The sequence below is a fragment of the Streptomyces sp. NPDC002092 genome, assembly GCF_053593775.1.
In genome coordinates this window covers 151425-371834 of the sequence record NZ_JBSFDG010000001.1, presented here as the reverse complement: position 1 = coordinate 371834, position 220410 = coordinate 151425, and the positions used below count along the sequence as shown (strand labels likewise).

Annotated in this window: 190 protein-coding genes and 5 pseudogenes; 109 read left to right on the top strand and 86 right to left on the bottom strand. The window is 71.0% G+C overall.

Features of this window, described 5'->3' with window-relative positions; all coding sequences use genetic code 11:
- From ACWCRD_RS01645 to ACWCRD_RS01630, 4 genes are all read left to right on the top strand, one after another.
- Window positions 1-3261 (top strand): HAMP domain-containing protein (locus ACWCRD_RS01645; RefSeq protein WP_450963953.1); only part of this gene is annotated, 3261 nt, incomplete at its 5' end.
- Between the two features lie 88 nt (window positions 3262-3349).
- Entirely contained in the window at window positions 3350-5740 is a 2391-nt protein-coding gene (locus ACWCRD_RS01640) for a SpoIIE family protein phosphatase (protein WP_450964353.1), read from the top strand.
- 638 nt (window positions 5741-6378) lie between these two features.
- Window positions 6379-6729, top strand: coding sequence for a hypothetical protein (locus tag ACWCRD_RS01635; RefSeq protein ID WP_450963952.1), 351 nt, complete (start codon window positions 6379-6381; stop codon window positions 6727-6729).
- Window positions 6726-7913, top strand: coding sequence for a phospholipase D-like domain-containing protein (locus ACWCRD_RS01630; protein ID WP_450963951.1), 1188 nt, complete (start codon window positions 6726-6728; stop codon window positions 7911-7913). The genes ACWCRD_RS01635 and ACWCRD_RS01630 overlap by 4 nt, the downstream gene beginning before the upstream one ends.
- Window positions 7914-8015: 102 nt before the next feature.
- Here ACWCRD_RS01630 and ACWCRD_RS01625 read toward each other — a convergent pair whose 3' ends face one another.
- Window positions 8016-9587 carry a phosphatase PAP2 family protein gene (locus tag ACWCRD_RS01625; protein WP_450963950.1) on the bottom strand — a complete coding sequence of 524 codons (1572 nt, stop codon included), beginning with the start codon at window positions 9585-9587 and terminating at the stop codon, window positions 8016-8018.
- Window positions 9588-9873: 286 nt separating this feature from the next.
- Here ACWCRD_RS01625 and ACWCRD_RS01620 point away from each other — a divergent pair, with 286 nt between their 5' ends.
- On the top strand, window positions 9874-10113 hold the full coding sequence (locus tag ACWCRD_RS01620) for a hypothetical protein (protein WP_450964375.1): 240 nt from the start codon (window positions 9874-9876) through the stop codon (window positions 10111-10113).
- Window positions 10114-10454: 341 nt separating this feature from the next.
- Here the strand turns inward: ACWCRD_RS01620 and ACWCRD_RS01615 are convergent, their stop codons facing one another.
- The 4 genes from ACWCRD_RS01615 to ACWCRD_RS01600 all read right to left on the bottom strand — a co-directional run bounded on the left by ACWCRD_RS01615 (window position 10455) and on the right by ACWCRD_RS01600 (window position 16507).
- Window positions 10455-12227, bottom strand: coding sequence for a hypothetical protein (locus ACWCRD_RS01615; protein WP_450963949.1), 1773 nt, complete (start codon window positions 12225-12227; stop codon window positions 10455-10457).
- A gap of 224 nt (window positions 12228-12451) precedes the next feature.
- Window positions 12452-13720 carry an alpha/beta hydrolase gene (locus ACWCRD_RS01610; RefSeq protein WP_450963948.1) on the bottom strand — a complete coding sequence of 423 codons (1269 nt, stop codon included), beginning with the start codon at window positions 13718-13720 and terminating at the stop codon, window positions 12452-12454.
- Between the two features lie 144 nt (window positions 13721-13864).
- On the bottom strand, window positions 13865-14470 hold the full coding sequence (gene rfbC / locus ACWCRD_RS01605) for a dTDP-4-dehydrorhamnose 3,5-epimerase (protein ID WP_344397955.1): 606 nt from the start codon (window positions 14468-14470) through the stop codon (window positions 13865-13867).
- Between the two features lie 27 nt (window positions 14471-14497).
- Window positions 14498-16507 carry a glycosyltransferase family 2 protein gene (locus ACWCRD_RS01600; RefSeq protein WP_450963947.1) on the bottom strand — a complete coding sequence of 670 codons (2010 nt, stop codon included), beginning with the start codon at window positions 16505-16507 and terminating at the stop codon, window positions 14498-14500.
- Between the two features lie 220 nt (window positions 16508-16727).
- On the opposite strand from ACWCRD_RS01600, the gene ACWCRD_RS01595 reads away from it, so the two are divergent.
- The 4 genes from ACWCRD_RS01595 (at window position 16728) to ACWCRD_RS01580 (ending at window position 21558) form a co-directional block, all read left to right on the top strand.
- Window positions 16728-17795, top strand: a complete 1068-nt coding sequence (locus ACWCRD_RS01595) for a glucose-1-phosphate thymidylyltransferase (protein ID WP_450963946.1) — start codon at window positions 16728-16730, stop codon at window positions 17793-17795.
- Complete coding sequence (gene rfbB / locus ACWCRD_RS01590; protein ID WP_450963945.1) at window positions 17792-18778, top strand: dTDP-glucose 4,6-dehydratase; 987 nt, start codon at window positions 17792-17794, stop codon at window positions 18776-18778. Before ACWCRD_RS01595 ends, rfbB begins: the two co-directional genes overlap by 4 nt.
- Before the next feature lie 32 nt (window positions 18779-18810).
- A complete protein-coding gene (rfbD, locus tag ACWCRD_RS01585; RefSeq protein WP_450964352.1) occupies window positions 18811-19659 on the top strand; it encodes a dTDP-4-dehydrorhamnose reductase in 849 nt (282 codons plus the stop codon).
- 690 nt (window positions 19660-20349) lie between these two features.
- Window positions 20350-21558 (top strand): hypothetical protein, encoded by a 1209-nt coding sequence (locus tag ACWCRD_RS01580; RefSeq protein ID WP_450963944.1) that lies wholly within the window; start codon window positions 20350-20352, stop codon window positions 21556-21558.
- Between the two features lie 73 nt (window positions 21559-21631).
- Here ACWCRD_RS01580 and ACWCRD_RS01575 read toward each other — a convergent pair whose 3' ends face one another.
- From ACWCRD_RS01575 to ACWCRD_RS01555, 5 genes are all read right to left on the bottom strand, one after another.
- Complete coding sequence (locus ACWCRD_RS01575; RefSeq protein WP_450963943.1) at window positions 21632-23458, bottom strand: SWIM zinc finger family protein; 1827 nt, start codon at window positions 23456-23458, stop codon at window positions 21632-21634.
- Between the two features lie 911 nt (window positions 23459-24369).
- Window positions 24370-27207 (bottom strand): SNF2-related protein, encoded by a 2838-nt coding sequence (locus ACWCRD_RS01570; protein ID WP_450963942.1) that lies wholly within the window; start codon window positions 27205-27207, stop codon window positions 24370-24372.
- Between the two features lie 101 nt (window positions 27208-27308).
- Window positions 27309-27890: a sugar kinase gene (locus tag ACWCRD_RS01565; protein ID WP_450963941.1), complete on the bottom strand. Its 582-nt coding sequence runs from the start codon at window positions 27888-27890 to the stop codon at window positions 27309-27311.
- Window positions 27887-29035 (bottom strand): ROK family glucokinase, encoded by a 1149-nt coding sequence (locus ACWCRD_RS01560; protein ID WP_365834325.1) that lies wholly within the window; start codon window positions 29033-29035, stop codon window positions 27887-27889. The genes ACWCRD_RS01565 and ACWCRD_RS01560 overlap by 4 nt, the downstream gene beginning before the upstream one ends.
- 142 nt (window positions 29036-29177) lie before the next feature.
- Window positions 29178-29927 (bottom strand): GntR family transcriptional regulator, encoded by a 750-nt coding sequence (locus tag ACWCRD_RS01555; protein WP_450964351.1) that lies wholly within the window; start codon window positions 29925-29927, stop codon window positions 29178-29180.
- Between the two features lie 117 nt (window positions 29928-30044).
- On the opposite strand from ACWCRD_RS01555, the gene ACWCRD_RS01550 reads away from it, so the two are divergent.
- A complete protein-coding gene (locus ACWCRD_RS01550; RefSeq protein WP_450963940.1) occupies window positions 30045-31067 on the top strand; it encodes a Gfo/Idh/MocA family protein in 1023 nt (340 codons plus the stop codon).
- A 332-nt stretch (window positions 31068-31399) separates the two neighbouring features.
- Here ACWCRD_RS01550 and ACWCRD_RS01545 read toward each other — a convergent pair whose 3' ends face one another.
- Both ACWCRD_RS01545 and ACWCRD_RS01540 read right to left on the bottom strand, forming a co-directional pair.
- Window positions 31400-32080 carry a response regulator transcription factor gene (locus ACWCRD_RS01545; protein ID WP_450963939.1) on the bottom strand — a complete coding sequence of 227 codons (681 nt, stop codon included), beginning with the start codon at window positions 32078-32080 and terminating at the stop codon, window positions 31400-31402.
- 47 nt (window positions 32081-32127) lie between these two features.
- Window positions 32128-33381, bottom strand: coding sequence for a sensor histidine kinase (locus ACWCRD_RS01540; RefSeq protein WP_450963938.1), 1254 nt, complete (start codon window positions 33379-33381; stop codon window positions 32128-32130).
- Between the two features lie 168 nt (window positions 33382-33549).
- On the opposite strand from ACWCRD_RS01540, the gene ACWCRD_RS01535 reads away from it, so the two are divergent.
- Window positions 33550-33750, top strand: coding sequence for a hypothetical protein (locus tag ACWCRD_RS01535; RefSeq protein WP_450963937.1), 201 nt, complete (start codon window positions 33550-33552; stop codon window positions 33748-33750).
- A 58-nt stretch (window positions 33751-33808) separates the two neighbouring features.
- Here the strand turns inward: ACWCRD_RS01535 and ACWCRD_RS01530 are convergent, their stop codons facing one another.
- The 4 genes from ACWCRD_RS01530 to ACWCRD_RS01515 form a co-directional block, all read right to left on the bottom strand.
- Window positions 33809-34204, bottom strand: coding sequence for a ribonuclease (locus ACWCRD_RS01530; RefSeq protein WP_450963936.1), 396 nt, complete (start codon window positions 34202-34204; stop codon window positions 33809-33811).
- Window positions 34205-34289: 85 nt separating this feature from the next.
- Complete coding sequence (locus ACWCRD_RS01525; RefSeq protein ID WP_450963935.1) at window positions 34290-35195, bottom strand: DMT family transporter; 906 nt, start codon at window positions 35193-35195, stop codon at window positions 34290-34292.
- A gap of 91 nt (window positions 35196-35286) precedes the next feature.
- Window positions 35287-35913, bottom strand: coding sequence for a dihydrofolate reductase family protein (locus tag ACWCRD_RS01520; protein WP_450963934.1), 627 nt, complete (start codon window positions 35911-35913; stop codon window positions 35287-35289).
- A gap of 102 nt (window positions 35914-36015) precedes the next feature.
- Complete coding sequence (locus ACWCRD_RS01515) at window positions 36016-36828, bottom strand: AIM24 family protein (RefSeq protein WP_450963933.1); 813 nt, start codon at window positions 36826-36828, stop codon at window positions 36016-36018.
- 120 nt (window positions 36829-36948) lie between these two features.
- Here ACWCRD_RS01515 and ACWCRD_RS01510 point away from each other — a divergent pair, with 120 nt between their 5' ends.
- Entirely contained in the window at window positions 36949-37695 is a 747-nt protein-coding gene (locus ACWCRD_RS01510) for an SDR family oxidoreductase (RefSeq protein WP_450963932.1), read from the top strand.
- 169 nt (window positions 37696-37864) lie between these two features.
- Here the strand turns inward: ACWCRD_RS01510 and alc are convergent, their stop codons facing one another.
- Both alc and allB read right to left on the bottom strand, forming a co-directional pair.
- Entirely contained in the window at window positions 37865-38980 is a 1116-nt protein-coding gene (gene alc, locus ACWCRD_RS01505) for an allantoicase (protein WP_450963931.1), read from the bottom strand.
- A gap of 52 nt (window positions 38981-39032) precedes the next feature.
- A complete protein-coding gene (allB, locus tag ACWCRD_RS01500) occupies window positions 39033-40373 on the bottom strand; it encodes an allantoinase AllB (protein ID WP_450963930.1) in 1341 nt (446 codons plus the stop codon).
- Between the two features lie 253 nt (window positions 40374-40626).
- Between allB and ACWCRD_RS01495 the strand changes: the two genes are divergently transcribed.
- Window positions 40627-41430, top strand: a complete 804-nt coding sequence (locus ACWCRD_RS01495) for an IclR family transcriptional regulator (protein ID WP_390696044.1) — start codon at window positions 40627-40629, stop codon at window positions 41428-41430.
- A 19-nt stretch (window positions 41431-41449) separates the two neighbouring features.
- On the opposite strand, the gene ACWCRD_RS01490 is transcribed toward ACWCRD_RS01495, so the two are convergent.
- Window positions 41450-41737 (bottom strand): DUF5955 family protein, encoded by a 288-nt coding sequence (locus ACWCRD_RS01490; RefSeq protein ID WP_450964350.1) that lies wholly within the window; start codon window positions 41735-41737, stop codon window positions 41450-41452.
- 213 nt (window positions 41738-41950) lie between these two features.
- On the opposite strand from ACWCRD_RS01490, the gene ACWCRD_RS01485 reads away from it, so the two are divergent.
- Together ACWCRD_RS01485 and aceB are read left to right on the top strand one after the other, a co-directional pair.
- Window positions 41951-42550 carry a nucleotidyltransferase family protein gene (locus tag ACWCRD_RS01485; RefSeq protein ID WP_450963929.1) on the top strand — a complete coding sequence of 200 codons (600 nt, stop codon included), beginning with the start codon at window positions 41951-41953 and terminating at the stop codon, window positions 42548-42550.
- Between the two features lie 202 nt (window positions 42551-42752).
- Window positions 42753-44378 carry a malate synthase A gene (gene aceB, locus ACWCRD_RS01480; protein WP_450963928.1) on the top strand — a complete coding sequence of 542 codons (1626 nt, stop codon included), beginning with the start codon at window positions 42753-42755 and terminating at the stop codon, window positions 44376-44378.
- A 15-nt stretch (window positions 44379-44393) separates the two neighbouring features.
- Here aceB and ACWCRD_RS01475 read toward each other — a convergent pair whose 3' ends face one another.
- From ACWCRD_RS01475 to ACWCRD_RS01465, 3 genes and pseudogenes are all read right to left on the bottom strand, one after another.
- A complete protein-coding gene (locus tag ACWCRD_RS01475; protein WP_123968401.1) occupies window positions 44394-44675 on the bottom strand; it encodes a SelT/SelW/SelH family protein in 282 nt (93 codons plus the stop codon).
- On the bottom strand, window positions 44672-45586 hold the full coding sequence (locus tag ACWCRD_RS01470) for a HipA family kinase (protein ID WP_450963927.1): 915 nt from the start codon (window positions 45584-45586) through the stop codon (window positions 44672-44674). Before ACWCRD_RS01470 ends, ACWCRD_RS01475 begins: the two co-directional genes overlap by 4 nt.
- Before the next feature lie 79 nt (window positions 45587-45665).
- Window positions 45666-45926, bottom strand: a pseudogene (locus ACWCRD_RS01465) (site-specific integrase); the annotation flags it as partial.
- Between the two features lie 235 nt (window positions 45927-46161).
- On the opposite strand from ACWCRD_RS01465, the gene ACWCRD_RS01460 reads away from it, so the two are divergent.
- Together ACWCRD_RS01460 and ACWCRD_RS01455 are read left to right on the top strand one after the other, a co-directional pair.
- The gene (locus ACWCRD_RS01460) at window positions 46162-47745 is read left to right on the top strand and encodes a protein kinase domain-containing protein (RefSeq protein ID WP_450963926.1); all 1584 of its coding nucleotides are present in this window, start codon (window positions 46162-46164) and stop codon (window positions 47743-47745) included.
- Between the two features lie 167 nt (window positions 47746-47912).
- Window positions 47913-49598: a ribonuclease J gene (locus ACWCRD_RS01455; RefSeq protein WP_450963925.1), complete on the top strand. Its 1686-nt coding sequence runs from the start codon at window positions 47913-47915 to the stop codon at window positions 49596-49598.
- Window positions 49599-50100: 502 nt separating this feature from the next.
- Here ACWCRD_RS01455 and ACWCRD_RS01450 read toward each other — a convergent pair.
- The gene (locus tag ACWCRD_RS01450; protein ID WP_450963924.1) at window positions 50101-50802 is read right to left on the bottom strand and encodes a hypothetical protein; all 702 of its coding nucleotides are present in this window, start codon (window positions 50800-50802) and stop codon (window positions 50101-50103) included.
- A gap of 218 nt (window positions 50803-51020) precedes the next feature.
- On the opposite strand from ACWCRD_RS01450, the gene ACWCRD_RS01445 reads away from it, so the two are divergent.
- From ACWCRD_RS01445 to ACWCRD_RS01435, 3 genes are read left to right on the top strand one after another with little or no spacing between them, the layout of a single operon-like run.
- Entirely contained in the window at window positions 51021-51233 is a 213-nt protein-coding gene (locus ACWCRD_RS01445) for a hypothetical protein (protein WP_450963923.1), read from the top strand.
- Window positions 51217-51879 (top strand): RNA polymerase sigma factor, encoded by a 663-nt coding sequence (locus ACWCRD_RS01440; RefSeq protein ID WP_450963922.1) that lies wholly within the window; start codon window positions 51217-51219, stop codon window positions 51877-51879. Before ACWCRD_RS01445 ends, ACWCRD_RS01440 begins: the two co-directional genes overlap by 17 nt.
- 8 nt (window positions 51880-51887) lie before the next feature.
- The gene (locus ACWCRD_RS01435) at window positions 51888-52163 is read left to right on the top strand and encodes a hypothetical protein (protein ID WP_450963921.1); all 276 of its coding nucleotides are present in this window, start codon (window positions 51888-51890) and stop codon (window positions 52161-52163) included.
- Between the two features lie 226 nt (window positions 52164-52389).
- Here ACWCRD_RS01435 and ACWCRD_RS01430 read toward each other — a convergent pair whose 3' ends face one another.
- On the bottom strand, window positions 52390-53217 hold the full coding sequence (locus tag ACWCRD_RS01430; RefSeq protein ID WP_450963920.1) for a ZIP family metal transporter: 828 nt from the start codon (window positions 53215-53217) through the stop codon (window positions 52390-52392).
- A 151-nt stretch (window positions 53218-53368) separates the two neighbouring features.
- A complete protein-coding gene (locus ACWCRD_RS01425; RefSeq protein ID WP_450963919.1) occupies window positions 53369-54121 on the bottom strand; it encodes a helix-turn-helix transcriptional regulator in 753 nt (250 codons plus the stop codon).
- A 122-nt stretch (window positions 54122-54243) separates the two neighbouring features.
- On the opposite strand from ACWCRD_RS01425, the gene ACWCRD_RS01420 reads away from it, so the two are divergent.
- The 4 genes from ACWCRD_RS01420 (at window position 54244) to ACWCRD_RS01405 (ending at window position 56618) form a co-directional block, all read left to right on the top strand.
- Window positions 54244-54780 (top strand): DUF2231 domain-containing protein, encoded by a 537-nt coding sequence (locus ACWCRD_RS01420; protein WP_450963918.1) that lies wholly within the window; start codon window positions 54244-54246, stop codon window positions 54778-54780.
- A gap of 76 nt (window positions 54781-54856) precedes the next feature.
- Window positions 54857-55306, top strand: a complete 450-nt coding sequence (locus ACWCRD_RS01415) for a hypothetical protein (RefSeq protein ID WP_450963917.1) — start codon at window positions 54857-54859, stop codon at window positions 55304-55306.
- 1 nt (window position 55307) lies between these two features.
- The gene (gene folE, locus ACWCRD_RS01410) at window positions 55308-55961 is read left to right on the top strand and encodes a GTP cyclohydrolase I FolE (RefSeq protein ID WP_450963916.1); all 654 of its coding nucleotides are present in this window, start codon (window positions 55308-55310) and stop codon (window positions 55959-55961) included.
- Window positions 55962-56045: 84 nt separating this feature from the next.
- Window positions 56046-56618 carry a YbhB/YbcL family Raf kinase inhibitor-like protein gene (locus tag ACWCRD_RS01405; RefSeq protein WP_450963915.1) on the top strand — a complete coding sequence of 191 codons (573 nt, stop codon included), beginning with the start codon at window positions 56046-56048 and terminating at the stop codon, window positions 56616-56618.
- On the opposite strand, the gene ACWCRD_RS01400 is transcribed toward ACWCRD_RS01405, so the two are convergent.
- Entirely contained in the window at window positions 56603-58195 is a 1593-nt protein-coding gene (locus ACWCRD_RS01400; protein WP_450964349.1) for an IucA/IucC family protein, read from the bottom strand. The genes ACWCRD_RS01405 and ACWCRD_RS01400 overlap by 16 nt on opposite strands.
- A 92-nt stretch (window positions 58196-58287) precedes the next feature.
- Between ACWCRD_RS01400 and ACWCRD_RS01395 the strand changes: the two genes are divergently transcribed.
- The 3 genes from ACWCRD_RS01395 to ACWCRD_RS01385 are packed head-to-tail and all read left to right on the top strand — an operon-like array spanning window position 58288 to window position 61930.
- Window positions 58288-59802: an IucA/IucC family protein gene (locus ACWCRD_RS01395; RefSeq protein WP_450963914.1), complete on the top strand. Its 1515-nt coding sequence runs from the start codon at window positions 58288-58290 to the stop codon at window positions 59800-59802.
- A gap of 44 nt (window positions 59803-59846) precedes the next feature.
- Complete coding sequence (locus ACWCRD_RS01390; protein WP_450963913.1) at window positions 59847-61121, top strand: VWA domain-containing protein; 1275 nt, start codon at window positions 59847-59849, stop codon at window positions 61119-61121.
- A complete protein-coding gene (locus ACWCRD_RS01385; protein WP_450963912.1) occupies window positions 61121-61930 on the top strand; it encodes a hypothetical protein in 810 nt (269 codons plus the stop codon). Before ACWCRD_RS01390 ends, ACWCRD_RS01385 begins: the two co-directional genes overlap by 1 nt.
- 217 nt (window positions 61931-62147) lie before the next feature.
- Here the strand turns inward: ACWCRD_RS01385 and ACWCRD_RS01380 are convergent, their stop codons facing one another.
- A complete protein-coding gene (locus ACWCRD_RS01380) occupies window positions 62148-62774 on the bottom strand; it encodes a winged helix-turn-helix transcriptional regulator (RefSeq protein WP_450963911.1) in 627 nt (208 codons plus the stop codon).
- Window positions 62775-62861: 87 nt separating this feature from the next.
- Between ACWCRD_RS01380 and ACWCRD_RS01375 the strand changes: the two genes are divergently transcribed.
- The 5 genes from ACWCRD_RS01375 to ACWCRD_RS01355 all read left to right on the top strand — a co-directional run bounded on the left by ACWCRD_RS01375 (window position 62862) and on the right by ACWCRD_RS01355 (window position 67171).
- Window positions 62862-64070, top strand: a complete 1209-nt coding sequence (locus ACWCRD_RS01375) for a pyridoxal phosphate-dependent aminotransferase (protein WP_450963910.1) — start codon at window positions 62862-62864, stop codon at window positions 64068-64070.
- A 67-nt stretch (window positions 64071-64137) separates the two neighbouring features.
- Entirely contained in the window at window positions 64138-65295 is a 1158-nt protein-coding gene (locus ACWCRD_RS01370) for a serine hydrolase domain-containing protein (protein WP_450963909.1), read from the top strand.
- Window positions 65296-65357: 62 nt separating this feature from the next.
- Window positions 65358-65957, top strand: a complete 600-nt coding sequence (locus tag ACWCRD_RS01365) for a histidine phosphatase family protein (RefSeq protein ID WP_450963908.1) — start codon at window positions 65358-65360, stop codon at window positions 65955-65957.
- 81 nt (window positions 65958-66038) lie between these two features.
- The gene (locus tag ACWCRD_RS01360) at window positions 66039-66671 is read left to right on the top strand and encodes a hypothetical protein (protein ID WP_450963907.1); all 633 of its coding nucleotides are present in this window, start codon (window positions 66039-66041) and stop codon (window positions 66669-66671) included.
- Window positions 66672-66748: 77 nt separating this feature from the next.
- Complete coding sequence (locus ACWCRD_RS01355) at window positions 66749-67171, top strand: acyl-CoA thioesterase (RefSeq protein ID WP_389077650.1); 423 nt, start codon at window positions 66749-66751, stop codon at window positions 67169-67171.
- A 12-nt stretch (window positions 67172-67183) separates the two neighbouring features.
- Here the strand turns inward: ACWCRD_RS01355 and ACWCRD_RS01350 are convergent, their stop codons facing one another.
- Window positions 67184-68038, bottom strand: a complete 855-nt coding sequence (locus ACWCRD_RS01350) for an NAD(P)H-binding protein (protein ID WP_450963906.1) — start codon at window positions 68036-68038, stop codon at window positions 67184-67186.
- Between the two features lie 96 nt (window positions 68039-68134).
- Here ACWCRD_RS01350 and ACWCRD_RS01345 point away from each other — a divergent pair, with 96 nt between their 5' ends.
- Together ACWCRD_RS01345 and ACWCRD_RS01340 are read left to right on the top strand one after the other, a co-directional pair.
- Window positions 68135-68932, top strand: coding sequence for a helix-turn-helix domain-containing protein (locus ACWCRD_RS01345; RefSeq protein WP_450963905.1), 798 nt, complete (start codon window positions 68135-68137; stop codon window positions 68930-68932).
- Window positions 68933-68986: 54 nt separating this feature from the next.
- A complete protein-coding gene (locus ACWCRD_RS01340) occupies window positions 68987-69601 on the top strand; it encodes a 3'-5' exonuclease (protein WP_450963904.1) in 615 nt (204 codons plus the stop codon).
- Here the strand turns inward: ACWCRD_RS01340 and ACWCRD_RS01335 are convergent.
- The 10 genes from ACWCRD_RS01335 to polX form a co-directional block, all read right to left on the bottom strand.
- Window positions 69555-70175, bottom strand: coding sequence for a TMEM175 family protein (locus tag ACWCRD_RS01335; protein WP_450963903.1), 621 nt, complete (start codon window positions 70173-70175; stop codon window positions 69555-69557). The two genes, ACWCRD_RS01340 and ACWCRD_RS01335, sit on opposite strands and share 47 nt — an antisense overlap.
- A 63-nt stretch (window positions 70176-70238) precedes the next feature.
- Window positions 70239-71606: a nucleobase:cation symporter-2 family protein gene (locus tag ACWCRD_RS01330; RefSeq protein WP_450963902.1), complete on the bottom strand. Its 1368-nt coding sequence runs from the start codon at window positions 71604-71606 to the stop codon at window positions 70239-70241.
- Window positions 71607-71824: 218 nt separating this feature from the next.
- Complete coding sequence (locus ACWCRD_RS01325) at window positions 71825-73204, bottom strand: 8-oxoguanine deaminase (protein ID WP_450963901.1); 1380 nt, start codon at window positions 73202-73204, stop codon at window positions 71825-71827.
- A gap of 139 nt (window positions 73205-73343) precedes the next feature.
- On the bottom strand, window positions 73344-74267 hold the full coding sequence (gene pucL / locus ACWCRD_RS01320; RefSeq protein ID WP_450963900.1) for a factor-independent urate hydroxylase: 924 nt from the start codon (window positions 74265-74267) through the stop codon (window positions 73344-73346).
- Between the two features lie 7 nt (window positions 74268-74274).
- Entirely contained in the window at window positions 74275-74667 is a 393-nt protein-coding gene (gene uraH / locus ACWCRD_RS01315) for a hydroxyisourate hydrolase (RefSeq protein ID WP_450963899.1), read from the bottom strand.
- A gap of 4 nt (window positions 74668-74671) precedes the next feature.
- Entirely contained in the window at window positions 74672-75184 is a 513-nt protein-coding gene (uraD, locus tag ACWCRD_RS01310) for a 2-oxo-4-hydroxy-4-carboxy-5-ureidoimidazoline decarboxylase (protein WP_450963898.1), read from the bottom strand.
- Between the two features lie 140 nt (window positions 75185-75324).
- Window positions 75325-75693, bottom strand: a complete 369-nt coding sequence (locus tag ACWCRD_RS01305) for a helix-turn-helix domain-containing protein (protein ID WP_115909993.1) — start codon at window positions 75691-75693, stop codon at window positions 75325-75327.
- On the bottom strand, window positions 75690-75950 hold the full coding sequence (locus ACWCRD_RS01300; protein ID WP_344397899.1) for a thiamine-binding protein: 261 nt from the start codon (window positions 75948-75950) through the stop codon (window positions 75690-75692). The genes ACWCRD_RS01305 and ACWCRD_RS01300 overlap by 4 nt, the downstream gene beginning before the upstream one ends.
- A 202-nt stretch (window positions 75951-76152) precedes the next feature.
- Window positions 76153-78792, bottom strand: a complete 2640-nt coding sequence (locus ACWCRD_RS01295; RefSeq protein WP_450963897.1) for a glycosyl hydrolase — start codon at window positions 78790-78792, stop codon at window positions 76153-76155.
- 348 nt (window positions 78793-79140) lie between these two features.
- On the bottom strand, window positions 79141-80892 hold the full coding sequence (polX, locus tag ACWCRD_RS01290) for a DNA polymerase/3'-5' exonuclease PolX (protein WP_450963896.1): 1752 nt from the start codon (window positions 80890-80892) through the stop codon (window positions 79141-79143).
- Between the two features lie 84 nt (window positions 80893-80976).
- On the opposite strand from polX, the gene ACWCRD_RS01285 reads away from it, so the two are divergent.
- The 17 genes from ACWCRD_RS01285 to ACWCRD_RS01205 all read left to right on the top strand — a co-directional run bounded on the left by ACWCRD_RS01285 (window position 80977) and on the right by ACWCRD_RS01205 (window position 98963).
- Entirely contained in the window at window positions 80977-82002 is a 1026-nt protein-coding gene (locus ACWCRD_RS01285) for a lytic transglycosylase domain-containing protein (RefSeq protein WP_450963895.1), read from the top strand.
- 215 nt (window positions 82003-82217) lie between these two features.
- Window positions 82218-83237 (top strand): sigma-70 family RNA polymerase sigma factor, encoded by a 1020-nt coding sequence (locus ACWCRD_RS01280; protein ID WP_450963894.1) that lies wholly within the window; start codon window positions 82218-82220, stop codon window positions 83235-83237.
- 336 nt (window positions 83238-83573) lie between these two features.
- Complete coding sequence (locus ACWCRD_RS01275) at window positions 83574-84521, top strand: ABC transporter ATP-binding protein (RefSeq protein WP_450963893.1); 948 nt, start codon at window positions 83574-83576, stop codon at window positions 84519-84521.
- Window positions 84518-85288 (top strand): MlaE family ABC transporter permease, encoded by a 771-nt coding sequence (locus ACWCRD_RS01270; RefSeq protein WP_450963892.1) that lies wholly within the window; start codon window positions 84518-84520, stop codon window positions 85286-85288. Before ACWCRD_RS01275 ends, ACWCRD_RS01270 begins: the two co-directional genes overlap by 4 nt.
- 3 nt (window positions 85289-85291) lie before the next feature.
- Window positions 85292-86095, top strand: coding sequence for an MlaE family ABC transporter permease (locus ACWCRD_RS01265; RefSeq protein WP_450963891.1), 804 nt, complete (start codon window positions 85292-85294; stop codon window positions 86093-86095).
- Between the two features lie 5 nt (window positions 86096-86100).
- The gene (locus ACWCRD_RS01260) at window positions 86101-87336 is read left to right on the top strand and encodes an MCE family protein (protein WP_450963890.1); all 1236 of its coding nucleotides are present in this window, start codon (window positions 86101-86103) and stop codon (window positions 87334-87336) included.
- Complete coding sequence (locus tag ACWCRD_RS01255; protein ID WP_450963889.1) at window positions 87333-88370, top strand: MCE family protein; 1038 nt, start codon at window positions 87333-87335, stop codon at window positions 88368-88370. Before ACWCRD_RS01260 ends, ACWCRD_RS01255 begins: the two co-directional genes overlap by 4 nt.
- 266 nt (window positions 88371-88636) lie before the next feature.
- Window positions 88637-89617: an MCE family protein gene (locus ACWCRD_RS01250; RefSeq protein WP_450964348.1), complete on the top strand. Its 981-nt coding sequence runs from the start codon at window positions 88637-88639 to the stop codon at window positions 89615-89617.
- Window positions 89614-90741, top strand: a complete 1128-nt coding sequence (locus tag ACWCRD_RS01245) for an MCE family protein (protein WP_450963888.1) — start codon at window positions 89614-89616, stop codon at window positions 90739-90741. Before ACWCRD_RS01250 ends, ACWCRD_RS01245 begins: the two co-directional genes overlap by 4 nt.
- Window positions 90738-92009: an MCE family protein gene (locus tag ACWCRD_RS01240; RefSeq protein WP_450963887.1), complete on the top strand. Its 1272-nt coding sequence runs from the start codon at window positions 90738-90740 to the stop codon at window positions 92007-92009. The genes ACWCRD_RS01245 and ACWCRD_RS01240 overlap by 4 nt, the downstream gene beginning before the upstream one ends.
- Window positions 92006-93277, top strand: coding sequence for an MCE family protein (locus ACWCRD_RS01235; RefSeq protein ID WP_450963886.1), 1272 nt, complete (start codon window positions 92006-92008; stop codon window positions 93275-93277). Before ACWCRD_RS01240 ends, ACWCRD_RS01235 begins: the two co-directional genes overlap by 4 nt.
- A complete protein-coding gene (locus ACWCRD_RS01230; RefSeq protein ID WP_450963885.1) occupies window positions 93250-93750 on the top strand; it encodes a hypothetical protein in 501 nt (166 codons plus the stop codon). The genes ACWCRD_RS01235 and ACWCRD_RS01230 overlap by 28 nt, the downstream gene beginning before the upstream one ends.
- 25 nt (window positions 93751-93775) lie before the next feature.
- A complete protein-coding gene (locus ACWCRD_RS01225) occupies window positions 93776-94459 on the top strand; it encodes a hypothetical protein (RefSeq protein WP_450963884.1) in 684 nt (227 codons plus the stop codon).
- A 181-nt stretch (window positions 94460-94640) separates the two neighbouring features.
- Window positions 94641-95480: a TIM barrel protein gene (locus ACWCRD_RS01220; protein ID WP_450963883.1), complete on the top strand. Its 840-nt coding sequence runs from the start codon at window positions 94641-94643 to the stop codon at window positions 95478-95480.
- Window positions 95481-95617: 137 nt separating this feature from the next.
- Window positions 95618-96508 carry a 2-hydroxy-3-oxopropionate reductase gene (locus ACWCRD_RS01215; protein ID WP_450963882.1) on the top strand — a complete coding sequence of 297 codons (891 nt, stop codon included), beginning with the start codon at window positions 95618-95620 and terminating at the stop codon, window positions 96506-96508.
- 160 nt (window positions 96509-96668) lie between these two features.
- Complete coding sequence (locus tag ACWCRD_RS01210; protein WP_450963881.1) at window positions 96669-98141, top strand: catalase; 1473 nt, start codon at window positions 96669-96671, stop codon at window positions 98139-98141.
- A 582-nt stretch (window positions 98142-98723) separates the two neighbouring features.
- Window positions 98724-98963 (top strand): hypothetical protein, encoded by a 240-nt coding sequence (locus ACWCRD_RS01205; RefSeq protein WP_450963880.1) that lies wholly within the window; start codon window positions 98724-98726, stop codon window positions 98961-98963.
- Window positions 98964-99249: 286 nt separating this feature from the next.
- On the opposite strand, the gene gcl is transcribed toward ACWCRD_RS01205, so the two are convergent.
- The gene (gcl, locus tag ACWCRD_RS01200; RefSeq protein ID WP_450963879.1) at window positions 99250-101034 is read right to left on the bottom strand and encodes a glyoxylate carboligase; all 1785 of its coding nucleotides are present in this window, start codon (window positions 101032-101034) and stop codon (window positions 99250-99252) included.
- Window positions 101035-101217: 183 nt separating this feature from the next.
- Between gcl and ACWCRD_RS01195 the strand changes: the two genes are divergently transcribed.
- Window positions 101218-101922 carry a hypothetical protein gene (locus ACWCRD_RS01195; protein WP_450963878.1) on the top strand — a complete coding sequence of 235 codons (705 nt, stop codon included), beginning with the start codon at window positions 101218-101220 and terminating at the stop codon, window positions 101920-101922.
- A gap of 65 nt (window positions 101923-101987) precedes the next feature.
- Here the strand turns inward: ACWCRD_RS01195 and ACWCRD_RS01190 are convergent, their stop codons facing one another.
- From ACWCRD_RS01190 to ACWCRD_RS01180, 3 genes are all read right to left on the bottom strand, one after another.
- Entirely contained in the window at window positions 101988-102116 is a 129-nt protein-coding gene (locus tag ACWCRD_RS01190; protein ID WP_450963877.1) for a hypothetical protein, read from the bottom strand.
- Window positions 102117-102483: 367 nt separating this feature from the next.
- A complete protein-coding gene (locus ACWCRD_RS01185) occupies window positions 102484-104073 on the bottom strand; it encodes an AMP-binding protein (protein ID WP_450963876.1) in 1590 nt (529 codons plus the stop codon).
- Window positions 104070-105746 carry an AMP-binding protein gene (locus tag ACWCRD_RS01180; RefSeq protein WP_450963875.1) on the bottom strand — a complete coding sequence of 559 codons (1677 nt, stop codon included), beginning with the start codon at window positions 105744-105746 and terminating at the stop codon, window positions 104070-104072. Before ACWCRD_RS01180 ends, ACWCRD_RS01185 begins: the two co-directional genes overlap by 4 nt.
- A gap of 122 nt (window positions 105747-105868) precedes the next feature.
- Between ACWCRD_RS01180 and ACWCRD_RS01175 the strand changes: the two genes are divergently transcribed.
- The 3 genes from ACWCRD_RS01175 to ACWCRD_RS01165 all read left to right on the top strand — a co-directional run bounded on the left by ACWCRD_RS01175 (window position 105869) and on the right by ACWCRD_RS01165 (window position 110641).
- Complete coding sequence (locus ACWCRD_RS01175; protein WP_450963874.1) at window positions 105869-106702, top strand: response regulator transcription factor; 834 nt, start codon at window positions 105869-105871, stop codon at window positions 106700-106702.
- 140 nt (window positions 106703-106842) lie between these two features.
- On the top strand, window positions 106843-109644 hold the full coding sequence (locus ACWCRD_RS01170; protein WP_450963873.1) for an ATP-binding protein: 2802 nt from the start codon (window positions 106843-106845) through the stop codon (window positions 109642-109644).
- 205 nt (window positions 109645-109849) lie between these two features.
- Complete coding sequence (locus tag ACWCRD_RS01165; RefSeq protein WP_450963872.1) at window positions 109850-110641, top strand: S1 family peptidase; 792 nt, start codon at window positions 109850-109852, stop codon at window positions 110639-110641.
- 120 nt (window positions 110642-110761) lie between these two features.
- Here ACWCRD_RS01165 and dmpI read toward each other — a convergent pair whose 3' ends face one another.
- On the bottom strand, window positions 110762-110944 hold the full coding sequence (dmpI, locus tag ACWCRD_RS01160) for a 4-oxalocrotonate tautomerase DmpI (protein ID WP_275781326.1): 183 nt from the start codon (window positions 110942-110944) through the stop codon (window positions 110762-110764).
- Between the two features lie 113 nt (window positions 110945-111057).
- Entirely contained in the window at window positions 111058-111924 is an 867-nt protein-coding gene (locus ACWCRD_RS01155) for a LysR substrate-binding domain-containing protein (RefSeq protein ID WP_450963871.1), read from the bottom strand.
- Window positions 111925-112022: 98 nt separating this feature from the next.
- Here ACWCRD_RS01155 and ACWCRD_RS01150 point away from each other — a divergent pair, with 98 nt between their 5' ends.
- Window positions 112023-112670: a LysE family translocator gene (locus ACWCRD_RS01150; RefSeq protein ID WP_450963870.1), complete on the top strand. Its 648-nt coding sequence runs from the start codon at window positions 112023-112025 to the stop codon at window positions 112668-112670.
- Window positions 112671-112673: 3 nt separating this feature from the next.
- Here ACWCRD_RS01150 and ACWCRD_RS01145 read toward each other — a convergent pair whose 3' ends face one another.
- From ACWCRD_RS01145 to ACWCRD_RS01135, 3 genes are all read right to left on the bottom strand, one after another.
- Entirely contained in the window at window positions 112674-114035 is a 1362-nt protein-coding gene (locus tag ACWCRD_RS01145; RefSeq protein ID WP_450963869.1) for a winged helix DNA-binding domain-containing protein, read from the bottom strand.
- 82 nt (window positions 114036-114117) lie between these two features.
- On the bottom strand, window positions 114118-114690 hold the full coding sequence (locus ACWCRD_RS01140; RefSeq protein WP_450963868.1) for an acetoacetate decarboxylase family protein: 573 nt from the start codon (window positions 114688-114690) through the stop codon (window positions 114118-114120).
- 62 nt (window positions 114691-114752) lie between these two features.
- Complete coding sequence (locus ACWCRD_RS01135; protein ID WP_450963867.1) at window positions 114753-115634, bottom strand: SDR family NAD(P)-dependent oxidoreductase; 882 nt, start codon at window positions 115632-115634, stop codon at window positions 114753-114755.
- Window positions 115635-115817: 183 nt separating this feature from the next.
- Between ACWCRD_RS01135 and ACWCRD_RS01130 the strand changes: the two genes are divergently transcribed.
- Genes ACWCRD_RS01130 through uppS form a run of 3 tightly spaced genes read left to right on the top strand, consistent with a single transcriptional unit; the run spans window position 115818 to window position 118676 of the window.
- Window positions 115818-116390, top strand: a complete 573-nt coding sequence (locus ACWCRD_RS01130) for a DUF6230 family protein (RefSeq protein ID WP_450963866.1) — start codon at window positions 115818-115820, stop codon at window positions 116388-116390.
- Entirely contained in the window at window positions 116387-116776 is a 390-nt protein-coding gene (locus tag ACWCRD_RS01125) for a DUF6114 domain-containing protein (RefSeq protein WP_450963865.1), read from the top strand. Before ACWCRD_RS01130 ends, ACWCRD_RS01125 begins: the two co-directional genes overlap by 4 nt.
- A gap of 1 nt (window position 116777) precedes the next feature.
- Complete coding sequence (gene uppS / locus ACWCRD_RS01120) at window positions 116778-118676, top strand: polyprenyl diphosphate synthase (protein ID WP_450963864.1); 1899 nt, start codon at window positions 116778-116780, stop codon at window positions 118674-118676.
- On the opposite strand, the pseudogene ACWCRD_RS01115 reads toward uppS, so the two are convergent.
- Window positions 118632-119633 (bottom strand): annotated as a pseudogene (locus ACWCRD_RS01115) (NADP-dependent oxidoreductase); the annotation flags it as partial. The gene uppS and the pseudogene ACWCRD_RS01115 overlap by 45 nt on opposite strands.
- Window positions 119634-119733: 100 nt before the next feature.
- On the opposite strand from ACWCRD_RS01115, the gene ACWCRD_RS01110 reads away from it, so the two are divergent.
- Together ACWCRD_RS01110 and ACWCRD_RS01105 are read left to right on the top strand one after the other, a co-directional pair.
- Window positions 119734-120666: a LysR family transcriptional regulator gene (locus tag ACWCRD_RS01110; protein WP_450963863.1), complete on the top strand. Its 933-nt coding sequence runs from the start codon at window positions 119734-119736 to the stop codon at window positions 120664-120666.
- A 619-nt stretch (window positions 120667-121285) separates the two neighbouring features.
- Window positions 121286-121915 (top strand): thiol:disulfide interchange protein DsbA/DsbL, encoded by a 630-nt coding sequence (locus ACWCRD_RS01105; RefSeq protein WP_450963862.1) that lies wholly within the window; start codon window positions 121286-121288, stop codon window positions 121913-121915.
- A 23-nt stretch (window positions 121916-121938) separates the two neighbouring features.
- Here the strand turns inward: ACWCRD_RS01105 and ACWCRD_RS01100 are convergent, their stop codons facing one another.
- Window positions 121939-122538 (bottom strand): histidine phosphatase family protein, encoded by a 600-nt coding sequence (locus ACWCRD_RS01100; protein WP_450964347.1) that lies wholly within the window; start codon window positions 122536-122538, stop codon window positions 121939-121941.
- 52 nt (window positions 122539-122590) lie between these two features.
- Here ACWCRD_RS01100 and ACWCRD_RS01095 point away from each other — a divergent pair, with 52 nt between their 5' ends.
- On the top strand, window positions 122591-122935 hold the full coding sequence (locus ACWCRD_RS01095; protein WP_450963861.1) for an Lrp/AsnC family transcriptional regulator: 345 nt from the start codon (window positions 122591-122593) through the stop codon (window positions 122933-122935).
- 17 nt (window positions 122936-122952) lie between these two features.
- Here the strand turns inward: ACWCRD_RS01095 and ACWCRD_RS01090 are convergent, their stop codons facing one another.
- Window positions 122953-124167: a cytochrome P450 gene (locus ACWCRD_RS01090; protein WP_450963860.1), complete on the bottom strand. Its 1215-nt coding sequence runs from the start codon at window positions 124165-124167 to the stop codon at window positions 122953-122955.
- A 185-nt stretch (window positions 124168-124352) separates the two neighbouring features.
- Between ACWCRD_RS01090 and ACWCRD_RS01085 the strand changes: the two genes are divergently transcribed.
- From ACWCRD_RS01085 to ACWCRD_RS01075, 3 genes are read left to right on the top strand one after another with little or no spacing between them, the layout of a single operon-like run.
- Window positions 124353-124793 (top strand): SRPBCC family protein, encoded by a 441-nt coding sequence (locus tag ACWCRD_RS01085; protein WP_450963859.1) that lies wholly within the window; start codon window positions 124353-124355, stop codon window positions 124791-124793.
- Window positions 124793-125368: a class I SAM-dependent methyltransferase gene (locus ACWCRD_RS01080; RefSeq protein WP_450963858.1), complete on the top strand. Its 576-nt coding sequence runs from the start codon at window positions 124793-124795 to the stop codon at window positions 125366-125368. Before ACWCRD_RS01085 ends, ACWCRD_RS01080 begins: the two co-directional genes overlap by 1 nt.
- A gap of 57 nt (window positions 125369-125425) precedes the next feature.
- Entirely contained in the window at window positions 125426-126688 is a 1263-nt protein-coding gene (locus ACWCRD_RS01075; protein WP_450963857.1) for a lanthionine synthetase LanC family protein, read from the top strand.
- A gap of 16 nt (window positions 126689-126704) precedes the next feature.
- Here ACWCRD_RS01075 and ACWCRD_RS01070 read toward each other — a convergent pair whose 3' ends face one another.
- The 5 genes from ACWCRD_RS01070 to ACWCRD_RS01050 form a co-directional block, all read right to left on the bottom strand.
- Window positions 126705-127856 carry an XdhC family protein gene (locus ACWCRD_RS01070; protein WP_450963856.1) on the bottom strand — a complete coding sequence of 384 codons (1152 nt, stop codon included), beginning with the start codon at window positions 127854-127856 and terminating at the stop codon, window positions 126705-126707.
- A 47-nt stretch (window positions 127857-127903) separates the two neighbouring features.
- Entirely contained in the window at window positions 127904-129361 is a 1458-nt protein-coding gene (locus tag ACWCRD_RS01065; protein WP_450963855.1) for an NCS2 family permease, read from the bottom strand.
- 158 nt (window positions 129362-129519) lie between these two features.
- Window positions 129520-131913, bottom strand: coding sequence for a xanthine dehydrogenase family protein molybdopterin-binding subunit (locus ACWCRD_RS01060; protein ID WP_450963854.1), 2394 nt, complete (start codon window positions 131911-131913; stop codon window positions 129520-129522).
- A gap of 2 nt (window positions 131914-131915) precedes the next feature.
- Window positions 131916-132500 carry a (2Fe-2S)-binding protein gene (locus ACWCRD_RS01055; RefSeq protein WP_450963853.1) on the bottom strand — a complete coding sequence of 195 codons (585 nt, stop codon included), beginning with the start codon at window positions 132498-132500 and terminating at the stop codon, window positions 131916-131918.
- Window positions 132500-133390 (bottom strand): FAD binding domain-containing protein, encoded by an 891-nt coding sequence (locus ACWCRD_RS01050; RefSeq protein WP_450963852.1) that lies wholly within the window; start codon window positions 133388-133390, stop codon window positions 132500-132502. The genes ACWCRD_RS01055 and ACWCRD_RS01050 overlap by 1 nt, the downstream gene beginning before the upstream one ends.
- Window positions 133391-133734: 344 nt before the next feature.
- Between ACWCRD_RS01050 and ACWCRD_RS01045 the strand changes: the two genes are divergently transcribed.
- From ACWCRD_RS01045 to ACWCRD_RS01035, 3 genes are all read left to right on the top strand, one after another.
- Entirely contained in the window at window positions 133735-135432 is a 1698-nt protein-coding gene (locus ACWCRD_RS01045; RefSeq protein ID WP_450963851.1) for a PucR family transcriptional regulator, read from the top strand.
- Window positions 135433-135585: 153 nt separating this feature from the next.
- The gene (locus ACWCRD_RS01040) at window positions 135586-136368 is read left to right on the top strand and encodes a hypothetical protein (RefSeq protein WP_450963850.1); all 783 of its coding nucleotides are present in this window, start codon (window positions 135586-135588) and stop codon (window positions 136366-136368) included.
- 72 nt (window positions 136369-136440) lie between these two features.
- Window positions 136441-136944, top strand: a complete 504-nt coding sequence (locus ACWCRD_RS01035; protein WP_450963849.1) for a DUF2231 domain-containing protein — start codon at window positions 136441-136443, stop codon at window positions 136942-136944.
- Window positions 136945-137308: 364 nt separating this feature from the next.
- Here the strand turns inward: ACWCRD_RS01035 and ACWCRD_RS01030 are convergent, their stop codons facing one another.
- Entirely contained in the window at window positions 137309-138145 is an 837-nt protein-coding gene (locus tag ACWCRD_RS01030) for a GntR family transcriptional regulator (RefSeq protein ID WP_450963848.1), read from the bottom strand.
- A gap of 132 nt (window positions 138146-138277) precedes the next feature.
- On the opposite strand from ACWCRD_RS01030, the pseudogene ACWCRD_RS01025 reads away from it, so the two are divergent.
- Together ACWCRD_RS01025 and ACWCRD_RS01020 are read left to right on the top strand one after the other, a co-directional pair.
- Window positions 138278-138826, top strand: a pseudogene (locus ACWCRD_RS01025) (hypothetical protein).
- Between the two features lie 302 nt (window positions 138827-139128).
- Window positions 139129-140169 carry a DUF2637 domain-containing protein gene (locus ACWCRD_RS01020; protein ID WP_450963847.1) on the top strand — a complete coding sequence of 347 codons (1041 nt, stop codon included), beginning with the start codon at window positions 139129-139131 and terminating at the stop codon, window positions 140167-140169.
- Between the two features lie 53 nt (window positions 140170-140222).
- Here ACWCRD_RS01020 and ACWCRD_RS01015 read toward each other — a convergent pair whose 3' ends face one another.
- On the bottom strand, window positions 140223-140681 hold the full coding sequence (locus ACWCRD_RS01015; protein WP_450963846.1) for an ATP-binding protein: 459 nt from the start codon (window positions 140679-140681) through the stop codon (window positions 140223-140225).
- Window positions 140682-140794: 113 nt separating this feature from the next.
- Here ACWCRD_RS01015 and ACWCRD_RS01010 point away from each other — a divergent pair.
- Window positions 140795-141639: pseudogene (locus ACWCRD_RS01010) on the top strand (glycoside hydrolase family 38 N-terminal domain-containing protein); the annotation flags it as partial.
- Complete coding sequence (locus ACWCRD_RS01005; protein WP_450963845.1) at window positions 141534-141797, top strand: glycosyl hydrolase-related protein; 264 nt, start codon at window positions 141534-141536, stop codon at window positions 141795-141797. The pseudogene ACWCRD_RS01010 and the gene ACWCRD_RS01005, both read left to right, overlap by 106 nt.
- Here the strand turns inward: ACWCRD_RS01005 and ACWCRD_RS01000 are convergent, their stop codons facing one another.
- A complete protein-coding gene (locus ACWCRD_RS01000) occupies window positions 141798-142259 on the bottom strand; it encodes a hypothetical protein (RefSeq protein WP_450963844.1) in 462 nt (153 codons plus the stop codon).
- Between the two features lie 322 nt (window positions 142260-142581).
- On the opposite strand from ACWCRD_RS01000, the gene ACWCRD_RS00995 reads away from it, so the two are divergent.
- Window positions 142582-143874, top strand: a complete 1293-nt coding sequence (locus ACWCRD_RS00995) for a helix-turn-helix domain-containing protein (RefSeq protein WP_450963843.1) — start codon at window positions 142582-142584, stop codon at window positions 143872-143874.
- Here the strand turns inward: ACWCRD_RS00995 and ACWCRD_RS00990 are convergent, their stop codons facing one another.
- Window positions 143875-145617, bottom strand: a complete 1743-nt coding sequence (locus tag ACWCRD_RS00990) for a pyruvate dehydrogenase (protein WP_450963842.1) — start codon at window positions 145615-145617, stop codon at window positions 143875-143877.
- Between the two features lie 64 nt (window positions 145618-145681).
- Window positions 145682-147202 carry a PP2C family serine/threonine-protein phosphatase gene (locus tag ACWCRD_RS00985; protein WP_450963841.1) on the bottom strand — a complete coding sequence of 507 codons (1521 nt, stop codon included), beginning with the start codon at window positions 147200-147202 and terminating at the stop codon, window positions 145682-145684.
- 184 nt (window positions 147203-147386) lie between these two features.
- On the opposite strand from ACWCRD_RS00985, the gene ACWCRD_RS00980 reads away from it, so the two are divergent.
- Entirely contained in the window at window positions 147387-147869 is a 483-nt protein-coding gene (locus tag ACWCRD_RS00980) for a DUF456 domain-containing protein (protein ID WP_450963840.1), read from the top strand.
- A 67-nt stretch (window positions 147870-147936) separates the two neighbouring features.
- A complete protein-coding gene (locus ACWCRD_RS00975; protein WP_450963839.1) occupies window positions 147937-148314 on the top strand; it encodes a PPOX class F420-dependent oxidoreductase in 378 nt (125 codons plus the stop codon).
- Here ACWCRD_RS00975 and ACWCRD_RS00970 read toward each other — a convergent pair.
- The 4 genes from ACWCRD_RS00970 to ACWCRD_RS00955 form a co-directional block, all read right to left on the bottom strand.
- The gene (locus tag ACWCRD_RS00970) at window positions 148311-148820 is read right to left on the bottom strand and encodes a methylated-DNA--[protein]-cysteine S-methyltransferase (protein WP_450963838.1); all 510 of its coding nucleotides are present in this window, start codon (window positions 148818-148820) and stop codon (window positions 148311-148313) included. The two genes, ACWCRD_RS00975 and ACWCRD_RS00970, sit on opposite strands and share 4 nt — an antisense overlap.
- Complete coding sequence (locus ACWCRD_RS00965) at window positions 148820-150214, bottom strand: DNA-3-methyladenine glycosylase 2 family protein (RefSeq protein ID WP_450964346.1); 1395 nt, start codon at window positions 150212-150214, stop codon at window positions 148820-148822. Before ACWCRD_RS00965 ends, ACWCRD_RS00970 begins: the two co-directional genes overlap by 1 nt.
- Before the next feature lie 212 nt (window positions 150215-150426).
- A complete protein-coding gene (rsgA, locus tag ACWCRD_RS00960; RefSeq protein WP_450963837.1) occupies window positions 150427-151524 on the bottom strand; it encodes a ribosome small subunit-dependent GTPase A in 1098 nt (365 codons plus the stop codon).
- Window positions 151525-151755: 231 nt separating this feature from the next.
- Window positions 151756-152772 carry a LacI family DNA-binding transcriptional regulator gene (locus ACWCRD_RS00955; protein WP_450963836.1) on the bottom strand — a complete coding sequence of 339 codons (1017 nt, stop codon included), beginning with the start codon at window positions 152770-152772 and terminating at the stop codon, window positions 151756-151758.
- A gap of 145 nt (window positions 152773-152917) precedes the next feature.
- Between ACWCRD_RS00955 and ACWCRD_RS00950 the strand changes: the two genes are divergently transcribed.
- Genes ACWCRD_RS00950 through ACWCRD_RS00940 form a run of 3 tightly spaced genes read left to right on the top strand, consistent with a single transcriptional unit; the run spans window position 152918 to window position 155796 of the window.
- The gene (locus ACWCRD_RS00950; RefSeq protein ID WP_450963835.1) at window positions 152918-153724 is read left to right on the top strand and encodes an ATP-binding cassette domain-containing protein; all 807 of its coding nucleotides are present in this window, start codon (window positions 152918-152920) and stop codon (window positions 153722-153724) included.
- On the top strand, window positions 153721-154785 hold the full coding sequence (locus tag ACWCRD_RS00945) for an ABC transporter permease (RefSeq protein ID WP_450963834.1): 1065 nt from the start codon (window positions 153721-153723) through the stop codon (window positions 154783-154785). Before ACWCRD_RS00950 ends, ACWCRD_RS00945 begins: the two co-directional genes overlap by 4 nt.
- Window positions 154786-154797: 12 nt before the next feature.
- Window positions 154798-155796, top strand: a complete 999-nt coding sequence (locus ACWCRD_RS00940; RefSeq protein ID WP_450963833.1) for an ABC transporter substrate-binding protein — start codon at window positions 154798-154800, stop codon at window positions 155794-155796.
- An 85-nt stretch (window positions 155797-155881) separates the two neighbouring features.
- Here ACWCRD_RS00940 and ACWCRD_RS00935 read toward each other — a convergent pair whose 3' ends face one another.
- From ACWCRD_RS00935 to ACWCRD_RS00920, 4 genes are all read right to left on the bottom strand, one after another.
- Complete coding sequence (locus ACWCRD_RS00935) at window positions 155882-157363, bottom strand: cellulose binding domain-containing protein (protein WP_450963832.1); 1482 nt, start codon at window positions 157361-157363, stop codon at window positions 155882-155884.
- Window positions 157364-157579: 216 nt separating this feature from the next.
- Window positions 157580-158899, bottom strand: a complete 1320-nt coding sequence (locus ACWCRD_RS00930) for a radical SAM protein (protein WP_450963831.1) — start codon at window positions 158897-158899, stop codon at window positions 157580-157582.
- Between the two features lie 58 nt (window positions 158900-158957).
- The gene (locus ACWCRD_RS00925) at window positions 158958-159620 is read right to left on the bottom strand and encodes a pyridoxamine 5'-phosphate oxidase family protein (protein WP_450963830.1); all 663 of its coding nucleotides are present in this window, start codon (window positions 159618-159620) and stop codon (window positions 158958-158960) included.
- Window positions 159621-159709: 89 nt separating this feature from the next.
- A complete protein-coding gene (locus tag ACWCRD_RS00920) occupies window positions 159710-160717 on the bottom strand; it encodes a hydroxyacid dehydrogenase (RefSeq protein ID WP_450963829.1) in 1008 nt (335 codons plus the stop codon).
- Between the two features lie 110 nt (window positions 160718-160827).
- Here ACWCRD_RS00920 and ACWCRD_RS00915 point away from each other — a divergent pair, with 110 nt between their 5' ends.
- From ACWCRD_RS00915 to ACWCRD_RS00865, 11 genes are all read left to right on the top strand, one after another.
- Window positions 160828-162081, top strand: coding sequence for an FAD-binding protein (locus ACWCRD_RS00915; RefSeq protein WP_450963828.1), 1254 nt, complete (start codon window positions 160828-160830; stop codon window positions 162079-162081).
- A gap of 127 nt (window positions 162082-162208) precedes the next feature.
- A complete protein-coding gene (locus tag ACWCRD_RS00910; protein ID WP_450963827.1) occupies window positions 162209-163453 on the top strand; it encodes an ROK family transcriptional regulator in 1245 nt (414 codons plus the stop codon).
- 11 nt (window positions 163454-163464) lie between these two features.
- Window positions 163465-165309, top strand: coding sequence for a glycoside hydrolase (locus ACWCRD_RS00905; RefSeq protein ID WP_450963826.1), 1845 nt, complete (start codon window positions 163465-163467; stop codon window positions 165307-165309).
- Window positions 165310-165546: 237 nt separating this feature from the next.
- On the top strand, window positions 165547-166815 hold the full coding sequence (locus tag ACWCRD_RS00900) for an ABC transporter substrate-binding protein (protein ID WP_450963825.1): 1269 nt from the start codon (window positions 165547-165549) through the stop codon (window positions 166813-166815).
- A 20-nt stretch (window positions 166816-166835) separates the two neighbouring features.
- Window positions 166836-167804, top strand: a complete 969-nt coding sequence (locus ACWCRD_RS00895) for a carbohydrate ABC transporter permease (RefSeq protein WP_450963824.1) — start codon at window positions 166836-166838, stop codon at window positions 167802-167804.
- On the top strand, window positions 167801-168667 hold the full coding sequence (locus ACWCRD_RS00890; protein ID WP_450963823.1) for a carbohydrate ABC transporter permease: 867 nt from the start codon (window positions 167801-167803) through the stop codon (window positions 168665-168667). The genes ACWCRD_RS00895 and ACWCRD_RS00890 overlap by 4 nt, the downstream gene beginning before the upstream one ends.
- Window positions 168668-168695: 28 nt before the next feature.
- Window positions 168696-171605, top strand: coding sequence for a glycoside hydrolase family 2 TIM barrel-domain containing protein (locus ACWCRD_RS00885; protein WP_450963822.1), 2910 nt, complete (start codon window positions 168696-168698; stop codon window positions 171603-171605).
- 89 nt (window positions 171606-171694) lie between these two features.
- A complete protein-coding gene (locus tag ACWCRD_RS00880; RefSeq protein ID WP_450964345.1) occupies window positions 171695-172777 on the top strand; it encodes an MFS transporter in 1083 nt (360 codons plus the stop codon).
- Window positions 172774-173781, top strand: coding sequence for an ABC transporter ATP-binding protein (locus tag ACWCRD_RS00875; protein ID WP_450963821.1), 1008 nt, complete (start codon window positions 172774-172776; stop codon window positions 173779-173781). Before ACWCRD_RS00880 ends, ACWCRD_RS00875 begins: the two co-directional genes overlap by 4 nt.
- A gap of 1 nt (window position 173782) precedes the next feature.
- Window positions 173783-174586 carry an ABC transporter permease gene (locus ACWCRD_RS00870; protein ID WP_450963820.1) on the top strand — a complete coding sequence of 268 codons (804 nt, stop codon included), beginning with the start codon at window positions 173783-173785 and terminating at the stop codon, window positions 174584-174586.
- Between the two features lie 5 nt (window positions 174587-174591).
- Window positions 174592-175392 (top strand): ABC transporter permease, encoded by an 801-nt coding sequence (locus tag ACWCRD_RS00865; protein WP_450963819.1) that lies wholly within the window; start codon window positions 174592-174594, stop codon window positions 175390-175392.
- Window positions 175393-175411: 19 nt separating this feature from the next.
- Here ACWCRD_RS00865 and ACWCRD_RS00860 read toward each other — a convergent pair whose 3' ends face one another.
- Window positions 175412-176395, bottom strand: a complete 984-nt coding sequence (locus ACWCRD_RS00860) for a phosphotransferase enzyme family protein (RefSeq protein ID WP_450963818.1) — start codon at window positions 176393-176395, stop codon at window positions 175412-175414.
- A 42-nt stretch (window positions 176396-176437) separates the two neighbouring features.
- Window positions 176438-177739: an MFS transporter gene (locus ACWCRD_RS00855; RefSeq protein ID WP_450963817.1), complete on the bottom strand. Its 1302-nt coding sequence runs from the start codon at window positions 177737-177739 to the stop codon at window positions 176438-176440.
- Window positions 177740-178052: 313 nt separating this feature from the next.
- Here ACWCRD_RS00855 and ACWCRD_RS00850 point away from each other — a divergent pair, with 313 nt between their 5' ends.
- Window positions 178053-178517, top strand: coding sequence for a hypothetical protein (locus ACWCRD_RS00850; protein WP_450963816.1), 465 nt, complete (start codon window positions 178053-178055; stop codon window positions 178515-178517).
- Here ACWCRD_RS00850 and ACWCRD_RS00845 read toward each other — a convergent pair whose 3' ends face one another.
- Window positions 178518-179432: an NAD-dependent epimerase/dehydratase family protein gene (locus ACWCRD_RS00845; protein WP_450963815.1), complete on the bottom strand. Its 915-nt coding sequence runs from the start codon at window positions 179430-179432 to the stop codon at window positions 178518-178520.
- 172 nt (window positions 179433-179604) lie between these two features.
- Here ACWCRD_RS00845 and ACWCRD_RS00840 point away from each other — a divergent pair, with 172 nt between their 5' ends.
- The 4 genes from ACWCRD_RS00840 to ACWCRD_RS00825 are packed head-to-tail and all read left to right on the top strand — an operon-like array spanning window position 179605 to window position 183227.
- A complete protein-coding gene (locus ACWCRD_RS00840; protein WP_450963814.1) occupies window positions 179605-180210 on the top strand; it encodes a TetR/AcrR family transcriptional regulator in 606 nt (201 codons plus the stop codon).
- Window positions 180207-181031, top strand: coding sequence for an alpha/beta fold hydrolase (locus ACWCRD_RS00835; protein ID WP_450963813.1), 825 nt, complete (start codon window positions 180207-180209; stop codon window positions 181029-181031). The genes ACWCRD_RS00840 and ACWCRD_RS00835 overlap by 4 nt, the downstream gene beginning before the upstream one ends.
- 29 nt (window positions 181032-181060) lie before the next feature.
- Window positions 181061-182452 carry a hypothetical protein gene (locus ACWCRD_RS00830; protein ID WP_450963812.1) on the top strand — a complete coding sequence of 464 codons (1392 nt, stop codon included), beginning with the start codon at window positions 181061-181063 and terminating at the stop codon, window positions 182450-182452.
- Window positions 182453-182498: 46 nt separating this feature from the next.
- Window positions 182499-183227 (top strand): hypothetical protein, encoded by a 729-nt coding sequence (locus ACWCRD_RS00825; protein WP_450963811.1) that lies wholly within the window; start codon window positions 182499-182501, stop codon window positions 183225-183227.
- On the opposite strand, the gene ACWCRD_RS00820 is transcribed toward ACWCRD_RS00825, so the two are convergent.
- Together ACWCRD_RS00820 and ACWCRD_RS00815 are read right to left on the bottom strand one after the other, a co-directional pair.
- The gene (locus ACWCRD_RS00820; RefSeq protein ID WP_450964344.1) at window positions 183222-183641 is read right to left on the bottom strand and encodes an NUDIX hydrolase; all 420 of its coding nucleotides are present in this window, start codon (window positions 183639-183641) and stop codon (window positions 183222-183224) included. The two genes, ACWCRD_RS00825 and ACWCRD_RS00820, sit on opposite strands and share 6 nt — an antisense overlap.
- A 181-nt stretch (window positions 183642-183822) precedes the next feature.
- Entirely contained in the window at window positions 183823-184086 is a 264-nt protein-coding gene (locus ACWCRD_RS00815) for a hypothetical protein (RefSeq protein ID WP_450963810.1), read from the bottom strand.
- A 253-nt stretch (window positions 184087-184339) separates the two neighbouring features.
- Between ACWCRD_RS00815 and ACWCRD_RS00810 the strand changes: the two genes are divergently transcribed.
- Window positions 184340-185341, top strand: a complete 1002-nt coding sequence (locus tag ACWCRD_RS00810; protein ID WP_450963809.1) for an esterase/lipase family protein — start codon at window positions 184340-184342, stop codon at window positions 185339-185341.
- An 80-nt stretch (window positions 185342-185421) separates the two neighbouring features.
- Window positions 185422-185613 carry a hypothetical protein gene (locus ACWCRD_RS00805; protein WP_450963808.1) on the top strand — a complete coding sequence of 64 codons (192 nt, stop codon included), beginning with the start codon at window positions 185422-185424 and terminating at the stop codon, window positions 185611-185613.
- 127 nt (window positions 185614-185740) lie between these two features.
- Here the strand turns inward: ACWCRD_RS00805 and ACWCRD_RS00800 are convergent, their stop codons facing one another.
- On the bottom strand, window positions 185741-187438 hold the full coding sequence (locus ACWCRD_RS00800; RefSeq protein ID WP_450963807.1) for a DUF2264 domain-containing protein: 1698 nt from the start codon (window positions 187436-187438) through the stop codon (window positions 185741-185743).
- 81 nt (window positions 187439-187519) lie between these two features.
- Window positions 187520-188563: a rhamnogalacturonan acetylesterase gene (locus ACWCRD_RS00795; RefSeq protein ID WP_450963806.1), complete on the bottom strand. Its 1044-nt coding sequence runs from the start codon at window positions 188561-188563 to the stop codon at window positions 187520-187522.
- Window positions 188564-188770: 207 nt separating this feature from the next.
- On the opposite strand from ACWCRD_RS00795, the gene ACWCRD_RS00790 reads away from it, so the two are divergent.
- A complete protein-coding gene (locus tag ACWCRD_RS00790; protein ID WP_450963805.1) occupies window positions 188771-190447 on the top strand; it encodes a rhamnogalacturonan lyase B N-terminal domain-containing protein in 1677 nt (558 codons plus the stop codon).
- Between the two features lie 2 nt (window positions 190448-190449).
- On the opposite strand, the gene ACWCRD_RS00785 is transcribed toward ACWCRD_RS00790, so the two are convergent.
- On the bottom strand, window positions 190450-191859 hold the full coding sequence (locus ACWCRD_RS00785) for an RICIN domain-containing protein (RefSeq protein ID WP_450963804.1): 1410 nt from the start codon (window positions 191857-191859) through the stop codon (window positions 190450-190452).
- A 1-nt stretch (window position 191860) separates the two neighbouring features.
- Complete coding sequence (locus tag ACWCRD_RS00780; RefSeq protein ID WP_450963803.1) at window positions 191861-192961, bottom strand: glycoside hydrolase family 43 protein; 1101 nt, start codon at window positions 192959-192961, stop codon at window positions 191861-191863.
- 187 nt (window positions 192962-193148) lie between these two features.
- Here ACWCRD_RS00780 and ACWCRD_RS00775 point away from each other — a divergent pair, with 187 nt between their 5' ends.
- On the top strand, window positions 193149-195242 hold the full coding sequence (locus tag ACWCRD_RS00775) for an autotransporter (RefSeq protein WP_450963802.1): 2094 nt from the start codon (window positions 193149-193151) through the stop codon (window positions 195240-195242).
- Between the two features lie 16 nt (window positions 195243-195258).
- Here ACWCRD_RS00775 and ACWCRD_RS00770 read toward each other — a convergent pair whose 3' ends face one another.
- A complete protein-coding gene (locus ACWCRD_RS00770) occupies window positions 195259-196647 on the bottom strand; it encodes an amino acid permease (RefSeq protein WP_450963801.1) in 1389 nt (462 codons plus the stop codon).
- A gap of 123 nt (window positions 196648-196770) precedes the next feature.
- Here ACWCRD_RS00770 and mmuM point away from each other — a divergent pair, with 123 nt between their 5' ends.
- Window positions 196771-197694: a homocysteine S-methyltransferase gene (gene mmuM / locus ACWCRD_RS00765; RefSeq protein WP_450963800.1), complete on the top strand. Its 924-nt coding sequence runs from the start codon at window positions 196771-196773 to the stop codon at window positions 197692-197694.
- Between the two features lie 128 nt (window positions 197695-197822).
- Window positions 197823-198878, top strand: coding sequence for a LacI family DNA-binding transcriptional regulator (locus tag ACWCRD_RS00760; RefSeq protein WP_450963799.1), 1056 nt, complete (start codon window positions 197823-197825; stop codon window positions 198876-198878).
- A 13-nt stretch (window positions 198879-198891) separates the two neighbouring features.
- Here ACWCRD_RS00760 and ACWCRD_RS00755 read toward each other — a convergent pair whose 3' ends face one another.
- The 5 genes from ACWCRD_RS00755 to ACWCRD_RS00735 form a co-directional block, all read right to left on the bottom strand.
- The gene (locus ACWCRD_RS00755; RefSeq protein WP_450963798.1) at window positions 198892-200478 is read right to left on the bottom strand and encodes a carboxylesterase/lipase family protein; all 1587 of its coding nucleotides are present in this window, start codon (window positions 200476-200478) and stop codon (window positions 198892-198894) included.
- A gap of 93 nt (window positions 200479-200571) precedes the next feature.
- A complete protein-coding gene (locus tag ACWCRD_RS00750; RefSeq protein ID WP_450963797.1) occupies window positions 200572-201831 on the bottom strand; it encodes an alginate lyase family protein in 1260 nt (419 codons plus the stop codon).
- 27 nt (window positions 201832-201858) lie between these two features.
- The gene (locus tag ACWCRD_RS00745; protein ID WP_450963796.1) at window positions 201859-205194 is read right to left on the bottom strand and encodes a putative Ig domain-containing protein; all 3336 of its coding nucleotides are present in this window, start codon (window positions 205192-205194) and stop codon (window positions 201859-201861) included.
- A complete protein-coding gene (locus tag ACWCRD_RS00740) occupies window positions 205191-206720 on the bottom strand; it encodes a glycosyl hydrolase family 28 protein (protein ID WP_450963795.1) in 1530 nt (509 codons plus the stop codon). The genes ACWCRD_RS00745 and ACWCRD_RS00740 overlap by 4 nt, the downstream gene beginning before the upstream one ends.
- Entirely contained in the window at window positions 206717-206878 is a 162-nt protein-coding gene (locus ACWCRD_RS00735; RefSeq protein WP_450963794.1) for a hypothetical protein, read from the bottom strand. The genes ACWCRD_RS00740 and ACWCRD_RS00735 overlap by 4 nt, the downstream gene beginning before the upstream one ends.
- Window positions 206879-207443: 565 nt before the next feature.
- Between ACWCRD_RS00735 and ACWCRD_RS00730 the strand changes: the two genes are divergently transcribed.
- The 9 genes from ACWCRD_RS00730 to ACWCRD_RS00690 all read left to right on the top strand — a co-directional run bounded on the left by ACWCRD_RS00730 (window position 207444) and on the right by ACWCRD_RS00690 (window position 217461).
- Window positions 207444-208457: a hydroxyacid dehydrogenase gene (locus tag ACWCRD_RS00730; RefSeq protein ID WP_450963793.1), complete on the top strand. Its 1014-nt coding sequence runs from the start codon at window positions 207444-207446 to the stop codon at window positions 208455-208457.
- Between the two features lie 363 nt (window positions 208458-208820).
- On the top strand, window positions 208821-209909 hold the full coding sequence (locus ACWCRD_RS00725; RefSeq protein ID WP_450963792.1) for a LacI family DNA-binding transcriptional regulator: 1089 nt from the start codon (window positions 208821-208823) through the stop codon (window positions 209907-209909).
- A gap of 261 nt (window positions 209910-210170) precedes the next feature.
- Window positions 210171-211505: an ABC transporter substrate-binding protein gene (locus tag ACWCRD_RS00720; RefSeq protein ID WP_450963791.1), complete on the top strand. Its 1335-nt coding sequence runs from the start codon at window positions 210171-210173 to the stop codon at window positions 211503-211505.
- A 19-nt stretch (window positions 211506-211524) separates the two neighbouring features.
- Window positions 211525-212409: a carbohydrate ABC transporter permease gene (locus tag ACWCRD_RS00715; RefSeq protein ID WP_450963790.1), complete on the top strand. Its 885-nt coding sequence runs from the start codon at window positions 211525-211527 to the stop codon at window positions 212407-212409.
- Entirely contained in the window at window positions 212409-213314 is a 906-nt protein-coding gene (locus tag ACWCRD_RS00710; RefSeq protein ID WP_450963789.1) for a carbohydrate ABC transporter permease, read from the top strand. Before ACWCRD_RS00715 ends, ACWCRD_RS00710 begins: the two co-directional genes overlap by 1 nt.
- 30 nt (window positions 213315-213344) lie before the next feature.
- Entirely contained in the window at window positions 213345-214970 is a 1626-nt protein-coding gene (locus ACWCRD_RS00705; RefSeq protein WP_450963788.1) for a family 43 glycosylhydrolase, read from the top strand.
- A 182-nt stretch (window positions 214971-215152) separates the two neighbouring features.
- A complete protein-coding gene (locus tag ACWCRD_RS00700; protein WP_450963787.1) occupies window positions 215153-216196 on the top strand; it encodes a LacI family DNA-binding transcriptional regulator in 1044 nt (347 codons plus the stop codon).
- 177 nt (window positions 216197-216373) lie between these two features.
- Window positions 216374-217006 (top strand): VOC family protein, encoded by a 633-nt coding sequence (locus ACWCRD_RS00695; protein WP_450963786.1) that lies wholly within the window; start codon window positions 216374-216376, stop codon window positions 217004-217006.
- 53 nt (window positions 217007-217059) lie between these two features.
- A complete protein-coding gene (locus ACWCRD_RS00690) occupies window positions 217060-217461 on the top strand; it encodes a VOC family protein (RefSeq protein WP_450963785.1) in 402 nt (133 codons plus the stop codon).
- On the opposite strand, the gene ACWCRD_RS00685 is transcribed toward ACWCRD_RS00690, so the two are convergent.
- From ACWCRD_RS00685 to ACWCRD_RS00675, 3 genes and pseudogenes are all read right to left on the bottom strand, one after another.
- Window positions 217444-218130 (bottom strand): DUF6597 domain-containing transcriptional factor, encoded by a 687-nt coding sequence (locus ACWCRD_RS00685; RefSeq protein WP_450963784.1) that lies wholly within the window; start codon window positions 218128-218130, stop codon window positions 217444-217446. The genes ACWCRD_RS00690 and ACWCRD_RS00685 overlap by 18 nt on opposite strands.
- Before the next feature lie 10 nt (window positions 218131-218140).
- Window positions 218141-219122 (bottom strand): annotated as a pseudogene (locus ACWCRD_RS00680) (cupin domain-containing protein).
- 73 nt (window positions 219123-219195) lie between these two features.
- Complete coding sequence (locus tag ACWCRD_RS00675; RefSeq protein WP_450963783.1) at window positions 219196-220338, bottom strand: YihY/virulence factor BrkB family protein; 1143 nt, start codon at window positions 220336-220338, stop codon at window positions 219196-219198.
- Window positions 220339-220410: the final 72 nt, after the last annotated feature.

Here is a 220410-nt window from a genome sequence, read left to right as displayed (position 1 = left end):
GACCAGCTCTCGGCGTTCGCGGACGAGGTCACCCGTGTGGCCCGCGATGTCGGCACCGAGGGCCGTCTCGGCGGGCAGGCTCAGGTGCGCGGAGTGGCGGGCACCTGGAAGGACCTCACGGACAACGTCAACGTGATGGCCTCCAACCTCACCGGCCAGGTGCGCTCCATCGCCCAGGTCGCCACCGCGGTGGCCAAGGGCGACCTCTCGCAGAAGATCACCGTCGAGGCCAAGGGCGAGGTCGCCGCGCTCGCCGATGTCATCAACACCATGGTCGACACCCTGTCGGCGTTCGCGGACGAGGTCACGCGTGTGGCCCGCGAGGTGGGGACCGAGGGACGGCTCGGCGGACAGGCCCACGTGCCCAACGTGGCCGGCACCTGGAAGGACCTCACCGACAATGTCAACTCCATGGCCAACAACCTCACCGGCCAGGTGCGCAACATCGCCCTCGTGACGACCGCCGTCGCCAAGGGCGACCTGTCGAAGAAGATCGACGTCGACGCCCGGGGCGAGATCCTCGAGCTGAAGACCACCATCAACACGATGGTGGACCAGCTGTCGGCGTTCGCGGACGAGGTCACGCGGGTGGCGCGCGAGGTGGGCACCGAGGGCCGCCTCGGCGGGCAGGCCGAGGTCGAAGGAGTGTCAGGCACCTGGAAACGGCTTACCGAGAACGTCAACGAGCTCGCCGGCAACCTCACCCGGCAGGTCCGTGCGATCGCCGACGTGGCCAGCGCCGTCGCCGAGGGCGATCTGACCCGGTCCATCACCGTGGAGGCCTCCGGTGAGGTCGCGGACCTCAAGGACAACATCAACTCCATGGTGGAGTCGCTGCGCGAGACCACCATGGCCAACCAGGAACAGGACTGGCTCAAGACCAACCTCGCCCTGATCTCCGGTCTGATGCAGGGGCATCGCGACCTGTCCGTCGTAGCCGAGCTCATCATGGACGAGCTGGTTCCCCAGGTGTCGGCCCAGTACGGCGCCTTCTACCTCGCCGAGGATGGTGAGAAGGGGCCCGAGCTACGGCTCGTCGGCTCCTACGGCCGCCCCGAGGAGGACGGCAGACCGGACCGCATCCCCTTCGGCCGCTCCCTGGTCGGTCAGTCCGCGCGCAGCCGCCGTACGATCGCCGTGGACGAATTGCCGGCCGGATACGTCACCATCTCGTCCGGACTGGGGCAGACCGAACCCACCGCGCTGTTGCTGCTGCCCATCCTTTTCGAGGAGCAGGTGCTCGGCGTCATCGAGCTGGCCTCCGTCACCCCGTTCACAGCGATCCAGCGTGACTTCCTCCAGCAGCTCGTGGACACCATTGGGGTCAACGTCAACACGATCGTCGCCAACGCCCGCACCGACGAACTCCTCGAAGAGTCCCAGCGGCTCACCAGCGAACTGCAGGCCCGCTCGGCGGAGTTGCAGGCCCGGCAGGAGGAGCTGCAGCAGTCCAACGCCGAACTGGAGGAGAAGGCCTCGCTGCTCGCCGAGCAGAACCGCGACATCGAGGCGAAGAACCTGCAGATCGAGCAGGCGCGGCAGGAATTGGAGGCGCGCGCCCAGCAGTTGTCTCTCGCCTCCAAGTACAAGTCCGAGTTTCTCGCCAACATGAGCCACGAGCTGCGTACGCCGCTCAACAGCCTGCTCATCCTGGCCCAGTTGCTGGCCCAGAACCCGTCCCGCAACCTCACCCCGAAGCAGGTCGAGTACGCGGGCATCATCCACTCGGCGGGCTCCGACCTGCTGCAGCTGATCAACGACATCCTCGACCTGTCCAAGGTCGAGGCCGGCAAGATGGACGTGACACCCGAACGTGTCTCGCTGCGCCAGCTCATCGACTACGTCGAGGCCACGTTCCGGCCGATGACCTCGCAAAAAGGCCTTGAGTTCACCGTCACCACATCGGCGGGCGCGCCCGCCGACCTCCTCACCGACGACTCCCGGCTCCGCCAGATCCTGCGCAACCTGCTGTCCAACGCGGTGAAGTTCACCGAACAGGGTGCCGTCGAACTGCGCGTCGAACCGGTCGGCGACGACGAGGTGCCCGAGGGAGTGGTGCGCGGCGGCGCGGTGGTCGCGTTCCGGGTGAAGGACACCGGCATCGGCATCCAGGAGCAGCAGCTGGAGACGATCTTCGGCGCGTTCCAACAGGCAGACGGCACCACCAGCCGCAAGTACGGCGGCACCGGGCTCGGCCTGTCCATCACCCGGGAGATCGCCCACCTGCTCGGCGGCGCCGTCGCCGTCGACAGCACACCGGGCAAGGGCAGCACCTTCACCCTGTTCCTGCCCGTGGCCCGGCCCGACTTCGACGAAAACCTCCACGGTGCGCGTGGCGCGGTGCCGCCGGCCGAACAGGAGCGACCTGACGGCACTGCCTCGCACCCACTGCCTGTGGCAGCAGCCGGCACCGCCCCGAGGGGACAGCGAGCGCGCAGGCTGCTCGTTGTGGAGGAACGCCCGCGCGGCCTGTTGACCCTCGTCGCGGAGAGCGTCATCGGTGATCTGGAACACGGCCCCGGCAACGGCACGCCCGTCGACATCATCACCGCGGTCGGCGCCCAGGAGGCGGCCGGCGCCCTCGCCGCCGAGCCCTGCCACTGCGTCGTGGTGGAACTGGGGCAGCCCGATGGCGAGTCGGCCCAGTTCTTGGACGCGGTGCGCGGCGACTCCGCCCTCGCCGGTGTCCCCGTACTGGTGCACAGCTCCCACCGAGCCGGGCCCCCGGAGACCGGAGCGGGCGGCTCCCTGGAGTTCCTGTCCAGCCTGGACGAGCTACGGGAGCGGATCGCCCTGCACCTGTCCGCCGAGGAACCCGGCGAGGTGCTCGCCCTCGTCCGCGGAGAGGAACTGCAGAACACACCGGCAGGCCTGGACGAGGGGCACAGCCACGGCCGTACCGTCCTGGTCGTGGACGACGACGCGCGCAACCTGTTCGCGATCAGCGGCATCCTCGAAATGCACGGCTTCCGCGTCCTGCACGCGGACAACGGCCGTAACGGCATCGAGACGTTGATCAGCAATCCGGATGTCGACCTGGTCCTGATGGACGTGATGATGCCCGAGATGGACGGGTACGCGGCCACGGCCGAGATCCGCAACATGCCGCAGTTCGCCGACCTCCCGGTGATCGCCGTGACGGCCAAGGCGATGCAGGGCGACCGGGAGAAGAGCCTCGCCTCGGGCGCCAGTGACTACGTGACGAAACCGGTGGACACCAATGACCTCATGGCCTGCGTCCGACGCTGGCTGTCCGCATGACGAGGGGCAGGGCATCGCGCATGCCCTCGATCGCACGTCGAGGAGAGGCCGTCCGGTGACGACTCACCAGCCACCTGCCGTACCGAGCATGGCGGCCGGGGTGCCCGCCCCGCTGCCGTCGGACGACGCCGTGCCGATCGACGTGCCCGCGGTCTCTCCCGTGGGCAGGCTCGCCGCCACCGTGGAGCGGCTGCACCGGGAGGTGCGCGCCGCCCAGGCGGAGGCCGAGGGCCGGGCCCTGATCGAACTGGCCAAAGGCATCCTGGTCGAGCGCTTGGGCTGCGGCCCCGCCCAGGCAGCCCGGCAGCTCGCCGAACTGACCGAGCAGGCCGAGGTGACACCGCTCGAACTCGCGGTGGACATCATCAACCAGGCCGCCAAGGACCGCGTCGCGGAGGTGACCGAGGCGTTCCTGAGCGCGACCGCGGACCGCTCCGGCCCGATCGAGGACTCCGCCGCCGTACGGTTGCGCGCGGCCGAGAGCGGCCTCCTGGCCGCCCCCGACACCCAGGCGATGGCCGACTCCCTGCTCGACCACGCCCTGCGTCCGCTCGGTGCCGTCGCCGTGGCGATCTGGGCGGCAGGCCCGGACGGCTCACTCGCGCTCGTCGGCAGCGCCGGCTTCACCCCGGCGGAGGCGACCCTCTGGCGTTACGTACCACCCGACGTGACCACGGTGGCCCGGCGTGGACTGACCGAGCCCGGCGGGCAGTGGCTGCCCTCGCTCGCCGCCTCCGGGCTGCCCACCATCGGTCGGCGCGACTACACCGACGGCGCACGGATCGCCGTACCCGCCGGCGTGGGTGGACGCATCCACGGGGTCCTGGAGATCGCCTGGCCCAAGCCCGAGAGCCCGCTGCCGCGCCCGGTGCTGCGGCAGGTGGAAACCCTCGCCGAACTGTGCGCGCACACCCTGGAGAACTTCTTGCCCGCCGCCCAGGCCGCGCAGGAGCCCCGCGTGGTGCCGGACGTGGCGGAGCTGATGGACCTCGCGGACGGCCTGCACGATCCGGCCCTGGTGCTCGTGCCGCACCTCGACGACGCCGGACACCTCATCGACTTCCGTATCCAGCACGTCAACAGCCGCTTCCTGGATCCGGCGGGCCGCCCGCGGGCCGTCATCGGCGGCGCACTGCTGCTGGAGGCCTACCCGATGACCGCCGACACCGGCGACCTGTTCCAGCGCGTGGAGCGGGTGTACGCGACCGGCGAGCCGTTCCGCGCCCGGCGCATGCAGCTCACAGCCGTCGTCGAGCAGGTTCCGCTCTCCGCGGTCGCCGACATCAGCATCAGCCGCCACGGCTCCAGCATCCTGCTCATCTGGCGCATCGAGGACGAGACCGCACGCCTGGCCAGCCTGCTCCAGCACGCCCAGCGGCTCGGCCGGATCGGCGGCTTCGAGGAGAACCTGCTGACCGGTGAGATCACCTGGAACGCCCAGCTGTTCAGCCTTTACGGCCGCCCGCCCACAAGCACACCGGTCGCCCTGGAGGAGCTTCCCGCCTACTCCCACCCCGACGACGCCGTCGCGATCGGGCGGTTCCTGCGCACACTGCTGCACCACCGCAAACCGGCGTCGGCCGCATTCCGGCTGCGGCGCCCGGACGGGGTGACCCGGCACATGCGCGTGGTCGCCGAACCAGTCCTCGACACATCCGGCCAGCTGCTGGGCGTTCGCGGCGCCTACCAGGACATCTCCGCCCAGCACTGGACCGAGGTCGCCCTCGCCGCGACCCGCGACCAACTCGCCCACACAGAGCAGCAGGCCATGGAGCGCAACCGGCTCGCCCTCCAACTGCAGCACGCCATCATGCCGCCCGCCCAGGCCCCGCTGCGCGTCCCCAATCTGCAGGTGGCCGTGCGTTACCGGCCGGCCGAGACGGAGAACCTGGTGGGCGGCGACTGGTACGACGCCGTCGTCCTGCCCTCCGGACCCGTGCTGCTGTGCGTGGGAGACGTCGCCGGACACGGGATCGAGGCGGCCACCAGCATGGTCGTGCTGCGCAACGCTCTCCGGGGCCTCGCCGTCACCGGAGCCGGCCCCGGTCAGCTGCTGTCCTGGCTGAACATCGTCGCCCACCACCTCACGGGTGCAGTCACCGCGACCGCCGTGTGCGGTCTCTACGACCCTGCGAGGCGGGTCATGCGCTGGGCGCGGGCCGGGCATCCGCCGCCGGTCCTGGTGCGCGGGGCCGAAGCCACCACGCTGCCCACCCTCACGGGCCTGCTGTTGGGTGCCCTGCCGGAGGCGGTGTACGAGGAGAGCGAGTTGCAACTGGCGGAGGGAGACACCCTCCTGATGTACACCGACGGGCTGATCGAGCGCCGGGACCGTTCGCTGGAGGAGTCCCTGTCCCATCTGCTGGACATGGCACGCTCGGGTCCCCGGACCCTGGACCAGCAACTCGACCAGCTGCTCACCTACAGCAGGTCGGACACCGACGACGACACATGCATCGTGGGCATAAGAACCGACTGACCTGCCCTCGCGGCAGGCGGTCGCCGACCGCAGCAAGAGCCGGAGCCGGCACAGGTGCCACGCGGAGTTCTGTGAGGAGCTGCGCGGATGTGGGCCCGCCCGCACGCGAAGGATCTGGCGTTCTGCTCGTAGCGCTACCCATCGGCTGTCAACAGAAGGTACGGTGCCGACCCGCACGCGCAGAGCCTGTCGTCGGACCATGTCGGCTGCGAAGCGGGGTGATGGAGCGGATGCGCCTGTCCGTGCGACCCGGATGCCCGGATCCGGTTCACCCCACGCCGGAGGAAAGCCCCAGACGGGCTCACCGCCCGCGCGTTCGAGGAGCGCCCCTCGCCACGCCGCCGCCCTTGCCGCTGTCCCGCAGCCATACCCGGTGGGCGGGCGGCGACCACCGTGCCACGGGCTCTGTGCGGGCACCTGGCCTACGGCCTGCGGGCGACCCGGGAAAGTGCGGAGGACCTGGGCGAAGGTCGTTTCGTCGTATGCCGGGGCTCCGTGTCCCGGCGAGTCTCCGGCCTCTGCTTCAATGCCCGGGGGCGGGCGACAACCGCACCGCCCGCACTCCGGTCGGCCGGTGTCCCGCGGGGACTTCGCCGACGGTCGGCGAGCCGAGGGAAGGGCCACCAGAGGTGGACGAATTGAGCAGGGCGGCCGTTGGCCCGGGGGAGCGCGACCTCGCCGTGAGCGCGGTCGGCGCCGAGACGAACCATTTTTTCGCGCCCGAGGTGAGGGTGGCCGCAGCGGACACGGCCTGCGAGGGACACGTCCGGCCGGTGCTCGATCTGCCGGATTTGGGGCTGCGCGACTCGGCGCGGCTGAGCACGCTGATCCCGCCGGAGCGAGTGACCGGCAAGGCCAAGGACTCGTCGGTGCTCGCGCCGTTTGCGGCCCTCGTCCTCGACGTGACCGGGGCGGCCATGCCGCTACCGGTCCGGCCCACCCGGCTGGCCGCTCTCGCCGTGCACCACGACCACGAGGATGCCGCATGACGGCCGCCGCCGAGCGCAGCGCGGTGCTGCCTGAGCGCTCCCAGCGGCTCAGACGGCGTCTGGAGCGGCTGATCGGGGTGGCCGCGACCGAAGGCAACGAACTGGTGCCACTGCGCAACGGGGACCGGATATTCCCCGCCATGCTGGCGGCGATCAAAGGCGCCCGGTACACCATCGACATGATGACCTTCGTCTACTGGCGTGGTGAGATCGCGCACGAGTTCGCCGACGCCCTCGCCGACCGGGCCCGCGCGGGCGTACGGGTGCGACTGCTGCTGGACGGGTTCGGGGCCAAGGAGATCGAGCGGGAGCTGCTGGAGCGGATGGGCGCCGCCGGGGTGCGGGTGGCCTGGTTCCGCAGGCCGCTGTGGCTGTCGCCGCTGAAGCAGAACCACCGCTGCCATCGCAAGGCGCTCGTCGTGGACGAGCACACCGCTTTCACCGGCGGCGTCGGCATCGCCGAGGAGTGGTGCGGCGACGCCCGCCATCCGGGTGAGTGGCGCGACACCCACGTCCGTCTGCGCGGTCCCGCCGTCGACGGCGTCGCCGCCGCCTTCGCGCAGAACTGGGCGGAGTGCTGTGACGACCTGTACGACGAGCGCGACCGCTTCACCGAACACGAGCAGCACGGCACCAGCGTCGTCCAGGTCGTGCGCGGCTCCGCGAGCCTGGGCTGGCAGGACATGCAGACCCTGCTGCGCGTCGTGCTCACCTCCGCCGAGCGCCGCTTTCGCCTGGCCACCGCCTATTTCGCGCCCGACACCTACTTCGTCGACCTGCTGTGCGCGACCGCTCGGCGCGGAGTGGACGTCGAGATCCTGCTGCCGGGCCCGCACACCGACCAACGTGCCTGCCGACTGGCCGGCCAGGGCCACTACTCCCGTCTCCTCGACGCCGGAGTGAGGATTTTCGAGTACCAGCCGACGATGATGCACGCCAAGATCATTACGGTGGACGGGATCGCCTCGCTGATCGGTTCGACCAACTTCAACCGGCGTTCCATGGATCACGACGAGGAAGTCATGCTCGCCGTCCTAGACGAGGAGTTCACCGCCACCCTCGACCACGACTACGACGACGACCTGACTCGCACCGCGCCGGTCGACCCGGGCCGCTGGCGTCGTCGCGCGACTGTACAGCGGCTGCGCGAAGCCGCCGTGGTGCCCGTACGCCGCTTCCTGTGACGGGTTGCCCGGTCACGCGGGCGCGTGCGCCCCAGCAGGGAGAGCCGAGCCGCCCTTGAGCCCGGAGGGAATCGCCACCCGCGTGCTGTGACCGTCATGCCGTCAGTGCGCCCTGTGCACGCGGTGGGTCGGTACTGCCGGTGCCGACAGGGACTCGTCCGAAGCGGGCTCGGTGTCGGGCCGGTAGACGGTCAGTGCCTCCGGCAGCTTGTCCAGCACGAAGGCGCGCGGCGCCGGGACGAGCTCCCCGTCGCAGGCCATACGGGCGCCCGCCGGCAGCGACGACACCTCCAGGCGTTCGGCACGTGCCGCCGCGTAGAACGGCGTACGGGTGAGCCGACCCGCGCACGCCGCAGCGAGCAGCCTGGTACGGGCGAACCGGCCTGCGCGGGCCACCCGCAGATCGAGCAGGCCGTCCGCCAGATCGTGCCGGCGCACCGGCGCGATGCCGACACTGCGGTACGAGCCGTTGCCGGCGAACAGCAGCCACAGCGGCCGCTTCCGCCCGTTCACCTCGGCTCGCAACGGCCGCGAGCGACGCAGCGCGTGCAGGACGGCGAGCAGGGTCGCCGGCGGCCCTCCGATCCGCGGCGACCACCGCTCGCGCAGCCGCACCAGCTCCGGGTAGACACCGAGGCTGAAAGTGTTGAGGAAGTAGCGGGGCTCTGCCGCGTCCCTCTCCTCCAGCGGCCGCACGCGCCCCACGTCGACCCGGACGGCGCTGCCCTCGGTCACCGCCCGGCAGGCGTCGGCAATGGTGTCGACGCCGAGGTCGGCGGCGAAATGGTTGAAGGTGCCGCCAGGCAGCACCAGAAGGGGGACGTCAGCGGCCAGTGCCGGCGCCACCGCGGCGTTCACGGTGCCGTCACCGCCGCACACGCCCAGCGCTCCGCCCAGTGCGGCAGCTCGGCGCGCGGCCTCGGCGAGCAACTCGGGCAGCGGTGGCCCCTGCTCCCCGTACAGCCGGATCTCCGCCTCGGGCAGCGTCGCACGCAACTGGCGTACCGGATCGGTGAGTTGGGGTTGGGCGCCGGAGTCCGGGTTGACGACCAGCACCAGCCCCTTCCCTCCCGGTAGCGCCCTCACGTCCGTGCGGGCCCGGGCCGGCGGCGGCAGCTGGGAGCGGGACGGCACCATCCCGCGTACCGCGTAGGCGGCACCGGCCCCGAGCACCGCGCCGGCCAGCACGTCGCCGGGGAAGTGGGCACCGGTGTACACCCGGGAGAAGGCCACGGACGCGGCGAGCGGCGCCACTGCGGCTCCCGCGCGCGGCGACTCCAGGGCGACGCCGGTGACGAACGCGGCAGCGGACGCGGCGTGACCGGAAGGGAAGGATGTGGTGAACGGAGGCCGGTGCAGACGCCGGGCAGCCGGCACGCCGTCCAGCAGGGGCCGCGCCCTGCCCACGGACCGCTTGGTCACGGTGTTGACCAGGGCGGAGGCCACAGCCAGGGACGCCATGCCCCGCATGGCCGCCCGGCGGCCCCGCGCACCGCCGAACACCCACAGACCCGCGGCCACTCCGCCCCACAGCACTCCATGGTCGGCGACCCTGCTCAGCCGCGGCAGGACGGGCTCGGCGGCCGGCCACCGGCGGGCCGAGACCGCATGGAACAGGGCATGGTCGACCGCGGACAGCAACTGACGTACCCGGCCCACTTCTCGCATGCTCATGGCAGTTCTGGTACCCCGCGAGACCTCTCACATCCTTCCGCGCGAGAGGCCGCTCGATGTAGGCGGATTGCCGCTTATGCGCTAGCAGGCTCCTCGCCAGGTTGGCGTGGTCTCGTCCGTTATGCGCTTGGCGAGGTTGTCGATGGACGCGACGTGGATCATGGAGTTGTTCCTGCGAAGACGTCCATGGCCGACGCTCTCTCAAGCCGGGCTTCCTCGCCCGCCGCGGCTGCCTGTACAACCACCCGCCCTACCCATCGCCTTCGCGCATGGGCCTCGTCAGGCGGTGCCCCACGCATCCCGGGCCTTCTGGCACGACACCACGGTCACCCCATCGGGGGCGGTACTGGACTCCGTAGAGCACGGCCGCACCCTTGAGCACTACCGGGCCGCACACGAGATCGACACGCTCAGCGTGAGCCACAAAGCCACCACCGAGCAGCTGCGCAGCGCCATGGTGCACTACCGCGCCCTGTTCGATGAGCTCCTCTCCGACGGAGGCCAGCCCCGCCAGGCCCCGGCCTGACGCCCGAGCTCGCGCCGGCACGGACGGAGGCGACATGCAGCGCTCTCCGCCGACACTGGCCGACCGAACTGGCCGGCCGGATCGGCATCCAAGGCGACCGCTACGACGAGCACCACATGTCCCTGGTCGACAAGTAGGTGAGACCCGTGAGGCAGCAGGCGGGCGGCAGCCATGCCGGCAGCGGGCGCGTCCTCGCGGCAGGCAGGTACACCTTGCCGAACGCTTTGCGCAGGCGACGGCTACGCCCGCACATCGCGAAGGATCTCCGGCGGCATCTGCCGTCGAAGCGGTACTGAAGAGCAGGGGGCTTCGTCTCGCTCACCGCGCCGCGCGGCCACCGTTCACCGCTTCGACGGCGGTGCGGGCGGGATGGCGGTCGTGGTGATCGTCATCGGGGTGCCGGTGACGGCGATGAGGTAGGTGCGTGCGTGCGTGCCGTTCGGGAGGGCGCGGAAGCCTCCCGGGGGTTGGACGACGTATTCGGCAACGGCGTGGGGCGCCAGGGTCGCCGGGCCGGAGGTGATGGTCCACCAGTTGGAGGCGCCCTGCCCGGTGCGGCTCGCGAAGTGCGGGGCGAGGGGCGTGCCCGTGGTGTTGACGGCCCGTACGGCGACGGCGGTGACGCCCGCGCCCGAGTGGTGGGTGGCGTAGCGGGGGGCGAGGCTCATGCGCAGGGGCGGTGGGCTCGCGGCGGCGACCGTCACACAGGCGAGGGCAGGCAGGAGCAGGCCCACGGCCACGGCGCCCTTCGCACGGCGGCCGAAGGCGGCGGTCAGACGTGGCTGCCAGGCGGTGGCGAGCGCGGCGGCCGGGACGGTGGCGACGGCCGCGAGCCACAGCGGCGTCATCATCAGGAAGTAGCCGTCCTGGGAACGCGTGGCCAGATAGAACGCACACCAGGGCAGCACGGTGATCGCGGGGCCGAGGCGCCGGACGAACAGCAGGGTGGCGGCCAGCAGGCCGAGCAGGAGCAGCAGGCTGCCGTAGGAGTAGTAGTCGAGGCGGCTGCTGCCCGCGGTGAAGTAGTAGGAGATGCCCATCAGGCCCTGGCCGTGCAGGATCGCCTTCTGGTCGAGCGGCAGCAGCAGACCGTGCAGCCAGGCGGAGAACTCCTGGACGGCGAAGTAGGCGTTGACGGCGGCCCAGGCGAGTACGGCCGTGCCGGCATACCGGGCGGTGACGGCGAGCGCACGCCGCGGGCCGAGTTCGCCGCGTCTGACGGCGTACAGGCCGATCAGGAGGAACGGCGTGAGGAACCAGGCGAGTTGCTGAGCGGCGCAGGCCGCGCCCAGACAGGCCGCACGCAGCACTCCCCTGCCTCTCAGTTGACCGCCCGCGCCCGTGGCGGGCCAGCGCACCACCACGGGGACGAGGAGGGCGAGGGCCGTGATCGCCGGATAGCCGGCGTAGGCGTACTGGGGCAGGAAGCCGAAACCGAGGCAGACCGCGGTGGCCGCCGACCGCCAGGGTGCCGGCAGCAGGAACCACAACAGGACCGAGGAGGCCAGGAGCGCCCCGGTGGTCACCAGCGTGGCGGCCGCCGTTGAATGGACGACGGCATGCACCGGTGTGGCGAGCAGGGCCGTCAGCGGCGGATAGCCGTAGGTGTAGTCGGCGCCGCCGGACATGGTCTTGGTGATCCCGACGCGGACGCTGTCGAAGAGCCAGGGCCAGGACTGGCCGTAGACCGGATGGCCGTGCAGGATCTGGTTCGCGGCCTGGGCGGTCAGCACGCCTTCGTCGCTGCCGGCGTGGTCGAGCAGATAGCCGCAGGTCACCAGCGCCACGGCGGTCAGCAGCACCGCCGCGTCCACCCGGACGAGCGCCCTGCGGGTGCGCACGAAGAGGGCGAGCACGGCACAGATCAGGATCGAGGCGTAGCAGGCGGAGATCCCCGCGGCGACGGCCGGGCGGGATGCCATCGCGGCGGTCCAGGCGTCCCGCGTCCCGATGAACAGGCTGATCGTGGCCACCAGCGTCATCCCACGGTGCCACTGCTGGGGGCCGGCCTCCTGGACCCCGGGCACCGCGGCCCGGGTCGGAGGCGGCGGCATCAGGTCCGTCCCGGCACTCCCGGGAAGCTCGACGCTTGTTCCGTCGCGACGAGCGTCCATCTCGCGACCGCCTCCTCCTCTGCCTCGTCTCCATTGGGCAGCACCCACGCGCGTTCAGCCACTTAGGAGCAACTACTACAACGTGTAGGTAAGTGCTGGAGGGGCGAGTCTCACAGGGTCAGAGACCATCCGTCGGCTGACCCTGTTCGGCCTCGTGGAGGGGCAGGCTTCTTCTCACCTTCCTCTCACCCTACAGTTTGTAGGGCGAGAGCAAGGATCCTGCGTCACCTGCGCCTGGTGGGGGCCTCCGACGGCTCCTGGCCCGAGGCACGCACCGTGGTGTGGCCCGGCTTCGGCTTGGGGAGGTGCCGGGGCACGACGTCCTGGGGGAAGGTCAGCTGCTGGTTCATCCACTTCAGGGTGGCCGGCATCTCCCGTACCCAGGTCGGGAAGTTGTGGCTGCCGCTCTCGGGCAGGATCGACACGACGCGCATGGGTGCCTTGACCGCCTTGATGAAGGCCAGCGTCTCGGGGTAACCCTTCTCGCCATGCTTGCTGTCGGCGACCAGCACGGAGACCTGGGGCGCGGGAAGGTGCTTGAGCCGCCACATCAGGTCGTGACTGTTGATCCGGTTGACGCGGCCCAGTCCGCTGCCGAAGAGGTTGCCGGTCGTGGCGTCGTCCTTGATCTTGTAATCGGGCGACAGGGCACCGGCCGTCGTGTACACGTGCGGGTTGCGCATCGTCAGCTGCAGGGCACAGGTTCCGCCGGAGGAGTAACCCATGACGCCCCACGCGGTGGCGTCGTGGCCCACCCGGTACGTGGACTTCAGGGCGTCCGGCAGGTCCTTCGCCAGGAACGTCTCGGTCTGCGGTCCGCCCGGCACGTTCACGCACTCGGTGTCGCGCGGCGGAGCGATCGTCGGCCGGATCATCACCATGATGGTCGGCTGCATCTGGCCGCTCTTCTGCAGTTCTCCGGCGGTCTGTGACACCCGCAGGTACTGCGCGAGGTTGAAGATGGAGCCGGGGTAGCCGCTGAGCGCGACGATCACCGGGAAGCGCTGCCGGTGGTACGCCTTCTGGAAGTACTGCGGCGGCAGGTACACGAAGGCCGGGTCGACGACGCCGGTGCGGCGGCCGATGACCTTCACGGACTCGACCCGCCCGTTCACCGCCGCGGGGCCGGTGGGCAGTCCGCTGACGCGGTTCAACTGCTCGGTGCCGTTGGGCTGTATGAGGGAGCCCTTCTCGGAGACGCCGGAAATGGCCCCGCCGTCGTTGTTCCCACCCGCCTGGGTGACACCGACGGGAGCGGTGTCGACGTTGCCGAAGAGCTCACCCCACGATCCGAAGAACTGGTAGGACGAGTTCAGCCAGCACGCGAAGGCGGCAATGATCGTCACCTGGGCCACTCCGACGGCCGCCAGGCGTCCGAGCACCTGCCACACGCCCTGCTTGGCCAGCCGTGGCCACAGCCAGACCAACAGCGCCACACAAATGGCGGCCACGGCCGCCATCACGTACACAGTCGTCTCGCTGGTCAAACCCATGCCACTCAGTCCCCGGTTTCCTTGCCCGTGGTTTTTCCGTCACCCAGGAGGAGGGTTGCGGACCCTTCCGCGTTCCCCAAGAAACGCTAATGGGACAAAGCCCATACCTTCTTCTTGATTTCACGGAAGGGCCGTCACCAGAGGTCAGGAGCCATCAGCCGTTCGGAGGGACCTGCGGTATGTGACGCAGTCCTCATACAGCGGCAGCAGACCCTGGGCCTCCGCCTCGGCGAGGGTCGGCGCCTGCTCGTCCTTCGGGGACAGCAGCGGCTCGATGCCGTCCGGCCACTGGATGGCGAGGTCCGGGTCGAGCGGATGGATGCCGTGCTCACGCTCGGGGGCGTAACCCTCGGAGCAGAGGTAGACCACCGTCGCGTCGTCCGTCAGGGCGAAGAAGGCGTGGCCGAGGCCCTCTGACAAGTAGACCGCGTGATGGGTCTCGTCGTCGAGCCGGACCGCCTCCCACTGCTTGTACGTCGGTGATCCGACGCGGATGTCGACGATGACGTCGATGACCGCGCCGCGCACGCACTTGACGTACTTGGCCTGGCTCGGCGGAACGTCGGCGAAGTGGATGCCGCGCAGGGTGCCCCGCTTGGAGACGGAGCAGTTGGCCTGGGCCAGGTTGAGGTCCTGGCCGGTCGCCTCGCGGAAGTCCGCGCCGCGGAACCACTCGTGGAAGCTGCCGCGGTCGTCGGGGAAGACCTTGGGCTCCAGTACCCAAGCGCCGTCAATGCCCAGTGGTCGCACGTATCGATCCTAGTTCGCGTGGTTCGGTTACTTCTTCAGAGCCCGACGGAGCCTGCCCGCCGCGCGGCGCAGGAATGACCGCTTCGCCGGGCGAGAGGCGGGCTTGGACCGCCCGGGGGCCTTGGCCCCCAGTTCGGCGGCCGCGGCCGCGAGGGGCTTGACCTCGGCACCACCACTCGCGGAGACATCGAGCACCAGCGGCAGTGCCACCGGCTTGGCGGCGCCCGCCGACGGCAGGATCAGCTCCAGCCGCCACGGGCCGTCCTCCAGTTCACCAAGCGTAAGGCCGGCCCTCAACTCGGCATCGCCGGTCGCACGGGCGGCCACGGTGGCGGGAATCTCGACCGACCGGCTGGTCGCGACCTTCGTCAGCTTCACGGCCGCTTCGCTCTCGCCCTGGACGTGGAAGGGCAGCGCAACGGTGAGGCGGTCGGGGCCCGTTGTCACGGTGACGTCGGCGGCGGTGTGACCGGCGAACTCGTAGGAGATCCGGTTGGTCTTCCGGTCGACGTCGAGCGAGAGGTTGCCGTGCGGGTCGGTCCAGTACGGCAGGACGACGTGCGCCGGGGAGCCCACCACGGCAGCGCGCCGTCCGCTCCCGGCCGCCTCGCTGCGTACGGAACCGAGGCGGGTCTCCTTGGTCCACCCGCACGAGTGGATACGGATGAGGACGTCCCAGATCCCGGCGTCCAGTCCGGCGCCGTTCGCCGCCGACAGCGGGTCGATGCGCGAGGTGGCGTGCAGCACCTGCCGGAAGTACCCCTCCCGGCCCGCCACGGCGACCTTCTCCCGGGTGAGCTCCACGGGCTGGAAGAACTCCGCTGCCGTCGCGCGCTCACGCACGACGAGGTCCACCTTGGACTTGCCCAGCGGGGCGGAGGTGTCCGCGCCCAGCAGGGCGATGGCGTCCAGGCTGGTCTGCGGCAGCGGCGGGACGAGCAGGTCCTTGTCGCCGTCGGCACGGAAGGTGATGGGCTCGCCTGCCGACTTGTACTCGGCGGTGAAGCCGATCGACAGCTTGCCGTCCTCCCAGCCGAGGCTCTCCAGGGTGCCGGAGGGCTTGATCCCCGACTCCCACTGGGCGAACTCCTCGACATCGGCGAGCCGGTTCGCCGCGATCAGGCCGGCGACGATCTGCTGCGTGGGCTGCAGACCCGCCGCGACGCCGGGCCCGAAGCGCTCGACGACCACCTTGTGGATCTCGTCGAACAGCTCCTGGCGGTAGTCCTCCGGCAGCTTCAGCAGGCGCTGTCCGCGCATGCGCTCGACCATCTCGTTGCGCAGCCAGCGGCGGAACAGCCGGTCACGCAGCGGGCCGGGCTCGGTGAGCTTCTCGACGACGTCGAGGGCCTCGCGCAGGTTCTTGAAGTAGCCGACCGGGTCGAAGCGCTGGAAGCCCGCGTTGGACGCGTCCTCGCGCTTGACGTGGTAGTAGCACAGATAGTCGCTGAGCACGGAGACGTTCTCGGCCCGCAGATAGGCCTCGGTGACGAAGACGTGGTCCTCGAGGCGCCGGCGCCCCTCCATGTAGCGGAGGTCGTACTTGTCCAGGAACGCCTTGCGGAACATCTTGTGCGGGGTGAGGCTGTCGATCAGCGGGGCGTTCTCGACGTTCGCGTGCGGGCGGTTCTTGCGGAACAGCTCCAGCGGGACCGGGCGGCCCTTTCCGGCCATCTTGCCGACGATCACATCGGCGCCGTTCTCCACGCCGTAGTTGTACATGCGCTCGAGGGCTTCGTCGCCCAGCCAGTCGTCGTTGTCCACGAACTGGATGAACTCGCCCTTGGCGGCGGCGATGCCGACGTTGCGCGGCTTGCCGGACCAGCCGGAGCCCTCCTGGTGGATGACGTGCATGTGGGGGTACTCGGCGGCCAGCCGGTCCAGACGCGCGGGGGTCTCGTCGGTGGAGCCGTCGTCGACGAAGATCGCTTCGTACTCGTCGTCCGGCAGGCTCTGACGCAGAAGAGAGGCTATGCAGTCCTCGATGTAGTTGCCCGGGTTGTAGACCGGGATCACCACGCTCACCTTGATGGGCATGTCTCTTCTTCCGCTTCAGTCACTGGGGAGTCAAACGTCATGACACGGCGTACACCGCCGCGAGCTGACGGACAAGGCTAACGCGTGGCGGTCACACCGTGGTCACGTCAAGCGGCGGCCGCGGCCACAAACGGATCACAAAGTCCGCACGATGGTTTGGCCAACTGTGATGAAACGCACGGAGCGGTGCTTGCCCCGGAGCCCGGTTAGGATGCGCCGCATGAAGGCTCTCGTTCTCTCTGGTGGCTCGGGCACTCGCCTGCGTCCGATAACCCACACATCGGCCAAGCAGCTGGTGCCCGTCGCCAACAAGCCCGTCCTGTTCTACGGGCTGGAGGCGATCGCCGACGCCGGCATCACGGATGTCGGAATCATCGTCGGCGACACCGCCGAAGAGATCCGGGAGGCCGTCGGCGACGGCTCGAAGCTCGGGATCGACGTCACGTACATTCCGCAGGAGAAGCCGCTCGGCCTCGCGCACGCGGTGCTCATCGCGCGCGAGTTCCTCGGTGATGACGACTTCGTCATGTACCTCGGCGACAATTTCATCGTCGGCGGCATCACGGGCCTCGTCGACGAGTTCCGTACGGAACACCCCGACGCCCAGATCCTGCTGACCCAGGTGCCCAACCCGACGTCGTTCGGTGTCGCCGAGCTCGACGAGAACGGCCGGGTGAAGGGGCTGGAGGAGAAGCCGAAGCAGCCCAAGAGCGACCTCGCGCTGGTCGGCGTGTACCTGTTCACCCCCGCGATCCACGAGGCCGTCCGCAGCATCGAGCCCTCCTGGCGCGGCGAGCTGGAGATCACCCACGCCATCCAGTGGCTGATCGACCAGCACAAGGACGTCCGCTCGACGACGATCTCCGGCTACTGGAAGGACACCGGGAACGTCGCCGACATGCTGGAGGTCAACCGCTCCGTCCTGGAGACCGTCGAGCCGAGCGTCGAGGGCACCGTCGACGACTCCAGCGAGATCATCGGCCGTGTGCGCATCGAGGCCGGTGCCGAGGTCCGCGGCTCGCGCATCGTCGGCCCCGCGATCATCGGACCCGGTTCGGTGATCAGCGACTCGTACGTCGGCCCCTTCACCTCGATCTCCGAGGGCGTCCGGATCGACGACAGCGAGATCGAGTACTCCATCGTCCTGCGCGACTCCTCCATCACCGGCGTACGGCGGATCGAGACCTCGCTCATCGGCCGCGACGTCCAGGTCACTCCCGCGCCCCGCAATCCCGCAGCCCACCGACTCGTCCTCGGCGACCACAGCAAGGTACAGATTTCTTCATGACAACCAGAATCCTGGTGACCGGCGGTGCCGGTTTCATCGGCTCCCACTACGTCCGTACGCTGCTCGGCCCCGAGGGGCCGGGGGACGTGGCGATAACCGTCCTGGACAAGCTCACCTACGCGGGCAACCCGGCCAACCTCGACGAGGTGCGCGCCCACCCCGGCTTCGCCTTCGTGCAGGGCGACATCTGCGACCCCGAACTGGTCGGCAAGCTGATGGCCGAGCACGACGAAGTGGTGCACTTCGCCGCCGAGTCGCATGTGGACCGCTCCATCGACGGCGGCGCGGAGTTCGTCCGCACCAATGTCGTCGGCACGCACACCCTGATCGACGCCGCGCACCGGGCCGGCATCAAGACCTTCGTACACATCTCCACCGACGAGGTCTACGGCTCCATCGACGAGGGCTCCTGGCCCGAGACGCACCCGCTGCAGCCCAACTCGCCCTATTCCTCGGCGAAGGCGTCCAGCGACCTGATCGCGCTGTCGTACCACCGCACCCACGGCCTCGACGTCCGCGTCACCCGCTGCTCCAACAACTACGGGCACCACCACTTCCCCGAGAAGGTCATCCCGCTCTTCATCACCAACCTCCTCGACGGCAAGAAGGTCCCGCTGTACGGCGACGGCGGCAACGTCCGCGACTGGCTGCACATCGACGACCACATCCAGGGCATCGACCTGGTGCGCACCAAGGGCCGCCCGGGCGAGGTCTACAACATCGGCGGCGGCACCGAGCTCTCCAACAAGGAGCTGACCGGGCTGCTGCTCGAGGCGTGCGGCGCGGACTGGGACGAGAGCGTCGAGTACGTCCAGGACCGCAAGGGCCACGACCGCCGCTACTCCGTGGACTGCACGAAGATCCGCGAGGAGCTCGGCTACGAACCCCGCAAGGACTTCGCCACCGGCCTCGCGGAGACGGTCGCCTGGTACCGCGAGAACCGCGCCTGGTGGGAGCCCCTGAAGGAGCGGGCGGCGCTGTGACCTCCACCTGGCTGATCACCGGTGCGGGCGGCATGCTCGGCAAGGACCTCCTGGCCCGGCTGGCCGCCGACGGAGTGCCGGGCGTCGGCCTGACCCGCGGGGACCTCGACATCACGGACCCGGAGGCGGTGCACGGGGCCGTCGCGGAACACCAGCCGGACGTGGTGGTCAACTGCGCCGCCTGGACCGCGGTCGACGATGCGGAGACCCAGGAGGCCGAGGCGCTGCAGATCAACGGCGACGGTCCCCGGCACCTGGCCGCGGCCTGCGCCAAGACCGGCGCCAGGCTGCTCCAGGTCTCCACGGACTACGTCTTCGCGGGCGACGGCGCCTCTCCGTACGCGGAGGACGATCCGACGGCTCCCCGCAGTGCCTACGGCCGCACCAAGCTGGCCGGCGAGCAGGCGGTGCTGACTGCGCTCCCGGACGCGGGCCATGTGGTGCGCACGGCGTGGCTGTACGGGGCGGGCGGCGGCAATTTCGTCCGTACGATGATCAAGCTGGAGGGCGTCAAGGACACCCTCGACGTGGTCGACGACCAGCGCGGCCAGCCCACCTGGACCGTCGACCTCGCCGACCGGCTGGTCCGCCTCGGGCAGTCCGCGCTGGCGGGTACCGCCCCGGCGGGGATCTACCACGGCACCAGCGGCGGCGAGACCACCTGGTTCGGCCTCACCCGGGAGATCTTCCGGCTGCTCGGCGCGGACCCCGAGCGGGTCCGCCCCACCACCAGCGCCGCCTACGTCCGCCCGGCCCCCCGACCGGCGTACAGCGTCCTCGGGCACGACCGCTGGGCAGCCGCCGGGATCGAGCCGATCCGTGACTGGCGCGAGGCCCTGCATGAGGCGTTTCCGGCGCTGCTGGCGGCGGAACGGCCGTAGGCCGACGTACAACTCGCCTTGAAACGAGCGGGGTGGCCGGAACCTTTCTGGTTCCGGCCACCCCGCTCGTCTACGACGGGCGCGGGCCGGTGGGCGTCGAGGAGCGCCTGCGACGTCGGACGACGAGGACCGCACCGCCCGGCAGAGCCACGCAGCCTGCCGCGGTGGCGATGAGGGGCGTCCGGTCCCTGCCCGCGGCGGCCGGGGTGTGGCCGGACGGTGCCACCCGAGTCGCCGGTCTCGAAACCGCTTCCCGGCCCTGATGCCGGGACCAGGGTGAGTGCGGGTCCGGTGCCCCCCTCGGTGCCGCGCGCACGGCGAACGGGACCGAACGGCTCTGTGGGGAATCCGTGGCGACACAGGTGATGGCCTGCCGGTCCGCCTTGCACCGCAGGTCTTCTACTGCAAAGCTCGTGACTACCGGTCAGGTCCCGGGTATCGATGACGAGCGTGTCGTTCGTACCGCCGGCCACGGTGGCCGCACCGGGCGCCAGGGCACGCAGCACGGCAGTCGGCGCCGCCCCTGAGACCGTGCACTTGGATTTCACGCACCTGTGATCCGCAGGCCCCTCAAAGGTTGCCGTCCGTTCTCACCATGAATTTCACTGATTCTCACGAAGTAAGAGATTTCTCATCCATGGAACCAGGCGTCCGGCCGCTCCCTCATGCAGGGCAGCGAAGGAGGTCGAAATGGGCGACAGCCCCACTCAGACGAGCAACGCGCTCATGCGGCGGATCACGCCGAGACTCGATCCACCGACTCAGCAGCGGCGGTGGCGCATCGAGCTGGCAAAGGCCCTGCCGGCACTGACGTTGTTCGTCTCCGTGCGGCTGACCGGGGTGATCATGGCGACCCTGTGGTCGATCCACCTCGGCAGACACCCGCGAACCGTGGCCGGCCTGGAATGGGACGGTCACTGGTACTGGCACATCTCGCAGTACGGCTACGGCCTGATCACCCACGCCAAACACGGCCACGCCATCTACAACGACCTGGCGTTCTTCCCCCTCTTCCCGGGCCTGATCCACGCGGTGAACACGGTGCTGCCGATCGGCCCGGTCAACGTGGCACTGCTCATCGCATGGACTGCCGCCCTGGCGGCCGCCTGGGGCGTGTACGCGGTCGGCGAGCTGCTGCACGGACGACGCATCGGGATCCTCCTCGTGGCGCTGTGGGCGCTGCTGCCGCACGCGATCATCCTGACGATGGCGTACACCGAGCCCGTCATGACCGCCTGCGCGGCCTGGGCGCTCTACGCGGTGCTGACCCGCCGCTGGTTGACCGCGGGGACGCTGGCGGTGCTGGCCGGGCTGTGTCGCCCAAATGGCCTCGCCGTGGCGGCCGCCGTCGTCACCGGCGCCGTCGCATATCTGTGGCAGCTGCGCCGCTCCGGTGCGCCCACCGCGCCACGCGCCTGGGCGGCCGCCGCAGTGGCTCCCCTCGGATGGCTGGGCTACATCGGCTGGGTGGGACTGCGGACCCACAGTCCCCTCGGCTACTTCCACGTACAGAGCCTGTGGGGGTCACGGTTCGACTTCGGCCGCGACACGGCCCACACGTTCAAGCACCTGATCGTCGGGCACGACACCCTCGTCGTCTATCTGACCGCCGCGATCGTCCTCGGCTACCTGCTGCTGTTCGTCTTCTGCGTCCTGAACAGGATGCCCCTGGCCCTGCTCGCCTACTGCGCGCTCCTCATCGTGATGGCCGTCGGCGGCACCCACTTCTTCAGCAGCAAGCCGAGGTTCCTGCTGCCGGCCTTCCCGCTGCTGATCCCGCTCGCCCGGCATCTGGCGCGGAGCCGCCTGCGCACGATCGTCGTCCTGCTCACCGCGCTGGCCGTCGTCTCCATCTTCTACGGCACCTACCTGCTCACCGTCTCCCACAAGGCTCTGTGACGGCAGGACTGCTGCACAGGGCCGTACACCTCGCGTCCGCACGGCAGTTGAGGACTGCGGGTGCGGCCTGCGCTCAGAGGTCGTTCGGTGTGCCCAGGCCGGTGAGGGCGCCGACCGGGTCGAGGTCCGGGGTGCCGCGGGGCCACCAGTCGTCGTGGCCCGGCTCCGACTCGTAGGCGTACCACAGGCCGTCGCGGCCGAGGCGGAGCTGGACGTGGCCGCGGGGGTGGGTGAGGTGGTTGCGCCAGGGTCTGAAGGCGGGGAGGTCGGCGGCGAGGAGGAGGGGGCGGGCCCGGTCGAAGCGTCCTGCGGGCGGATCCCAGGGTTCCTCCAGGACGGCGAGGCCTTCGATGCCGCCCTGCCGCCAGGCTGCGACCGCCCGGGCCAGCTCGGCGGGGGTACGGCCGGCGGCCGAGGCGAGCGAGGCGTAGAGCGCGCGGGTGCCTGCCGTGAGCCCGGAGCCGGGGCGGGCGGCGGCGAGCCGGACGGCGTCCTGCCACAGCGTCAGCTCCGCCACCGGGTCGCGGCCGGTGCTGAGCAGCGCGTGGGCACGGACGGCGGCGTCGGTCGCCAGCTGGTCCAGCGCAAAGGGGTCGGGGCCGCCCGGGGCCGCCGGGTAGACCGGGGGCTGCTCGGGGTGCGGCGGGACGGGCAACGGGGCCGGGAGCGGCGGTAGTCGGCGGGGCAGGACGGCTTCGGCCGCGCGCACACCGGGGAGCGGGGCCGGTTCCTGCTCCTGGGCGGCGCGGGCCGCACGCGTGGCGCTCAGGCGGGAGAGGGCGTCCAGCAGTGCGCGTTCCCCGCGGCCGCGCAGCAGGAGCAGTACGAAGGGGTCGGCGTCGAGGAGGCGTGCCGTCTGGTAGCAGAGGGCAGCGGCGTGTTTGCACGGGTGGCCGCGATCGGGACAGCTGCAGTGCGGGTCGAGGTCGCGCGGGCCCGGCAGCAACGGCACTCCGCAGTCCACGAGGCCCTGGGGCAGCTCCTTGTCGAGCAGCGCCGCGATGTGCCCGGGCCGCTCGGCGGCGGCGTCCAGGAACCGCGCCCAGTCGGCGTCGTCCAGCGTGCGCAGCCGCACCTGCACGCGGTACGGGCGCGGGCGGCTGCCCTGCACATACGCGAGCACGAGTCCGGGCGTCACCGTGATGGCGTCCACATGGCCCTGCTCGGCATAACTACGGCCACGCACCAGCCGCTTGGCGTCGAGCGCCCCCTCTTCCAAGGCCGCGACCCAGGCATTGCCCCACCACGTCTCCGCGAACCGGGCGTCGGCGGGAGACCCCGGGGAGGCCGGGGAGGCCGGGGAGGCCGGGGAGGCCGGGGAGGCCGGGGAGGCCGGGGAGGCCGGGGAGGCCGGGGAGGCCGGGGAGGCCGGGGAACGGGAGGTGCGGACCGGGAATGCGGGGAAGGTACGGCGCAGTTCGCTGTCGCGGCCGGGGGCGGCCATGGAGTGGGTGCGGGGGGCCGTGGGGCCGGTCGGGGATTCGCCGGGGAAGAGGGGCGGGATGGAACTGGGGCTGTCGGCGCCCTCGGCCTCGGCGAAGTGCTCGGCGGACGCGGCTGCCGGCGGGCCTTCACCGGACGTGGGAGCCGGGGGTTTCGAACTCTGCCCCCGCGCAGGGGGGTTGTCGTCCGGGTTCTCTCCCGGCCCGTCCGCCGAGGCAGGCATACGAAAGGCGTCGGCAAGCAGCCCCTTCAGGTCCCGCGCCTGGACACCGGTAGCCCGTCGAGGCGCACCGCCGCGGCGTCCGCCAGCCGCCGACGCCGCCCGCCGCGCGCCGACGGCCCGCTCGGCATCCACCCGGGCCTGGCGCATCTCCGCCCGCGCGGCACGCAACGCCTCACGCGCGACATCAGCGGGCCGCGCACCCGCAGGGTCGGCTCCCTCTCCCTGAGACCTCACGCCGGCACCCGACACCCCGCCGTCCACGCCCGGCAGCACGGAACTCGGTGCCTCACCCTGGCGCTCCGCGGTCGCTCCCGTGTCATCGTCTGGTGTGTCGTTGGGCGCCTCGGCGTGAGGGCCGGGGGCGACACCGTCCGCGGTGCGGCCTGGAGCCGCTCCACCAACGCCGGCCTGAGGAGGCCGTGCCGCCGGAGCGAGCCGCTCCCCGCCCGCTCCCGCACCGGACGCAACGCCCGAGCCTCCGGCCCCGGCACCGGACACCACCGCGTCCGTCGACCGCCCAGCATCCGCATCCTTACCGGACCCAGCACTCGAGGCATCTCGCTGAGAGCCACCCGCCCCGGCACCAGGCACGATCGCGTCCGTGGACCGGCCCCCACCACCGCCAGCGCCCCGCCGTGCAGAGACCGCCGCGTCAGACCCGCCGGCATCAGCAACCTCACCAGGCTCAGCACCCAAAACATCTCGCCGAGAGCCACCCACCCCGGCACCAGACACCACGGCATCCGTGGCCCCGCCCCCACCAGCGACGGCGCCCAGCCGTGCCGAGACCACCGCCCCCGCTGGCCCGTCCGTATCCTCACCGGGCGGCATCCCCGATGTGTCCGCGACCGTGGCCCCCGGCAGCGGCTTCGTCGGGGCAGGGTCGGCGTGCGTGGTGCGGCCCGCGGCTTCCGCGTCGCGTCTGGCGGAGATCGCTCGGCGCAGCGCCGCGCGGGCCGCGTCGGCGGGCCTTGCCTCGCTGCCCTGCGGAGCCTGCTCCTGCCCGGGGGGCTCCTGGTCCGCGTCCCGCTCGGATGCGGGTTCGTGGCCGGCAGCCCTGCCCTGCCCCGGTGCTCCGGTGCCGGGCTTCTCCCGTTGCCGGGCCTCCCTCAGTGCCCGGCGGGCCTCGTCGGCCGGGCCCGGGGTCATGTCGGCCTCCGGAGGGTGACCAGGTCGGTGAGTTCGCGGTCGGTCAGTTCGGTGAGGGCTGCCTCGCCGGAGCCGAGGATCGCGTCGGCCAACGCCCGCTTGGACTCCAGCATTTCGGCGATGCGGTCCTCGACCGTGCCCTCCGTGATGAGGCGGTGGACCTGGACCGGCTGGGTCTGGCCGATGCGGTAGGCGCGGTCGGTGGCCTGTTCCTCGACCGCCGGGTTCCACCAGCGGTCGAAGTGGATGACATGGCCCGCACGCGTCAGGTTCAGGCCGGTGCCGGCTGCCTTCAGCGACAGCACCAGGACCGGCGTCGAACCGCTCTGGAAGCGGTCCACCATCCGTTCGCGCTCCGGGACCGGCGTGCCGCCGTGGAGCAGGTCCACCGGGACCGCCCGGGAGGCCAGGTGCGCGGTGATCAGACGGGCCATCCCCACGTACTGGGTGAACACGAGCGCCGAGCCGTCCTCAGCGAGCAGCGTGTCCAACAGCTCGTCCAGGAGGGCGAGTTTGCCGGAACGCGCGAGCAGCCGTTCGCCCTGGGCAGCCTCCTCCTTGAGATACAGCGCGGGGTGGTTGCAGATCTGCTTCAGCGCGCCGAGCAGCTTGAGGACCAGGCCCCGGCGTGCGATGCCGTCCGAGGTCTCGATGGCCAGCATCGACTCCCGCACCACCGCCTCGTAGAGGGCGGCCTGTTCGCGGGTGAGCGGCACCGGGTGGTCCGTCTCCGTCTTGGGCGGCAGCTCCGGGACGATGCCGGGGTCGGACTTCTTGCGGCGCAGGAGGAAGGGGCGGACCAGACGGGCCAGGCGGGTCACCGCCTCCTCGTCCTCGCCGTTCTCCACGGCGCGCGCGTGCCGGGCGCGGAAGGATTTCAGGGGGCCGAGCAGTCCGGGTGTCGTCCAGTCGAGGAGAGCCCAGAGTTCGGAGAGGTTGTTCTCGACGGGCGTGCCGGTGAGGGCCACCCGCGCCGGGGACGGGATGGTGCGCAGGGCCTTGGCCGTCGCCGAGTACGGGTTCTTGACGTGCTGCGCCTCGTCCGCGACGACCATGCCCCAGCGCTGCTCGGCCAGTCGCGGTGCCGTCGTCCGCATCGTGCCGTAGGTGGTGAGGACGAAGCCGTCGGTCAGGTCGTCCAGGGTGCGGTCCGGGCCGTGGAAGCGGCGGACGGGAACGCCGGGCGCGAATCGGGTGATCTCCCGCTGCCAGTTGCCGAGCAGGGAGGCCGGGCAGACGACCAGGGTCGGCTCGCCGCGGGCGCGCTTGAGGTGGAGCGCGATGAGGGTGATCGTCTTGCCGAGCCCCATGTCGTCGGCGAGGCAGCCGCCGAGGCCGAGGGAGGTCATGAGGTCCAGCCAGGCCAGGCCCCGGAGTTGGTAGTCGCGGAGCGTGGCGTGCAGGCCGGAAGGGGGTTCGGCGGGGCGCACCCCGGCCGTCAGGCGGTCGCGCAGGGCCGCCAGGGCGCCGACCGGTACCGCCTCGACCGTCTCGCCGTCGACCTCCGCACTGCCGCTGAGCGCGACCGAGAGCGCGTCCACCGGGTCGAGCAAGCCCAGTTCGCGCTTGCGGGCCTTGCGGACCAGGGCGGGGTCGACCAGGACCCAGCGGTCCCGCAGCCGCACCACCGGCCGGTGGGCCTCGGCCAGGGCGTCCATCTCGGCCTCGCTGAGCGGGTCGCCGGCGAGCGCCAACTGCCAGCGGAACTGCAGGAGTTCCTCGCTCTCGAAGAAGCCGGTGCCGTCGGTCGCGGAGCCCGGCGCGGGCCGTACCACCGCGGCCGCGCTCAGGTCCTGTGCCAGGTCCCGGGGCCAGTGCACGGCGACCCCGGCGGCAGCGAGCCTCGTCGCCGCCACGCCGAGCAGTTCGCCCAGCTCCTCGTCGTACAGCGGCAGGACGTCGGGAACGTCCTGCTCGGAGAGCCGGTCCAGCGGCGGCCAGATGCGGGCCGCGCGCCGCACGGCGAGGGCCGCGTCCACGCGTGCGCGCGGGCCGAACGCCGCGTCCGCCTCGCCCGCCCACAGGGCCGCCGCGTCGGTGATCAGCGTGGGGTCGGCGAGGCTGTGCACCTGGACGATCGCCGCGCCCGCGGTGCGCACTCCCTCGTCCCGGTCGAACAGCTCGTACGCCGACAGGTCGAGGCGGAGCGAGATGCGCACGCCCGCGTCCATGCCGGCGGCGACCTCGGCGGCCCAGTCGTGGGCTTCGGGCAGGCGCTGCGGGCGGCGGTCGGCGAAGGGCCTGCCGGAGGCGTGCGGTGCGGCGGGGGTACGCGGGAGGGTGTCGGCGACCGCGTCCAGGAAGGAGCGCATCAGCGCCTCCGGCTCGGGCAGCCTGAGCGGGCCCGGGCCCGGCAGCGGGACCGCGTGGCCCTCGTACGGCAGGGCCGCGGCGACCGACCGGATGTGCGCGATGTCGTCCGGGTCCAGGGGGCCGGCCCGCCAGGCGTCGTGCCCGGTGGGCGTCAGGCCGGGCAGCAGGCGTCCGCGGGCGATGAGCCGCAGTGCGTGCAGGGCGGCCGCGCCCCAGCAGGCGGTGGCGGGGTGGGCGGCCGGGTGGCGGCGGGCGCGGACGAGGTGGGGCAGCGCCTCGCCGACCGGGAGGGACAGCGCGGGCGCGGTCCTGCGCCGTACTCCCGCGCCGTGCGGTCGTACGACCGTGAGCTCGGTGTCCCCGGCGGTCAGTGGGCCGCCCTCGGGATCCCAGAAGGCGATCCTGCCGTCCCGGGGCAGCGGGGCGGGCAGGAAGACGGCCGCGAGCCGGACGGGCACGGACTCCCCAGCGCCCTGCTCCCGCTCCCCCGCTCGCGCGGCCACCGCAGCCGTGTCGCGCATACGACCTGTCACCTCCCGTCCCGTGAGTCGGATCAGACGTCTTCGACTCTACGGGCGGGGTCTGACAATCGGCTCCGGCGGCCGCGCCGGGGCCCACCGCGTCACGGAACCGTGCGGGAGACGACGTAGAAGAACGGGTTGTGCCTGTTCCCCAGGCTCATCATGACGTACTGGGTGGGCTTGGGTGCCTTCTGCTCGTGGACCAGGCCGTACCAGGGGCCCGGGCTGGTGAAGTCCCAGCCGGTGATCTTCTGGTCCCGGGCGCTGATGGTGATGTCGCCCCGCTTCAGGTCGGCGCGGGTGACGCCCATGTCGTGGAGGAAGACGTCGAGGTTGCGCAGGGGGGTCTGGAACTGGACGTAGAGACGGCTGGTCTTCCAGTTGTTCGTCTCGTAGCTGGCGACCTTGCCCGAGGGGTGCGGCATCGGCACCTGGTAGAGGCGGCGCTGCACCTGCGACGGCCAGCCCTTGGTGAGACCGGTCGCCGCGTACTTGGCCTCCTTGTCCTTGCCGCTGTCGCGGCTCTGGTTGGCGGAGATCACCAGATAGCCGGCCGGTACGCCGATGAGCAGCACGATGATGAGCAGGGTGAGCGCCCTGCGGCGGATCTTGTGCCGGCGGTCCTCGGCCGGCCGGGGCGGCTCGTCCGGGGGCAGTGCCTGACGCGGCAGCGAGGCGGTCATGCGCTGTCCCGGGCGGAGCGGCGGGTCTCCAGGTACCGCTCGTAGCGCTCGTGCCGCTCGACCCTGCGGCGATTGGCGCGGCGGAAGCGGCGGGCGACCAGGCGGGCCAGGTCGGCGGCGCCGACCATGCCGGCCTCGGGGCCGAGCTGCGCGCGTGCGATACGGGCCTCGGGGCGGTATCCGCGGCCGGTGAGCTGACGCTTGAAGGCGTCCCTGGCGGGCCCGATCAGCAGGTCGTCGGCGGCCGAGACGCCGCCGCCGATCACGAAGCAGGACGGGTCCAGGGCGGCCGCAAGGTTCGCGATGCCGACGCCGAGCCACTGCCCGATGTCCTGCAGCAGCTCGATGCACATCGCGTCGCCCTCGCGGGCCAGCTCGGTGATCATCGGGCCGGTGATGTCGGCGATGTTGCCCTTGACGTGCTCGATGATCCCGTACGCCACCGGGGAGTCGGCGGCGGCCAGTTCCTTGGCCTCGCGGACCAGCGCGTTGCCCGAGCTGTACTGCTCCCAGCACCCGCGGTTGCCGCACGGGCAGCGGTGGCCGCCGGGCACGACCTGCATATGACCGAACTCACCCGCGACGCCGTACTTGCCGCGCTTGACCTGGCCGTCCTCCAGGATCGCGCCGCCGATGCCGGTGCCCAGCGTGATCATGACGAGGTGGTCCTCGCCGCGGCCGGCGCCGAAGCGCCACTCGGCCCAGGCTGCGGAGTTCGCGTCGTTGTCGACCAGGACCGGTACGGCCAGGCGGCCTGCGAGGCGGTCGCGCAGCGGCTCGTTGCGCCAGGACAGGTGGGGGGCGAACAGGATGCGGTTGCGGTCGGCATCGACCCAGCCGGCCGCGCCGATGCCCACCGCGTGCACGTCGTGCCGGTCGGAGAGGTCCAGGACCAGTTCGACGATGGTGTCCTCGACGACCTTGGGGCTCTTGGACTTGTCCGGGGTCTCCGCGCGGAGCTTCTCCAGGATGTTGCCGTCGGCGTCGACGACGCCCGCCATCACTTTTGTGCCGCCGATGTCGATGCCGACCGTGGGCACGCGGGGTGCGGTCAGGTGGGAGCGGCGCTCCCGGGTGCCCACCGTTCTCAGGGCGGGGGCACGGCGGGAACCTATGGGGGCGGTGAAGTTGCCGTAGGTGCTCATCAAGGCCCGATTGTGCCGCACGCTCACGCTGGGTGCCGAGCGGGGGAGCAATGGGGGGAGCCGTGTGTGGCGGTACCCACAGACCCGAGCCAATTGTCCTGACATTGCGACGAAGCGGGCTGAGCCCTCATCCCCCAGCCCCTCAGGACCGTACGAGCAACTGGAACTCGAACGAGTAGCGCGTCGGGCGGTAGGTGTGGGTGCCGTACTCGACCGCGCGGCCCGTGTCGTCGAAGGTGACGCGCTGCATGGTGAGCAGGGGCGCGCCCTCGGTTTCGGCGAGGCGGTCGGCCTCGGCGGCCGTGGCGGCGCGGGCGCCGATCGTCTGGCGGGCGCTGTGCAGATTGATCCCGGCGGCGCGCATCATGCGGTAGAGGCCGGTGGCCTCCAGCTGTGCGGTGTCCAGGTCGAGCAGGCCGGGCGGGATGAAGTTGCAGAGGTACGCCATCGGCTCGCCGTGGGCGAGGCGCAGGCGCTCCACGCGGTGGACGTCGCTGTCCTCGGCCACGTTGAGGGCCGCGGCGACCTCGGCGGTCGCGGGTACGAGCGTGTTGACGAGCACCTTGGTGGCAGGGCGCTGGCCGGCCGCCTCCAGGTCGTCGTAGAGACTGGAGAGCTCCAGGGGGCGCTTGACCTGGCTGTGCACGACCTGCGTGCCCACACCGCGGCGACGGACCAGGAGGCCCTTCTCGACGAGCGACTGGATGGCCTGGCGGACGGTGGGCCGGGACAGGCCGAGCCGGGCAGCCAGCTCGATCTCGTTGCCCAGCAGACTGCCGGGGGTGAGCGCTCCGTGCTCGATCGCCGCTTCGAGCTGCTGGGACAGCTGGAAGTACAACGGCACCGGAGAGCTCCGGTCCACACTGAGCTCGAGCGACGCGGTCGGGTCCACTTCTGGTTTCGGCACGGGGCGAGCGTAGCTCCACGAGTTGTTGACGGGAAGTTGTGTAGTTCGATTGTCCGGACATATGCATTGACAGCGTACGCACTGAACCCTCACTTTGTTTTCATGCGCATCGGGGTCATCGGTACGGGCCGCATCGGCACCATTCATGCGAACACGCTCAGCCGCAACCGTGACGTGGGGTCGCTGATCCTCACGGATGTGGATCCGGCGCGGGCCCAGGAGCTGGCGCTCCGCCTCGGGGAGACGGCCGCGCCGGGGGTCGACGAGATCTTCAAGTGGGGCGTGGACGCCGTGGTGATCACGACGGCGACGTCGGCCCACGCCGAACTGATCGGTCGGGCAGCACGCTCGGGCCTCCCGGTGTTCTGCGAGAAGCCCATAGCGCTCGATCTGCCCGGCACCCTGCATGCCATCGGCGAGGTCGAGGCGGCCGGGACGATTCTGCAGATGGGGTTCCAGCGCCGCTTCGACGCGGGATACACGGGCGCGCGCAACGCGGTGCTCGCGGGCCGGCTCGGGCGGCTGCACACCGTACGGGCGGTGACGTCCGACCAGGTGCCTCCCGCACCCGGGTGGCTGCGGGTGTCCGGCGGGCTGTACCGGGACGCGCTGATCCACGACTTCGACGCGCTGCGCTGGGTGACGGGGCACGAGGTCGTCGAGGTGTACGCGGCCGGGTCCGACGCGGGGCCGCCGATGTTCCGGGAGGCGGGTGACGTGGACACGGGGGCCGCGCTGCTCACGCTCGACGACGGCACCCTCGCCACGGCCACGGCGACGCGGCTGAACGGCGCCGGCTACGACGTCCGCATGGAGCTGGCCGGCGAGCTCGACCAGATCGTCGTGGGCCTGGACGACCGTACGCCGATCGCGTCCACGGAGCCGACCGGCCCACCGGCCGCGGACAAGCCGTGGTCCGGCTTCCTGGAGCGCTTCGGGCCTGCCTACGAGGCCGAGCTGGCCGCATTCGTCGAGGTAGTCCTCGGGCAGCGGGCCAACCCCTGCGACGGCCGCGAGGCTCTGCAGGCACTGCGTATCGCCGAGGCCTGCGAGGTCTCCCGACGGGAGCGCAGACAGGTGGCGCTCGCGGAGATCCCGGGGCGGGCCGAGACCGCCTTCAGGTGAGCCGCCGTCGCCCTTGACGGTAGCGCGGCCACCAGCGCACCCCGCGCATCAGCATGCCGAGGAGCCCATCGCGGGCGGAGCATCGGATCGCCAAGGCCTGCGAGGGCTTCCGACGAGAGCGCGGAGCGGTGTCCCTGCGGAGCTCCCGGGGCGGGTGGCGTCGGCGTTCAGGTGAGCAGGCGTATCGCGGGAACAATTCCTGCGCGGTCGCGCGAAGCCCGCAGCGGCCGGCCGCGCCCTGAAGCGGCGCGCGGCTGCATCGATTGCGGCACCGCGGGCCGCGACAGACCCCGACGACGCCGCAGACGAACGACCGGCGACCCGAGGAGCACTCAGTGCCCGCTCCCCTCCGGTTCCTCCAGCAGGCCCGCGTCGTACGCCAACAGGGCGATCTGCACACGGTTGTTGAGGTCGAGCTTGGCCAGGATGCGGGAGACATGGGTCTTGACGGTGGCGACGCTCATGAAGAGCGTGGCGGCGATCTCGGCGTTGGACAGGCCGCGGCCGACCGCGACGGCGACCTCGCGTTCGCGGTCGTTGAGGGTGTCGATGCGCACGCGCGCGTGCGTGCGCCGGGTGTCGGCTCCGGAGCCGGCGGCGTGCTCCATCAACTGCCGCGTGACCGTGGGCGACAGCACGGGGTCGCCCACCGCGACCCGGCGCACGGCGTCGACGATCTCGGCGGGCGGGGTGTCCTTCAGCACGAACCCGGCGGCACCCGCGCGCAAGGCGCGCAGCACCTGTTCGTCGGCGTGGAAGGTGGTGAGGACCACGACCTGCGGGGCGTCCTTGCGGTCCCGCAGCCGCTCGGTGGCCGTCAGGCCGTCCACCGACGGCATCCGGATGTCCATGAGGACCACGTCGGGGCGGGTGCGGTCGACGAGTTCCTCGACCTCGGCGCCGTCGGCGGCCTCGCCGACGATCTCGATGTCCTCGGCGCCGCCCATCATCAGGGACAGCCCGGCCCGCACCAGGGGGTCGTCGTCGACGAGGAGCAGTCTGATCGCAGTCATGGGCCTTACGTAATCACGGTGGGCGGGGCCGCCGCGCCCGGGTCGCGTCATCCCCAGGGCAGCCAGGCCCGCACCCGGAACCCGCCGTCCGGCTCCGGCCCGTGCTCCAGCCGGCCGCCGGTCAGGGTGGCCCGTTCCGTGAGCCCGATCAGCCCCTGCCCGGAGCCGGGCACGGCGGGCACCTCCCCCTCCGGGGCGGGATTGCGCACGTCCACGACGAGTCCCTCGCCGGGGGCGCCCGTGACGGAGACGGTGACCTCGGTGCCGGGGGCGTGTTTGCGGGCGTTGGTCAGGGCCTCCTGGGCGATGCGGTACGCGGTGCGGCCGACGGAGGACGGGACGGCGGCGGGGTCGGTGACGCGGCTTGCGAGGGTGACCTTCATGCCGGCCTCGCGGCACTCGGCGACCAGCCCGTCCAGCGCGGCGAGCGTCGGCTGCGGGCGGCCCGCGTCGTCGGGCTCGGCCGCCCGCAGCACGCCGATGATCTCCCGCAGGTCCTGGAGGGCCTCGTGCGCGCTCTCGCGGATGACGCCGGCCGCCCGCGCGACCTCCTCCCGGGGTGCGTCGGGCCGGAACTCCAGGGCGCCCGCGTGCACGCTCAGCAGCGTCAGCCGGTGCGCGAGGACGTCATGCATCTCGCGGGCGATGGCCTCGCGGGCCAGCCGCTGCGCCTGCTCGGCGCGCAGCCGAGCCTCCGTCTCGGCACGCCGGGCGCGGTCGCGCAGGCTCACCATGAGCTGGCGCTTGGACCGTACGAACATGCCCCAGCCGATGACGGTGAGGGTGAGCAGTTCGGCGAACGCGACCGCTCCCGCGTACTGCAGGTCCGGGTCCGGGCGCAGCCAGAAGAACGGCGGGATCAGCGCGAGGGAGATGCCACCGATCCAGGCGACGTACCGGAAGGGCCGGTGCACGGCGAGGGTGAAGACGGCGACCATGCCGGCGCCGCCCGCCGTGTTCGACAGGAGGCCGACGGGGATCATCGCGACGGCGAGCCCGAGCGGCCAGCGGCGGCGCGCCCACACCGCGGCGCAGGACAGCGCACCCAGCAGCTGGTCGACGACGGCGAGGGCGTGCGGGGTGTGCGTGTCGCGGTGCAGGGTGTTCGCGGCCGCAAGACCGATGGCGACGGCGAGCAGGAAGCAGGTGAAGTCGACGACCCAGTCCCGCACGGTGCGCCGGGGCCGTCCGGACCGCCCCGCGTCGAGGTCGATCTCGTGCAGCAGCGCCGACGGGAACAGCCATCTGCGGCCGATGACCCCCGTGGCCGGTGTCGGCTTGTCATCCCTCACGGTCGACAAATCTACGCAGTGCGGCGCGCCGCCACCCCTCCGCACGAAGGATCGCCGACCAAAGTTGCACCACTGGAGACTTTCGGCGCGCGCCGCCACCGGAAGGTGGACTCCCGGTGGGCACGACTCGCCCCGCGGCCGATGTCTGTGGGGGGTCCGCGGGGCGAGGGTCGGAGTATGAGGCAGCTGCTGGAGCTACTCGGATTCATCGCCCTGGTGCAGGGCGGGCTGGGCCTGGTGCACGAGTTCACCCACTGGCATGTGGGCCTCGTGCAACGGCTCGGCTTCCTCGACGGCTACGGGGTCTACGTGAGCGTCGCCCTGGTGGTGCCGGCGCTCGCGCTGTTCGCCGCCGCGGAGAGCCGGAAGTCCGGATGAGCGCCGACCGGACCTCCGGCGCACCGTTCCCTCGGAATGACCGAGCGGGGGAAGTCGCTCAGCAGCCGAAGTCGATCAGGTTGAACGTGGCGTAGTGGTCCGAGGTGTAGTAGTCCTCCTGGGTCTCCTCACCGGTCACGATGCGGCGGGCACCGCGCGTGGAGGAGCCGGGAGTGATGACCGTGTACTCGTGGTAGTACCCGGACGACTGGCTCGGCAGGACGCCTTCGCGGTTGGAGAAGACGGTGCCGTCCTGCGAGTACGGGTACGGGCCGCCCTGGGCGATCAGGTCGAGGGTGTCGTGCGCCTGGGAGGGCAGGGAGTTGTAGCAGATGCTGCCGACGGAGTCGGCGGCGGCGTCCGCGGTGGTGGCGGTGACGGCGCCGCCCACGAGGAGGGCGGACAGCAGAACGGCTGCGGCACCGATGCGAGTGGTGCGTGTGGGGGTTGTCATGCCCTCATGATGACGCGCGTAGATAGTGGCATGTCAATGTCAAGTCCGTAGATTTTCCCGTCAAGTCGGATGAGTTTTCCGCGCGTTAACCTGCGGCCCTGCGCCCCCACGCGGTCCCCACAAGCACCAGCGCACCGCCCGCCAGGGCGAGGGCCCCGAGCCGTTCCCCGCCGAGCGCGATGCCGGCCGCGGCGGCCCACAGGGGCTCGGTGCCGAGCAGCAGGCTGACCCGCGAGGGGGAGGTCCGGCGCACGGCCCACATCTGCACGAAGAACGCGAACAGCGTGCAACACACGGACAGGAACAGCAGCCCGGCCCACTCGCGTGCCCCGAAGCCGGCCGCGGTGCCCCCCGGCGTGGCGTCGGCGCCGACGGACAGGACCGCGAACACCGCTACGGCGGCGCCCAGTTGGACCGTGGTGAGCGGCAGTGCGTCGGCGCCCTGGACGGCCTTGATGCGGGACATGGCGAGGACGTGCACGGTGCGGGCGAGGGCGGCGAGCAGCATCAGCAGGTCGCCGAGGGAGGGGCGGGTGAAGCCGCCGCCCTGGGTGAGCAGGACGACGCCGAGCACGGAGAGGCCGGCCGCCGCGAGGAACGCCCGCGGCGGTCGGACGCGCGTGACGGCGGCCTCGGCGAGCGGGGTGAAGATCATGGTGAGGCTGATGATGAGGCCGGCGTTGGTCGCCGAGGTGTGGACGACGCCGTACGTCTCCAGCAGGAAGATCCCGCCGAGGATCAGCCCGAGCAGAGCGGCGCCGCGCCACTGGGCGGCGGTGAGGGCGCGCAGGGAGCGTCGCGCGACGACGGCGAGCACGGGCAGGACCACGGCGAAGCGCAGCACCAGGACGGCCAGCACCGTCCGGGCGGTGGTGATGTCCTTGGCGGCGAGATAGCTCGCGCCCCACACGACCGCGACGAGCAGCACGGGCAGGTCGGTGAGCCAGGCTCGGCGGGGCACGAGCGGGCGCGGTACGGCGATCGACGACATGAGGGCGGCTCTCCCGGTCTCCGACGGGTGTGCGGAGACGTCGGCGGCTCCCACGAGGAGCGATCACCGTACCGGTGCGGCACATCTTGGGCTAGGCGTTTTCCGGGAGCTCGTACGAGCCGTAGTCGGGCCGGCCGGCGACGTCGTACGACTGGATGGAGACCCCGGCGCGGGTGGTACGGCCGCCCGTGTGGCGGAACTTGGTCGGCACGGCGCCCTCCCTGAAGAGACGGAGGCCGGTGCCGAGCACCACCGGGAACGTCACCAGGTGGACGGTGTCGAGGAGGCCGAGGTCCAGCAGGGACTGGACGAGGGCGCCGCTGCCGTGCACCTGGAGTTCGCCGTCGGTGCGCTCCTTGAGGGCGGTGACCTCCTTGGCGAGGTCGCCGCCGATCACCGTCGTGCCGGCCCAGGCCGGGTCGCTGAGGGTGGACGACGGGACGTACTTCGGCAGCGCGTTCAGCTGGGCGGCGATGCGGTTGGCTGGGTCGGTCACCTTCGGCCAGTACGAGGCGAAGATGTCGTACGTACGGCGGCCGAGGAGGAACGCGGCGGGGCGCTCGAAGACCTCGCCGACGAACCGGCCGAAGTCCTCGTCGCCGTAGACGAAACTCCAGCCGCCGTGCTCGAAGCCGCCCCGGGTGTCCTCCTGGGGGCCGCCGGGGGCCTGGTAGACGCCGTCGAGGGTGACGAAGATCGTGGAGACGAGCTTGCCCATGGCGGGTGCCTGCTTCCTTGTGTGGGGTCTGCTGTCATCACCTCAGACCCCACCGGCACCCGCAACTCATCGGTCGGACCCGCGGCACCTGACCGGCCTCCGTCATCCGGCGTTGGTGGAGAACAGGCCGCCGGTCGGGCCCTGCTTGTCGCCGCCCTGTGCCTTCTTCAGGGCGTTCGCCAGGCTCTCGATGGTGAGGGACTGCAGGATCACCCGGCCGTTGCCCTCCAGGGTCGCCAGGGACAGGCCCTCGCCGCCGAAGACGGCGTTCATGATCCCCTGGCGGTTGAGGCCGCCGACGCGCTGGACGCCGTACTGGATGCCCTCCTCGAAGGCGACGACGCAGCCCGTGTCGACCTCGATGCGGCCGCCGAAGTCGGCCGGGTTCAGGTCGATGAAGTTGCCGGCGCCCGCGATGATCACCGTGCCGTACCCGGTGAACTTCTCGAGGATGAAGCCCTCGCCGCCGCTCATGCCGGTGCGGCCGCCCTGGAAGGCGATGCCGAAGTCGACGGTGGACTCGGCGGCCACGAAGGCGTCCTTCTCGGCGAACCACGCGCGTGTGCCGTCCAGTTCCAGGGCGCGCATCTCGCCCGGGAGCACGCCCGCGAAGCCGACGGTGCCCTCGCCGCCCTGTGCGCTGAAGTACTGGAACGCCATCGACTCGCCCGCGAGCATGCGCTGGCCGACCTGCATGGCCGTGCCCATGGCCTGCCGCAGCATGCCGCCCATGCCGCCGCCTCCGCCCTGGGACTGCCCGCCGCTGTTCGACGGACCGGAGAGGCGGGTCTCCATGGTCACGTTCACCGTCTTGAACAGGAACTTCCCCGCCTCGCAGTAGACGGTCTGGCCGGGGCTCAGGTTGACGACCGCCATCTGCATGGCGTTGCCGACGATCTCTTGCTGAAGTGTCACGTGGGGAGAACGCGGGAGGTGGAGGTAAGAGTTCCGGCCCGACCCGGTGTGTTCCGGCCACTCGATCTCGGTGTCCGTTGGCCGCCAGCATGGCAGTGCCGCAGCCGCTGGGATGGACCCATGACAACGACTTACGGAACTCTCGACGGCAAGGTGGCCCTGGTCACCGGCGGCAGCCGCGGCATCGGCGCGGCGACGGCGCTGCGGCTCGCACGGGACGGCGCGGACGTGGCCGTGACGTATGTGACCGGCAAGGATGCCGCCGCGGACGTCGTACGGCGGATCGAGGCGCTGGGGCGGCGGGCGGTGGCCCTGCGGGCGGATTCCGCGGACGCGGAGGAGGCGGTGGGGGCGGTGGAGCGCACCGCCGAGGCGCTGGATGCGCTGGACGTGCTCGTGAACAACGCGGGCGTCGGCGTGCTGGGGCCGTTGGACGGCCTGGCGCTCGCCGATGTCGACCGGGTGCTCGCCGTGAACGTCCGCGGGGTGTTTCTGACCTCGCAGGCGGCGGCTGCGCGGATGCCGTCCGGCGGACGGATCATCACCATCGGTACGTGTATGACTCAGCGGGTGCCGGGGGCGGGTGGGACGCTGTACGCCACGAGCAAGGCGGCGCTGGTGGGGCTGACGAAGGCGCTCGCGCGGGAGTTGGGCGGGCGGGGGATCGCGGCGAACATCGTGCATCCCGGGCCGATCGACACGGATATGAATCCGGCGGATGGGCCGTACGCGGCCGGGCAGGCGGCGATGACGGCGGTGGGGCGGTTCGGGACGGCGGAGGAGGTGGCGGGGACGGTGGCGTATCTGGCGGGGGCGGAGTACGTCACGGGCGCGGAGTTCGCGGTGGACGGCGGGTTTGCGGCGTGACGCTGTCGAGGGTTTTCGCCCCCGCCGCCCCTTCCCGTTCCCGTCCCTGGGGGCTGCCGCCCCCAGACCCCCGCTTTCGGCCTGAACGGCCTCGTCCTCAAACGCCGGACGGGCTGAAAAAATCAGCGGGGGTCCGGGGGCTGGCCCCGGCGGCGAGGAACAGCCTGCCTCAGCCGCCCAGTTCCTGGTGCCGGGCTGCCAGCGCTGATGCACCCGCCTGTGTCAGCGAGCCGTACAGCCGCAGCCGCGAGATGCCGCCGTCCGGGAAGATGTCCACGCGCGCGTGGGTGCCGACCGCCGGGTTCGGCAGGACGAAGCGGTGGTTGGTGTCGGGCTGCAGGCGGGTGCGTGGCAGGATCTCGCGCCAGTCGCCGTCCTCACCGTCCTTCACCGACACCGAGGCCCACCCCGCGCTGTTCCCCTTCAGATACGCCGTGTCGATCTCGATCGCACGGATCTGGGACTGGGCCGCCAGGCGGTAGCGGATCCAGTCGTTGCCCTGGTCGCGGCGGCGGCGCGTCTCCCAGCCGTCGTCCATCTTGCGGGAGCGGCCCGGCTGGATGGTGTTCGTGGCCGGGGAGTAGAAGAGGTTGGAGGCGTCCTCGGCCTGGCCGCCGTTCTCCAGGGCGACGACGTCGAAGGTGCCCAGGGTCGCCAGCCATTCCGGGTCCGGGACGACCTCGCCGTACACGCGCAGGCGCGCGATGCCGCCGTCGGGGTGCTGGTTGACCCGCAGATGTGTGAAGCGCTGCTCGACCGAGACGGCGAAGCCGTTGGCCGCGTGGCCGCCCACCGGGGTGCGCGGGACGAGGGGCGTCCACTTCACGTCGTCACCCAAAAGCTCCTCCGGGGACGGTGAGCCGGGTACGGAGGTGCCCTCGACCGAGACGGCCTGCGGGTAGTTGCCGCGGAAGTGGGCCGTGTCGACCACGATCCCCCGGATCACGCCCGGCGCTCCCAGCCGGACCAGCGCCCAGTCGTGGTCCTCGGCCGTGGGCCACGGGTGGTCGGCCGAGGCGCCACGGCGGCGGCGCGTCTCCCAGCCGTCCATGATCTTGCCCTTGTGCCCGAAGTGCTCGGGGTCGAACTCGGCCCGCTCGGGCACCAGCAGGTTCTCGCGCTGGGCGAAGAACTCGTCGTTGGCGGCGATCACGCCGGCCCCGAGGCGCCGGTCGGCGAGGTTGGCGTACTGGGTGAACGGGAAGTCGGCGGTGCGGTAGTCGGCGTACGGGTCACCGCCTCCGTACGGGTTCGCGTCGCCGGTGAAACTAGGTATCGCCGTCACGGTGATCAGATCGTCCTTTCGGGGTCGGCCGCTGCGGGTGCGGGAGAGTCGTTCAGTGGTCGCGGGTGAGCAGCTGCCCCTTCGGTTCGGTGAACTCGCCGTCCGCGACGATGCGTTCGCCGCGCAGCCAGGTCGACTTCACGACGCCGTACAGGGTCTTGCCCGCGTACGCCGTCACGCGGTTGCGGTGCTGGAGGGCCGCCGGGTCCACGGTGAACGTCTCGTCGGGTGCGAGGACCGCGAAGTCGGCGTCGCGGCCGGCCTCGATGGCGCCCTTGCGGGTGTCCAGGCCCACCAGTTCCGCCGTGCCCGAGGACATCCAGCGGACCACGTCCTCCAGGCCGTGTCCGCGCCTGCGCGCCTCGGTCCACACCGCGGACAGGCTCAGCTGGAGGCCGGAGATGCCGCCCCAGGCGGTCGCGAAGTCGTCCGTCTTGAGGTCGGCCGTGGACGGGGAGTGGTCGGTGACCACGCAGTCGATGGTGCCGTCCGCCAGCGCCTGCCACAGCAGGTCCTGGTTGGCGGCCTCGCGGATGGGCGGGCAGCACTTGAACTCGCTTGCGCCGTCCGGGACTTCCTCGGCCGTCAAGGTCAGATAGTGGGGGCAGGTCTCGACCGTGACCCGCACGCCTTCCGCCTTCGCCTCGGCGATCAGCGGGAGTGCGTCGCTCGACGACAGGTGCAGGACGTGCACACGCGCGCCCAGACGTTTCGCCTGGGCGATGAGCTGGGCGATCGCCGTGTCCTCGGCGTCGCGCGGGCGGGAGGCGAGGAAGTCGGCGTACTTGGGGCCGCCGTGCTGCGGGGCCGCGTCCAGGTGGTGCGGGTCCTCGGCGTGCACGATCAGCAGACCGCCGAAGGAGGCGATCTCGGCCAGGGACTGGGCGAGCCGGTCGTGGTCGAGGTGCGGGAACTCGTCCACCCCGGACGGCGACAGGAACGCCTTGAAGCCGAAGACTCCGGACTCGTGCAGCGGGCGCAGGTCCTTGATGTTGTCGGGCAGGGCTCCGCCCCAGAAGCCGACGTCGATGTGCGCCTTGTCGGCGGCGACCGCCTGCTTCGTACGGAGGTTGTCGACCGTCGTGGTCGGCGGCAGGGAGTTGAGCGGCATGTCGACCAGGGTGGTGATGCCGCCGGCCGCCGCCGCGCGGGTGGCGGTCCAGAAGCCCTCCCACTCGGTGCGTCCGGGGTCGTTGACGTGCACGTGCGTGTCGACCAGGCCGGGCAGCAGGACGTGGTCGCCGAAGTCCTCCAGGCGGGCGTCCGAGGGTACGGCGGCCTCGTACGGGAGCACGGCCGTGATCCTGCCGCCGGAGACCGTGACCGTGGCGGGACGCGTCCCCTCGGGTGTGATGACGCGCGTCGAGCGCAGCACCAGTTCTGTGTCGGACACCCGGACCCCTCTCAGCCGCCGCGATTTACTTCCACGTAACGGAATTCAACTTTCTGTTGAAGGAGTCTTCACTCCCGCTTCCGCGCCGTCAAGGGCACACTTCTCCACAGTGCACCCCCTGCACCTAGTCTGGACGTTTCCACAAAGCGGAATTAGAATTCCAGCAAGCAGAACGTAGCTAGGTACAAGCAGGGAGTCAACCGACCGGCGGGTAGGCTTCTGCCCTTCCCGCCAGTCCCGAAAGGAACGCGTCGTGCCGACGTCCAGCGCCAGCACCACCGACGCCGCCAAGTCCAACGGCGGTGGCGTCCAGTCCCTCGAGCGCGCCTTCGATCTGCTGGAACGGATGGCGGACGCGGGCGGCGAGGTCGGGCTCAGCGAGCTCTCCGCGAGCAGCGGGCTGCCGCTGCCCACCATTCACCGGCTGATGCGCACGCTGGTGGCCTGTGGCTACGTCCGCCAGCAGGCCAACCGCCGGTATGCGCTCGGCCCGCGCCTGATCCGTCTCGGCGAGTCCGCTGCCCGACTGCTCGGTACCTGGGCGCGCCCCTATCTGGCCCGCCTGGTGGAGGAGACCGGCGAGACGGCGAACATGGCGCTGCTCGACGGCGACGAGATCGTCTACGTGGCCCAGGTGCCGTCCAAGCACTCGATGCGGATGTTCACCGAGGTGGGCCGCCGGGTGCTGCCGCACTCCACGGGCGTCGGCAAGGCGCTGCTAGCGAACACCCCGGACGACGAGGTGCGCGCCCTGCTCTCCCGCACCGGCATGCCCGCCGCGACGGACCGGACGATCACCACACCGGAGGGCTTCCTGGCCGCCCTCGAGGACGTGCGCCGGGACGGTTACGCGGTCGACGACAACGAGCAGGAGATGGGGGTGCGCTGCCTCGCCGTCTCCGTGCCCAACTCCCCCACCGCCGCCGCCATTTCGATCTCGGGCCCGGCGGGCCGGGTCACGGAGGCGGCCACCGACAAGATCGTGCCGGTGCTGCAGCAGGTGGCGGTGGAGCTGTCGGAGGCACTCGCGAGCTCGGGGCCCGCGGCACAGATCTGAGCGGCCCCTGACCGACGGCTCAGCGGCGCGGCGGTTCCCCGAACAGGTCCACCGCGTTGCGTACGTCCGACAAGCCCTTGGCCAGCGCGCTCACGGACCCGATCGCGCCGGCGATCAGCAGCAGCGACCGGCGCAGTCGGGGGATTTCGGGGGCGCCGTCGATCGTCATCGCGGCGAGGGCGGCGAGTTCGTCCTCGGCTATGCCGCGGTCGGGGAACTCGGCGGGGTGCGCGGCGAGTTCGCGGCGCAGCCGGGACACCGCGGTCCGCAGTTCCGCCACTCTCGGGTCCTCGTCGCTGCCGGTCACTGGCCTCTGCCCCAAGCTCCGCAACACAGCTCTCCCCCTCGCACGCGCGCGTGCGCAGTCTCTTCGTGCTTCCGGTGCAGCCCCGTGGCGGTGGTCGGGCGCCGGGGGACGCGGGTCAGTAAACGCCACCCGATGCCCCGTGCGCCACCGCGCGGACCGAAATTCAGCCCCCGGAAACCGGGCGCTCGCCCTGGCGTCAGGTATGCAGGACGCATGACGGAGAACGAACAGCAGGTGGCCGGGCTGCTCCTCGCCGCCGGCGGCGGCCGGCGGCTCGGCGGGCGCCCCAAGGCCTTGCTCCAGCACCGTGGACGGCCGCTCGTCGAGCACGCGGTCGGCGTGCTGCGCGCGGCCGGCTGCACCCGCGTCCATGTGGTCCTGGGGGCGCGGGCCGACGCCGTACGGGAGCGGGCCGAGCTGGAGGGGTGCGTGCTCGTGGACAACCCGGAGTGGGAACAGGGCATGGGCACCTCACTGCGGGCCGGGCTGGACTCGCTCACCGGGACGGGGGCCCGGGCCGCCCTCGTCTCGCTCGTCGACCAGCCCGGGATCGGCCCGGAGGCGGCAGGGCGGGTGCTGACCGCGTACCGGGACGAGCGGTCCCTCGTCTCGGCCGCCTACGACGGTGTACGCGGCCACCCCGTTCTCTTCGGCAGCGCGCACTGGGCGGGCATCGCCGAGACCGCGACCGGGGACCGCGGGGCCCGCGCCTACCTGAAGGCGCACGAGCCGGCGGTCACCCTCGTCGAGTGCGGGGACGTGGCACAGCCGTACGACATCGACACGGAAGCCGATCTGGTCCACCTTGAGTGAAGCTTGAACTTTGAGTGACGAAGGTGGCACTGAGCGCCACCTTCCCTCGACCCGGAGAATCTCGACATCAACAAACCATTGAACTTCCACAATGAGGAAACTAGTATCCACTGTTCAGAAGCGCCCTACCGCTCCAGGGGCGCCGCTCGCCGTACCCGGTTCGACTGGCACCCGGTGCCACCGCTGAAGGAAGTGACAGCTCATGTCCGCACCAGCGCCGTCCCCGCTGGCCATCGTCGACGCCGAGCCGCTGCCGCGGCAGGAGGAGGTCCTCACGGAGGCGGCCCTGGCCTTCGTGGCCGAGCTGCACCGGCGGTTCACGCCCCGGCGTGACGAACTCCTCGCCCGCCGCGCGGAGCGCCGCGCCGAGATCGCCCGCACCTCCACGCTCGACTTCCTGCCGGAGACGGCCGCGATCCGCGCGGACGACTCCTGGAAGGTCGCCCCCTCCCCCGCCGCCCTGAACGACCGCCGGGTGGAGATCACCGGCCCCACCGACCGCAAGATGACCATCAACGCCCTCAACTCGGGCGCCAGGGTCTGGCTCGCGGACTTCGAGGACGCCTCCGCGCCGACCTGGGAGAACGTGGTCCTCAGTCAGGTCAACCTGGCCGACGCCTACACCCGCACCATCGACTTCACCGACCCGGCGAGCGGCAAGTCGTACGCCCTGCGCCCGAACGAGGAGCTGGCGACGGTCGTCATGCGCCCGCGCGGCTGGCACCTGAACGAGCGCCACCTCGTCGACGCCGACGGCACTCCCGTCCCGGGCGCCTTCGTCGACTTCGGCCTGTACTTCTTCCACAACGCCCAGCGTCTGCTGGACCTCGGCAAGGGCCCGTACTTCTACCTCCCGAAGACCGAGTCGCACCTCGAAGCCCGGCTGTGGAACGAGGTGTTCGTCTTCGCGCAGGACTACGTCGGCATCCCCCAGGGCACCATCCGCGCCACCGTCCTGATCGAGACGATCACGGCCGCGTACGAGATGGAGGAGATCCTCTACGAACTCCGCGACCACGCCTCGGGGTTGAACGCCGGCCGCTGGGACTACCTGTTCTCCATCGTCAAGAACTTCCGTGACGGCGGCGCCAAGTTCGTCCTGCCGGACCGCAACGCGGTCACGATGACGGCCCCGTTCATGCGCGCGTACACCGAACTCCTCGTCCGCACCTGCCACAAGCGCGGGGCGCACGCGATCGGCGGCATGGCGGCGTTCATCCCGTCCCGCCGGGACGCCGAGGTCAACAAGGTCGCCTTCGAGAAGGTGCGCGCCGACAAGGACCGGGAGGCGAACGACGGTTTCGACGGCTCCTGGGTCGCCCACCCGGACCTGGTCCCGATCGCCATGGAGTCCTTCGACAAGGTCCTCGGCGACAAGCCCAACCAGAAGGACCGGCTGCGCGAGGACGTCCACGTCGAGGCCGCCGACCTGATCGCCGTCGACTCGCTGGACGCGAGGCCGACGTACCACGGCCTGGTCAACGCCGTGCAGGTTGGCATCCGTTACATCGAGGCCTGGCTGCGCGGGCTGGGCGCCGTCGCCATCTTCAACCTCATGGAGGACGCGGCCACCGCCGAGATCTCCCGCTCGCAGATCTGGCAGTGGATCAACGCGGGCGTCGAGTTCGAGAACGGTGAGAAGGCCACTCCGGAGCTGGCCCGCAAGGTCGCCGCCGAGGAGCTCTCCAACATCCGTCAGGAGATCGGCGAGGAGGCCTTCGCGGCCGGTCACTGGCAGCAGGCCCACGACCTGCTGCTGCAGGTCTCCCTCGACGAGAACTACGCGGACTTCCTCACGCTGCCCGCGTACGAGCAGCTCAAGGGCTGAGCTACTCCTGCTGACCTACTCCTGCGACGCCTTGTCCGAGTGGCCCAGGGACCTTCCCGGGGCCACTCGGTCGCGTACGGCCTGCTTCACGGCCGTCGGCTCCGGGAAGCCCTGTTCGCGGCGGTCCCAGACCACCTCGTCGTCGACCCGGACGACGAAGACACCGCCGGTGCCGGGCTTGAGCGACAGCTCGGTCAGCTCCGCCTCGAAGGTGGTGAGCAGCTCCTGTGCCAGCCAGGCCGCGCGGGGCAGCCAGCGGCACTGGGTGCAGTACTCGATCTGTACGACGGGACTCATCCGAGGTGCACCGACCAATCCTGTTCCGCCGCCGGTTTGCCGTGCAGGTCGGGGACCCGCTTCAGCCAGTTCGGGCGGCCTTGCCGTGTACGCGCCGTCCGGAGGGCCTCCTCGGCGGCGAGTTCCTCCCGGGCGGGGAAGTCGGTGGGGAGCCAGTCCGCGGAGGCCTGCACGCGCGCGTGGAGGTAGTCCACGTACGCGGCCCGGATGTCGTCGGGCGTCGCGAAGCCCTCCTCTCCGGCGAGCCAGGCGTCGGGGACCTCCCCGGCGATGTCCCGCAGCAGCTCCCGCGTCACCTTCGGCGCCAGCTCCGCGTCGGCCGCCCGTACCTCGGGGGCGTAGTGGCCGAGGGCGTGATGCCGGAAGTCGTACGCCTTGGTGGGATCCGAGCTGTCCCAGCGGTGGTGGAAGACGAGGGCCGCCCCGTGGTCGATCAGCCACAGCCGCGGCGGCGCGATCCCGAGCGTCGGCCAGACCATCAGGTTCGAGCTGTGGACCGTGCGGTCCACGTTCACGGTCAGCGCGTCGAGCCAGACGATCCGGCCCGCCTCCAGCGCATCGACCGGGAACGACTTCGCGACCTCCGGGGTGAAGTCCCTCGCGCCCGGCAGATGGTCCATGCCGAGGTTGATCCCCGCGCTGGCACCGTGGAGTTCCCGCACCTCCTGGTGGGGCTCGCCGTCGGCGATCGCCGGGTCGAAGTGCACCAGCACCAGCTCGGGGAAGCGCAGTCCGAGCGCCCGCGCCAGCTCGCCGACGATCACCTCGGCGACCAGCGCCTTGCGGCCCTGCGCGGACCCGGTGAACTTCACCACGTACGTCCCCAGGTCGTCTGCCTCGACGACTCCGGGCACGGAGCCGCCGGACCGCAAGGGTGCGACGTAGCGGGTCGCGGTGACCTCTCTCAGCATTTCCTCAGCTCGCCCCCTCCACTTGGCCTAGCAATCCAAGGTCGACCTCGGAGGCTCCACCAGCGGGAATTGCTCGTCATCAGCTCTGGGGAGAATCTGGTGAGTTTCGACCGGCATGCAGTGATCTCCTCGCCTCCCCAGCAGTCCGTCAATGGCCGCCCGCCCCTTGCTTCCGGCCTCCGGCCTCCGGCATGAAGTGAGCATAGTAACCGAGGGTGATCGCCGGCGAGGAGTGCCCGAGCCACGGAACCGCAGTCACCACGGATTCTCCCGCCTCCAGCATGAGCGAGGCGTAGGTGTGCCGCAGCACGTGGAAGCCGTCCTTCCGCGCAGCCTCCCACTGCGGCTCGGCTGGCTGGTGAACATGGGAAGCGAGACACTGGTGGGTAGTCACTCCTGAGCTGGGACCCACAGGAGTGTTGCCGCCATTGTGCTGCATTCGACAGATCTGACCTGCGCCCTGGCGGGGCGGAGACAACGACCGAGTCAACCCAGCTCTGACGCTGTTGGGCTCCTGGTACGGCTGTTTCCACGTCACGCAGCATGTCCCGGTCTGGGCGCGGACAGGGAAAGCCATGAATCAGTCACCTGCTGACCCGAGCCCTCCGCGGCTGCTGGCGGGACGGTACCGGCTGCTCGAGCAGCTGGGCCACGGGGGCATGGGTACGGTCTGGCGAGCTCACGATGAGTTGCTCGATCGCGAAGTCGCGGTGAAGGAAGTAAGAGTGAGCGGTCTGTCGCAGGAGGAACGGTCCGTCTTGCATGCCCGGATGCAGCAGGAGGCGCGGGCTGCGGCACGCATCAAACATCCCGGTGTGGTCACCGTGTTCGATGTGCTGCAGGAAGGTGACAGCCCCTGGATCGTCATGGAGTTGATCGAGGGTCAATCGCTCGAGGACATCCTCATCACCGAGGGAACTCTTCTGCCGCGGGACGCCGCTCGGTTCGGAGCGGCCGTCCTGGCAGCCTTGGACAAGGCACATCAGCTCGGCGTTCTGCACCGTGACGTCAAACCGGCGAACGTGCTCCTGGAACGAAGCGGCAGGATCGTGCTCACCGACTTCGGCATCGCGCTCTTCGAAAATGCCCCGGGGCTCACCCGCACCGGCGACATCGTGGGCTCACCCGACTACCTGGCCCCCGAGCGTGCCACCGGCCATCGGCCGGGCCCACCCTCGGATCTGTGGTCCTTGGGTGCGACGTTGTACGCGGCAGTCGAGGGCCAGTCGCCGTTCCGGCGCAGTTCGACTCTGAGCACCCTGCAAGCCGTGATCTCGGACCCGCTGCCCGAACCGCGTCACGCCGGCCCTCTGACCTCCGTCATCGAGGCCCTGCTCCGGAAGGACCCGGAGGCGCGACCCACTGCAAGTCAGGCGCAGCGCATGCTCGAGGAGGTGGCTGCGGGAGCGGCACCCCCACAAGCAGCACATCCGGCGACCCAGGTGATTCCTCCTCAGGGAACGGCAGCCGCGGCGGAAGCGCCCGGCCAGTCCACAACGCCGTTGGACTCGACGCCCCCGCCGCCGTACGACAAGGACACGGCAGCCGTCACCTACTGGCCTACGGAGCCCCCACGCGCCCGCCCCGGTCGCCGCATCAGGCTGCTGGTCGTGCTCGCCGCTGTGCTGGTGACGGTCCTCATAGGAGGTCTGGTCTGGGCGCTCACCTCCAGAACTGGAACCCCGCCGGACTCGCAGTCCAAAGCTCCGGCCGTCGCCAAGACTCCCTCGTCGCAGCCTTCGAGGCAGTCCCCGGGCCTCACGTCGACGCCCCCGAGCTCCCCACCGACGTCCGCGGCCTCCCCACCGACGTCCCCGAGTTCCCCACCGACAACGGTGAGTTCCGCACCATCGCTGCCTCCAGCCGCGAGCGTCCCGGGGGCTGTCGTGACGGCGTACTTCGATGCCCTCAACGCCGGTGATTACAGGCGTGCTTGGGAACTCGGCGGCAAGAACCTTCAGCGGGGATCGTACGAATCCTTCAGGAACTCCTTCGAAGGTACGGCCAATGAGTCGGTCACGATCACTTCCGTCACCGGCGAGCTCGTAGGGATCACACTCGACGCCACGCAGACGGACGGCACCCACCGCTACTTCTCCGGCACATACACCGTGCGCGACGGTGCCATTGTGGCGGCCGACATCCATGTCAGTGACTGACCGGACGCAGGCGGCAGATCTCGGCCCGGCCCTTCCGGCCACCAGACCGGCGGGCTCTCGGTGGCGGCGGTCAGTTCGCACCCACTGCAAGTTTCCCGCTCAGTCGGGAAAAGGAGATCACACAGGCAATGGATCACCCTGTCCCGCTCTCCGGGTACCGTCAGGGTATGAGTCATCCGCACCCCGAACTGAAAGCCGCCCCGCCTCTTCCCGAAGGAGGGTTGCGGGTCATCGCCCTGGGTGGTCTGGGTGAGATCGGCCGCAACATGACCGTCTTCGAGCACGCGGGCAAGCTGCTCATCGTCGACTGCGGCGTGCTGTTCCCCGAGGAGACCCAGCCCGGCGTGGACGTGATCCTGCCGGACTTCACCTCGATCCGGGACCGGCTGGACGACATCGTGGCCGTGGTCCTCACCCACGGCCACGAGGACCACATCGGCGGCGTGCCGTACCTGCTGCGCGAGCGGTCCGACATTCCCGTCGTCGGCTCCAAGCTGACGCTGGCGTTCCTGGAGGCCAAGCTCAAGGAACACGGCATCCGGCCGCGCACGGTGCGGGTGCGGGAGGGCGACCGGCGTGGTTTCGGGCCCTTCGACTGCGAGTTCGTGGCGGTCAACCACTCCATCCCCGACAGCCTCGCGGTCGCGATCCGCACCCGGGCCGGGATGGTGCTGCACACCGGCGACTTCAAGATGGACCAGTTCCCCCTCGACGACCGCATCACCGATCTGCGCGCCTTCGCCCGCCTCGGCGAGGAGGGCGTTGACCTGTTCCTCACCGACTCGACCAACGCCGAAGTGCCCGGCTTCACCACCTCCGAGCGTGAGCTGAACCCGGCGATCGAGCAGGTGATGCGCACCGCGCCGCGCCGGGTCATCGTCTCCAGCTTCGCCAGCCACGTGCACCGCATCCAGCAGGTCCTGGACGCCGCCCACCAGCACGGCCGCAAGGTCGCCTTCGTCGGCCGGTCGATGGTCCGCAACATGGGCATCGCCCGTGACCTGGGCTATCTGAAGGTCCCGTCCGGTCTGGTCGTGAGCACGAAGGAGCTGGAGAAGCTCCCCGACCACAAGATCACTCTGGTGTGCACCGGCTCCCAGGGCGAACCGATGGCCGCGCTGTCGCGGATGGCCAACCGCGACCACGTGATCCGCATCGGAAAGGGCGACACAGTCCTGCTCGCCAGCTCCCTCATCCCCGGCAACGAGAACGCCATCTACCGGGTGATCAACGGACTCACCCGGTGGGGCGCCCACGTGGTCCACAAGGGCAATGCCAAGGTGCACGTCTCCGGGCACGCCAGCGCCGGCGAACTCGTCTACTGCTACAACATCGTCAAGCCCCGCAACGTCATGCCCGTGCACGGCGAATGGCGGCATCTGCGGGCCAACGGCGACCTCGCCATCCGTACCGGTGTCGACCCCGAGCGGGTCGTCATCGCCGAGGACGGCGTCGTCGTCGACCTGGTCGACGGACGCGCGTCCATCACCGGCAAGGTCCCCGCCGGCAACGTCTACGTGGACGGCATGGAAGTCGGCGGCGCCACCGAAGCGTCCCTCAAGGACCGCCTCACCCTCGCCGCCGAAGGCGTGGTCACGGTCGTGGCGATCGTCGACGCGGACACCGGCGCCCTCGCCGAGGCCCCCGACTTCCTGGCCCGCGGCTTCGTCCACGACGACACCACCTTCGAGCCGGTCATCCCCGTCATCGAGAAGACCCTGGCCACCGCGGCCGAGGAAGGCGTCGGGGACGCGCGCCAACTCGAACAACTCGTCGCCCGCGCCGTGGCGAACTGGGCGTTCCGCACCCACCGCCGAAAGCCCCTGATCATCCCCGTCATCATCGACGCCTGAGCCACAGCCCGGCAGCACGGTCCCCGGTTCCGGTCGCGGCCCCGCGGGCACCGAGGTCGGGCACGGGAGTCAGCAGCCACCCCGGCAGGCTGGGGTGGCAACGCACTCCACATGATGCGTCATCGGAAAGGTGTCGGACTGGGCAGATCTCGGACAGGTTGCCACGGCACACGGCCCTGGCACGGCCCGTCGGCTCGGCAGGCACGCTTGTGGGCTTTCGGGCTGACCGGCCGGCGCACCCGATTGACGCCGCACCTAGATGGGGAACGCAGGCGCGCCAGCTGGTTCTCCGCCTGTCAGCCGCTACGACAACCCGGAATTCTGCTCAACGCGGCCCCCGAGGACCGCTGGAATCCGCCCCGGGGAAGTGCTCCGGTACCTGTCACCGAAGCCATGCCTGGTCGGAGACGCAGAACCCGCGGCGTCCGACCAGGCAGCCAGTCGGCGAAATCCCCTGCCGCTCCGGGGCACCACGACGGGTCCGTCCTCGACCTCCCTGTCGTCAGAACTTGTCGGGGAACTGGGCGACGATGCCCTTGGAGAGGGTGTCGGACAGGCCCATCATGTGGTCGAATGCCTTGTCGTAGTCCTTGATCGACTTCGCATAGTCGCCCTTGAGGAGATCGACGGAGTAGACCGTGGTCTGGCTGATGTGGGCCTTCAGCATCGGTTCCGTGACCGACGCCGGCCAGTTCTTCGGGTTGGCCGAGGTGAGGAAGTCGGCGATCTGCTTGGCGTTGGCGTACCAGTCGGCCAGGGCCCTGTCGAGTGCCTTCTTGTTGTTGGCCTGCGCGGCCTGGAGGACCGGCACGGCCTCCTTGATGTGCGTGGTCAGCAGGCCGGACAGCTTGTCCCCGGCCGCCCGGCCGTAATAGGGGGCCACCGCGTCGCCGATGTCCGTCTGGTTCCGCAGCAGCCGGTCGAGGGTCGGCTGCAGGGCGGCCTTGTTGTGGAAGAACGCGTTGACCGTCGAGTAGGTCCACTGCATGTGGTCGGTCCACAGCTGACGCATCGTGGTGTAGAGGGCGATCTTCTTCTGGAGGCTGTCGTCGTGCGGAGCGCGCCCGACGACGGTGCTCGCTGCCGGCGCCGCGGCGGCCTCCGGGAGGACGCCGACAACGGATCCGGTGAGCAGGGCGCCGACGACGGCCAGCCCTGCCGCAGTGGTCGCGGCGCGACGGTTCCGGCGTACTGATCCGGTCATCTCTGCTTCCTTTCGCCGGCGTACGCCGCGCTGACCGGCATACGCGTCGATGACGGTGTCCGGGCGGCCGGGCCCTTTCACCGGCGACACGGAGAACCACAACAAGTGAGTGCATCGGAGTGCCCGCAGTCCTTACCGCCGGAGGCGATCCGATCGGGGCATTTTTCACCCTTGGTACTGGTAAGACAGCGCCCCCGGGCATCGACTCATTGACGGTGATGCCCAAGCTGTTCTCCTTGCCGCAGTCGCAGTCGCAGTCGCAGTCGCCCCAGTGCGAGCCGGTGCGAGCCGTCCTCCCGTTCTCCGGCGCCGTGCGACAACGGGCGGACATCCACCGGGTGGCCGAGATCGCCGGCCGCGGCTCGCCGCCCGCATCCTTGCACCTCGGCAACCGGACCGATGACGATGAGCTACGTGGCTACACCGAGTGAGCGGGCACAGCCGAGCCAGCCCGCGCCACAGTGCGAGGACGCGGGCGACCAGGAGTGGATCGACGCCTTGCGGGTGCGCTGCGCGGGCCATGACGAGGCGGTCCGCAGGCTGCGGCAGACGGTCCGGCACGCGGCACGTCACCAGGTGCGCCGGATGCCCCACGTGACGGCCGAACTCGGTGAGGTGCGGGCCGAGGAGATCATCGAATCGGCCGCCGACGAGGCGACCATGGCGGTGCTCGCACGTCTGGACCGGTTCGAGGGCCGGAGCCGGTTCACCACCTGGATCTACAAGTTCGGCGTCCTCCACGCCGCGACCGAGGCACGCCGGGCGCTCTGGCGCGACCGTCCGATCGACCTCCAGGAGCAGCCGGAACCCGCCAGCGCCGATCCCCTGACTCCCGAAGCCTACGCGGAGGCCCGCGACTTCGCCGCGGCGGTGTCGGTCGCCCTGAGGACCGTCCTCACGCCCCATCAACGCCGCGTTGCATGTGCCCTCATCATCGACGAGGTGCCGATCGACGTGCTGGCCGAGCGTCTTCACACGAACCGCAACGCGCTGTACAAGAGTCTGCATGACGCGCGGATCAAGCTCCGGGCCGAACTCCGCCTCCGCGGCTACCTGGCGGATTCCTGCGTCGAATGAGAGGCGAGATGAGCACACCGGACACGCCGTTGACAACCGCGCAGGCCGCGAGCCTCACCGCGGTCAGCGAGCCGTGGCTGTCGTGCGACGACTGCTTCGACCAGATGGACGGCTGCGTCGAGGCGCTTCTTCACGACGGTCGCGGACTCGACGCACCGACGCGGGTGCACCTCGCCGGATGCCCCGCGTGTCGCGAGGAAGTCGAGTCTCTCATCGCACTGGCGGCCGGCGGGCACGGCATGAGTGCCGACCAGGCGCTCGGCGTGCTCCGCTCCCGCTTGTGAGTGCGGCGAGCAGGAAACGAGCCAGGAACGGGTAGGTGGCGATCTCCTCGTCCGCGGCGGCACGCAAGGCGAAGCCCTCTGCACCGGTTGGGCGTTGACGGCGAAGGCCGCCGGCGCCGCTCGCGATGACGAGGACACGCTGCGCGTGCACACCAGTGGCAGAGGGAACACGTCAGCTGCCCACGACTCCTCTCGCGGGCAGCTGTCGGCAGACGGTGCGGGAGCCTCAGGCCCCCGCGGCGGTGACGATGGCGTCGGTGGCGAAGCCGAGGACGAGGCCCAGCAGCAGGCACCAGGTGGTCAGGGTCTTCAGCGCGGCCTTGCGGGCGACGGCCAGCAGTTCGATGACCACGTAGAGGATCGACCCCGCGGCCAGCCCCAGGAAGGCGATCGACACGGTGTCGTTGACCAGGTGCTGGCCGACCACGGTGCCGAGGAAGGTCGGACCGCCGCCGATCAGGCCGAGCAGCAGCAGCGTGGTCCATGAGGGGCGTTCACCCTCGGCGGCCAGCGGGGCGACGATGCCGAACCCTTCGGTGGCGTTGTGCAGACCGAAGCCGATGATGAGGAGTACGGCGAGGGAGAGTTCGCCCTGGGCGGCGGAGTTGCCGATGGCCAGGCCCTCGGCGAAGTTGTGGAGGCCGATGCCGGTGGCGATCATCAGCGCGAGCGAGCCGGCCCGGCTGCGGACCCCGGGGGCCAGCTCGGCGGAGGCGGCGGCACCGGGGCCGACGGGCCGCGCTGCGGAGGCCGCACGGCGGGCGATCCAGCCGTCGTAGTACACCAGGCTCATCAGCCCGACTGCGAGGCCCAGGGCGAGGGTGAGGCCCCCGGAGGCCACGGTGCCCCAGTCGTGCTTGCCCAGCGCCTCGTCGACCGGCTCCCAGGCGTGTGTCAGGACGTCCCAGACCAGGAAGATCAGGATGCCGATGGCGACGGCGTTCAGACCCGCGCGCAGCCGCGGGCTCGGGCTGCGCAGCCGGCCGAGGGGCAGACCGAGGTAGATGGTGAACCCTGCGATGGCACCGAGCAGGGCTACCTGGGAACCGGACATGAGTGGGGACTCCAGTTGGAAGAGCGGAGAGGTACCCCCGAAACTAGATGAGGCAAGGCTTACCTAATAGTTCCCTGTAGGTCGATTTTGAGAAATCTTGGCGAAATCCTTGCGCCCCGGCCCGAGGCGGTCAGCCGCGGCGAACTCGGTGTCAGCGGTCTTCGTCCCGCTCGTCGTCGGGATCCGCGTCGGCGGGTGAGAGCTGAACGCAGCACTCTCCGGGCCGGGGGGCCAGGACGGCTTGGACTCCGCTGATCCGCAGACCGTCGAGGTAACCGGTGAGGAAGGCGTGGTTCATGCCGCACACCAGGTCGGGGGCCTTGGCCGCAAGCGGGTGGAAGGGGCAGTTGCGCAGCCGGATGTGCGTGGGGGTTTCCCGGACGGGTTCGTAGCCGTGCTCCTCGAGCATGCGCTCACAGGCAGTCAGCCCGCGTTCGGCACCGAGGCGGCCGGGGCGGGTCCGCTCCCGTGCCGTCTCGCCCATCTGTCGCCCGCGTACGCCGGCGGTGCGTGTCGCCGCTTGCGCGGCGCTCTCTTCGGGGCCCTCGACCAGGACGGCGTCCAGCAGGAGGTCCGCCAGGAGTTCGTGGCGCCGGTCGGGAATGCTCACGGTGAGCTGGGTGTCGGTGGGCTCGTAGACCTTGGGCTGCCGGCCGGCCTTGCGGATCCCGCCGGGCGTCTCGTAGCGGGCGCGCAGCAGGCCGGCGTCGACGAGCTTGTCGAGGTGGAAGGCGGCCAGCTTGCGGGATATACCGACGCTGGCGGCGGCCTCGTCACGGGTGACCGCGCGGCGGGCGCGGCGGATGAAGGCGAACATACGCCGCCGGGAGTCCTCGCCCAGGACGCTCACGGAGTCGATGGCGGCGTCGGCCGTACGGGTCGGCGGTATCGGATCGGAAGCCACGTACCCACGATAACTCCTACCTGCGTGGGCGATTGCGTTCTTAGAGCGCCTGGAACTCGGCATCTTGACTCACAGACCTAATAAGACCAAGATTTGTTGGCGAAACTACGGAGGTCGTCACGATGGTCAGTGAGTCCCAGCTTCAGGCGAAGCGGCCGGTCAGCGCCGCACTCGCCGGCCCGTACGGCCATCCCTTCCATCCGATTCTCGTGACGGTGCCGATCGGCGCCTGGGTGGCGAGCCTGGTGTTCGACATCGCCTCCCACGTGGTGCACGATCCGGCGTTCCTGACCCAGGGCTCGGAGTGGCTGATCGCGGTCGGTGTGATCGGCGCGCTGACGGCAGCCCTGGTCGGCTTTCTCGACCTGTTCGCGATTCCCGCCGGGACCCGCGCGTTTCGCACCGGCCTGGTGCACATGACGCTGAACCTCGGCGTGACCGCCGCCTACGTCGTCAACTTCCTGTGGCGCCACGGCACCTACACCGACGGCAGCCGCGTCGGCGGCGGAAAGCTCGCCCTGTCCGCGGTCGGCATCGCCGTCCTGGGCGTCTCGGGGTTCCTGGGCGGCAAGCTCGCCTACCGCTACGGCGTTCGGGTCGCCGACGAGAGCACCCAGGCCGAGGGATACGGGCCGGGCGACGCCGGCCGAACCTCGTGACACCAGCCCCTGCGCCCCTCTCAACGGCCGGTGCCCGCCGGCTGCCTTCCACCGATTCATCGTTGAGGAGTTCCTCATGGACATCGCCGCACTGATCGCCTGGGTGGTCACCGCCCTCTGCGGCTTCTACCTGCTCGGCACCTGGATCCAACGCGGTGGGATCCGCCAGCAGCAGTCCGGCACCAGCCGTCTGCCCGCACCGGTGATCTTCGGGCACTTCGCTCTGGCCGCCATCGGCCTCGTGGTGTGGATCATCTACGTCGTGGCCGACAAGAGCGCCCTGGCCTGGACCGCGTTCGGCCTGCTGCTGCCGGTCGCCCTGCTCGGCTTCACGATGCTGGCCCGCTGGATCCCCGTCTACCGCGAGCGCGCCACGGCCACCCCAGTCGCGGCTGCCCCGGCAGCGGAGGAGACGGTCCCTGCCGAACGGCACTTCCCGCTGCCCGTGGTCCTGGCACACGGCCTGCTCGCGGTCGTCACCCTCGTCCTGGTCCTGCTCACCGCCCTCGGTATCGGCGGCAGCTGACATGACCGAACTCTCGCGCCGCACCACCGCACGAATACGCCCCACCGACCAGGAAGGACCGCCCGCAGGCCCTGCCCTGCGGGTGGTTCACGAGCCCGACGGCATCGACCTTGCCGCCGCCGAACGCGCCGCCGGTCAGTTCCTGAACGCCCTGGGCATCGCCACCTCCTCGGAAAGCATGCGCGGCACACCGGGCCGCATGGCCCGCGCCTACGCCGAACTGTTCAGCCCGCGCCCCTTCGACCTGACCACCTTCCCCAACGACGAGGGCTACGACGAACTCGTCCTGGCCCGCCGCATCCCGGTCCGGTCCGTCTGCGAGCACCATCTGCTGCCGTTCGTCGGTACCGCCCACGTCGGCTACCTGCCCGGTGGCCGGATCCTGGGGCTGTCGAAACTGGCCCGCGTCGTCGAGCACTTCTCCTGCCGACCGCAGGTGCAGGAGCGGCTGACCAAACAGGTCGCCGACTGGCTGCAGACCCACCTGGAACCCAAGGGCGTCGGCGTGGTCATCGAGGCCGAACACAGCTGCATGACCCTGCGCGGCGTCCAGGCCACGGGCTCCAGCACCATGACCTCCACCCTCCTCGGCCTGCTGCGCACCGACGGCCGTTCCCGCAGCGAGTTCCTCGCCCTGACCGGCGCAACCTCCTGACCCGGCCCGCGGTCCGAAATGTTCCTGTGCGAACCGTCGCGATCCCCGTGTATAAGGATCGAAACCCACCACGAGGAGCAACTCATGGCTGTGCTGGGCAAGTTGCTGAAGAACAAGCGGGCAGGGGACGAGGGCCTCGCCTGGAACGCGCCGAACCTGGCCGGCGAGGAGACCCTGGAGCTGAGCAGCCCCGACTTCGCGCACGAGACGACGATCCCGACCCCGCACGCCGGCAAGCGCCTAGGCGGAAAGGATCTCTCACCGGCCCTGGCCTGGGGCAAGGCGCCCGCCGGAACGGTCCAGTTGCTGCTGGTCATCGAGGACCCCGACGCGCCGACGGCGTACCCGTACAACCATGGCATCGCCCTGCTCGACCCGTCCCTGACCGGTCTCCCCCAGGGCGGCCTCGACGCCGGGGCCCCCGCGGACGGAGTACGGCTGCTGAGTTCGGGCTCGCGCCGCGGCTACCTCGGACCGGCGCCGATCAAGGGCCACGGCCCGCACCGGTACGTCTTCCAGCTGTTCGCCCTGGGCAAGCCGCTGACCGCCGGAAGGAGCGTCTCCGTGCCGGACACCGCCAAACCGCGGGCCGTGCTCGCCGCCGCGCGTGAGGTGCTCGCGCGCGGCCGCCTCGACGGTTTCTACGAGCGCGTCTGATCTGTGGCCAGCGGATTCGGCAGCGGCAGATAGCGGGCGTCCGCGCCGTCCGCGCCCGTCCAGCGCAGCAGCAGGTTCGTCTTGCCGGGGAGGGTCGGGGAGGTGAGCAGGGCGGTGATCTCCGGGAGGTCATGGCGGGCGAGTTCACGGCGGGCGGCGGGCCAGGGGTCAAGGCCAGGGTGGCGTTCGGCCAGGGTGGCGGCGACCTCCGTCAGGTGGTTGACGACCAGGCAGTACACCAGCCGTTCCCAGCCGGCCGCGCGCCCCGCCTCCGGCAGCAGCTTCACGCCCTCGGCGTCCCGGAACAGCGCCTGCACCGGGGTGCCGTCCGCGTCGACGGCGACCAGCGTGTTCTGCAGATGTGCCTCGAGTACGACACCGTGGTCGGCGAAGGCTGCCAGCGCCGGGGGCACCACCGCCCTCAGGTACGCCTCCCACCAGGCCTCCGGGGCTTCGGCCCCGTCGAGCGGGCTGCCCGCGAAGCCCTCCACCAGGCCCGCGGCGAGCAGCGGGGTCGCGCCGGGCAGCACCCGGCCGTGCAGCCCGTCGCGGACCAGGACGGCGAGTTCCTCGAAGGCGAAGTCGGCGGTGCGGTAGCCGCGGTCGCCGAGCCAGGCCGCCGGGCCTTCCATGGCGGCGAAGGCGGCGGCCGCCGCCTCATCCGTGCGGCGGAGTTTCAGCAGGTCGTGGCGCCACAGCCGGCGGATGTCGTTGGTGATGCGGACGTCGAGGCTGAACTTCAGGAAGAGGTCGTGCCCGGGGGCGTAGAGGGTGCGGATCGCGGCCGTCGGCCAGGCCTCGAAGGCGGTCGTGCCCAGCCTGATCAGGCGGCCGTCGGCGAAGTCGGGCGCGAGGTCCACGAGGTCGAGCTGCCAGGGGTGGGCGGGCAGCAGCCGGTAGCCGGGCGGGGCGTCGCCGAGGGCGTCCAGCGCGGTGGTGTCGCCCTCCTCGACGACCAGGTCCTCGCGCACGCCGAGCAGCGCCAGCGGGAAGCGGGCGTGGGCCTCGGGGGCGTACGGCAGCCAGCCCGCGACCGGGCCGCCGCCGCGTGCCTTGGGGGCCGGATGGTAGGGATGGCCGGTGATCAGGGACTGCTCGGAGCGCTGGTACGGGTCCTCGGGTGCCGTCACCCTGGCGCGGGCGGCCAGCAGTGCGGCCACGGCGTCCCGGCTGTCGATCATCTCGGCGGGGAGTTCGTGGTTGGACAGGCCCGTGTGACGGCGCAGCTCCTCGGCGACGAGCTTGACGAGTTCGGTGTGGCCGACGGGGTGCCAATGGCCGCCTGCATGGACCTCGGGGCAGACGGGCCGGCGTTCGCCACGCACCCGGAGGAGGCGGCCGGTGCCGGGCAGCCGGTACGTGCGGAAAGGGCAAGCATCCGTCCCCGACGGCGCGGGCTTGCCGTGCGCGCCGGGGTCGAGACCGAGTGCCCCGGACTCGGCACACGCGTCAGGGTGCACCGCCGGCTCCGCCACCTCGCGCAGCAGACAGTTGAGGAGCGGTGCGGCCGCGTATGCGTCGGCACGTCCGGCGGGGTCGTCACCGGTGTGCGGGGTGATGAGATCCACGCGATCCACTCGTTCCCTGAGGTCCGTTCGGGCGGAGACGATCAGTATGTATGCCGTCACCCCGGTTCGTGACGCCCCACTCGTACCCGAGGAGCCCGCCCGTGCACCGTCCCCACCCCGCGGAGGCCGAGGTCGCCGACGAGCTGGCCGCCGTACGCCCCGTGCTTCTGTCACGGTACGCGGCCGAGCTGCCGGGTGCCCGGGCGGCCGTGCTGACCCGGCTGTGGCGGGCGCTCGCCCATGAGCCGCTGCCGTGGATCACCGCCCGGCACCCGGACCGGGAGGGCCTCACCCTGCGCCTTCGCGACGGGCGGCGGCTGCACGGGCCGGCCGCGGATCCGTACGCCACCGCCGCCTACGTCACCGCCGTACACCTCGACAGCGTGGCGTACGACCATCCGGCGCGGCTGATGACCGACCTCGCGGTGCCGCACGGTGTCGACTTCGCGGCCGAACTCGGGCACAGCGTGGCGTCGTTGGCGCTGTCCCGGGCCGATCAGGAGCTCCCCAGCGACGAGTGGCCCGCGCAGGACTGGGAGTGGGAGCAGCGTGTGGTGGACGGGCATCCCTTCCATCCGGGCTGCCGTTCCCGGCCCGGTTTCTCGGTGGCCGAGCAACTGGCCTACGGGCCCGAGCACCGGCCGCGGGTCGAGCTGGGGATGCTGCCGGTCCGGGCCGACGAGTGCCTGGTGACCGGGGCGTGGCCGCACGACATGCGGGACGGGGAACGGCTGTTGCTGCCGGTGCACCCGTGGCAGGCGGCGCATGTGCTGAAGCGGACCTGCGAGGAGAAGCTCACCGCGCATCCGCTGATGTCCCTGCGCACGCTCGCGGTGCCCGGCGGACCGCATGTCAAGACCGCGCTGAGCGCCCGGCTGACGTCCTCGGTGCGGGACATCTCGCGCTACTCGGTCGCGCTGTCGGCGACGTTGTCGGCCTTCGCGGAGTCGCTGGCGGCGCGCGCCGACGGCCTGCTGCACGTCACGCGCACCTGGGGTGCTGCCACGGCCGAGTCCGCGGACCTCGCCGCCGTGGTGCGGGAGTCGCCGCAGACGTACGCCTCGACGGCCCGCGGGGAGCGGGTCGTGCCGGTGGCCGCGCTCGCCACCACCGCGTTGCCCGAATCCCCCGTCTGGCTCGCCGACTTCACCTGCCTCACCCTCACCGTCGGCCTGCGCCTGCTGGAGCTGGGAGTGGCCCTTGAGGCGCATGGCCAGAACCTTCTGGTCGTCCTCTCGCCGACGGGTGCCCCGCTGCGGCTGGTCTACCGCGATCTCGCCGACATCCGCGTCAGCCCGGCGCGGCTGGCCCGGCACGGCATCCCGGTCCCCGGTCCCCTGTCCGGACGGCTGGTGACGGACGACGTGACGACGCTGCGGCGCAAGCTGTTCGGTTCGCTGGTGGCGGGCGCACTCGCCGGTACGGCGGGTTCGGCACCGGCGCTCGGGACGGCGCTGGAGACGGCCGTACGGGAGCTGCCGCGCACCCCCGACCTGGCCGCGCTGCTCGCAGAGCCGCTGCCCACGAAGGCGCTGACGCTGATGCGGATGTCGCCCGGGACGCCCGGTGACCAGTGGGCCGAGCTGCCCAATCCCCTGCGGCGGCAGGCCCGCTGACGCTCGTTTTGGAGCCCGGCACATCTGATCAATAAGATCCGCCGATGATCAGAAGACAACGGCTGGCGGCAGGAGTGTGCGCGCTGCTCGCCGCCCTGGCGGCCGGGATGGCGTTCCCGGCCGCGGCGACCGCCGGCGAACCCACGGGCGAGGCGACCGCGAAGGTCGATCTCGTCCTCGACGTCAGTGGTTCCATGCGGACCCGGGACATCGACGGCGGGACCCGGATGGCCGCGGCGAAGCAGGCGTTCAACGAGGTGCTCGACGCGACGCCCGAGGAGGTGCAGCTCGGCATCCGCACGCTCGGCGCCAACTACCCGGGCAACGACCGGAAGACGGGCTGCAAGGACACCGCGCAGCTCTACCCCGTCAGCACGCTGAACCGGACCGAGGCGAAGACGGCGGTCGCGACCCTCTCGCCCACCGGCTGGACCCCGATCGGCCCGGCCCTCCTCAAGGCGGCCGACGATCTGCAGGGCGGCGACGGCTCCAAGAGGATCGTGCTGATCACCGACGGCGAGGACACCTGCGCCCCGCTCGACCCGTGCGAGGTGGCGCGCGAGATCGCCGCCAAGGGCATCGGCATGACGATCGACACCCTCGGCCTGGTCTCGAACACCAAGATGCGTAAGCAGCTCAGCTGCATCGCCGAGGCGACCGGCGGCACCTATACCTCGGTCGAGCACGCCGACGAACTCACGGACAAGGTCAACCAGTTGGTGGACCGGGCGGCAGACCCCGTGGTGACTCCGGTCGCCACCGAGGGTGCCGCGCAGTGCACGGACGCGCCGGCCCTGAAGTCCGGTCTGTACACGGACCGCGAGGAGTTCGGGCAGCAGCGCTGGTACCGCGTGGAGGTCATGGCGGGCCAGGAGCTGCGCGCCTCGGTGAGCGTGGCGGCCGACCGGGCCGTCGGTCCGGACTACGGGGCACTGCTGCGGGCCGTCACCGTGCACGGCCGCGAGATCGTGCGCGGGGAGGCCGCGGGCAACGGTCGTACGGACGTCATCTCCACCGGGCTGCGCTACCCCAAGCCCGAACGGGACGACGACGACAGCGACAAGCCCGCCGCGGAGACGGTCTGCCTTCAGGTCACCAACTCCTTCTCCCCGGCCTCCGGCGTGAAGACCACGCCCGGTCTGCCGCTGGAGCTGACGGTGGACGTGGTGGACGGCCCGTCCCACCCGAGCGACGTGGCCTCCTTCGGTCTCGGCCGCGGCTGGTGGCTGCTCGGCGTGCTGGTGCTGGTCGGTTTCCTGGCCGGTCTGATCTGGGGCTGGCTGTCACGCTGGCGGGTCGCGGTCTGGAGGACCAACTGATGCGGATCACACGTGTGTTGAGCGCGGCCCTGCTGACGCTGGGACTGGCGGCCGCTCCCGCGGCGGCCGACTCCTCGCCCTCGCCCAGCGCCTCCGGCGGCAGCTCGGCGCCGACCTCGGCGGGTACGTCCTTCCGTACGGCGACCGAGATCAAGCAGGGGCAGCAGGCCACGGCGGCCGGCTCCACGGGCGACTACCTGTACTGGTCGTTCCCCGCGGACGCCGGTCAGCGCCCCACCGTCGAAGCCACCGTGAAACTGCCTGACTCGCATGCCGCGCAGACCTGGCAGATCGACGTGTACGACGGACTGCGGCGCCGCCAGGCCTGCCAGTACGGCGCGCAGACACGCACCGCGGCCCAGGGCACGGCCAGGGTCGACCTGGCTTGCGTCCTGCGCACCGTGCGCGCCTGGTCGGAGCCGTGGGCCGACGACCCGCTGCCGGGGACGTACTACATACGGCTGACCGTGATGAACCTGGCGCCGACCGACCTCGGCCAGCCGATCCGCGCCTCGGTCAGGGTCGGCTCCAAGGACATCGGCGGCTCGGCGGCCGTGGACGGCTCGCTGGCGAAGCCGCTGGTACCGGGGATCGCCGTGGCCTCCAAGTCCGAGGAGAGCAACGGGGGTTCATCGAAGTCCGCCGTGCTGTCGAGCATCGAGCCCGAGGACGGCTGGGCGTCGGGCTGGTGGTCGGACCGTTGGGTGTGGACCGCGATCGGCGGCGTACTGGCCGCAATCGCGGGCGTCGGCGGATACGCCCTGACACGCGGCACAGGACGGCCCTCACGGGTGCCACCGGGCGCCTGACACACTCCCAGAAGGCCCGCACCCCGCGGGCCTTCTGCCGCCTCAGGCCTCGCGCAGCACCCTCACCAGAGTGCCCTCACCGACTACGGCAACCCGCCCCAGCCCCACCGCGGCCTCGCGGATATGCCTGACGCGCAGGTCGGAACAGCCCCCACAGGTGCCGCCAAGCGCCTGACACACCCCCAGAAGGCCTGCGCCCCGCGGGCCTTCTGCCGCCTCAGGCCTCGCGCAGCGTCTTCGCCAACGTGCCCTCGCCGGTGACGGCGACCCGTCCCTGCCGTACCGCCTCGGCCAGGTTCAGCTCCCCCCGGGCGAGGGCCGCGCCTGTTTCGGCGTCCAGGGTCAGGCGTGCGTCGGGTTCCCCGGGGGCGGGCCCGTCGCCGTACAGCGGGCCGTCCTCGGCGCCGACGTACAGGTGGAAGTCCCCCTCCTCCAGCCGGACCTCGACGAGCCCCTCCCCCTCCAGTGAGCGCAGCAGGGGCAGTGCGAACCAGTGGGCGCGCAGGGCGTCCGTGGGCCGGCGCTCACCCAGCTCGCCCTGGCCCCACACGCTGAGCGCCTGCAGCACGGGCAGCAACTGCCGTCCGCGCGGGGTGAGTTCGTAGACGTAGGCCGCGCCGGGCGGCGGCAGCCGGCGGCGCGTGCCGAGCCCGTCCCGCTCCATGTCCTTCAGCCGTGAGGCGAGTACGTCCGTGCTCACGCCGGGCAGGTCCGCGTGCAGATCCGTGTAGCGGCGAGGGCCGGCCAGCAGCTCCCGGACGATCAGCAGGGTCCAGCGGTCGCCGACGAGATCGAGGGCGCGGGCGGCGGAACAGTACTGGTCGTAGCTTCGGCGTCGTGACATGCGACGCAGTCTAGACATGTTGTTGGACTTTCCAAGCTCGAACTTGGTAAAACCAAGCAACACACGAAACCGGAGGGGCGAGCGAGCATGGAGTTCCGGCAGTCGAACAAGCTCAGCGAGGTCTGTTACGAGATCCGCGGCCCGGTGATCGAGCACGCCAACGCACTGGAGGAGGCGGGCCACAGCGTGCTGCGCCTGAACACCGGCAACCCCGCGGTGTTCGGCTTCGAGGCGCCGGAGGAGATCCTCCAGGACATGATCCGGATGCTCCCGCAGGCGCACGGCTACACGGACTCCCGCGGCATCCTCTCCGCCCGCCGTGCGGTCGCCCAGCGCTACCAGACCCTGGGCCTGGCGGTCGACGTCGACGACGTCTTCCTCGGCAACGGCGTCTCCGAGCTGGTCTCGATGGCCGTACAGGCACTGGTCGAGGACGGCGACGAAGTCCTCATCCCCGCCCCGGACTTCCCGCTGTGGACAGCGGTCACCACGCTCGCCGGGGGCAAGGCGGTCCACTACCTCTGCGACGAACAGGCCGACTGGTACCCGGACCTGGACGACATGGCCTCGAAGATCACCGACCGCACCAAGGCCGTCGTCATCATCAACCCGAACAACCCCACCGGAGCGGTCTACCCCAAGGAGATCATCGAAGGCATCCTCGACCTCGCCCGCCGCCACGGCCTGATGGTCTTCGCCGACGAGATCTACGACCAGATCCTCTACGACGACGCCGTGCACCACTCGGCCGCCGCGCTCGCCCCCGACCTGGTGGTCCTCACCTTCTGCGGCCTGTCGAAGACGTACCGGGTGGCCGGCTTCCGTTCGGGCTGGCTGGTGGTCACCGGCCCGAAGCAGCATGCGAAGAACTACCTGGAGGGCCTGACGATGCTGGCCTCCATGCGGCTGTGCGCCAACGCGCCCGCCCAGTACGCCATCCAGGCCGCGCTCGGCGGCCGCCAGTCGATCCGCGAACTGACCGCGCCGGGCGGCCGTCTCCACGAACAGCGCAACGTCGCCTGGGAGAAGCTGAACGAGATCCCGGGTGTGTCCTGCGTGAAGCCGAAGGGCGCGCTGTACGCGTTCCCGCGCATCGACCCCAAGGTGCACAGGATCCACGACGACGAGAAGTTCGTCCTGGACCTGCTGCTGCGGGAGAAGATCCAGGTGGTGCAGGGCACCGGCTTCAACTGGCCCACCCCGGACCACTTCCGGATCCTGACGCTTCCCTACGCGGACGATCTGGAGGCGGCGATCGGGCGGATCGGGCGGTTCCTGAGCGGATACCGCCAGTAGCGGGAATGCCGTGCCGCGGCCCCCTGTTGGTGGATTCCGTATCCGATCACCGAACAGGGGGCTTTGCATGTCGCACGACGTACAGGGAACGGTGTCCGAGGGATTCGAGGGCGTGCGCGAGGAGTTCGCCGCCTTCCTCGCCGGGGAGCGGCACGAGCCCGGCGCGCAGCTGGTGGCGTACCACCATGGGCGGCGGGTGGTGGACCTGTGGGCCGGGGAGGGGACCGACGGGTCCTCGCTGACCAGCCTGTTCTCCATCACCAAGGGCGCCGCGCATCTCGTCGTCGCGCTGCTGGTGCAGGACGGCGTGCTGGATCTGGACCGTGAAGTGGCCGCGTACTGGCCCGAGTTCGGGGTGAAGGGCAAGGAGCGACTCAAGCTGCGCGAGCTGCTGGAGCACCGGGCCGGGCTGGTCGGCATCCCCGACGGCGGTTTCAGCACAGAGGAGTTGGCCGACGACCGGCTCATGGCGGCGCGCCTGGCCGGGCAGAAGCCGCTGTGGGACCCGCAGAGCGGATACGGCTACCACGGGCTCGTCATCGGCGCGCTCACCGGCGAGGTGGTCCGCCGGGCCACCGGGAAGTCGATCCAGGAGCTGTACGAGGAACGCATCCGGGCGCCCTACGGCCTCGACTTCCACCTCGGCCAGCCCGAGGCCCTGGAGCCGCGGTGGCGAGAGGTGCAGCCGCTCGTTCCCACTCCGGAGGAGGCCGCCGCGCTGGCGGCACGGGCGGCCGCCCCCGGCAGCATCCGGTACATCGCCTTCAACCTGAACGCCCCCGAGCCCACCGATCTGCTCGCCTTCGCGAACGACCGCCGCACCCGGGCCCTCGGCCCGGCGTCCTCGGGCGGGGTCGGCAACGCGCGCGGGGTGGCCGGCATGTACGCCGCCGCGATCAGCACGGTGGCCGGCAGGGCGCCCCTGCTCACCCGTGAGACGGCGGCCCTGTTCGGCGGGCTGCGGACACCCGGCCCCGACCTGGTGACCGGCGGCGACGACCACTTCGCGGTGGGCTTCGAGTACCTGGCCGGCCGCTATCCGCTCCTCGGCGAGGACTCCTTCGGACACAGCGGCGCCACGGGCTCGCTGGCCTTCGCCGACCCGGCGAGCGGAGTGGCCTACGCCTACACACGGCGCCGCTTCGCCTTCCCCTCGGGCGTCGGCGCGTCCCCCGAGAACGGCCGTCTGGCCGATGCCGTACTGCGGGCGGCCTCAGCCTCGTGACACGGTGGGGGTAAGGCCCGCACGGCCATGTCCGGCCGGCCGGAACGGGAAGGGTGCGCGGCATGGGCGACGTGTTTCTCGTGCGGCACGGTGAGACCGAGTGGTCGCGGTCCGGACGGCACACCGGCTGGACGGACGTGCCGCTGACCGAGCGCGGCCGCGCTCAGGCCCGGCGGCTTGTGCCGCTGATCCGCTCGCACCGGATCGGCGCCGTGTTCGCCAGTCCGCTGCAGCGGGCGCGGGAGACGGCGGAGCTGATCGGGCTGCAGGACGTGCGGGTCGACCCGGATCTGCGGGAGTGGGACTACGGCGGCTACGAGGGGATCACTACCGTCGAGATCCAGCGCACCCGGCCGGACTGGTTCCTGTTCCGGGACGGGGTGGAGCCCGGGCCGCCGGACCACCCCGGGGAGACCCCCGAGCAGGTCGGCGAGCGCGCCGACCGCATGATCGCCAAGGTGGACGCCGCACTCGCCAACACCGAAGGCTGCGTGGTCCTGGTGGCGCACGGCCACTTCCTACGGGTGCTCACGGCCCGGCGGCTGGGGCTGCCGCCGTCGGGCGGTGCCCTGTTCCAGCTGGCCACGGGGACGGTGTGCCGGCTGGGGACGGAGCACGGGCGGCCGGTGATCGCGGGGTGGAACATGCGGCCCGGGGCGTGAGCGCCGGTCACCGTTGTCAGACCCTCGTCGTAGCCTCTCAGGAGGTGGGAGAGGGGGCCTGGCGACGGGAAGGAGCATGCCGTGACACGACCGCCGACCGCCGCGCAGCGGCGTGTGATCGATGCCGCCGATCCGGTGACGGGGCGGCTGAGGGGTACGGAGGCGCAGCTGGCGGCGCTGGTGAAGTGGGGGTTGGCCTTCCGGCATCCACGGCCGCCGCACGACCACTTCCTGACGCCGGCCGGGCATCGCATACGGGAGGCCGGGGAGCCGGGGACGCCAGTACCCGAGCCGGCGCCGCCCGCCGCCACCGGTGTCTTCGCCGCGCGGGTCGGCGGTGAGGAGGAGCCGCCGGAGGCCGGTCCCGCCCGCGGGCGCGAGGTGCGCAGCGCCTGGCAGGGCTTGTTGGAGCTGCGGCGGATGACCAATCCGGACGGGGCCATGGACCGGCCGTGCGGCTGGGAGCGTGCGCATCTGGTGCAGGCCGCCGCGCTCGCCCTGGAGGCGGCCGGCCACCGCCCCGCCGGTGCGGACCTGGCCGGATACCGGGTGCGGGCGACCCCGCAGCCGGAGGCCGTCGCCGTGCACGAGCCGGATCCGGCCGCGCTGCGGGCCTGCGCGGCCACGCTGGAGGAGTCGGGCTGGCAGGTCGGCGAGCACAACGACCCACGGTCCAGGGCGCGTTATCTGCTGGCGTCCCCCTGCCGCGCATAGCGAGCCATGCCAAGATCGGTCGGTCACATCGTCCATCAGTACGAGCTGTACTGCGAGCTGTACGAGAAGAGGGAGCAGTGACCGAACCGTTTTCCGTCCCGGTGACCGTGCGCGGATACGAAACCGATGTGCTGGGGCACCTCAACCAGGCCGTGTACCTGAACTACGCGGAGCACGCCCGCTGGTCGTTACTGCATGCGGCCGGTGTGACCCAGGCGACCCTGGTGGCCAAGGGGGTGGGTCCGGCGGCCCTGGAGACCACCCTGCGCTTCAGGCGTGAGCTGGTCGCCGGCGACGAGGTCGAGGTGACCTGCGCCTTCGAGTGGGGCGGCGGCAAGACCTTCCACATCGAGCAGACGATAAGGAAGGCCGACGGCACGGTGGCGGCGGAGGTCACCGCGGTCGTCGGCCTGATGGACCTGAAGCAGCGACGGCTGGTCCCGAACCCGCGGGAGTTCTTCAAGGAACTGTCCACGGACCCGACGCTGTTCGGGCTGTGACGCCCGCTCGTCTCAGGCCTCCCCGAACGCCCCCTTGTGGTCCTCGGCCCACTCCCGGTAGGTCCGCGCCCGCCGCCCCAGGACCTGCCGTACGTCCTCGGTGACGACGTCGTTGCCGCCGTCCTCGATGAAGCGGGCGGCGGCCATGAGGCTGTCCGCGTACGTCTCGCCCAGGCCCGCTGCGAGGAACTGCTCGCGGCGTTCCGCCGGGGAGAGGTCGTGGAGGGGCACCGGGCGGCCGAGGACCTCGCCGAGGACGGCGGCCTGCTCGTGGGGGTTGAGGGTCTCGGGGCCGGTCAGGGTGTACGTGCGTCCAGCGTGGCCGGGGTCGAGCAGTGCGGCCACGGCGATCTCGGCGACGTCCCGCGGGTCGACGACACCCTGCCTGCCGTCGCCCATCAAATTCGGCGCGGGCGTGCCCCCGCGGATGGCCGCGGCCCAGGTCAGGGTGTTGGAGGCGAAGGAGGAGGGGCGCAGGACCGTCCACTGCAGGCCGCTGTCCCGCACGGCCTGCTCACCGGGCAGATGCCAGGTCGCGAACACGCCCAGGTCGGGGTCGCCGGTGCCGATCGAGGAGAGCTTCACGATGCGCCGTACGCCCGCGGCCCGCGCCGCCTCCACCAGCCCGCGGTCGTGCTCGGCGTCCTCCGGTCCCAACACGCCCACGAGAAAGGCGGCTTCCGCGCCCGCCATCGCGGCCTCCACCGAGGCCCGGTCGCGGTGGTGGCCCGGCACGGTCTCCACGCCGGACGGCACCTGCGCCCGCGCCGGCTCCCGGGTCAGGGCGCGGACCTTCTCACCGCGTGCCGCGAGCTGTCGTACGACGTCACTGCCGATGGTGCCCGTGGCACCCGTCACAAGGATCATGTCCTCCACGGTGGGCCGCGGGCGGCCCGGAACTCTTGGAAATTCCGGCACGGTTGCGAGGCCCGGGCGGCCGTGCAGCGAGCTTACGGTGGACGGGTGACCAACATCGTGTCCCGAGAGGTCCTGCCCACGCCCGAGGCGCTGCGCCCGTGGATCGCGGGCATCGGATCCGTGACGGTCGGCGACGTGCCGACGGAGCCCTTCGTCCATCTCCCGGAGGCCACCACCAAGGTGGTCGTGCGCACCGGGGAACACGGCACCCGAACCACCCTGGTCGTCGGCCCGCGCGCCCGTGCCTCCTACCACCGGGGCAAGCGCAGTGCGTCCTGTGTGGAGCTGCGGCTCGCGCCCGGCACCGTCCGCCCCCTGCTCGGCGTTCCGGCCGTCGACCTCGTCGGCCGTGCGGTGCGGCTGGCAGAGCTTCCGACTTCGCCGGCCCGTCAACTGGACGATCTCCTACGGCGGTTGCAGCCCGAGGAGGCCCTGGCCCACCTCGCGGAGGTGCTCCCCGAGTGGCTCTCGACCGCCGCGGACCGTTCCCGCACCGAGCTGGTGCGCGCCGGCGTCGACGCGATGTCGGTCCGCACCGGTCGCACCCCCGCCCCGGTGGGCGACGTCGCGCGCGAACTCGCCGTCAGCGAACGGCAGTTGCGGAACCTCTTCGCCGAGGGCGTCGGCCTCTCCCCCAAGCACTACGCGCGTATCAACCGGGTGCGCACGGTACTGGACTTCGCCGGCACCTGCCCGTGGGCCGAACTGGCCGCCGCCATCGGTTATTACGACCAGTCCCACATGACGACCGACTTCCGCACCCTGATGGGCGTACCGCCCCGCTCGTACTTCACCGGCCGTCTGCCGGACGCCACGCCCTGCCAGGCGATCCGCCGGGGCTGAGCGGGGTGGAAATCGGATGCGGGCGACCCTGCCCGCCTGCGATGCTCCACCCTCATGGCCGCACGACGTATCAGACCCAGCCGCTACATCTCCCTCGACATCGAGGCCGACGGCCCCATCCCCGGCCCGTACTCGATGCTGAGCTTCGGCGCGTCGGTCGCGGGGACACAGGATGCCGACGGGTTCACGGCCGCCGACCCGCAGCAACAGACCTTCTATCGCGAACTGCGCCCGATCAGCGAGGAGTTCGTCCCGGAGGCGCTCGCGGTGAGCGGGCTCGACCGGGAGCGCCTGAAGAGCGAGGGCGCCGAACCTGCCGTCGCGCTGGGCGAGTTCAGCGAATGGGTGCGCGAGGTGAGCGCGGGCGAACAGCCCGTGATGTGCGGTTACCCGGCCTCGTACGACTGGACGTTCCTGTACTGGTACCTGATCCGCTTCACCGGGGCGAGCCCCTTCGGCCACTCCGGCTGCCTGGACATGAAGACGCTGTTCGCGACCAAGGCGGGGCTGCCGCTGCGCGCGGTGGCCAAGGGCAGCATGCCTCGCCATCTGCTGTCTAGGCGGCGGCACACCCACCATGCCCTGGACGACGCGATCGAGCAGGCCGAAATGCTGGCCAACCTCATGAACTGGGCGGGCCCTGACGCGTCGGCACCGGTACCTGGTTGAAGCCGTAGTACAGGGCGAGCAGACCGTGGGCCGCCAGGGTCAGCGGGGCCGAGACGAAGGCGAGGCCCACCGCGACCGGGTAGCCCAGGGAACCCAGGGCGAAGCGGGCGCGGGTGGCTCTCGCGGCCGGGACGTCGACACGGGAGTCGAAGAGGTGGCCGGTGCGGGTCAGATGCCACCACAGGGCCTGGAAGGTGAGCGCCATCAGGACCATGACCAGGCTGTAGACGGCCGCCGCCACATGCGAGGCGGCGTCCTCGCGCAGATACTCCGCGAGCATCGCGGTCGGCCATGGCACGGCTGCCACCACCATCAGCACCAGCAGGTTCAGGAACATCAGCGTCCGGTCGACGCGGGCGACATAGCTGAACAGCTGGTGGTGGTTGATCCACATGATGCCGATGACCAGGAAGCTCACCACATAGGCGGCGTACGAGGGCCACTGGGCGCCCAGCGCGTGCCACAGGCCGCCGTGCTCCCCGACCTCGGGGACCTTGATCTCCAGGATGAGCAGGGTGATGGCGATGGCGAACACGCCGTCGCTGAAGGCCTCGACGCGACCGGACTCATTCATGGGAGACAGACTGCCCCATCGCCGGTGCGGGGCACGGCCATTACCGTGCCCCGCACCGGCGGTTCAGTGGGCGGCTGCGATCTGCTCGCCGGCCTCCATGGGGTGGGTGACGTCCTGGTCGTCCCGGTTCCCGCCGAGGTGGTTGAAGACCAGGTTCAGCAGGACCGCCGCCACACAGCCCGTGGAGATGCCCGAGTCGAGCACGATCTTCGCGGTCTGCGGGAAGGCGTGGTAGAAGTCCGGCGCGGTGATCGGGATCATGCCGACGGCCAGCGACACGGCGACGATCAGGACGTTGTTGTCCTTGTCCAGGCCGGCCTTGACGAGGGTCTGGATGCCGCTGGCCGCGACCGAGCCGAACAGGACCACGCCCGCGCCGCCGAGCACCGGGCGCGGTACGACGGCGATGAGTGAGGCAGCCATCGGGCACAGGCCCATCAGGACCAGGAAGCCACCGCCGGTGGCGACGACGTAGCGGCTGCGGATCCTCGTCATCGCGACCAGGCCGATGTTCTGGGCGAAGGCGCTGCACATGAAGCCGTTGAACAGGGGGCTCAGCGCCGAGCCGAGGGTGTCGGCGCGCAGGCCCGCGGCGATGGTCCTCTCGTCCGCCGGGCGTTCGACGATCTCGCCGAGCGCCAGCATGTCCGCGGTGGATTCGGTCATGGAGACCACCATCACCACGCACAGCGAGAGGATCGCGGCGAGCTGGAACTGGGGTGCCCCGAAGTGGAACGGGGTGGGGAAGCCGATGACGGCCGCGTCCGTGACGGGCCCGAAGTCCGTGGCACCGAGGGGGATCGCGAGCAGTGTGCCGGCGATCAGGCCGAGCAGCACGGCGATCTGTTTGACGAAGCCGCGGGTGAAGCGGCGAAGGACCAGCACGATCAGGAGCGTCGCGGCTGCCAGGCCGAGGTTGGTCGTGGAGCCGTAGTCGTCGGCGGCGGGGTCGGGTCCCTGTGCCCAGCCGAAGGCGACCGGCAGCAGGGACACACCTATGAGGGTGATGACGGTGCCGGTGACGACCGGTGGGAAGAAGCGGATGGCCTTGCTGAAGAACGGGGCGGCGATGAAGCCGAGCAGCCCCGCGACGATGACCGCGCCGAAGATGATCGGCAGGGCGTCGGACTTGTCCTTGGTGGAGGCGACCACCGCGGTCATGGGGGCGACGCCCGCGAAGGTGACGCCGTTGACGAAGGGCAGCCGGGCGCCGATCTTCCAGATGCCGAGGGTCTGCAGGAAGGTGGCGAGGCCCGCGGTGAAGAGGCAGGCGCCGGTGAGGAAGGTGAGTTCGGTGCCGGTCAGGCCGATGGCCGCGCCGACGATCAGGGGCGGGGCGACGACCCCCGCGTACATGGCGGCCACGTGTTGCAGGCCCGTGGTGGCCATTTTGAGTGCGGGGAGTTTTTCGTCGACGGGGTGAGCGGTCACGGCGGTTCCTCCGGGTCAGCTAACACGTCGGCTCTGACGTGGGTTTCTTGGAGGTGGTGCGCGGTCGTGCGGGACCGGGGGTGCCTTTGAGGAAGGTGACGGTGACCGTTCCGGGGCGCGCACGTCCATGCGCGCCCCGGAGACGGCCGCCATGGAACCACTGGGGTCCACGGCCACCGGTCGAGGGCCGTCCCCCTCGACCGGAGATCTTCGACCGCTCAGGCCTGCGCGGCGATCTGCGCCAGGCGCCGGGCCTCGGCCCGCGTGGAGTGGGCGATGGCGTCCTCGTCGACGTGCAGCAGACGGCCCGCCTCGACGATCTGCCGGCCGTTCACGAAGGAGGCGGTGACCGGGGCGGCCGCGCCGAAGACCAGCGCGGTGACCGGGTCGGCGATGGAGGCGTGGGCGAGGGTGTCCAGCTTCCACAGCACCAGGTCGGCGAGCTTGCCGGGCTCCAGGGAGCCGATCTCGGCGCTGCGGCCGAGGACCTGGGCGCCGCCGTAGGTGCCGAGGCGCAGCGCCTGGCGGGCGTTGAGGGCGGCCTCGCGGTGGGCGCCGAGACGGTTGATGAGCAGGGCGTTGCGCAGTTCGGTGTGCAGCTCGCCGGACTCGTTGGACGCCGTACCGTCGACACCGAGGCCGACCGGGACGCCGGCCGCCAGCATGTCGGGGACCCGCGCGATACCGGCTGCGAGGCGGGCGTTGGACGAGGGGCAGTGGGCGACACCGGTCTTCGTACGTCCGAAGGCGGCGATGTCGGAGTCGTTCATGTGGACGCAGTGCGCCATCCACACGTCCTCGCCGAGCCAGCCGGTGGACTCGAAGTAGTCGGTCGGGCCCATGCCGAACAGCTCCTTGCAGAACTGCTCCTCCTCGACGGTCTCCGAGCCGTGCGTGTGCAGGCGCACGCCGAGGCGGCGGGCCAAATGGGCGCCCTCACGCAGGAGTTCGGTGGAGACGGAGAAGGGCGAGCAGGGCGCGACGGCCACCTGGGTCATCGCGTCGAAGGAGGCGTCGTGGTGCTCCTTGACGGTCGCCTCGGTCGCGGCGAGGGCGCCTTCGAGGGTCTCGACGGCGAAGTCCGGGGGCAGGCCGCCGTCCTTCTCGCTGCGGTCCATGGAGCCGCGGGCGAGGGTGAAGCGGACACCCATCTCGCGGGCGGCGCGGATGATGGCGCCGGACAGATCGCCGGAGTCCTTCGGGAAGACGTAGTGGTGGTCCATGGCGGTGGTCACGCCACCGCGGGCCATCATCGCGAGGGACCCCTGGGCGGCCGCGTACACCATCGGCTCGTCGATGCGCGCCCAGGTCGGGTACAGGGCGACCAGCCAGTTGAACAGGTTGTGGTCGGTGGCCAGGCCCCGGGTGATCCACTGGTAGAAGTGGTGGTGGGTGTTGACCAGGCCAGGGGTCACCAGATGCCCGGAGGCGTCGATACGGCGTACGACGTTCTCCAGGCCCTCGGGGGCCCTGCCCGAGCCGAGCGCCTCGATGCGGTTGCCGGCGATGACGACGTACCCGCTCGCGTACTCGGTGTCGTCGGCGTCGACCGTTGCGATCGAACAGTTCTCGATGACGATGCGCTGGGCTGCTGCCATGATTCGTCCTTTTCGCTCAGTGGACTTCTGTGGAGAGGGGCACGGCAGGACCCTAGGAGTTTTGAGTGCCGTGACCGGGGAGGCGGCAAGGCGGGTTCCCCGGTCACGGGTGCCGAATATCGAGCTGCCCGGAAGGTGCTCAGAGGTTGGTGAGGTCCACCGGGATCTTCGGCTCGCAGCCGTCCCGCAGGATCGTCGCCTCGATCAGGCCGTAGGGGCGGTCGGCGGCGAAGTACACCTCGTTGTCGTTCTTCAGCCCGAAGGGCTCCAGGTCGACGAGGAAGTGGTGCTTGTTCGGCAGCGAGAAGCGGACCTCGTCGATCTCGCTGCGGTTGTTGATGATGCGCGAACCCATCTGGTAGAGGGTCTGCTGCAGGGAGAGCGAGTACGTCTCGGCGAAGGCCTGGAGCATGTGCTTCTTCGTCTGCTCGTAGGACTTCTCCCAGTTGGGCATCCGCTGCTCGTCGTCGGTCCAGTTGAACCGCCAGCGGGCCGAGACCGAGGTGGCCAGGATGCGGTCGTACGCCTCCTGCAGCGTCGTGTACTTGTCCTTGACGTAGCCCCAGAACTCGGAGTTCGTCGAGTTCATGACCGTCAGGTCCTTGAGACCGGAGACGACCTCCCACGACGAGCCGTCGTAGGTGATCTGGGTCAGCCGGGTCTCCTGGCCCTTGCGCACGAAGGAGTGCTTGACCTCGTCCGCGCCGATGAACTGGGAGTTCGCGTCGGAGGCGGCGATCCGCTCCCAGGCGTACTCCTCGATACGGATCCGGGCCGTCTGGATCGGCTCCTGGCTGGTCACGAAGTGCCTGGCCAGGTGGATGCCGAACTGCTCGGCCGACTCGATGCCGTGCTCCTTGGCGAACGCGTACACCGTGTTCTTGGTGGTGTCGGTCGGCAGCACGTTGGCGTTGGAGCCGGAGTAGTGGACCTCGTCCATGTCGCCGCTCAGCGCGACGGACACGTTCAGGTCCTTGATGTGGTGGGTGGCGCCGTCCCGCGTGATCTTTACGACTCGGTTCTCGGCCTTGCCGTACTGGTTCTGTCCCAGGATCGTGGGCATGTGTCTGCTAGCTCCCTCGGTAAACGGAGTAGCCGAACGGGTTGAGCAGCAGCGGTACGTGGTAGTGCTCCCCGGGCTTCACGGCGAAGGTGATCGCCACCTCGGGGAAGAACACGGCACCGCTGTCCCGATTCGCGGGGGCGTCCTGCTGCGCATCGGCTTGCTTCTTCTCGAAGTACGGTTCGACGGCGAAGTCGAGCCGTACATGGGTCGTCCCTTCCGGCAGCGCCGGCAGGTCCTTGCACCGTCCGTCCGCGTCGGTCGCGGAACCGCCGAGCGCCTGCCAGTCCGCATCGCGGCCGCTACGGGCCGCGAGCTCGATGGCGACGCCCTCGGCGGGGCGGCCGATGCTGGTGTCCAGGATGTGTGTGGACACGGAGGCGGTGGTGCTGGTGCTCATGGTGTCAGGCTTCCTCTTCGACGAGTCGGGCCAGTCGGATGCGGTTGATCTTGCCCAGCTCGGTGCGGACGATCTCCCGCTCCTGCTCCGGCGAGTTGCCGATCCGCTCCTTGACCGCGTCCCGCATCTGCTCGCCGGTCCGGCCGGTGGCGCAGATGAGGAAGACATGGCCGAACCTGTCCTGGTAGGCCAGGTTCAGTTCGAGCATCTCCGACTTAAGCTCCTCGGAGGCGCCGACCATGCCGCGCTGTTCCCGGGCCGAGGTGGGGTCCCCCGGCTTGGGGCGACCGATCGGCGGGTGCCCGGCCATCGCCTCGGCCAGGTCCTCGGCGCTCAGCTCGGCCATGGCGGCGTCGCTGGCGGCGAAGAGCTCGTCGGCGGTGGCGTACGGGCGGGCGGCGAGCAGCCGCCGCGCCCAGGTGGTGGAGGCACACGCCTCATGGAGGGCGGCGAAGGCCGCGTGCTCCTCCAGTACGTTGAACCGGGCCAGGCCCGGGGGCGTGGAAGTCGACGTCACGGGTGCCTCCGTGGCCGCGAGAACGGCCTTCGTGCTGAACGGGCTGCCGTTAGCTAACGCCCCCACGCAACGCCGCGTCAACACTTTGTTGAAAATTCGGGGTAACAAACCTGGCCGGTTGGCGACCCCGGGATGCCCCCTCAGCCCTCCTTCTCACGGTTCAGATAGTTGTAGACCGTGAACCGGCTGACGCCGAGCGCGCCCGCGACGGTCTCCACGCCGTGCCGTACGGAGAAGGCGCCGCGCGCCTCGAGTATCCGTACGACCTCCTGCTTGGCCTTGCGGTCCAGGTCGGCCAGGGGCTTGCCCTGCTTGCGCTCCATGGCGGCGAGGATGTGGTCGAGGGAGTCGGCGAGCTGGGGCAGGCGCACGGCGACCACGTCCGCGCCCTCCCAGGCGAGCACGACGTCCTCGGGGCCGGCCTCGTCGGGCGGGAGCAGCTCGCCGCCCATGGCGTCGACCAGTGGTTTCACGGCCGTGATGAACGGCTCGTCCCCGGTGCCGGTCACTCGGCACCCTCCCCGGCCGCGCCGACGACGTTGACCTGCAGCGAGACCCGGGTGGCACCGGCCTGGAGCGTCTGGCGGAGCAGCGCGTCCACGGCGCTCAGGACGGCGTCGGCGGCGCCCTCCGCCGTGTTGCCGAACGGGCCGACGTCCACCTCGTCCAGCTCGGCCGCCTCGATGACCTGGCGGGCGACCACCGCGTGCGCGGGCGCCTCGTCGAGATCGAAGGGCTCGGTCGTGAACTCCACTCTCAATCGCACTGTGCCCCCAGAGCACCACCACGGGCCGACAGATTCACTGCGCCGGAGCCGGTTCGTCCGCCACGAGCCGACCCTAACCGACCAGGGCATCCCTGCGCCCCACAGTCGCGATGCGGGCCTGCTCACCTCGGTCATCCGCTGGAGCGCAGGAGGGGTGCCCCCCAGAAGCCGGGGGGGCACCCCTCTCGCCATGCGGTGTGCGTCAGGCGCAGTCGCGCACCTTGATCGTGTAGATGCCGCGGCCGTGAGTGGCCGCGTACAGGGTGCTGCCGTCGGGGCCCAGCTTCAGCTGGAGGACGGCGACGGCCGGGAGCGAGCCGACGCGCTGCCACTTGGTGTGGCCCGGGGCGCGGTAGACGACGCCCAGGTCGGTGGCGACGGCGAGGCCGCCGTTCGGTGTGACGATCGCGGAGTTGGTCGGCACGTCGGGCAGGTTCGCGGAGATGTCCTTCCAGGTGGTGCCGCCGTCGGTGGACTCGAAGACATGGCCGACGCCGGCCCCGGGGCCCTCCGTCCAGTGCCGGGAGAAGCCGTTGACGGCGAGGAAGACGTGGTCGGCGTTCTTCGGGTCGATGGCGAAGCCGCTGAGGTAGCGGTTGGGTACGGTCCCGTCGGCGGGCAGGGTGATGTCGTGCCAGCCGGTGCCGTCCGCGTTGCCGACGGAGATGCCACGGGCGAAGCCCTGGTTGTTGCAGGGGCCGCACCAGGCCGCGTACACCTTGCCGCCCGACGCCGCCACGGCGGTCGCGGTGCGGCCGGCGCCGAGGTCGTACACGCTCGTCCACTCCTTGCCGCTGCGGATGGCGTAGCCATGGGTCTGCACCCACACGTGGCGGCCGCCCGCGATCCACGTCGAGGAGCTCTTCAGGTCGGTCGCGAGCGGGGCGATGAAGCGGGCCTCGCTGGTGGCGTTGTCGGCCGGGGCGACGTTGTACGAGGTGGCCTTGGTGGCGTCGGTGCTCCAACTGCCGTCGTTGACGGCGCAGTTCTGGGTGATCTGGATCGCGAGGTAGACGTATTCCTCGGCGATGTTGCAGCCGTTGGCGGGGTCGGTGAGGGTGTCGCCGCCGTCGCCGCCGAAGTTGGAACCCATCACCTTGTCGTTGCTGCGCAGCACGGACTGGCCGTTGTCCTGGAGGCCGCCGGTGACGGAGACACCGCCGTAGGTCAGGTCCTTGCCGATGCCCACCGAGTAGTACTGGAGGGTGTCGATGGTGCCGTCGTTGAGGGAGGTCCAGTCGGTGGCGTGGCCGGAGGCGTCCTGCGAGCCGTCGACCGGGCGCTTGTAGACGCCGCCGTCGTTGCCGACGTACACGAAGCTCTTGCCGTGGTAGCTGCCGATCGCGACGCCGTGCTGGTCGGAGTGGGTGGTCTGGTTGCAGTCACCGGTCTGCTTGGCCGGGTCGATGCTCCAGCAGGGGAACGTGAAGTTCCAGTACGGGCCCACGGTCGACCAGGTGCTGCCGCCGTCCTTGGTCTCGTAGACCTCCTCCAGGCCCGCGTAGACGTGCTTGGGGTCGCTCGGGTCCACGGTGAGGAACTGGTTGTACCAGGCCTGTACGCCGGGCATGTAGCCGCTGGTGGTCAGCGCGGAGCCGTCGGCGGCCAGACCCTTGTAGTCGGCGATCTTCGTCCAGGGGCCGAACGGCGAGGCGGCGCTGTAGATGCCCTCCAGGCCGCTGTCCGGGTTGGTGTTCAGCTGCTCGGGCGACTGGTCGATGGCGTAGTAGCGCGAGCCGTCGGCGGAGCGGGCGAAGGTGACGTTGCCGACGTTGTCCGCGTCGGTCGGCAGATCGCCGAAGCCAGTGGTGATACGCGTCCAGGCGCCGCTCGCGTCCTTGGTGAAGAAGCCGTTGTAGTCGTCACCGCTGCGCCAGCCGACCGCCAGGATCACCTTGGACGGGTCCTTGGGGTCGATCGCGATGTCGTTGGCGATGTTCTTGTAGGCGGCCGACGGGTCGCTCGCCTTCGAACCACCGGGGAGGTAGTCGGGGTTGGGCGCGTACTCCAGCTTCCAGGCGCCCTTCAGGGTCTTCGTGGAGTGGCTCCACACGCCCGCGCTGGTCGCCGCCCACACCTTGCCGCCGCCGAAGCGCAGTTCGTGGATGGTGGTGGACTCCAGCTCGTCGCCGCCGACCCGGCTGCGGGCGGAGAAGGTGCCGTGGTGCGGGTGGGACAGGACGTAGACGCCGCTGCCGAGGTAGGCGTCCGCGTTGGTGGTCGCCTCGCCGGTGCCCAGCCACAGTCGTCCGCCGCCGTCCAGCGCGAGTGCGCCGGTGGACTGCGAGGGCAGTTTGTCGCTGATGGGCTTCCAGTTGCCGCCGCCTCGCTTGGACCGCCAGACGCCGCCGCCCGCGCTGCCCGCGTACACATACCCGTCGTCATCGGCGGCGAGCGCGGCCATCCGGCCGGTGACATTGCCCGAGCCGCCGCTGGAGTTGGAGTCGATGTCGCGGTAGCGCGAGTCGTCGGAGTTGTACGGCAGGTCGGTGATATTGCGCCAACTGCCGCCGGTGCTCGGCAGGTTGGTCAGGCTGGTCCAGGCGGCGCCGTAGGCGCCGGGGGCGACGATGCCGGGTGAGGTGCGGGCCTCGGCGTACTGGTCCGCGCCCTCGGCTATCTCGTCCGCCTCATTGCCGCCGTCGCCGTCCTCGCCCTTCAGCCGCGGGCTCATGGTGCCGACCGACTGCGTGCGCTCGGCGGCCAGTTGAGCGAGGGTGCGGGCGCCGAACGGAGCCTTCGTCCTGCCGGACGCGGCGCCTGCGGGTGTCGCGACGAGTGCGGCGGATGCGGTGATGGCACAGATCGTGAACCATCGTCTCTTGCGGGTTGGTGCTGACACCAGATCCTCCCGAACGGGTGGTCGTACAGCCGTCGCAGGAGACCCGATCATGAGCGGTGGACGACGTCCGCTTTTTGGACAAGCCTTGACCAGAACCTGTCACCTGCGGGTCGTTCAGGGGCTGTCCTCGCCGCCCTCGGTGCCGCCGTCGGCCAGCCACTGCGCGTAGGCGATCGCGGCCACTCGGGCGGAGAAGAGGTTGTCACGTGCCGTGGCGGTCGTGGCGGAGACGGGGCGTGCCGTGGAGCCGGAGAAGGACGTCGAGATGTAGTCGCCGACCGTGGTGCGACGTCCAACTGGCAGATGGGAGCGGTGCAGTTGGCGACCGGGTGGTAGTGACCCTCCCGGTCACCGCTCCGTCTGCCGGCCCTTCCGCAGGAAGTCCCGCAGCCGGCGCTCGGGCCAGGTGTTGATCACGTCCTCCTGGGTGAGCCGGCCGCGCTGCGCGGTGCCGATGCCGTAGCGCATGTTGGCCAGGTGGGGGACGGCGTGGGCGTCGCTGTCCACGGCGAACTTCACGCCGTGCCGCCCGGCCCGCAGGATGTCCTCGTCGCGCAGGTCGAGGCGGTCCGGATGGGCGTTGATCTCCAGAGCGGTGCCGGTGCGGGCGCAGGCGGCGAAGATGGCGTCGAGGTCGGCGTCGATGCCGGGCCGCTTGCCGATGATGCGGGTGGTGGGGTGGCCGATGATGTTGACGTACGGGTTCTCGCAGGCCCGTACGATCCGCCGGGTCAGCGCCTCGCGCTCCTGGTTGAAGTGCGAGTGCACGGAGGCCACGCACAGGTCGAAGCCGGCGAGGAACTCCCCGGGCCAGTCCACCTCGCCGTCCGGGCCGATGTTCAGCTCGACGCCGTGCAGCAGCCGCAGACCGCCGCGCCTGCCCCGGGTGGCGTACGTCCCGTCGAGCTCGCGTACGCGTTCGCGCTGGGCCAGCATCCGCTCGTCGGTCATGCGCTGCATGGCCATGTCCGGGCCGTGGTCGGTGATCGCGTAGTAGGCCCAGCCCCGCGCCGCGGCGGCCTGCGCCATCTCCTCCAGTGGGGCGAGGCCGTCGGTGAGGTCGGTGTGCGAGTGCAGATCGCCGCGGAGGTCCGCCTCCGTCACCAGGTCGGGCAGTTCGCCGCGCAGCCCGGCCTCGATCTCCCCGCGGTCCTCGCGCAGCGTCGGCGGGATCCAGGGCAGCCCGAGCCGGGCGTACACCTCCTCCTCGGTCTCGGAGACGATCTTCTTGCCGCTCTCGACGTCGAAGAGCCCGTACTCGGAGAGCTTCAGCTTCTGGTGGACGGCCAGTTCACGGGTGCGGATGTTGTGCGCCTTGGAGCCGGTGAAGTACTGCAGTGCCGCGCCCCAGGAGTCCGGCGGTACGACCCGCAGATCGACGTTGAGGCCCTTGCCGGTGCGCACCGACGTCTTCTTCTCGCCCGTGCCGATCACCTCGGTGACGTACGGCAGCCCGGTGAACGCCCGCATGATCGGGCCGGGTTTCGTGGCCGCCGCGAGGATGTCGATGTCGCCGATCGTCTCGCGCATCCGGCGCAGTGATCCCGCGTAGGCGCACCGCAGGCAGCCCGGCACGGTGGACAGCTCGGCGACGATGTCGTCGGCGAGGCCCATGGCCAGGTCGATGTGGACGCGGCCGCCGGAGGACTGCAGCAGCGAGATGCCGTGGAGGATGTTCTCCTCCGTCTTCGGTCCGAAGCCCTTGAGGTCGCGCAGCCGCTCCTCGTGGATCGCGTCGGCCAGTTCCTCGACCGAGGAGATGCCCAGCTCCTCGTAGACCGTCAGTGCCTTCTTCGGGCCGAGCGTGGGGATGGCGGTCAGCCGTCGCACCCCGGCGGGAATCTTCGCGCGCAGCTCCTCGACGGCCAAGACACTGCCGTGGTCGAAGTACTCCAGCACCTTCTGGGCGATCGACCTGCCGACGTTCGGGATCTGCTGGAGGCCCTTGAGGTCGAGCGTGGCGACGTCGGCGTGGTGGCCGCCGACCGACCGGGCAGCCTTCTCGTAGACGCGTGCCTTGAACGCGTCTCCTCCGGTGATCGAGATGAGGTCCGCGTACTCCTGGAGCAGCGCGGCGACCTCGTCGTTGGACCGGGCCACACCTTCAGGGTAGGCACGCCGCGACGGACGTGCCGTCCTCCCCCGTAGAGCAGGTGACAGGAGTTCGCAGGGAGGGACCGCAAGGTGACAGGGCGCAGGGTCAGACGGGTCAGGGGTACGGCGGTGGCAGCGGCGGCGATGGCGGCGCTGACCGCCTCGCAGGCACCGGGGGCGACCCCCGCACGGGCACAGGCGCCGGTGGCGCAGCCCGCGGCGCACGGGCCGAGCGTGTCCGGCGACGCCCCGTACCGCACGGAGCTTCCCCCGCTCGCGCGGAAGCACGAGGGCCACGCGGGCCACGCGGGCGGGGCACCGGCGGTCGCGGGCGGCGCGGTGCCGGCGACGGTCTTCGCCGCGTACCGCCGTGCCGAGGCGGAGCTCGCGCGTACCGCGCCCGGCTGCGGGCTGCGCTGGCAGCTGCTGGCCGCGATCGGGCAGGTGGAGTCGGGGCAGGCGGACGGCGGCCGGGTAAGAGCGGACGGCACGACCGTGACGCCGATCCTGGGTCCGCGTCTGGACGGCGGTGCCTTCGCCGTCGTACCGGACACGGACGGTGGCGCGTACGACGGGGACGCGGTGTACGACCGTGCGGTGGGCCCGATGCAGTTCATTCCGTCCACCTGGGCGCGCTGGGGAGCGGACGGGAACGGCGACGGGCGGGCCGACCCGGACAACGTCTTCGACGCGGCGCTCGCCGCCGGGCGGTATCTGTGCGCGGCCGGCGGGGATCTGTCCGAGCCGGCGGGGCTGGACCGGGCGATCCTCGGCTACAACCACTCGGAGGCCTATCTGAGCACGGTGAAGGCCTGGTACGCCTACTTCCTGGAGGGGCACACGGTGGTGCCGGACGGCTCCACGGGCTCGTCGGTACGGCCCTCGACGCGTCCCGGATCCTCACACCACGCGAAACCGGCCCCAACCCCGAAACCGACGCCGAAGCCGTCCCCCAGGCCGAGCCCCACCCCCTCCGCGCCGGTCTCCCCGCCCCCGTCCAACTCCCGCCCGACGGCCGGTACTTCACCCGAACCCCTCGCCCCTGCACCCACCCCGTCCATCGCCCTGCCGACCGACAACGTGCTGCCCAGCGGCCTCCCGCTGACCGGAGGCTGACCAGTAACGGCGCGGACTCGATGCCCGCTCCCCCCTCCACAACCGCCGCTACCGGGCGGTAATGTCGCCATCCGCCGGGCTGGGACGAGACCGGTGGGTGCGCCTGTGTCACCGGCCGGATCAGCGCGCGGCGTCCGGTGCGTGCGAGCGTGCGTGCCAGGCGTCGTGCGCCCGGCCGGGGACATGACACAGGCGCTGAGCGCAAAGGGGCCCTCATGGCGACGGAGATGCCTGCGGAGGCAAGAGCTGCCGAAGAGCGTTGGCGGCGCATGTGGAGCCATCGTGAGCAGCTGCTCAGGGTGGCCCGGCGCAGGTCGATGAGCCAGGAGGACGCCGAGGACGCGGTGCACGAGGCGATGCTGCGGGCTGCCGAGCGGCCGGATCTGGACGACGAGCGGCTCGGGGCGTGGCTGACGACGGTGACCATGCGGTTGTGCGTCGACCGCTACCGGCAGGTCAACCGGGAGGCCGAGGTGCGCACCAGTCCGACGCTGATCGCGCCCGGGCCGGTGCCGGTGGAGGAGGCCGTGTGCGACCGGGCGGAGGCCAGGTGGCTGGCGGTGCGCAGCGGTGAGCTGCCCGCGCGGCAGGCGGAGGCGCTGCGGCTGAAGTCCGAGGACCTGGACGTGAGCCAGGTCGCGGTGCGGATGGGGCTCAGCTACCGGACCGTCGAGTCGCTGCTGGCCCGGGCCCGGCGGACGCTGCGCGCCTCCCTGGCCGGGACACTCGGGTTCGTGCTGTTCCTGTTCGGGCGGGGGCGGCTGCGGGCGGGCGGCAAGGCGCAGGCGGTGGCGGTCGGGTCGACGGCGGCCACGCTGGTGGTGGCGGGTTTCGTCCTGCCGTACGCCCTGGACGGCGGCCACCCGGCGGCGACTCCCCCGCCGGCCGCGTCCCCCGCCCCCGGGAAGGCCGCCGAGACGGTACGCCCCGCAAGCGCCGGCCGCACGCCCAGCGCGAGCGTTCGCGAACTGCCGACGACCTCGGCACCGTCGCCCGGCAGCCACAACGGCTCCCTGCTCCCCCTGTCGGTCCCGCCCCTCCCGAAGGCGTCACTGTCCCCGGTCCCGGCGGTCCCCGAGGTCCCGAACGTCCCGAACCTGCCGAGCACCCCCGCCCTCTCCGCCCTGCCGGACGTCCCCACCCCGACGGCAACACTGCCCAGCCTCCCCCCGACTCCCGCCACCGCGTCCGTAGCGGTCTCGGTCCCCACACCGACGGCGACCGTGCTGCCGTAAAAGGCGGGCTCCTGCGGGCCCCGGCCCTTCTACGACAGGCTCCCTGTGGCCGGGTGCGGACTCGTCGTGGCTTGTCGCGCCCACGCGGCGGAGCCGCAAATTGACCACAGCCCCGCGCCCCTGAGGGGGTGCAGTCACCCAGCGCCAGCAGCAGCCGCCCAGGGGCGCGAGGAACAGCGCGACCAGCCGCGACGGCCCCGCAGCCGCCAACGCACCGCCGGGAGTGCCGGGTCCCCCGGGCCCCGCGAAAAAAATCCCCCTCTTCCGCGACGGACCCCCCGCCCCTCCCCGTAGAGCAGATGTCGGAGCTGCTCCACGGGCCGAGAGGTGGACCGGATGGGTGTCGAGATCTGTGTGGAAGGGCTGACCAAGTCCTTCGGTCACCAGGTCATCTGGCAGGACGTCTCGCTGACGCTGCCCGCCGGGGAGGTGTCCGTCATGCTCGGCCCCTCAGGCACCGGCAAGTCGGTGTTCCTCAAGACGCTCGTCGGGCTGCTGAAGCCGGAGCGGGGCAGCGTGAAGATCGCGGGGCGGGACATCACACGGCTGCGCGAGCACGAGCTGTACGAGGTGCGGAAGCTGTTCGGGGTGCTGTTCCAGGACGGCGCGCTGTTCGGTTCGATGAACCTCTACGACAACATCGCGTTCCCGCTGCGCGAGCACACCCGTAAGTCCGAGAGCGAGATCCGGCGCATCGTGCTGGAGAAGATGGACATGGTCGGGCTCATCGGCTCGGAGGCGAAGCTGCCCGGGGAGATATCCGGCGGCATGCGCAAGCGGGCGGGGCTGGCGCGGGCGCTGGTCCTCGATCCCGAGATCATTCTCTTCGACGAGCCGGACTCCGGGCTCGACCCCGTCCGCGTCGCCTATCTCAACCAGCTCATCGTCGACCTCAACGCCCAGATCGACGCGACCTTCCTGATCGTCACCCACGACATCGCCTCCGCCCGCACGGTGCCGGACAACATCGGGCTGCTCTTCCGCCGCGAGCTGGTCATGTTCGGGCCGCGGGAGGAGCTGCTGACCAGCGACGAGCCGGTCGTCAGGCAGTTCCTGAACGGGCGGATGCAGGGCCCGATCGGCATGGCGGAGGAGAAGGACGCCGCCCAGGTCGAGCAGGAGCTGGCCGCGCTGAGCGGCAGCGAGACCGCACAGTCACCCGGCAGCCGGGCTCTGACTCCCCGCCTGCTGCCGGGGCCGGGCATCACCCGGCCACCACGCTGGGAGGCGATCGCCCGCCGGGAGGCCGAACTGCGGCGCCGGAAGGCGGTGGCGGACGCATGAGACTGTCGCCGACCGGAGCACTGCGGCAGTCGGGGAACCTGTTCGCGATGGCGCTGGACGTCGTCCGGACGATGCCCCGACGGCCGTTCCAGGCAAGGGAGTTCGTCCAGCAGGCCTGGTTCGTCGCCAGTGTCACCATTCTGCCGACCGCCCTTGTGTCCATTCCCTTCGGGGCGGTCATCGCGCTGCAGATCGGCAGCCTCACGCGACAGCTCGGCGCCCAGTCCTTCTCGGGTGCCGCCTCGGTCCTGGCCGTGCTGCGCGAGGCCTCGCCGATCGTCACCGCACTGCTGATCGCGGGCGCCGGCGGCACCGCCATCTGCGCGGACCTCGGGGCCCGGAAGATCCGCGAGGAGATCGACGCCATGCAGGTCCTCGGCATCGATCCCATCCACCGGCTGGTCGTACCGCGGGTGCTGGCCTCGATGGTGGTGGCGGTGCTGCTCAACGGCCTGGTGTCGGTGGTCGGCGTCGCCGGCGGCTACTTCTTCAACGTCGTCCTGCAGAACGGCACCCCGGGCGCCTACCTCGCCTCCTTCACCACCCTCGCCCAGCTCTCCGACCTGTGGGCGGCGGAGATCAAGGCGCTGGTCTTCGGGGCGATCGCGGCGATCGTCGCCTCCTACAAGGGACTGACGGCGAAGGGCGGACCCAAGGGTGTGGGGGACGCCGTGAACCAGTCGGTGGTGATCACCTTCATGTTGCTGTTCGTGACGAACTTCGTGATGACCGCGGTGTATTTCCAGGTCGTCCCGCAGAGGGGTTGAGGCATGGCGCTGTTCAGCAGTCTGGAGGAGCTCGGCCGCCAACTCTCCTTCTACGGGCGGTCGTTGGCGTGGACGGGCCGTACCGTGCGCCGGTACAAGAAGGAGATCCTGCGGCTGCTCGCCGAGGTGAGCTTCGGCCGCGGCGCCCTCGCCGTCGTCGGCGGCACGGTCGGCGTGATCGCCTTTCTGTCCTTCTTCACCGGCACCGAGGTGGGACTCCAGGGGTACGCCGCGCTCAACCAGCTCGGCACCTCCAACTTCGTGGCGTTCCTCTCGGCGTACTTCAACACCCGGGAGATCGCCCCGCTGGTCGCCGGGCTCGCGCTGTCCGCGACCGTCGGTGCGGGCTTCACCGCCCAGCTCGGCGCGATGCGGATCAGCGAGGAGACCGACGCCCTGGAGGTCATGGGCGTGCCCTCGCTGCCGTTCCTGGTGACCACGCGGATGATCGCCGGGTTCGTGGCCGTGATCCCGCTGTACGTGATCGGGCTGCTGTCCTCCTACTTCGCCGCCCGCACGATCACCACCGGCTACTACGGGCAGTCGGCGGGCACCTACGACCACTACTTCCAGCAGTACCTGCCACCGGTCGACGTGCTGTGGTCCTTCGGGAAGGTGCTGGTCTTCGCCGTTCTGATCATCCTCGTGCACTGCTTCTACGGCTACTACGCGAGCGGCGGCCCGGCAGGGGTCGGCGTGGCGGTGGGCCGGGCCGTGCGGACCTCGATCGTGGCGATCAACGTCCTCGACTTCTTCCTTTCGTTGGCCATCTGGGGCGCCAACACGACCGTACGGATTGCGGGGTGAACCGTATGAGGGTCTGGAGACTGCGGTTGTACGGCGTGGTGTTCCTCGCCGTGCTCGCCCTGCTGCTGTCGTTGTCCGTCGCCGTGTACCGGCAGGCGTTCACGCCGGTCGTACGGATCAGGCTGGAGGCCGACAGCCTCGGCAACCAGCTCGACCCGCGCGCCGACGTCAAGCTGCGCGGCCTGCTGGTCGGCGAGGTGCGCTCGGTGCACTCCGACGGGCACCGGGCGACGCTCGACATCGCGCTCAAGCCGGAGTACGCCGCCGACATCCCGTCGGACGTACGGGCCAGGCTGCTGCCCAAGACGCTGTTCGGCGAGAAGTACGTCGACCTGGTCGCGCCCGCCCGCTCCTCGGCCCGGCCCATCCGCGCCGGTGACGTCATCACCCAGGACCGCACCCGCGTCGGCATCGAGCTGCAGCAGGTGATGAACGACCTGCTGCCGCTGCTGCGGACCGTGCAGCCCGGCAAGCTCGACGCCACGCTCTCCGCGTTCGCCACCGCCCTGGAAGGCCGCGGCGACCGGATCGGCGACAACCTCACGCGCGTGGAGGAGTATCTGCACCGCCTGAACCCCCATCTGCCGTCCCTCACCGAGGACTTCGCCCGGCTGGCCGACGTCGCCCAGGTGTACGGCGACGCGGCGCCGGACCTGATGGAGATCCTCCGCAACACCGTGACCACCAGCCGCACGCTGGTCGCGGACAAGGACCGGCTCGCGTCGGCCCTCACCACGACGGCCGGCGCCGCCGGCACCGCACAGGACTTCCTCGACGAGAACGGCGACCGGTTGATCACCCTGGGGCAGGTCTCCCGCCCGACCCTCGAACTCTTCGCCCGCTACTCCCCCGAGTACCCGTGCCTCTTCGCGGGGCTGGTCCACGAGGAGCAGGCCTCCGAGCAGGCGTTCCGGGGCGGCAAGATGCACATCACGCTCGAGGTCGTACGGCAGCAGGGGGCGTACCAGCCCGGGGAGGAGCCGCGCTACGCCGACCGGTCGGGGCCCGACTGCCGTGATCTGCCGCATCCTTCGGTGCCCGCACCGGGGTTCCATCTGAACGACGGCTCCCGGCCGGGCGGTTCGTCCGGTCCGCTCGGTGTCTCCGCCACCCGGGCCGAACAGCGGGCGGTCGGCTCGCTGGTATCGCCCGTGCTGGGGGTGCCCGCCGACGAGGTGCCGCCGGTCGCGACGCTGCTGTTCGGGCCGATGGCGCGCGGGACGGCGGTGAGCGTCGTATGAGGACCTCGGCAGCGCGGCAGACCGCCGCTCCCCTCATCAAGTTCAGTCTCTTCGCGCTGGTGACGATCGTGGCGACGGCCCTGCTCGCCGCCACCATCGTCAACCTCTCCTTCACTCCCGACCGCACCTACCGTGCCGTCTTCAGCGATGTCACCGGGCTGGAGAAGGGCGACGACATCCGGGTCGCCGGAGTGCGGGTCGGCCAGGTGCAGGGCATCCGGATCAAGGACCGTACGCTGGCGGAGATCACCTTCAGCGTCGGCGCCGACCGGCCGCTGCTCACCAGCACCCATGCCGTCATCCGCTACCGCAACCTGGTGGGGCAGCGCTACGTGGCCCTGACCGAGGGCGCGGGCGACGGCACCCCACTGAAGCCCGGCGGCACCATCCCGCTGGGGCGGACACAGCCCGCGCTGGACCTCAATGCCCTGCTGAACGGCTTCAAGCCGCTGTTCGCCGCGCTCAGCCCGCAGGACGTCAACCAGCTCGCCACCGAGATCATCAAGACGCTGCAGGGCGAGGGCGGCACCGTCAACAGCCTGCTGGCGCACACCGCCTCGCTCACCACGACCCTGGCCGGCCGGGACAAGCTGATCGGCTCGGTGATCGACAACCTCAACACCGTGCTGAAGACACTGGACCAGCGCGGCTCCCGGTTCTCCGAACTGCTCCTGCAGCTGCGGCGGGTGATCTCCGGCCTGTCCGCGGACCGGGGGCCCATCGGTCAGTCGCTGGTGAACATCGGCGATCTGACCGACGCCACCTCGGGACTGCTGAAGGACGCGCGGCCGCCGCTGAAGGACGACATCGCGGGGCTGACGGATCTCACCGGCACGCTGAACGACAACGAGAAGACCGTGGAGGGCGTCCTGCAGCGGCTGCCGAACAAGCTCAACGCACTGACGGGGACCGCGTCCTACGGCTCCTGGTTCAACTTCTACCTCTGCGACTTCGACGGCCGGATCGTGCTGCCGAAGACGAAGCAGGCGCTCACCCCCGATCTGCACGTGGCGAGGGCGAGGTGCGGATCATGAGCCGAAAGATTCGCCCGGAACCGCTGATGAAGGTCCGCATCGACCCGCCGAAGCTGCCGAGGCCACGGCTGCCACGGCGTACGCCGCGTCCGCGGGGGCCGGAACCGCTGATGAAGGTGCGCATCGAGCCGCCTCGCCTACGGCGCCGGAAGCCACAACCGCAGCCGCAGCCGCAGCCGCGCCCGGCAACACCGCGCCCGCAGCCCATGATGAAGGTGCGCATCGACCCGCCCAAGCTGCCGCGCATGCGGATACGGCGGCCCCGCCTGATCCCGTTCCGCGAACGCAACCCGGTGGTCGTCGGGGCCGTCGGTCTCACCGTCCTCGCGCTGCTGACGGTGGCCGCGTTCAACGCCGACAGCCTGCCCTTCATCGGCGGCGGCACCACCTACGGCGCGGCCTTCTCGGAGGCGGGCGGGCTCAAGCCCGGTGACGAGGTGCGGATCGCCGGGGTGAAGGTCGGCAAGGTCGAGACCGTCGACCTGGACGGCGACCACGTCAAGGTCACCTTCAAGGTCAAGGGCGATCCGCACTTCGGCACCGACACCGGCGCGTCGATCCGGATCAAGACGATCCTCGGCGCGAAGTACCTCGCGCTGCAGCCCGCGGGGCCGGGCCAGTTGCGGGCGGGCAGCGAGATCCCGCTCAGGCGCACCGTTGCGGCGTACGACGTCGTGCAGGCGTTCAGCGATCTGACCACCACCACGGAGAAGGTCGACACCGGGCGGCTCGCGAAGGCCCTGGACACCATCTCCACCACCTTCCAGGACTCGCCCGCCGAAGTCCGCGCGTCCATCAAGGGCCTGTCGGAGATCTCCCGCACGGTCGCCTCCCGCGACCAGGCCCTCGGTGAGCTCCTCGACCACGCGAACGGCACGACCGGCGTGCTCGCCGACCGCTCCAAGGACTTCACCGCCCTGGTCAAGGACGGCGACCAGCTGTTCCGGGAGATCAGCAGGCGGCGCGAGGCGATCCACAAGCTGCTGAAGACCTCCGCCGCGCTCGGCATCGAGCTCTCCGGACTGGTCCAGGACAACGAGAAGGAGATCGGGCCCGCGCTTGAGGGCCTGAAGCGTGTGGTGCAGATGCTCGAACGCAACCAGGCAAGCCTCGACCGCAGCGTGCGGCTGCTCGCGCCGTATGTGCGTGTCTTCACCAACGCCCTGGGCAACGGCCGTTGGTTCGACTCCTACGTCCAGAACCTCGTCGCCGCGCCGGTGACACCCCGGACGGGAGGCACCCCGTGAAACGCCTGACGAGACGCCTGGCGGTGCTCACCGCACTCGCCCTGGTCGCCGCCCTCACCTATGTGCTGTGGCCGCGGCCCGAGCCGGTGCGCATCACCGCGTACTTCCCGCGCACGGTCGGCATCTACCCCGGCTCGGACGTCCGCGTCCTCGGTGTCCGCATCGGCGAGGTCGAGAAGATCACGCCCGAGGGCGAGCGGGTGCGGGTGGAGCTGGAGTACGACCACGGGCGCAAGGTGCCCGCCGACGCCCAAGCCGCGATCATCAACTCCTCGGTGGTCAGCGACCGTTATGTGCAGCTGCTGCCGGTGTACCGCAAGGGCCCGGTCATGCACAGCGGTGCCGTCATACCCGAGAACCGCACCGCCGTGCCCGTGGAACTGGACCGGATCTTCGACAGCCTGCACACCACGGCCGAAGCGCTGGGCCCCAAGGGCGCCAACAAGGACGGCTCCCTCTCCCGGCTGCTCGGGGTGAGCGCCGACAACCTCGGCGGGCAGGGCGCGAACCTCAACCGGACGGTCCGGGACCTGTCGCAGGCGGTCACCACCCTGTCCGACGGGCGCAAGGACCTGTTCGGGACGGTGCGGAACCTCCAGGTGTTCACCGCGGCGCTGGCGGCCGACGACAAGAGCGTGCGGTCCTTCGACACCAGCCTCGCCGACGTCGCGCAGCAGCTCTCGGGCGAGCGTCAGGACCTCGCGGACGCGCTCACGAACCTGGGGACGGCGCTCGCCGACGTGTCCGCCTTCGTGAAGAACAACAAGAAGTCGCTGACCACGGACGTGAAGGGCCTCAGCAAGGTGACCAAGGTGCTCGTCACCCAACGGGCCGCCCTGGACGAGCTGTTGCGGGTCGCGCCCACGGGCCTGTCGAACCTCAACAACGCCTACAACCCGTCCTCCGGCACCCTCGACACCCGCAACAACGCCCAGCAGGCACAGGACCCGGCGTCGCTGCTGTGCTCGATCCTGCAAACGACCGGCGACGCGGGTGGCAGGAACCCCGACTGCAAACAGCTGAAGAAGCTCTTCGACTCGCTGCCCGAACTGCCCACGCAGGGCACCGCGGTGACCGGCACGGTCGACCGCACACTCGGCGGGATCCTGGGGGCGAGCGCATGAGCGCCCGACGCAGGGCCGGGGCGCTCGCCTGGGCGGCGGCCGGTTCGCTGCTGCTGTCCGGCTGCGAGTTCAACGGCTGGTACGACGTCCCACTGCCCGGCGGCGCGGCCGACGACGGACACGCCTACCACGTAACCGTCGACTTCCGTGACGTCCTCGACCTGGTGCCGCAGTCCGCGGTGAAGGTCGACGACGTCACCGTGGGCGCGGTGGAGAAGGTGGAGCTGGACGGCTGGCACGCGCGCGTGCGGCTGCGGGTCGCCGACTCGGTGAAGCTGCCCGCGAACGCGGTCGCCGAGCTGCGGCAGACCAGTCTGCTCGGCGAGAAGTACGTGGCGCTCGCCGCCCCGACCGGCACCGCCCCCGTGGGCCGGCTCCGCGACGGCGACCGCATCCCGCTCTCCCGCAGCGGCCGCAACCCGGAGGTCGAGGAGGTGCTCTCCGCCCTGTCCGCCCTGCTCAACGGCGGTGGGGTCGCCCAGCTGAAGACGATCACCGTGGAGCTGAACAAGGCCCTGGACGGCCGGGAGAACCGGGTCAGATCACTGCTGAAGGAGCTGAACACGTTCGTCGGCGGACTCGACAAGCAGAAGGCCGACATCATCCGCGCGATCAAGGCCGTCGACCGGCTCGCGGGACGGCTCGGCAAGGAGAAGAAGACCATCGCGGAGGCCGTCGACACGATGCCGCCCGCCCTGAAGGTCCTCGCCGACCAGCGGCGCAACCTGACGAAGATGCTCACCGCCCTGTCGAAGCTCGGCACGGCGGGCACCAAGGTGGTCAATGCCTCGCACGACGACACGGTCGCCAACCTCAGGGAACTCCGGCCGATCCTGCAGCAGCTGAACAAGTCGGGCAACGACCTGCCCAACTCCCTCGAGCTGCTGACCACTTACCCGTTCCCACGCAACGCCATGGACGCCGTCAAGGGCGACTACGTCAACCTGCACATCACCGCGGATCTCAATCTGGCGGACCTGTACGGGAATCTGGCAGGCGGCAACTCCGGCCATGGCAGCGGCAGTTCGCCGACGCCGGGCGGCCCCACCGCACCGGGCCTCCCGCATGTGCCGAGCGTCCCGACGCCGGTACCGCTGCCCAGCACACCGAGCCTGCCGTCGTCGCCCTCCGTCCCGACGTCACCCTCGGGCGGCGGCGGGCCGCTGTGCCCGCCGGTGTGCACGAGCAGCTACACCACCGGAGCGAAGCCGCCCGAGGGCATCGACCTCGCGCTCGCCGAGCTGATGCTGAAGGGGGTCCAGCCGTGATCACTCGTACGGTCAAGGCCCAGCTGGTGGCCTTCGCCGCCGTCACCGCGGTCGGGGTGTCCTACGTCGGCGCCCGGTACACCGGCCTGGTGGACGACGTCCTGGGCCGCGGCTACACCGTGCAGGCCGACTTCGCCGACTCCGGGGGCATCTTCCCCGGCGCGGAGGTCACCTACCGCGGGGTGCCCGTGGGCAAGGTCGGCGCGCTGCGGCTGAGCGGCTCCGGGGGCGTCTCGGTCGCCCTCGACATCAAGGAAGGGGCGCCGCGCATCCCGGCGGACACCCTCGCGGTGGTGGCGGACCGCTCGGCGGTGGGCGAGCAGTACGTCGATCTGCAGCCGCGCACCTCGCACGGCCCGTACCTGCTCGACGGCAGCGCCATCCCGCGCGGCAGCACACGCGTGCCGCTGCCCACGACGGAGCTGGTCCTGAGCCTGGACCGGCTGGTGAACTCGGTCGGCAAGAACGACCTACGGGTCACCGTCGACGAGCTGGGCAAGGCCTTCGACGGCACCGGCCCGAACCTGAGCCGCCTGGTGGACTCGGGCAACGCGCTCGTGGAGTCGGCGTCCCAGTCCCTGCCCGAGACGATCTCGCTGATCGAGAACTCGCGGAAGGTCCTCAAGACACAGGCCGACCAGGGCTCGTCCATCAAGTCGTTCGCGCACGATCTGGCGGCGCTCAGCGCGCAGTTGAAGTCGAGCGACGGGGACCTGCGCAAGGTGATCGGCAACGCGACACCGGCCGCGCAGCAGGTCGACTCGCTGCTGAAGTCGACCGGCCCCGGCCTTTCGGTCCTGCTGGCCAACCTGATCAGCGGTGGCCAGGTCACCCGGGCGCATCTGCCCGGTGTGGAGCAGGCCCTCGTCACCTTCCCGGCGCTGGTCGCGGGCAGCTACACGGTCGTCCCGGGCGACGGCACCACCCACTTCGGGCTGGTGGTGAACGCCAATGACCCGCCGCCCTGTACCAAGGGGTACGGCACCACCTGGCGCGACCCCTCGGACACCAGCACCCGTGCGGCCGACACCGGCGCGCACTGCGCCGCCCCGCGCGGCGGCAAGACGTCGGTGCGGGGCGCACAGAACGCCCCTGGTGGGTCATCCGGCGGCGCGAACCAGGCGGCGTACATCACGCCGTACGACCCGGACACCGGCACCGCGACCGGTCCGGACGGAAGGCCCGTCGAGATCGGCTCGACGGGCGGCCAGCAGACGGTGTTCGGAAAGGAGTCGTGGCAATGGCTGCTCGTCGGCCCGATGGCATGAACAGGGTCCTGACGGTGGGGCTGGTCGCGGCGACCGTCCTCACCGCCGCGGTCGCCGGCTGGTTCGGCTTCGCGGTGCACGACCGGCATGAGACGGAACAGCGGCGCCAGGACCTCCTGGCCGCTGCCCGCCAGTCCGCGCTGAACTTCACCTCGCTCGACTACCGGCACTACGCCCGGGACAGCGCGAACGTCCTCAAGGGCGCCACCGGTGACTTCAAGAAGCAGTTCACCGCGCAGACGGCACAGCTGACCAAGCTCGTCGCCGAGAACAGGTCGGTGTCCGAGGGGCAGGTCCTGGACGCCGGCATCGTCCGCTCCGACGCCGACTCGGGCCGCGTCCTGGTGGTCGCCGACAGCAAGGTCACCAACACCGCCGCGCCCCAGGGGCAGGCGCGCACCTACCGGCTGCAGCTCGACCTGGTGTACCGGGGCGGGCGCTGGCTGACCTCCGACGTCGAGTTCGTGGGCTGACGGGCCCCCAGTGAGGAGTACGACCATGGCGAACCCGACCACCCGGAGCCGCACGATGAGCGCGGCCGCCCGTGCGGCGGCCAAGCGCGCCAAGCGGGTGGAGTACCTGCAGCGGCCCGAGCCGCCGGCCCCGGACAGCTGGGACGACCCGCCGGAGCCGTCACCGGAGCCGCTGGAGCAGGATCCGGACACCCTGGCGGAGCCTGAGGGGAGCGCGCCCCCGCCCAGGCCCCGGCGGCGGCTGCTTCCCGCGGTGCTCGGCGTCCCGCTGGTCGCGGCTCTCGTCGCCGCCTCGCTGCTCGGGTGGCAGTACGCGCAGGGACGGCAGGCGGAGAGCGCACGGTCGCAGGCCCTCGCGGCGGCGAAGAACGCGGCGCCGGTCGTGCTGTCGTACGACTACCGGCATCTGGACCAGGACTTCGCCCGGGCCCGCACGCTGCTGACCGGGCACTTCAGGGACCAGTACGGGAAGACCACGACCACGGTGGTCGGGCCGACCGCCCGGAAGTACCACGGGGTGGTGAAGGCGACCGTCCCCGCGGCCTCCGTCGCCTCCGTCTCGCCGGACAAGGTCACGGTTCTGCTCTTCGTCAACCAGGTCACGCAGAGCACCCAGGTCTCCGGCTCCCGGCTCGACCTCAACCGGGTGCGGATGACGATGAGCCGTACCTCCGAGGGCTGGAAGGTGAGCGCCGTCGACGCCCTGTGATCAGCCGCTTCACCGTGCCCCCGAGCCCTGTGCGCGGGGGCACTTTTTTGTCCGCGCTTCGCCGGGCGCTCTTGACAGTCCTCCCTGACCACAGGCAGTCTTCCATTAAGCAGAAATCAACTTCCGCTATACGGAATAGCAGGAAGAGCCACAGTCACCACGGAAGGGAGCGCCGACCCCGATGGGATTCGCAGAGCAGCGCTTCAACGTCAACCTGTCGATCCTCTTCACGGAACTCCCGCTCCTGGAGCGCCCCGCGGCCGCCGCCGCGGCCGGCTTCACCGCGGTCGAGCTGTGGTGGCCCTGGGTCGATTCCCCCACCCCCGAGCAGTCCGAGCTCGACGCCCTGAAGCAGGCGATCGAGGACGCGGGCGTCCAGCTCACGGGTCTGAACTTCTACGCCGGACAGCTCCCCGGCCCCGATCGCGGCGCCCTGTCGATCCCCGGCGAGGAGTCGGAGAAGTTCCGCGCCAACATCGAGGTGGCCGCGGAATTCGCCCGGTCGCTCGGCACCAAGGCGCTCAACGCGCTCTACGGCAACCGCGTCGAGGGCGTGGACCCGGCAGAGCAGGACGCGCTTGCCCTGGAGAACCTGGTCCTCGCGGCCCGCGCCGCCGACCGGATCGGCGCGATCCTGCTGATCGAGACGCTCAACCAGCCCGAGTCGCCGCTGTACCCGCTGGTGTCCGCACCGGCCGGCATCGGCATCGTCGACAAGGTCAACGCCGCGACGGGGCTCGGCAACGCGAAGTTCCTCATGGACCTCTACCACCTGTCCATGAACGGCGAGGACCTGCCTTCGGTGATCGAGCAGTACGCGGCGCAGACGGGCCACGTGCAAATCGCGGACAACCCGGGCCGCGGGGCACCGGGAACGGGCTCGCTCCCGCTGGAGGAGCTCCTCGACCAGCTGAAGAAGTCCGGTTACGAGGGGTGGGTCGGGCTGGAGTACAAGCCGGGCGACCGGCCCAGTGCGGAGGCCTTCGACTGGCTGCCGGTGGAGTACCGCGCCGCTCGGTGACGGTGCCGTCGGCTGGGGGCTGCCGCCCCCGGGCCCCCGCTTCGGCCTGAACGGCCTCGTCCTCGAACGCCGGACGGGCTGGATCTAGGCCCCAACTCACAGACGCAGCATCGCAGTTCAGAGAGGTACCCCCAATCATGAGCACCCTTCCCAAGATCGCCTGGATCGGCCTCGGCATCATGGGCTCCCCCATGTCCGAGAACCTGATCAAGGCGGGTTACGACGTCACCGGGTTCACCCTGGAGCAGGACAAGCTGGACCGCCTGGCCGCCGCCGGCGGCACCGTGGCCGGATCCATCGCCGAGGCCGTGCGCGACGCCGACGTGATCATCACGATGGTGCCCGCGTCGCCGCAGGTCGAGGCCATTGCCTACGGCCCCGACGGCATCCTCGAGAACGCCCGCTCCGGCGCACTGCTGATCGACATGTCGTCCATCACGCCGCAGACCTCCGTGGACCTGGCGAAGGACGCCGCGGACAAGGGCGTCCGGGTGCTGGACGCGCCGGTGTCCGGCGGCGAGGCCGGCGCCGTCGAGGCCGTACTGTCGATCATGGTCGGCGGCGAGCAGGCCGACTTCGACCTCGCGAAGCCGATCCTGGAGGCGCTCGGCAAGACCATCGTGCTGTGCGGTCCGCACGGCTCCGGGCAGACCGTGAAGGCCGCCAACCAGCTGATCGTCGCCGTGAACATCCAGGCGTGCGCCGAGGCCGTGGTCTTCCTGGAGAAGTCCGGCGTGGACCTCAAGGCGGCGCTGGACGTCCTCAACGGCGGCCTGGCGGGCTCGACCGTGCTGACACGGAAGAAGGACAACTTCCTCACCCGCGACTTCAAGCCGGGCTTCCGTATCGACCTGCACCACAAGGACATGGGCATCGTCACCGACGCGGCCCGCAACGTCGGCGCCGCCCTGCCCGTCGGTGCCGTGGTCGCCCAGCTGGTCGCCAGCCTGCGTGCGCAGGGCGACGGCGGCCTGGACCACTCGGCCCTGCTGCGGGCGGTCGAGCGCCTCTCGGGCGCTCAGCTCTGAGACTTCCGGGTCGCGGCGCCGCTGACATCTGCCCTGTCGCGCCCAGGCGGCGCCGCGACCCGGAATCACCTTCAACAAACTGTTGACGCTCGACCCGCCCACTCTTAGGCTCCACAAAGCGGAAACAAGTTTCCGCTGACACCCGCACGGAAGGTCCACGATGTCGAAGCGCGTGCTCACGGCGAGAACTCTCACTACGGAGTCCGGCGCCCCGGTCGCAGACAACCAGCATTCCGCCTCCGCCGGCATCGGCGGCCCGCTCCTGCTCCAGGACCAGCACCTCCTGGAGAAGCTGGCGCGCTTCAACCGCGAGCGCATCCCGGAGCGCGTGGTGCACGCCCGCGGCTCGGGCGCCTACGGCTACTTCGAGGTGACGGACGACGTCACCGGGTTCACGTACGCCGACTTCCTGAGCACGGTCGGCAAGCGCACCGAGGTCTTCCTGCGCTTCTCGACGGTGGCCGACTCGCTGGGCGGCGCGGACGCGGTCCGCGACCCGCGCGGTTTCGCGGTCAAGTTCTATACCGAAGAGGGCAATTACGACCTCGTCGGGAACAACACCCCGGTGTTCTTCATCAAGGACCCGATCAAGTTCCCGGACTTCATCCACTCGCAGAAGCGCGACCCGTTCACGGGCCGTCAGGAGCCGGACAACGTCTGGGACTTCTGGGCGCACTCCCCCGAGGCCACGCACCAGGTGACCTGGCTGATGGGCGACCGCGGCATCCCGGCCTCGTACCGCCACATGAACGGCTACGGCTCGCACACCTACCAGTGGACCAACGCCGACGGCGAGGTCTTCTTCGTCAAGTACCACTTCAAGACCAACCAGGGCGTCCGCTCGCTGTCCTCCGAGCAGGCCGCCGAGATCGCGGGCAAGGACCCGAACTCGCACCAGACGGACCTGCTGCAGGCCATCGAGCGCGGGGTGAACCCCTCCTGGACCCTCTACGTCCAGATCATGCCGGCGGCCGAGGCGGCGGACTACCGCTTCAATCCCTTCGACCTCACCAAGGTGTGGCCGCACCAGGACTACCCGCTGCAGCGCGTGGGCCGCCTGGTCCTGGACCGCAACCCGGACAACGTCTTCGCCGAGGTCGAGCAGGCCGCCTTCTCCCCGAACAACTTCGTCCCGGGCATCGGTCCCTCGCCCGACAAGATGCTCCAGGGCCGCCTCTTCGCCTACGCGGACGCCCACCGCTACCGCCTGGGCGTCAACCACACCCTGCTCGCGGTGAACGCGCCGAAGGCGACGACCGCGCAGAACTACGGCCGCGACGGCTTCATGGCGGTCAACGGCCAGGGCCGCGGCGCGAAGAACTACGAGCCGAACTCCTACGACGGCCCGGTGGAGACCGGCCGCCCCCTGTCCGCCCCGCTGGCGGTGACCGGCCACACGGGCACCCACGAGGCCCCGCTGCACACCAAGGACGACGACTTCTTCCAGGCGGGCGAGCTGTACCGCCTGATGTCCGCGGACGAGAAGTCGCGTCTGATCGCCAACATCGCCGGCGGCCTCTCCCAGGTCTCCCGCGACGACGTGATCGAGAAGAACCTGGCCCACTTCCACGCCGCCGACCCGGAGTACGGCAAGCGCGTGGAGGAGGCGGTCCGCGCCCTGCGCGAGGACTGACCCACAGGCGGCCCGCGACCGCCGGACGGCCCGGATGAGGGGTGGCCGGCCGGCGGTGGCGGGCTGGGGCCTGTCGTCAAATTCGCGTCGTCCGCCCGGAGGGCGGGCCGCGCGGCGGCATGGGGGTCCCCCCGCGCGAGGTTGTTCGAGCGTGGGGGAGCGTGCGATCGCAAGGCGCCGGAGCGCCCTCGTGGCGGAGCCACGTGGGCGGTTCGGCAACGCGGCGAGCGCGCGTGCCAGGCGTCGCCGGGCAGGCGGGAATTTGACGACAGGCCCCGAGGCAAGGACCGCGGCGGCGTGCGAGCCAGTGCGGTGGTGAAGGTTCCGGGCACTGCTTCTTCGACCTGAGGGGAGCAGCGCCGCGGCTCCGTCGCACCCGCCGCGGTCCCAGCCGCTTTCCGCACCACCCGCAGACCCCGTCCGGCGGCGCGAACGTTCTGTCGCGCCCAGCCTCGCACCGCCGGACGGCCACAACCGAAGACCTCACCGGCCGAGCGGCGCCGGATGCGGACGGTCCCGCATCCGGCGCCTTTCGGCGTTCGTGGGGGTGCGGATCGGCACGACCCGCAGGACGCTGAAGGAATGGCACATCCAACGGAGCATCCGCACATCGTGGTGCACTCGCCGGCCCTGGACGGCTCCAGGCGGGTCACGGAGGGCGACGAGACACTGGGGATCGCCACGCACGTCGACGACGTCAGCGAGATCCTGCGCCTGGCCGACCTGTACGTCACGGACGTCGAGGAGAGCGAGCTCATCGAGTGGCAGGGCGGCGGCCCGGACGACTGGCCGGGGCTGTCGGAACACCACGAGGGACCGTGAGCACATGCGTACGCCTACGCCCGGGAACGTAGGACGTCTACGCAAACCTCAAATCCAGCTCTGAACATGGTTCAAGAGGCTTCAGCCGCACCCGCCGGCGGGCATATTCACGTTACATGGGGCCCGCCGACACGGGGGCGGCGGGCTCCATGACGGGGGAAACGGGAGATCGCACGGGGGAAACGGGGGATCTCACGGGGGAAACGGGGGACGGCTCCTGGCAGCCGGGCACGCGAAAGGGGCGGTCCAACCGGCAGGTTGGACCGCCCCTCAGCTGTCGGCCGGGTCAGACCTTCAGCGCCCTGATCGACGTCGGGGCGTGCCCCGGCTCCGTCGCCAGCTCCTCGAACTCCACGACGTTGCTGATGTCGTTGGTGGTCGACATGGCGATGTTGGTGACGCGCTCCAGGATCGCCTCGACGACGACCGGCACCTGGAACTCGGCGGCGAGCTTCTTGGCCTGCTCCAGGGCCGCACCCAGCTCGTTCGGGTCGGTCACCCGGATCGCCTTGCAGCCCAGGCCCTCAACGACCTTGACGTGGTCGACGCCGTAGACGCCGAGCTCCGGCGAGTTGATGTTCTCGAACTCCAGCTTGACCTGGAAGTCGATGTCGAACGCCCGCTGCGCCTGGCGGATCAGGCCCAGGTAGGAGTTGTTCACCAGGACATGGACGTACGGGATCCTGTGCTGCGCGCCGACCGCCAGTTCCTCGATCATGAACTGGAAGTCGTAGTCACCGGACAGGGCGACCACCTGCGCCTCCGGGTCCGCCTTCGCGACGCCCAGCGCGGCCGGGATGGTCCAGCCGAGGGGGCCCGCCTGGCCGCAGTTGATCCAGTGGCGCGGCTTGAAGACGTGCAGCATCTGGGCGCCGGCGATCTGCGAGAGACCGATCGTGGAGACGTAACGGGTCTCCGGGCCGAACGCCTTGTTCATCTCCTCGTAGACGCGCTGCGGCTTGATCGGGATGTCGTCGAAGTGCGTACGGCGCTGGAGAGTCGCCTTCTTCTCCTGTGCCGAGGCCGCCCACGCGGAGCGGTCGGGCAGCCTGCCTGCCGCCTTCAGCTCCCTCGCCACCTCGACGAAGAGCTCCAGGGCCGCCTTCGCGTCGGACGCGATGCCGTAGTCCGGGGCGAAGATCTTGCCGATCTGGGTGGGTTCGACGTCGACGTGCACGAACTTGCGGCCGGCCGTGTAGACGTCGAGCTTGCCGGTGTGGCGGTTGGCCCAGCGGTTGCCGATGCCGAGGACGAAGTCCGACTCCAGGAAGGTCGCGTTGCCGTAGCGGTGCGAGGTCTGCAGGCCCACCATGCCGGCGTTCAGCTCATGGTCGTCGGGCAGGACGCCCCAGCCCATCAGGGTCGGGACGACCGGGGTGCCCGTCAACTCGGCGAACTCGACGAGGAGTTCGGCGGCGTCGGCGTTGATGACACCGCCGCCCGCGACGATCAGCGGCCGCTCGGACTCGTTCAGCAGCCCGATCGCCTTCTCGATCTGGGCGCGGGTCGCGGCCGGCTTGTAGACCGGGAGCGGCTCGTACGTCTCCGGGTCGAACTCGATCTCGGTGAGCTGCACGTCGATCGGCAGGTCGATGAGGACCGGGCCCGGACGCGCGGAGCGCATCAGGTGGAAGGCCTGCTGGAAGACGCCGGGCACCTGGGCGGCCTCCAGGACCGTGACCGCCATTTTCGCGACCGGCTTGGCGATCGAGGCGATGTCGACGGCCTGGAAGTCCTCTTTGTGGATCACGGCGGTCGGCGCCTGGCCCGTGATGCACAGGATCGGGATGGAGTCCCCGATCGCCGAGTACAGGCCGGTGATCATGTCGGTCCCCGCGGGCCCCGAAGTGCCGATGCAGACACCGATGTTGCCCGCGTGGGTGCGGGTGTAGCCCTCCGCCATGTGCGAGGCGCCCTCGACATGGCGGGCGAGGGTGTGGTTGATGCCGCCGGAGGCCTTGAGCGCCGCGTAGAACGGGTTGATCGCCGCGCCGGGCACACCGAACGCGTTGGTGACGCCCTCGCGCTTGAGAATCTCAACTGCCGCGCGGGCAGCGGTCATACGTGCCATCGAGTACTCCTGCTTCGGCTGTCGGACCAGCCCTCCCGTCGCGCCCCGCGGTGAGCTCTTCCGTATTCGGCTTCCATCCATAGTTTCCACATTGCGGAAACTATTTTCTACTATCTGGAAGCAATGTAAGTGGGCGGAGGAAGGCCGTCAAGAGACGGACAAGCGGGGGCCCGCTGGAGGACGATGTGGGCCATGTCAGAGAGCGTCTCGGTGCGCTGTCCGGCCTGCGGGCGCGAGCACCTCTATGCGGCGCCGTCGTATCCGTGCACGTGCGGGGCGCCGGTCGCCCCGCCGCTGGACCGGCACGGGACGGCGACGGCCGTCACCCATCGAGCCTGGGCGGAGGACTGGGTCACGGTGCAGTGCGGCTGCTGCGGCCGCCGGGACCAGTGGCCGCGCCCGGAGCTGGGCTGTCCCTGCGGGACGGTGCTGCGGATCCCGGTGGCCGGACAGACCGCCACGGCACAGGCGAGCGCCGAGGCCGGCCCCGCTCCGGCGAAACGCCGCCGGCCCTTCCAGCCCGTCACCATCCGCACCGCCCGGGACGCGGTGACGGCCGCCGCCGTGTATCTGCGCTGGCTCGGCTACCGGGACATCCGCCGGGCCGACCAGCGGCCCCCGTCCGGCATCGGCATCGCCGCGCGCGGCCTGCTGGCCCAGGTCGACCCGACCGTGCGCCCGGCCTCGCTGCGGGACGTGGAGTGCCTGTGGCTGACCGCCATGACGGAGTCGGCGGCCTGCGCCTACTTCTCCCTGGCCGGATACGCCACCGACGCCCGCACCCGCGCGGACACCCTCGGCGTCCCCCTGTTCGTCCTCGACCTCACGGGCACCCCGCAGCCGGTCAACAGCCTTGCCGACGAGCTGGACGCCACCGGGGTGCGGTAGCTCCGCCCGCGACGAGCGGAGGGCCATGGACACCCCCGCTCGAACGCGTTCACGTAACCGCGAGTTCACTGCTCCCACTCGGTGCGGTACCGCAGCGCGATGTCGTAGTAGCCCGGGACGGTGAGCAGGCCGACGACGATGCCCGCCGGCCCCCAGCCACCCGCCGAAGCCCGGGACCAGGGCCACGACGACACCGGTCACGATCTCGATGATCCCCTGCGTACATGGCCGCCTGGGCGCTGCCGGAACGATGTCGTCGATCCAGGGCGCGAGGTGGCCGGGCGGCCAGTCGACGGGCAGGTTGGCGTGGCCGACGCCGAGCAGGGCGAACCAAGAGACCGGCGGCATGTCCGTCACCCGGCGCCCCTGCCGCCTGATGGCCGCGGACGGCCGGCCGCACCCACGCCGCTTCCCCTCGCCGACGCACAGGCCGCCCACGTCTCGGCCGGCTTCGAACCCCGGCGCGAGGGCTACGAGGCCTGTCTCGCCCCCCGGGACGGGCGCTGCTGCGCGCTGCTCCAGCCGGCCGTCCGATTCCGGCTGTCCGATGCCGGCCGCCCGCTACAGGGCGTACTTCTCCCGAAGTTCCACCTTCCGCACCTTCCCGGACACCGTCATCGGGAAGGCCTCCAGGATCCGCATCCGGCTCGGCACCTTGTAGTGGGCCAGCCGGCCCTCGCAGAAGGCGCGCACGTCCTCCAGCGTCGGCGGGTCGGCCGGGTCGCGCGGGATGACGCAGGCGAGGACCTCCTCGCCGTACTTCTCGTGCGGTACGCCCACGACCTGGACGTCCGCGATCTTGGGGTGGCCGTAGAGGAACTCCTCGATCTCGCGCGGGTAGATGTTCTCGCCGCCCCGGATGATCATGTCCTTGATGCGGCCGACGATCTCGACGTAGCCGTCCTCGCGCATCACCGCCAGGTCGCCGGTGTGCATCCAGCGGCCGGGGTCGACGGCCTCGGCGGTCTTCTCGGGCTCGTTCCAGTAGCCGAGCATCACGCTGTAGCCGCGGGTGCACAACTCGCCGGGGACCCCGCGGGGTCGGGTCACTCCGGTGGCCGGGTCGACGACCTTCACCTCGATGTGCGGCAGGACCCGGCCGACCGTACCGGTGCGGTGTTCCAGGTCGTCGTCCCTGCGGGTCTGCAGGGAGACCGGGGACGTCTCCGTCATGCCGTAGCAGATGGAGACCTCCCCCATGTGCATCTCGGCGACCACCCGCTTCATCACCTCGACCGGGCAGGGCGAGCCCGCCATGATGCCGGTGCGGAGGGTGGAGAGGTCGTAGCTCGCGAAGTCGGGGAGGTTCAGCTCCGCGATGAACATGGTGGGGACGCCGTACAGGGAGGTGCAGCGCTCCTGCTGGACGGCTTCGAGGGTGGCCCTGGGATCGAAGGACGGGGCCGGGATGACCATGCACGCGCCGTGCGAGGTCGCCGCGAGGTTGCCCATGACCATGCCGAAGCAGTGGTAGAAGGGCACGGGGATGCAGATGCGGTCCTGCTCGGTGTAGGCGATCAACTCACCCACGAAGTAGCCGTTGTTGAGGATGTTGTGGTGGGAGAGCGTGGCCCCCTTGGGGAAGCCCGTCGTGCCCGAGGTGTACTGGATGTTGATGGGGTCGTCGCAGGACAGCTCCTCGTACGAGGCCTCGGCGGTCCCGCGGCCGAGCAGGGCCTGCCAGCTCGGGTCGCCGATGTACACGACCTCCCGCAGCTCGGGGCACCTGCCCCGCACCTCCTCGACCATCGCCCGGTAGTCGCTCGTCTTGTGGCTGAGGGAGGCGAAGAGCAGCGAGATCCCGGCCTGCTTGAGGACGTACTCGACCTCGTGGGTGCGGTAGGCCGGATTGATGTTCACCATGATCGCGCCGATGCGGGCGGTGGCGTACTGGACCAGCACCCACTCGGCGCAGTTGACCGCCCAGATGCCCACCCGGTCGCCCTTGGCGACCCCGGCCGCGGCCAGCGCCCGCGCCAGCTCCTCGACGTCCGCACCGAATCGGGCGTACGTCCAGCGCCGCCCGGACTCCACGTCCACCAGCGCCTCGCGGTCCGGCCAGGTCGCCACGGCCCGGTCCAGGTTGGCGCCGATGGTGTCCCCGAGCAGGGCGGTCGGGCTCGTCCCGTGCGTGTACGACAGTGCGGTCACCGGAAGTCCTCCTCGCGGTACTCGTCGGCCGAGCCCGCGGCGGTCGCCTCGCGCAGCTCGATCCTGCGGATCTTGCCGGAGACGGTCTTGGGCAGCGGCGCGAACTCCAGGCGGCGGATGCGCTTGTACGGGGCGAGGACCTCGCGGGAGTGCTCGAACAGCACCTTCGCGGTGTCGGGGCCCGGCTGCCAGCCCTCGGCGAGGACGACGTACGCCTTGGGGACGGCGAGGCGCAGCTCGTCCGGGGCGGGCACGACGGCCGCCTCGGCCACCGCCTCGTGCTCCAGGAGCGCGCTCTCCAACTCGAAGGGGCTGATCTTGTAGTCGGAGGCCTTGAAGACGTCGTCGGCGCGGCCCACGTAGGTGATGTAGCCGTCGGCGTCGCGGGCGCCGATGTCGCCGGTGCGGTAGTAGCCGCCGGCCATCGCCTCCGCCGTACGGTCCGGGTCGCCGTGGTAGCCGGTCATCAGGCCGACGGGCCGGGCGGACAGGTCGAGGGCGATCTCGCCCTCGGCGGCTCCGGGGGCGCCCGTCACCGGGTCGAGGAGCTCCACCTTGTAGCCCGGGCTGGGCCGTCCCATCGAGCCGGTCTTGAGTTCCTGGCCCGGGGTGTTGGCGACCTGCACGGCCGTCTCGGTCTGGCCGAAGCCGTCCCGGATGGTGACGCCCCAGGCGCGCCGGACCTGCTCGATGACCTCGGGGTTCAGGGGCTCGCCGGCCGCCACGACCTCGCGCGGCGGGGTGCGCAGCTGGGTCAGGTCGGCCTGGATGAGCATCCGCCACACGGTGGGCGGGGCGCAGAAGGTGGTCACCCCTGCGCGGTCCATCTCGGCCATCAGCCGGGCCGGGTCGAAGCGGGTGTAGTTGTGGATGAAGACGGTCGCCTCCGCGTTCCACGGGGCGAACAGGTTCGACCAGGCGTGCTTGGCCCAGCCGGGCGAGGAGATGTTCAGGTGCACGTCACCGGGCTTGAGGCCGACCCAGTACATCGTCGCCAGGTGGCCGATCGGGTACGAGGTGTGGGTGTGCTCGACCAGCTTGGGCCGGGCGGTGGTGCCGGAGGTGAAGTACAGCATGAGCGGGTCGTCCGCGAGCGTGGGGCCGTCGGGGAGGAACTCGGCGGGGGCGAGGGCGTACGCGTCCTCGTACGGCTCCCAGCCCTCCTCCGGCAGACCACCGACACAGATGCGGGTGTAGGCGCCGGGGACGTCGTCGAACTTGGGGGTGTCCTCGGCCCGTACGATCACGTGCTTCACTCGCCCCCGCTCGACACGGTCGCGCAGGTCGGCGGGGCCGAGCAGCGGGGTGGCCGGGATGACCACGGCGCGCAGCTTCATCGCCGCGAGGGCCGTCTCCCACAGCTCGGCCTGGTTGCCGAGCATGACGAGGATCCGGTCCTCGGCGCGGACACCGCGCTCGCGCAGCCAGCCGGCCACCCGGTCGGAGCGGTCGGACATCTCCGCGAACGAGACCCGGACCTCGCTCCCGTCCTCCTCGACGATGTGCAGGGCGGTCCGGTCGTTGCCGTCGGCGATGACGTCGAACCAGTCGAGCGCCCAGTTGAAACGCTCGGGCCGGGGCCAGCTGAAACCCTCGTACGCCTTCGCGTAGTCCTCGCGGTGCTCCAGCAGGAAGTCCCGCGCACTGCGGAAGAGCTCCGTCGCCGTCGTCATCGTGGTTACCCTCCTCATCACCGGACCATTGCCGGGCGGCTCTCTGCCATCGTGTAATCCGTGATGCAGGTCTCACTACCCCCGAACGGGGGTGTGCGCTGCAGGGAGAGGGCAAGCAGGTGATGGCAGACGCGGCCGGGGCGGCCGAGATACGCAATGCGCTGGTACGGCTGCGGCGCACGACCGGGCTGCCGGTCGCCTTCGGCGGCCTGGTGGAGCCGGGCCGCCGGCAGATGCGCATCAGCGAACTCAGCGGCACCGAGACGCCCGCGCTGAGCGGGCTGCCGGTGACCGCCGGCAACGGCCTGGGCGGCCGGGCGGTGGCGCTCATCCGGGCGTGCGCGGTGACGGACTACTCCTCCTCGCGGCAGATCAGCCACGAGTACGACATCCCGGTCGCCACGGAGGGGCTGCGTTCGATCCTCGCGGTGCCGGTGGTCGTGCGACGCCGGGTACGGGGTGTGCTCTACGGCGCCCTGCGCACGGCGCAGCCGCTCGGTGACCGGACGCTGGGTGCGGCGATGGAGGCCGCGCGGGACGTGGAGCAGGCACTGGCCGTGGGGGACGTGGCGCGGGGACTGCTGGCGGCGGCCGCCCCCGGCGAGCCGGAGCGGGCCCCGGCGGCGGGTGCCGCCTGGGAGCAGGTGCGGGAGGCCCACGCGGCCCTGCGGGCACTCGCGCCCCGGATCGCGGATCCCGCACTGCGCTCGGAACTGCTCGGCGTGTGCGGGTTGCTGACCCCGAAGACGCAGGCTCCCGAGGTCGATCTGGCCCCCCGCGAGCTGGACGTACTGGCCTGTGTGGCGGCGGGAGCCACGAACGCGGTGGCCGCCGAGCGACTGGGGCTGCGTGCCGAGACGGTCAAGGGGTACCTGCGGTCGGCGATGCGGAAACTGGGTGCTCACACCCGTGGCGAGGCGGTGGCCGCGGCGCGCCGGGCGGGGCTGCTGCCGTAGCTCCCTATTCGGTCGCCGGAGCCTTGAATTTCTCCATGCCTGACCGTTGTTATATCCCTCACCACGGCATCCATCCGAATTTCGCAGAGAGATTGCCTAGAATTTGGCCCGAACACGACACTCGGAGGGGAGCGGCGACCGTGCGAGGGGACTTGAGGGAGCCTGCCAGACGCCACCCCGACCTGGTCATCGGCCGGGACGAGCTGCTCAGCGCGGCACGCGAGCAGCTCGCGCGGGGCGGCAGCGTGCTGCTCCACGGCCCCGCCGGAATAGGAAAGTCGACCGCTCTGCGGGCATTGGCATCCGAATACGGGACAGCCGCCCGCACCGTGCTGCGCTGCTCGGCGACCGAGTCCGAATCCCACCTCCCCTTCCTGGCCCTCGCCGACCTGCTCGGCCTGGTCGTGGACCAGGTGTACGACAAGCTGCCCGCCGCCCAGCGCACGGCACTGGAGTCGGCGCTCACCGGCCGCGGCGAGTCCACCCTCCAGCGCGACGGCCTCGCCCTGCGCCTGGCCGTCCTGTCGGCGCTGCGCGCGCTCGCCGAGCAGGGCCCCGTCCTCGTCGTGGCGGACGACCTGCAGTGGCTGGACCCGGCGAGCGCGGAACTCCTCGGCTTCGCCGCCCGCCGCCTGGGCGACACCCCGGTTCAACTGCTGTGCGCGGTACGCACCGAGGGCCAGGAGTACGACCGCCATCTGAGCGCCTCCCCGCCCGACACCCTGGCCGTGCGGCTCGGCGGGCTCTCCCGCGCCCAGGTGTCCGCGCTGCTCGACCACCGCGGCTACACCGGCCTGCCGCGGTCCACCGTCCGGGACATCCACCGCACCAGCGGCGGCAACCCGTTCTTCGCCCTCGAACTGGGCCGCGCCCTGGCGGAGAGCCCGACCCCGCCGCGGCCGGGCGAGCCGCTGCCGGTGCCCACCTCGCTGCGCGCCCTCGTCCTGAACCGGCTCGACATGCTCTCCGTCGAGGCCCGCCGCACCCTGCTGGTGGCCAGCGTGGGCGCCCGCCCCACCCTGGCCCTGCTGCACGAGGCCGGCCGGGAGAACGCCGAGGCCGAGACCGCGCAGGCGGCCGAACTGGGGCTGCTGGCGACCGAGCCGGAGGGCCCCGCCGTACGCTTCGCGCATCCGCTGATCTCGGCCGCGCTGTACGCGGAGGCGCCCGCGCAGGACCGGCGGGCCGCGCACGCCGCGCTGTCCACGGCGGCCTCCGACCCGATCGAGCGCGCCCGTCACCTCGCCCTCGCGACCACCGGCACCGACCCGGAGGCCGCGGCCCGGCTCGCCGAGGCCGCCGCCACGGCCCGGGACCGCGGGGCACCCTCGGTCGCCGCCTCGCTCGGACTGCTCGCCGCCCGGCACACCCCGGCCGACGGCGAGCCGGGCCCGGACGAGCGCCGGCTGGAGGCGGCCGAGGACGCGATCACCGCCGGTGAGGTGGACCTCGCCCGGGACATCGCCCGCGACGTGCTGACCCGGGCCGCTGGGCCCGCCGACCGGGTGCGGGCCTGGATGGTGGTCATCGAGGCCGCCGGGCAGGCCCTCGGCGAGGTCGACACCGTCTACCCGCAGGCGCTGGCCGACGCCGGCGACGACCCGGGGCTGCTGGCCCAGGTCCACTACCAGCTGGCCTGGCGCGGACTGGTCGTGGAGGGCGACTTCGCGATCGGCCGGGAGGAGGCCGCGCACGCCGCCGAGCTCGCCGCCCGGGCCGGCGACCGGCGCACCGAACTCCTCGCGCTGGCCTTCCAGGCGACGACCGAGACCCTGATGGGCCACCCGGACGCCCCCGCGACCATCAAACGCGCACTGAAGGAACCTCAGCTCCCCGACGTGGCCTGCCACCACAACGGGGCGGGCGCGACCCGCTACCGCTGGCTGATCATGAGCGACCAGCTGCCCGAGGCCCGCTCCACCGTCAACGCGCTGCTGCGCGAGGCGCGCCGGCGCGGCATGGTCGAGAGCGAGGTGCACTTCGTGCGTCTGCTCGCCGAGACCGAACTGCGCACCGGGCACTGCGGCCGGGCCCTGGACCTGGCCCGGGAGAGCATGCGGCTGGCCCGTGACTCGGGGATCGGCGAGATGTCCTCCGCCGTGCTCGCCTCCCTCGCCGAGGCCTCCGGCGGGGACGTGGAGCGGGCGCTGACGCTGGGCCGCGAGGCGGTGGAGCTGGCCGAGCGGGCCGGCGACCAGATGTACATCTCCCGGGGGCTGACCGCGCTCGGGCACGCCCAACTGGTCGCCGGGGACGCCGAGGGCGCGGTCCGCTCGCTGCGCCGGGTGCGGGACCTGGAGAACGGGCTCGGCATCACCGACCCCGCGCGCGGCCGCTGGCACGGCGACCTCGCCGAGGCCCTCGTCCGCACCGGCGAGCTGGACGAGGCGCAGCAACTCCTCGACACGGCGCGCGAACACGCCGTGCGGCTCGGGCGCGAGGGCGTGCTGGCCGTGCTGGACCGGGCCGAGGCACTGGTACGGGCCGCACGCGGCGAGCACGAGGCCGCGTTCGCCCAGCTGACGTCGGCGCAGCACCGGCTCGCCAAGCTGGGTTACGGCCTGGAGGAGGCCCGCGCCGCGTTCGCGCTGGCGTCGCTGCGTCCCGGCCGGACGGGGCGCGCGTCGTACGACGAGGCGGCCCGGCTGTTCCGCCGTTGCCGGGCGCTGCCCTGGGTGCGTCAGGTGGAGGCGGCCGCCGTGGCGAGCCCGGTGGAACCGATCGCCCCCACTGCCGCGTCGGAGGGCCTGGAAGGGCTCGCCGCGATGGAACGCCAGGTCGCAGCGCTCGTCATGGAGGGCGCGACCAACCGGGAGATCGCCGCGCGGCTGTTCATCAGCGTGAAGACGGTCGAGGCGACACTGACCCGGGTCTACCGCAAGCTGGGGATCCGCTCGCGCGTGGATATCGTCCGTTTGGCGGCGGCACGGCGAGCGAAGTGACGGCGCGCCAGGTTAACTGAACCCGACCGAGGGTTTTCCCTTACACAACCCCCTAGGGGGTTCCCTCATTGGGAGCCGGGGGTTTTGCGTCCTAGCTTGAGGACGTGCCGCTCGCCCGGGCATACGGGGGTCGGTCCCGCGGCCCCCGTGCTCAACCCCCCACACCCGCGCGACCCCCCACCGGCAACCCCCACTGAGGAGACTCATGTTCGGGTCCAACCGTGCCAGGAAGACCGCCGCGGTAGTCACGGCGGCCGCTGCAGCGGCCGCCGGCGCACTGCTCGGCGCGCCTTCCGCGGCAGCCGCGCCCCAGCCCATCGTGGGCGGCACCACGACCACGACCACGGCCTACCCGTTCGTCATGCAGATCACGGACGCCTCGCAGAACCAGTTCTGCGGCGGCACCCTCGTCTCGGCCACCAAGGTGATCACCGCCGCTCACTGCATGGTCGGGGAGAGCGCCGGCAGTGTCAGAGTCGTCGGCGGCCGCACCTACCTGAACGGCACCAACGGCACGGTCAGCAAGGTCAGCAAGATCTGGATCAACCCGGACTACACGGACGCCACCAACGGCGACGACGTGGCCGTACTGACGCTGTCGACGTCGATGCCGTACACGACGGCCTCGTACGTCTCGTCCTCGGACACGTCGGTGTACGCGGCCGGCACCACCGCCCGCATCCTCGGATGGGGCACCACCTCGGAGAACGGCAGCTCCTCCAACCAGCTGCGGACCGCGACCGTGCCGATCGTGGCCGACGCCGGCTGCAAGAGCTCCTACGGTTCTGACTTCGTGCAGACCGACATGGTTTGCGCCGGATACACATCCGGCGGCGTAGACACCTGCCAGGGCGACAGCGGCGGTCCCCTGCTCATCGGGGGCGTCCTGGCAGGGATCACTTCTTGGGGCAACGGCTGTGCGGAGGCGGGGTACCCGGGTGTCTACACCCGGCTGACCACCTTCTCCAGCCTGGTGACCGCACAGGTCAACTCGTAGGACGAGTGCTCCAGAAGATCTCCTGAGCATCCCTCAGGTGAGAGACAAGGGGGCGTTGCGGGCTACCACGAGCAGCTCGCAGCGCCCCCTTTCCAAGCGCTGCCCGTCGCGCGGGTGGCGCTACTTGTCGGCGGTGAGCCTGCCCGCCGCGCCCCAGCTGTCCGTCGGCACCTCGTGGATCCACACCTGAACCGTCTCGGCCGGGATCCGGTAGGCGTCGACGAAGGCGTCGGTGATGCGCTTGACGAGGTCGCGCTTGAGCTCGGTGTCGCGGGGACCCTGCTGGACGGTGACGATCGGCATGACTGAACTCCCTTGAATACGCTGCCTGTCGGGGCCTGATGCGGTCCCTTTCGGTGAGTACAGTCCATCGCGTCGGGCGCCCGCGACCAAGAGCCGGACCGCGACCGCAGCGATCAGTTCTCGTGATCGCCGCAGGCCAGCAGCAGGGTGTCCAGGTGCGGGGGCGGGGCGCTGAGGGGCACGGCGAGGCCCGTGGACAGGGCGAGGCCCGGCGCGCGGAACGGCACGAAGGCGACGCGGGGGCTGTGCAGCACGCGCGCGTGGGACGCGTACACGACGGTCCACAGCGGGCGGCTGCCGATGGTGGCGAGGGTGTCCTGGAGGGAGCCGCTCGCCGGTCCGGGCCGCGGCTCGAACCCGGCCTCGTGACAGGCGCCGACGACCAGGTCGACCAGGGCGGGGTTGTTGCGGCGCTCGGTGAGGGCGAGCGGGACCTCGGCCAGTTCCTCGATGCCGATCTCCGCGCGGCCGGCAAGGGGGTGGGTGGCGGGGAGGGCGGCCACAAGCGGGTCGGGCCACAGGGGCAGCACGCGTACTCCGGGCACGGGTTCGACGGCCCGTACGAACGCGGCGTCCAACTGGCCGCCCGCGACCCGGGCCAGGCGTTCGGCGACCGGCAGCGAGAACAGTTCGACGGGCACGTCCGGCGCGCGGCGCGCGAACGCGGCGAGCACACGGTCGAGATGTGTACCGAGGCCCGTGCTGGTGCCGATCCTCAGGCCGGGCGGCGGGGCGACGGCGGCACGCGCCCGGTCGGCCGCCGCCAGTACCTCGCGCGCCTCGGGCAGCAGCCGCTCCCCCGCCGCCGTCAGCCGCACCCGGCGCGGCGTCCGGTCGAACAGCTCGGCGCCCAGCTCCCGCTCCAGGCGCTGTATCTGCATGCTCACCGCGGACTGCACGATGTGCAGCCGTTCGGCCGCCCGCCCGAAGTGCAGTTCCTCGGCGACGGTCACGAAATAGGTGAGCTGCCGCAGTTCCATGGGCTCGACTCTAGAGGGGCCGGGCAGGCGGCTGTTTGAATGAACGCCCGCTGTGTGACCGAGCGCCCGAGGGGCGCGACCGGAGGAGAGCGATGCACATGGTGTCCACGGACCGCTTCCTCGCCTTCGCCGCGATGTCCCTGCTGGTGATCGTGATTCCGGGCCCCAGCGTCCTGTTCGTCATCGGCCGCGCGCTCGCCCACGGACGCCGTACGGCGGTGGCGACGGCGATCGGCAATGTGTTCGGCTCGTATCTGCTGGTGGTGGCGGTCGCGATCGGCATCGGCTCGCTGGTGGAGCGCTCGGTGGCGGTCTACCTGGCGGTGAAACTCGCAGGCGCGGCCTACCTGGTGTACCTGGGTGTCCAGGCCTTCCGGCATCGGGGGCAGCTCAAGGCGTCGGCGATCCGCACGCAGCCGACGGGGCCTGCGCGCGGCGATCTGAGGACGGTGCTCGACGGGGTGCTCGTCGGGGTGACCAACCCGAAGGGGGTGGTCTTCTTCGCGGCCGTACTCCCCCAGTTCGTGGACCACGCGGCGGGCCACGTCCCGCTGCAGATGCTGCTGCTCGGCCTGATCCCGATCTCGATCGGCCTGGTCACGGACACCCTGTGGGGCCTGACCGCCTCGGCCGCCCGCACCTGGTTCGCCCGATCCGACCGCCGCCTGTCCCTGATCGGCGGCGCGGGCGGCTTCGCGATGATCGGGCTGGGCCTGACGGTGGCGGTGACGGGCCGGGCGGACTGAGGCTTACGGCATCACGGTCCCGAACCGGATGTCGTACGACGTCCCCGGATGCATGGTGTCGAGCATCCGCACCGCTTCCTCCTGGAGTTCCGCGCGCTGGGCCTTGCCGAGAGTGCCGAACGGCTCGATGACGAGCGCGTCCTCCTCCAGCTTCCACACCCCCGCCAGGAAGCCGTCGACGAGGAACGTGCAGTACGCCTGATTGCCCACCCAGCTGCGCCCCCAGTACTCGGCCGGGACGACCCGGGTGCGGTCGGCATGGGAGAGGAGCACGTTGTCGAACTCGGGGAGGAAACGGGCCGGCGCCGGAGTCTCCGCATCGGGCCGCGGCGCCTCCGGCAGATCGAAGAGCTCGACCCCGCCCTCGTCCCGAAAGGTGACAAGCTGCGGCCGAAGCCGCTCGAAGACCTCCCGCAGCCGGGTCAGCCCGGCCCACGTCTGCATGTCCTTGACGGATGCGGGCCCGAAGGCGGCGAGGTAGCGCAGGACGGTGGCGTCGGGGGACGGGGCGGCTTCGGCGGGAGCCGGGGCCGGGGCCGGGGCCGGGGCGCCCGGCGAGGCCACGGCCGGGGCGGTGGCACTCGCCGGAGTCGCGCTCGGCGCAGCCGCGTCGGGCGCACCCGCACTGCACGCAGCCCGGCCCGCTGCAGCCGCGGCGGGCGGCGCCGAGCCCTCCGCAGCCGCAGCGGTGCCCCGGGCTGCCGCGCTCGGCGGATTTACGCCCGGCGAAGTCGCGGCCGATGAAGTGGCCGCCGGGGGCATCGGGCGGGCCGTGGGGGCCTGGCTCAGCCAGTGTTGCGCGGTGGTCAGGGCGACCTGGCCGCTTTTGCCCCACAGGCCGCGAGGGGTTACCTGGACGAGGGGGAGTTTGCAGCGGGCTGCGATGGCGAGGGCCTGGGGGTCGGCATCCGGCCACTCGGTCTGCAGGGCCTCGCGCAACTGCTTCATGGTGCGCGGCGCGGCCTCGACGAGGTCGCGGGCGAGGGCGGCGAGCCGGTCGAGGTCCACGCCCACAAGTCCCTTGCGGAAGTTGCCGAGTTCACGGTCACGGGCCGGCTGGACGAGTGGACGCAGGGTGAGGGCGTCGGCCGCGGTGTGGGTGTGGATGGTCGAGCGCATGGTGACGATACGGACGACCTCGCGGTCCGCCATCAGCCCGGACAACTCCTCGGGGGTGAAGCCGTCGAGGCGGGCGGCGAGCGCGTAGTACGGCGGCTTGACGTTCTGGGCCTGCAGCCCCAGGAGATGCTCGACGGCGGCCTTGGCCGAGAGCGGGGACCGGCGCAGGAGCAGCTGCCGTTCGAGGGTCGCGCGGTTGAGCGCGCGGGTACCGAGCACAGGAGCCGTCGCTGTCGTCTTCGTCATGCCCCGCACGCTAGCCGCGCTTGCGGACACCTGCTGTCCGCAAGCCTCACGGAACCCCCGGCAGCAGCGGGCGCAGGGCTTACTAGTACCCGACCGTGCCGTGAAAGCCCCGGATGGCCAGCGACAGCAGGGGTCGGCGGTTGGCGAGGAAGGACAGGGCGGGTGCCGGCGCGGTTTCCACCTGGGTGCGGCCCACCGTCGGTCGGCCCTGGATGCGCAAGGGGACACGGCAGGTGGTTCCGTCAGGCAACTCCTGGACCAGATGGGCGCGGGCCGGCAGGCGAAAGGGCAGACGGAGCATGTCACGGTGCACGGCGCGCACCGCAGCCGTGGTCCCGGTGCCGGTCAGTTCGGAGCGGGTGCTGTCCGCTTCCCTTTCCAGCGTGATGGTGCCCATCTGTTTGGGGATTCCCCACAGGGTGCGTCCGCCGACCAGGGCCTGTTCGTTGTCGACCCAGGCGGCGACCGTGCTGGCGGCCGGGCGGCGCCGGTGCCAGACGGCCAGGGTGATGAGGAACTCCCGGTAGGCGAGGACGCCGCCGGGCTGGTAGTCGACCCAGAAGGTGACCAGCGTGCAGCGCTTGCGGGCCACCCACGGCCGGACCCCGCTCGGGAGCGGCCAGGACGGCAGCTCGGCCTGGGGTACCTGCCACACCGAGCTGATCATGTCGCCGGTCAGGTGCCACGGAGAGGGGGGAATTCCGTGCGGTGCCGGCGTCATCTCGTCCCTCGGTCTCGGAGTTCGGTCTCGTACGGGCCGCGGGCGGCAGCGTCTGCGTCCCGGGCGATGGCATCCGTGCCCAGCAGCGCGTCGACCATGTCCTCGGCCCACTGGGGCAGCAGGGCGGTGAGCGACAGCAGCCGTGCCGCGCGCGGTACGAACACCTGCGGGCGGGGCCGTTGAAGGACGCCGGCCACCGCGTCGGCCACCTGCTCGGGCCCCAGGGCGGGCAGAACGCGGGGGCGAATACCGGCTGCGGCAGCGGTGTGCACCATGTACGGCAGCAGTGCGGTGACGTGGATGCCGTCGACGCGCAGTTCGCGGTGCAGACTCCGGGAGAGGGCCAGCACGCCGGCCTTGGTCGCGCTGTAGGCCGCGAAGCCGGGCAGTGGCTTGACGGCGAGCACGCTGGCGATGTTCACGATGTGCCCGCTCCCCTGGGGGCGCATCCGCAGCGCGGCGGCGCGGCAACCGTGCACGGTTCCGGTGAGGTTGACCTGGCAGGCATAGGTCAGCGGACCGGCTTCCTGAGCGTCCAGCCGCCCCAGGGGCACGACCCCGGCGTTGTTCACCCACACGTCGAGCCGCCCGAAGCGGGCCTCGGCTGCTTGGGCGAGTTGCTCAGCAGCCTCCGCGCGGGCTATGTCCGCCTCCACCAGGGCATGTTCTCGCCCGAGTCCGGCCGCGGCTCGGTGCAGCCGCTGTCCGTCGACGTCGCCGAGCACGAGCCGGTAGCCGTCGCGGGCGAGCCGCCCGGCGATGGCGCGCCCCACCCCGCGTGCTGCTCCGGTGACGACGGCGACCGGTGACGGACCGGTGACGGCGCCTGCTTCGCGCGGCCTGCGTACGGGGCGCCAGTTGCCCTTTCCTCCCTGCACGTCCTTCCAACGATGCCGGTTCCGGTCCGTCACCGAAGGAAAGAAGAAAAGCAGCCAAGTGTTGTTGCGGGGACGACGAAGCCGCGCCCCGTGTGATGGTCCGATCAATCCGATGGGCGCCACCTGGTCGCGCCATGGTCGTTGGGGCAGGACGTGATCAGAAATGTCGATCGTCCGACCAGAATGACGGGGCGCACGAGCAAGCTCCGATTCGCCCTGGCTCTTGTGCCCTTGTCCGTCGGCGGCACCGCCCTGCTGGCCGGAAGCGCACAAGGTGCCGTAGCGGTGGCCTTCGCGGGCCAGGTACCGGTCACCGTGCACGCTGCGCGGGTCTCCGGCTCCGACCTGACGGCCTCCCCGGCGGGATCCGGCCGTGGCGGGCTGCTGCCGGCCCTGGCGACACGGCTGGAACACGCCCGTGTGGAGGACGCCTGCGTCACGTCCACCGCTCGACTGCCCCTCGTCGGAGCAGTGACGGCAGTCGTCCACATCGACCGGGCCTCCGCCACCGGCTTGACGGTGGAGGCGGGCAAAGCCACCGCGCGATCCGTGTCCGTCTCCGGCGCCGAGTTCAGCACCCCGCAGGTGTCCCTGACCCGGCCCTCGGGTCTGTTCAGCATCGGCGCGCGCAAGGTCAGCGGCCGCGAGGTCAGCACCGAGCCGCGGGCCTTCACCGCCGGGACGATCACAGCCAGTGGAGTCACCATCGACCTGCGCCAGGGCGAGGGCGGCTGCACGCGGGAGGGGCACCGGTGACCGCCGCAGTCGTCACTCACCGATGGTCGAGGTGGCGGGAATGGCGAGGCGGCCGCCCGTTCGCCGCGGGGCTGTTGCTGGCTCTGGGCGGGCTGGAGATGATCTGCGTCTCCTGGAGCGGCCTGGGGTTCCTGCGGTTCACCGGCACCGCGGGCGCGGCGTCGTGGACCCTGGGTGCGTTGTTCGCCGTGGCCGGGCTGACGACCTGGCACAACCCGCCGCTGCGCTACTTCGCCGGAGTTCTGTCCGCCGTCCTGTCCCTGGTCAGCCTGATGGCCGCCAACCTAGGCGGCCTCCTGCTCGGCTTCCTGCTCACCGCCGTGGGCAGCGCTCTGGCCCTGGCCTGGGTCCCGCAGCAGCCCGCCGCCGAGGAAGAGGAGGCGTGAGATGAGCCCGTCCGCCATGCCGCGGGCCCGTTGGGGATCCGTCTACCGCCGCGGCGGGGTGCACGATCCCGCCCTGCGCCACGGGTACGCCATGTGCCGGCGCGCCACCCGCTCCACCGGGGAGATCGAGTACGCCGTCTCGCTGTTGCTGCCCCCGCCGCTGCGGCTCGCCGTCTGGGCGCTGTACGGCGCCGTAAGAGCCGTCGACGACCTGGTCGACACGGTCGGCACCGAGACCGACGAGGCTGCCGCCGGCGTGGGACGGGCCGAGCGGCTGGAGGCATGGATCGCGGCGTTCGACGCGGACCTGCGGGAGGGCACCGGCACCGACCCGGTCCGGCTTGCCCTGATCGACACCATGCTGACCTGGAACCTGCCGCCGGAGTTCCTGCACACCCTGTTCGAGGAACTGCGCCAGGACGTCCACGGCCGGCACTTCGACACCTGGGGTGAATGGAGGCGTTACAACGGCTTCGTCAACACCCCGCTCGTGCTGCGGACCGGCTCGTTGCTGTTGCGGGCCGCGGGCCTGCCCGGCGAACCCGAAGCCCTGGCCACCGCGGTACCGGGCGCGGCCGCGGCCTGGCAGACCGCCGTCGAGGCCGTCTACCTCACCGACGCGCTCGTCGACCTCGCTGACGACCTTGGTCGCGGCCATGTTCCGCTGCCCCAGGAGGCCTTGGACGAAGCCGGCGTGCGGCGCGCGGATCTGCTGAAGCGGCGCGGCACCCCGGCCTACGAACGCATGGTGCGGGATCTGGCGGACCGGGCCCGCGGCTGGTTCGACCGCACCCCTGTCCCGCCCGTGCTGCACCCGGCCGTCGGCCTCGCACTGGGCGCCTACACCGACCTGTACCGGCTACGGCTGGCCACCCTCGCCCGCGATCCCGCCGCGCTGCTGCACCGCAGGCCCACGCTGCCCCGGGCCGCCCGTCTGCGGCTGCTGCCGCCCGCCCGCGCACGCGCCGCGCTGGCCTGCAGCCTGTACCCCTTCACCGTCGTGACCGGCTCGGCGGCCGCCTCCGCGCCACTGCCGACCAGCCCGGCCGTGGGGCCGGTCGAAGAGAGGAGACCAGCTGCCGCCCGGCAGCGGCCGGTCATCGCGCCGACGCCTCATCCGTCCGGCGCCCGCCCACCCGAGGTGCCCGCCCGGGCGATGCCACGCCACGTCGCGATCGTGATGGACGGCAACGGCCGCTGGGCCACTGCCCGCGGCCTGCCCCGAACCGACGGCCACCGCGCCGGCGCCGACGCTCTGATCGACGTCGTTCACGGTGCCCTGGAAATCGGCCTCGAGTACCTGAGCGTGTACGTGTTCTCCACCGAGAACTGGAAACGCCCCGCCGACGAACTGCACTCGCTGATGTACGAGATCCCGCGGCTCCTGCGCCGGCTGTTGGACGACAGCCGCCCGCTGAACGTGCGCGTGCGATGGGCCGGACAGCGGTCCCGGCTGCCCGCAGACGTCATCGACACCCTCGTCGAGGCCGAGCAGACGACCCGCGACTGCAGCGGGCTGACCGTGACGGCCTGTGTGAACTACGGCGGCCGCGCCGAGATCACCGCCGCCGCGGCGCAGCTCGCCCACGAGGCCGCCGCCGGAAGAATCGACCCGGCCGCGGTCTCCGAGCACGCCTTCGCCCGCTATCTGCACGTCCCCGAACTACCCGACGTCGATCTGCTCCTGCGCACCGGTGGAGACCAGCGCACCTCCAACTTCCTGCCCTGGCAGGCCACCTACGCCGAACTGCTCTTCCTCGACACCTGCTGGCCCGACATGGACCGTCGCGACCTGTGGCGGGCGATCGAACAGTTCGCACACCGCACCCGCCGCTACGGCACCGTCCCCCGGATCCGCACCCGCCCGCACGATGATCTTGCCGGTGTTGCGGCCCCGTAGCATTCCCAGGAAGGCGTCCACGATGTGTTCGAACCCGTCGACCACCGTCTCGTCCAGAGCGAGCCGGCCGCTCCGCAGATGCGGTACCGCGAACTCGTACAACTCCTCCTGGAGTTCGCGGTAGTTGCTGACCAGGAATCCCTCCATGCGCAGGCTCTTCTCCACGATGTCCGCGTAGTCGAAGCGCGGTGGCGGCGCGTCGGGGGTGTTGTACTGGCTGATCGTGCCGATGCGGACGATGCGCCCGAACTCGCGCAACGCCCCTACGGCGGCGGTCAGTTGCTCGCCGCCGACGTTGTCGACGAAGACGTCGATGCCGTCCGGTGCGGCCTTGGCGAGCAGGTCGGCGGCGGGCCCGTCGTGGTAGTCGAAGGCGGCGTCGTAGCCGACCTCCCGCACGAGGTGGCCGGCCTTCGCGGGCGAGCCCGCGCTGCCCACGAGCCGTCCGGCGCCGAGCAGGCGGGCGAACCGTCCGGTCGCGGTGCCGACCCCGCCCGCCGCGGCCGACACGAACAGGTCCTCACCCTCCTTCAGCCGCGCGATCCGGGTCAGGCCCACATAGGCGGTCAGGCCGGTGCCACCGAGGATGCTCAGGTACGCGGTCAGGGGCACGCCGTCGAAGCGGGGCAGCCGCCGGATCTCCTCCGGCGTGACCACCGCGTGGGTGCGCCAACCCTGCCGGTGGAACACGATCTCGCCCTCGGCCAGCCGGGGCGTGCGCGAGGCGATGACCCGCCCGACGGCGCGGCCCTCCAGCGGTGCGTGAAGCGCGAAGCCGCCGGGCACGTCGTCCATCATCTCGCGGTGATAGGGGTCGACGGACCAGTAGAGGTTCTCCACCAGTGCGCTGCCGGGGGTGGGCTCGGGAAGCGCGGACTCCACGAAAGCGAAGTGCTCGGCGGTGGGGAAGCCGTGCGGGCGGGCGGTCTGGTGCACGGTGAGCGCGGTCTCGTTCATGACCGGACCGTAGGGCGGGAATGCGCCTGGCGGGCAGCCGGTTGGGCTCATGCGACGGCCCGTTCCATGAGCAGTTCTCATACGTGGAGGTGAGCGCCCCGTGGCCCGCACGACCGACTCCGATCTCGCCCCGCACGAACTGCGCGTCCTGGTGGCGGTCGCGGACACCGGTGGCTTCTCGGCCGCGGCCCGGGCACTCGGTCTGACGCAGTCCGCGGTCTCCCACTCGGTGCGCGGCAGCGAGCGGAAGATCGGTGCCGTGCTCTTCGACCGCGGCCGCAGCGGCGCCCGCCCCACCCCCGCCGGAGACAAGGCCGTGGCGCACGCCCGCCGTATCCTGCGGCTGCTGGACGTCCTGACCGCCGAGGCCCGCGGTGCGGCCCGGTCGGATGCGGCGGAGGGGCCGCTGCGGATCGCGGCCTTCCGCAGTGCGGCTCTGCATCTGCTGCCGCCCGTCCTCGAGCGGCTGCGTGCCCGGCATCCCGGGATCGAGCCGCGGGTGCGGATCGTGCGCGAGGTGGGGCGCGGCACCGCGGGTGAAGTCGCCGACGGGAAGGCCGACCTCGCCATCGCCACGCTGGGCGGCTCCGTGCCGCTGCCGCCGGGTCTGGTCGCGAGCGGGCTCTTCGAGGAGCCGTACGCCCTGGTGCACGCGGCCGGACACGCCGCCCCGCGTTCGCTGCCGCTGGTCGACTGGGCCGAGAACTGCGGCTCGTACACCCGCGACTGGTGGGCCGCACAGGACTGGATTCCGAAGGCGACCGTCGAGGCCGAGGACGACGGAGCGGTGCTCTCCTTGGTGAGCGGAGGCCACGGAATGGCGATCATGCCCGCGCTCTCGCTGGTCGGAGCACCGGACACGGTCGGCATCGCCGATCTCGGCCCCCAGCGTCCGACACGCCGGGTCGGCTACGTCACCACCACCGAACTGGCCGGATCCGCCGTCGTGCGCGCCTGCGTGAGGGAATTGCGAGCCACCCCCGTTCATCTGCGACCGGTTGCGGGAACCTTGCCGACAGCCGCGCCGACCTGAGGCCGCACTGGACTCGATCTGACACAGCCAGGAGCGACCGTCCCGGTCGGTGAGCGCGCCGACGGGGAGATTACGGCCGGTGGACCAACTGCCCTGCGAGGAGCGCTCGAAGCAGCCGCGCCCCTCGTGTCCGTGGTTCGAGCCGGACCGGCCGAGCGGGACGACCTGGTCGCGGAAGGCGGCCTGCCGTCGGCGGCATTCGGCGAGCCGGTCGTTGTCGGCCCAGTGCAGGGTCAGGCCCTCGGGGCCGCCGTCGGCGTCGGTGATGCCGCCTCCAGAACGACGTCGGCGGCCAGTTCGGTCACCGGGTCGGCCAGCCGGATCGTCGTAGCTCGCGGCTTGCGTCCTTTGCCGACTCGTGGCCGCGGTAGGCCAGGCGGTGGCCGATGGCCGTCTCGATGAAGCGCTCGCCCGACCACAGGCGTCCGTGGCCGGTGGCGGTGACCTCGACGAGGGGGACGAGGGCGGCCCGGTCCTGGTCGGAGGTGCCCAGTCCGACCGAGCCGGTGGCGTCCGCGAAGGCGTGCAGCCCGAGTTCCGGGCACTCGGGCGGTCCGAACGAGGGACATTGCGTGTGTCAGCGGGGTGCGCCGAGACGCAGAGCGCCATGGTGTCCGCCATGAGGAAGAAGATCATGCGCTTGTTCGCGCTGTCGACCGTCCTGACCTGCCTGCTCGGCGCCGCCTCCGGTGAGCCGAAGGAGGGGACGGAGTACTTCCGTCTCAAGCACCCGGTCAGTGGTGTGCCCGCGCGGGAGGTGGCGGAGCTGTTCTGGTACGACTGCCCGCACTCCTACGAGCTCGAGAAGCCGCTGGAGGACTGGGCGGCACGGCAGAGCCCCCCGGTGAAGGTGGTGCGGATCCCGGCCACCTGGGAGGACCAGCCCGACATGGTCGCCTACGCCCGCCTGTACTACACGCTGGACCGGCTCGGCCTCGCGGAGAAGGAGGCGATCCCGGTCTTCCAGGCCGTACGGGACGAGGGCAAGGACCTGACCACCGAGCGGAACGTCGTGCGGTGGGCGGTCAGGCAGGGGCTCGACGTGGCGGCGGTACGGCACGCGTACACGTCGAAGGAGGTCGACGACGCGGTCAAGGCCGCCCCCGCACTGCGTGAGCGCTACCAGGTGAACGAGATGCCCACCGTGGTCGTGGCCGGCCGCTACCGCACCACGCCGATGCTGCTGGGCAGCGCGGCCAAGACCATCTCGGTGCTGGACCACCTCTACCGCACTGCGGCACGTCACTGAGCAACGGTCCGGCAGGCGGGATCTCAGCGGTAGGTGAGCAGTGGGCGGCCGTCGCCCGTGAAGTGGGCGTGGTCGTTGAAGGTGAGGAGGCTGGTCCCGGAGCCTCCCACGACGAGGGTGGTGACGGAGGCGTTCAGGACGACGCGGTTGAGGGCGACCACCGAGGCGGCCGGCAGCGACAGCAGGGTGCCGCAGAGCGCGGCGAGGACGCCGCCCGAGGTGACCACGACCGCGTCGCGGCCCTGCCCGAGGGACGCGGTCAACTCGGCCAGCGCCGCGGTCGCGCCGCCCGTGAACGCCGTCCAGCCGGTGGGGCCGGCCTCGGCGGTGTCCTCGATCCACCGTCCCAGGGCGTGGTCGAGGACCACCTGCACCACGCGGGAGTCCGCCCGGTCGTCGGACCCCGGATGCTGGGGGCAGCGGGACATCAGGGCGGTTTGGTCGTACTCGTTCCAGCGCGGATCCTCGGGTGAGGGCTTGTCGAAACGGGCCGCGTCGGCGAGGAGCCTGGCGGTGTCGCGCCGGCGGTTCAGCGTGCCGGAGACGACCTGCGGGTCGCGCAGGCCGCGGCGGGCCAGTTCCCGGCCGACGGCGGTGCCCTGTTCGCGGCCGAGTGCCGGCAGCGCGTCGTAGTCCTGCGCGCCGAAGGAGGCCTGGCTGCTGCGGCAGCGCGGCGTGATCCGCGGCTATCACGCCGAGGTCGCGCTGCCGGCGCTGAACCGGAGTGTGCAGGCGATGGTGGCGGCCACGGTCCGGCCGCTGAGCCGTGAGGTGGTGGCGGAGTTCGAGCGGTCGGTGTCCCGCCTGCCCGAGGTCCTGTCCGTGTACACGATGGCGGGCAGCGACGACTTCCTGGTGCATGTCACGGCCCAGGACATCGAGCACCTGCATGCGTTCCTGCTCGACCGGTTCACCGAACGCCGTGAGATTATGAGCTTCCGCACCATGATCATCTACCAGCATCTGACCAACCAGGTGCTGGATCCGCTGCCGTCGCCCTCGGACCCGGTCACTCGCTGAGCGGACACGGCCGCGCGTCACCAGGTGAGGTGCAGGCTCTCCGGTGACCGGTGGATCATCGTCGGCCGCATGGTGACCGGACAGTCGTCCGCCAGTCGCAGTCCCGGCAGCCTGCGGGTCAACTCCTCCAGGGTGAGGCGGAGTTGCTCGCGGGCCAGCTGGGAGCCGGGGCAGCCGTGCACGCCGAGGCCGAAGGCGAGGTGGCGCTGCGGCGGGCGGGTGATGTCGAACTCGTCGGGGCGGGGGTGCCGGGAGGGGTCCCGGTTGGCCGCGCCGAAGGCCACGAACAACGTGGCGCCGGGCGGGAGTTCGGTACCGGCGAGGGTGACCGGGCCGGTGGTGACACGGCGGAACCCCTGCAGGGCGGTGTCATGGCGGGCGGCCTCCTCGACGGCCGCCGGGATCCTCTCGGGTTCGGCGCACAGCAGCTCCCACTGGCGGGGGTGCCGGAGCAGGTGCAGGACGGTCGTGCCGATGAGTGCGGTCGTCGTCAGATGCCCGGCGATCAGCAGGTTCTGGAGATGGGCGACGAGTTCGTGACGGTGTTCCAGGGTGAGCTCGCCCTCGCCGACGACCGATGTGACGAGTTCCGTGCACAGGTCCTCGCGGGGCGCGGCGTGCCGCTCCCGTGCGTACCGGTCGAGGATGTGCTGCATCGCGACCACGTCCTCGGCCGCGGCGATCTGCTCCTCCTCCGCCAGGGGGCGGAACAGGAGTTCCTCGGCGCGATGGCCGCCGTGCACGACGGCGGGCACGTCGGCGGGGTCGAGGCCGACGATACGGCCGATGACCTCGCCGGGGAGCTTCCCGGCGTACGCCGACATCAGCTCGACGTGCCCGTCCTTCACGAACCCGTCCACCAGGGCGGCGGCTCGCTCGGCGACATGGGGCAGTACGGCCGCGACGCGCGCCGGTGACAGCGCGCGGACGATCGGCGCCCGTAACCGCTGGTGGTCCGTGCCGTCGGCGGTGACGACGACGGGCCGCCCGCCGAACCCACCGCCGAGGACGGCGAGCGCGGCGGGCCCGGGCAGCACATCGGGAGTCAGCGCCTTCGCGGACGAGAAGTCCTGGGGCCGGCGCAGGACTTCCCGTACGTCGGCGTCCCGGGCGACCAGCCAGGCGTCGAGCTCGCCGACGTAGGTCAGGCCCTCTGCACCTCGCGCCCGTTCGTAGTGCGGGTAGGGGTCGCGCTGCAACTCGTCGAGCCTGCTGTGCAGTTCACGGTCCACGGGACACCCTCCCGGCCGGCGGTGGTGCGGGGTGGGGCTCATCGTGCCGTACGGGTGTGCGAGTGCGGTAGAGGGCTTCCGTGCTGCCTGCTCGGCCCGGGGGTGGCACTCGCGCCGCTGGGCCGAGTGCGTGACGTGCGGATGAACGGCCCGCTGAGCAGCCCGGATTCCCTACGATTCGGCACGTGGTCAACTTCCTCGTCCAACGCACGGCACCCCTCCCCCTCGACGAGGCGTGGCGCCGCCTGACCGAGTGGCCCCGGCACGGCGAAGTGGTCCCGCTGACCCGCGTCACGGTGACCACTCCCCCGCCGACCCGCGAGGGCACGGTCGTCGTGGCCCGTTCGGGACTCGGGCCGCTCGCCTTCGACGACCGGATGGAGGTCACGGTGTGGCAGCCGCCGACGGACGACACGCCCGGTCGGTGCCGGCTGGAGAAGCGGGGCCGGGTGGTGACGGGGTGGGCGGAGATCGAGGTGTTGCCGGGTCCCGGGGGCCGCAGCCGGGTGATCTGGCGGGAGGAGCTCGGGGTCCGGCTGCTGCCGGGCTTCTTCGACCCCCTCCTGCTGCGGGCGGCCCGGTACGTCTTCGGGCGAGCGGCGAACCGCCTCCTCAGGATGCCGTGATGCCCGCCGGCCGCGGCCACTGGGAGCACCACTTCGCGGCGGGCAACGGCTTCCACCGCCCCGGCGCCCGCGAGATACGCCTGCTCGGCGAGGCGCTACGACCCCGCCGCGGGGCCCGGGCCCTGGACGTCGGCTGCGGCCTGGGCACATACGCCGCCGCACTCGCCGGCCTCGGCTACCGCACGTCGGCCGTCGACTGGGCAGATGCGGCGGTGGCGGCGACGCGGGACCGGTACGCGGACCTGGAGCCTCGGCTGGAGGTCGCCCGGCTGGACTTCGAGGACGCGACGGCGCGCCTGCCGCGTGCGGCCTTCGACCTGGTCACGATGCGGCTCGTCTTCGCGTTCATGGCGGACAAGGAGGCGGCCGCCGAGCGCGTGCGCGGGCTGCTGGCGCCCGGCGGGGCGTGGGTGGTGACGACATCTCTGGCTCAGTGGCTGCCCGAGGACCGCCGGCGCATCGGGCTGACGGCGGCCGAGGTCGGCGGGCTCCTCGGCGGCTGGGGCAGGGGGCACTGGTACGACCTGGAGCCTGGCGTACTGCGCGTCTTCGTGCTGCGGGCACCGGCCGACTGACCGGTGACCTGCGGTGCGATCTGGGCGGGCGGTGCTGATCATGCAACAGTGGGCGCCATGAAGGAAGGTGAAGCCACGGTGCTGGGGGACGAGGTCGAGGAGCTCGCGGCGGAGGGCCTGCGGTGGCTGCTCGCGTCGGCACGGGAGACGGAACGCGGCGGCCTCGGCTGGACGGCCGTCTGCTCGGACGACGAACTCGACCCGGCATTCTACGGCGGTACGGCGGGTGTGGTGCCGGTCCTGCTGGAGGCGCACCGGCACTTCGGGGACGACTCCTACGGCGAGGCCGCCCTGCGCGCGGCCCGCAGCCTGGCCGCGGCCGTCACCGACGTCGACGACGACTCCCTGTACTTCGGCCGCACCGGAATCGCCCTCGCGCTGCGGGCCGTCCACGACGAGCTCGGCGACAGTACTGCCGAAGCCGCCGCGGACCGAGCCCTGCACCTGGTGCGGTCGCGCTTCGACGGGACCCGCTGGGGCAAGCTGTTCGAGCTGATGGGCGGCAACGCGGGGATCGGGCTCGGCGCTGCGGAGCTGGGCGATGCCGAGTTGGCCGTACTCGCCCTTGAGCCCTATCTGCGTACGGCCGAGAAGACCCCGGCGGGCGTGCAGTGGGCGCACCGTCCGGACGTCCCGTCGCGCCTGCACCACATCTCGCACGGCACCCTCGGCATCGTCGCCGCACTGGCCCGGGTGGGCCGGGCGGCCGACCGCGCGGACTTCGTGGAGGCGGCGCTGGCGGGTGCCGCGGACGTCGTGTCCCGCGACGAGGCCGCCCCGGACGGCTTCCTGGTCCCGCACTCGGACCCGCTGTACCGCCCCGACGTGGTGCAGCGCATCAGTTACGGGTGGTGCCACGGCCCGGCCGGCGACGCCCAGGTCTTCCGGCTGTTGCGGGACGTCACCGCCGACCCGGCCTGGGCGTCCCTCGCGGACCGCTGCTGGCACACCGTGACCGGTTCCGGGATTCCCGAGCGGCTGCGCCCCGGCTTCTGGGACAACAACGGACGCTGCTGCGGTACGGCCGGTGTGCTCGCCCTGGCCTGCGACCGGATGGCCGAGCAGGACGACGGCGACGGCTTCGCCCATGTCCTCGTCGCGGACCTCGCCGCCCGGGCGACCCGGGACCGCGACGGCACACGCTGGTCGAACGTCGAGCACCGGGCCACCCCGAGCGTCCTCGAACCGCGCACCGGCTGGGCGATGGGCAACGCGGGCATCGTGCGGGAACTGCTGCGCTTCGTACGGATCTGCCGCGGCGGCGACCCGACGTACGCCTTCGGCTGGCCGGACCAGCCCGCTGTGCGCCGGGCGGGCTGAGGCCGTCGCATGCCGCTCAGGCCACCGAGCCGATCCGCCCTGCCGGCACCGACGCCGTGTCGCGGTGGATCGGTGTGTGTGCCCCGGTGAGTGAAACCCCGCTGCCGCCGCGTCGGTTGGCGACGATCTCGGAGGCGATCGACAGGGCCGTCTCCTCAGGGGTGCGGGCACCGAGATCCAGGCCGATCGGGGAGCGGAGACGGGCCAGCTCCAGCTCGGTGACGCCGACCTGGCGAAGGCGTTCGTTGCGGTCGAGGTGGGTGCGGCGGGAGCCCATCGCGCCGACGTAGGCCACCGGGAGGCGCAACGCCAGCTGCAGCAGCGGGATGTCGAACTTGGCGTCGTGGGTGAGGACGCACAGGACGGTGCGGGCGTCCACGGAGGTCCGTTCGAGGTACTTGTGGGGCCACTCGACGACGATCTCGTCGGCCTCCGGGAAGCGGGTCCTCGTCGCGAAGACGGGGCGCGCGTCGCACACCGTCACGTGGTAGTTCAGGAACTTGCCGATCCGCACCAGCGCGGACGCGAAGTCGATGGCGCCGAACACGATCATCCGGGGCGCAGGGACGGAGGACTCCACCAGGACCGTGAGCGGGGCTCCGCAGCGTGAGCCCTGCTCACCGATCTCCAGGGTGCCGGTCCGCCCGGCGTCCAGGAAGGCCGCCGCCTCCCCGGCCACCGTGCGGTCCAGTTCCGGGTGGGCGCCGAAGCCGCCCTCGTACGAGCCGTCGGGCCGCACCACGAGGGCCCGGCCCTGCAGTTCGGCCGGTCCCGACACGATCCGCGCCACCGCCGCCGCCTCCCCACGGGCGGCGGCGGCCAGCGCGGACGCGACCACCGGGCGGGCGGGATCACCGGCCCGTACCGGCGTGACGAGGATGTCGATGATGCCGCCGCAGGTCAGGCCGACTGCGAAGGCGTCCTCGTCGCTGTACCCGAAGCGCTCCAGGACGGTTTCGCCGTCCTCCAGCGCCTGTCGGCACAGGTCGTACACGGCGCCCTCCACACAGCCGCCGGAGACCGAGCCGATCGCCGTGCCGTCGGCGTCCACCGCGAGGGCGGCACCCGGCTGGCGGGGTGCGCTGCCGCCGACGGCCACCACGGTGGCCACGGCGAAGTCACGTCCCTGCTCGACCCACCGGTTGAGCTCCTCGGCGATGTCCAGCATCTCTCGGTCTCCTAACGGGGTTGGTGCGGAGGGCCTTTCAAGGGCGTCTAGTGGACGCCCATCCAGCTCTCGATCGGATTGAGGGCGAAGTACACCAGGAAGACGACCGTCAGGCCCCACATGAACGCACCGATCTCCCGCACCTTGCCCTGGGCGAGCTTGATGGCGACGTAGGAGATGACTCCGGCCGCGACGCCCGCCGTGATGGAGTACGTGAACGGCATGATCACCACGGTCAGGAAGACCGGGATGGCGGTGGCGCGGTCGGCCCAGTCCACATGGCGGGCGTTCATCATCATCATGGCGCCGATGACCACCAGGGCCGCGGCCGCGACCTCGCCGGGGACGATCGCCGTCAGCGGGGTGAAGAAGAGACAGGCCGCGAAGAACAGGCCGGTGACGACGGAGGACAGGCCCGTACGGGCGCCTTCGCCGACTCCGGTCGCGGACTCGACGAACACGGTCTGGCCGGAGGCGCCCGCGACGCCGCCGATCGCGCCGCCCGCGCCGTCGATGAACAGCGCCTTGGACAGGCCCGGCATCCGGCCCTGCTCGTCGGCCAGCTTGGCCTCGGTGCCGACGCCGATGATGGTGGCCATGGCGTCGAAGAAGCCGGCGAGGACGAGCGTGAACACGATCATGCCGACCGTCATCGCGCCGACGCTGCCCCAGCCGCCGAACTCCACCTTCCCGAAGATCGAGAAGTCCGGCATGGACACCGCGCTGCCGTGCAGCTCGGGAGCGCCGCTCGCCCACTGCTTGGGGTCGATGACACCCAGTGCGTTGAGCAGTACGGCGACCACGGTGCCGCCGACGATGCCGATCAGGATCGCGCCGGGGACGGCACGCGCCTGGAGCATGAAGATGACGAGGAGGGTGGCTGCGAACAACAGGACGGGCCAGCCCGCGAGTTCACCCGTCGGGCCCAGCGACACCGGAGTCGCCTTGCCCTGGTGCACGAAGCCCGCCTTGACCAGGCCGATCAGGGCGACGAACAGGCCGATGCCCATGGTGATGGCGTGCTTGAGCGCGAGCGGAATCGCATTCATGATCATCTCGCGCAGGCCGGTGACGACCAGCAGCATGATGACCACGCCGTACATCACGCACATGCCCATGGCCTGGGGCCAGGTCATGTGGGGCGCGACCTGCGACGAGAGCACACCGGAGACGGAGAGGCCGGCGGCGAGGGCGAGCGGCACCTTGCCGAAGAAGCCCATCAGCAGCGTGGTGAAGGCCGCCGCGAACGCGGTCGCGGTGATGAGTGCCTTCTGGCTGAGCGTGTCCCCCGCCACGTCCTTGCCGGACAGGATCAGGGGGTTGAGCAGGAGGATGTACGCCATCGCCATGAAGGTGGTGATGCCGCCGCGCACCTCGCGCGCGACGGTGGATCCTCGCTTGGATATGTGAAAGTACCGGTCGAGCCAGGACCTGCCGGCCGGGACGCGGGTTCCTTCACCTGCGTCTTCGGCGGTGGTCCTTGGCTCCACTGACTGCTGGGCCATGGTGCCGTCTCCCAAGGTTCATAGGGGCACCCGCGGTTTGCCTTCGGCGGATCACGGGTTTTGGGATGTGCACGACCCGGGGGACGGCCCGAGACGAACAGTTGGGGGTCCGGGGGGACGAAGTCCCCCCGGAGAAAGCCTGCTCAGCCCCCGGAGGGTCACGTTCCGGTGAGGTGCTCCGGACGTACCGGCGTGCGGTTGAGCTCCAGCCCGGTCGCGTTCCGGATCGCCGCGAGGACGGCCGGAGTCGAGGACAGGGTGGGTGCCTCGCCGATGCCCCGCAGCCCGTACGGGGCGTGGTCGTCGGCGAGTTCGAGCACGTCGACCGGGATGATCGGCGTGTCGAGGATGGTCGGGAGCAGGTAGTCGGTGAAGGACGGGTTCCTGACCTTCGCCGTCTTGGGATCGACGATGATCTCCTCCATCACCGCGATGCCCATGCCCTGGAGGGTGCCGCCCTGGATCTGGCCGAGGACGGACAGCGGGTTGAGCGCCTTGCCGACGTCCTGTGCGCAGGCCAGCTCGATGACCTTGACCAGGCCGAGCTCGGTGTCGACCTCGACGACGGCGCGGTGCGCGGCGAAGGAGTACTGGACATGGCCGTTGCCCTGGCCGGTGCGCAGGTCGAAGGCCTCGGTGGGGCGGTGCCGCCACTCGGCCTCGACCTCGACGGTCTCGCCCTCCAGCACGTCGGCCAGGTCGGCGAGGACCTCGCCACCGTCGGTGACGACCTTGCCGCCCTCCAGGAGCAGCTCCGCCGTCGCCCAGGCCGGGTGGTACGTGCCGAACTTGCGGCGGCCGATTGCCAGGACCTTCTCGCGCACCAGCTCGCAGGAGTTCTTGACGGCGCCACCGGTGACGTACGTCTGCCGCGAGGCGGACGTCGAGCCGGCCGAACCGACCTGCGTGTCCGCCGGCTGGATGGTCACCTGCGCGACGCCCAGCTCGGTACGGGCGATCTGCGCATGGACGGTGACACCGCCCTGGCCGACCTCCGCCATCGCCGTGTGCACGGTGGCGACCGGCTCGCCGCCGACGACCTCCATGCGGACCTTGGCGGTGGAGTAGTCGTCGAAGCCCTCGGAGAAGCCGACGTTCTTGATGCCGACCGCATAGCCGACCCCGCGTACGACGCCCTCGCCGTGGGTGGTGTTGGACAGACCGCCGGGCAGCTGCCGTACGTCGGAGCCCTCGCTGGACTCCCACTGGCGCTCCGGCGGCATCGGCATCGCCTTGACGCGGCGCAGCAGTTCGGCGACCGGGGCCGGGGAGTCGACCGGCTGCCCGGTCGGCATGATCGTGCCCTGCTCCATCGCGTTGAGCTGACGGAACTCCACCCGGTCCATGCCCACCTTGTCGGCGAGCTTGTCCATCTGCGCCTCGTAGGCGAAGCACGCCTGGACCGCGCCGAAGCCGCGCATGGCGCCGCAGGGCGGGTTGTTGGTGTAGAGGGCGATGGCCTCGATGTCGACGTCGTCGATGACGTACGGGCCGACGCTCAGCGAGGAGGCGTTGCCGACGACGGCCGGGGAGGCGGAGGCGTAGGCGCCGCCGTCCAGGACGATCCGGCACTTCATGTGGGTGAGCTTGCCGTCCTTGGTCGCCCCGTGCTCGTAGTAGAGCTTGGCGGGGTGACGGTGGACGTGCCCGAAGAAGGACTCGAAGCGGTTGTAGACGATCTTGACGGGCTTGCCGGTGCGCAGCGCGAGCAGGCAGGCGTGGATCTGCATCGACAGGTCCTCGCGGCCGCCGAAGGCGCCGCCGACGCCGGCGAGGGTCATCCGGACCTTGTCCTCGGGCAGGCCGAGGACCGGGGCGATCTGGCGCAGGTCCGAGTGGAGCCACTGGGTGGCGATGTACAGGTCGACGCCGCCGTCCTCGGAGGGGACCGCGAGTCCGGACTCGGGACCGAGGAAGGCCTGGTCCTGCATGCCGAAGGTGTACTCGCCCCGGACGATGAAGTCGGCCTTCTTGGCGGCTTCTTCGGCGTTGCCGCGCACGATCGGCTGACGGTGCACGATGTTGGGGTGCGGGACGTGGCCGATGTGGTGGTCGTCGCGGTTCTCGTGGATGAGGATCGCGTCCGGCGCGGTCGCGGAGGCCTCGTCGGTGATGACCGGGAGCTCGCGGTAGTCGACCTTGATCTTGGCGGCGGCGCGGCGCGCGGTCTCCGGGTGGTCGGCGGCGACGATGGCGACCGGCTCGCCGTGGTGGCGTACCTTGCCGTGCGCGAGGACCGGGGTGTCCTGGATCTCCAGGCCGTAGTTCTTCACCTCGGTCGGCAGGTCGTCGTACGTCATGACGGCGTAGACGCCCGGTGTCTTCAGCGCCTCGCTGGTGTCGATCGAGACGATCTCGGCGTGCGCGACGGTGGAGCGCAGGATCTGGCCCCAGAGCATGTCCTCGTGCCACATGTCGGACGAGTACGCGAACTCGCCGGTGACCTTGAGGGTGCCGTCCGGGCGGAGCGTGGACTCCCCGATGCCGCCCTTGGTCTTCGACCCCTGGGTGACCTTGGTGGGAGTGCCGATCGGAGCACTGTTGCTGGGCATCGTCAGACCGCCTCTCCCTGCCGGGCGGCCGCCAGACGGACCGCGTCCATGATCTTCTCGTAGCCCGTGCAGCGGCACAGGTTGCCCGACAGGGCCTCGCGGATGTCCGCGTCGGTCGGGTTCGGGTTGCGCTCGAGCATCTCGTCGGCGGCGACCAGCAGACCCGGGGTGCAGAAGCCGCACTGGACGGCGCCGGCGTCGATGAACGCCTGCTGGATCGGGGAGAGTTCGGTGCCCTCGCCGGTCTGCGAGTCCTGGCCCTTCGCGCCCCACTGCTGGGCGTCCTGAAGCGACGTACCACAGGCACCGCTCGCACAACCGCCGTGCTCCGCACGCTGCTTGGCGAAGTCCGCCAGGCCCTCGACAGTCACGACCTCGCGGCCCTCGACCTGACCGGCGGCCACCAGGCAGGCACACACGGGCACGCCGTCCAGGCGGACCGTGCAGGACCCGCACTCGCCCTGCTCGCAGGCGTTCTTGGAACCGGGAAGCCCGAGGCGCTCACGCAGGACGTAGAGCAGGGACTCGCCCTCCCAGACGTCGTCGGCTTCCTGCGGACGTCCGTTGACAGTGAAGTTGACGCGCATCAGGCGACTCCCTCCGAGTGGGCGGCGGTGCCGCGGTACGACTCCCAGGTCCAGGTCAGCGTGCGGCGCGCCATGACGCCCACCGCGTGCCGGCGGTAGCTCGCCGTGCCCCGGACGTCGTCGATCGGGTTGCAGGCGCCGGAGCACAGCTCCGCGAACTGCTTGGCGACCGACGGGGTGATGATCTTTCCGTTGTCCCAGAAGCCGCCCTCTTCGAGCGCCGCGTTCAGGAACTCCTCCGCGGCCTTCGCCCGGACGGGCGTGGGAGCGGCCGAACCGATGCCCGTACGCACGGTCCGCGTCTCGGGATGAAGTGCGAGGCCGAAGGCGCACACGGCGATGACCATCGCGTTGCGCGTGCCGACCTTGGAGTACTGCTGCGGGCCGTCGGCCTTCTTGATGTGCACGCGCTTGATGAGCTCGTCGGCGGCGAGCGCGTTGCGCTTCACGCCGGTGTAGAACTCGTCGATGGGGATCAGCCGGGAGCCGCGCACCGACTCGACCTCGACCTCGGCGCCCGCCGCGAGCAGCGCGGGGTGGGCGTCGCCGGCCGGGGAGGCGGTGCCGAGGTTGCCGCCGACGCCGCCGCGGTTGCGGATCTGCGGGGAGGCGACCGTGTGCGAGGCGAGGGCGAGGCCCGGCAGCTCGGCGCGGAGGCTCTCCATAATCTTCGAGTACGGGACGGAGGCACCCAGCCGCACGGTGTCGTCGCCGACCTCCCACTCGTAGAGGTCGCCGATGCGGTTCAGGTCGAGCAGGTACTCGGGCCGGCGGTGGTCGAAGTTGATCTCGACCATCACATCGGTGCCGCCCGCAATGGGCACAGCGGTGGGGTGCTCAGCCTTGGCGGCGAGCGCCTCCTCCCAGCTGGCGGGGCGAAGGAAGTCCATGACCGGCTCTCTTCTTCGTCTCGTGAGTCGTACGGATCAAGCCAGATCTGGTGCGGCGGGCCCGGCTTGTTCATGTGCTGTTTACGCGGAGTGGAGCCAGTACACAGCGCGGTGCTCCACCCAGGTCAGTCACGGAAACCATGAAGGAGTTGGCTGGCCAGGCCGGGCATCTTGTAGATTCGTATGAACGGAGGTCATCAGTAACCTCTTCGTTTTCCTGTAGAAACGCAGGAAACAGCCTGGCAATCAAAGGATGCGCCGTGCGCACCGGTCGCCGGGCTCCTCCCACCGACCATCCTCACCACTCATCGTAGATTTCGAGACAAAGAACGGCGGCGACGAGAATGCGGCTGCGCGCACTGCTGGACACCGACGCGCTGGGCCTGCGGCTGCTCGGCGGCGAGGACGAGCTGGACCGCACCGTGCGCGGTGTGATGACCACCGACCTCAGGGATCCCAGCCGCTACCTCTCGGGCGGGGAACTGGTCCTCACGGGTCTGGCCTGGCGCCGCGACGCCGACGACTCCGAGGCGTTCGTACGGATCCTGGCGCAGGCCGGGGTGGTCGCGCTGGCCGCCGGCGAGGCGGAGCTCGGGGACATCCCGGACGACCTGGTGGTGGCCTGCGCCCGGCACCGCCTGCCGCTGTTCGCGGTGCACGAGTCGGTGGCGTTCGCGACGATCACCGAGCACGTCGTACGGCAGGTCTCCGGGGAGCGCGCCGGGGACCTCGCGGCGGTCGTGGACCGGCACCGGCGGATGATGACCTCCGGTCCGGCGGGCGGCGGCCCGGACGTGGTCCTCGACCTGCTCGGCTCCGACCTGGACCTGCGGGCCTGGGTGCTGTCCCCCACCGGTCGGCTGATCGCGGGCCCGAAGGTCGCCGGACCCGGGCTGCCCGCCGAGACCTGCGCCGGGCTGGCCGCCGGGCATCTCGCCGCCGCCCGCACGGGCCGGCGCGGACCGCACCGGGTGACGCTCGGTGCCGCCACCTACAGCCTCTTCCCGATCCGCAGCTCGGGGCACCGGGCGGCGGCCGGGGGCGGGCGCTCCGCGCAGGCCTCCCGGGATGTGCGCGAGACGGTCCTGTCGGACTGGCTGCTGGCCGTCGAGGCGGACGCCGGGGACTGGCCCGCGGAACGGCTGGACCTGCTCCAGGGCGTCACCCAGCTGATCTCGGTCGAGCGGGACCGCCGGGACGCGGCGCGCACGGTGCGCAGACGGCTGGCGCAGGAGGTCCTGGAGCTGGTGCAGACGGGTGCCGCGCCCGCCGAGATCGCCGCCCGGCTGCGGGTGGCCGCCCCGGTGCTGCTGCCCGGACTGGGGGCCGCCCCGCACTGGCAGGTGGTGGTGGCCCGGGTCGAGTGGGAGGGCGGCGACATCGAGGCGGGGCCGGTCGCCCAGTCGCTCCTGGAGGAGATCCTCGTCGACCCGCTCGCCACGGGCCCGGAGCCCTCCGACCGCATCGCCGTGGCCCACACGGGCGACGAGGCGATCGCCCTCGTACCGCTGCCGGCCGTCTCCACGGAGCACGACGGCTCGGAGTCCGGCATCCACGCGGATGCGCTCCTGGAGTCCGTACGGGACCCGCTGTCGGCCGGTCTGGACGGCGACGGGCAGGTCACGCTGGGCGTCAGCGCGGCCGTGCACTCGGCGGAGGGGCTGCGCGGGGCGCTGGAGGAGGCGCGGCACGCCCGGCGGGTGGCGGCGGCGCGGCCCGGGCGGGTGTGCGCGGCGGGCCACCAGGAGCTGGCCTCGCACGTCCTGCTGCTGCCGTTCGTCCCGGACGACGTGCGGCGCGCGTTCACCGCGCGACTGCTGGATCCGCTGCGGGACTACGACCGCCGGCACCGCGCCGAGCTGATCCCCACCCTGGAGGCGTTCCTCGACTGCGACGGCTCCTGGACGCGCTGCGCGACCCGGCTGCACCTGCACGTCAACACGCTGCGCTACCGGGTCGGGCGGATCGAGCAGTTGACGAGCCGTGACCTGTCGCGACTGGAGGACAAGCTGGATTTCTTCCTGGCGTTGCGCATGAGCTGAGGTCACCCGGGCATGCCACCGGAGTGGCACCAAGTGCCGTCGCTGTCCCACGACTTTGTGAAATCCTTCACCCACCCCCTTGGCCGGGCGCCGCGATTCGTGCTGAGATGCCGCCACCACTCATAGCTCGATGGCGTGCTCGGGGAGGGCAACGTGGCGCATACCGCCATGTCTGGTAACGGAACGACCGCCGGTGACGATCCCCTCCAGACCGCGGTATGGCGGCTGCGCTCACGCGCCTGCTGGGCCGACGCGGCGGCCCTGCTCGAGCCCCGCACCGCGGACGCGGCGCTGCAGCGGGCCGCGCTGCTGGTCGAACGGTGTCTGTACACCGAACAGGGCTGGGAGGACGCCGAGGACGCGCTGCGTACGGCCGAGGCGCTGGCCCACACCGACGACGAGCGGGGCGCGGCGGCTTGTGAACGCGGGTACTTGGCGTACGCCGCGACGCTGCTGGGGGTCCGGGACCGGGCCGACGAGGCGCGCGCCGCGCTCGGGCGGACGGCGGCGCTGATCCCTCCGGGGGCGGCGGGGCGGGCCCTGCTGGACTTCCGGCGGGGGCTGGTGGCGCAGAACCTCGCCGACGCGCCCCAGGCGGCGCGGGCCGCGTTCCGGCGCGCCCATGCGGGGGCGACCGCGCACGGCGATCTCCTGCTGCTGTCCTTCACCTGGCGGCATCTGGCGGGACTCGCGCTGCGGGAGGGGGAGTTGGCGGAGGCGCGGCACGGGTTCGCCGAGTCGCTGCGGATCCGTGAGGAGCTGGGGTATCTCGTCGGTACGGCGCCGGCGCTGGCGTCCCTCGCGGATGCGGAGGCGGAGCCCGAGGCCTCGCGGCTGCGGGAGGAGGCGCGGCGGTTGTTCCAGTTGCTCGGGGGTGTGCCGACATGGCTGGCGCGGCAGCTGTCGCCGCCTGCGGCGGGGGCGGCCACGGCGTGAGAGCCCGCTGAGAGGAACCTGAGAGGTTGTTGTGCCAGGGTGGCGCGCCCAACCCCCTTGGAGGAGCGCCCGATGAGCCTCGTCAACGGCTTGCCCGCACATGTCCTGCTGGTCCATTTCGTCGTGGTACTCGTACCGCTGACGGCCCTGGCCCTGGTCGTGTGCGCCGTGTGGCCGCCGGCCGCCCGCCGCCTGGGCCTGGTGCTGCCGGCGCTGGCCCTGGTCACCCTGGCGAGCGTGCCGCTGACCACGGGGGCCGGGGAGTGGCTGGAGAAGCACGTGGGCAGCAGCGCCCTGGTACGGCGGCACGCGGAACTCGGCGACGGGCTGCTCCCCTGGGCGTTGGGCCTGTTCGTGCTGGCGGCGGCGGTGTGGTGGACGACCCGCCGGTCACCGTCGCAGCAGGACGGCACCCGTTCCGGCTCGGTCATCCGGATCGCCGCCGCCGCACTGTCCGTCGCGGTGGCCGCGGGCGCAGTCGTCGACGTCTACCGCATCGGCGACTCCGGCGCGAAGGCAGCCTGGCAGGACGGCTACTCGAAGACGGCGACCGGATCGGCCGAGGGGAACGGCTGACCCCGGTCGGCGCCCTGACGGGACGTGCGGGGGTTCCAGTCGGCGGGAACCCCCGCACGGCCCATGAGCGCCACAGCCCTCGGAGCGTTCCCCCGCGCAGCCCCCGCATGAGCCTGCGCCCCGCCAAGCAGAGCGTGCAGCTGTCCGTCCTTTCCGACGCGACGGACCGCGTCGGCCGGGGCTGCGCCACTCTCCACCGTCCGGCGTTCGAGCACGAGGCCGTCGAGGCCCCCCAAGCACCAGCCCGCGCACCACAGCCAGCCCCACCCCGATCAGCGACCACCGGCTTCCCTCGGCCCCACGGCAGGACACCCCAGCGGTCCGACCAGTGGGGACTCCGCACGGATCATGCGTCCCGCACCGCTCAGGACGCTCCCGCGAAGTGTTCCGCCACCAGTGCCCGCACCACGTCGAGGTCCCGCGCGATCAGTGCGTCCAGCAGGGTGGTGTGTTCGGTCGCGTCCGCCAGGAGTGCGGCGTGGCCGCGGGAGGACGGGCTGCCGACCAGGGGCCACTGGGCCCGGCGGTGGAGGTCGTCGGCGATCTGGACCAGTTGTTCGTTGCCGGCCAGGGCGAACACGGCGCGGTGGAAGGTCCGGTCGGACTCGGCGTAGGTCGCGCGGCAGCCGGAGGCCGCGGCGCGGAGGGTCGCCTCGGCGAGGGGGCGCAGTGCGGTCCAGCGCTCGGCGGGCACCGTGCGGGCCAGACGGAGCATCACGGGGATCTCGATCAGTGCGCGGACCTCGGCCAGCTCGGCCAGTTCACGGGCACCCCGCTCGACCACCCGGAAGCCACGGTTGGGGACGACCTCGACGGCGCCCTCCAACGCCAACTGCTGCATGGCCTCGCGCACCGGCGTCGCGGAGACCCCGAACCGCTCCCCCAGTGCGGGCGCCGAGTACACCTCGCCCGGCGTCAGCTCGCCCGCGACCAGCGCGGTGCGCAGCGCGTCGAGGATCTGCCCGCGCACGGAGGCCCGCTGGACCAGGCGGGGCCGGGGAATGGGCGGTTCACTGTGCGTGTGCTCGCCCCGCGTGGCCCCCGCCTCGACGCCCCGCTCCCGGTCCACGTCCTGGGCCCTGGGCTGCGGCGGCACCCGGGGCACCCCACCGGTCCGGGTCTCACGAACCCCCGTGTCGGCGGAGCCGTGGGTGCTCTGCTGCACGGGTCCTCCTCCGGACGTGTCGGTACTTGGGGTCATTACGGCGGGTTGTTACTCGCCCGTCAAGCACCTTAGGCGCAGTTGTCACCAGTTCAAATCCCATTCAGTTTAGGTAAGGATAGCCTTACCTTGTTGGCCGTCATGTATCCGTCATGGATCGGTGGCCCTTCCATGCCTGCGCCCCACCCGGCACTCAGCGCCGCCCACGCCCGCCTGAACAGGGCCTTCCCCGGCCGGCCATCATGGAGACGGGCGTCGACGAGCAGATCCCGAAGGACGGCGGACGGGTCTTCGCCGCCTCGCTCGCGGAGGGCGGCGTCGATCTCGACACATTTCTGGCACAGGACGACGCACAGGTGCTGGGCGACTACCGAGTGGGCGCACAGCCCGAGGTCGTCGCGAGCTTCGGGCTGCACCGGTACGCAGGGCCCGCCTGTCCGCTGATCACCGTGCCGTGGTTCCTGCTGCGCCGGGTGCCCCGCCTGCCCGTGGGGAACGTCTCGTACGACCGGACCGCCCCCGGGCTCTCCCTCGGGGCCGTACGCCGGGTCTGCGGCCTTCCGGGCACTCGTCGGCCCGGCCGGTAAGTCCCCGCCCACCCGGGACCGGGTGAGTTGCCGCATGTTCCACACCGCGCGTCCCGAGGACACCTGTGCCACCTGTCCGCGCACCTGCGACGCGGACCGGGCCGGCAAGCTGTCGGCTGCCGCCGCGAATTGAGGCACCCTCAGGCGCAGCGGCCGCCGGCCGTCCCGTAAGATCAGCGCGAACAAGGCGCCCGCCCGGTTACAGGCAATTCACAACTTCCTCACTTGCCGCAGGAACTTTCCGTGGAACCATCCGTACGGGTAGTCTTATTCGAACTCAACTCCCGCCCCTCAAGCGGCAGTTCGAGCAGAACGCCGCCCTGGGCATCCCCTTGCACTTCCTTGGCGGCCTCTTGCCCCGAAACCCCCTGAGGGCCGGTGGGATTGGGCCACTATGGCGGGCGTTACGCCCTATCCCAATGCAAGGGACCCCAGATGAGACTGACCGACATATCGCTGGACTGGTTGCTTCCGGGCGCCGTACTGCTCCTGGGCATGCTGGCGGCGGTGGCGGTGCTCGCGCGCAGCAAGCGCTCCGGGGAGCACGCGAAGGACGACTCGTGGGAGCGCAGCGAGGAGCGCCGCCGGCGCAAGGAGGCCATATATGGCACCGCCTCCTATGTCCTGCTGTTCTGCTGTGCGGCGGTCGCCGCCGCCCTCTCCTTCCACGGCCTGGTCGGCTTCGGCCAGCAGAACCTCGGCCTGACCAACGGCTGGGAATACCTGGTGCCGTTCGGCCTGGACGGTGCGGCCATGTTCTGTTCCGTGCTCGCGGTGCGCGAGGCCAGCCACGGTGACGCGGCCCTCGGCTCCCGGATACTCGTGTGGACGTTCGCGGGCGCCGCGGCCTGGTTCAACTGGGTGCACGCGCCCCGGGGCATCGGCCACGACGGTGCGCCCCAGTTCTTCTCCGGCATGTCCCTGTCTGCGGCCGTCCTCTTCGACCGCGCCCTGAAGCAGACCCGCCGGGCCGCGCTGCGCGAGCAGGGCCTGGTGCCGCGCCCGCTGCCGCAGATCCGTATCGTCCGCTGGCTGCGGGCCCCCCGCGAGACCTACAAGGCCTGGTCGCTGATGCTCCTGGAGGGCGTGCGCAGCCTGGACGAGGCGGTCGACGAGGTGCGCGAGGACAAGCGCCAGAAGGAGGAGAACCGGCTGCGCCGCCGCGAGGCGGACCGCCTGGAGCGCGCCCAGCTCAAGGCCATCAGCCGGGGTCACCGCGGGTTCATCGGCCGCGGCGGCGGACGCCAGGTGGAGCCCCAGGCCCTGGAGCGAGCCTCCGCTTCGGTCTCCGCGGAGCCTGCCATATCCAGCGCGGAACCGCTGCCCGTACGCTCACGCCCGTCCCTGCAGCCCGTCCGCAAGGCCGGCTCTGAACCGGTGACCGTCGACCTCACCGCGGAGGACGACACCATGGCCCTGCCGCGCCTCGACTCCCTGGAGCGCAAGCTCAAGGACCTCGAGCAGCAGTTCGGCTAGAACGGCCTGCACGGGAAGGGGGCGTGACCCGAAGGTCACGCCCCCTTCCCGTGTCATGCCGCTCCGGCGTCGAGTTCGAACCACACCGCCTTCCCCACCCCGTGCGCCCGTACCCCCCACGTGTCCGCGAGGGACTGCACCAGGACCAGGCCTCTGCCGTGCGTACCGTCGTCGGCGTTCGGTACGCGCAGTCTGGGCCTGCGGCCCACGAAGTCCCTCACCTCCACCCGCAGTCCACGGGGCCCGAGGGTGGCGGTCAGCACCGCGTCGTGGTCGGTGTGGATGAGCGCGTTGGTGACGAGTTCGCTGGTGAGCAGCTCCGCTATCTCCGAGCGACCGGGCCTGCCCCACTGCCGTAGCAGCTCGCGCAGCGCCCGGCGTGCCTCGGGCACCGCCTTCAGGTCCGCCCGGCCCAGTCTCTGCCGCAGCTTCCGTATCTGGGACGGCTGCGCCTGGTCCGCGTCGCCGTCGGTCCTTTCCTCCGTCTTCTCCGAGAAGGCCCCGATCGCCATGGGACCGCCTCCTCGTGCCTGCCTCTTCATGACCCCCGCCCGCGTGCCGATATCGGTCCCCTCCTTGTCGAACACGTTCACGGGATCCATGCCCCACTGGGCACGCGGCAGTCATGTCCATCCTCGGGCGGCCGGTGTTCGGCCACGGATGCCGCAGTTCCGGCCGGACGGAGGGACCCTTTGGAGCGGGGCGCCACAGAGCCGTCCGAGCGCCGAGGGAGCCGCCGCGCACGACGACCGAACGCTGGTGGAGGCGCGCGCCTGGAGCGCGCAACTACGAGACCCTCACGACCGGAACGGCCTGGGGGAAAAACCCTGGTCGACGAGTTGGTTCCGGTTGACGGGCCGGGTCCCCGAGGAGTTGCCGGGCGCCGCGTGGAGGCGGTCCTCGCCCCCGGGTTCACCGGCGAAGGAGGAGGCCGCCGATCCGGCCGTGCTGCACGGCTTTGCACCTACGCACCTGGGGGACGTCCTGACCGCCGGTGATCGGCTCATCTGCCGATTCCGCTCTGCCGACCTCGCCGTACTCGACGAACCGTTGTGGCAGTTGGTGCTGGACGTCGAGGTGCTTTCGGAACTGATGCACCAACTGCCGGACCGCGCTCACCGTCCCGCCGCACATCTGGGAGCGGATCAAGAAGGCGGTGGCGGACGGCAACTGGGCTCCCGCCGGGTCGATGCGATGGAGGCGGACGCCAACATGCCCGGCGGTGAGGCGCCGGCACGGCAGATCCTGCACGGAAAGCGGTTCTTCGCCGAAGAACTGGGCGTTGAGACGGAGGAGATCTGGCTGCCGGACTCCTTCGGCTACACCGCGGCCTTCCCGCAGCTCGCAAAACTGGCCGGAATCCGATGGTTCCTCCCCCGCGCGGAACGCGCCGAGAAGGGGCACGCCACGCGCTCGCTGGTGCCGTTCGGCTGGGACGACGGGGGCGGCGGCCCGACCCGCGAAATGCTACGAGTCCCGGCGGACGGGGGCGGGCCACGCTGGCGCCCGGGTTCCCGGTGGGCCGGGCCGAGGTGACGGACCTGCTGGAACGGCCGCAACACGAAAGCGACTTGAGCTTCGCGCTGCAGCCGTTCCAGATCCTCACGGTGCGGCTGCGACCGGAGTGACTACTTGGCCGTTGCACCCTTCTCGCCGATGTGGAAGATCTTGCGGCTGTCGCGGGCCATGTCCACCACCAGCTTGGTGGATGTGTTCCGGCTCCATGTGAGGGTGACAACGGCCTCCGTGCGGTTCGCGGTGCTGCCGTTGTCGGTGACCTTCCAGGCAAGGGGGACGTTCTGGGCGCGCAGGACGCCGTCGGCGTGCTCCCGGTCCTCCCATGCCGCCAGTTCCTTCTGGAAGGCAGGGGTCAGGTAGTGGGCGCGCAGCGCGTCCCCGAGGTTGCCGCTGTCCTCGTCGGTCACCGCGTCGATGTAGGCACCGTAGAAGTCGGCGATCCGGCTGATGTCGTCGGACGGCTTGCCGCTGACGCTGTGCGCGGCGCCGGCGGAGGCCTGGGCGGTGGCACCGAGGCCGAGGGCCACGGCGAGAAGGCCGGCGGTGAGGACGGTGCGGGTCTTGCTGCTCATGTTCGGTTCCCCGTTTCGAGTGGTTGGGTGTTCGAGCGGTCGAACTGTGCTGTGGGCCGCCCTCCCGACCCCCGAGGCGGGAGGGCGGCCCTGGTCCGCTTGGGCATGGGTGACCCGTGAGCGAGTGCATGGGTATCGGTCGTCGCCCGACGCCGGATGGTCGGTCCGGCCCTGGTCGGTGCGACACCAAGAGCATCGGCGGTGACGGCGGGCCGGCGCAACGGCAGACGCCCCATCCGCGACGGTGGAACCATCCCAGCCCACCTGACGTGCAGATACATGAGTGCCTGGGATACGGGATGCGGTGGACGACGGGGGAACATTGGAGACTCGGGACGACGTCGAGGCGTTCGCGACGCTGTTACGGCAACTGAAGGACCGCACGGACCGGAGCTACGGCTCCCTGGCCCGCCGCCTCAACATGAACACCTCCACGCTGCACCGGTACTGCGCGGGCGAGGCGGTACCGCAGGACTTCGCACCCGTGGAACGGCTGGCGGCCTTCTGCGAGGCGACACCCGAGGAGCGGCTCGAACTGCACCGGCTGTGGCTGCTCGCGGTGGCGGCACGGCAGCGGCCGCGGGCCGCGGGTGAGGGGGCCGGCGCAGAGCCGACAGAAGTCCTGGAGGCCCAGAGCCCTGGGGGACCGTCGCGCCCGGAGCAGCCGGTGCGCCCGCCGGCCCCTCCCTGGTTCCGACGCCGACGAACCCTCCTCGGGACCGCCGTGACGACCGTACTGCTCCTCACGTTCGGCAGCCTCTCCGCCCTGTCGGCCGACCGCTCGCCGGGCGATGCGGGCAAGGCCCCCGGACAGTCCCGTACCACCGAACCCCCCGCGTCCCACCGCCCCTCGGCCACGGCGGCCAGCTCCTCCCCCACCGGGTCCTCGGCCTCACCGTCGGCAGGCGCAGCGGCTTCGGCCGACCCCACCTCGAAGGACGGGGCGACGGCCGGCGGGAAGAGCGGAGCGCCCGCCTTCACCGGGGTGCCCCTCGCCTGGAGCGCCGACTCGCAGGTCTGGGACGGGGGTTGCGCGCACGACTACGTCATCGGCAAACAGCCCGACCAGGTGCCCCCGCCGCCGGTGCCCCAGGACGCCGCGGCCTGGGCGGCCACGCAGGGGGCGGTGCACGGGCGGCAGACGATGGTGCAGATCTCGGTGCAGGGCAAGTCGTCCACAGCCGTCGTGCTGAACGCCCTACGGGTCCGCGTCGTCGGCCGCGGCACCCCGCTCAAGGGCACCACGTACGACATGGCGCAGGGCTGCGGCGGCGGCCTCGGCCCGCGCTACTTCGACGTGAACCTCGACATCAACCGCCCCATCGCCCGCGCGGTCTCGGGCGCCGACGACCGAGGAGACCCCGCCCCCGCCGTGCAGTTCCCCTACCGCGTCTCCGCTCAGGACCCGGAGGTTCTGCTGGTCACCGCGACGACCCAGACGTACGACTGCTCCTGGTACCTCGAACTCGACTGGTCCTCGCAGGGCCGCACCGGCACGGTCCGCATCGACGACCACGGCCGCCCCTTCCGCACCAGCAGCATCAAGGGCCTGCCCCGCTACTGGTACGGCACGAACGGCCACGGCGTACGGCAGTGGGTGCCGGTCGGCAGTTAGTCAAGGGCGGGGCACGTTCCGCAGGTTGGAGCGGGCCATCTGCAGCATGCGCCCGACCCCGCCGTCCAGCACGATCTTCGAGGCGGACAGGGCGAACCCGGTCACCATCTCGGCGCTGATCTTCGGCGGGATGGACAGGGCGTTCGGGTCGGTGACGATGTCGACGAGGGCCGGGCCCTTGTGGCTGAAGGCGTCCTTGAGGGCGCCGGCCAGGTCCTTGGGCTTCTCGACGCGGATACCGTGCGCACCGCAGGCCCGGGCGACGGCCGCGAAGTCGGGGTTCCTGTTCGCGGTGCCGTACGAGGGAAGTCCCGCGACCAGCATCTCCAACTCGACCATTCCCAGCGAGGAGTTGTTGAAGAGGACGACCTTCACGGGGAGGTCGTGCTGCACCAGGGTCAGGAAGTCGCCCATCAGCATGGAGAACCCGCCGTCCCCCGACATCGACACGACCTGCCTGTTCCGGTCGGTGAACTGGGCGCCGATCGCCATCGGCAGCGCGTTCGCCATCGAGCCGTGGGAGAAGGAACCGATGACGCGGCGGCGGCCGTTGGGTGAGATGTAGCGGGCGGCCCAGACGTTGCACATCCCGGTGTCGACCGTGAAGACCGTGTCGTCGTCGGCGAGTTCGTCGAGTACGGACGCCACATACTCGGGGTGGATGGGCACGTGCTTGTCGACCTTGCGCGTGTAGGCCTTCACCACTCCCTCCAGCGCGTCCGCGTGCTTCTTGAGCATCCGGTCGAGGAAGCGCCGGTTCTCCTTCGGAGCCACCCGCGGGATCAGACAGCGCAGCGTCTCCCGTACGTCGCCCCACACGGCCAGGTCGAGCTTGGAGCGACGGCCCAGGTGCTCGGGCCTGACGTCGATCTGAGCGATCTTGACGTCATCGGGCAGGAACGCGTTGTACGGGAAGTCGGTGCCGAGCAGGATCAGCAGATCGCACTCGTGGGTGGCCTCGTAGGCGGCGCCGTAGCCGAGCAGCCCGCTCATGCCGACGTCGTACGGGTTGTCGTACTGGATCCACTCCTTGCCCCGCAGGGCGTGCCCGACCGGTGACTTGATCTTCCCGGCGAACTCCATGACCTCGGCGTGCGCGCCCGCCGTGCCGCTGCCGCAGAACAGCGTGACCCTCTCCGCCTGGTCGATCATCTCGACGAGACGGTCGATCTCGGCGTCGCCGGGGCGGACGGTGGGCCGCGAGGTGACGAGCGCGGTCTCGGCAGCCCTCTCGGGGGCGGGCTGGTCGGCGATGTCACCGGGCAGGGTCACGACGCTGACACCGCTGCGGCCCACCGCGTTCTGGATGGCGGTCTGCAGCAGCCGCGGCATCTGCTTGGGGCTGGAGATGAGTTCGCTGTAGTGGCTGCACTCGCGGAACAGCTGGTCGGGATGGGTCTCCTGGAAATAGCCCAGGCCGATCTCGCTGGACGGGATGTGCGAGGCGAGGGCGAGAACGGGAGCCATCGAGCGGTGGGCGTCGTACAGGCCGTTGATGAGGTGGAGGTTGCCGGGGCCGCAGGATCCCGCGCACGCGGTCAGCGTCCCGGTGATCTGCGCCTCCGCACCGGCCGCGAAGGCGGCGGTCTCCTCGTGCCGCACGTGCACCCAGTCGATGGCGGCGTTGCGGCGCACCGCGTCCACGACCGGGTTGAGGCTGTCGCCGACGACGCCGTAAAGGCGCTTCACCCCGGCGCGGACGAGGATGTCGACGAACTGTTCGGCGACGTTCTGCTTGGCCATGGCGCACTCATGCCCTTCGGTCTCCGCGGATCCCTGTGGGTCCATGAATTCATACGCCGGGCCGTCACGCCTCCCAAACCGCGGCGGCCGTACGGTCGTCCGCGTACCCCTTGACCCTGACCTGGGTGTCGGCGAGGAACGCGGCGAGGCCCGGCGGGGTGGGCCCGGACCACCGGGTCGTCAGATACCGGCACAGATCGGGTTCGCCGCGCAACGGCTCCGCGAGGCCGCCGCTGCACATCAGGAGCGTGTCCCCCGGGCGGGCGACGGAGGCACGGAACCGGAAGGGCTCGCGAGGCGGCTCGGGGGCGGGTTCGTACGGGCTCGGCGGGGTCGGGATCCCCAGGTCCATGGTGAGCCGGTCGCCCTCGGGGGTCTCGGAGGGCAGCGAGCCGAAGCCGACGACGGGCTCGCCGGCGACCTCGCCGGCCCGCGGCTCGATGTCCTGCCAGTCGCCGTCCCGGAGTCGGAACAGTCCGCCGGCGCCCACCCCGAAGAAGACGCGCGTACGGCACTCGGGGTCGGCGGGCAGGAGCAGGCAGCGCAGGGTGGCCGCGTACTCCTCGGGCTCGATCCCCTGCTCGGAGGCGCTGGCGCGGAGTTTGCCGAGGCTGCGGTCGGTGAGGCGGTGCAGACCCGACTTGAGATCGCCGCGCCGGGCGGCCCTTATGTCCTCCGCGAGCCGGGCATGACTGCGGCCGACGGCCCGGCCGATCCAGTGGCAGGCCTCGGCGGCCGCCCGGTGCGCGCCGGGTGTGGCGCGGGCGCCGGTGGCCATCGCCACCAGCACCAGTGCGTGCTCTCCGGTGCCGAAACGGGCCGTGAGGAGGGAGTCGCGGCGCGGCTCGCCGCGGTAGCGGGCGGAGTCCCCGCGGACGGAGACGGCACGGAGGGTGCACGCGCCGTAGCGGGCGCCGTCCAGCACGGTGTCCGCGACCAGGTCGTCGAGGTCGTCGGGGTCTGCGGGCGGGAGGGCGGTGGGTTCGGCGTCGTAGGTGGGCGGGCCCGAGCCGACGTAGTCGAGGGAGGCCGGTAGGAGGGTGGGGAGGTCGAGGTGGGTGGCGGTACGGGCGGGCGCGGGGGCCGGCACCGGCGAGGCGGCGGCCTGCTGCGGGACGGGCTGCTCGTCGGCGGCGCGATGGCGGGCCGTGCGCGGGAGTGTGCCGTCGGCGGCCGGCGGCGGAGGGTTGTCCGCGGCATGGCGCGGGCGGTGCTCCGCGGCATCCGGGCCCGCCGGGGTGACGGCAGCGGCGGGCGAGCCGTCCCGGGCGGGGCCCGTGTCCGCCGCGCCACCCGGGCTGTTCGCCTCGGAGGGCATGCGCCACTCGGGCACCGTCGTGCCGGGTGTTTCCGTGGAGGTACGGCCACCGGGCGGGGGCGGGAGGTCCCAGGGCGCCCCCCGCCGGCCGAACCCCTCGTCCACGCCCTCCGCCCCGGCCTCGGCGCCCATGGCCCCGGCCACCGAGGCGAACCGGTCGTCCACGGTGTCGGGCGCGGCTGCGGGGCCCGTGTCCTCGGTGGATTCGTCGTACAGCTGCCCCCACCAGTCGTCCTCACCGGTGGGACTTCCCCCCTGCTGGCTCATGCCCCTAATTGTCCACCGCATGGGCGGTATGAAAACGGGGCATCAGGAAAAACCGGCACAGCACTCCGCATGAGGCGGGCATCGAGGGTGAGCCGTCGAACGGCGGTGCGGAAAGAGTGGCCGGTGTGACCCGGGGCCGGATCGCTGACCTGCGTCTCCTGCGTCCCTCCGGCACTCTGGTGAGATGGGAGTGTGGGACCTCCTGCTGGTCGGACTGGTCCTCCTGCTCGGCCTGTGCGGAGTGCTGGTGCCCGGGGTGCCCGGATCGTGGCTCGTGTGGGCCGCGGTCCTGTGGTGGGCGCTGAAGTCCACGGAGCCGGTGTCCTGGTGGATCCTGGTCGGCACGACCCTCGCGATGTTCCTCTCCCAGGTCGTGCGCTGGGCCCTGCCGCCCAGACGGCTGCGCGAGAGCGGCGCCACCCCCCGGATGTGGGTCTGCGCAGGGGCGGGCGCAGTGCTGGGCTTCTGCCTCGTCCCCGTGCTCGGCGCGATCCCCGGCTTCATCGGCGGCATCTACCTGTACGAACGCCTTCGCCTCGGCCGGCACGGCGAGGCGAAGGCGGCCCTGCGCACCGCGATGCGCTCGGGCGGCTCCAGCGTGCTGGCGGAGCTGTTCACCTGTCTGCTGATCGCGGGGGCGTGGCTGGGCGCGGTGATCTGGGGCTGACGTAGGGCCACGGGACTAGGCCGAGGATCCGATGTGCGGCGCGGGCCGGGCGTGCTTCGCTGCTCCCATGACCGAATTCAGCGAGGCGGAACGCGCGTATCTGAAGTCGCAGCGCCTGGGGCGGCTGGCCACCGTCGACCCGGACGGGCAGCCGCAGGCCAACCCGGTCGGCTTCTTCCCCCAGGACGACGGCACCATCCTGATCGGCGGCTACGCCCTGGGCCGCACCAAGAAGTGGCGCAACCTCCGGCGGAACCCCAAGGTCGCCCTGGTCGTCGACGACATCGTGAGCCTGCGCCCGTGGAAGGTACGGGGCGTCGACATCCGGGGCGAGGCCGAACTCCTCACCGGCCCCCACGAGTTGGGCCCGCACTTCAGCGAGGAGCTGATCCGTATCCACCCGCGCCGGATCCACAGCTGGGGCCTGGAGGACCAGCAGGACTAGAGGGCCGGCCCGGTCGCGGGAGGCTGCAGGACACCTTCCAGCGTCAGCAGCTGCACCTTCCGTTCGAGGCCGCCCGCATACCCGGTCAGCGAACCGTCCGCTCCGATCACCCGGTGGCAGGGCCGGACGATCAGCAGCGGATTGGCGCCGATCGCGCCGCCCACGGCCCGTACGGCAGCCCGTGGGGCCCCGATCCGTGCGGCGATCTCGCCATAGCTGGTGGTCACCCCGTAGGGAACGCTGTCGAGAGCGGCCCACACCCGCTCCCTGAACTCGCTCCCGGCGGTGCTGAACTCCAGCCGGAACTCCTTCAGTTCACCGGCGAAGTAGGCCGCCAACTGCTCCTCGGCAGCACGGAAGGCGGCGGGCTCGAGCCGCCAATCGGCCTGTACCTCAGGCCCCTTCTTCTGTCCGGGCACGGACACGGAGGTCAGAGCACCCTCCGGATCGGCGGTGAGGAGGAGGGGCCCGACGGGACTGTCGAAGCGGCTCCAGAGAACACTCATCAGGATCGGTCCCACTCTCTCGCTGTACGCAGGTGTTGCAGGGCATACGAGCGCCAGGGGCGCCAGCTGTCGGGAACGCCGGGGCCGGGCGGGGCGACGTCGGGATCGCCGAGCGCCCGGGTGCGGATCACGGCGACCGTACCGGCGTCCATGCCGGGCACGGCGAGCAGGGCGGCCTCGGCCTCGTCGCGGTCGACGCCCGGATCCAGGCGTACGGCGCCGTCGGCGAGGGCGGCGGTGAGCGCGCCCAGGGTGGCGTCCGGTTCGGCCGCCGCGAGGACGGCGGGCTCGGGAAACAGACGGGTGAGGCTGCCGCACGGCGCGTCCAGCGCCTTCCCGTACCGCTGTACGAGCCGCTCGGCCTCCGCCCGCCCCACCAGCGCGCGCACGGCCAGTTCCTCGGGGTCGGCGGCCCCCGGCGACCGCAGCCCGGGCCGGGCGGCGACCAGCGGCGCGAGCCGCGCGTCCCCGCCGAGCCGCTCGTCGACGGCGTACGGATCGGCGTCGAGATCGAAGAGCCGCCGCAGCCGCCCCACGGCGGTGGTCAGATCACGGGGATCGGTGAGATGCAGCCGGGCGTCCAGCCAGCCACCGGGATGGGCTCCGGACGCTGACCTCGCGGCCCCGGCCCGCTCGTCGACGGCGACGATGCCGCTACCGTGCGGTAGCCGCAGGGTACGCCGATAAGTCCGCCGCCCACGCGCCCCACTCACCTCCTCGACCCCAGCCACGGCCTCACCCGCGAGCAGATCGAAGACGGCACCGGCCTGGTACGGCCCCCGGTGCGCGAGACGCAGCGGAATCCCCGCGGTCGGGGTGGCCGCACGCCGACCGGCCCTGGGAGCGGCCGCCCGCAGCTCGCTCGGCGTGGACGCGTACACGTCCCGGATCGTGTCGTTGAACTGCCGGACACTGGCGAACCCGGACGCGAACGCGATCTCCGTGATCGGCAGCTCCGTCGTCTGCACCAGAACCCTGGCGGTGTGCGCCCGCTGGGCCCGGGCGAGAGCGACGGGCCCGGCCCCGAGCTCACCGGTGAGCTGCCGCTGCACCTGCCGCGCGCTGTACCCGAGCCGCGCGGCAAGCCCACTGACCCCCTCACGGTCCACGACCCCGTCCCCGATGAGCCGCATGGCCCGCCCCACCACATCCGCCCGCACATTCCACTCGGCCGACCCCGGCACGGCATCCGGCCGACACCGCCGGCAGGCCCGGAACCCCGAGCCCTGCGCGGCGGCGGCCGTCGCAAAGAACCGGACGTTACGCCGCTTCGGCGTCACCGCGGGGCAACTCGGCCGGCAGTAGATCCCGGTCGTCGCGACGGCGAAGAAAAACTCCCCGTCGAACCGGGCATCCCGGCTCCGAACGGCTTCGTACCTGCTGTCCTCGTCCATCACGCCTTCCAGTCTCCGCCGCACGGGACGACGGGGCTGGCGGAAATCGGACGTGGAGTACGCGATGGCTGGCGGCGGTGCCATCGGCGTGCATGCACAAGGCCAGGTCAGCTGATCTCAGCCCGTCCGGCGTTTGAGGACGAGGCCGTTCAGGCCGAAGCGGGGGCCTTGGGGCGGCAGCCCCCAGACGGCGCCCCCCACCCCCGGCGCCCTTACCGCCGCCCCCGCTTCAGCTCCATCGCCGCCCGCCCCGCGGACCCCCTCCGCTTCCACTCCCGCCGAAGCTCCGCACGGACCCTCGCATCGGTCTTGGCCACGATCCACTGGTTCTCCCGCATCAGCTTGCGGTAACTCTCCAGCCGCCGATGCGGCAACTCCCCGCTCTCGACAGCCTCCCGCACCGCACACCCCGGCTCCGCATCATGCGCGCAGTCGTGGAAGCGGCACCGCTCGGCCAGTTCCTCGATCTCGGAGAAGACCTGTCCGACCCCGCTCTCGGCGTCCCAGAGGCCGACGCCCCTGAGCCCCGGTGTGTCGATGAGGACACCCCCGCCGGGCAGGGCGAGCAGGTTGCGGGTGGTCGTCGTATGACGCCCCTTGCCGTCGACGTCCCGCGCGGCCTGCACCTCCATCACCTCCTCGCCCAGGAGCGCGTTGGCGAGGGTCGACTTCCCCGCACCGGACTGCCCGAGCAGCACGGACGTACCGCCGGAGACCAGGCCCACGAGAACGTCGAGCCCGTCCCCCTCCACGGCGCTGACCGTCAGCACGCTCACGCCCGGCGCGGACAGTTCGACGTCCTGGACGAGATGTGCACGCGTCACCGCGTCCGGCACCAGGTCGGCCTTGGTGAGCACGACCAGCGGCTGCGCGCCCGACTCCCAGGCGAGGGCCAGGAAGCGTTCGATGCGCCCGAGGTCGAGTTCGACGGCCAGGGACACGGCGACGATCGCGTGGTCGACGTTGGCGGCGAGGATCTGCCCCTCGGACCGCTTGGAGGAGGTGGAGCGCACGAAGGCGGTACGGCGCGGCAGATACGTCCGTACGTAGCGCGGGTTGCCACCGGGTTCGACGGCGACCCAGTCGCCGGTGCACACGACCCGCATCGGGTCGTGCGGGGTGACGAACGCGGTGTCGGCCCGCAGGACGCCGTCGGCGGTGACGACGTCGCACTGGCCGCGGTCGACCCGGATCACACGTCCGGGCAGGAGCCCCTCGGGCTCGTGGGGGGCGAACGCGTCCGCCCATGCCTCGTCCCAGCCGTAGGGGGCGAGCGCGGTGAAAACAGGGGAAGCCGAGCTGGAAGTCAAGGGTGACCCTTCACAAGGGTGGCCTCGGCGAAAGGAGTTGAGGTCAGCCGACGGCCACGGAGGTGGACTTGATGATCTGGATGCGGGCAGCGCTCGTCGCAAAGACAGCCATCGGTCAACACCTCCCGGTTCCACACTCGTTCGACAGCGGCGGCCACCGGCCACCGCTCCATGCACGCTCACCATAGAGCCGTACGCCCGCCGGGCGCCACGGAATATTCGGGGAGCCGCTCAACGCCCCCGTCCGGCGTAGGGCCCCGGCACCTCCCCCGATCCCCGCCTGATCAGTTCCGTCGGCATGACGAGGGTGCGGGGCGGTGAGGTGTCCCCGTGGATGCGGGCGAACAGGACGTGCGCGGCCGTGGTGGCGAGCGCGACGGGATCCTGGGCGATGACGGTGACGGGCGGTGTCAGCCGCTCGGCCAGCGGGAAGTCGTCGAAGGCGATGAAGGCGATCTGGGGCGGCAGGACCGTCAGCGCGCCGAAGGCGAGGTTCTCGTTGTCGGCGAGCAGGGCGGTGGGCGGCTCGGCGGAGGCGAGCAGGGCGTTGACGGCCTCGGCGGCGGACGGCGCCGAGCGCAGACCGTGGCGGACGAGCCCGGGGTCCGCCGTGATGCCCGCGCCCTGAAGTGCGGCCCGATAGCCCTGGTGGCGTTCGCCGTTGGTCCAGATGTCCGGCCGGCCCCCGAGGTAGCCGATACGGCGGTGGCCGTGCGCGATCAGGTGCCGTACGGCCTCCTCGACCGCGGCGCGGTTGTCCACCACCACGGTGTCGGCGTCCAGGCCGGGTGCGGCCCGGTCCACGCACACGATCTTGGTGCCCTGTGCCTGGGCCGGGCGCAGAAAACGGTGACTGCCCGCGGCCGGCGTGAGGATGAGCCCGTCGACGCGGCGCGCGGTGAAGGCGGCGACGACCTCGCGCTCGCGGCGCGGGTCGGCGCGGCTGGAGCCGATGAGCACCACGCTGCCGCGCCGACGGGCGACGTCCTCGGCGGCGGAGGCGACGGCGGCCATGAAGGGGTCGGCCACGTTGTCCACCAACAGGCCTATGGTCCGGCTGGGTTGGTCCGCGCGGCGCAGCTGGCGTGCCAACTCGTCGCGCTGGTAGCCCAGTTTGCGGACGGCTGCCTCGACTCTCGCGGCGGTCCGCGGTGCCACGCTCCCCGCGCCGTTGACCACACGGGACACCGTCATGGCACTGACGCCCGCCTCGGCGGCGACGTCCTTCATCGTGGGGCGGCCGACCACGCCGCAGTCCTCCTCGGCAGTCGGGCGGGCAGTTCCCGGGCCGCTGTGCAACCTCTTGGGAACAGGTCACACGCGACCCTTGACGCCCACCCATGGGGCTCCCAGAATCGACGAACTGTTAACGATACCAACGCGAAGGCACAACATGGCCTCTGCAAGGGAACCACTTCTCGCGGCGCACGGTGTGGTCAAGCGTTTCGGTCACGTCCAGGCGCTGCAGGGCGCCGACTTCACGGCGTACGCGGGCGAGGTCGTCGCCCTGATCGGGGACAACGGCGCAGGAAAGTCGACTCTGGTGAACGTCCTGTCGGGAGTGCTCGCACCCGACGAGGGCGAAGTGCGGGTGGAGGGGCGGGCGGTCCGGTTCGGCGGGCCGATGGACGCCCAGCGGCACGGACTTGAGACCGTCTACCAGGATCTGTCGCTCGCACCTGATCTGGACGCGGCGGCCAATCTGTATCTGGGCAGGGAGGTCGTGCGCGGCGGGCTGCTCGGCCGCCTCGGCGTACTCGACCGGCCCGCGATGCGACGGGAGGCGGTCAAGGCGTTCGCGGAGCTGGGCGTGGAACTGAAAGATGTGACCGCTCCTGTGACAACGTTGTCCGGCGGTCAACGACAGTCGGTGGCCGTGGCGCGTGCGGTCGCGTTCGTGAACAAGGTCATCTTCATGGACGAGCCGACGGCCGCGCTGGGGGTGGTGCAGCGCGCCCGGGTCCTGGACACCGTGCGCAGGGTCGCCGACCGGGGCATCTGTGTCGTGCTGATCAGTCACAACATGCCCGAGGTGCTGTCGGTCTCGGACCGGGTGGAGGTGCTGCGGCTCGGGCGCCGGGTCGCCTCGTTCACCGCGGCGGACACGACGATCGAGGAGCTGGTCGGGGCCATGACCGGCTCGCTGGACGAACCGGCCGGGCAGAACGGGTCCTTGGGGAAAGCGGAGGACGGGCGATGACCGCCGACAGCAAGGAAGTCCGGCCGGCCGCGGCACAGCAGCAGGCCCCGCCCGCGTCGGACGGCGCGGGCAGGACCGTACCGGACTGGCTGCGGCGGGCGGCCGGCATCAGCGAACTGTGGACCTTCGTGATCCTCGTCGTGCTGGTCCTGTTCTTCACCATCGCCGCGCCGGGCAAGTTCTTCACCCAGTACGACCTCACGCAGATCGCCGTGAACGCGGCCATCTACCTGGTGCTGGGCGTGGGCATGACCTTCGTGATCATCACGGCGGGCATCGATCTGTCCATCGGTTCGGTGCTGGTGCTGTCCGCGGTGGCCGCCGGCGAGTACAACATCCACCACGGCGGGCCGGACGCCGGCTGGGGCACGGTCGCGGTCTGTGCGGTCATCGCCCTTGCGGTGGGCGCGGGCTGGGGTGTGCTGCAGGGCGCGGTGGTGGCGACCGGGAAGGTGCCGCCGCTGATCGTGACGCTCGGCGGTCTGGGAGCGGCGCTGGGGATCGCCGAACTCGCCACCGGGGGCCAGGACCCGGCGGGTGCGGCGGCCACGCATCTGCAGAACAGCCTCGGTTTCGGGAAGGTGCTCGGCATTCCCTGGATGGTGGTCCTGGCCGCGGTGGTGACGGCCGTGTTCGGGCTGGTGCTGGGCGCGACGAGGTTCGGCACGCACACCTTGGCCATCGGCTCCAATCCGACTGCCGTACGGCGTGCGGGAATCGGGGTCGGCCGGCACCTGGTGACGGTGTACGGGCTGATGGGCCTGTTGGCCGGGCTCGGCGCGGTGATGTGGCTGGCCTCGTACGGCACGACGTCGATCGCCGGGCACTCCACCGACAACCTGAAGGTGATCACCGCCGTGGTGCTCGGCGGCACCAGCCTCTTCGGCGGGCGCGGCTCGGTGCTGGGCACCGTGATCGGTGTGTTCATCCCGGCCGTGCTCACCACCGGACTGATCGTCATCGGTGTTCAGCAGTACTGGCAGGACGTCGCGGTGGGCGTGGTGCTCGTCGCGGCCGTCTACGTCGACCAGATGCGCAGGAAGACCCGAGAGCAAGATTGAGGAGATGTCTCGATGTTGAGCATTCGCAGCAGGCGCAGCGCACTGGTCGCCGCGGGCACCGTACTGGCCCTCACCGGGGCCGCCGCGTGCAGTTCGTCCAGCGGTGGCGGGTCGGGGTCGTCGGGCGGGGCCGCGCACAAGAAGGTGCGGCTGATCACCGGCGTGAAGAGCGACCCCTTCTACATCACCATGACCTGCGCGGCGAAGACGGAGGCGAAGGCCAAGGGCATGGACTTCGGCGCGGACGGTTCCGCGCAGTGGGACGTGTCGGTGCAGCGCCCGCTTCTTGACTCGGTGGCGGCCTCCCGGCCGGACGGGCTGATGATCTCGCCGGTGGACACCAGCGCGCTCACGCCGTCGCTGAAGCAGATCCAGTCGGCGGGCACCAAGGTCGCACTGGTCGACACCACGGTCACCGACGACTCGATCGGCATCACCCGTATCTCCTCGGACAACGAGAAGGGCGGCCGGGTCGCCGCCGACGCGCTCGCCAAGCTGATGGGCGAGAAGGGCTCGGCCATCGTGATCAGCGTCAAGCCCGGTGTCTCGACAACTGACGCCCGGATCAAGGGCTTCACGGAGGAGATGAAGAAGTACCCCAAGATCAAGATGCTGCCCACGCTCTACGACAACGACCTTCCGGCCACCGCCGCCTCCCAGATCCAGTCGACGCTGGCGGCCCACCCCGACCTGGGCGGTGTCTTCGCGGGCAACACCAACACCGGCCAGGGCATCGCCACCGGCCTCAAGCAGGCGGGCAAGCAGGGCGCGGTGAAGGTCGCCGCCTTCGACGCCGAACCCGACGAGGTCGCCTCGCTCAAGGCGGGCACGCTCCAGGTCCTCGTCGCCCAGGACCCGGCGGCGATCGGCAGGGAGGCCGTCGACCAGCTGGCGGCCGCCTTCGAGGGCAAGAGCGCCCAGAAGTCCATCGGCACCAACATGGTCGCCATCACGAAGGCGAACATGAACGACCCGTCGGTCAGCAGGTACTTCTACAAGTCGGGCTGCTGACCGGGCTGCTGGAGGTCGGCGTCGAACGACCGGGTGGCTCTGGCGGGTTCACCCGGTCGCGGCGCCTGTCACGAGCCGTACGAGATCAACTCTTCGTGCAGGCCAGCCCGTTGAGGGTGAAGTCGTACGGCGAGGAGTTCCTGCCCTGCCAGGACCCGAGGAAGCCGAAGGTGATCTTGCCGTCTGCGGGGACGGCCTTGTTGTAGTCGGCGGCGGTCGCGGTGACCCTGGAGCCGTTCTGGGAGACGCTCGCGTCCCACATCTGGCCGACCTTCTGGCCGTCCCGGTAGGACCAGGCGACGCGCCAGGTGTCGAGGGCGTCGGCGGTGGTGACCGTGACGGTGGCCTGGAAGCCGTCGGTCCACTGGTTGTCCAGGTGGTAGGCGGCCTTGCAGGTGGCGGACGCACTGGTGCCGGGATCCGGGGCGCTGCTCTGCGTGGTGGCGGAGGTGCCCTGGGGTTCCGGGTCGGAGTGCTTGCCCCCGGCGGGTTTCGTCGGGGTCGCGGAGGGGCTCGGGGAGGCGCTCTTCGGCGTCGGGGTCGGCGTGGCGGACGGCAGGGACGGGCGCGGGGCCGCCACCGGGCTGCTGTCGGCCGGTGCGTCGCTGCTCGCGGCCTCGTTGTCGCTGCCGCCGAACCGCATCATCGACGTGGCCAGCGCCAGCAGCGACACCATGACGGCGGCCACCAGCAGCCCGCCGCGGACGACGCGTGCGCGGTCGATGACCGCCTTCGGTTCGCCGCTCTGCCCGTCTCCTGCCTCCGGTCGCCCCACCCCGAGGCGCACCTCGGCGGCCCGGCGGCGGCGCTCCAGGTAGGCGAGGCCGCCCCAGCCGATGACACCGCCGGCGAGGGCCGCGGACAGCCCGCCGCCCTGGGGACGCAGACAGGCGGCGGCCTCCGCGCAGTCCACGCAGGTGGCGAGGTGCCGCGAGAGGTCCGGCGGGATGTCGGCGGCGGCCGACCTGGTGATCGCGTCGAGGAGGCGCGCATAGCTGCGGCACTGCGCGTCCATCGGCGTATCGAGGTGGTTGCGGTGGCAGCGGTCCCTGAACAGGTCCCGCACCTGGTCGAGTTCCTCGCCGACGAGGGCCGGGTCGAGGCCGAGCCTGCGGGCCACCACGGACCGCGGCAACGACTCCACCTCGGACAGCCACAGCAGCGCCGCGTCCGCCTCCTGGAGGTCGCGCAGACCGCGCAGGGCGATCGGGCGGCGCAGCGGGGGGCCGGTATAGCGGGCGGCCTTCTCCGAGTTGAGCCACAGGCGCAGGTCGGGATCGAGGTCCTGGCCCTGTCCGTCGGCCTCCCAGGCCGCCGCCGTGGTGCGTACGGCGGTGAGCAGCAGGGGGATGACGGGGAGCCGGGGCGTGCGGCGGCCGTTGCTCCGGGCGCCCCCGGTCTCGGCGGCGCGGACCTCGCGGATACCGAGCGCGAACGCCTCCGTGGCCAGCTGAGTGGCCGCGGTGGCGCCGGCCGTGCACAGATCGGCGTAGGAAAGCACCGCGTCCCAGCACTCGGAGAACAGCGCGGCTTCGGCGGCGTCCTTCGGGTTCGGCAGGTCGGGCATGAGTCTCCTGCATCCACAAGCGAGGTCAACTCACCAATTTCGGCGAAGGAGTTGGGGGGAACCTCGCGGCAGGACAGGAGCCTTTCACGTTTTCAACACAACTGACAAGCGCTGTGTTCAGTTGCCCTGACGGAACCTGTGAACCGGCCGGAGGACACAACTCCGGCCTCTTGTACGGACGGGGACCCGTTTTGACTCAAGATCCCCGTCCGCCAATCACGCCTCGGCCGCCTCCTGTGCCGGGAGACTGTCCATGAACGAGCTGACGGAGAACACCGCGCGGCCGGGTCCGGGCGGGCCGTATCCGGGCGGCGAGGAGAGGCCGAAGTCCTCCATCGTCTGGCGATAGGCCTGCAGCAGCCGGATGTGGTACTCCAGCGGCGCACCCTGCGGGTTGGCCTTGCCGAGCGGGGTGGTGGGCTCGGGGCACCAGGTGGTGAAGCGGGGCGTGATGCCGTGCGACATGAAGAAGCGCAGGCCCTCGGTGGTGGACGCGATGGCCTCGTCGACCGTCTTGAACCCGAAGGGCTCGGCCATCTCCACGCCCGCCACGAAGTTGGGGATGACATTGCGCGCGCCGAAGACCTCCGCCGAGTCGAGGATCCGCCTGTGCCACTCGTCGCGGCCGACGTAGCGCTCCTTGCCCGGGCAGTACATCTTGAACAGATACTCGTCCCACACCTCGTAGTTGGGGTGGTAGATCTGCACGCCGTAGTCCTTGAAGCGCTGCACGTCGTCCTTGGGCAGCGCCTGGGCGACGACCTTGCCGATCCAGCGGCCCGGGAAGTGCTCCTCGATGGCCTTGGCGTACATGCCGTAGAAGTCGGCCTCGTCACGGCCCTGGAGCCTGGAGGTGATGGCGCCGCCGGTGAGGGTGTAGGCGGTGGAGGCCTTCGCGGTGTCGTAGCGGTTGATGATCTCCAGCGCTTCCAGGACCTCGTCGACGTCCTTCACACCGGTGTACGGCCGCCCGGCCGCCTTGTGCTGGCGCCAGTTGTGGTTGATGTCGCAGTACTGGCACTCCTCCTTGGCGCCGAAGTACTGGCAGACCCGGAAGACGGTCAGGTAGATCAGATAGCCCCACTGGATGGTCGGGGCGACCTCCATGACCGACTTCCCGTTGGAGAGCTTGTGCCGGTAGTACTCCGGCATCGGCGGCACGCCGACGTCCGCGATGCGCTTGCCGTCGAGGTAGAGCCCGAGCACCCCCTCGTCGTCGGCGGCGACGCGGTAGGGCGAGGTCGGGTTCACTCGTACGGAGACGACGGTACGGCGCAGGTCGTAGGGGCCGCCGGTGAGGATGATCTCCTCCGGGGGACGCCTCAGCGCGGCCTCGCCCAGTTCGGGCAGGGTGCCGTGGTCGAAGGAGAAGATGAAGTACGACTTCGGCTTGACCTCGCCGGACTCGTTGTCGCTGAGCGCGGACGGGTCGAAGGCCACGCCTCCACGCAGCAGGTCCTCCTTGAAGACGGCTTCCCGCGGTACGTGCGGGAAACGCTCCATCAGATCCTCGACCAGTGCGGTACGGCTGCCCATCCCGACTCTCCTTCCGGCTCAGGCGTTCGACTCCTCACGGTATGCCTTCGTCTGCGCGTCAGCCGTGCCGGGTCCCCCCGCGGCGAGCGATGTGTCCTGGTACGGGGGTGTCCGGTGGCAGCAGCGGGTCGGCGACGGGGGTGCCCCAGACCGAGGTCAGGGGGAGGGTTCCGGCCCACAGGCCCAGCTCGGCGTCGGGTCCCTCGCCGTCGTCGGGCGGGCCGGTGCGGATCTTGACCGAGGCCTCTTCGAGGGACAGGGCGAGGAGGGTGGTGGCGGCGAGTTCCTTGCGGTTCGGCAGGCGGGCGTACGACCACTGGCCGGGCGTCGCGTGCTCGGTGAGCCGGCGCAGGCCCTCCAGCTTCTCCTCGGGGTCGGTGACCTTGCGGGCCTCGCCGTGGATCATCGCGCTGCGGTAGTTGACGCCGTGCTCGAAGACCGAGCGGGCGAGGACCAGGCCGTCGACGTGCGTCACGGTGACGCAGACCGGGGTGCCGCCGGCGAGGCTGCGGCTGGCCACCGAGCCATGGAGGTACAGCTGCCGCTCGTCCCGCCCGTAGACCGTGGGCACGACCAGCGGACGCCCCTCGACCACCACACCCAGGTGACAGACGAACCCGGCGTCGAGGATCGCGTCCAGGTCCGCACGGTCCAGGCTGCCCTGCTCGCGCAGGCGGCGGTGGCGGGTGAGGTCGGTCTCGGGGAGCGGTTCGAGCGTCACACGACTGGACGCTACCGATATCGCAGCTGTTGCGCCAGAGATTTACGGATAACCTCGCGACATACGGTCATGTCGACGAAATTCGCAGCTCACGCTTCTCTCTCCAGAGCCCCTGGATCCACCGGGTGGGCCAGCTCTCCGCCCGACAACAGACGTGCGGCCTCCTCCGCGACCGTCATGCCGAGGCGGGACAGCTCGTTGCCCTGGGAGCCCGCGAGGTGCGGGGTGACGAAGGCGCCCGGGAGGTCGTAGAGCGCGGAGTCCGCGGGCAGGGGCTCGGGGTCGGTGACGTCGAGGACGGCGTTCAGACGGCCGGTGCGGACCTCGTCGACCAGGGCCTCGTGGTCGACCAGGCCGCCGCGCGCGGTGTTGATCAGGGTCGCCCCGTCCGGCATCAGGGCGAGTTCCCTGCGGCCGATCAGATGGTGGGTCTCCGGTGTCTCGGGCGCGTGGATCGTGACGATGTCCGACGTCCGCAGGAGGTCGTCCAACGACAGGAGCGCCACGCCGAGTTCGGCCGCCCCCGGCTCGGTGACGTACGGGTCGGTGAGGCTCACCCGCAGGTCGAAAAGTGCCAGCAACTCGATGACGCGGCGGCCGATGCGGGAGGCCCCGATCACGCCGACACGGCGGCCGTGGTTGCCGATGCCGGGGACGACGCCCCAGCCGGGGTGGGCCCGTGTGGTGCGCAGGCGTTCCCGGGCGCCCAGGAGGTCCTTCCCGGCGAGCAGGATCATCGCGAGGGTGTACTCGGCGACCGGCAGCGCATTGGCCGCGGCGGCCGAGGAGACCGCGATGCCGCGTCGCCAGACCTCGGGCGTGGTGAAGCCCTTCACCGAGCCCGCCGAGTGCAGGACCGCGCGCAGTTTCGGCGCCGCGTCGAGGACGGCCGCGTCCAGGCGCGGGCAGCCCCACCCGGTGACCAGGATCTCGGTGCGCGCGAGCACCTCCCGCACGCCCGGCCCGGCGAAGTCCTCGGCGATCAGGCCCGGATCGATGTCCACCGCCTCGCGCAGTCGCGCGAGGACCCTTGCGGGGAAGACGAGCGGCAGGTTCTCGGCGGTCATGGCGAACAGAGCCTGGGGACGCTCGGGCAAGGGGTGGGCCCTCCGGCTTCGGCGAAAAAGTTGTAGAAAACGCTGTCCACGGTAGGTCGCGGCAGATGAGAGGGTCAATGCACACGCACTCGTCGGAGGGACGACAGGGAATGACGGAGACGGTCACCAACTGGGCAGGCAACATCACCTATGCGGCAAAGGAGTTGCACCGCCCCCACTCGCTCGACGGGCTCAGAACCCTCGTGGCCGGCAGCGCCAAGGTCCGCGTCCTGGGCAGCGGCCACTCCTTCAACGAGATCGCCGAGCCCGGTGCCGAGGGCACCCTGCTCTCGACCGCCGGACTGCCGCCGGTGATCGATGTGGACACCACGGCCCGCACGGTACGGGTCTCGGGCGGCGTCCGGTACGCGGAACTGGCCCGCGTGGTGCACGCGCACGGGCTCGCGCTGCCCAACATGGCCTCCCTGCCGCACATCTCCGTCGCCGGGTCGGTGGCGACCGGCACCCACGGCTCGGGGGTGACCAACGGATCGCTGGCGACACCGGTGCGCGAGGTGGAGCTGGTCACGGCCGACGGGGACACGGTACGGATCGCGCGGGGCGACGCACGGTTCGACGGTGCCGTCACCTCGCTGGGCGCGCTCGGCGTCGTGGTCACCCTCACCCTCGACCTGGAGCCCGCCTTCGAGGTCGAGCAGCACGTCTTCACCGAACTCCCCCTCGCCGGGCTCGACCCGCAGACGTTCGAGACGATCGCGGCGGCGGCGTACAGCGTGAGCCTGTTCACCGACTGGCGGGAGCCCGGCTTCCGGCAGGTGTGGCTCAAGCGGCGCACCGACCAGCCGCTCCCGGACTTCCCGTGGGCCGCGCCCGCGACCGAGAAGCTGCACCCCGTGCCGGGGATGCCGGCCGTGAACTGCACGGAGCAGTTCGGGGTGCCGGGGCCCTGGCACGAACGGCTGCCGCACTTCCGGGCGGAGTTCACGCCGAGCAGCGGGGCCGAGCTGCAGTCGGAGTATCTGCTGCCGCGGGAGCACGCCGTCGACGTGCTGCACGCCCTCGACGGGATCCGGGCGACGGTGGCCCCCGTGCTGCAGACCTGCGAGATACGCACGGTCGCCGCCGACCGGCAGTGGCTGAGCCCGGCCTACGGACGGGACACCGTGGCAGCGCACTTCACCTGGGTCGAGGACACGCAGGCCGTGCTGCCGGTGGTGCGGCGGCTGGAGGAGGCACTGGACCCGTTCGACGCCCGCCCGCACTGGGGCAAGGTCTTCACCACGCCCACGGCGGTGCTGCGCGGCCGGTACCCCCGGCTGGCCGACTTCCGGGCGCTTGCGCGGGCGCTGGACGGGGACGGAAAATTCGCCAACCCCTTTGTGCGGACGCTGCTGGACGACTGAGCTGCGAAGGGCTTTATAAACCCCCTTTCCTAACCCCTTGTCGAAAGTCCCCCGCAGGCCATAGCCTTGCGCCGCGCCGGTGCCGACGTGCCCGGTGCGCCTGGCCTGAAAGAACCGGGGGCGACCTTTGAAGCGCACATCACGTGACATCCGCACCGCGAACCGCTACGAGGTGCTGCGCCAGATCATCGCCGCGTCTCCCACCTCCCGGCAGGAGCTGGCGGCCGCCACGGGTCTGAGCCTTGCGACGGTCGCCACGCTGGTCGGCGAGCTCCTCGATCTGCGGATGATCACCGAGGTCGGGTTCGAGGACTCGGCGGGCGGCCGCCCCCGGGGTCTCGTGGCGGTCAATGCGTCGGGGGGCGCGTTGATCGGAGTCGACATCGCGGAGACGTACGTCCATGTCGAGCTGTTCGACCTGGCGCTGAACGTCCTCGCCCGCGCCGAGGAGGACGTCCGCCCCGGCGAGAGCCTCCCCGAGCAGCTGGTCGGTCATGTCGCCGCCGCCGTGGGCTCGGTGGTCACGCAGGCCGGCATCGAGGGTGCGCGGGTGCTGGGCGTGGGCGTCAGCGTGCCGGGGCAGGTGGACCGCGCCACCGGTATCGCGGAGTACGCGCCGAACTGGGACTGGCACGACGTGCCGCTGCTCGACCTGCTCACCGAGCACATCGCCTACCCCCTGTACCTGGACAACCCGCTGCGCGCCGTCGCCGTCGCAGAGCTGTGGTTCGGGGCCGCCCGCGGCCGCCAGGACGCCGTCGTGGTCACCCTCGGGACCGGCGTGGGCGCCGGGCTCGTCCTGGGCGGCGGACTGCACCGCGGGATCAGCAACAGCGCCGGCGAGTGGGGCCACAACACGATCGTCCTGGACGGCCGGCTGTGCCACTGCGGCAACCACGGCTGCGTGGAGACGTACGTCGGAGCGCCCGGAATCATGCTGAATCTGCGGGAGCTGAGCCCCGGCAGCCCGCTGCTGCATCCGGAGGACCAGACGGCCACCATCGCCGCGCTGGCCCAGGGGATGCGCGAGCACGACCCGGTGGCGGTCAAGGTGGTCCGGGACACCGCCCGTTATCTCGGCGCCGGCATCGCCGACCTGGTCAACCTGGTCAACCCCGAAGTGGTCGTGCTCAGCAGCTGGGTCGCGGCCGCCCTCGGCGAGCCCCTGGTCGCGGAGGTGCGCGAGGCCGTCGCCCGGCACGCGCTGCCGCGGCCGATGGCCGCCACCGAGATCGTCCTCTCCCCGATCCCCACCGACCCGGCGTGTCTGGGTGCGGCGACGTTCGCGCTGGAAGGCGCGCTGCAGTCCGTCGGGCAGAGGAATGCGAAACGCACCACCCCCGCAAGGAGCCGTACCGCACCACCTTCATGACGACGGAAGGGATGCACGTGACTCACCCCCACCCCAGTAGATCGGTCCTCCTGACGGCGGCAGCCGCGCTCGCCGTCGCGGGTCCCCTGATATCCGCCCCGCCCTCCTCGGCCGCCACCCCCACGGCGGCCGAGGTCTCCCCGCACGCCGCCCAGACCATCGACGACATCGGCGCCTCGGGCGCCTGGTGGGTCAACGACCTGCAGCACTTCAAGCCGGAGGTGCAGGCCCGGGTCGCCGGTCTGCTGTTCTCCCAGCAGGGCCTGGCCCTCTCCTCGTACCGCTACAACATCGGCGGTGGCGGCACCGCGGTCACCACCCCGGCCCGCGCCGCCCAGGACTTCCTCAACCCCGACGGGTCGTACGACTGGAGCAAGGACAAGGGGGGCCGTACGTTCCTGAAGTACGCCGCGAAGTACGGCGTCAAGGATCTGATCGGCTTCGTCAACAGCGCGCCCGCGCAGTGGACGACCAACGGCCAGAGCTGCGGTGGTCAGTTGAAGCCGGAGAACGAGTCGGACTACGCCAAGTACGTGGCGGACGTGACCGACCACTTCGCCGAGCAGGGCGTGAAGCTGGACTACATCAGCCCGTTCAACGAACCGGACAACAACTTCGGGGACTGCGGCCAGGAGGGCATGCAGGTCACCGTCGACCAACGCGACGACATCGTGCGGGCGTTGGGCGCCGAGCAGCGGGCCCGCAAGCAGCAGACGTCGATCATCGCCGACGAGTCCAGCAAGACCACCCAGTTCACCGACGAGCTGCCGCAGTGGATCTCGCAGCCGGGCACCGCGCAGTACGTGTCCGCGCTCGCCCACCACACCTACAACAACCCCAATGACGGCCAGCTGGGCAATGTCTACGAGACGTCGCGGGCGGTCGGAAAGAAGTCCTGGGCCACCGAGATCTGCTGCTTCGGCAAGGGCGGCACGGGCTGGAACCAGGAGTACGACCCCACCATCGACAACGCCCTGCTGATGTCGCGGATCATCTACAAGGACTTCGCGAGCTCGCACGACTCGGCGTTCCAGTGGTGGGTGGCCCTGGCCAGCGGCTACGGCACCTCCCCCACCGAGCGCAACGACACGGGCTGGAACGACGGCCTGATCTACTACGACCCCGACTACGCGACGAACGGCAACCAGAAGCTGTACTTCACCAAGCGGTACTACGCGCTCGGCCAGTACAGCAGGTTCGTGAGGCCTGGCTCGGTCGCGCACAACGTGACCGGGGCGCCGGACGGCGTCGAGGTGTCGTCGTACGACCGGAACGGCAAGTGGGTGGTGGTGGTCAACAACCACAACTCCACCGACACCCCGCTGAGTTTGCACTTCAACAACAAGACGCCGGTGCGGGCCGCGCAGGCCGTGCGCACCTCGGCCACCGAGGACTGGGCGAACGTCGCCAGGCCGACGGTGAGCGGCGGCACGGCGTCCACGACCCTCGCGGCCCGCTCCGTCACGACGTACGTCTTCGACCAGAAGGGTCACGGCAGCTCGGCGATCACGGGTGCGCTGCAGGGCAGGCAGTCCGGCAAGTGCCTGACCGCGGGCGCCACCGGGGCCGCCATCAGCACGTGCACGGGCGGGACCGAGCAGTCGTGGTCGTACGACGGCAAGGGCGCCCTCAAGGGCCCGAACGGCTATCTCACCGCCGGGAGTTCGGGCCTGACGACGACCGCCGGCTTCACCGGTGACGCAAGCCAGCGCTGGCTGCTGAACGCCAACGGCCAGATCCTCAGCGAGGCGTCCGGCAAGTGCCTGGACGTCAGCGGGCAGGCGACCGCCGACGGCAGCAAAGTGATCCTGTACAGCTGCAACGGCGGCACCAACGAGGTCTGGAACAAGGCCTAGCCGCCTGTACCGAGGGCCGCCGGCCACACCCTGACCCGGCGGCCCTCACCCCCCGCACCACCCCCATGTTCGGGATTCCGAACCGGATTTAACGCTTCGAACAGACTTCGTCCAACCCCTTGCCGAAGCCTTAGCCGAAGGTTAACGTCCCCGCACCACAACGCAATTCGAGCCACGTAGCAGCCAGGTGCGCTGGAGCCGTGGAGCCGCAGCCGCAATCGAGACAAGGACGTCAGCATGTCGGCAATGAGCAACAGCAACTTCTCCCGTCGGTCCATATTCCGGGCCGCCGCCGGCATGGCCGCCGCCGGCACGCTGGCCGCGTGCGGCAGCAACAACGGGCGGGGCGGAAGCGGTGGGGGGGCGGGCACGCAGCTCACCCAGATGTTCCACGCCTACGGTGAGGCGGGAACGGAGCAGGCCATCAAGCGGTACGCCGCCGCGTACAAGAAGGCCGGCGTGAACACTCAGTGGATCACCGGCAACAACTTCGAGGCCAAGCTCTTCTCGGCCCTGCTCACCAAGCAGGCGCCCGACGTCTTCGAGTTCCACCCGCAGCTGCAGCTGGTCAAGAGCGGTCAGGTGGCCGACCTGAGCGACATAATCAACCCGGTCAAGGACGACTTCAACCAGAACGACATCAACTCGCACACGGTTGACGGGAAGATCTACGGGATCCGGATGATCGACGACCCGCAGTTCTTCTACTACCGCAAGTCGATGCTGGAGAAGGCGAAGGTCGACGTCCCGACCACGCTCGACGAGCTGCTGGAGGCCGCCGCCAAGCTCACCACCAGCAAGGTCAAGGGTGTGTACCTCGGCAATGACTTCACCGCGGTCCAGAACCCGCTGATCTGGTCGGCCGGCGCCGACACCCTCGACGCGAAGAACCAGATCGCTTACCACACAGACGGCGTCGTCGAGGGACTGAAGAAGCTGCGGACTCTGTTCACAAGCGGCAACGTGCTGCTGGACGCCCCGACCGACTTCTGGGACCCGTCCTCGCTCAACCAGGGCCTGTGCGCCATCCAGTGGGGCGGCATGTGGTCCATGCCGGCCATGCAGCAGGCGCTCGGCGACGACCTCGGCATCTTCCCGTTCCCGAAGATCGGCAGCGCCGGCAAGCAGTCGGTCTACAACGGCGGTTGGTCGATGTTCGTCAACGCCAAGGGCAAGAACGTGGACGCGGCCAAGGAGTACGTGAAGTGGCTGTGGATCGACCAGAAGCAGTACCAGGAGGACTGGGCCACCTCGTACGGCTTCCACATCCCGCCGCGCACCTCGATCGCCAACACGGCCACCAAGCTCAAGTCGGGCCTGCCCGCTGAGGGCATCAAGCTCTTCACCGACTACGGCCACTTCGACAACATCGGCTTCGACCAGGCCATGCAGACCGCGTTCAACGACGTGATCGCATCCTCCGTCCGGAAGAACGGCAACCCGGAGGCCGCGCTCGACACCTGCGACAAGAAGGTCAACGTCGAGCTCAAGAAGCTGTTCGGATAGGCCCCCGGGAAGACCACGTCATGTCGACCACCACCACACGCGGGGTCGCCCAGCCCGCCCCGGCCAAGGCCTCCCAGGCCCGGCCGCGGCGGGGTCTGCGGGGCAACCCGACCGCCAACTTCTGGCTCTTCACCGGGCCCTTCCTCATCGGCCTGGTGATCTTCGTCTTCGTGCCGATCGGCTGGAGTATCTGGCTCAGCTTCTTCGACGCCCGCTTCACCGTCACGCCGAGCAATTTCATCGGTTTCGACAACTACAAGCAGATCCTGACCAACAGCAACTTCCCCGACTCGCTGCTGACGTTCACCGTGTTCGCCGCCTTCATCGTGCCGACCACCTGGGCGCTGTCACTCGGGCTGGCGCTGCTGGTGCACCGACTGCGCTTCATGCGGGCGTTCTTCCGGTCGGTCTTCTTCCTGCCGACCGCCGTCTCCTACGTCGCCGCCGCGCTGATCTGGAAGATGTCCATCTTCACCGGCGTCCGTTTCGGTCTCGCGAACACCGTCGTCGGCTGGTTCGGCGTCGACAACATCGCCTACCTGTCCAACCCCAGCCCGCCCTGGTACTGGCTGGTGATCGTGACCCTGCGCCTGTGGATCCAGTCCGGCTTCTACATGATCCTGTTCCTGGCGGCACTGCAGAACATCCCGTCGGAGTTGTACGAGGCCGCTGCCATCGACGGCGCCAAGCGGGGCTGGCAGACCTTCCGATACATCACGCTGCCCCAACTGCGGGCCACCTCGACCGCGGTGATCCTGCTGCTGCTGATCGCCGCATACCAGGCGTTCGACGAGTTCTTCAACCTCATCACGACGAAGGCGACCTGGGCGCAGACGCCGCTCATGGAGCTCTACAAGGCCGCCCTCGGCACGAACCAGGACTACGGCGCCGGCAGCGCGGGCGCGGTCATCCTGTCGCTGCTGATCTGCATCGTCACCCTGGCCCAGGGCAAGATCATGGGCTTCGGAAGGGGGGAGGAGTCCAAGTGACCACCACCGCACCTCAGGTCGGCAAGCAGCGCAAGAAGGGCCGGGGCATCCTCGGCAATACGGGACTGTACATCGCCGTCGGCGTCGCCGCCCTGCTCTTCCTGATCCCCTTCTACCTGATCGTCCGCAACGCCCTGTCTACAGACCCGGAGATCACGGGCGAGAACTGGAAGCTGCTCCCCTCATTCCAATGGGGCAACATATCCGAGCTGTTCGACGACCCCACGGTCGAGTTCGGCCGCTCGATGTGGAACTCGATGGTCGTCGCCGTCCTGACCACCTTCGGCACCCTCCTGGTCTGCTCCCTGGCCGGCTACGGCCTGGCCCGCATCCCGTACAAGCACGCCAACAAGGTCTTCTACGCGGTCCTCGCGACCCTGATGGTCCCCACGGCCGTCACCTTCGTGCCCAGCTTCGTGCTGGTCTCGTCGCTCGGATGGGTGGACACCTACCGCGGCCTGATCATCCCGGGCCTGTTCAGCGGTTTCACCTGCTTCCTTTTCCGGCAGTACTTCCTGGGATTCCCCAAGGAGCTGGAGGAGGCGGCACGTGTGGACGGGCTCGGCTACTGGGGCGCGTACTGGCGGATCGTCGTGCCCAACTCGCTGAACTTCTTCGCGGCGATCGCCACGATCACCTTCATCAGCGCCTGGAACTCCTTCCTGTGGCCACTGGTCATCGGCCAGGACCCGAGCTCCTGGACCGTCCAGATCGCGCTGTCCTCCTTCATGACCAACCAGACCGTGAACTTCCATCTGATCTTCATGGCCACCGCCATCTCCATCCTGCCCCTGATCTTCGTCTTCCTCTTCCTCCAGCGCTGGCTGGTCCAGGGGATCGCGCAGACCGGTATCAAGGGCTGACACCCGCAATCCCGAGACCTGGAGACCGATGACTTCCCGCACCTCCCCCACTCTCGGCTTCGCTCGAGCGGGGGGACCCCCATCGGCCGTCGACTACGTCGAGGACGTGTCGCCCGGCAGCGGGGCCCTCCCGCCCCGCGCCTGGTACGCGACTTCCGACGCCACGTCACTTTCCCTGAACGGCAGTTGGCGCCTGCGCGTCTCCCCGGCCATCGACGCCGAGGACGACTCGTTCGCCGAGCCCGGATTCGACGCCGGCGGCTGGCCCGAGGTCACGGTCCCCGGTCACTGGGTCCTCCAGGGCGACGGCGCCTTCGGCCTGCCCATCTACACCAACCACCTCTACCCCTTCCCGGTCGACCCGCCGCACGTCCCGACGGAGAACCCGACCGGCGACCATCTGCGCGTCTTCGACCTGCCCGAGGAATGGCCCTCGGACGGCGGGGCCGTCATCCGGTTCGACGGCGTCGAGTCCTGCGCCCGCGTCTGGCTGAACGGCACGGACATCGGCGAGTTCAAGGGCTCCCGGCTGCCGCACGAGTTCGCGGTCGGGCACCTGCTGAAGCCGAGCGGCAACGTGCTCGCCGTACGCGTGCACCAGTGGTCCGCGGGCTCCTACCTGGAGGACCAGGACCAGTGGTGGCTGCCCGGCATCTTCCGTGACGTGACGCTGCTGCACCGCCCGGCGGGCAGCGCCCTCGACTTCTTCGTGCACGCCTCCTACGACCACGTCACAGGGGAGGGCACCCTGCGCGTCGACTCCGACGTCGACGGGCGGGTGACCGTGCCCGCCCTGGACATCGATGTCGCCACGGGCGAGCCGGTGACGGTTGCGGTCGAGGCATGGACGGCCGAGACACCGAAGCTGTACGACGGCGAGCTGGTGACCGAGGGCGAGCGCGTCCCGCTGCGCATCGGCTTCCGGACCGTCGTCCTCGAGGACGGCCTCATCAAGGTCAACGGCAGGGCGGTCCTCTTCAAGGGCGTCAATCGCCACGAGTGGCACCCCGACAAGGGCCGCGCCCTCGACATCGAGACCATGCGCGAGGACGTGCTGCTGATGAAGCGGCACAACGTCAACGCGGTCCGCACCTCCCACTACCCGCCGCACCCGGCCTTCCTCGACCTGTGCGACGAGTACGGTCTGTGGGTCATCGACGAGTGCGACCTGGAGACCCACGGCTTCACCGAGCAGGCCTGGCGGGACAACCCGGTCGACGACGACCGCTGGACCCCGGCCCTCCTCGACCGGGCGGCCCGCATGGTCGAGCGGGACAAGAACCACCCGTCGGTCGTCATCTGGTCGCTGGGCAACGAGGCCGGCACGGGGCGCGGCCTCACCGCCATGGCCGAGTGGATCCACGGCCGGGACGCCTCGCGCCTCGTGCACTACGAGGGCGACTGGAACTCCCGTGACACGGACATGTACTCGCGGATGTACGCCTCCCACGCCGAGGTGGAGCAGATCGGCCAGGAGCTGGACGGGGGCACGCACAAGCGGCGCCGACTCCCCTTCATCCTCTGCGAGTACGCGCACGCCATGGGCAACGGCCCCGGCGGACTCGCCGACTACCAGCGGCTGTTCGAGACGTACGAGCGTCTCCAGGGCGCCTTCGTGTGGGAGTGGATCGACCACGGCATCACCCACCCCGAGCTGGGTTACGCCTACGGCGGCGACTTCGGCGAGGAGCTGCACGACGGGAACTTCGTCTGCGACGGACTGCTGTTCCCGGACCGGACGCCGTCGCCGGGGCTGGTGGAGTTCAAGAAGGTCGTCGAGCCTGTCGGCATCGAGGGCGACGGCTCCGCCGGCACCGTACGGGTGACGAACAAGCAGGACTTCGCCGACCTGTCCGCCTTTGCGTTCGAGTGGTCCTACCAAGTGGACGGCGAGACAGTCGAGTCGGGCTCCCTGTCGGTGCCCGCGCTCGCCCCGGGCGAGTCGGGCGAGGTGAAGCTGCCCGAGCCGCCCGCCGACGGTGGCGGCAGCGAGACGCAGTGGACGGTGCGGGCCTCGCTCGCGGCCGACACGGCATGGGCGCCCAAGGGCCACCCGGTGGCGTGGGGGCAGTTCACGGCGGCCGCGAGGCCCCTGCCGAGGGTTGCCGCGACCGACGGACCCGTCCTCGGCGAGCGTGCCATCACCCTGGGCCCGGCCTCCTTCGACGCCCGCACCGGCGCGCTGCAGACCATCGGCGGGGTCGCGGTGCACGGTCTGCGCCTCGACGTGTGGCGGGCGACCACCGACAACGACGAGGGCGCCGAGTGGCAGACCGACACCCGCTGGGCCACGCTGTGGCGCAAGTACGGCCTGCACCGCATGCGGCACCGGCTCGGTGGCGTGGAGATCGGCGACGACGCGCTGACCGTGCGGACCCGGGTGGCCCCCGCCGCCTGGGAGTTCGGCCTCGCGACCGTGTACCGCTGGACGTCCGACGGCAACCGGCTGAAGCTGACGGTCTCGGTGGGCCCTGAGGGTGAGTGGACGGTGCCGCTGCCGCGGCTCGGCGTCCGCTTCGGGCTGGAGGCGAGCGCCGACCGCGTGCGCTGGTTCGGCGGCGGCCCCGGTGAGGGGTACGCGGACACCAAGTCGGCGTCCCGGCTCGGCCGTTGGGAGTCCACGGTCGACGGACTGCAGACGCCGTACCTCCGCCCGCAGGAGAACGGCGCCCGCGCCGACGTCCGCTGGGCGGAGATCGGCGGGCTGCGCATCGAGGGTGACCCGGAGTTCTCCTTCAGCGCGCGGCGCTGGACCACGGAACAGCTGGACGCGGCCTCGCACCGCACCGACCTCACGCCCGGTGACACGGTGTGGGTGAACCTCGACCACGCCATCCATGGCATCGGTACCGGGTCCTGCGGGCCGGGCGTGCTGCCGCAGTACCAGCTGCGCGCCGAGCCGGCCGAGTTCTCCTTCGTCTTCTCGGAGATCAGTTGACGGACACGGACATACGGTCCACTGCGGCCGGCCGGCTCTTCAGTCGGCCGGCCGCGGTCGCGTCCTGCGTCGGCTTCGTCCTCATCGGCATGCTCCAGGCGCTGTACGGCCCGGCGGTGCCTGGCCTGCGCGCGGAGTTCGGGCTGTCCCCGTCCGGGGCCGGGCTCGGTCTGAGCCTGCACTTCACGGGCGGTGTCGCGGGCGTCCTGGCCTTCAACGCGATCCACTCCCGGATCAGCAACAGGGCGCTGCTGGCGGCGAGTTACGGCCTGATGGCGCTGGGCGGGGCGGGCTTCGCGCTCGCCCCGAACTGGCCCCTCGCGCTCGCCGCCGCCTTCCTCGGCGGCCTCGGCTTCGGCGGCATCGACTACGGCCTCAACCAACTGTTCGCGGTCGGCTTCGGCGACCGTTCCACGGCCATGCTGAACGTGCTCAACGCCCACTTCGGCATCGGGGCGGTGCTCGGCCCCGCGGTGATGGCCTGGCTGGGTGCGGACGCGTACGCGTACGCCTTCGGGGCGTGTGCGGTGCTGGCCGCGGTGCTGGTCCCGATGGGATCGAGCGGGGTACGTACGCGCCCGGCCGAACCGTCTAAGACGGCACAGCAACCCGGATTGACGGGCGGCCTTCCCCGCATCCTCGCCGGCTTCCTCGCCCTGTACATCCTGAACGTCGGCGTGGAGGCGGGTGTGGGCGGCTGGGAGCCCACGCATCTGGAGACTGTCGGCTACAGCGCGACCGTGGCCGCCTCGGCGACCTCCGTGTACTGGCTGATGATGACGGCGGGCCGTTTCCTCGTCGTGCCGATCGCCCTGAAGCACTCCCCCGAGCGGATCCTGACGATCTGCGCGGCCGGCATGACGGTGTGTCTGCTGCTGGCACGTGTAAAAGGAGTGGCGCCGGTGGCCTACGCCGGTGTTGGGTTATTCATCGCGCCGGTCTTCCCGACCGGACTGCCCTGGCTGAACAGGGCGCTTCCCCAGGCGAGGCGCGCCGGTGCCTGGGTCATCGCCGCGTCGATGATCGGCGGAGTGGCGGCTCCCCCGCTGCTGGGGGCGGGCATCGAGGCCTCGGGCATCCACGCCGTCCCCTGGCTGCTGACCGCGCTCTCCGCCGCCTCGCTCGCGGTGACCATATGGCTGATCCAGCTCACCCGGAGGTACGTCGAGTGATCGGCAGTATCGAGGTCCGCTCCCTCTCCCGCTCCTTCCACACCACCGTGCGCCGGCCCGGCTTCGCGGGCGCGCTCAGATCTCTCGTCAACCCGGAGCGGGCCGTCAAGCACGCCGTCTCCGACATCAGCTTCGACGTGGCGCCGGGCGAACTCCTCGCCCTGCTGGGCCCGAACGGCGCCGGAAAGTCCACCACCATCAAGATGCTCACCGGCATCCTCACGCCCACCTCCGGCGAGGCCCGGGTGGCGGGCGTGGTGCCGTACGAGGAGCGGGAGCGCAACGCCCGTAACATCGGCGCCGTGTTCGGGCAGCGCACCCAGCTGTGGTGGGACCTGCCGGTCAAGGAGTCCTTCGCGATCCTGCGGGACATCTACGACGTGCCGAAGGCCGAACACGCCGCACGCCTGCGGGAGTTCGACGACATCCTCGAACTGTCCTCCTTCTGGGACACCCGGGTCCGGCACCTCTCCCTCGGCCAGCGCGTGCGCTGCGACCTGGCCGCCGCGCTGCTGCACGACCCGCCGGTCGTCTTCCTCGACGAGCCGACCATCGGCATGGACGTGGTGGTCAAGGAGCAGGTCCGCGAGTTCCTGCGCCACCAGGTGGAGGAGCGCGGCCGTACGGTGCTGCTGACCACGCACGACATGACGGAGGTCGAGCGGCTCGCCGAGCGGGTCGTCCTGATCAACCACGGGCGCCTGGTCCTCGACGGCTCCCTCGACGAGATCCGCCGCAAGTTCGGCTCGACCTGGCAGGTGCGGGCGACGCTCGCCGACGGGCACACCGACGTCGTACCGCCCCCGGGCATCGCCCTGCTGCGGCAGGACGGCCCGCAGGCGGTGTTCGGCCCGGACGGCCCCGAGGCTCCCACGGTCCACCAGGCACTCAAGGCGGTCATCGAGCGGTACGAGGTGACCGGCATCGCCATCGACGAGGCGGACCTGGAAGACGTCATGCGGGTCGCGTACGCGCATGCGGAGCCCGCGGTGGAAGGGGTCTGACATGGCCGTTCTGCACGCGTGGCGGGCCGCCCGCGTCACCCCGCTCGGCGAGCTGCACGCCCCGCCCCGGATGACGGCCGTCCTGATCCGGCTGGTCGTCCAGGTGGTCCTGGTCGCCTCACTGTGGAGCGGCCTGTACGCGAACACCAGCGTGACGGCCGGCATGAGCCGCGAGCAGGCCATCACGTACGCCGTGCTGGCCGTACTCGCCTCCCGGCTGCGGGAGCTGGACCAGTACGCGGGCCGGGACACCGTCATCCAGCACATGCACTTCGGCACCATCGTCTACTGGTACCTGCGCCCGCTGTCTCCCGCTCGCTACCATGCGCTGCGCGCCCTCGGCGAGCAGGTCTACGGGGCCGCGTGGGCGCTCGCCGGTTACGCGGTGTGTCTCGCCGCCGGGGTGATCGAGCCGCCCGAGTCGGCTGCCGTGGCAGGGGTGTTCGTGGTCAGCCTGCTGCTCGGACAGCTTGTTCTGTACCACGTCATGCTCCTGCTGGACCAGATGTGCTTCTGGACCGTGCGCAACAGCGCGGCCATGCTGATCCTGATCTTCGCGCAGAACCTGATGTCCGGGGTGTACGCCCCGTTGTGGTTCTTCCCCGGCTGGTTCCGCACCCTGAGCACCTTCCTGCCCTTCCAGGCGACGCTCAACGTGCCGCTGTCCCTCTACGTGGGCCGGATCCGACTCTCCGACGCAGGCGTGCAGTTGGCCGTCCAGGCCGGCTGGGTCGTACTGCTCCATCTGTTCACCCGGTTCCTGTGGCGGCGGGCCGCCCGCCGTGTGATCTCCCAGGGAGGCTGAGGCCTGTGAATGCCGTCCGGATCGCCTGGCGCATCACGCGCCTCAACTTCCGCTCCCAACTGGAGTACCGCACCGAGTTCCTGCTGATGGTCGCGATCGGCGCGATCTGGCAGGTGTCGGTGATCGTGTTCGCGACCGTGCTGCTGACCCGGTTCACCGGGATGGGCGGCTGGGACAGCTCCGACGTGCTGCTCATCCCCGCGACACGGATGCTGGCGCACGGGCTGTTCGTGCTGGTCCTGGGCCGGATGCACGGCCTGGGCCGGTCCATCCAGGAAGGGCGCATCGACATCTACCTGCTGCGGCCCATGCCGGTCCACCGGCAGGTGCAGCTGCAGTACTTCCCCACCAACGCCATCGGGGACCTCACGGTGGCCGCCGGCCTGATGGCGGGCGCCCTGTCCCGCACCCAACTCGACTGGACGGCAGGGCGGATCACGTACCTCATCACCTGCCTGATCGGCGGCATGCTCCTGGAGGCGGCCCTGTTCACGGCGGTCGCCTGTGCCTCGCTCCGCTTCCCGGCCGCCGACTACTGGGGCCGCTGGCTGGAGGAGCTGCTCGGCACCTTCGGCAGCTACCCGCTCAACGTCCTCCCGAAGGCGGTGGGCGGCTTCCTCACCTTCGGCCTCCCGCTCGCGTTCGTCGCCTACTTCCCGGCCGCGGTGCTGACCGGGCACGGGCACGACACGGGTGTCCCCTACTGGCTGGCCGCGGCCTCCCCGCTGCTCGGCGTGCTCGCCTACCTCGGGGCGCGGCTGCTGTGGCGCTGGAGCCTCGACCACTACACGGGGGTGAACGGATGAGCGCTCACCGCGGCGGGCCTCAGTGCCACTCGGGCCCGAGTTCCTTGATCAGCCGGGCGAGCGTGGCAGGCTCCGGCACACTGCGCAGGAACTTGGCGACCTCTTTCTCCCCGAACTCGCGCTGCTCCAGCGTGTTCGCGGGGTCCACCGCCGCCTCGGCCTGCACCTGGATGTAGTTCAGGCTCGTCGCGACGAGTGTCGAGAACGCATCCAGGTCCCGGATCCGGCCAGGGCCGCCGGCCTCCACGTAGGCGCGGACGACCCGCCGCGCGGAATCCGCGTTCAAGCGGCTTCGCCCCGACCAGGCGAACACGATCCACGCCAGCTCACGCTCCGGTGCCGTGGGTCCCGCGTTGTCCCAGTCGATCAGGACCGGGCCTGCGGGGCCCAACAGCACGTTCTGCGGCTGGACATCGAGATGCGACGTCACCAGTGCGCTCCGGTCGGCCGCGGTCACCAGCCGCGCCAGTTCCCCGGCCGGGCCGGCGGCGAAGCGGGCCAGTGCGTCCGCCCAGGGCAGACCGGCGGCATCCGTCCTGCGGCGCAGCTCTTCCCAGTCGGCCTCCCGAGGGCAGGTCTCGTACCAGGAGACCGGCGCCTCGCTGGCTCCTGCTCCGGCCACGTGCAGCAGTGCGAGCGTGCGGCCGACCCAGCTGAGGATCTCCGGCCGGGCAGGGTCGGCCGCGGTCCCCTCGACCCATTCGTAGAGCTTCACGGAGGATCCGCCCAACTCGGGTGGAAGCCGGGAGACATGGGAGCCTTCGCGGTTCGCGAGAAGCTTCGGGGAGGTGATGCCGAGTCGCTCGGAGGCGTCCCGCAACGCGGCCTCCCGCTGGACCTGGTGCTCGTCACAGCCGAAGAGCATCTCCTTGACCGCCCATGTCGCGCTGTGCCCCGACAGCTTCCAGATCCGCCCCAGCGCACCGCGCGTGACGGGAGCCGTCGTCCACGGACCGGAGCCGAGTCCGTACACCTCGACCAGGTGATCGACTGCGTTGTGCATGGCTCTTCCCTCTTCCCGGTGAGGCGACGGGCGGTGACCGTGTCAGGCGTTTCGGACCGGCGTGAACAGGGCGGCAACCGCGATCCCGGCGCAGCAGCACCCCGCGACGAGCGCCGCCGGTCCGGTGCCGTGCCGCTCCGCCGACCAGGTGAGGACGGCCGCACCGATCGGGGCCGCGGAGTAGTGGAGGGTCCAGAAGGCTGAGGTGACACGGCCGAGCAGGGGCTCGGGGGTGATCTCCTGGCGCAGGGACATGGAGCAGGTGCCCGCGACGGCGACACAGGCCAGGAAGGTGGCGCCCAGGGCGGCCACCACGCGCACGTCCCGCGCCCAGCCCAGTGCGGCGAAGGCCAGTCCGCACACCGCGACCGCGCCCGTCCAGGTCCGCCCGAAGCCGAGCCGGCGCCGGATCCGGGCGACCAGCAGGGAGCCGGCGATGGTGCCGAGCGCGCCGCAGGCCATGACGGTGCCGACCGTGCCGTCATTGTGGCCGAGGTCGTGCTTGAGGTGGTAGATGACAAGGTCGGTCAGGCCGAGGGTGAGGAAGCTGAAGACGAAGAGAAGGGCGGTGAGGGAGCGCAGGACCGGGTGGCCGTAGAGGAAGGACACCCCGGTGCGCAGGTCCCGCCACAGGCCGGTGCGCTCGGGCGGGCGGTCGTCGACGGGGCGGGCGCGAAAGCGTACGAGGAGCAGGCAGGCCGCCGACACCCCGAAGCTCGCCGCGTCCACGCCGACGGCGGCGGCCGGCCCGGTCCAGGCGGCCACGAGTCCGGCGCCCAGCGGTCCCAGCACCCCGGCTCCGGCGGCGGTGGCGTTCAGCCGGCCGTTGGCCTCCGTCAGCCGGTCGCTGCCGACCAGGCTGCGGACGACGGTGACGTAGCCGACGGCGAAGAACGTTCCGACGGCCTCGCACAGCGGCAGCACCACGTACAGCAGCCACAGCTGCGGACCGAACAGCCATACGACGGGGATCAGTCCGTACAGCACCATCCGTACGAGGTCGCAGGCGATGAGGAGCCTGCGGCGGTCGGCACGGTCCACCACGACCCCGGCGAACACCGCCGCGAGGACGGCGGCGGCCGTGCCCACCGCCGTCAGCAGACCCATGCGGGCGACCGACCCGGTGGCCTGGAGGACCAGCAGGGGCAGGGCGATCAGGGCGAAGGCGTCACCGAGGACGGACAGGGTCTGGGCGGCCCAGAAGACACCGAAGTCCCGCTGCCGCCAAAGGGGTTGAACGGGCGGGGGTGTGCTTTCGGGTGCGCTGCTCCCGGACTCGCGGCGGTCGGACTCTCCGTCACGGTTGCCGGACTCGCCGTCCTGCCTGCGCGCCTCGTGCGTCACGCGCTCCCCCTTGCCACCGCATGCTCCCCCTCCGCCCCGCAACCCTATGTCCGTCGCATTCCCCGGCAACCGATTTTCGGGCGGCGGTGGCACCGGGGTGAAGCACCCGAATCCTCCACCTCCGCCCCCGGGGAGCAGGTGCTGCACACCGTGCAGCGCCCGAACATGGCTGCCCGACGGAGCCGAAAGAAGCAAATGTCCGTGCGGCTGACCGCCGGGCGGGGTGGTGATCGCACTCGAACGCCGTTCGTGCGAACGTGCCGTAGGTCACATTCGCGCGTGCGGGGTGCGGCCCGCCGCAGAGGATGGACCCATGTACACGCCCTTCGACAACCCCACGCCCCGTCAGGTCCGGCCCGGCGAGTATCCCGCGCTGGACGAGGCCCTCTCCCTGGTCAACCGGGACGTTGCCGCGACCCTGCCGGAACAGGGGCCGCTCCGGCTGATGGCCCTGCCGCACTGGGAGGAGGGCGAGCCGGAGAACGTGTACGTCTCCCCGCCCGACGGTGACTGGTGGGGCAGCCGGCTCTGGCTGAACTCCCCCGACTCGCCCCGCGACGACCCCCTCGCTACGCTCGCCGTCGTCGCCGAGGCGGCGCAGGACGCCCTCACCGAGGGCCTCTGGCAGGCCTGGCCGGTGTGCACCGTGCACGACCTCGGGATGCATCTGGGCGAGAAGGACGGGCGGCCCGTGTGGCGGTGCGTCGGCGCCGGGCAGGACCCGGAGCACATACGGGCAACGGTCGGGGGGCTCGACGCCGTACACCGGGGGCGGTGATCACACCAGCTCTTCGCGGAACCCCTGGCGCCACGACGGGTACCGCGGCTCCCAGCCCAGTTCCCGCCTCGCCTTGGTGTTGGAGAAGCCGCGGCCCTCGGTCATCATGCCGACCACCATCTCACCGGCGAGCAGCCGCGCCAGCCATGCCGGGAGCCGCCGCGGCGGCTTGGCCCCGGCACACTGCGCGAGATACGGCAGCCACTCACCGACCGGCGCCGGCTCGTCGTCGACGATGTTGAAGACACCCCTGGCCTTCTGCTCCACGGCCAGGACGGTGGCGCTCGCCGCGTCGTCGAGATGCACCCACGAGGTGTAGCCGGTGCCGCCCCCGACGAGCGGGAACATCCGCTTGCGCACCATCCTGACCTGGTCGTCGTTGGCGCCCGGCCCGTAGAACGCGCCGTAGCGCAGGGCCGCGCCGCCGGCCCCGACCACGGCGCTCTCGAGGTGGCCGATCGCCTTGGTGCCCTCCACCACCTGCAGCGGATCCTCCTCGGTCTTGATCCAGCCGCCCACGCGGTTCCCGTTGAAGCTGGCGTGGCTCTGTGCGACGACGTGCGGGACACCGGTCGCCTCGGCGGCGGCCAGCAGATGGTCGATCCCCTCGGTGCGGAGCCGGTTGGTGGTGGCGAAGAAACGCTCGGCCTTCCTCATGTCGGGCTTGCCGGCGTGCACCTCGGAGAGGCCCGTCATCTGATGCACGATCACGTCCGGCCGCGCCCCCGCCACGGCCTGGCCGACCGACACCGCATCCAGCCCGTCCATCACGACCCCTTCGGCGCCCAGCCGCGCCAGCAGGTCCAGCTTGGCCGGACTCGTCGTCGTCGCCGTCACCTGGTGCCCCCGGGCCACCAACTGCCCTACCAGCCGCCGCCCCAGGACCCCGCTCCCGCCTGCCACGAACACCCGCATGACCCTCACCTTCCTGATCCCGAACGTGGTTCCGGACCTGATTCCGAAGCCTGTCTTCGAGACCTGGGACGAGACAGCCCGGCCGCCTGTGACACGGGAGGTAATTCGGTCGCCAGGAAGTAGCTGGGAACACTAGGTTCCTTCCTAGGAACCCTAGGAAGGAACCGCATCCATGGTCAGAGCCGGCCTGACCCCCGCCCGCATCGTCGCGGCGGCAGCCGACCTCGCCGACGAGGTCGGCTTCGAGAACGTCACCCTGTCCGCCCTGGCCCGCTACTTCGGCGTGAAGGACGCGAGCCTCTACTCGCACATCAGGAACCTCGACGACCTGCGCACCCGCCTCGCGCTGTTCGCGGGCGCCGAGCTGATCGACCGCATCGCCGTCGCGGTGGCCGGACGTGCCGGCAAGGACGCGCTGGCCGCCTTCGCCGGCGCCTACCGGGAGTACGCGCTGGAGCGGCCCGGGCGGTACGCAGCCACCCAGATCCGTATGGACCAGGCCCTGATCGCCACCTCCCCCGACTTCCGCCGCACCGCCGAGATCACCTACGGCATGCTGCGCGCCTACGGCCTCGAGGAGCCCGATCTCACCGATGCCGTACGCCTGTTGCGCAGCACCTTCCACGGCTACTGCGCCCTGGAGGCCACCGGCGGCTTCGGCGCCGCACGCGAGGTACAGAAGTCCTGGGACAAGGCAGTCGACGCCCTGCATGTGACGCTCGAGAACTGGCCCCGGGAGAAGGAACAGCGAGCAGAACAGCGAGGAGCAGAGCAATGACTGAGGACCTGCACTACGACGTACGCGGCAAGGGGCCCGTCCTCCTGATCGTCCCGGGTGGGGCCGGGCACCCCATGGGATTCGCCCCGCTGACGGATGTGCTCGCCCACCGCTTCACCGTCGTGACGTACGACCCCCTGGGGCTCGCCCACGGGCGGCTCGGTCAACCCGTCGGCGACCAGCGGGTGCAGGAGTGGAGCGACGGGGCGCGCCGCGTGCTCGACGAGGTTCTTGCCGAGGGCGAGTCCGCGTACGTCTTCGGGACCAGTTCCGGCGGTATCGCCGCCCTCGACCTGCTCGCCCGGCACCCCGAGCGGCTGCGGCACGTCGTGGCGCACGAGCCGCCGTGCGTGGGGGTGCTCCCGGACGGGATACGACAGCAGGCCATGTTCCAGGAGGTCTGCGACACTTATCGCGCCGCCGGGCTGCAAGCGGCCGCCGTCGGACTGGGCGCCGTGCTGGCGGGACAGGAGCCGGAGCAGGGCCCGTCGGGTCAACCTCTGTCCCGCGACGAGGAGTTGGGCATCCCGATGGCTCTCTTCCTCACCCATGTACTGCGGCAGTTCACCTCGTACGTCCCCGACCTCCCCGCGCTCACCGCCTCCGCCACCCGCCTCACCCTCGCCGCAGGAGCCGACTCCCGTGGTCAGCTCCTCCACCGCACCGCCCGGTTCCTCGTCGAACACACCGGCAACGGGAGCCGCTTCGTCGAGTTCCCCGGCGGGCATGTCGGTGTGGCCGAGCATCCCGCCGCGTTCGCCGAGCTGCTCGGCGAGACACTGCTCCGAGGCGGCGGCACACCTGTCCCGCTCACCACTTAGACTGGAAGCTTCGGGGGAGGGAGCGTGCCTTGTCTCAACAGCAGCTGGGACGCGGTCCCTTGAGATCGGACGGCACCGCACCGGAACCCGGCGGGCCGAGCGAGGCCGCACGGTTCGTCGGCTGGCTGGGCAGCCTCGGCTGCGCTGCCGCCGGGTATGCCGTGTTCCAGTTCCTGTTCGGGCTGCTGCCCGGCTCCCTCAGCGGGGAGGCCGCCAAATACCTGATCTCAGGGGTCAGCGGGATCGGTACCGGCGTGGCCGCCTGGCTCGCGGCGGCACTGCTCAGGGCCCGGGCCGCGGCCGGACCCTCCCGGCCCGCCACCACCGCCCCCGTCGCCCCGGCAGCCTCCGCGCCAGGCCCGCTCCCCCAGGTCTTCACCGCCGCCTACGGCACGCTCGTCGGCAAGGTGTGCGTGGTCGACGACCCGGCCCGCGGGCGGCTCACCGGCTGGTCGCACTCCCTCGGCGAGAGCAGCCCGCCCCGCCCCACCTCCGTAGGCACCGCGTACGGCCTGCACATCATGCTCGACTTCGGCGTGCCCGACGGCCGGCTGCGCACCGGGGATCTCGTCGACACGCTGTGGCGGCTGCGGCTGCCCGCCGGGGGCTGGTCCGCACGGTCGCAGGGCTCGGAGCCACGGCCCGAGGTCACCGCGCTGGTGCTGGGTGCGCTGGCCCGGGCGGGGGCGTCCGGCGAGCGGCTGGCGGAGGAGGTGGGCCGCTGCGCGGCCGGCTTCACCCGCGAACACGACCGCGCCGGGCGGGAGTCGACCCATGTGGTGACGACCGTGCTGCGCGGGCTGCTGCGCGCCGCGCCCGACTCCGCCGTACTGCCCGTGCTGCGCGAGGCCCTGGCCGACGGCGCGATCAGCGACCCGCGCCGTGAACACCTGCGCTGCTGGAGCTACCGTCTCGACCCTCCGTACGGCATGCCCTCCGCCCTGCACACCGCGCAGGCGGTGGTGGCGCTCGACCGGGCCGCCCGGGTGCTGGACGAACCCGAGGGGGCGGGCGCCCGCTCCGCCCGCGAGGACGGCGTGCGCTGGCTGCTGGCCTGCGCCGGCGCGGCCCACACCCGCTGCCCGGACCTGCGGAACCTGCGCGAGGAGGTGCGCCGCCCCCGCACCGACGACCCCGAGCGCCACGAGGTGCTGAACGTACGGCACTTCACCGCCTCCTGGGTACTGCGCGCGCTGATGACCCCGGGCGCCCGCGAGGTCGCGGCGCAGGACGGGCTGGAGGATGCCTGGCGGGAGCGGCTGGACGGCGCGGCGGCCGCCGTGTGGGCCGGGCAGACGGACGGCATCTGGTCCTGGGGCCGGACCGACAGCAGTGAGCTGCGGCATCCCATGTGGATGACCTACCAAGGTCTTTCGGCGCTGCGGGCACATGCCGTATGGATGTATCGACCGGAAGAATGAACCGGAAGCGGTAACCCGGGAGCAGTGAGCGCGGAGGTATGTGTGCATGGGCGGTCGGCAGGTTCTGGCGGCGCGACGACTGCTGGCCGGGACACTGGACGGTGAACTGCCCGAACACGAACGGGTCGCCGCGGCCCGCTCCGTCGTCGCCGAACTCGGCTCCCCCGAGCGGCTGTTGGAGCTGATCGCCGAACTGGCCTCCGGGGAGGGCGATCCGGAAGGGTGCGCCCGGCTCTCGTACCGGCATGTCCTCGGCTTCGACAAGCTGCTGCTGATCGACGGCGGACCGCGGCTCATGCTCCGCGCCCACCTGTGGCACCCGGGCGCCGGCGCGATCGGCAAGGAGGACATCCACAACCACCGTTCCCCGCTCGCCTCTTATGTCGTGCGGGGGCGGCTCGCCATGGAGTTGTACGACGTCGAGGGCGGCGGGGGCGGCATCGCGGCCGCCCGGTACGAGGAGTCGCTGAAGGAGGGTTCGGCGGACTGGCTGCTGGAGCCGGCCGGTCCGGCGCGGCTGCGGATGACGCATGTGGGGCAGTACGCGGCGGGCAGCGCCTACGCCCTGCCCGCGCACACCCTGCACCGCGCCTGGTGCGACACGGACGTACCCACGGTGACGCTGTTCCTGGAGACGGGAAGCGGACGACGCCGGCACACCGACGTGTTCACCGCGGCGGGCCCGCATCCGGGCGCCGTACCGAAGGTGCCGCTGGAGAGGGACGACTATCTGGCAGCGCTGAACGGACTCGCCGAGCTGCTCAGGAGCTCATGAGTTCATGAAGGCCTGGTCCACGATGTCGAGGTTGTACTCGTCGATCTCGACCGTGGTCAGCTCGGAGCGCGCCAGCCAGGCATAGGACTGGTCGGCCCGAGGGAGGGTGATCTGCTCACTCAACGGCCTGACCAGGAAGTTCTCCTGCCAGTTCTTGATCTCGTGCCCTCGGTACTCGCTGACGAAGGACGACTCGCCGACCTTGCGGACGACCTCCCCGAGGAGCCCCGTCTCCTCCTTCAGCTCCCGCAGCGCGCCGTCCCGGGCGCTCTCGTCCGGATCGAGCTTGCCGCAGGGGACGCCCCACACTCGGGGCAGGAACTTCTCCTTCTCACTGCGGCGGACCAGGAGCACCCGGCCCTCGTCGTCCATGACGACGGCAGCCGCCAGTCGCTTGTCGCCGGGGATGTCCATGTCCATGGTTCCTCGGTCCCTCGCCGGAGATGAGCCCAAAGGGTCTGATACCCACGAAAGCCCCCACTCTACCAAGGACTCACCGGCGAGCGCTGTGAGCCGGGTCATGAGAGGCCGCCCACCGAGTCGGCGTAGTACGTCGATCCCTTGAGGTTCAGGGCGAGTTCACGGAAGCTCCAGCCTACGCCGGGCGAGTGGTCGAGCTGGTCGTCACAGCGGACGCCTGCCAGGCGTCCGGCTGCGGCTTCTCGCCCGCCGGCCGGACCTCCGGCTCGGCCAGGTGGTCGACGACACGGCGGATCGCCTTGTGCGGGGTGTGGACGCGGTCGTCGACGTGGACGGGTTTGCCGGGCCGGTTCGTCCAGGTGGCGGCGGCCATCTCGAGGACGTGGCCGACCATGCCGGTGACGGCTCGGGCGGGTGATTCCTGTGGAGTCTCGGTCATACCGGCAGGCTGGGAGCACATCGCCTCGGGGACGACCGAACCGTCCGGGCCCAAACCGTTCGTCTCCCGCCCCATCCGTTCGTGTCAGGCCCGACCCCTTCGTCTGCGCCGAGTTGCGAGAGGACACGGGCCGGACGGGTGAAATCGCTGCTCCATGAGAGGTGTTGCGCGCGGTCGTCGTGCACGGCACACACACCGCTCCTCGATCATCTCGGCGTCGGCGCTCGGCCGGCCTGAGACGAGGAGCGGCGCGATGACTGATCGGAATGTTTCCTGGAAGCGGTCGGGCCGACTGCGCGCCAAGTGGGCCGCGGTCTGTGCGGGGCTCGCCCTGACGCTGGCCGTGGGGCAGCAGGGCGCGGCGGTCGCGGCCGACAGTCCCACGCCTCCCCCGCCGCGCAACCTCCTCGCCCTGCCGGCGGCGGGGATCAGCGGACTCGTCAGCCCCGATGCGGCGCCGCCCGGGGCCGACGACTGGAACTGCAAGCCCACGCGTGAGCATCCCCGCCCGGTCGTCCTGCTGCACGGGACCTTTGCGAACGCCCGTCTCAACTGGGGCCTGCTGTCGCCGTATCTGAAGCAGCAGGGCTACTGCGTCTTCGCCGCCAACTACGGCGGGGCGCCGGGCAGTCCGATCAAGGCAACCGCGCACGTCCCGGACTCCGCCCGGGAGATCGCCGCCTACGTCGACCGCGTGCTGCAGGCCACCGGGGCCAAGCAGGTCGACCTCGTCGGGCATTCCCAGGGAGGTGGTCTGACGCCCCGCTGGTATCTGCGGTTCGCGGGCGGCACGGATCCCGCGCACCCGAAGCGGAACAAGGTGCACAGCCTCATCGGCCTGGCGCCCTCCAACCACGGCACGACCGCCTCCGGCCTCGGCACACTGACCACCAAGCTGGGCCTCAACCAGCCCGTTTCCCTCGTCCTGGGTCAGGCGTACGCAGACCAGATGGTCGGCTCCGAGGTGAACAAGACCCTGGACCGGGACGGGGACACACAGCCGGGCGTGTCCTACACCGTCATCGCCACCAGGTTCGACGAGGTCGTCACCCCGTACACGAACCAGTTCCTGACCCGCGGACCGGGCGCGACCGTCAAGAACATCACGATCCAGGACGTCTGCCGCCAGGACCTCTCCGAGCACGTCTCCATCGCCTACGACTCCAACGCCGCCCAACTCGTGCGCAACGCCCTCGATCCCGCCCACGCGAAGCCGGTCGACTGCGGTCTCACCCTGCCCGTGCTCGGCGGCTGACGCCGACGACGACATCGATGCCTGCCGCCTCGGGATACCGGGGCGGCAACCTTGTGATCAACCGGCGGTGACAACGGGACATGGCTGCAGCAAGCCGCACGACCACGCACCGCCGGGTCAGGACAGCACGTAAGCCCGTCGTCGCGGGACTCGCCGCGAACGCCGGGTTCTTCGGTGCCCGGTACGCCACGGCCGGTGCCTCGACCACGGCCGCCGACGGCCTGTCGGTCACCACCGCCTCGGGTGTCCGCCGGAGTGGTCCGGGCAGGTGAGGCTGTCCGGCCACCACTGCCACCCCCAGCGGCGGTGGTCGGCGGACTTGGTGGCCGCGCTCCAGCGCACGCGCCGGTGAGGTGCGTGGGCGCCGCCACCGTGTCATGAGCCCCCTCGTCACGGGTCTCACCCGGTGGGACGGGACTCCTCGACAAGGATCTCGGCCCCGAGCGACACCCGCACCTCGGGGCCCGCGCTCCAACGCACCGTCAACTCCCCGGCGCCGTCCGCCCGTACACTCACCGTCTCCCCGAGCGGCACGGGATCCTCCTCACCGGTGAGCCTCACCAGCGCGACGAACAGGCTGTCTCCCTCGCCGCAGACTCCGGTGAGCTCGTCGGAGAGTCCGACGGCCGGCGACAGCTCGGCCCGCAGCCCCGCTGCCGCCGCCCATCCGGTCACCCGCACCGCCGTCCCCGGCTGGGCACCCGCGACCAGATGAGCCCGTACCTCCACGGCCCCGCGCGCCAGCACGACGCTGGTCACCCGCGCTCCCCCGCCTGCCGTGTGCCGCGAGGCCACCCACCCGTCGCCCACGCCCAACGGCTCGATCTCCGTGCGGCTCGGATCGTCACCGACGATCACGCTGTTGTCGTACGACGAAGCCGGCTCGGTCACCGTCGAGTAGGCGAGGCGCGTGTAGTACGGGTCGTAGCGGACGTCCTCGCTGCCGTGGTTGTGGAGGCGGACCACCCCGTCCGAACGCGTGGACTGCAGGAGCCAGTTGGGGGCCGCGATGGGGGTGAGGGCGTCGGAGCGCTCCACCGGGCCCGGCTCCTCCGTCGCCGTCCACACGGGGTGGTCCGGCGGCAGGAGCAGGCCGAGGAAGCCCTTGCTCGCCCAGTACGGGGAGGCGGGACCCGAATAGCCTTGCAGGACGGCCGGGTCTGGGCCGTGCCAGCCGAGGGTGAGCAGGCCGCGGGAGTCCAGCGCGCCTCGCTCCAGGAAGTACTTCATGGCCCCCGAGGCCAGCCGCCGCGTCTGTCCCGGCGGCAGCGGCGTGTGTCCCGTCAGCGCGCCCAGCCACAGCGGGGCCGTCGTCGCGAAGCGGTAGGTGAGCGAGCGGCCCTGGTGCATCGGGGCGCCGTCGCCGCCGAACAGGCGGGCGTAGTCCTCGAGATGGCGGGAGAGTCTGCCGCCGTACAGGTCGAGCAGGGCGGTGTCCTGCGCCAGCCAGGCGTGCAGCACCGGGTACAGGTGCATCGCCCAGCCGTTGTAGTAGTCGAACTTGCGGCCGTCGCCGTCGGTGTACCAGCCGTCGCCGACGTACCACGTCTCTATGCGCTCCAGGCCGCGGTCGATCGCCTTGCGGGACGCCTCCGTCTCGTAACCGATGTCGGCGAGGAACCCGCCCACCGTCACCGGGAACAACTCCCAGTTGCAGGGCCAGGCTTCGGCGGTCAGCGCGTCCCCGAGCCAGGCGGCCGCCCGCTGCCGTACGCCGTCGTCGAGGCGGTCCCACAGCAGCGGGCGGGTCAGCCGCAGCGCGAGGGCGATCGAGGCCGCCTCGACCAGGGGCTGGCTGCGGTCCTCGATCCGCGGCCAGACGCCCGCGACACCGGCCGCGAGCCCGTCGGCGTAGCGCTGCAGCGCGGTCTCGTCGCGGCGGAAGGCCGCGGCGAGCAGCGTGCGGGCGTAGCCCTCCAGGCCGTCGGAGAGCCGGCCGGACCAGCTCGGGCGGTCGCCGGGGAGGTGGTAGAGCGCGCCGCCCTCCGCGGCGTACGGCTCGACCGCGGCGAGCAGGGCGTCGGCGGCCGCCTCCCAGTGGGCGCGGGTGCAGCCGGTGTGGGGACTGGCGGTGCGGTCCTCGGCGGGCAGGTGCATCGGTTCTCTTTCAGGAGCTGCGGCGACGGACGAAGGGTGGGACCTGGGGCGCCCCGGTTCCGGTCGAGACGCCCCAGGAGTTCATCCCACCCGCACCAGACCCTCCGGTACCAGATGCTGGGCGACAAGTGCGTCGCGGACAAGTCCTGCGTACACCGTGGCGCCGTGGACGGAGGTGTGGGTGTTGTCCTTCTTCTCGTTGTAGAGATAGATCGCCTTGGAGCCCTCGACGCCCAGGGACTCCACCAGCGCCTTCGTCCTGGCCGTCAGGTCGATCAGCGGCACCTTCTCGGCCGCGGCCACCGAGCGGATGACAGCAGGATGGTCCACTCCGAGGCTGTTGACCAGCAGTGCGGTGTTGTTGTTCAAAGTGCCGTCCGCATTGAACCAGCGCCGCACGATGGGAGTCACGAGCACCGGTTCGCCGCCCTTCTCCCGTACACCTGCCACCAGTGTCTCCAAGTTGGCCCGGTACGTCGCCTCGTCCGTGGTCTTGTCATTGTGGGCGAGCTGGATCAGGACCAGGTCGCCGGGGCGGATCAGCGGCTGGACCGTGGCCCAGAGCTGCGGGTTCCGCAGATACGTCACCGTACTCTCGCCGGAGTCCGCGTAGTTGGCGACGGACAGGCCCTTGCGGAGGTACTGCGGCAGTTGCTGGCCCCAGCCGGAGTACGGGGCGGCGGGCTGGTCGCAGACCGTGGAGTCGCCGACCAGGAGGATCTGGCGGGCATGCCGGGCGGGTGTGACGCTGATGCCGGCGAGCGCGGGGGCCGAGCCGCCGACCGCCAGATCCAGACCGGGAGTTCCGTCCGGACCCGTCGGCTCGCCCTCCGGCGTGCGCACGTTCACCGTGAAGCTGCGGGAGACGCGTTCACCCGCCGCCGCGGGTGTCTCGGGCAGCAGGGAGCGCCGGGTCTCGCCGCTGATGCCCGTGCTGGACGCGGCCTCGCCGCCGAGGAGGACCTTCACGTCGTACGTGCCGGGCGGGACGTCGAAGTGGCAGGCTCCGGCGGTGCAGTTCTCGATGCCGAGGGGGCGGTGCCCTTCATGGGCCTGGGCCGGTGCGGCCGTCAGGCCGGCGCTCAGTGTCAGCGCCGCGAGCAGGGCGAGCTTGAAACGTCTCATTCGCGTGTCCCTCCGAGGAAACGACTGGACGACAAGGCCTGGCGGCAGGGACCGTACCGCTCTCCGCAAGCGCTTTCTAGGCCTTGGACCGATTTCACAAGACTGCCAACTTCCTGCGCGTGAAAGCCCTTTCGCGAAATCGATTCAACTGTCACCCTCACAACCACTCGCACCACTCCCGCACGGCTTCCGAAGGAGGCACCCCCCATGTCCGAGACCGCGAACAGACCGGTCGGCCGCCGCACCTTCGTCCTCGGTTCCGCCGCTGCCGCCGGGACGGCCGCTCTCGCCGGGCCGCTCGCCGCCCCGGCGTCGGCCGCGGGCTTCGGCTACTCGGACGACGGCTCGAACTACGTCGTCGACACCGGCGCGAGCCTGGTCTTCAAGGTCAGCAAGACCAACGGCGACCTGACCTCGCTCGTCTACAAGGGCACCGAGTACCAGGGCTACGGCGGCAAGAACTCGCACATCGAATCGGGCCTCGGCACCTCCACGGTGACGATCAAGCAGTCCGGTTCGACGATCCTGATCTCCGTCGCCCACGGCACCCTCAAGCACTACTACGCGGCCCGCAGCGGCGAGAACAACGTCTACCTGTGGACCAACAAGGCGGACGACTCGGTCAGCGCCACCCGCTACATCGTGCGCGTCAAGGCGGGCATGTTCCTCAACGACCAGCCCGACTCGTACACCTACGCGCCGACCACCGTCGAAGCCTCGGACGTCTTCAAGAAGTCCGACGGCCAGACCCGCTCCAAGCACTACTCGAAGCTCCGCGTCATCGACTACGACTACATCGGCTGGTCCACGGGCAGCGTCGGCCTGTACGTGGTCCGCTCCAACCACGAGAAGGCCTCCGGCGGCCCCTTCTACCGCTCTCTGCTGCGCCACCAGAGCGCCGACGGCGGCGGCCTGTACGAGATCCTCTACTACGGCGAGAACCAGACGGAGGCCCAGCGCTTCGGCCTCCAGGGCCCGTACGTCATCGCCTTCACGGACGGCGGCGCGCCCTCCTCCTCGCTGTACCACGCCAACCTCACCACCTCCTGGGCCGACTCGCTCGGCATCTCCGGATACGTCGCGGCGAGCGGTCGCGGCAAGGTCACCGGGGTCGGGATCACCGGCCGGAACACGACGTTCCCGTACACCGTCGGGCTCGCCAACCCGGCCGCGCAGTACTGGGGCCCGGCCCGCTCCTCGGACGGCTACTTCTCCATTCCGGGGGTGCTGCCGGGGACGTACACCCTGACCGTCTTCAAGGGTGAACTCGCCGTCCACACCAGCTCGGTGACGGTCACCGCGGGCGGCACGACCACCCTCAACACGATCGCGGTCCCGTCGTCGAACGACCCCGGCAACGCGAGCGCGATCTGGCGCATCGGGGAGTGGAACGGCTCGCCGAGCGGGTTCAAGAACGCGGACCTGATGACGTACGCGCACCCGTCCGACAGCCGGGCCGCGTCCTGGACCGGCAACGTCGTCATCGGCAGCGGGACGGAGACCTCGGCCTTCCCCTGCTACCTCTGGAAGGACGTCAACAGCGGCATCCTCGTCCACTTCAAGCTGACGGCCGCGCAGGCCGCCGCCGCGCACACCCTGCGCATCGGTGTGACGACGGCCTACGCCAACGGCCGGCCGCAGATCAGCGTCAACGACTGGACGTCGTCGATCCCCTCGCCGCCCGGCCAGCCGAGCACCAGGTCGCTGACCGTGGGCTCGTACCGGGGCAACAACTACACGTTCACCTACAGCGTTCCGGCGAGTGCCTGGCTCTCAGACACCAGCCAGTACAACGTGCTGAAGATCAACGTGGTGAGCGGCTCGGGGACGATGTCCTTCCTCAGTGCGGGCACGTCGATCGACGCGATCGATCTACTGACCTGACGTCAGGTTCCGCGCGTCCACTGCTGGTTGGTGCCGCCGTTGCAGGTGTACGTGATGACCGCGGCGGAGTTGGCGGTGGACGCGCCGGACACGTCCAGGCACTGGCCGCTCGCGCGGGACTTGATGTTGACGTAGGAGCCCGAGGTGGTCAGCGACCACTGCTGGGTGGTGGCCGAGCTGCTGCAGTTCTCCTGGGTGACCGTGCTCGCGTTCTCCTGCACGCACAGGGAGCTGTTCCTGACCACCAGCTGGTAGTAGCCGCTGCCGAGGGACTTGAACCAGTACTTCTGGTTGGTGCCGCCGTTGCAGTCGTACTGCTTGATCTGGGCGCCCTGCCACAGCGACTGGCTGGTGACGTCGGCGCACCTGCCGCTGTGCCGCGCGATCAGCGTGTTGTACGTGGCGCTGGTGCCGGTGACGCTCCCGGAGGCGGTGTCCACGGTGATCTCCGGCGACCAGGACATGGACATCGAGGTGGAACTCGGGAAGGTCAACGGCAGCCAGACGTACCGGGAATCGTTGACCGTGCCGCCGAAGGAGTTGCCCCAGCGGTCGCCCATGTAGAGGTACGAGGTGCCCGAAGTCCCCTGGACGGGGAGGACGTACGCGGTCTGCGAGCCGTAGGCGGTGGAGTCGCCGACGTTCGTCATCGAGGTCCACGGGCCGGAGAGGCTGGTGGCGGTGGCGTACTGCTGCTGGTTGGGGTTCCAGCCGGTGGCCGCCGAAGTCAGCATGAAGTAGACGCCACCCCGCTTGAAGAGCGCGGGGGCCTCGCGGTGGCCGCCGGGCCACGGGTTCGCGACCAGGGAGGCGATGCCCGTGTAGTCGGCGGTGAGCTTGTAGATGTGCAGGTCGTAGTTCTCGTTGGCGGCCGACACCATGTACGCGGTGCCGTCGGTGTCGACGAACGTGGTGATGTCCCGGGACATGTACTGGCCGAGCGGCTGGAAGCTGCCCTGGTAGGTGTAGTTCCCGTCGACGGTGTCGGAGACGGCGACGGCCGCGCGGGCCTGGCTGTAGTCGACGCCGTTCTCCTTGTGCATCCACATGACGAACTTGCCGGTGGAGGCGTTGTAGATGACTTTCGGGCGCTCGATGTAGGCGGTGCCGAGCTCGGAGGCGGACGACTGGGTCAGGACGTGGTTTCTGAACTCCCAGTTCCTCAGGTCGGTGGAGCGGTAGGCGTCCACGTACTTGAAGGTGTTGTCGCTGTTGCGGTCCTCGCCGAACCAGTAGTAGTACGAGCCGACCTTGATGACCCCGCCGCCGTGGGCGTGGACCGGGTTGCCCGAGGTGTCGGTGAACTGGACGCCGTTGGGGACGGTCTGGGCGGCGGCCTGCGCGGGGCCGGCGGTCGCGAGGGCGAACAGGCCCAGGCAGAGGGCGAGCAGTACCGCGTACGCACGTCTCATGTCACGCCCTCTCCTTCGCGGAGTCGGCAACCGAGCCGGCGACCGTGTCGGCCACGGGAACGCCGAAGTGGGGGGTGCCGTCCGGGTTCCAGCCCAGCTTCTGGATCCGGGTGTGGCGGTTGGGGTCGTTCAGGGGGTCGCCGGTGATCTCCTTGTACTGGCGGGCGTGGTAGACGAGGACATCGCTGCGGCCGTCCTCGGCGACCGTGAAGCAGTTGTGGCCGGGGCCGTACTGCTTGGTGGTGTCGTTGCTGGTGAAGACGGGCGTCGGCGACTTGGACCAGTTGGCGGGGTCCATCAGGTCGGCGTTGGCGTCGGCGGTCAGCAGGCCCATGCAGTAGTGGTAGTCGGTGGCGCTGGCCGAGTAGGAGAGGAAGAGGCGGCCGTTGCGGGCGAGGACGGCGGGGCCCTCGTTGACCTTGTAGCCGACCGTCTCCCAGTCGTACTCCGGTGTGGAGAGCCGCACTTGAGGGCCGGTCAGGGTCCAGGGGTTCGCCATCTTCGACAGCCACAGGGCGGTGTTGTTGTCCATGCCGGGCTCGTGCTGGGCCCAGACGAGATAGCGGGTGCCGCGGTGGCTGAAGGTGGTGGCGTCCAGGGAGAAGGTCTCCCAGGCGGTCTTCACCTGGCCCTTCTCCACCCAGGTCCCCTTGAAGGGGTCGGGGCCGGCGTTCTCCAGGACCCAGATGCGGATGTCCCAGATGCTCTCGGCGGGCGCGGAGGCGAAGTAGATGTACCACTTGCCGCCGATGCGGTGGATCTCCGGCGCCCAGATGTGCGCGCCCATGACACCCGTGGCGTGCTTGGTCCAGATGACGGACTCGGCGGCGCTCGCAAGGCCGTTCAGGGTGCGGGAGCGGCGCAGGATGATCCGGTCGTACTCGGGCACGGTGGCCGTGAAGTAGTAGTGGCCGTCGGCGTGGCGGTGGATGTAGGGGTCGGCGCGCCGGCGGACGAGCGGGTTCACGAACGGGGCCGCCTTCGCGGTCGGTGCGGCGGTGGCCACGGCGGGGGTGGCCGCCAGGGCGCCCGCGGCCAGGGCGGCTCCCTTGAGCATCAGGCGACGGCTGGGGACGTGGGGCAGGTCGTTGTTGCGGCTCATGCGGCTGCCTCTCAGGGGGGACGTTCGAGGTAGCGAACACCATCTGTCATTACGAGCGCCGAAAAGGTAAGGGCGTGGAACGAGGAGGTCAACGGGTCTGACGTGACTGACAGACAGCGCTTTCCCAATTTTGATCGTCCGGCAGTTTTTCTGTTATCGGTCAGCCGCCCGGCCCTTCTCCTCTGACGTGCGCAGCCATACCCACCAGACAGCAGCCGTCGCCGCAGCTCTCGCAGCCGTCGCCGCCCTGCTCTCCACCGCTCCCCCCGCCGCGGCCGCCGGCTCCGGTGACGTCACCGCCGATGTGCTCGCCGACCGGGACGTGACGCTCACCGGCGACGCCGTGGTCACCGTACCGTCCGGGACGACGACGTACGACGGGGTGTTCCGCGGGGAGGGCACGCTCACGGTCCGGGGCAGCGGCACGCTGGTCCTCACCAAGGACAGCGACTTCACGCTGCCGAGGTCCCGTCAGCGGCAGTCCGTGAACATCCAGGGCGGTAACCACCCGTACGTCACCACGGCCGACGCCGATCCGCCCGCGATCACCGTCGAGCGGGGTGCGACCCTGCAGTACGGCGACGGCGGGACGACCGGGCTGATCGGGCACTTCCCGTACAACACCCCGGCGTTCCGGCTCAACCAGGACAACATCCGGGTCGACGGCACGCTGCGGCTGTCGCTGACGAGCGCCTACAACCTGGGCACGATCAGCGGCTCGGGCCTGATCACACAGCCCCGCTTCCTCTGGGGCAGCTGGGCCCTGTCGGGCACCCACTCCTTCTCCGGTGTCATCGACAACGGCACGCAGCTCAACGCCGGCGCGCCGGAGTTCGCCACGTCGCTGCCGAACGTGCGCAAGGTCCTCAACCAGGGCACCTGGACCGTGGACACGCCTCTGGGTCAGACCGTCACCATGGGCATGGACTTCTACCAGCGCGAGTACGGCAGTGACATCAACATCCAGTCCCGGCCCGGCAGCAAGGTGATCCTGACCGGCCAGTACAGCTGGTCGAACCAGGGCGGCGACACCGACCCCTCCCTCAGCGATCCGTCCCTGAACTGGACGCCTGCGCACAAGAACGTCAACAAGCGCGGCACCAACATCAAGGGCGCGAACGTCCAGTGGGGGGACGGCACGACCGACAAGATCTTCATGCCGGGCACGGCAGAGACCGTTTACATCAACTTGCTCGCGGCGCGCTCCCGTTCGCTGCTCACGTTCGACTACGGCGGGCCGGTGACGCTGGGCGCCCCCATCGGCGGCGGCAGGTTCCACGACACGCTGGCCGCGCCCGGCGCCGGGGACATCGTCATCAAGGGGACGAAGGGCAACGACGTGACCTTCGCCGCCGTCCAGTACTACAACGGCTCGACGACGGTCGACAAGGGCGCGGTACTGCGACTGGGCAGCGGCAAGCCGGGCGGGGACGGCGGGCTCTACACCAAGGGTGACCTCTACAAGGTGGTCGACAACGGCTCGCTGGTGCTGAACAACACGGGCAAGGCTCTGGCCCTGTCCCGGATCAGCGGCAGCGGATCGCTGACGCAGAGCGGGGCCGCCACGGCGACCCTGGCGGGAAGCGGGGTGACGTACACCGGCACGACGACGGTCGAGAAGGGGACCCTGGCGCTGCGCTCCGGCGCAAGCCTCGTCCACAGCAGGGCGATCAGACTCAGCTCGACGGGCTCGCGGCTCGACCCCGGGCCGTCCGGGCTGCGCGTGGCCACCACGCTGACCGGCAAGGGCACCGTGAACGGGGCCGTGACCAACGACGGTGTGGTGGCGGGCGGGGTCACGGTCTCCGGGAGCTACACGCAGAGCGCGAAGGGTGAACTCGTCCTGGGCGCCGAGCCGTTGAAGGTGACGGGATCGTCGGTCCGGCTGGCCGGAGACCTCGACCTGGCGGCCGCCGGGGCGAAACCGGCCCCTGCGATCACCGTCATCGAGCACTCGGGGAAGTCGAAGACCACCGGCGCCTTCAAGGGGCTGGCGGAAGGTACACGGCTGAAGCTCGCCGACACCACGTACCGCATCAGTTACCACGGCGGCGACGGCAATGACGTCACCCTGACCGCGACCGGCGGGAGCCACTCCCCGACCGCCGCCCACCCGGACACGGCATCGTCCGGCGCGGCGGCGGCCGGCACCGCGAGCAGCGGCCTCGGTTGGTGGCCGTATGTGCTGGCGGCGGGGCTGCTGGTCGGGCTCGTGGTGCCGGCGGTCAGGCGCGGGCGCAGTGGCGGGCGGCGGGGTGGACGGCACGCGGCGCACGGTTAGCCGCCGCTGTGTCGCCTCATGCGGACGGCGTGGGCGTCTCCCCCGCCGGTTCCCGCTTCCGGCCCTGTAGCCACACATACACCGGGATCCCCGCGAACAGGAACAGCACGCCCTGGTAGACGGCCGCGTAACCGGCGCCCGCGATCAGCCAGAACGAGAACGCGAAGGACAGGGCGGCAACGACCAGATCGCGGGCGAGTCCGGCCGGGCGGACGCGCTCGCGGGTGCCCTGGGCCAGCCAGTACAGCTGCGCGGCGGCCGACAGCAGGTAGGGCACGCAGCCGGTGAACGTCGTGATCAGGACGAGGACGCGGAACGTGGTGTCGGGGCCCGCCGTGTAGTTCAGGGCGATCAGGAGCGTGCCGAGGACGGCGACGGCCCAGACCCCGAAGCCGGGCACCCCGCCCTTGCCGACCTTCGCGAACGGTGCCGGGAAGAGGCCGTCGCGGGCGGCGGCGTACGGCATCTGCGCGGCCAGCAGGATCCAGCCGTTGAGGCAGCCGGTGATCGAGGCGACGGCAACCAGGGCGATGGCCGTGCCGCCCCAGGAGCCGCCGGTGATCGCGTTCACGGCGTCGGCGAAGGGGGCGCCGGAGTTCACCAGCTTGTCGTGCGGGACGAGACCGAAGACGGCGACCGTGCCGAGCAGGTACACGAGGGCGGAGCCCAGGGTGCCGAGGACGCTCGCGCGGCCGACGTTGCGCTCGGGGTTCTCGACCTCGCCCGCGCTGACCGCGGCCGACTCGACGCCGAGGAAGCTGTAGAGGAGCAGGGCGGCGGCCGCGGCGAGCGCGCCGGGCGCGCCTTCGCCGGAGGCGTTGAACGGGCCGAAGTTGTCCGCGTCGACGAAGAAGAGCCCGATCGTGGAGACGAGCAGCAGCGGCACGAACTTCAGGATCGTCGACACCACCTGGACCGCGCCGACCCAGCGGGTCCCGGCGAAGTTCGCGGCGGCGGGCAGCCACAGCGCGGCGAGGGCCACGACCGCTTCGAGGGCGTGGTTGCCGTGCAGGGGGACGAGGACGTCGACGTAGCCGACGACCGCGACGGCGAGCGCGGCGATGCTGACCCAGCACATCGTCCAGTACGACCAGGCCGACAGGAACCCGGCGAACGGGCCGAACGCGTCGCGCGGGTACACATACAGACCGCCGGTGACCGGGCTGCGCCGGGCCAGCCTGCCGAAGAGCAGGGCGAGCAGCACCGCGGCGACCGACAGCACGAGGAACGCGAGCAGACTCACCGTGCCGTACGGGGCGACGGCGGCGGGCAGGGCGAAGATGCCGCCGCCGATGATGTTGCCCATGACCAGCGCGGTGGCCGCGGCGAGGCCGAAGGTGCGGCGGGGAGTGGCGGTGGCGGCCGGCTCTGATGCGGTGGCCTCGGTGGGGCTGGGGGCAGTCATGGTGCTTTCCGTGCAGAGGGGAACAGGGTGCGTGATCGTAACCCGGCGTCCCACATGTTGGGCGCTCTGTTCACGTGATGGACATGAACGGTCGTCACCGGCCCCTTCGGCTAGCGTCTTCCCATGACCAGCGACACCCCTTCCTCCCTCGCCGAGGCCCTCGCCACCGGAACCGTCGTGCTCGACGGCGGCATGTCCAACCAGCTGGAGTCCGCAGGGCACGACCTGAGCGACGAGCTGTGGTCGGCGCGGCTGCTCGCCGAGCGGCCCGAGGCGATCACCGAGGCACACCTCGCGTACTACGAGGCGGGTGCGGACGTGGCGATCACGTCGAGCTACCAGGCCACGTTCGAGGGGTTCGCGGGGCGCGGGATCGGGCGGGAGAGGGCTGCCGAACTGCTTGCCCTGAGCGTGGAGTTGGCGCGCGAGGCGGCGCGGCAGGCGCAGGCGAAGGGGGTCACGCGGCCGCTGTGGGTGGCCGCGTCGGTCGGCCCGTACGGGGCGATGCTCGCGGACGGCTCCGAGTACCGGGGGCGGTACGGGCTGGGCGTCGACGAGCTGGAGCGCTTCCACCGGCCCCGGCTGGAGGTGCTGGCCGCTGCCCGTCCCGACGTGCTGGCGCTGGAGACGGTGCCGGATTCCGACGAGGCGGCGGCGCTGCTGCGGGGGGTTCGCGGGCTGGGGGTGCCCGCGTGGCTCTCGTACTCGGTCGCCGGTGACCGGACTCGGGCCGGGCAGCCGCTGGAGGAGGCGTTCGGTCTGGCCGCCGAGGTGGACGAGGTGATCGCTGTCGGCGTCAACTGCTGTGCGCCGGAGGATGTGGAGGGGGCGGTCGAGACCGCGGTGCGTGTCACCGGCAAGCCCGTTGTCGTCTATCCCAACAGTGGGGAAGCCTGGGACGCGGAGGCGCGTGCCTGGAGGGGGCGCTCCTCGTTCACCTCCGAGCAGGTGACGGGCTGGCAGGCGTCGGGTGCGCGGCTGATCGGGGGGTGCTGCAGGGTTGGGCCTGCGGCCATCGCGGGGATCGCAGGGGTCCTGCGGGGCTGAGCGGTTCGCCCTTTCGCCGTAGGGCTTCTGTCGAGTCGCGACCACCAGTGAGTCGTGGTTGCTCGCGCCGTTCCCCGCGCCCCTTTCGGGGCGCTAGCCTCAGCCCATGGGAACCGGTTGCCGATGCGATGACTAGGAAGAGCGCGGACCTCGGGCGGAGCACCATTCGGGATGTGGCGGCCCGGGCGGGGGTGTCCGCGTCGACCGTGTCGCGGGTGCTGGGTGGGGTGTATCCGGTGAGTGCGGCCACGCGTGCGCGGGTGATGCGGGCCGTGCGGGAGATGGACTACGTCGCCGATGCGCGGGCCAAGGCGGTCGCCGGGGTGGGGACGCCCACGCTTGCCTTTGTGCTGGAGGACATCACCGGGCCGTCGTTCGCGCACATGGCGTACGGCGTGGAGCGCGAGGCGACCCGGCTCGGGCATCTGTGCCTGGTGTGCAGCACGGAGGGGGACGTGCGGCACGAACTGGAGTTCGTGGAGATGATGCGGGCCCAGCGCGCCGCCGCCGTGATCCTGGTGGGCGGTGCCGCCGACACGGCCGAGTACCGCGAGCGCACCCGCCGTATGGCCGACTCGCTCGCGTCGGCGGGCTCGCGGCTGGTGCTGTGCGGACGGCCGCCGCTCGGGCCCGGCGCCCCGGTGACGGTCATCGAGTACGACAACGAGGGCGGCGCCCACGCCCTGGTCGCCCATGTGCTCTCCCAGGGCCACCGGCGGATTCTGTTCCTCGGCGGGAAACCGGACCACACGACGGCCCAGGGGCGTGAGCGCGGCTATCTCGCCGCCCATCGCGCCCGCGGCCTGGAGCCGGACCCGGCGCTGCTCCTGCACGGCGACTTCACCCGTGACGCGGGCCACCGGCTGATGCGCGAAGCCCTCGAGGAGGGGCTGGAGTTCACGGCCGTGGTCGCCGCCACCGACATGGTCGCGGCCGGCGCCCTGACCGCGCTGCACGAGGCGGGCCTGGACGTTCCCGGCGATGTCTCCCTGACCGGCTACGACGACATCCCCTTCGCCCGCGACCTGCACCCCGCCCTGACCACGGTGCACGTCCCGTACGAGGAACTGGGCCGTCTCGCCGTCCGCACCGCCCTGGACCGCACCCCGGAGACTCCGGACGAACATCTGCTGCTGGGGACGCATGTGGTGGTGCGGGACTCGGTGGCGGCAGTTCGGCAGTAGCCGCCTTCGGCGGTCACTGCCGGCGGACCGAGCCGGGCAGTCGCAGGCGCCGTACGACGGACCGAAGTTCCGTACTGCGCATGGTCGAGCCGTCCACCGGGACCGCTGCGGGTGTGGTGGGCGGAGTCCTGAGGGCGTCGGCCATCCACAGGGCGATCTCGGCGTCCCGCGGCCCGTGGACGGTGCGCGGCTCGCCCGCGTCGAAGATCCGCACCGGATGCGTGGCGTCCCAGGGCTCCCAGCCGGGATTCCCGTCGGCCGCGAAGCGCACCCACGCCGCGTGCATGGCGTCGGCCAGCTCCTGAGGCGCGCCCTCACCTGCGAGTTTGCGTGATTCCGGTACGTCGCCGGTGTCGAAGACGAACCCGAGTTCCAGGGCGTGGCAGGCGCCGAGGCCGGGGAGGCCCGAGGGCCAGGCGAACTCGTACACGTACGAGGTGCCGGGGCGGGCGTCGGCCAGGTGGTGCAGGGGCAGGCGCAGCAGATGGTCGGTGACCATCTGACCGACGATCTCGGCGGTGCCGGCCTCGGGGTGCAGGGTGCGGTAGCCGCGGGGCACCTCGGTGTTGCAGTGGCAGCGGGCCATGGCGCCGGCGAGGGCGACCGGGCCCAGGTGGTCGACGCGCTCCAGGAGGCCGCCGGGGACGAGCCAGAGGCGGTACTCGTCGCTGGTCCAGCCCATCATCAGGTCGACGCCCCGCGCCGCGTCGCCGTCGACGAGCGCCTCCAGGGGATCGCGCGGCACCAGGTCGCCGTCGACGACGATGCCGAAGGAGGGGCCGCCGAGCACCGGGCTGCTGAGCTTGCCGACGTCGGCCTGGGTGCGCAGGAGCAGTTCCCGGTCGACGTCGGCGAAGGCCGCGGCGGTGGCGGGGATCTTCAGCCGGGTCGCCATGCGGCGCACCATGCGCCGTACCTTGTCCCGTTCGAACGCCTCGGGCGGCCCGCTCTGCAGGACCGCCCGCCGTACCAGCCCCTGTGCCTGCGGGGCGGCGAGCAGGGCGCCGACGCTGATCGCCCCCGCGGACTGCCCGGCGACGGTGATCCGGTCGGGGTCTCCGCCGAAGGCCGCGATCGACTCGTGCACCCACCGCAGGGCGGCGAGCTGGTCGCGCAGGCCGGGGTTGGCGGGGGCGTCCGGGAACAGTCCGTAGCCCTCGACTCCCAGCCGGTAGTTGACCGAGACGAGGACGACGCCGTCCCGGGCGAAGCTCCGCCCGTCGTACACGGGCACCGCGGAGGATCCCCTGGTCAGGGCCCCGCCGTGCAGCCACACAAGTACCGGGAGCCGGCTCCCGGGGCCCGGCTGAGGCGTCCACACGTTCAGATTGAGGCAGTCGTCACCGGGGATGACCGGGTCGGACAGGTACTTCTCGAAGGCCTCGGAGTACGGCGGCTTCGGCGGCGTCGGCCCGAACGCGCCCGCGTCCCGCACGCCGTCCCAGGGCTCGGGCGGTACCGGCGGCCGGAACCGGTGGGGGCCGAAGGGGGGCGCGGCGTACGGGATGCCGCGGAACACCGCGATGGCGTGCTCGTACCGGCCGCGTACGGCTCCGTACGGCGTGCTCACCACCGGGTCTGCCTGGACTGCTGCCGTCATACGACCACCAGCCTCCTCACCGCGCCACTGCACCGGTAACACCAGAGCACCACAGATCGCCCCGGTATTCCGGTGCAGAGCGCGATCCGGCGGCTACTTGGCGTACATCAGGGTGCCGAAGCCGAGCTGGTCGTAGCCGCCGCTGGTGGAGCCGTAGTCACCTCCTCCACCCTCGGGGGCGATGAGGTCGTAGTACATGGCCGAGATGTACTTGTCGTCGAGGTACAGGCGCCGGTTGTAGTGGAAGTGGAGCATGGCCCACACCGGGCGGAGCTGGCCACGGGAGCCGGAGCCGATCACCGTCTGGGAGGACCGGGCACAGTTCTGTCCGGTGCCCCAGGTGTAGGTGGTGTAGGGCACGTCCTGGCCGATGTTGTACTTGGCGACGTACTGGGCGGCCTTCATGAAGCGTCGGCTGTCGTACGAGTAGAGGTCGTCGCCCTGGTTCCAGGCCATCTCGCACAGCGCGCCCATCTGGCCCATGCCCATGATGCTGTGGCCCTGGTCGCGGCCGGACTCCTGCCACTGGCCGAGGGCGTAGCCGTCGGAGTCGGTGTACAGGTACGGCACCGCGTGCGCGATGGAACCGTTTCCCGCGCCGGACTTGAAGTAGGTGACCGCCTGGTCGTACTTGGCCGCGTCGTCGGTGAGGATCCCGATGGCCATGATCGAGGCCATGTTGCAAAGGTCCCAGTTGGCCCAGTAGTTGGTGATGCAGGCGTCGTTGTGGTGGGTCAGGAAGCTGTTGTTGAGCGGGTAGAAGACGTCGACCATCATCTTCTGGAACGCGGCGAGGTCGAACCCCGCGTAGCCGCGCATCAGCTCGGCCGCCTGGCAGAACTCCCAGCCGTAGATGCCGGCCGCGAGGAACCGGTCGGCGTTGCCGGTGAGGGTGGTCAGCTTGGCCGACCAGGCGTTGAGGATCTTGACGGCGGTGTCGCCGTTGGCGGCCGTGCCGCCGACCACCCAGCGCAGGGCGTTCTGGTAGGCGGCGGCGATGTCGTTGTAGAGGATGCCGTAGTTCTGGCCCGTGCCGCCGCGGATGATGGTGGTCTGCGGGTTGGGCTTCCAGGTGGACTGCGAGTGGGAGCCCGCGGTCAGTCTGTTCCAGCCGGACAGCCAGGAGTCGGCCTTCGCGGCGACCTTGACCTTGGCGCGGTTTATGTCGCCGGCGTTGTGGAGCATGCCGGGATGGGTGAAGGTCGCAGGGGCTGCGTCGGCGGTGGGGCTCGCCGGCGCGACCGCGGAACCCCCGAGGGCGAGTGCGGCGGTGAGCCCGCCCGCGGTCCTCAGCAGACCGCGGCGGCTCAACTCGCCCTGGTCGGGGCTCTGGTGGGGGGAGATGCGGCTCATTGTGTGCGACTCCAATCCGTGGGGGGATCAGTCGGGAGTGATGCTCACCTCTTCGAAGTGGGCGGTACCGAGGGCCAGCGGGCTGCGCGAACAGACCACCAGGCCCACGTGGAAGGGGGCGTCACCGAAGCCGGGGATCTCGCCGGAGGCAAGGGCGGTCCAGGTGGCGCCGTCATCGGTGGAAACCGCTGCGGCGAAGACGGTCCCGGCGCGCTTCAGCCGCAACAGCAGGGGCAGTTGGACGGTCGCGGTGCCGGAGAACGCGGAGGCACCCGCCACGGTCCTGCGCAGCATCAGCTGCGCGGAGGTGCCGCCGGTGACGATCACTCCGGCGGCCTGGTCGAACGGTGACAGCGACTTGGCCATCAGCAGGCCCACCCGGTCGGCGGCGGCTCCGCTGCGGGAGACCAGCCGGGCGGTGACCGTGCAGTCGCCGGAGACGGGCTGCCGTACGAACTGCCCTGTCATCCCTTGGTTGTTGACGGTCAGATCGACGCCCGCGCCGCGGACGGTGAAGGTCCCGCCGTCGTACGAGGTGCTGCCCGGCGTGCGGATCGCCACCACGCCGAAGCTCCCGTAGGCACGGTCGTCGAGGATCACATCGCCGAGGTCGCCGTAGGTCCAGGGGTCGGGTGGGGGTGTGCCGACGGTGAGGGCGAGGGTGCCGGTGCCGTCTCCGGCCGCGTTGCCCGCGGTGGTGGTGACGGCGAACGAACCGGTCTCGTTGGGGGTTCCGCAGATCAGGCCGGTGCGTCTGTCGACGCGCAGGCCGTCGGGGAGTCCGTCCGCGGTGAAGCGTATGGGCTCGTGCGAGGCACGCAGGAGGTGCCGGAAGGGGACGCCCTGGTTCGCGAACGCCGCTGTGGCGGAGGTGAGTTGAGGTGCCGCAGGGGTCGGCATGGCTGCCGTCGCCGGCTCCGGGAGCGGGCCGCGGCCACCGGCGTTCGTCTTCGCGACGACGTAGTGGTACGTCGTGCCGGGCGTCCCGGTGGCGTCGGCGTACCGGATGCGGGTGCCGAAGCCGATGGGGCCGATGCCGGTGGCGATGGTGTGGAACGGGCCGTCGGCGCCGGTGGAGCGCAGCACCTTGTAGCGGGCCGAGAGGTCCGGGTCGGTCCAGGCCAGCTCGACGGCGTCGGCGCCGGTGGTCGCCGTGAGGCCGGTCGCCACAGTGGCCGGGCGCGGGGCCGACCACACCTCGCCCGAGGCCGACGTCACCGTGACGTTGTCGAAGGCCCCGGTGCCGGTCTCGGCGTAGTCCTCGTCGACGCCGAGGCAGGAGGTGAGGACGAGACCGGCGTACGCCGTGTGCCCCAACTCGACCTCGGTGGAGCCGACTTCGGTCCAGCGAATGCCGTCCGGGGAGATCGCGCCGGTGCACCGGCGGCCCTTGCGGGTCACCCGCACCCAGTACGGCGCCCGCAGCCGGTAGCCGTCGCCCGCGCCCTCGACGTACGGGGCCTCCAGCGGGGTCGCGGACTCCGGAAGCGAGCCGAGGCTGGAGATCGGGAAGGCGGCGTTGGTGGTGATGGCTTCCTGCTGGGTGGGCGGCACGGGTGTGCTGCCGGTGGCGGAGATCGCCGCCCCGGCCGACGGCCGCACGCTCCACACACCGCTCCAGGTGTACAGCGGCAGCCCCTGGATCAGCATGGATGCGTGCGCCGCGGCCGCGTCGAGCGAGTCGCGCAGGGTGACGCCGATCTTGGAGTACTGCGAGCTGAGCGGCCATGCGATCCGCGCGCTGACCGTTCCGTCGCCCGGCAGCGCCAGGTGTGCGAGGCGATAGGTGCCGGCGGTGCCGCTCGCCTCCAGCACGAAGCGCTCGCCGTCGAACGCGGCGGAACCGGGGATCTCCACGGCGCCGAGGTCCTGGCTGGACCAGGGGGCGGGGAGGCCGGTTGCTGCCGAGGCGGCGCGTGAATCGCCGCTGCTGCCCTGGGAGTTGGTGGCAATGACCCTGTAGTGGTACGTCCGGCCCGGGCGCGCGTCGGTGTCGTTGCACGTCGGCTTGTCCAAGCGGGTGGCGATCTCCTCGTACGGGCCCTCGGGCCTGGTGGCCCGGCGGACGGTGTACGTGCTCGCCCATGCGGACGGCAGCCAGCTCACGGTGACGGACCTGCCGTCGCCGACCGCGGTGACGCCCGCCGGGGCCGTCGGCACCGTGGCAGCGGGGGCCGTCGCACCCGCGTGGGCGAAGGTGCCCCAGCCGGGCAGGTCGTCGTTGCTGCCCTCGACGACGCGGGCGCCGCCGGTGCCGCGGAAGACGGCGGCCTTGGTGTACGGGGTGCCGAGGCCGCGGATGCCGGCGTAGTGGGCGTAGGCCATCTCGTAGATCGGCGGCAGGTTGCCGCGCGCGGTCGCGGAAACCGCCTTCTTGATGTACTTGCCGGTGCGGTCGAGGTCGGGGGTGAAGGGGACGTCACCGCCGAGGTTGTAGCGGGCGGCGTACTCGAAGTTGGCGAGGATGCGGTTGTCCTCGAAGCCCCACAGGTCGATGCCCTGGTTCCAGGCGACCTGGGCGATGTCGCCGGTCAGGCCGACGGCGAGCTGTTCGTGGCCCTGGTCGCGGCCGGCCTCCTGGCCCTGGCCCGCGGCGGTGACGATGCGGTGCGGGACGCTGCCGTTGCCGCTGCCTGCCGCGGCGAAGCGCAGGGCGTCCTCGAAGAGCACGGGCTCCTCGCAGAACACGCCGATGGCCAGGATGGTCTGCAGGGCGGTCAGGTCCCAGTTGCCGTTGGCGTAGAGCATGTAACCGGATACGGCGGGATACCAGACGTCGAGGAAGGAGCGTTCGCAGCGGGCGATGTCCGCGTCCGACCAGCCGTCGTAGCCGGTGTGGCGGAGCAGTTCGGCCGCGTTGACGAACTTGAAGGCCTGCAGCCCGGCGCCGAGCGGACCGTCCGCGCCGGTGATCGCCGTCAGGGACGCCGACCAGGCGCCCAGGATGTCGCGTGCCTTGTCGGCGTTCGCCCGGTTGCCGGTGACGGCCCACATCAGGGCGTTCTGGTAGGCGGCGGCCGAATCGGCGACGGCCTGGTTCTGGAAGTTGGTGGGGCCGCGGCCCCAGGAGGTGATCTGGCCCGTGTTCTGGATGGCGTACGAGGCCGAGGAGCGGGCGTGCGCCGAAAACGCCAGGTAGCCGTCGTAGACCGGGGATTGCTTGGCGGCGACGGCAGCCTTCATACGGGCCAGGTCGTCGGCGGTGTGCAGCAGGCCGGGGTGGGTGAAGGCTCTGGTGCCGGTGTCGTTACGGTCGGCGGCCCGGGCGGCGGTGGGCACGAGCAGTCCGCTCGTGCCCGATGCCAGCAGCAGGGCCGCAGCTCCGCCGAGGAAGCCCCGGCGGCTGGTCGCGGGGGTGCTCATGACGCGGCGGCCGCCTCGGCCTCGGCGGTCGTGAGGAACCTCAGGTTCGTCACGTGCTCGTTGTAGAACCACTGGATCTCGTCGGTGGTGTAGTACCACTTCGGCTTCTTCATGGAGTCGGCGACCACGACGCCGTTGATCACCAGGTTCTCGAAGGTGACGTCGTCGATGGCGTGTTCTGCGTCGTAGCCGAGGAACAGCGACGGGTTGGCGTGCGTGCCCGTGTAGCTGAGGTTCTTGACGTAGACGTCCTGGATGCCGCGGCCCACCGAGGTGTTGTACTTCGGGTTGAACATCACCTTCATGTAGATGACCTGGCCCCAGCGGAAGTCCTCGATGCGGACGTCCTCGATCCGCACGTTCTTGATCAGGTTGGAGTCGCCGGGGTTGAGCGCGATGCAGCCCTGGTAGTTCATCTGGGGCTCGCGGTGGTCGAGGACGTCGATGTTCCTGATGACCAGGTTCTCCAGCGTCTCCGGGTTGTCGGTGTTGCCGTGCGTACCGACGTTGACGGGGTGTGCGACATCGGCCCACAGGGTGCAGTTCTGGATGGTGATGTCGCGGGTGTCGCCGTAGTAGTCCCAGCGGTGGCAGTAGATGGCGAAGCAGTCGTCGGAGTTGCGCATGAAACAGCCGTCGAAGAGGATCCCGGTCGAGGAGAAGACGTCGAAACCGTCTCCATTGCCCTTCGAGCTGAACGAACGCGCCTTCTTGACGTGGATGTTCTCGCTCATCCCGAACGTGCCCGCATAGCCGTTCGGGTTCATGATGATCACGTCCTCGACGCGGATGTTCTTGCTGCCCTCGCAGAGGATGCCGCCGGGGCCGGCGTTCAGCATGCCGCGGCCGGTGAGCGCGGCCTTCTCGACGTTCTTGAAGAACACCTGCGCCTGCAGGACGGCGCCGCCCGCGAGGTACACGGTCTTGCCGCTGGGGACCGTGAGGACGTTGCCGGTGACGGTGTGCACACCGGGGCCGAAGTAGATGACGTCCGGATCGTCCGCCGAGGGCGGGTTGGGGCAGATGTGGTTGGTGATGACGTGCAGACAGTCGAAGATCTCGTCGTTGATCTGGACGACGACGTCCTTCGGCTCGTCGAGCGTGAACACCAGGGTGTCACCGCCGAGTTCGGGCTCGATGCCCAGCGAGTCCGGTCTCACCCGGGCCTTGGTGGTGCCGCCCTTGAGGTAGGTGACCTCGATCTCGACGGAGCCCTGGAAGTCGAAGTACACCATCGAGGTGTTGTAGACCTTGCCGGATCCTGTGGTCGGGTTGATCTCCTCCAGCTGTGGCCGGTAGATGTCGAGCGTCTGCCAGTCGCCGTCGGGAGCGGTCCGCACCCGCACCTTGAAGCTGGTGTTGGTCGGCATGGTGGCCGGGCGGGGGTAAGTGACCAGCTTCGGCGCCGCGTTGTCGCCCGCGCCGTCGGCACGGGCCGCCGTGGCGGTCAGGTTGGTCAGGCCGGCAGCGAGGACGGTGGCACCCGCCGCCTGGAGGGCGGTGCGGCGGGACAGAGGCGTGTTCATGCGTGACTCCTTGCAAAGGGCCGACAAGGGGGCTGCTTGAGGCCGGTCGTGGACATCGCGGCCACGAAACCGCGCTGGGCGACGCGGAAGATCAGCAGGATGGGGACGACGTACATCACGAAACCCGCGGTCAGGAGGTTGTTCACGAGCGTGATCATCTGCGGCAGCATCATCGAGCCCCATCACCGTGATGCTCTCGCCGCCGGTCGCGGCACCTGCAACTTGCAGGGCAGAGCCACTGAGTGATGCCGCACCGGCATGGGAGTGCATGAACTACCCGCTCTCTTCGCGGAGATGGATGACGGAGTCGGGGCACGCGACGGGGACGGATGCGGCGTGCGAATGTTTCGGGAACCGGTTGCTACGCGGTGTCACGGAGCTTCCGTCGGAGAGCACGGCACGTCAAGAGGCATGACGAACTTTCGAAAACAGTGGGTCCGCTGTGCGCAGCGGGTCCGGGAGGCTACGGTCCTGCTCAGGACGGCAACCGGTTGTCAGAATCGGCTACACGGCTCGACCCTGCTGGGGAAACCGTAGTAACCGATTTCACCCCAGAGCAGGATCAAGGGCCGCACCTCACCGGAGAAGGCGGTCCACACGCCACTCTTCCCGGCGATTGACCCTCGCTTCACCACAGATCTACGGTAGAAGGCGCTTTCTGAAACTGTTTCCATCCCGTCCAGCCATCCCGCCCAGCCAACCCGTCCAGCGTTCAGGAGAGCCATGCCCAACCCCCAGCCGCCGAGGGCCGTGTTCGCGATGGATCCGGTGCACCTCCCGCTGCTCTTCCCCCCACCGCTCATGGCCCGGCTGAAGCAGGCCTGCGACCTCGATCCCGGGTTCGTCGTACGGGACTTCGCCGACCCGGCGGCCGCGGAGACCCTAGCCCGGGCGGAGGTGCTGATCACCGGGTGGGGCTGCCCCGGCCTCGACGCCGGGGTGCTGGCCGCCGCGCCCCGGCTGCGCACCGTCCTGCACGCCGCGGGCTCGGTCCGATCGCTGGTCGGCCAGGCCCTGTGGGAGCGCGGGATCACCGTGTCCAGCGCGGTGACGGGCAACGCCCTGCCCGTCGCCGAGTACACCCTCGCGATGATCCTGCTCGCCGGGAAGGACACCTTCACCCACCGCGAGCGCTTCCGCGCCACCCACGCATACCCGACCGACGCCGAGACCGCGCACACCGGCAACGTCGGCCGCCGGATCGGGATCATCGGGGCCTCACGCGTGGGCCGCCGGCTGCTGGAGCTGCTGCGGCCGTTCGACTTCACGCTCCTGCTCCACGACCCCTACGTCAGTCCCGCCACGGCCGCCGCCCTCGGCGCCGAACTCCTGCCGCTGGAGGACCTGTTGCGGCACAGCGACATCGTGTCGCTGCACGCGCCCGACATCCCCGAGACCTACCGCATGCTGGATGCCGGCCGGCTCGCGCTGATCCGGGACGGCGGCGTCCTGATCAACACCTCTCGCGGCGCCCTCGTCGACCCCGACGCACTCACCGACGAGCTGGTCTCCGGCCGGCTGCAGGCGATCCTCGACGTCACCGAACCGGAGCCGCTGCCCGCCGGGTCCCCGCTCTACCGCCTGCCCAACGTCTTCCTCACCCCGCACATCGCGGGCTCGCTCGGCAACGAGCTGGAACGTCTCGGCCGTATCGTCGTGGAGGAACTGGAACGCCTGGTCGAGGGCCTGCCGCCGGCCCACGAGGTACGGCACTCGGACCTGGCCCGGGTCGCGTGACGGGGCGGTGCCCGCGGCTCCCCCGGCGGTCGGGCAGCGGCTCTCCACGCGCCTGCGACGAGCACCGCTCCACCCGGTTGTCCACAGCCCGGCACGCCGGAGAAACAATGGGATACGGTTTCCGCACGGGTGCGCTGCGCGGGCTGCGCGGATGTACGGCTCCCCCGCGGGAGGGCGACGGGTCGTCGACCGTCTGCGGCGTCGTCGCGGCTGGTCGCGCCCACGCGGCGGAGCCGCATGTCGACACAGCCCCGCGCCCCTTCGGGTCGCGGCCGAACCGCAACAGACCTTGCCCGGGCCGCCCAGGAGCGCACCCTCTCGGCGGCCGGCAAGGGAAGTTCTTCAGGTGAAGGAGCCGCAACGGTGAGTCAGCGCAAGGCGGCCGGGGACGCCGGACGGGCCACTATTCGTGATGTGGCGGAGCGTGCGGGGGTCTCCGTCGCGAGCGTCTCGCGTGTCCTGTCCGGCAACTACCCCGTCTCGGAGGACCTGCGCCGCCGGGTGATGAAGGTCGTCCGGGACCTGGACTACGTCACCAACGCGCACGCCCGCTCCCTCGCCGGCGGTGGCACCCCGACGGTCGCCATCCTGATCAACAACATCACCGGCGCCGCGTTCGCCCACGTGGCCAAGGGAGTCGAGGGCGCCGCCACCCTGCGCGGCTGGCTCTCCCTGGTCGGCACCACCGGCGACGATCCCGAACGGGAACTCGCGCTGGTCAACATGATGCGCCAGCAGGGCGTGGCCGCGGTGGTGCTGCTCGGCGGCGCCTACGACTACGACGAGTACCAGCTGCGCATGGCCCGCTTCGCCCGCTCCCTGGACGCGGCCGGTTCGCATCTCGTCCTGGTGGGCAGGCCGCCCCTGGAGGGCGACGTCCCGGCCACCACGGTCGACTACGACAACGAGGGCGGCGCCTACGCGATGGCCAGCCATCTGCTGTCGGCCGGCCACCGCAGGGTCCTGGTGCTGCCCGGTCCCGCCGAACTCACCACGGCCCAGGGCCGGCTGAGGGGCGCCGAGCGGGCCTTCGAGGCGTACGGCGTGCCCTTCGACCCGGGCATGGTGCGGCACGGCCCGTACGACGACGAGCACGGCTACAGCGCCGTGGAGACGGCCCTGCACGAGACGCCGGACTTCACGGCCGTGCTCGCCGGCACGGACGTGGTCGCCGCGGGCGCGATGCAGGCCCTGCGCGCGGCCGGGCTGCGGGTGCCGGAGGACGTATCCATCGTCGGCTACGACGACATCCCGCTCGCCTCCCAGCTCACGCCCCAACTGACCACCGTGCACGTGCCGTACGAGGAGATGGGCCGGGTCGCCCTGCGCGCGGTGGCCGACCGGCGCGAGGGCGGTGCGGGCCGCCGCAAGGGCCCCGACGGCGACCATCTCGTCCTCGGCACCCATGTCGTCGTACGAAACTCGGTACGGCCGCCCGCCAGCAGGGGCTGATACACCGCCCTCGAAGCGCTCGTTTCGTAACCGGTTTCTGTCGCCTACCAGCACATTTCTCAGGCTGGCGTAAGAAGTTCACGCACACCCCTTGCTCCAGGCGAGCCTGTCGGCCTACCTTCACGGCAACCGCTTACTACAGCTTCCGCTCGGCCGACCCCCCTCAGCCGCGAGCCGACGGATCCGGCCGCCGTTCCCGGCCTGCACCGAGCCGCCGTCTTCTTGTCTCCAGACGCCCAACTTCCGAAGGAACACGGTCAGATGAACTTCACCAGCTCCCGGAGAAGGTTCGCCCACGCCGCTGTCGCGGGACTCGCACTCACAGGTCTGCTCTCCGCCTGCGGCGGATCGGACTCCGGGGACGGCACCAAGTCGTCGGGCCCGGTCACCCTCCCCTTCTGGGGCTGGGCCAACGGTCAGGAAGCCGTCGCCAAGGCGTTCAACGCCTCGCACAAGGACGTCAAGCTCAAGTACACCAAGGTCACCGACCAGCTCACCATGCAGAAGCAGCTGACCAACGCGGTCAAGGCGGGCAACGCGCCCTGCCTGGTGCAGAACACCGCCGAGTACGTGACCAGTTGGGTCTCGCAGGGCGCGCTCGCCGACATCAGCCAGTACGTCTCGTCGAGCAAGGACAAGTTCAACGCCGGTTCCTGGGCGAGCGCGCAGGTGCAGGGCAGGAGCTATGGCGTCCCCACCAGCTCCGCACCCGACTTCACGATCTACCGCACCGACATCTTCGACAAGTACGGCATCAAGCCCCCTGCCACCTGGGACGACTTCATCGCCGCGGGCAAGGTCCTGAAGAAGCACGGCATCAAGATCACCAACTATGCCGGCGAGGACCCCAGCACCCTGGAGGTGCTCGCCATGCAGGCCGGCGCCCACTGGTACGCGATCGACGGCAACTCCTGGAAGGTCGACTTCCAGGACGCGGGCACCCTGAAGGCCGCGAAGGTGATCCAGGAGATCATCGACAACGACCTCGACTCCAAGCTGTCCTTCGCCGACTACGCGGCCGTGCAGCGCAACTACGACAACGGGGGCACCGCGACCCGGCAGATCTCCACCTGGCAGATGGCCGGCATGGTGCAGAACTTCACCAAGTCCTTCGGCAAGTGGGCGCTGTCACCGTGGCCGACGTACCAGGGCGAGGCCGCCAGGACGCCGGCCGGCACCAATCTGACCGGCAGCGTGACGCTGGTGACCAAGCAGTGCAAGGACGTCGAGCAGGCCGCCGAGGCCGCGCTGTGGATGTCCACCGACACCGGCGCGGTGAAGACCATGGCGAGCCCGACCACCGGCAACGGCGTGATGCCGGCGCTCGCCGACTCCAACGCGTACGTCGGTGAGGCGATCTCCGACAAACTGCTCGGCAAGAACTACCAGCCCGCGCAGAAGGTGGTCACCGACAGCCTGAACACCATCACCACGGACTGGACCTTCGGGCCGGACTGGACCGCCATGTTCACCGAGATGCAGGCCGGCTGGGCGAAGGTCGTGAGCAAGGAGGAGAAGGTCACCGATCTGCTGGCGCACATGCAGGACTGGACGGTCAAGGACCTGAAGTCCCGCGGCATCAGCGTCAAGGGCTAGAGGCCGGGGTCGAGAACCGATGATTCGCTCACTGCGCTGGAAGGGTGCCGCCTTCACGGTGCCCTTCCAGCTCGGCTTCGTCTTCCTCTATCTGCTCCCGATCGGCTACGCGGTCCACCAGTCGCTCTACCGCGAGCAGCAGTCCGGGCTCGGGCTCGGCGGCTCGACGGAGGAGTTCGCCGGGCTGGACAACTACCAGCACGGCCTGACCGACTCGGCGTTCATGGGCTCGGTGCTGCGGGTGGTGCTGTTCGCCTGCCTACAGATCCCGGTGATGCTGCTGATCAGCCTCGTACTGGCGCTGTTTCTGGACATGCTGGCCTCGAAGGTGGCCGGGCGGTTCCGGATCCTGCTCCTGGTGCCGTACATGATCCCCGGCGTGGTCGCCGCGCTCGTGTGGATCAACCTGTACAGCCCGGACGTCGGCCCGCTGACCCCGCTGGGCAAGGTGTTCGGCTTCGACTGGAACTTCTTCGCGCCGTCGATGGTGTGGCCGTCCATCGGCAATCTGCTCACCTGGCACGGCGTCGGCTACAACATGGTGATCATCTACTCGGCGTTGCAGGGCGTCCCGCGTGAGCTGTTCGAGGCGGCGCGGCTCGACGGCGCCTCCGAGGGGCGGATCGCGCTCAGCATCAAGATCCCGTTCGTACGGGGTGCGTTGGTGCTGACCGGCATGCTGTCGATCATCCAGATGCTGCAGATCTTCAACGAGCCCGCGCTGTTCAGGAACATCACCCCGCAGACGGTCAGCGACAGCTTCACCCCGATCATGATCATCTACAACCAGGCGTTCAACGCCGGCAACTACCACTACGCCGCGGCCCTGTCGGTGCTGCTCGCCCTCTTCCTCGGCGTCGCCTCCTTCCTCTTCTACCGGCTGACCGCAAAGGAGGCGGACTGATGACGCTCACCGAAGAACGCACCCGGCCGCATGCCGTACGGCGCCTGGGCCGCCCGGACCCGGCGGCCCGTTCACGCGGCGGCCAGCGTTTCCTCCTCGTCGGCCTGAGCCTGGCCAGTGTCTACAGCCTCTTCCCCGTCTGGTGGCTGATCGTCGCCGCCACCAAGGACCGCGTCGGCCTCTACCAGAGCAACGGCCTGTGGTTCTCCGGCTGGCACCTCTGGGGCAACCTGCGCCAGCTGTTCACCTACGAGCACGGCATCTTCCTGCGCTGGACCGCCAACTCCCTCCTGTACGCAGGGGTCGGCTCGCTCGGCGGCACCCTGCTCGCCCTCGCCACGGGCTACGGTCTCGCCCGCTTCCAGTTCCCTGGCCGGAACCTGGTGTTCGCGTGTGTGGTCGGCTCGTTCCTGATCCCGATCGCGCTGCTCACGCTGCCGCTGTATCTGCTGTTCTCGCAGATCGGCATGGTCGACACGCCCTGGGCGATGCTGATCCCCTGTCTGATCAACCCGTTCAGCGTGTACCTCGCGAAGGTCTACACCGAAGCCACGATCCCGTACGAGCTGCTGGAGGCGGCCCGTATCGACGGCGCCGGTGAGCTCAGGATCTTCTTCAGCATCGTGCTGCGGATGATGACCACGGGCGGGGCGACCGTCTTCCTGCTGGCCTTCGTCAACACCTGGAACGCCTTCTTCCTCCCGCTGACCGTCCTGCGCGGCGAGAACAACTGGACCCTCAACATCGGCCTGTACAACTGGTCCGGCAAGCGACTCGAGTCCGGGGTCGACCTGACCGGTCTGGTGCTGACCGGTGCGCTGCTGTCCATCGTGCCGATGGCGATCATGATGGTGGCGATGCGCCGCTACTGGCGGACGGGCGTCACGCTGGGGGCCCTCAAGTGACCGTCCACCAGCACCATGTGGAGCCCTGACGTGACGCTGCTGCACAACCCCGTCATCCGCGGCTTCGCCCCCGATCCTTCGCTGGTCCGGGTCGGTGAGTGGTACTACGTGGCGACGAGTTCCTTCGAGTGGTTCCCCACCATTCCCCTGCACCGTTCGCGGGACCTGGCCCACTGGGAGTACGCGGGCCATGTGCGCGGCGCCGCCCCCGGCGACTCGCTGGCCGGGGTGCCGGACTCGGGCGGCATCTGGGCACCTTCGCTGAGCTGGGACGGCGAGCGGTTCTGGGTGGTGTACTCGGTCGTCCGGTCGGTGGGGACGCCGTACTTCGACACCGACACCTACGTCAGCACGGCCACCGAGGTGAGCGGCGAGTGGACGGCCCCGAAGCGGATCAGGAGCCATGGCTTCGACCCCGCGCTCTTCCACCACGAGGGCAGGCTGTGGCTGCTCAACCTCCAGAACGACCACCGGCCGGGGGGACGCCGGTTCGCCGGGATCGTCCTGACCGAGCTGAACCGGGAGACGCTGAACCCGGTCGGTGGCACCCACCTGCTGCTGCAGCACGAACGGCTCGTCGAGGGCCCGAAGTTGCTGTGGCGGGAGGGCTGGTACTACCTGGTGCTGGCGGAGGGCGGCACTGGCTTCGAGCACGGTGTGCGGGTGGCCCGCGCTCGCACGATCACCGGCCCGTACGAACTCGACGACCGGCCGCTGCTGACCTCGCGCGACGACGCATCACTGCCGTTGCAGAAGGCCGGGCACGCCGAACTGGTGCAGACTCCGGGCGGGGAGTGGGTGCTCAGCCACCTGACGGCCCGCCCGGTACGGACGCCGCAGGGCCCGCGCTGCACGCTGGGCCGGGAGACGGCGATCCAGGCGGTGACTTGGGACGAGGACGGCTGGCCGAGGATGCCGCACGGGGGTTGGCATCCGGCCGTCGAGGTCGACGTACCGACCCGTCCCGAGCCGCTGCCGCCTCCTCTCGCCGACTCCGGTGCGAAGCCGTCTCCGCGGCAACCCGCGGACCCCGACGGCCCGTTGGGCTGGCCGTGGAGCACCCTGCGCGCGGCCCCTGACCCGTCCTGGGCGGACACCGCGAGCCGTCCGGGCTGGATCCGGCTGCGCGGCCGGCACGGGCCCGAGTCGCGGTGGGCGCACAGCCTGCTGGCCCAGCGGATCACGGAGCACCGCGCGGAGGCCGAGGTCACCGTGCAGGCGCGGCCGGACACCTTCACGCAGGCCGCGGGGCTGGTGCTCCGGTACGACGCGGAGGCGTATCTGAGCCTGGACCTGACCTGGGCGGAGCCCGGGGGCGAAGGTCAGCGCGGGCAGCAGTGGCGGGGCGAAGGCCGTACGGTGCTGCGGCTCGCGGAGCGTGACGAGGCCGGCACGCGGACGGTGGCCGTGGTGGACGTCGACGCGGATGCTCCGGTGGCGCTGGGCGTGACGACCGACGGGGCCGAGGCGCGGTTCTGGTGGGTGCGGGGCGGGGTGCGGGTGCCGGTCGGGGAGCCGTTGGACTTCGGCAGGCTCTCCGACGACCACGGTTCCAGGCTCCGTTTCACGGGTTCGATGGCGGGCATCCATGCCGTGGACCTGGTGGACGCGGAATTCACGGCCGACTTCACCGGCTTTCGGCTGGTCTGCTGGTAGCTCCTCCTGGTCGGCGACGACTACAGCCGCGTTCGAAGTTTCGAAAGTCTGAAACCGCGAAGACCTGCGAAGTCCGGCCTCTTCCCGACGTGATCCGGTGAACTTAGTGTAGGAAGCGCTTACTGTTTCCGCGCTGGTCGAAACTTTCATGGCCCTCGGGCGGGCCGGAGAGGCGGTTCCCGATGGTCCGCACGGGGAGTGCGAGCGTGGCTGCCGGGCCGACGCTGGCGGTCGTGGCCCGCGAGGCGGGGGTGTCCGTGCCGACCGCGTCCAAGGTGGTCAACGGCCGTGAGGACGTGGCTCCTGAGACGCGCCGTCGTGTCACCGAGGCACTGGACCGGCTCGGCTACGTCCGCAGACCCCGGTTCGACGCGGCGAAGGTGCCGGGGCTGGTCGACCTGGTGGTGCACTCGCTCGACAGTTCCTGGTCGGGGGCGGTGCTGCAGGGTGTGGAGGCGGCGGCGCACGACGTGGGTCTCGAGGTGGTCGTCTCGGCGGGGCTCACCCGGACCCGTGGCGGGCGCCCGGAGCGCGGCTGGCTGGACAAGCTGATCGCGCGCGGCTCGTCCGGCGTGCTGTTCAACCTGGCCGAGCTGACACCCTCGCAGTACGCCTGGCTGGACACGCACCGCATCCCGTACGTCCTGATCGACCCGGTCCTCGAACCGCCGCCGGGCGTGGTCTCGGTGGGCGCGGCGAACTGGCAGGGCGGGGTCACCGCGACCGAGCACCTGCTCTCGCTCGGCCACGAACGCATCGCCGTCATCGCCGGCCACCAGCGCAAGATGTGCAGCAGCGCCCGGGTCGCCGGGTACCGCTCGGCGCTCGCGTCGGCGGGGGTGCGGCATCGGCCGGAGTACGTCCGGCACGCCGGCTTCGACGAGAGCGTCGCGCATCGGCGCATGCTGGACCTCCTGGACCTGCCCGAGCCGCCGACGGCGGTCTTCGTCTGCTCCGACCACATGGCCCTCGGGGTGTACAGGGCCCTGGCCGCACGGGGCTTGCGGGTCCCGGACGACATCAGCGTGGTGGGCTTCGACGACCTGCCCGAGTCCCGCTGGATCGCTCCCGCTCTGACCACGATCCGGCAGCCGCTGTCGGAGATGGCGGCGGGGGCGTTGCACCTGCTTGTGCGGATGATGGCGGGGGATCGTCCGGAGGGGACGCGTACGGAGTTGTCCACTCGGCTGGTGGAGCGGGCCAGTACGGGGTGCCTCCGGCGGTAGGGCCGGTGTGGGTCGTTGGTTGTCTGCGGCCGTGTGGGGGCTGGTCGCGCCCACGCGGCGGAGCCGCACATCGATACAGCCCCGCGCCCCTGAAGGGCGCTGCCGCACCCCCGGCTGCATCAGTTCCGCCGCACAGGTGTTCCATCTCGACGGCTGCCCTGCGTAGCCTCGGCTTCGATGAACGCCATTCCTGCGCATCTGGACCATCTCGTTCTTGCGACCCCCGAACTCGCGGCGACCGTCGCCGACTTCGCCCGGCGGACCGGTGTGACGCCCGCGCCCGGTGGGGCGCATGTCGGGTTCGGTACGCGTAACCATCTGGTGTCACTGGGGGGTTCCAGCTATCTGGAGATCATCGGTCCGGATCCGGAGCAGGCCGGGCCGCAGGGGCCCCGGCCGTTCGATGTCGATCAGTTGGTCTCGGCGCGTACGGTGACCTGGGCGATCAGTCCGCCGGATCTGGATGCGGCGGTCGTGGCTGCGCGGGTGCGGGGGTATGACCCCGGGCCGGTGCGGCCGATGAGTCGTCGTCGGCCGGACGGGACGCTGCTGGAGTGGCGCCTGACCGATGGTGACACCGCGCATCCGTCCGGTCTCGTTCCCTTTCTCATCGACTGGGGGTCCTCGGTGCACCCGACGGCTGCGGGGCTGCCCGTCACTCCCCTGCTCCGGTTGTCGGCGACTGCCCCGGACCCGGACGAGATACGCCCTTTGCTGGCCGCCGTCGAAGCCGAGCTGGTCGTGACCGAGGGGCCGGTGGGTCTCTCGTTCACGGTGGACACCCCTCGCGGGCCGGTGACCTTCGGCTGAGGGCGTCCGATTCCTTCAAGACCGGCCGCCGGGGTGCTGCCTACGGTGACGGCATGACTCCACGATTCGCCGTGGTCGGCCTGGTCGTCTCCGACCTGGCCGCCTCGCTCGCCTTCTACCGTCGCCTCGGGCTCGTCTTCCCCGAGGGCTCCGAGGACCAGCCGCATGTCGAGGCCGAACTGCCCGGCGGGCTGACCCTCGCCCTGGATCCCGAGGAGACCGTCCGTTCCTTCTACCCGGGGTGGCAGCCGCCGACCGCCCGCGGCCGGATCTCGCTCGCCTTCGGGTGCGGGTCGCCCGCCGAGGTCGACTCCGTCTACGAGGGCCTCGTGGGCGCCGGGTACCACGGCGAACTCAAGCCGTGGGACGCCTTCTGGGGGATGCGGTACGCCGTCGTGCACGACCCGGACGGCAACGGCGTCGACCTGTTCGCGCAGCTACCCGCCGCCGAGTAGCTGCCCGAGCCGCAGCCCCGCCAACTCCTTGACGTCGCGGGCCAGATGGGCCTGGTCGGCGAACCCGGCCCGGGCCGCCGTCTCCGCGAACGGCACCCCTTCCCGGGCCAGCCCCAGCGCCCGCTGCAGCCGCAGCACCCGGGCCAGCGTCTTGGGGCCGTAACCGAAGGCGGCCAGGGAGCGGCGGTGCAACTGGCGGGCGCCCAGACCGAGTTCGTCGGCGGTGGCCGCGACCGGGCGGCCCTCGCCGAGGGCGGTCACGAGGTGCCGCAGCAGCGGGTCGGGGGGTTCGGTGTCGGCGGCGAGCCGCAGCGCCAGCTCCTCCAGTCCGTCTGCCGGTTCGGCGGCGGCGTTCACGCGGGCGGTGAGACGGCGGACCTCCGCGGCCGGCCGCAGTTCGCCGAGCGCCACGCGCCGGTCGCGCAGCTCGTGCGCGGGCACGCCCAGGAGAGCGGGTGCGGTGCCGGGGTAGAAGCGGACGCCTACCCACACTCCCGGCTCGTCCGCGGTGACGTAGGCATGAGTGTCGGGCCCCGCGACCAGCAGCCGGCCCTGGTGCCACAGCAGGTCCATGCAGCCGTCGGGCAGCACCCGTCCGGCTCCCGCCTCGGACGGCGTGTTCGTCCACACGACGGCCCCGGTCAGCCGGGACGCCCTCTCCGTGTACACGTACGGAAGGCTACGCCGTCCGCGTCCGGTGCTCCTGCGGGCTCACGCCGTACACCCGCTTGAAGGCGCTGGACAGTGCGAAGGCGCTGCCGTATCCGACCTGGCGGGCGATCGCCTCCAGGGTGTCGTCGGTGTCGCGCAGCCGGTCGGCGGCCAGGGCCAGGCGCCGGCCGGTCAGGTACGTCATCGGGGGCTCGCCCAGGAGGCCGGTGAAGCGGCGGGCGAGTGCGGCCCGGGAGACTCCCGCATTGGCCGCGAGGGAGGCGACCGTCCACGGGTGGGCGGGGTCGTCGTGGAGGAGGCGGACGACCCGGCCCACCACGGGGTCCGCCAGCGCCCGGTACCAGGCCGGTGCCTCCGCCTCAGGGCGGGCGAACCAGGCCCTGAGCGCGGCGATGACGAGCAGGTCGAGGAGGCGGTCCAGGACGACCTCCTGGCCCGGCTCGTCCCGCACGATCTCCTCCATGAGGAGCGGGGAGCGGGGTGAGCGGGCAGTCCCACACCTCGGGCGTGAGGGACAGCAGCGGCGGCAGGGCGTCCAGCAGCCGCCCGCTGACCTCGCCCTGCCACAGATAGGTGCCGATCAGCAGCACGGCCGGCCCGTCGAGCCGGTCGCCCCAGGTGCGCACACCCAGGTCCATGACGCCGTTGAGGGAACGCCCGTCGGGGTAGCGGCACTCGGCCCCCGGCAGGATCAGCGCCTGCGGTTCCGTCTCGGGGTCGTCGGCGCAGGTGTACGGGTCCGGGCCGCGCGCGATGGCGAGGTCGCCGGACCGCAGCAGCACCCTCCCCCAGCCTTCGGCCGGGGGGAACCCCATCTCGCTTCGCTCGCCCGCGTCCGGCATGATCCACGCCTCGCCGCGGACCATCAGCATGACGGTGAGCGGGGCGCGGTCCTCGATCCGTACGCACCAGGGCGGTTCGAAACACGCCCGGATCATGAAGGCGCCCCGCGCGCGGGGTCCGTCGAGGAGACCTGCAAGGGGGTCCATGCCGTGAGCGTAGACGCCCGCTCACGGGAATGAGCCGTTCAGATCGACACCGCCCGCGCCCCTTCAGGGCGCCTCACGAACCGTCGTGTTTGTGGGGCGGGTGGGTGCTCTTCACATGTGTCCGCAGCCTCGACGTCACGTCCTCCGGGGGCAGGAAGCGGGACCAGCGTTCCGGGAACTCGGAGGGCATGTCCGGGTCGGTCGGGTCGGTTTCGTGGCCGGCGGCCGCGCGGGCCACGTGTTCGGCCAGTTGCACCTCGCGCAGCCGCTCGTTGGCGGCGCGGGCGGCGGCGGTCGCGGCGGCCGGCCAGACCCGGTCGATCGCGGCGTTGACCGCGGCCCCGACGAGGACGGCGAACGCGGACACACCGATCCACAGCAGTACGGCGACGGGTGCGGCGAGCGAGCCGTAGATGGTGGGGCCCTCGACCGTGCTGGTCAGGTAGATGCGCAGCAGGAAGCTGCCGAGCACCCACATCGCGAGGGCGACCAGGGCGCCGGGCACGTCCTCGATCCACGGGGAGCGGACGGGCACGGACACGTGGTACAGCGTGGTCAGGAACGCGATCGACAGGACGATGACCACGGGCCAGTACAGGACCTGTACGACGGTCGTCGACCACGGCACGACGTTCACCACCGCGTCCGGCCCGGCCACCATCAGCGGCAGCGCGACCGAACCGATCAGCAGGGCCACGATGAACAGCGCGAACGACAGCAGGCGGGTCTTCACGATGCCGCGGACGCCGTCGAGGCCGTACATCACGGTGATGGTGTCGATGAAGACGTTCACCGCGCGGGAGCCCGACCACAGGGCGAACAGGAAGCCGATGGAGATGACGTCGGGCCGGCCGCCCTTCATGACGTCGTGCAGGATCGGCTGGGCGATCTCGTGGACGCCCTTGTCGGACAGGACCGTGCGGGACGCCTCCAGGATGTTGTTCTCCAGGCTGGCGATGGAGTGGGCGCCGGTCCAGGCGTCGACGTAGCCGAGCAGGCCGATCAGGCTCAGCAGCAGGGGAGGCACGGACAGCAGCGTGAAGAACGCGGCCTCGGCCGCGAGGCCCAGGATGCGGTACTCCATGCACGAGTTGACCGTGTCCTTGAGCAGCAGCCAGGCAGTCCTGCGCTTCGAGACGTTCCGATAGAGGGCACGTGCCCGGTGGAGACGCCCGGAGGGGGAGCTGCTCTGCGGCGATTCACTTGCTGACTGCACGACCTAACGGTATCCGCCGTGGCCGAGTGCGCTCATCCCCCGGCCCATCGGGGGTCCAGGGACGCAGCCCCC

Bases quoted from the DNA above. Each gene is read 5' to 3' on its own strand.
- ACWCRD_RS01535 (WP_450963937.1), top strand. From the start codon at position 33,550: ATGAGGCAGCTGCTGGAGCTACTCGGATTCATCGCCCTGGTGCAGGGC.
- ACWCRD_RS00760 (WP_450963799.1), top strand. From the start codon at position 197,823: ATGACTAGGAAGAGCGCGGACCTCGGGCGGAGCACCATTCGGGATGTG.
- ACWCRD_RS01165 (WP_450963872.1), top strand. From the start codon at position 109,850: ATGTTCGGGTCCAACCGTGCCAGGAAGACCGCCGCGGTAGTCACGGCG.
- ACWCRD_RS01340 (WP_450963904.1), top strand. From the start codon at position 68,987: ATGGCCGCACGACGTATCAGACCCAGCCGCTACATCTCCCTCGACATC.
- ACWCRD_RS00880 (WP_450964345.1), top strand. From the start codon at position 171,695: ATGCTCCAGGCGCTGTACGGCCCGGCGGTGCCTGGCCTGCGCGCGGAG.
- ACWCRD_RS01335 (WP_450963903.1), bottom strand. From the start codon at position 70,175: ATGAATGAGTCCGGTCGCGTCGAGGCCTTCAGCGACGGCGTGTTCGCC.
- ACWCRD_RS00850 (WP_450963816.1), top strand. From the start codon at position 178,053: ATGTACACGCCCTTCGACAACCCCACGCCCCGTCAGGTCCGGCCCGGC.
- ACWCRD_RS01045 (WP_450963851.1), top strand. From the start codon at position 133,735: ATGCGGCTGCGCGCACTGCTGGACACCGACGCGCTGGGCCTGCGGCTG.
- ACWCRD_RS00690 (WP_450963785.1), top strand. From the start codon at position 217,060: ATGACTCCACGATTCGCCGTGGTCGGCCTGGTCGTCTCCGACCTGGCC.
- ACWCRD_RS01565 (WP_450963941.1), bottom strand. From the start codon at position 27,890: ATGACCGCCTCGCTGCCGCGTCAGGCACTGCCCCCGGACGAGCCGCCC.
- ACWCRD_RS00885 (WP_450963822.1), top strand. From the start codon at position 168,696: ATGACTTCCCGCACCTCCCCCACTCTCGGCTTCGCTCGAGCGGGGGGA.
- ACWCRD_RS00870 (WP_450963820.1), top strand. From the start codon at position 173,783: ATGGCCGTTCTGCACGCGTGGCGGGCCGCCCGCGTCACCCCGCTCGGC.
- ACWCRD_RS01510 (WP_450963932.1), top strand. From the start codon at position 36,949: ATGACAACGACTTACGGAACTCTCGACGGCAAGGTGGCCCTGGTCACC.
- ACWCRD_RS01060 (WP_450963854.1), bottom strand. From the start codon at position 131,913: ATGCCCAGCAACAGTGCTCCGATCGGCACTCCCACCAAGGTCACCCAG.
- gcl (WP_450963879.1), bottom strand. From the start codon at position 101,034: ATGGCACGTATGACCGCTGCCCGCGCGGCAGTTGAGATTCTCAAGCGC.
- aceB (WP_450963928.1), top strand. From the start codon at position 42,753: ATGTCCGCACCAGCGCCGTCCCCGCTGGCCATCGTCGACGCCGAGCCG.
- ACWCRD_RS00790 (WP_450963805.1), top strand. From the start codon at position 188,771: ATGTCCGAGACCGCGAACAGACCGGTCGGCCGCCGCACCTTCGTCCTC.
- ACWCRD_RS01550 (WP_450963940.1), top strand. From the start codon at position 30,045: ATGCGCATCGGGGTCATCGGTACGGGCCGCATCGGCACCATTCATGCG.
- ACWCRD_RS01145 (WP_450963869.1), bottom strand. From the start codon at position 114,035: ATGACGAAGACGACAGCGACGGCTCCTGTGCTCGGTACCCGCGCGCTC.
- ACWCRD_RS01175 (WP_450963874.1), top strand. From the start codon at position 105,869: ATGGCAGACGCGGCCGGGGCGGCCGAGATACGCAATGCGCTGGTACGG.
- ACWCRD_RS01270 (WP_450963892.1), top strand. From the start codon at position 84,518: ATGAGACTGTCGCCGACCGGAGCACTGCGGCAGTCGGGGAACCTGTTC.
- ACWCRD_RS01255 (WP_450963889.1), top strand. From the start codon at position 87,333: ATGAGGACCTCGGCAGCGCGGCAGACCGCCGCTCCCCTCATCAAGTTC.
- ACWCRD_RS01430 (WP_450963920.1), bottom strand. From the start codon at position 53,217: ATGTCCGGTTCCCAGGTAGCCCTGCTCGGTGCCATCGCAGGGTTCACC.
- mmuM (WP_450963800.1), top strand. From the start codon at position 196,771: ATGACCAGCGACACCCCTTCCTCCCTCGCCGAGGCCCTCGCCACCGGA.
- ACWCRD_RS01230 (WP_450963885.1), top strand. From the start codon at position 93,250: ATGGCTGCTCGTCGGCCCGATGGCATGAACAGGGTCCTGACGGTGGGG.
- ACWCRD_RS00730 (WP_450963793.1), top strand. From the start codon at position 207,444: ATGCCCAACCCCCAGCCGCCGAGGGCCGTGTTCGCGATGGATCCGGTG.
- ACWCRD_RS00965 (WP_450964346.1), bottom strand. From the start codon at position 150,214: ATGGACGAGGACAGCAGGTACGAAGCCGTTCGGAGCCGGGATGCCCGG.
- ACWCRD_RS00990 (WP_450963842.1), bottom strand. From the start codon at position 145,617: ATGGCCAAGCAGAACGTCGCCGAACAGTTCGTCGACATCCTCGTCCGC.
- ACWCRD_RS00795 (WP_450963806.1), bottom strand. From the start codon at position 188,563: ATGAGACGTTTCAAGCTCGCCCTGCTCGCGGCGCTGACACTGAGCGCC.
- ACWCRD_RS00700 (WP_450963787.1), top strand. From the start codon at position 215,153: ATGGTCCGCACGGGGAGTGCGAGCGTGGCTGCCGGGCCGACGCTGGCG.
- dmpI (WP_275781326.1), bottom strand. From the start codon at position 110,944: ATGCCGATCGTCACCGTCCAGCAGGGTCCCCGCGACACCGAGCTCAAG.
- ACWCRD_RS00915 (WP_450963828.1), top strand. From the start codon at position 160,828: ATGACGGAGACGGTCACCAACTGGGCAGGCAACATCACCTATGCGGCA.
- ACWCRD_RS01210 (WP_450963881.1), top strand. From the start codon at position 96,669: ATGTCGAAGCGCGTGCTCACGGCGAGAACTCTCACTACGGAGTCCGGC.
- ACWCRD_RS00845 (WP_450963815.1), bottom strand. From the start codon at position 179,432: ATGCGGGTGTTCGTGGCAGGCGGGAGCGGGGTCCTGGGGCGGCGGCTG.
- ACWCRD_RS01240 (WP_450963887.1), top strand. From the start codon at position 90,738: ATGAGCGCCCGACGCAGGGCCGGGGCGCTCGCCTGGGCGGCGGCCGGT.
- ACWCRD_RS01055 (WP_450963853.1), bottom strand. From the start codon at position 132,500: ATGCGCGTCAACTTCACTGTCAACGGACGTCCGCAGGAAGCCGACGAC.
- ACWCRD_RS00985 (WP_450963841.1), bottom strand. From the start codon at position 147,202: ATGAGCCAGCAGGGGGGAAGTCCCACCGGTGAGGACGACTGGTGGGGG.
- rfbD (WP_450964352.1), top strand. From the start codon at position 18,811: ATGCTCGGCAAGGACCTCCTGGCCCGGCTGGCCGCCGACGGAGTGCCG.
- ACWCRD_RS01075 (WP_450963857.1), top strand. From the start codon at position 125,426: ATGAAGGAAGGTGAAGCCACGGTGCTGGGGGACGAGGTCGAGGAGCTC.
- ACWCRD_RS01570 (WP_450963942.1), bottom strand. From the start codon at position 27,207: ATGCGCGACACGGCTGCGGTGGCCGCGCGAGCGGGGGAGCGGGAGCAG.
- ACWCRD_RS00935 (WP_450963832.1), bottom strand. From the start codon at position 157,363: ATGCCCGACCTGCCGAACCCGAAGGACGCCGCCGAAGCCGCGCTGTTC.
- ACWCRD_RS01350 (WP_450963906.1), bottom strand. From the start codon at position 68,038: ATGATCCTTGTGACGGGTGCCACGGGCACCATCGGCAGTGACGTCGTA.
- ACWCRD_RS01525 (WP_450963935.1), bottom strand. From the start codon at position 35,195: ATGTCGTCGATCGCCGTACCGCGCCCGCTCGTGCCCCGCCGAGCCTGG.
- ACWCRD_RS00860 (WP_450963818.1), bottom strand. From the start codon at position 176,395: ATGCACAACGCAGTCGATCACCTGGTCGAGGTGTACGGACTCGGCTCC.
- ACWCRD_RS01580 (WP_450963944.1), top strand. From the start codon at position 20,350: ATGGGCGACAGCCCCACTCAGACGAGCAACGCGCTCATGCGGCGGATC.
- ACWCRD_RS01530 (WP_450963936.1), bottom strand. From the start codon at position 34,204: ATGACAACCCCCACACGCACCACTCGCATCGGTGCCGCAGCCGTTCTG.
- ACWCRD_RS01595 (WP_450963946.1), top strand. From the start codon at position 16,728: ATGAAGGCTCTCGTTCTCTCTGGTGGCTCGGGCACTCGCCTGCGTCCG.
- ACWCRD_RS00770 (WP_450963801.1), bottom strand. From the start codon at position 196,647: ATGACTGCCCCCAGCCCCACCGAGGCCACCGCATCAGAGCCGGCCGCC.
- ACWCRD_RS01625 (WP_450963950.1), bottom strand. From the start codon at position 9,587: ATGAGCATGCGAGAAGTGGGCCGGGTACGTCAGTTGCTGTCCGCGGTC.
- ACWCRD_RS00825 (WP_450963811.1), top strand. From the start codon at position 182,499: ATGGGCGGTCGGCAGGTTCTGGCGGCGCGACGACTGCTGGCCGGGACA.
- ACWCRD_RS01420 (WP_450963918.1), top strand. From the start codon at position 54,244: ATGGTCAGTGAGTCCCAGCTTCAGGCGAAGCGGCCGGTCAGCGCCGCA.
- ACWCRD_RS00805 (WP_450963808.1), top strand. From the start codon at position 185,422: ATGGCTGCAGCAAGCCGCACGACCACGCACCGCCGGGTCAGGACAGCA.
- ACWCRD_RS01260 (WP_450963890.1), top strand. From the start codon at position 86,101: ATGAGGGTCTGGAGACTGCGGTTGTACGGCGTGGTGTTCCTCGCCGTG.
- uppS (WP_450963864.1), top strand. From the start codon at position 116,778: ATGAGCCCGTCCGCCATGCCGCGGGCCCGTTGGGGATCCGTCTACCGC.
- ACWCRD_RS01640 (WP_450964353.1), top strand. From the start codon at position 3,350: ATGGCGGCCGGGGTGCCCGCCCCGCTGCCGTCGGACGACGCCGTGCCG.
- ACWCRD_RS00820 (WP_450964344.1), bottom strand. From the start codon at position 183,641: ATGGACATCCCCGGCGACAAGCGACTGGCGGCTGCCGTCGTCATGGAC.
- ACWCRD_RS01275 (WP_450963893.1), top strand. From the start codon at position 83,574: ATGGGTGTCGAGATCTGTGTGGAAGGGCTGACCAAGTCCTTCGGTCAC.
- ACWCRD_RS00840 (WP_450963814.1), top strand. From the start codon at position 179,605: ATGGTCAGAGCCGGCCTGACCCCCGCCCGCATCGTCGCGGCGGCAGCC.
- ACWCRD_RS01000 (WP_450963844.1), bottom strand. From the start codon at position 142,259: ATGAGCAGCAAGACCCGCACCGTCCTCACCGCCGGCCTTCTCGCCGTG.
- ACWCRD_RS01220 (WP_450963883.1), top strand. From the start codon at position 94,641: ATGGGATTCGCAGAGCAGCGCTTCAACGTCAACCTGTCGATCCTCTTC.
- ACWCRD_RS01545 (WP_450963939.1), bottom strand. From the start codon at position 32,080: ATGACTGCGATCAGACTGCTCCTCGTCGACGACGACCCCCTGGTGCGG.
- ACWCRD_RS00945 (WP_450963834.1), top strand. From the start codon at position 153,721: ATGACCGCCGACAGCAAGGAAGTCCGGCCGGCCGCGGCACAGCAGCAG.
- pucL (WP_450963900.1), bottom strand. From the start codon at position 74,267: ATGCCCACGATCCTGGGACAGAACCAGTACGGCAAGGCCGAGAACCGA.
- ACWCRD_RS00710 (WP_450963789.1), top strand. From the start codon at position 212,409: ATGACGCTCACCGAAGAACGCACCCGGCCGCATGCCGTACGGCGCCTG.
- ACWCRD_RS00715 (WP_450963790.1), top strand. From the start codon at position 211,525: ATGATTCGCTCACTGCGCTGGAAGGGTGCCGCCTTCACGGTGCCCTTC.
- ACWCRD_RS00695 (WP_450963786.1), top strand. From the start codon at position 216,374: ATGAACGCCATTCCTGCGCATCTGGACCATCTCGTTCTTGCGACCCCC.
- ACWCRD_RS00940 (WP_450963833.1), top strand. From the start codon at position 154,798: ATGTTGAGCATTCGCAGCAGGCGCAGCGCACTGGTCGCCGCGGGCACC.
- ACWCRD_RS00950 (WP_450963835.1), top strand. From the start codon at position 152,918: ATGGCCTCTGCAAGGGAACCACTTCTCGCGGCGCACGGTGTGGTCAAG.
- ACWCRD_RS00900 (WP_450963825.1), top strand. From the start codon at position 165,547: ATGTCGGCAATGAGCAACAGCAACTTCTCCCGTCGGTCCATATTCCGG.
- ACWCRD_RS00740 (WP_450963795.1), bottom strand. From the start codon at position 206,720: ATGAACACGCCTCTGTCCCGCCGCACCGCCCTCCAGGCGGCGGGTGCC.
- ACWCRD_RS01080 (WP_450963858.1), top strand. From the start codon at position 124,793: ATGCCCGCCGGCCGCGGCCACTGGGAGCACCACTTCGCGGCGGGCAAC.
- ACWCRD_RS01450 (WP_450963924.1), bottom strand. From the start codon at position 50,802: ATGACCGGATCAGTACGCCGGAACCGTCGCGCCGCGACCACTGCGGCA.
- ACWCRD_RS00750 (WP_450963797.1), bottom strand. From the start codon at position 201,831: ATGAGCCGCATCTCCCCCCACCAGAGCCCCGACCAGGGCGAGTTGAGC.
- ACWCRD_RS01325 (WP_450963901.1), bottom strand. From the start codon at position 73,204: ATGGCAGCAGCCCAGCGCATCGTCATCGAGAACTGTTCGATCGCAACG.
- ACWCRD_RS00720 (WP_450963791.1), top strand. From the start codon at position 210,171: ATGAACTTCACCAGCTCCCGGAGAAGGTTCGCCCACGCCGCTGTCGCG.
- ACWCRD_RS00810 (WP_450963809.1), top strand. From the start codon at position 184,340: ATGACTGATCGGAATGTTTCCTGGAAGCGGTCGGGCCGACTGCGCGCC.
- ACWCRD_RS01405 (WP_450963915.1), top strand. From the start codon at position 56,046: ATGGCTGTGCTGGGCAAGTTGCTGAAGAACAAGCGGGCAGGGGACGAG.
- ACWCRD_RS01050 (WP_450963852.1), bottom strand. From the start codon at position 133,390: ATGGACTTCCTTCGCCCCGCCAGCTGGGAGGAGGCGCTCGCCGCCAAG.
- rfbB (WP_450963945.1), top strand. From the start codon at position 17,792: ATGACAACCAGAATCCTGGTGACCGGCGGTGCCGGTTTCATCGGCTCC.
- ACWCRD_RS01370 (WP_450963909.1), top strand. From the start codon at position 64,138: ATGTCGCACGACGTACAGGGAACGGTGTCCGAGGGATTCGAGGGCGTG.
- ACWCRD_RS01105 (WP_450963862.1), top strand. From the start codon at position 121,286: ATGAGGAAGAAGATCATGCGCTTGTTCGCGCTGTCGACCGTCCTGACC.
- ACWCRD_RS00970 (WP_450963838.1), bottom strand. From the start codon at position 148,820: ATGAGTGTTCTCTGGAGCCGCTTCGACAGTCCCGTCGGGCCCCTCCTC.
- ACWCRD_RS01610 (WP_450963948.1), bottom strand. From the start codon at position 13,720: ATGGGTTTGACCAGCGAGACGACTGTGTACGTGATGGCGGCCGTGGCC.
- ACWCRD_RS01365 (WP_450963908.1), top strand. From the start codon at position 65,358: ATGGGCGACGTGTTTCTCGTGCGGCACGGTGAGACCGAGTGGTCGCGG.
- ACWCRD_RS01435 (WP_450963921.1), top strand. From the start codon at position 51,888: ATGAGCACACCGGACACGCCGTTGACAACCGCGCAGGCCGCGAGCCTC.
- ACWCRD_RS01020 (WP_450963847.1), top strand. From the start codon at position 139,129: ATGAGACTGACCGACATATCGCTGGACTGGTTGCTTCCGGGCGCCGTA.
- ACWCRD_RS00785 (WP_450963804.1), bottom strand. From the start codon at position 191,859: ATGAGACGTGCGTACGCGGTACTGCTCGCCCTCTGCCTGGGCCTGTTC.
- ACWCRD_RS01280 (WP_450963894.1), top strand. From the start codon at position 82,218: ATGGCGACGGAGATGCCTGCGGAGGCAAGAGCTGCCGAAGAGCGTTGG.
- ACWCRD_RS00735 (WP_450963794.1), bottom strand. From the start codon at position 206,878: ATGATCACGCTCGTGAACAACCTCCTGACCGCGGGTTTCGTGATGTAC.
- ACWCRD_RS00745 (WP_450963796.1), bottom strand. From the start codon at position 205,194: ATGAGCACCCCCGCGACCAGCCGCCGGGGCTTCCTCGGCGGAGCTGCG.
- ACWCRD_RS01375 (WP_450963910.1), top strand. From the start codon at position 62,862: ATGGAGTTCCGGCAGTCGAACAAGCTCAGCGAGGTCTGTTACGAGATC.
- ACWCRD_RS01195 (WP_450963878.1), top strand. From the start codon at position 101,218: ATGTGGGCCATGTCAGAGAGCGTCTCGGTGCGCTGTCCGGCCTGCGGG.
- ACWCRD_RS01380 (WP_450963911.1), bottom strand. From the start codon at position 62,774: ATGTCACGACGCCGAAGCTACGACCAGTACTGTTCCGCCGCCCGCGCC.
- ACWCRD_RS01475 (WP_123968401.1), bottom strand. From the start codon at position 44,675: ATGAGTCCCGTCGTACAGATCGAGTACTGCACCCAGTGCCGCTGGCTG.
- ACWCRD_RS00815 (WP_450963810.1), bottom strand. From the start codon at position 184,086: ATGACCGAGACTCCACAGGAATCACCCGCCCGAGCCGTCACCGGCATG.
- ACWCRD_RS01005 (WP_450963845.1), top strand. From the start codon at position 141,534: ATGGTTCCTCCCCCGCGCGGAACGCGCCGAGAAGGGGCACGCCACGCG.
- ACWCRD_RS01560 (WP_365834325.1), bottom strand. From the start codon at position 29,035: ATGAGCACCTACGGCAACTTCACCGCCCCCATAGGTTCCCGCCGTGCC.
- ACWCRD_RS00980 (WP_450963840.1), top strand. From the start codon at position 147,387: ATGGGAGTGTGGGACCTCCTGCTGGTCGGACTGGTCCTCCTGCTCGGC.
- ACWCRD_RS01225 (WP_450963884.1), top strand. From the start codon at position 93,776: ATGGCGAACCCGACCACCCGGAGCCGCACGATGAGCGCGGCCGCCCGT.
- folE (WP_450963916.1), top strand. From the start codon at position 55,308: ATGACCGAACTCTCGCGCCGCACCACCGCACGAATACGCCCCACCGAC.
- ACWCRD_RS01615 (WP_450963949.1), bottom strand. From the start codon at position 12,227: ATGGACGCTCGTCGCGACGGAACAAGCGTCGAGCTTCCCGGGAGTGCC.
- ACWCRD_RS01445 (WP_450963923.1), top strand. From the start codon at position 51,021: ATGCCCAAGCTGTTCTCCTTGCCGCAGTCGCAGTCGCAGTCGCAGTCG.
- ACWCRD_RS01070 (WP_450963856.1), bottom strand. From the start codon at position 127,856: ATGCTGGACATCGCCGAGGAGCTCAACCGGTGGGTCGAGCAGGGACGT.
- ACWCRD_RS01455 (WP_450963925.1), top strand. From the start codon at position 47,913: ATGAGTCATCCGCACCCCGAACTGAAAGCCGCCCCGCCTCTTCCCGAA.
- ACWCRD_RS01155 (WP_450963871.1), bottom strand. From the start codon at position 111,924: ATGGAACTGCGGCAGCTCACCTATTTCGTGACCGTCGCCGAGGAACTG.
- ACWCRD_RS01390 (WP_450963913.1), top strand. From the start codon at position 59,847: ATGATCAGAAGACAACGGCTGGCGGCAGGAGTGTGCGCGCTGCTCGCC.
- ACWCRD_RS01205 (WP_450963880.1), top strand. From the start codon at position 98,724: ATGGCACATCCAACGGAGCATCCGCACATCGTGGTGCACTCGCCGGCC.
- ACWCRD_RS01630 (WP_450963951.1), top strand. From the start codon at position 6,726: ATGACGGCCGCCGCCGAGCGCAGCGCGGTGCTGCCTGAGCGCTCCCAG.
- ACWCRD_RS00800 (WP_450963807.1), bottom strand. From the start codon at position 187,438: ATGCACCTGCCCGCCGAGGACCGCACCGCCAGTCCCCACACCGGCTGC.
- ACWCRD_RS01150 (WP_450963870.1), top strand. From the start codon at position 112,023: ATGGTGTCCACGGACCGCTTCCTCGCCTTCGCCGCGATGTCCCTGCTG.
- ACWCRD_RS01015 (WP_450963846.1), bottom strand. From the start codon at position 140,681: ATGGCGATCGGGGCCTTCTCGGAGAAGACGGAGGAAAGGACCGACGGC.
- ACWCRD_RS01130 (WP_450963866.1), top strand. From the start codon at position 115,818: ATGACGGGGCGCACGAGCAAGCTCCGATTCGCCCTGGCTCTTGTGCCC.
- ACWCRD_RS00975 (WP_450963839.1), top strand. From the start codon at position 147,937: ATGACCGAATTCAGCGAGGCGGAACGCGCGTATCTGAAGTCGCAGCGC.
- ACWCRD_RS01470 (WP_450963927.1), bottom strand. From the start codon at position 45,586: ATGCTGAGAGAGGTCACCGCGACCCGCTACGTCGCACCCTTGCGGTCC.
- ACWCRD_RS01385 (WP_450963912.1), top strand. From the start codon at position 61,121: ATGCGGATCACACGTGTGTTGAGCGCGGCCCTGCTGACGCTGGGACTG.
- ACWCRD_RS01600 (WP_450963947.1), bottom strand. From the start codon at position 16,507: ATGCCCATCAAGGTGAGCGTGGTGATCCCGGTCTACAACCCGGGCAAC.
- ACWCRD_RS00755 (WP_450963798.1), bottom strand. From the start codon at position 200,478: ATGACGGCAGCAGTCCAGGCAGACCCGGTGGTGAGCACGCCGTACGGA.
- ACWCRD_RS00895 (WP_450963824.1), top strand. From the start codon at position 166,836: ATGTCGACCACCACCACACGCGGGGTCGCCCAGCCCGCCCCGGCCAAG.
- ACWCRD_RS01065 (WP_450963855.1), bottom strand. From the start codon at position 129,361: ATGGCCCAGCAGTCAGTGGAGCCAAGGACCACCGCCGAAGACGCAGGT.
- ACWCRD_RS00905 (WP_450963826.1), top strand. From the start codon at position 163,465: ATGCACGTGACTCACCCCCACCCCAGTAGATCGGTCCTCCTGACGGCG.
- ACWCRD_RS01030 (WP_450963848.1), bottom strand. From the start codon at position 138,145: ATGACCCCAAGTACCGACACGTCCGGAGGAGGACCCGTGCAGCAGAGC.
- ACWCRD_RS01180 (WP_450963875.1), bottom strand. From the start codon at position 105,746: ATGACGACGGCGACGGAGCTCTTCCGCAGTGCGCGGGACTTCCTGCTG.
- ACWCRD_RS00835 (WP_450963813.1), top strand. From the start codon at position 180,207: ATGACTGAGGACCTGCACTACGACGTACGCGGCAAGGGGCCCGTCCTC.
- ACWCRD_RS01035 (WP_450963849.1), top strand. From the start codon at position 136,441: ATGAGCCTCGTCAACGGCTTGCCCGCACATGTCCTGCTGGTCCATTTC.
- ACWCRD_RS01460 (WP_450963926.1), top strand. From the start codon at position 46,162: ATGAATCAGTCACCTGCTGACCCGAGCCCTCCGCGGCTGCTGGCGGGA.
- ACWCRD_RS01485 (WP_450963929.1), top strand. From the start codon at position 41,951: ATGACGGAGAACGAACAGCAGGTGGCCGGGCTGCTCCTCGCCGCCGGC.
- ACWCRD_RS01520 (WP_450963934.1), bottom strand. From the start codon at position 35,913: ATGGGCAAGCTCGTCTCCACGATCTTCGTCACCCTCGACGGCGTCTAC.
- ACWCRD_RS00930 (WP_450963831.1), bottom strand. From the start codon at position 158,899: ATGGGCAGCCGTACCGCACTGGTCGAGGATCTGATGGAGCGTTTCCCG.
- ACWCRD_RS01215 (WP_450963882.1), top strand. From the start codon at position 95,618: ATGAGCACCCTTCCCAAGATCGCCTGGATCGGCCTCGGCATCATGGGC.
- ACWCRD_RS01265 (WP_450963891.1), top strand. From the start codon at position 85,292: ATGGCGCTGTTCAGCAGTCTGGAGGAGCTCGGCCGCCAACTCTCCTTC.
- ACWCRD_RS00780 (WP_450963803.1), bottom strand. From the start codon at position 192,961: ATGAGCCGCAACAACGACCTGCCCCACGTCCCCAGCCGTCGCCTGATG.
- uraH (WP_450963899.1), bottom strand. From the start codon at position 74,667: ATGAGCACCAGCACCACCGCCTCCGTGTCCACACACATCCTGGACACC.
- ACWCRD_RS01415 (WP_450963917.1), top strand. From the start codon at position 54,857: ATGGACATCGCCGCACTGATCGCCTGGGTGGTCACCGCCCTCTGCGGC.